Raw genomic sequence first — 225,497 nt, 5'->3', positions numbered from 1 at the left:
CCACGACAAAGCCAGAAAGCGCATGGCCTGCAAAGCTGACCCACAGCAGCGGCAGGCCAATAGCCAGCATCTTGAGCACATAAGCACAGGTGGTGGTGCGCCACCAGCCCCAGCGTGCGGCGCAAAAGCCCACGCACAGCGGCCCGGCCACGGCACCGAGGCCAAAAAAGGCCCATTGCGTGGCGCCATAGGCCGTGCCCAGCTGCAGCTCACGCGCCAGATAGTCCACCCAGAACACGGTGTGGGGCACAAAGCCAAATGCGTCGGTGGTGTAGGCCAGAAACACCAGCACCACCGGCAGCGTCCAGAGCGTGGCGACGGGTGCAGGGCTGGGCGTAGCACCGGGGACTACCGTGATCGGCGCAGGGGCAGGCAGTGCGCGGGCGCTGCGCCAGCCCAGCCACAGTGCCAGCACGCAGATGGCACCCAAGCCCAGCCATACAGCGCTCAGGCTGTGCTGCGCCAGGCTGGGCACCAGCGTGGCCGAGAGCAGGGCGCCCACGCCAATGCCGGAAAACATCATGGGGCCCAGTGCTGCGCGGCGTGGCTGCGGTGTGGCGGCCATGGCCATCGATGGCCCCAGCACCATGAGTGCAGCCCCGGCAATGCCGGACACCAGCCGCCACACAAAAAACACGGCCATGGGCTGGGCGATGCAGCAGGCCGCAAAGCTCAGTGCCACGGCGATCCAGCACAGCACCAAGGCGCGCACGCCACCCAGCCGATCGGCCAGCGGCGCAGCCGCCAGCGCCCCGATCAGATAGCCCAGCAGATTGGCAGCGCCCAGATAGGCCACCTGCTCACCGCTGAACCAGCCCGCCAGCACCATCTGCGGCATGAGGGCGGTATAGGCAAAACGGGCCAGGCCCACGCCGCTGAGGGTGGCGAGAAAGCCGGTCAGAAAAAGAGGGAGTTCAGAGCGCTGGATCACGATGGTGGTCTATGGTGAATGCTGGCAGATTAAGCCCTTGTGTGCATCATGTCCAATGATTCAAAATGAAGTTCATCATCTTGTTTTGTGATCAACATGCAGCTCAAATCTCTGCGCATCTTTGAAGCCGTCAGCAGCACCGGCAGTTTTGGTGCGGCAGCCCAGCGCCTGCACACGGTGCAGTCCAATGTCACGGCCCACATCAAAAAGCTTGAGGACGAGCTGCAGGTGCAGCTGATAGCGCGCAGCAGCACGCCGGTGCGGCTGACGCCTGCAGGCCACACCCTGCTGCCGCATGCCCAACGCCTGCTGCAAGCCCATGATGCAGCCTGCGCCCTGTTTGCCGGGGAGGCGCCGCCATCGGGCCGTCTGCGCATTGGGGCCATGGAAAGCACGGCCGCCCTGCGCCTGCCCAGCGTGCTGGCGCAGCTGTATCAGGACTGCCCGGACATTGACTTGCAGCTGCGCACCGGGCCCTCCGGCGCACTGCTGGAAGAGCTGCAGCAGGGGCAGCTGGATTGCGCTTTTGTAGCGGGCCAGCCGCCGCACCCGCGCTGGTGGTCGCATGCGGTGTTTCAGGAGGAGCTGGTCTTGGTCAGCCGCACGCCGCTGCAGCAGCTGCCTGCGCCGGAAGTGCTGCTGCGCACCCCGTTTCTGGCCTTTCGCCAGAGCTGCAGCTACCGCCAGCGTATTGAGCTGCTGCTGGCCAGCCAGGGCATTACGGGCGCACGCATCATGGAGATGGGCTCGCTGGACGCCATTCTGGGCTGCGTGGCCGCAGGCATGGGCTTTGCGCTCATGCCGCATGCGCTGATGCAGACCCAGCTGCCCCGCTTTGCCGTGCATTGCCTGCAGCTGCCGCAGCCGCTGCGCAGCGAGATTGCCGTGATTGATACCTGGCTGGTAGCGCCGGAGCAAGTGGCCTGGTCGCCGCAGCTGCATGCGCTGGTGGGCAAGCTGGTACAGACGGAACTTCAGCCCGTCTGACGCAGCAGTGCCCGGCGGTACTGCATGGCTTCGGCCACATGGGCGCTGGCAATGCGTTCACTGCCTGCCAGATCCGCAATCGTGCGCGCCACACGCAGCGCGCGGTGGGTGGCGCGGGCACTCCACCCCAGTTTGTCCGCCGCCTTGCGCAGCAGCTCGGTGGCGGCGGCATCGAGCTGCACATGCTGATCCAGCGCTTCGCCCTGCAGCATCTGGTTGGGGCATTGCTGGCGCTGCAGCGCACGCTCACGCGCCTGCAGCACCCGGGCGCGGATGGCAGCGCTGGGTTCACCCGCAGTCTGGGCCAGCAGCTCCTGTGCAGGCAGGGCAGGCACTTCCACATGCAGATCAATGCGGTCGAGCAATGGGCCGCTGAGCTTGGCTTGATAACGTGCCACCTGCTCGGGCGTGCAGCGGCAGCTGCGCTGCGTGCTGCCCCAGAAGCCACAGGGGCAGGGGTTCATGGCCGCAATCAATTGAAAGCGGGCGGGGAAGGTGGTGCTGTGGGCCGCACGGGCAATGGTGATGCGCCCGGTCTCCAGCGGCTCGCGCAGGGCTTCGAGTGCGCTGCGGCTGAACTCGGGAAACTCATCCAGAAACAGCACGCCGTGGTGGGCATAGGAAATCTCGCCAGGCTTGGGCGGTGAGCCACCCCCGACCAGTGCCACGGCACTGGCCGTATGGTGCGGGCTGCCCGTGGGGCGCTGGCCCCAGCGCTCAGGGGCAAAGCGTCCGCCCAGACTGGCAATGGCTGCGCTCTCCAGTGCTTCGGTAGACGTCATGGGCGGCAGCAGTCCGGCAAAGCGCTGCGCCAGCATGGATTTGCCACTGCCAGGCGGGCCCACCAGCAGCAGGCCGTGCGCGCCAGCGGCGGCAATTTCCAGCGCGCGTCGGGCCTGCAGCTGGCCTTTGACATCGGCCATGTCCAGCATGTCCGGCACATGCTGGGCAGCCTGCGGCTGCATACGTTGCCAGCCGGTGGACGGTGGTGCGTCCCTTGCGCTGTCTGGCAGCAATTGCTGCACCACATCGAGCAAATGCTGTGCACCATAGACCTCGATCTGCGTGGCCCAGGCGGCTTCGCGCGCACTCTCCGTGGGCAGCACAAAGCGCAGCGGTGGTTCCTGCGTGCCCATGGCCAGTGCCGTAGCCAGCGCGCCGCGCACCGGGCGCAGCTCGCCGGACAGCGACAGCTCTCCGGCAAATTCCCAGCCCTGGAGCTTGCGTGCATCAATCTGGCCGCTGGCGGCAAGGATGCCCAGCGCAATCGGCAGGTCAAAGCGGCCGGAATCCTTGGGTAGGTCGGCGGGGGCCAGGTTCACCGTGATGCGCTTGTTGCCGGGGTATTCCAGGCCGCTGTTGGCAATCGCACAGCGCACGCGCTCTCGGGCTTCGCGCACTTCCAGGTCGGCCAGGCCGACCAGGTTGAGGGCTGGCAATCCATTGGCCAGATGCACTTCCACAGTGACCTGCGGGGCCTGCAGACCCATCAAGGCGCGGCTTTGTACACACGCCAGAGACATAGCGACTTTTCCTCCCTAAATCGGTGCGGTGGGGGTGCCGTGCTGGCACATCCGTGGTGCACTGCTTTGGTGCGTTACTGGGGATAAACGGTAGCCCTCATGGTGTTGGGCGCAGCCTGCACAGGCAAGTCCGCTGGTTGGCACGCTCCCTGCTTAAAGGGCTTGTCACAACACTTTTTACAACTGCCCGCTTCCCGGAGGAACGTCTCATGAAAATGGTGTCAGCCATCATCAAGCCCTTCAAGCTCGACGAGGTGCGCGAAGCACTCTCGCAGCTTGGCGTACAGGGCATCACAGTGACCGAAGTGAAAGGCTTTGGTCGTCAGAAAGGCCATACCGAGCTGTATCGCGGCGCGGAGTACGTGGTGGACTTCCTGCCCAAGGTGAAGCTGGAAGCCGCTGTGGATGACGCCGTGCTGGAGCAGGTGATCGAAGCCATCGAAGGCGCGGCACGCACCGGCAAGATCGGCGACGGCAAGATTTTTGTTTTCGACCTCGAACAGGTCGTGCGTATTCGCACCGGTGAGACCGGCAAGGACGCCCTGTAAAGCAACCATTTATGCGAGAGACTGACATGAAGAAAACGCTTCCTGCACTGTCTGTTGGCCTGGGCCTGCTGGGCGCTGCCACAGGTGCTCTGGCCCAAGAAGCCGCACCTGTTGTTGAGGCCGCTGCACAGGTGACTTCGGCGGTAGAAACTGCTGCTGCCACGATCGATTCCGGCGACACCGCCTGGATGCTGACCTCCACCATGCTGGTGATTCTGATGATCATCCCCGGCCTGGCACTGTTCTACGGCGGCCTGGTGCGCTCCAAGAACATGCTGTCCGTGCTGGCACAGGTGTTCACCATCTTCTCGCTGATCACCGTACTGTGGGCCGTCTACGGCTTCTCGCTGACCTTCGGTGGCGAAGGCAAGTTCTACGGTGACTTCAGCAAGCTGTTCCTGTCTGGCATCACGCCTGACACCGTATCGTCTGCGCTGAGCACGATTCCTGAGTTCGTCTTCGTGGCCTTCCAGTCCACCTTCGCGGCCATCACCGTGGCGCTGATCGTGGGTGCCTTTGCAGAACGCATCAAGTTCTCGGCCGTGATGATCTTCTCCGTGCTGTGGTTCACCTTCAGCTACATCCCCATGGCCCACATGGTGTGGGGCGGTGGCCTGATGGCAGAAGACGGTGCGCTGGACTTTGCCGGTGGTACCGTGGTGCACATCAACGCCGCTGTGGCCGGTCTGGTGGGTGCCTACATGGTGGGCAAGCGCCTGGGCTTTGGCAAGGAAGCCCTGCCTCCACACAGCCTGACCCTGACCATGGTCGGTGGTGCCCTGCTGTGGGTGGGCTGGTTCGGCTTTAACGCCGGTTCCGCAGGTGCTGCCAACGGCGGCGCTGGTCTGGCCTTCATCAACACCATCCTGGCAACGGGCGCTGCTGCTGTGGCGTGGATGGTGGCTGAGACCATGCACAAGGGCAAGGCTTCCATGCTGGGCGTGGTCTCCGGTGCCGTGGGCGGTCTGGTGACCATCACTCCCGCAGCTGGCTTTGTGGGCCCCATGGGTTCCATCGTCATGGGTCTGATCGCTGGCCCTCTGTGCCTGTGGGGTGTGTCTGGCCTGAAGCGCATGCTGAAGGTGGACGACGTGTGCGACGTGTTCGGCGTGCACGGTGTGGGCGGCATCCTGGGCGCCATCCTGACCGGTGTGTTCTGCGCTGCCAGCCTGGGTGGTGTCGAGCCCGAGGGCTACAACATGGCCTCTCAAGTCTGGGTGCAGTTCAAGAGCGTGATCATCACCATCGTCTGGTGCGGTGTGGTCTCCTTCATCTGCTACAAGGTGGCCGACATCCTGGTGGGTCTGCGTGTCTCCGAAGATGCAGAGCGCGAAGGTCTGGACATCACCACCCACGGCGAATCTGCCTACAACCGTTAAAAGACGGTCTGGAATCTCTGTTCCCATCTACGTGTAGTGTGGCCGCCCTTCGGGGCGGCTTTTTTTATGCCTGCACACTGCTGTCAGGCAGTGCGACATGGAAGGGCGGGCTTGGTTTTCACAAGTACCATTCAAAAAAATCACAACGACACACACCCTCCAATTGCCAGAGACAAGTAGGATTGAGCGCCATGGATTCCTCCCTTCACCAGATGCTCGAGCGCGTACGCGCTGCTGTTGGCGATGCTGCCCCCCTGCGGATTCGCGGTGGCGGCAGCAAAGACTTTCATGGCATGCGCCTGCAAGGCGATGTGCTGGATATGCGTGCGCTGCAAGGCATCGTCAGCTATGAACCGAGTGAGCTGGTGGTCACCGTGCGTGCAGGCACACCCTTGCATGAACTGGAAGCCGCGCTGGCTGAGCGTGGACAGTGCCTGGCGTTTGAGCCACCACACTTTGCGACGGCGCAAGGCGATGTGGCAACCGTGGGCGGCATGGTGGCCGCTGGCTGGAGTGGCCCGGCACGTGCCGGCGTGGGCGCGGTGCGTGACTTTGTGCTGGGTGTGGAGATCATCAACGGCAAGGCAGAGCTGCTGCGCTTTGGCGGCACCGTGATGAAGAATGTGGCGGGCTATGACGTCTCGCGTCTGATGGCAGGCAGCTGGGGCACGCTGGGGGTGATCACCGAAGTCAGCCTCAAGGTGCTGCCCGTAGCGCCTGCCGAAGCCACACTGCGCTTTGCGGGTATCAGCCAGGCCGATGCCCTGCAACGCCTGAACCAGTGGGGTGGCCAGCCCTTGCCACTGAACGCCAGCCGCTGGCTGGAAGAGGGCGCTGCAGGCATGCTGTATGTGCGCTTGCGTGGTGCTGCTGCAGCCGTGGAAGCTGCATGCCAGAAAATGGGTGGAGAGCGCATGGAATCTGCGCAGGCAGCTATCGACTGGATAGCGTGCCGCGAACAGCAGCTGCCCTGGTTTCAGCAGCCACGGCTGGGCGACTGCCTGTGGCGCCTGTCTGTGCCGCCAACGGCGCCCGTGCAGCCCCTGCCAGCAGGGATTGCACCGCCGCTGGTGGAGTGGCATGGGGCGCTGCGCTGGGTGCATGCTCCGCGCAGCATGGGGCCACAGCTCAAGGCCTGGGCGCAGTCAGTGGGTGGGAGCGCAACGCTTTTCAGAGCAGAAATTGCAGACCAGATGAGCGCTGAGCCCCTATTTGACGTGAAAAACGCAGCTCTGCAGCGCATCCATGCGCAGCTCAAACAGGCATTTGACCCTGCCGGTATCTTCAACCCCGGCCGAACGGTGGAGTGACATAGACCGCTATGCGAAGGTTGCGTCACCTGGCAGATTTTCACCGTACCAGCTCCACCAACCGGGCGCTGGGCTATCTGATGGCGTTCAACGCCGGAGCCATCAATGCGGGGGGCTTTACGGTGCTGGAGCTGTACACCTCGCACATGACGGGTTTCATGTCCATGCTGGCGGACCATCTGGTGCTGGGCAATACCGCGCTGGTGCTGGCCGCGCTGGGGGCGCTGCTGGCGTTCACCGCTGGGGCCGCAGTCTCGGCCATGCTGGTCAACTGGGCGCGGCTGCTGGGCCTGCGCAGCACCTATGCTCTGCCGCTGCTGCTGGTGGCTTTGCTCATGCTGCTCTTCGGTCTGGTGGGCTCTGTCACCATGAACTGGAAGACGCTGTTCGCCGTGCCCATGACGGTGCTGCTGCTGTCCTTCATGATGGGCGTGCAGAACGCCACGCTGACCAAGATGTCCAACGCCACCATCCGCACCACGCACATGACGGGCGTGGTGACGGATCTGGGCATTGAGCTGGGCAAGATGCTGTTCTGGAACCGGCTGGCAGGCGTGCAGCAGCAGAAGGTGCGGGCCAACTGGTCCAAAGTACGCCTTTTTTCCGGACTGCTGGGCATGTTTTTTGTGGGCGGTATTGCCGGGGCGCTGGGCTTCAAGCAATGGGGCTTTGTCTGTGTGGTGCCGCTGGCCTTGCTGCTGATGCTGGTTTCCCTGCCGCCACTGTGGGCGGATGGCCGCAAGCTGCGGCATTACTTTGCTTCCCGTGCAACCTAAAACGATAACGAGACAAGCCCATGCAAACTAAGCTCGCGCCGGTTTACCGTGATACGCCTGAAGGGCAGGAGGCCGAAGCCATTCTGCGCAAATGTGTGCACTGTGGCTTCTGCACCGCTACCTGCCCGACCTACCAGACGCTGGGCGATGAGCTGGACGGACCGCGTGGCCGTATCTACCTGATCAAGCAGGTGCTGGAAGGTGCAGCACCAACGCGTGCCACGCAGCAGCACCTGGACCGCTGCCTGACTTGCCGCAACTGCGAATCCACTTGCCCCAGCGGTGTGCAGTACGGGCATCTGGTGGACATTGGTCGCAAAGTGGTGGAGGCACAGGTGCCGCGCCCCATGGGCGAACGCCTCCAGCGCTGGGCCCTGAAAGAAGGCCTGACATCGCCCCTGTTTGCTCCAGCCATGAAGCTGGGCCAGCAGGTGCGCAGCCTGCTGCCCGCGCACATTCGCGCCAAGGTGCCGCCAAAGACGGAGCATGGTGTGTGGCCCACGCGCGAGCACGCCCGCAAGGTGCTGCTGCATCTGGGCTGCGTGCAGCCTGCCATGCTGCCCAATATCAACTACGCCACAGCACGTGTGCTCGATGCCGTGGGCATCCAGAGCGTGGTGGTGCAAGGCAGCCAGTGCTGTGGGGCGGTGAAGTTCCACCTCAATGACCAGGACGGGGCCAAGGTGCAGATCCGCGCCCATATCGATGCCTGGTGGCCAGCGGTGGAGGCGGGCGAGGTGGAAGCCATTGTGAGCAATGCCTCAGGCTGCGGCGTGATGATCAAGGACTGGGCGCACATCCTGCGCCATGAGCCTGCGTACGCAGACAAGGCAGCACGCATCAGCGTGCTGACCAGAGACTTGAGCGAACTGCTGCCAGCCCTGCTGCCTGAACTGGTCGAGCAGCTGGAGGGCAAATTGCAGGTAGACAGCCAGCCCATGGCCTACCATCCGCCCTGCACGCTGCAGCATGGGCAAAAGCTCAAGGGCACGGTGGAGGCTGGTCTGCGCCAGCTGGGCTTTCAGCTCGTCACTGCACGCACCGAGTCGCACCTGTGCTGTGGCTCGGCAGGCACATACTCGGTCCTGCAGCCAGAGATTGCCCATACGCTGCGCGAGCGCAAGCTGCGGGCGCTGCAGGAGGTGGCGGTACAGCCTGCAGCGATTCTTTCGGCCAATATTGGCTGCATCGTCCACCTGCAAAGTGGCACGGATATCCCGGTACGCCACTGGGTGGAAGTGCTGGATGACGCGCTGCGCAAAGCCGCATGAACAGGCGCTTTGCCTGCATTTGCCTGGGTGCGGAGCCAATGCCGCGCATGGTGTGAACGAGCCCGGGCTTCACACTTGGCCCGCAATGCTGGCATCATCGCGGGTTTGATTTTTGCAATGGCGTCCTGCCCATGACCGAAACTGTGTCCTCTTCCGTTGAACATGCTGCGCCTGCAGCTGCCGAGCCAACGCGTCGTCAGCCGCGCCGCGGCAGCCATCCTCGCAAGCCTGCAACGCCTGCGGCTTCGCGTCCCGTACGTGAAGTGCACCCTGTGCTGGCACAGCTGGCGCAGCTCTATCCAGCGCTGTTTGGCGCCAATGCACTGCCCCTGAAGCGCGGCATCTACCAGGACCTGCTGGCCGCACATGGCGAAGTGCTGGACAAGGCCGGGCTCAAGGAAGCGCTGGCCATCCACACACGCTCTACGCGCTACCTGCTGGCCGTGGCCAATGGCACGGCGCGTTATGACCTGCAGGGCAATGAGGTCGAGCCCATTGCGCCCGAGCACGTGTTTCACGCCGTGGTGGGGGTGTTCAAGCGCAAGAAGCCGCGCGATGGCGAAGATCTGCAGGCCAAGCTGCGTCACCGCATTGGTCAGGCCTTTGTGCGATCTGGCCTGAGCCGCGAAGCCTATATGGCTGTGGTGCAGGTGCGTGATGCGGCCACCCAGACGGCGCTGGAAGAAGCGCTGAACGAAGTGGCCGAGCAAGATGCCAAGGCCGAAGCCGTGGAGCGTGCCTATGTGGCCAGCGGCTCGGGTGATGTGCGTGCCTTTGCCGACATGTATGGCATGGATGCACGCCTGGTGATTCGCCAGCTGCAGCGTGCCAAGCAGCTGCGTGCGGCATAAGCCAGAAGCATGCTGAAGAGGAGCCTGCAAGGCTCCTTTTTTATGCCTGCTGCTGCAGTGCAGCTTCAATGTCTGCAGCCATGCTTTGCGGTTTGTCGGTAGGAGCGTAGCGGTGCAGCACCTGGCCGCTGCGGCCGACCAGAAACTTGGTGAAGTTCCACTTGATCATTTGCGTGCCCAGCACACCCGGCGCTTGCGCCTTGAGCCAGGTGAACAGCGGATGGGCGCTGCTGCCGTTGACATCGACCTTGGCCATCATTGCAAACTCCACACCATAGTTGCGCTGGCAGAAGCTGGCAATTTCGCTGTTGCTGCCCTTGTCCTGCTGGCCAAACTGGTTGCAGGGAAAGCCCAGAATCACCAGCCCCTGACTGGCATAGCGGGTGTGCAGTTCCTGCAGGCCTTGCAGCTGCGGGGTGAAGCCACAGGCACTGGCGGTGTTGACCACCAGCACGACCTGCCCACGGTATTGCGACAGGGGCACGGTCTGTCCGTCGATGGAGGTGGCCTGGAAATCGTAGAAGCTGGGCATGGCGGCGTCTTTTCTGGGAAAGCGACAAAAGCGCAGTGTCGCACAGGCGGAATGCAGCTGTTCTTTCTCGATGTGCATCAAGAAATTGCGGTGTCAATGCCTGCTTGTTGGTGCTCACTCTTGCTGTTGCAAAGGCCTGGCATTTACTCGTATTTGGCGAAGTCTTCATGCCGCAAACACAGGCGACAGCTGGCCGCCGGGTCTCCCTAGAATTTCTTGTAGATACAGATTGATACGTTCTGCGAGGGTGGTTATGGGGTGGACAAGCAGCATGCAGACGGCAGGTCCTGTGCCTGGCCGGGGGGGATGGCAGTCGTGGTCTTTGCGCAGCCGCTTCTTTCTGGCGGCGGCTCTTGCGCTGTGCGTGACCGTGCTGATGGTGGTGCTGCTGCTGCAGTCGGCCCTGACCAGTGCCGACCAGCAGGAGCGCGTGCAGCGCTATGAGCTGCCTGCACAGTTGCAGTCCGTGGCAGCGCGTGTGCAGGCACAGCTGAACCTGGCCACGCGCCTGCAGACGACGGACAAGGCAGAAATTGGCCGCATGTGTGAGCAGCTCAACCGCTTTCTGGAGCGCCTGCACACAGCGTTCCGTGATGTACGCACCTCTGTGAACGCCATTCATGCCAATGCTGGATCGATTGCACGGGGCAACCAGGATCTGGCGCAGCGCACCGAGACCGAGGTGGCAGCGCTGGAGCACTCGGCCTCCAGCATGGAAGAGCTGGCCACCTCGGTGCAGCAGAACGCAGAAACCGCACACATGGCCAGCAGCCTGTCGAGCAATGCCACCGATGTGGCGCGCCAGGGTGGAGAGCTGATGACGCAGGTGGTGGAGCATATGCAGTCGATCGCGCAGCGCTCCGGTGCAGCGGCACGCGAGATTCGCGATCTGATTCAGGAGTCCAACGCCCGTGTGTCCAACGGCGCACAGCATGTGGAGCAGGCCGGTGCCACCATGCAGGACATCGTGCAGGCCGTGCAGCGCGTGTCTGACCTGATGCAGTCCATCGCCTCCGCCTCGCAGGAGCAGGCGCGTGGCCTGTCCAGCGTGACACAGTCCACCAAGCAAATGGAGCAGGTGACCCAGCAGAACATGGCGCTGGTGGATGAGGTGGCGGCGGCAGCAGCTCAGCTGGAGGCCGAGGCTACGCGCCTGCATGACCTCATGGGGGCTTTCCATCTGGAGCAGAACAGCACAATGACACTGGCCTTGCGGTAAAGGCAAGCCAGCATTGAGCAGGCAAGGCTTCTGCGCTAGATTTGCTGTCTGTACGGCGTACAACCCATACAGGAGCTCTTTATGCACAGAGGATTGTTATCGGTTCTGGAAAGCGGCAGTCTGGCGCTGGTGCTGTCGGCAGTGATGCTGGTGGCTGCAGTGGCTTATGGCCTGTATACCAACCATCAGGCCAAGGCAGCAGATGCTGCGCCTGTGGTGCAGGAAGCCGCACCAGCCAAGTAAAAACGGAGTCAGCCATCGCAAAGCCCGTGCAGTCCCACTGCACGGGCTTTGTGGTATCTGTAGATGGCCTAACGCTGCTTTTGCAGCACCGCCAGCAGCGCGCCGCCAATGATGAAGACGCCGCCCAGCAGCATGCGCGGCGTCAGCTGTGTAGCGCCCAGCAGCCATGCCGAGCAGCTGGCAAACAGCACTTCCGAGAGCATGATCAGCGAGGTGGTGCTGGTGGGCACGCGCGCCGCCCCAAACTGCAGCGCCCAGGAGCCCACGGCCACCAGCACCGCCATGCCCAGCAGGCAGCTGATCCACACCGCATTCGGTGCCGGAATGGCTGGAAACTGGCCCAGGCCATAGCCTGTACCCGCAGTGATCAGGCCGACCACCATGCAGCCTACAAACATGGCCAGCACGCGCGACATGCTGGGCGTGTGAAAGCTGCGGCGCAGGATCACATTGGTGCAGGCAAAGCAAAAGCCGCCAAAGATGGCCAGATACTCGGGCAGACCGATGCCTGCGGTCAGGCTTTGCCAGGTAGCGCCTTGCGGCACGATGACCAGTGCCATGCCGCTGAAGGCCAGCACCAGCCGCAGCAGACCGGCTGCCGTGGGGCGCTCGCCCAGAAAACGCCAGGCCAGCAGGACCGTCCAGGCGGGCATGAGATAGAACAGCAGGATGACGCGCACCACATCGCCCGTCGATGCCGCCATGTTGAAGGACACATTGGTCAGCCCCGAAGACAGCGCCAGCAGCCACAGCACGCGATGGGCGGTAAAGCCCTGCCAGCTGCTGCGGATGCACAGCACGGTGACCAGGGAGAGCAGGCCGTAAATCATGCTCGTGGCCCAGGGTGCAACCAGACCTTGCCCATGCATGGTCTGAAACGGCCACCAGGCCAGGCCCCAGACCATGGCGTTGAAAAGCAGACAGAGATACGGCAGAGCTGATGGCATGTCAAAAACAGCTCCGGCGCAGAGATTGACTGCGCCGGATGCTATGAAAAGATGGTGGATGTTCTGGCTGGTATGGGCAAGTCTCAGTGATGGTCGCGGCGCGCAATCTGCAGCAGCTGTCGTACCTCATGGCCGTGGTGGCGGCAGTTGTAGCGGTACCAGCGGCCAATCAGCCACATGGTAGCTGCAACCATCAGGCCAAAGCAGGTGATGGCACCATAGGCCGACATGCCCCACATGGTGGCCAGGCTGTACAGCAGACCCAGACCCAGAATGCAGGCCTGTTCATTGAAGTTCTGTACGGCAATCGAGCGGCCGGCACCCATGAGGCTGTGGCCACGGTGCTGCAGCAGTGCGTTCATGGGTACGACCAGATAGCCGCCCAGACCGCCGAGCACGATCAGAAATGGCACGGCAATCCACAGGTGGCCGATGAAGTTCATGCAGATCACCAGCAGGCCCATGGCAATGCCCATGGGAATCACGCGCGTGGCGTGCTGCAGGCGCATGCGCATGGAGGCCAGCACAGCGCCTACGGCCGTGCCAATCGCGACCACGCCCACCAGCGCAGAAGCCTGCGTGGTGCCGTAGCCCAGAGCCACCGCAGCCCATGCCAGCACGATGTAGCGCAGATTGCCGGATACGCCCCAGAACAGGGTGGTGGTGGACAGCGAGATCTGGCCCAGCTTGTCCTTCCACAGGCGGCGGTTGCAGTCCCAGAAGTCGGGTAGCAAAGCCATGGTGCTGCGCACCAGCCCCTTGCTGTGGTTCTGGCGCAGCGGCATCAGGGCTGCCTTGGTGCGGGGGATGCGCAGGTTGAAGGCGGCCGCCAGTGCATAGACAAAAATCAGCACGCCAATGGCTGCTTCGGCGGCGTTGTCTACGCCGGGAATGCCCAGAGCCAGCAGTGGCCCGGCAATGGCGGGTGCCACCAGCTGACCGCCGAGCAGCACGCCCAGGATGATGGAGGTGATGGTCAGGCCCTCAATCCAGCCATTGGCCTTGACCAGCTGGGAAGGGGGCAGCAGCTCCGTCAGAATGCCGTACTTGGCGGGGGAGTAGGCCGCCGCGCCCAGGCCCACCACGGCGTAGGCCAGCAGCGGGTGGTGGCCAAAGAGCATGAGCAGACAGCCCACGACCTTGATGGCATTGCTGATGAACATGACGCGCCCCTTGGGCAGCGCGTCCGCAAACGCACCCACAAAAGGCGCAAGCAGCACGTAAAACAGCGCGAACATGGGAACCAGAGCGGCACTTTGCCAATCTGGGGCACCGCCGGTGCGTAGCAGTTCAACCGCTGTCACAAACAGTGCGTTATCGGCCAGCGAGCTAAAAAACTGCGCCGACATGATGGTGTAGAAACCGCGCTTCATGAAAATTCGGGGCATGTCCACGGCAGCAAGGGCCAGTGCGTGGACAAGATGGGACTGTTGGCAAAATGACGGTCGGTTATATCACGGGGTGTACGGACCGAACTTTCATAAACCGAATGCATCTTCCGGATTTGCGGCTGTATGCCAATGCTGCACGCAGTATTGCCTGCGGAGTTCGCTTACATCCTGCGCTGGCAGTGCCAGAATGTGCCATCTGCCCCGTTTTGATTGCTTTGACATGCCCCGTCCGATTCTTGCCACCATCCACCCTCAAGCGTTACGTCACAACCTCGAGCAAGTGCGCAAGGCGGCCCCGGACGCCAAGCTGATGTGCATGGTCAAGGCCAATGCCTACGGCCACGGGCTGGAACATGCCTTTGCCGGGCTGCGCGCCGCCGATGGTTTTGCGGTGCTGGAAATTGCGGAAGCACAGCGCCTGCGCGCCATGGACTGGCGTGGCCCCATCCTGCTGATTGAAGGCGTGTTTGAGCCGCGCGATTTGGAGATGTGCTCCCGCCTGGGCCTGTGGCACACCGTGCACTGCGACCGCCAGATCGACTGGCTGGCTGCGCACAAGACCCAGGTGCCACACCGCGTGTTCCTCAAGATGAACAGTGGCATGAACCGCCTGGGCTTCACGCCCGAGCGCTTTCGCAGTGCCTATGCGCGCCTCAATGCGCTGACGCAGGTGGAGGAAATCTCCTTCATCACCCACTTCAGCGATGCCGATGGTCCCCGTGGCACGGCCCACCAGCGTGCGGTGTTTGAGCGTGCTACGCACGATCTGCCCGGCGAGCGCACGCTGTGCAACAGCGCGGCATCGCTGCTGGAAGCCTCGGACGAACACCTGCGCGGCGACTGGGTGCGCCCTGGCATCGTGCTGTTTGGCAGCTCGCCCGACTATCCTGCACACACCGCGCAGGACTGGAACCTGCAGCCCGCCATGACGCTCAGCGCCCAGGTGATTGGCACGCAGCAGCTGCAGGCCGGTGACACCGTGGGCTATGGCTCCACCTTTACCGCCACCGGCCCCATGCACATTGGTGTGGTGTCCTGCGGCTATGCCGACGGCTATCCGCGCCTGTGCGGCACCGATACGCCGGTGCTGGTCAACGGCGTGCGCACGCGTCTGCTGGGCCGTGTGAGCATGGACATGCTGTGCGTAGACCTCACACCCGTGCCCGGCGCGGGTCTGGGCAGCGAGGTCGTGCTGTGGGGCAAGTCGCCCAGGACCGGCGCCATGCTGTCGATCGACGAAGTGGCTGCCGCCGCAGGCACTGTGGGCTATGAGCTGATGTGTGCAGTGGCAGCACGCGTGCCCATGGTGAATGACGAAGAAGCAACGCCGCGCAAATAAAAAAAGAGAGCTGCTTGCGCTGGATTGATAAGGTTTTCAGATACTTTTGTATCTGAAAACCAGTCAATACAAGCGCTAGGCGCTCTGCTTTTGATAGATGCCTCCACGGCCATTGCAGGTGCTCGCAGCAGCCAGCCAGGCTGCGCCGATATAGTCACGCCATGGCCAAAGAGAAAACCATCTACACCTGCAATGAATGTGGCGGCACCTCGCCGCGCTGGCTGGGCAAGTGCCCCAGCTGCGGCGCCTGGAACAGCCTGATCGAAAGCGTGCCGGAGGCGGCGTCTGGCGGCAAGAACCGCCTCAGCGCACCACAGGGCTATGCGGGCATGGCCAACGCCCAGCCCGTCACCCCATTGCACGCCATTGAAGCGCAGGATGTGGCACGTACGCCCAGCGGTATTGAGGAGCTGGACCGCGTGCTTGGCGGCGGCGTGGTCGAAGGCGGTGTGGTGCTCATTGGCGGCGACCCCGGCATCGGCAAATCCACGCTGCTGCTGCAGGCCATGGATGCGCTGCAGCGCGCAGGCTTGCCCACGCTGTATGTGACCGGTGAAGAAAGCGGCTCCCAGGTCGCGCTGCGTTCGCGCCGGCTGGGCATTGATGGCAGCCTGGTCAACCTGCTGGCAGAAATTCAGCTGGAAAAAATCCTCGCCACGGTGGACGCCGTGCAGCCTGCGGTGGTGGTGATTGACTCCATCCAGACCATGTACTCCGACCAGCTCAGCAGCGCGCCCGGCTCGGTGGCCCAGGTGCGCGAATGCGCCGCGCATCTGACGCGCATGGCCAAGAGCACGGGTATTACGGTGATTCTGGTCGGCCACGTCACCAAGGAAGGTGCGCTGGCTGGCCCCCGCGTGCTGGAACACATGGTGGACACCGTGCTGTACTTCGAGGGCGACACGCACAGCCCGCACCGGCTGATCCGCGCCATCAAGAACCGCTTTGGCGCGGTGAACGAAATCGGCGTGTTCGCCATGACCGAAAAGGGCCTCAAAGGCGTGAGCAACCCCAGCGCTATCTTTCTGAGTCAGCACACCGAGCCCGTACCCGGCAGCTGCGTAATGGTCACGCTGGAAGGTACGCGTCCGCTGCTGGTGGAAATCCAGGCACTGGTGGACAGCGCTGGCCCCGCGCCGCGCCGCCTGTCTGTGGGTCTGGACCGCGATCGCCTGGCCATGCTGCTGGCCGTGCTCAACCGCCATGCAGGCGTGGCCTGTGCGGATCAGGATGTGTTCGTCAACGCCGTAGGCGGCGTGCGCATTGGCGAGCCTGCCGCTGACCTGGCGGTGATGCTGTCCATCACCTCCAGCCTGCGCGGCAAGGCATTGCCCAGGGGCTTTGTGGCCTTTGGTGAAGTGGGTCTGGCAGGCGAAGTACGCCCTGCGCCGCGCGGGCAGGACCGCCTCAAGGAAGCTGCCAAGCTCGGCTTTACCGTGGCCATCGTGCCCAAGGCCAATGCACCCAAGAAGCCGATTGCGGGGCTGACCATCCATGCGGTCGAGCGTGTGGATGAGGCCATGCAGGTGGCGCGTGGGCTGGATTAGACTCGCTCCGCAACCCTGGGTACGTCGTTGCTCAGCCTTGTCGTACGTGTTGTACTGCCTGCGGCTTCGCGCCTCGTCTCCAACGTCAACCTGCGGTTGACTGGGCAGCGTGAGCGGCTTTTAGTCCGGCTGGCTGTGGGATACGCACTGCCCACAAAACAGGCAGCCTTCTCCCATAAGAGAATGACAGCATGAATGCGCGCAACGTAATGATCCCCCTGGGCCTGCTGGCCCTGCTGTACCTGGCCTATGACTCGCTGGGCTGGAAGGGCGTCGCCGCCGTGGGCGGCGGTATTCTCATGTGGCTGCTGCTGCACTTCACGCGGCTGATGACCGTGATGCGCCGCGCGGCGGAGCGCCCCATCGGCTATGTCGGCAGCGCCGTGATGCTCAACGCCAAGCTAAAGCCCAAGGTCAACCTGATGCATGTGGTGGCCCTGACCCGCTCGCTGGGTGAGCGCCTGTCCGAAGAGGGGCAGGAGCCAGAGATCTACCGCTGGACCGATGGCACGGATTCACACGTGACCTGCGAGTTCGTGAACGGTCGCCTGGTCAAGTGGACGCTGGTGCGTCCGCAGAAATCTGAAACCCAGGCACCTCAGTCACCGACGATGGCAAGCTAAGCTTTAGAATCCCTCACAGACGGAAGGCTGGCTCCGGGCCAGCTTTTTATTCAGATTTGAACTGCAAGCAGCCTGCACGCACAGGCTGCCTTCCACCTGTGAGAGAGACACCCACCATGAGTACCACTGCCATCGTCGAACTGACTGCCAAAGACCTGAACCAGCAAGGCGGCGTCTACTGCCCCAGCCCCAAGGCAAACATGAAGCTGTGGAATGGCCACCCCAAGGTCTATATCGATGTGGCCCACCACGGCGAAGGCAAGTGCCCCTACTGCGGCACGGTCTACAAGCTCAAGGCTGGGGAAGTGTTTGCCGGTGGGCATTGAGTAATTTGCATGACCAGCTCTATTGCGACGACGAACGAACTGCAGGACAGCGCTCTTTTGGAGCGCTGTCCTGCTTTGGCACAGATCACGGCAGTGATCGTCACCTACAACAGTGCGCACTGTGTGCCGGATCTGTCACGTCAGCTCAGGGGCTGGCCCCATGTCATCGTGGTCGACAACGGCAGCGCCGATGACACCGTGGTGCAGGTGCACAGTCAGCTGCCGCAGGCACAGGTCATTGCCTTGCCGGAGAACCAAGGCTTTGGTTTTGCCAATAACCGTGGTTTTGCGGCTGCATCCACGCCGTTCTGCCTGATGATCAATCCCGACTGTGGTCTGCGTGCGGAGCATGCACAGGCACTGTGGGAGACGGCGCAGCAATGGCCAGATGCGGCGATTGTGGTGCCTCAGCTGACCGGCAATGATGGTCGCCCACAGCTGAACTACGGCTGGATTCGCCACTGGTGGTCATCCCGAGGACCAGCGGCCGAGGGTGTGAGCTGTGTGGGCAATGCCTGTGGCGCAGCCATGCTGCTGCGGCTGGCGAATCAGCCACGTGACGGCTGGTTTGATGAGCGATTTTTTCTCTACTACGAGGACGAAGACATGTGCCTGCGCCTGCTGCAGGAGCACAAGCCTGTGCTGCTTCAGCCTGCCGTGCATGTGGCGCATTCCAACCGTGGTTCGGTGCGTGGGCCCCGCCCTTGGCGAGTGGAATACGGGCGCGGTTACCACCATGCACGCTCCAAAGTGCTGTTTACAGCCAAGCATGCTGGGGCGCAGGCGGCGCGCAAGCACCGCATGAAGTCTTTGAGTGGAGCCGTGGCCCTGCTGGCCCTGCGTTTGCTTGCACCATCACCCAAGCACCTGGCGCGGCTGTGGGGGCGCATTCGCGGGCTGTGCAGCGCCTCCACCACTTACTAATTCAACGGAATCAAGATGGCCAGACTGACCATTGGCATCCTCACCATGAATGAGGAACGGCGTATTGCTGCATGCATTGATAGTGCAGCATTCGCAGATCAAATCATTGTGGTGGACAGTGGCAGCAGTGACGCCACCGTGGATATCGCCAGAGCCAAGGGGGCAGAGGTTTACATTCATGCGGACTGGCAAGGCTTTGCTGTGCAGCGCAACCGTGTACTGCAGCACGCGAATGGAGACTGGATTTTCTTTCTGGATGCGGACGAACAACTTACGCCGGAACTGGCAGCAGAAATTCGAGGCGTGGTGGACGCAGACCAGGATGCTGTATGGGAAGTCGTCTGGGAAGAGATCGCCTATGGCCAGTCACTGGCGCGCATGAGTGGCGGTGGCGGTGTGATGCGCCTGTTTCCTCGAAGATTGCTGCTGGGCTTCGAAGGGGTGGTTCACGAGGGAGCACGCCTGAGTCGGGAGGGCGTGCTACAGCGTCAACTGAGCCATCGGTTGCCCCATTATTCGCGTGAAACGATTTACGGCAGTCTGGTCAAGCTGGCTCAGTATGTGCAGCTCGGAGCCATGAAGCGCCATGCCCAAGGGAAACGCGGTGGTGTGCTGCGAGGTTTAGCTTCCGGTATTGCCAATTTCTCTCGTGTTTATTTTTTCCGGCGTGCATTTCTATGTGGAAGAGCCGGATTTTTGATCAGCTTGTTTGTTGGTCTGGAATGTTTCTTTCGCTATGTCGCTCTGGAAACAGATCAAGCACAGCTACAGGAAACTAAGAAACGTTAACCATGCATATTTCAAACAACGATTTTTCGCCGCAAAGCAACAGCAAATGCTTGATTGCTGCACTGAGTGTGCTGGTGCTGGCTTATTTCGCCTTCCCAGTGGCAATGGCCTTGGGTTATGTTTCCATGGCCTTGGCATTTGTGCTGGGGCTGTTCGCGTGGAAGTCTTTGCGTGAATATGCCTATGTGCTGCGCAGTCCTTTGGTGATTGCGGCGTTGGGGCTCTATGTATTGATGCTATTGGGGTGGGCCTATACACCAGCCCCCTTGGACGATGTCAGATTGCACTTCAGCAAATACGCCAAATTGCTGCTGGTGCCTGTATTTATCCTGTTGCTTCAGAACGAAAAATGGCGTCAGCGCTGTGTGTATGCTTTTATGGCAGCCATGGGCTTTATTCTTGTTTCAGCATACGCCAATATCTTTTTCCAGCTTCCATGGTCCAGCACCCAGAATCTGGGCTGGGGGCAGGACCATACGGTCATTGGTGACTACATCACACAGAACATCATGATGGTGTTTTTTGCCATCTTGCTGCTCGAAAAAGCGGTGACCAGTAGCCATCGCATGGAGCAGGTATTTTTTGCCACCAGTTTTGTGCTGGCGGTGCTGGTGGTGACCCATTTGTCCAATGGGCGGACGGGATATTTGCTGCTGATCGTTGCATTGGGCATGTATGCCTTGAAATGGGCCAGAGGCTGGAAGCAGTGGCTGACGATCGGTGTAGTGGCCTGTGTGATTGCTCTGAGTCTGGCCTCGTCTGAGCGCGTGCAGCATCGAGTGGAGCAGGCTGTGACTGAGCTGGAAAACAGCGACTCCATGGAAATTACCAGCATTGGCGGACGGTATAACTTCTGGAAATACACGCTGCAGATGACACTGGAAAAACCCTTGCAGGGCTGGGGAACCGGCAGCTATCACTCACAGTGGTGCGAGCACGTGACTGCGGAGGGGTGGTGTGGCTTTGGTCGCTGGCACCCCCATAACCAGTATCTGTTTTTCTGGATGGAGCATGGCCTCCTCGGTCTTGCTTTGTTCGTGCTCTTTGTGGTGTCTCCGATCTGGATGACACGCAAAATGCCAGATTCACCGCGTCGGATAGCATGGTGCTTCTCGGCGCTGTTTGCTGTCAACAGTCTGATCAATGCATCGCTGTTCAGCTCTCGGGAAAGTCACTTTTTTGTGATGATGACGTGCTTGGCGTGTGCTGGGATTGTCCTGCAGTCAGTCCGCAGCAGCCAGCAGCCCACATAAATAAAAAAGCCAAGTGCATGCACTTGGCTTTTTTACTTTTACAGCTTCATCTCATACCCCACCGTCATCGGCGCATGGTCTGAGAACTTCTCGCCCTTGTAGATGGACTCCTCCCGTGCCAGGGCAGCGATGGCTGGGGTGGCGAGGTGGTAGTCCAGGCGCCAGCCCACGTTGTTTGCATAGGCCTGGCCGCGGTTGCTCCACCATGTGTAGCACTCGTCCGTGGTGTCGGGCTTGAGGCAGCGGTAGACATCCTTGATGCCTCCGTTTTCGTTATCGGCCAGCAGCATGTCCATCCAGGCGCGTTCTTCGGGGGTGAAGCCGCTGTTCTTCTGGTTGCTGCGCCAGTTTTTCAGGTCTTCCTTGCGGTGGGCAATGTTGATGTCACCGCACAGCACAAACTCGCGTTCGCCTTTCAGGCGCATCAAGTGGGCGTGCATCTTGGCCAGAAAGCGGAACTTGGCGGCCTGGCGGTCTTCGCCGGAGGAGCCGCTGGGAAAGTAGCTGCTGATGATGGAGAACTTGCGGGTGGGCGTATCAAAGCGCGCCTCCACGTATCGTCCTTCGGCATCGAACTCTTCAGGGTCAAAGCCTGCAATCACATCGCTGGGCTCGTGGCGGCTGTAGATGCCCACGCCCGAGTAGCCGCGCTTTTGCGCAAAATGGAAGACGCCGGGCATGCCTGCCAGGGAGTCAAACTTGCCGGCGATATCCGCAGCTTGGGCCTTGACCTCTTGCACGCAAATACAATCCGGGCCGGTCGCAGCGATCCAGTCCTCCACACCCTTGGAAGCGGCAGAACGAATGCCGTTGAGGTTGAGGCTGGTCAATTTGAAAAGGGAAGCATCCATGTCTATCAGTGGCGCGCAGCAGGAACAGAACACTCAACTGGCGCAGGAATTTGTGCAGTTCGCCGTGCAATCCGGCGTATTGCGTTTTGGGGAGTTCAAGACCAAGGCCGGGCGTATGAGCCCTTATTTTTTCAATGCCGGCTTGTTCGATGACGGCGCCAAGATGGCGCGTTTGGCTGAATTCTATGCAAAAGCCATTGTGGCCAGTGGCATGGAGTTTGATATGGTCTTTGGCCCTGCCTACAAGGGCATTCCCCTGGCAGCCACCGTGGCGGTGGAGCTGGCGCGCATGGGCAAGAACGTGCCCTTTGCCTACAACCGCAAGGAAGCCAAGGACCATGGCGAGGGCGGCACGCTGGTCGGCGCGCCCATTCAGGGCCGTGTACTCATCATTGATGATGTGATGAGCGCGGGCACGGCAGCGCGTGAATCCATTGCCCTGATCCAGGCTGCGGGGGCTACGCCACACGCCGTGGCGATTGCGCTGGACCGCCAGGAGAAAGCCACCGAGAATGGCAAGGACGTGGACCACAGCGCCGTGCAGTACGTGCGCAACCAGCTGGGTCTGCAAGTCTGCGCGATTGCCAATCTGTCGGACTTGCTGGCCTACCTGGAGGCCCGAGGGGGCGAAGGAGAGATGGCGCAGCACCATGAGCGCGTGCTGGCTTATCGCCAGCGCTATGGAGTCAATGATTAAGAGTCTCTGACGGGAGAGGGCGGCAGGGGCGCAGCAGCGCTTTTGCCATATGGCTGTCAGTGGCTCTGCACACCACAACTATGACAAGCCATGAAATTGGCCACACATCTGAGGCTCGCAATGGTGTTGAGTGCTGCGTGCTGTACCCCGCTGTGGGCACAGCCTCCGTCAGGCAGCAATATCTACACCTGCATTGATGCATCCGGCGTGCGGATTACGTCCGACCGCCTCATTCCCCAGTGCCAGGACCGCGAACAGCGCGTGCTGGGCCCCTCGGGCGTGGTGCGCCAGCGCATCGGTCCCGCCATGACGGAAGCCGAAATGGCGCAGCATCTTGAAGTACGCCGCCAGCAGCAGCTGGCGCAGCAGCGTGAAAAAGAAAAGCGCAAGGAGCAGCAGCGGCGCGATCAGGTGCTGCTGGCGCGCTATCCGGACCGAGCAGCCCACGACGCACAGCGCCGCCAGGGCATGCAGCAGCTGGAGGCATTGCTGGCCATGTCACGCCAGCGGCTGGAGGAGCTGCAGCAGCAGGAGCGCGAACTGCAGCAGGAACTGGAGTTCTACGCCAAAGACGCGTCCAAGACGCCTGCACGCCTGACAGCTCGCCTGCAGGATGTGCAGCGTGATATTGCTGCACAGCAGGCGCAGATCGCTGCCTATGAAACAGACCAGCGCCGTATACACGCACGTTTTGACGAAGAGCTGCAGCGGCTGGAAATGCTCTGGCGCCAGCGTGCTGCAGCCAGTGCGGGGTCTGAGTAAAAAAGTGAGCAGCTAGCGCTTGTATTTGCTTGATTTCAAAGATAAATATCTTTGAAGTGTTTCATTTTCAAGCGCTGGCAGCTATTTTTATGAGAGTGCCTGCCACACCGTAGCACCGCCCGTGCCCGATACCTGCGGTGCAATGCCCAGCAGGGCTGCATGGCGGCGCAGCAGTGCTTCAAAGTGCTGGGTGTCAGCGGCGCTGAGTTGTTGCTCGTCACCCTGATAGTCGCGTGCCACTTGCACGGTGGTGAAAGAGTGGCTGCCAAACTTTTGCACGGCATTGCGCAACTTGTCGAGATTGATGGGGGCAGAAGTAGCAGTCATGGCAAGGCTCCTGAAAATCATCAGATGGCGGTCACAGCGCTGAATGTGGCATGGATGGCCGCATCAGCACAAGAGGTGCTGGCTGCAGGTGTGGCTGCCATGTCGGGCCACACGCGGATGCGGTCTGGGCTGACATGGCCTGCTGATCATGCACCTTGCATTGTGTGACAACACTGACAGGCCTCGCGCACCACTGGCTGCGTGGTCGGTGCCGTGGTGATTCCTCCTGTGCTGGAGCTGCTCTACAACGCCTACGGCTTTGCTGGTGCACTGCCCCGTGAAGGCATGGACGCATCGCAGGCGTTGGCTGCACCGCAGGCCACCCTGATGACACAGATTGCCAACGGCATCTTCAAGAGCAATCTGGACTGGAACATGCTGGGCCTGGGCGTCGCCGTCGGTGTGGCCGCCATCGTGGCCGATGTGCTGCTGCGCAAGCGCGGCACGGGCGCACTGCCTCCGCTGGCTGTGGGGCTGGGCATCTACCTGCCTCCCACCATTGGCATGACGCTGGTGCTGGGTGCCCTGCTGGGCTGGCTGATTCAGCGTGCCATCCGCCGCTATGGTGAGCGCAATGGCAAGGACTGGGTGGCTGGCGCGGAAGAGCGTGGCCTGCTGCTGGCTTCGGGTCTGATTGTGGGCGAGAGCCTGATGGGCCTGGCACTGGCCGCCGTGATTGGCTTTAGCGGCAGCGATGCACCGCTGGCGCTGGTGGGTCATGACTTTGCACCTGCCATGTGGCTGGGCCTGGTGGCATTTGCGGCGCTCTTTGCCTTCTTCTACAAGCGTGTGTTGCGCTCCTGAACCATGCATGCACACGGCGTTGGATAACGCCGTGCAGATGCGAGGGCTGCACCATGGTGCAGCCCTTTTTTATGCGTGCGCCTGCTGCACAGCGCGCTGCACTGGCAGCGTGGCTTCGTAGTGCAGCACATCCAGCCACTGGCGGTGCAGCTGCGGCTGCGTGGTGGCATGGCCGTGGGGGTGAAAACCGTTTTTCAGCAGCACCTGCACCGCCGCCTTGTTCTGTGGGCGCACGGGTGCTGTCAGCCTTTGCAGATGGTGCACATGAAAAGCTTTTTGCATCACCATGGCAACGGCTTCGGTCGCCAGACCATGGCCATCGTAGCCGGGGGCAATGCGGTAGCTCAGCGTGGCTTGTGCTGCCGGGGTGCGCTGCACATGGGTCAGGCTGATGCGGCCTGCCAGCACGCCGTCGCACCAGATCAGGTAATGCCATGCCAGCCCGGCCGCCTGCTGCTGCAAGGCTGCCTGCAGGGTGCGGGCAAAACCTTCGGGGGTGTAGAAGGACTCCGGGCGCGGATCCATCCAGCGTTCAAACGCATCGCGGTGCTGTGTTTCAAAGGCCAGCAAAGTGGCGGCATCCGCAGCTTGCAGCAATGTCAGCTCCATGGCGGCCCTTTCTTCCAGACAACGGACAAAGCGCCATTGTGGCAGCCTGCACGCCTGCCCGGCGTAGGGAAGATGGCCGATGTGCAGCGGGAGGCCTCTGGCACATGACTGGCCTGGCAACTGGGTGCAGCGGCAGCGTGCAGCACCTGTCTGAAGAGGATGGCTATCTGGCATTGATTCTTGCCATACTGTGATCTCTAGCTATGATTTTTGAATTAATCCAGCAGCCCAGACTGCATCATCCATAAGGTGTTTCATGGCAGAAATCCAGCTGTCTCCGGCATCCATGCCTTCTCTGTCTTCTTCACTGCCGGAGGTCGCGGCGCGCTGCATTGCCGTGGGGCCGGCGGCCTGCCGTGCCATGGGCACATGGCACTCCGAGATGCAGGTGGCGCAGTGCTTTGTCAGCACAGAACCCGGTCAGCCCACCGAGCAGGGCCAGAGCTGGGTGACGCTGGATGCCGTGGAAGACAGCGCAGCTGCGCTGCAGGACAGTGCGGATGCCGTGGCTGACAAGGTGCTGGCCTGGCTGCGCACCAGCCTCAGCGAATGCACAGGGCTGGTGGTGGATACCTCCACGCGTGCTGCGCGCATCACTGGTCTGACGCTGGCCCGCCGCCTGCAGGCCGCAGGCATAGACGTGCTGGCCGTGGTGCTTTCTGCACGGCTGCACCAGGGGGCAGAAGTCATTCAGCAGTCCCGGCATGCCCATGCCCAGCTGCATGAACTGTGCAATGCCAGCATGCTCATTGATGGCGCACGCTTTGCCCCGCTGGATGATCCCGCGCCCTATGTGCAGCATGTGTGTGACACCTTGCTGCAGGCCGTCAACGAATACGGCCACATCAATGTGGATGTGCAGGACATTTTTAGCGCGCTCTGTGGCCGCAACTCCCACATGGCCCACGCCGTCGTGCAGCGCGGCCCACGGCTGGCGCAGGACCTGCTGGAGCAGCTCACCCAGGGCCGCCTGATGACCGTGGCCGAACTGCGCTGCGCACGCGCCGCACTGGTGCTGGTGGATGCTGCACATGGCCAGCTCAAGCTCAGCGACGCGCGGGACATCATGCAGACCATCAGCAGCATGATGCTGCCTGATGTGCACTTTATCTATGGCAGCGGCTACTCCCAGCGCCCGGAAGCGGAGCTGGGCATCACCCTGCTGATTTCGTATTAAGGATTTGCCATAAAAAATAGCTTCCAGCGCTTTTAATACAAGCGCTGGAAGCTATTGTTTTTATATGCGCAGAAGCTGAATCAGCGCACCTGCTGTGCAGCAAATTGCACCTTGGGGTTCACATAGCTTTCCTGGGCCTGCACCAGCTGCAGCTCGCGCTGGCCGCTTTCGTGGGTGCGGGTCAGCAGCTCAAACATGCTGGCCTTGGTGCGCTCCAGCGCCAGCTTGGCAGAGCCCATTGCGCCAAAGTGCTGGCTGTAGTGTGCGGTAAACAGCGCGGCGGTCACATCGCCGGAGCCATTGGCCTTGAAGGGCAGGTGCGGGGTTGTGACCAGCCATGCGCCATTGGCGTCTGCTGCCAGCATCTCAATGGTGCCGGGCGCTGCATCGGGGCGAAACACACTGGTCACCAGTACGGCGCGGGGGCCCATGGCCATGACGGCGTCCACGGCCTTGAGTGTTTCTTCCAGCGTCTGTACTTCCATGCCTGCCAGATAGCCCAGCTCGAACTGGTTGGGTGTCACCAGATCGGCCTTGGGCACCACGCGCTCGCGCAGCAGTTCGGGGATTGCAGGGTTCACAAAGCAGCCCGACTTGGCATTGCCCATCACCGGGTCGCAGGTGTAGGTGGCGTTGGGGTTGGCGGCCTTCACGCGTGCGACGGCATCCAGAATGGCGTCGGCAATGTCGGTGCCGCCCTGGTAGCCGCTGAGCACCACATCCACCTGCGCCAGTGCGCCGCGCTGCTCCATGGCGCTGATGATGGCTGTCACCTCGCTGGCAGGAATGGGTGAGCCCCCCCACTGACCATAGCCCGTGTGGTTGGAGAAGTTCACGGTGTACACCGGCCACACCTCATGCCCGAGGCGCTGCAGCGGGAACACGGCTGCCGAATTGCCAACGTGGCCGTAGGAAACATGGGACTGGATGGAAAGAATGTTCATGGCTCAGGGAAGAAGGTCGCCCGGCACATGGCCGGGCTGTTCAATGCAATGGGAGAGCATGGTAGCGCTGCGATTCGTGCAACGCATGGCCGGACTGAAAAGCGACGGGCGGTAGTGAGACAAAACAAGGCATCCGGCCTTCCCCCAAAGCAAAAGCGTAAAGCAAAAGGCCGTGCAAGAGCTCGGCCTGTGAGCAGCAGTCGCAGAGGTGCTCAGCTTGCCTGCATCTGCTTTCTGTCCTGATACACCATGTACAGCAGCCACAGCCAGGCGCAGACATATCTGATTTATGAATAGGACGTGTCTGGCCGCTCTCGGCCAGCAGCCGCGTCTGGAAAGTCCTTTTCATGCCATGGTGCGCTCACCAGCGTGCCTGCAGATGCAGCGCAGCACTTTGCCTGTGCAGTCGCTGTGTGCAGGCGCAAGGGCTGGGATCGCGTTGAAAAGATGTTTACAGCGGCACGGGCGGCTTGAGCTGCGCAAAGTAATGCGCATACCCGGCCAGAAACTTCTGCCGGTGCACGGCACGCAGGTCCAGCTCCTCGAGCAGTTCGTACTTTTCAATCAGCTGCCGGAAGGCGTAGTACGGGCTTTGCGTCTGGTGCGTGGCCGCGTACATGGCCACCACCTCAAACGCATCCTGGTTCATGATGGCCTTGAGGATGTTGGCGTAGAACATGCGGTCGCTGTGCCCATCCTGCGCAGCCTCCTCCTTGTGCAGGCCCGCCTTGGGAAACTTCTGGTCGATGAACTTCAGCATCTCAAACAGCACGGAGATGAAGTGGTCAATCTCGCTGTGGTCGGCCATCAGCAGCTTGCGCGCATCTTCCAGACTGGGCTGGGCGTGGGCCTGCTCCATCAGTGCCTGCAAAGGGGTGGAAGCTGCCGTCCCGTGCTGGGCAGGCAGCGGCGCGTTGATTTTTTCAAACGTGGAGTTGAACAGCTTGAGCAGCGAAAAGAACGTGTTCTCAAACGCGTCGAGCCGCTGCGCCGCAATCTGTTCGGTGAACAGGCGCACATTGGCCTCGGCCGCCAGGGTGGACTTTTTCAGCTCCTCCATGGTGGCTGCCAGCTCACGGCGCTGCAGCCGCAAGGTGAATAGCAGGGCAATGAAGGAGAAAAAACTCAGAATCGGGTTGAGCACACCGCCGAGAAAGTCGCCCGACAGACCCAGCGCCTCGGCACGGCTCATGCCCTCGCCGTTGTTGGCGGTCTCCAGCCAGGTCTGGTAGTTGGACTCAAAATCCCAGTAGGTCTTGAGGTAGAACCAGACCGTACACGCCAGCAGAAAAACGGCGATCAGTTCCAGCAGGTGAATTTCTTTCCAAGGGCGTGAACGCATGCGCAAACTCTCCGGGCTTGTGTCAGGGCTGATGGCAGCCAGCCAGCATAACCGTGCCACAGGCAGCTTGCGCATCACTGCAGGACAACAGCGGTTTTGGCGCTGTCCTGCAGTACGAATGCCGCTCTTAGATGTTCATGAACCGTGCAATGGTCGCTGCATCCAGAATGTCCATCCTGTCATCTGCCGACCAGGTCTGCCATTGCTGACAATCTTCCAGCCCCAGCGTGGGCTGCTGGCGCACGGCCGTGGCTGCCTTGCCCCGGCTCCAGAGATTGAGCTGTGCACGCGAGTCGGGGTTGTAGCTGGAGCGCCCATTACCGTCACTCAGCAGCACCTGCTGCAAGGCCTGCATGCAGCGGCGCTCTCCAAATGGTGCCAATGCCACAAAAATGCGGACTGGCCATCCTTGCTCAAACTCCGTGCAGGCAATGCAGGCGTGGTCGGTAAAGACAAACTTGGCGGGATCTGGATTGAACTGGAAACCGCAGTTGCCATCGCCCTTTTTCTGTGCGCTTTTGAACTCCACCGCCATGGTCTGGCCTTCCGGAACCTGCCCGTTGACTTTGAGCAAACCGTCATAGCCGGTAGGGGGCGTAGCGATGGCAATGGAGTAAGGCAGACCTTGCTCTGCCCACCACTGGTTCAGGATGTAAGCGGTAATGACTTCTTCAGTTTTGCTGGGGCTGAGCTGCAACTGCTGCATGCTGCGTTTGACGTCAACGAGCTGGTGAAACAGCGCCGGTGCAATATCAACGGTAGGAACCATGGTTCAGGGAAGAGGCAAAGCGGTCAGTATGGCGCTTGCCGGATGCCGAAAAGTTCTGATCCCTTACCGCAAACTGACACGCTCTTACAAATTGTCCCGCCCCCAGATGCGTGACCAGATATCGGCAGAGGCACGCAAGTTGGCAGGTTTGCGCTGCGCAGTGCTCTGACCTGCATCCAGCTCCTCGGGCGTGCCCAGGTCAAACACAAAGCTGTAATGCGGCTCCTGCCCCATGCGCAAATCGCTCAGCAGCACGCGGCCGTCCACCACCTCCATGCGCACCGGGCCTTGCGTAAAGCGCAGCATGCGCTGTACATGGGGCACATCGGCCCAGCGCTCCAGGTATGCCTGCCCGCGCTCGGTGGCTGTGAGCGGAATGTGCTTATCGGCATCGAGCAGGCTGTAAAAACCTTCATGGCTGTGCGTGGGCGTAACCGCCAGCACCCGCCACAGCACGGTGTTAAAGGGCGATGCATACACCCACAGCTGCGCGTTGTGGATGTCCTGTGCCTCCAGCGACTTGTGCGCCACCGTACGCACATGCTGCTGCGCAGCCACGCTCCACAGCAGATACACACAGCTCAAGACCAGTGCCCAGGCATTGGGCGCTCCCCAAGCCTTGCCCTTGCGTGCCCGCAGGCCAGACCACACCAGCCCCACGATCAGCGGCACGGTGTAGAGCGGGTCAATGATGAACATGCTGCCCACGGCATAGGCATGGTCGGTAAACGGCTGGAAGAACTGCGTGCCGTAGCTGGTCATGGCGTCAATGCCCACGTGGGTGATCAGCACCAGCAGCCACGCCAGCGTCCACCGCCCCGCATGCCCGGGTGTGCCCGGCGGAGCCTTGCGTTGCAGCCACCAGTTGGTGAGCCAGCCCAGCAGCGGGGAGAGCAGGGCCAGAAAGAACAGCGAATGCGACTCCGCCCGGTGGCGCACCATGTTGAGCAAGTCGTCGCCATGGTCGATCACCACGTCCAGATCAGGCAGCGTGCCTGCAATGGCACCGGTCAGGGCTGCTTTGCCAAAGGAGGTACGGCGGCCCATGACGGCCACGGTCACGCTGGCGCCGAGCACGGCTTGGGTGAGGGAGTCCATGTGTTGTGAGATGGTGGAGTGAAAAGGGTTTTGCGGGAGGCGGTGTGTTTGAGGCGAATTTGGCCGGTTGCGCCCGTCAATTCTGTGTTAGTTGCTCTGCTGTTTGAAAAGTTCTTTTCTTTGAAGGACTGCTTGCTTTTCTCCTTCCCCCGTTGGGGGAAGGTAGGGATGGGGGCCTTTCCTGCTTTTTGTTTGAGCGATTTGCTTCTGCTGAGGGAGGGAGTCGGGTCTCGGCCCGACAGCCGACCCCATTTCTTTTGCGTCGCCAAAAGAAATGGGGGAAAGAAAAGGCGAGCCTTGCAGGCGGCTTGTCCGGCGAAACTCACTGCGCTCCTGCGTCGCTCCGTTCAGACAGCCGCCGGAAATTTGAATTTTTATGTCGAAGCACGCCAGTCTTGCAGCTGGCGTGCGGGGTAGCACAAGCGCTGCGCCTTGAACTCCCTCTCCCGCTTGCGGGAGAGGGTGGGGGTGAGGGGGCATATATCTCCTTCCCCCACTGGGGGAAGGCGGGGATGGGGGCCAGCCTGCTCCTTGTTGAAGCGGTGTGCTTGCTTTCAGGGAGGGAGTCGGGTCTCGGCCCGACAGCCGACCCCATTTCTTTTGCCTCGCCAAAAGAAATGGGGGAAAGAAAAGGCGAGCCTTGCAGGCGGCTTGTCCGGCGAAACTCACTGCGCTCCTGCGTCGCTCCGTTCAGACAGCCGCCGGAAATTTGAATTTTTATGTCGAAGCACGCCAGTCTTGCAGCTGGCGTGCGGGGTAGCACAAGCGCTGCGCCTTGAACTCCCTCTCCCGCTTGCGGGAGAGGGTGGGGGTGAGGGGGCATATATCTCCTTCCCCCACTGGGGGAAGGCGGGGATGGGGGCCAGCCTGCTCCTTGTTGAAGCGGTGTGCTTGCTTTCAGGGAGGGGGTCGGGTCTCGGCCCGACAGCCGACCCCATTTCTTTTGCGTCGCCAAAAGAAATGGGGGAAAGAAAAGGTGAGCCTTGCAGGCGGCTTGTCCGGCGAAACTCACTGCGCTCCTGCGTCGCTCCGTTCAGACAGCCGCCGGAAATTTGAATTTTTATGTCGAAGCACGCCAGTCTTGCAGCTGGCGTGCGGGGTAGCACAAGCGCTGCGCCTTGAACTCCCTCTCCCGCAAGCAGGCGAGGGAACCAGCTCGCGCATCGAAAAAGACTTTTCATCCACAACAGCAGATTCCTGCTGCCATCAGCGACACATACAAAAACAAGAACCAAATCCGCCGCTAACGCCCATTCAGCAAGCGCTACCAGCTATAAAAATAGAAAAGAACTCTTCACGAGCAGACCGCCCGTGCGCAGGCGGCCTACTTATTCACTGCCCCTCAGGCCGTGGGCAGGAAATACGAAGACTTGTGTGGATTGCGGCTGCTGCTGATGCACAGCTTCAGCCGCGCTTCCATGTACTGGCGCACTTCGGAGTGGTCACACATCTGTGCCAGGTCTTCCCAGTACAGCAGGCTGGTGAACGCAGGCTTGGCAGGTGCTTCCCCTTCGGGGGCAGGCTCAGTGGCTTCCACGGGCGGGGCTGTCACCACGGGGGTGTGCACAAACAGCGGGGTGCTGACCGGGGTGTACTGGCGCACGGGGCGGTCAGCGGCTTCTTCCTTGCGGCGTGAGGTGAGGATGAAGTAGTGGTGGTGTGCATCTGCCAGGTGGGGCTTTTTCTCGGCATCAAACACCTTCTGCAGGCGCTCCAGGCCCTTGGCCACATCGGCGGCGTAGGTCCAGTTCGTCAGGTACTTGGTTTCGATGAACAGGAACACCTGGCGTGCGGCGTCAGACACCAGCACGTCCGAGAGCTTGCTGCGCAGGCGCTCGTGCATCAGGTAGGCGTGCGTGTCGAAGGAGACGTTGGGCGCTTCAATGCGCAGATCGTCGCGGCCCGAGGCTTCCTGGATGTAGCGGTTAAACAGGGCGATGCGCTTGGAGTAGCCGGCGGTGAATTCGTTGAAAAAGTAGCCTGCAAAAAACTTGGTGCAGAGGTTGCGTTCTTTTTCGGATTCGATGAGGGAAGCGTTCGCAAAAATCACAGAAAAACTTTGCTGCGCGCTGCGCAGGCCAGGAAACAGAAAGCAAGGCAGCCGGCGGGTAGCCCGCTGCAATCAACAAGGCCGCAGGTAGGGTGTACCTGCGGCCTTGTGCATTATCTGGCGACACAGGCACGTCTGCAGGGACGTGCATGTAACAGATGCATAGCAGTGCACACAGATGTGCACTGGCCTGGGGCGAGATTTAAGCCAGCTTGGCCTTGAGCAGCTCGTTCACCTGGGCAGGGTTGGCCTTGCCCTTGGAAGCCTTCATGACCTGGCCGACCAGGGCGTTGAAGGCCTTGTCCTTGCCAGCCTTGTACTGCTCGACGTTGCCGGGGTTGGCGGCGATCACTTCGTCAATGATCTTCTCCAGCGCGCCGGTGTCGTTCATCTGCTTGAGGCCCTTGGCTTCAATCACGGCGTCCACGTCCGAGCCTTCACCCGTCCACAGGGCTTCAAACACCTGCTTGGCAGCGTTGTTGGAGATGGTGCCGTCCGAGATGCGCTTGATCAGGGCGGCCAGCTGGTCGCTGGTGACCTTCACGGCGTCCATACCGATTTCTTCGGTGTTCAGGCGGCGTGAGATTTCACCCATCACCCAGTTGGAGGCCAGCTTGGCCTGACCGCAGGCCTTGGCCGTGCGCTCAAAGTAGGCGGCCATTTCCTGCGACTGGGTCAGGGTGGTGGCATCGTACTCAGGCAGGCTGTACTGCTCCACAAAGCGGGCAGCCATGTGGCGGGGCAGCTCGGGCATTTCGGCCTTGATCTGCTCCACCCAGCTGTCGGCCACGACCAGCGGTGGCAGGTCGGGGTCGGGGAAGTAGCGGTAGTCGGCCGCGTCTTCCTTGGTGCGCATGGCGCGGGTTTCGCCCGTGTCGGGGTTGAACAGCACGGTGGCCTGCTGAATCTCGTAGCCGTCTTCGATCTGCTCGATCTGCCAGCGAATTTCGTAGTCGATGGCGATCTGCATGTTTTTGAACGAGTTCAGGTTCTTGATCTCGCGGCGGGTGCCCAGCGGTGCACCGGGCTTGCGCACGGAGACGTTGGCGTCGCAGCGGAACGAGCCTTCCTGCATATTGCCGTCGCAAATGCCAATCCAGGTCACGATCTTGTGCAGCTCCTTGGCGTAGGCCACGGCTTCTTCGGTGCTGCGGATATCGGGCTCGGTCACGATTTCCAGCAGGGGTGTGCCCGCGCGGTTCAGGTCGATGCCGGACTCGGTGGGGAACTGGTCGTGCACGGACTTGCCCGCGTCTTCTTCCAGGTGGGCACGCACCAGACGCACGGTGTGCAGCTTATCGCCCACGTAGAAGCTCACTTCGCCGCCTTGCACCACGGGAATCTCGAACTGGGAGATCTGGTAGCCCTTGGGCAGGTCAGGGTAGAAGTAGTTCTTGCGCGCAAAAATGCTGCGGGGCGCGATGTGGCTGCCCAGCGCCAGGCCGAGCTTGATGGCGCATTCCACCGCCTTCTTGTTCATCACAGGCAGGGTGCCGGGCAGGGCCATGTCCACGGCGCAGGCCTGGGTGTTGGGCTCGGCACCAAAGGCGGTGCTGGCGCGGCTGAAGATTTTGGAGTTGGTCGCCAGTTGGGCGTGGGTTTCAAAGCCGATGACGACTTCGTACCCGTTGATCAGTTTCGCAGTCATGATGCTGATGTGTCCTTGCTGCTATGAATAGAAAAGCTGCTAGCGCTCGTATTTGCTTGATTTCAAAGTGTTTTATTTCTAAAAACCTTGCAGATCAAGCGCGGGCAGCTATCGTTTTTAAATGCCTGCGGGGCGTTGCAGGTGGAAGTCCGTCGCCTGCTGGAAGCGGTGGGCTGCGTTGAGCAGCTTGCCTTCGGCAAAGTAGTTGCCGATCAGCTGCAGACCCACGGGCATGCCGCCTTCGCCAAAACCGGCGGGCAGGGACAGGCCGGGCAGACCCGCCAGCGATGCAGGCAGGGTGAACACGTCAGCCAGGTAGTTGGACACGGGGTCGGCCTTGCCGCCAATGGCCCATGCGGTGGTGGGTGCAGCGGGGCCGGCGATCACGTCGCATTCCTTGAAGGCGGCCTGGAAGTCGTCGGCAATCATGCGGCGGATCTTCTGCGCCTGCAGGTAGTAGGCGTCGTAATAGCCTTCGGACAGCACATAGGCACCGATCATGATGCGGCGCTTGACCTCGTCGCCAAAGCCTTCGGCGCGGGTCTTTTTGTACATGTCGTTCAGGTCGGCAAAGTCCTTGGCACGGTGGCCGAACTTCACGCCGTCAAAGCGCGACAGGTTGGACGATGCTTCCGCGGGTGCCAGGATGTAGTACACGGGCACAGACAGCTCGGTACGGGGCAGGCTGATGGGCACCAGCTGGGCGCCCAGCTTTTCGTATTCCTTGAGCGCTGCGTCCACGGCAGTGCGCACGTCGGCAGACAGGCCTTCACCAAAGAACTCGGCAGGCACACCAATGCGCAGGCCTTCGATGCTGTCACCCAGCTTGGCGGTGAAGTCTTCGGCAGGCACGTCCAGGCTGGTGGAGTCGCGGTCCAGATCGGGGCCGCACATCTCGCTCAGCAACAAAGCGCAGTCTTCGGCGCTGCGGCCCATGGGGCCAGCCTGGTCCAGCGAGGAGGCAAAGGCAATCATGCCGTAGCGGGAAGCGCGGCCATAGGTGGGTTTGATGCCGGTGATGCCGCAGAACGACGCAGGCTGGCGAATCGAGCCACCGGTGTCTGTGCCTGTCACCGCAGGGGCCAGACGGGCTGCCACGGCAGCGGCAGAGCCACCGGAGGAACCACCAGGCACGCGCTCGGTGTTCCAGGGGTTGCGCACGGGCTGGGCGCTGTCAAAGCCCACGGGGGCGATGGCGGAGTTTTCGTTGGCACCGCCCATGGCGAATTCGTCGCAGTTGAGCTTGCCCAGCGTCACCACACCGGCGTCGGCCAGCTTGGTCACCACGGTCGCGTCAAACGGCGACTTGTAGCCTTCCAGCATCTTGGAGGCGGCGGTGGTGGGGAAGTCCTTGGTGACGAAGATGTCCTTGTGCGCAATCGGCACACCGGCCAGGCGGCCACCCTTGCCTTCGGCGATCAGCGCGTCCGCTGCCTTGGCCTGGGCCAGGGTGGCGTCTTCATTGATGGCTACAAAAGCGCCCAGGTGCTGGTGCTGCTTGGCACGGGCCAGAAAGTGCTGGGCGGCTTCGACGGCGGAAATTTGCTTGTTCTTGAGCTGGGCAGCCAGCTCGGCCACGCCCAGATTGTGCAGTTCGGTATTGCTCATGGTGCTGCTTGTTCGCTTATTCGATGACCTTGGGAACGAGGAACAGACCCTCGCCTTGCGCAGGGGCGTTCTGCATGTTGGCTTCACGCTGATTGGGTTCCCAGGCCTGGTCTTCACGCAGGCGCAGCACCACGTCCTGAATGGCGGCTACGGGGTGTGCCAGAGGCTGCACGCCCGAGGTATCCACAGCTTGCATCTTTTCGACAATGCCGAAAAAACTGTTCAACTGAGAGAGCATGCGCTCACTTTCTTCTGGAGAAAGCTCGAGCCGCGCTAGGTTGGCGATGCGGTCAATGTCTTGGGATGTGAGTGCCATAGTGTTTCTGCGGCTCGAAACTGGATGTAAACAGGTGTCATCCAGAACCCGCCGCCATGAGTTATTCACAGGGGATACGGTATTATCTGTGCTTTGCACAATCAGCATCTTGCGATGGCATAGATTGTGCAAAAAGCCTCTTTTTGCTTCCCCACATTTTTCAGTTGAACCAACACCCCGGCGATAGCAGGCCGAAGCGCATGCTGTGCCTGAGAGGATTTTTGAATGTTCGGTGCTTTACGTCGGTACTTTTCCACCGACCTCGCTATTGACCTTGGCACTGCCAATACTTTGATCTTTGCCCGTGACAAGGGCATCGTGCTGGATGAGCCTTCGGTGGTTGCCATTCGCCACGAGGGCGGCCCCCACGGCAAGAAGGTCATTCAGGCCGTAGGCCGTGAAGCCAAGGCCATGCTGGGCAAGGTGCCCGGCAATATTGAAGCCATCCGCCCCATGAAGGACGGCGTAATTGCGGACTTTGTGATCACCGAGCAGATGATCAAGCAGTTCATCAAGATGGTGCACCCCCGCAATGTGATGACGCCCAGCCCCCGCATCATCATCTGCGTGCCCTGCGGCTCCACCCAGGTGGAACGCCGCGCCATCAAGGACGCTGCAGAAGCCGCCGGTGCGACTGCGGTGTACCTGATTGAGGAACCCATGGCGGCCGGTATCGGCGCGGGCCTGCCTGTGTCTGAGGCTTCCGGCTCCATGGTCGTGGACATCGGCGGCGGCACCACCGAAGTGGGCGTGATCTCGCTGGGCGGCATGGTCTACAAGGGCAGCGTGCGCGTGGGTGGTGACAAGTTTGACGAAGCCATCATCAGCTACATCCGCCGCAACTACGGCATGCTGATCGGTGAGCCCACGGCCGAAATGATCAAGAAGGAAATTGGCTCGGCCTTCCCCGGCTCTGAAGTCAAGGAAATCGAGGTCAAGGGCCGCAATCTGTCCGAAGGCGTGCCCCGCAGCTTCACCATCTCTTCCAACGAAGTGCTGGAAGCGCTGACCGAGCCGCTGAACCAGATCGTCTCCGCCGTGAAGAACGCGCTGGAGCAGACCCCTCCCGAGCTGGGCGCCGACATTGCCGAGCGCGGCATGATGCTGACCGGTGGTGGCGCGCTGCTGCGTGACCTGGACCGTCTGCTGGCGGAAGAAACCGGCCTGCCCGTGCTGGTGGCAGAAGAGCCTCTGACCTGCGTGGTACGTGGCTGCGGCATGGCGCTGGACAGCCTGGACCGCCAGGGCAGCATCTTTACCAGCGACTGATCGCTGTCTGCCCCTGACCTGCGGCCTGCAGCATGAAGCTGGGCCGCAGGTTTTTTTGCTGGAATCGCTTCCCATGTTCTTAGCGAACGCACACCTTTCCCCTGCGCCGTACTGCCTGGACGGTGGTGTTCGTTCGCACATCCCAAGGCAGCAAGCATGAGTTTGCGAACGCTGGAACGGGACGCCCCCTCTTCTTTCAAGCACAGTGTGGCCGCTGGCACGCGCGCCCTGCTGCTGTGTGCCCTGGCCGTGGTGCTGATGCTGGCGGACGTGCGCTTCAAGCTCACGGAGCCGGTGCGCCAGGCCGTCTCTGCCGTGCTGTTTCCCATCCAGTGGGCGGTGATGCAGCCCGTGGAGTGGCTCGGCGGTGCCAAAAACTATTTCCAGGACTTGGGCCAGGCCCAGGAAGAAGCCGCGGAGGCCCGTCGGCTGATGGCTGCCATGTCGCTCAAGGCCTATGACGCCGAAAAACTGCTGGCCGAGAACCAGCAGCTGCGCGATCTACTGGAGCTGCGCCCGCGCCTTGTGGTGGATTCGGTGGTCGCAGAGGTGATGTATGAGTCCCCGGACAGCTACACGCGCCGCGTGGTGCTGGACAAGGGGCAGGTGGCAGGCATTGTGGCGGGTAGCCCCGTGGTGGATGACCTGGGTGTGCTGGGCCAGGTCACGCGCGTGCAGCCGTTTTCCAGCGAGGTGACGCTGCTGTCTGACCGTGAACAGGCGATTCCCGTCATGGTGCTGCGCACCGGCCAGCGTGCCGTAGCCTTTGGTGATGCTTCCAACCTGCGCAGCGACGGCATGGAGCTGCGCTTTGTGCCCAATGATGCAGATATTGACGTGGGTGACGAGCTGGTCACCAGCGGTGTAGATGGCGTCTACATGGCGGGCCTGCCCGTGGCCCGTGTGGTGGAGGTGGAGCGCCGCCTGCAGTCTTCCTTCATGCGTGTGTACTGTGAGCCCATGGCGCGTCTGGATGGCGCACGCCATGTGGTGGTACTCACGCCGCTGAATGCGATCAAGGCCGAGCATGTGCCCGATACCCATGAGCTGGCCGCAGAGCCACAGACGGCCGCGCAGAACCAGCGTGAAGACAAGTCTGCCCAGCGCCGCGCCGTGCCAGCCGGGGTACAGCCTGCAGGAGTCAAGCCATGATCATGCCGCGTGGCCAGCAGCTGCTGCTGCCAGTGAACCCCACTTTCATCGCTTTCAGCGTGGCGCTGGCCTTTGTGCTGAGTCTGCTGCCCTGGAGCGGCTATGTCTGGATGCCTGACCTGCTGATGCTGGTGCTGGCCTTCTGGGCACTGCACCACCCCAACCGCATGCCCATGAGTGTGGGCTTTTTGCTGGGGCTGGCAGTGGATGTGCAGCAGACTTCTCTTTTGGGTCAGCATGCGCTCACTTATGTGCTGGTGATTTATGCATCGCAACGCCTGAGCCGGCGCATGATGTGGTTTTCGCTGTTTACGCAGGCCGTGCAGATGCTGCCGCTGTTCGTGCTGGCGGCGGTGCTGCAGATGGCCATCCGCATGCTGGCGGGGGGGATTTTCCCCGGTCTGTCGATTGCGCTGGCTCCGGTGTTCGAGATGGTGCTCTGGCCGTTTCTGAGTGTGCTGCTGCTTGCGCCCCAGCGCCGTGCGCCGGACTCAGACCGTGACCGTCCGCTGTGAAGCCGTGCATGAGGGGCCGTTGCCATGAACAGCTTTGAGGTCCGCGACAGCGAACATGAACTCTCCCGCTTTCGCCTGCGTCTGCTGGTGGTGGCGGTGGTGGTGCTGCTCATGTTCAGCATTCTGGTGTTCCGCCTGTTTGTGCTGCAGGTGGTGCGCCACGACGCTTTTGCCCAGCGTGCAGAGAGCAACCGCACGGCGGTGGTGCCCATCGTGCCCAATCGCGGGCAGATTCTGGACCGCAACGGCATTGTGCTGGCCAGCAACTACTCGGCCTATACGCTGGAGCTCACGCGCTCCAAGGTGAAAAACCTGGAAGAGACCATTAATGCCCTGTCTGAGGTGGTGGAAATCACTGCGCGCGACCGGCGCAAGTTCCGGCGGCTGATGGAGGACTCCAAGCGCTTTGAGTCCATCCCCATCCGTACGCGCCTGACCGATGAAGAAGTGGCGCGCTTTGCGGCGCAGCGCTGGCGCTTTCCGGGCGTAGACATCAAGGCCCGCTTTTTCCGCAACTACCCGCTGGAAGACGTAGCAGGCCACGTGGTGGGCTATATCGGCCGCATCAACCAGAAAGAGCAGGAAGCGATCGAGGACAGCGAGGACTATGCCAACTACCGTGGCACCGAAGTCATCGGAAAGCTGGGCATCGAGCAAAGCTATGAAAAGCAGTTGCACGGCCTGACGGGCTGGGAGCAGCTGGAAACCACGGCAGGTGGCTTTGCCGTGCGCCGCCTGAACAGCCGCCCGGCCACGCCCGGGGACTCGGTGGTGCTGAGTCTGGACGTCGGCCTGCAAAAGCTGACCGAAGACCTGTTTGGCAACCGCCGTGGGGCGCTGGTAGCCATTGACCCGCGCAACGGGGAAGTGCTGGCCATGGTCAGCAAGCCGACCTACGACCTGAACCTGTTTGTGGATGGCATTGACCAGGAAAGCTGGGACATGCTGAACAATTCCATTGACCGGCCGTTGCTCAACCGTGCGCTGCGCGGCACCTACCCGCCGGGCTCCACCTACAAGCCCTTCATGGGGCTGGCAGGCCTGGAATCTGGCAAGCGCCGCGTGGACACCACCATCCAGGACAACGGCAGCTGGACTTTTGGTGGCCACACCTTCCGCTCCGGTCACCCCAACGGGCCCACCAATCTGCGCCGCTCCATCATCAAGTCGTCCAATGTGTACTACTACATGCTGGCCAATGACATGGGCGTGGACCTGATTCATGAATACCTCTCGCCCATGGGCTTTGGCAGCCAGACGGGCATAGACCTGCATGGTGAAGCCAGAGGCGTGCTGCCCAGCACGGAGTGGAAGCGCAATGCCTACAGGCGCCCCGAGCAGAAGAAGTGGTATGCCGGTGAGACCATCTCCCTGGGCATCGGCCAGGGCTACAACCACTTCACCATGCTGCAGCTGGCCTCGGCCACGGCCATGCTGGCCAACCACGGCGTCAAGCACCGTCCACATCTGGGCATGGGCGTGATCCAGGCGGGCACACAGGCCTATCAGCCGCTGTACAAAAGTGATGGCGAGGATCTGGGCTACAAGCCCGAGCACGTCGAAGCCGTGCGCAGCGCCGTGCAGGCCGTGACAGTGGAAGGCACGGCGCGCCATGTGTTTGCCGGTGCGCCCTACACATCAGCGGGCAAGACTGGCACGGCGCAGGCCGTGACCATTGGGCAGAAAGACAAATACGACGCAGCCAAGCTGGCTGAGCACCAGCGCGACCACTCGCTCTACATTGCCTATGCACCGGCCGAAAACCCACAGATTGCGCTGGCCGTGATTGTGGAGAACGCGGGTTTTGGTGCGGCCGCGGCTGCGCCTATTGCACGCCGCGTGTTTGACTACTGGCTGCTGGGCCAGTACCCCAGTGAGGCAGACCTGGCAGCCGTGCGCAAGGGCCAGGCCACGCGCCCCATTGGCCAGCCACGCAGTGCGGCCGAAGTCATGGCCAGGTACGAGCGCGTCCATATCCCCGGCCTGACCGAGCGCAGGCTGGAGCCCCTGCGTGAGGGCGATCTGCTGAAGCCCGACGCAGCACCGCTGAACGTGCCAGCAGCGCCTGGCAGGCGTGAGGAAGAGGGCGCAGACGAAGCGCTTGAAGAAGATTGAGGTCTGCTCGCCGGATGGCCTAGTTGGCCTAGTTGGCCTAGTGCGGGTCTGAACGGTGTGCCGGTGTCCACTGGCTGCAGATCAGTGCCAGCACAATCAGCGCTGCGCCCAGCATGGCGACGGGCCCCATGCGCTCATCAATCAGCCACCATGCGGTGATGGCAGCAAACACGGGCTCCAGTCCAAACACAATGGCGCTGCGCATGGCGTCTACACGCTGCTGGCCCCAGGCCTGCAGCACCACGACCACGGCACTGGCAATCAGGCCCAGATACACCATGGCCATCCACTGCGGGGCTTGCATGCTCTGGGCCTGCACAGCCAGTTGCTGCATGCCGTGGGGCTGCACTAGCAGGGCCAGTGTGGTGCAGGCAAACATGGAGCTGGCCAGGGCTGCAGCCATGCGGGTGGCACGCAGTGGGGCGCTCTGGTTGCGCAGGGCGGCGGCTTCCATGGTCAGAATGTAGATGGCGTAGACCACGGCGCTGCACAGCGTGAGGGTGTCGCCCCAGTTCCACGGAGCATCTTCAAAAAACATCAGGCACATGCCCACCACGGCCAGCGCGCAGGCGGCCCAGATGTTCCAGCTGGTCTTGCGGTGCAGTACCAGCCAGGCAATCAGGGGCACGATGAGCACGTTCAGCCCCGTCACAAAGGCATTGCGGTTGCTGGTGGTGTGGTGCAGGCCTTCAATCTGCAGCCAGAAGGCCACAAAGTTCAGCACGCCCAGCCCCAGGCCCCAGCGCCATTCGGCACGGCGCATGCCCCACCACAGCGGCAGCAGCACGAGTGCGGCCATGCCAAAGCGCAGCCAGATGATCTGCAGGGCAGACAGGTCGCTGGTCAGCTGCTTCATGGCGGGGAAGGTCGTGCCCCAGACAGCAGTGACCAGCAGCAGGGCCAGCAGCCCCAGTTGTTGAGTACGCATGAATAATGCTTGCAAAAAGAAAGCGGCTAGCGCTGATAAATCAAGGGTTTCAAATAGAAAACTATCTGAAATCAAGATATATCAAGCGATAGCCGCTCTTGTTTTTAATATCTGATGCTGGTGATCAATGCGCGACGCGGCCGATGAAGGCGGCAATGCGCTCGTTCGCAGGGTTGGCAAAGAACTCGGCAGGCGGCGCTTCGTGGGCGATACAGCCCTGGTCGAAGAACATCACGCGGTCAGCCACTTCACGCGCAAAGCCCATTTCGTGTGTGACCACGATCATGGTCATGCCGCTCTTGGCGAGTCCCCGCATGACTTCCAGCACCTCCTGCACCATCTCGGGGTCCAGCGCCGAGGTGGGCTCGTCAAACAGCATGACCTGAGGTTCCATGGCCAGTGCACGTGCAATGGCCACGCGCTGCTGCTGGCCGCCCGAGAGCTGCCAGGGGTACTTGTGGGCATGGGCCTGCATGCCCACGCGCTCGAGCAGCTGCATGGCCTTGGCATTGGCCTGTGCGCGCGAAATCTTGTGGATGCGGCGCGGGGCCAGTGTCACGTTGTCCAGCACCGTCATGTGGCCGAACAGGTTGAACTGCTGGAACACCATGCCTACTTCGCAGCGCTGCTTTTGCAGCGTGGCTTCGTCGTCCGTCACCGCCACACCGCCGATGGTGATGGTGCCGCCGTCGTGCGGCTCGAGCCGGTTGATGGCGCGCAGCAGCGTGGACTTTCCTGAACCGGATGCGCCGATGATGACCGTCACCTCACCCTTGCTGAAGCTCGTCGAGACGCCCTTGAGCACCTGGTGCGCGCCAAAGCTCTTGGTGACCTTGTCGCAGATGATGTAGGGGGTACGAGTGTTGGAGGCGGTGCTCATTTCTGGCGTCCTTCCACATCAAAGCGGTATTCCACAGCGGCAGTGACCTGTGTGACCAGTGTGGTCAGCACCAGATAGGTCACGCCCACGGTGATCAGTGTTTCGACCGGCTGGAAGGTGGCGGACTGGATGCGGTTGCCCACATTGGTCAGCTCCACCACGCCAATCGCATAGGCCAGCGAAGAGTCCTTGAGCAGAGCCACAAAGTTGCTCACCAGCGGAGGCAGGGAAATCTTGAAAGCCTGGGGGAAGACCACGTCCAGAAACACGCGGCTCCTGGGCAGGCCCAGGGCACGCGCGGCTTCAGTCTGGCCGCGGGGTACGGCGTTCAGGCCTGCGCGCACGGCTTCGGCGTTATAGGCACCCACGTTCAGCGCCAGTGCAATCACGGCAGCGGCAAAGTCCGGCAGGTTCAGGCCGGGAACCAGCACGGGCAGTGCAAAGTACATGAACAGAATCTGTACCAGCAGGGGCGTGCCGCGGATGATCCAGATGTAGGCACCCGAGATGGTGCGCAGCAGGGCATTGCCCGAGGTGCGGGCCAGTGCGGCAACCACGCCCAGCACCAGGCCGATGGCGCCGCTGATCAGCGTCAGATACAGGGTGGTGCGTGCGCCTTCGGCAAATTCGGCAGCGTGGTCACCAATGGGCTCAGGCAGCAGGGCCAGCAGTTGGCCGAGCGCAGCGACCACGACGATCATCACCAGCAGTGCGGTGACCAGGGTGGCGTTGCTGCGCTGGGTACGGCTCCAGGTAGAGGGCCAGATAGCGGTCAACATAGGAAAAAAGTCCGGGATGTAAAAAGCGAAAACGCCCTGGCGCAATTCCGTCAGGGCGTCGGGAGGGGCTGTCTGTCGTGGCAGCAGCCCGTCAACCCATGCGTGTTATTCCGGGCAGCGGATGTCTTCCTGGAACCACTTCTGCGAGATCTTGGCGTAGCTGCCGTCCTGCAGTGCTTCAGCAAATGCCTTGTTCCAGGCGTCAGCCAGGGCCTGGTTGTCCTTGGAGACGGCGGCGGCAATTTTTTCCACGAACAGCAGTTCACCCTGGTTGAACTTGATCTTGGGGTTCTTCTGGAGCATTTCCTTGGCCAGGAAGCGCTCGGTCACCCAGGCGTCGGAACGCTTGGTCATCAGAGCGTTCATGGCGGCTTCGTTGGTGGGGAAGTTCACCACACGCTTCACACCAGGCACGTTCTTTTGCACGTAGTCCAGGTAGGTGGTGCCGGTCTGGGCCGACACGGTCTTGCCTGCCAGGTCCTTGCCGGACTGGATGGCGGGATCGGTAGAGATTACCTGTGCGCCCGAGCAGTAGTGGGGCGTGGTGAAGGTGACAGCTTTTTCACGCTCGGGCGTGATGCCGTGCGAGGAGATCACCAGATCCCAGCGGTCCTGCTTCAGGCCGGTGAGCAGGGCGTCGAACGAGATGGTCTTCCACTCGGCCTTCAGGCCCATTTTCTGGGCCATGAGTTCAGCCAGTTCGACTTCAAAGCCGGTCAGCTGCTTGCCTTCGAAGTAGGCAAAGGGGGCGTAATAACCTTCGGTGGCCAGACGGATGGTTCCGTCCTTCTGGATGTCTTCCAGGCTACGGGCGTGGGCACCAGTAGTAGCCAGCACTGCCACGGCGGCAGCGGCGATCAGGGAAATGCGTTTCATGATGGGTTTCCTGGATGCAGTCGCAGGATTCTTGGCCTCCGGCTCCAGAGATGGAGCCTTCCGAACGCACCACGCGGCTCGGAGAAAAGTAAAGGCCACAGCGCGCAATCAAGCAAGGCGCTGCGCCGCTGATTTCCTGATGAAGTAATGCACCGAAAAAGAGCGGCAGGAGGCGAAAGCAGCCCTCCATTATAGAAGTGCAGCCTTCTCGGCTGCAGAAGGCTATGCCTGCGACCTTAAGTGTCTATGTCTATTTGTGATGAAGCGAGCGTTAGCTTCCAAAGGCATCCCAGCCAGTCTTGCAGATCAGCAGGCTGACCACGACGATAAAGATCACGCGCACAAAGCCTGCCCCGTGGCGCAGCGCCATCCAGGTGCCCAGCACGCTGCCCAGCACATTGGCCACTGCCAGCGGCACGGCAAAGTGCCACCAGACATGGCCCTTGAGCGCGAACAGCACGATGGCGGCCAGGTTGGTGGTGACATTCATCAGCTTGGCGTTGATGGAGGCGTTCAGAAAGTCATAACCCAGCAGGCGCACCAGCAGGAACACAAAAAAGCTTCCTGTGCCCGGGCCAAAAAAGCCGTCATAAAAACCAATCACCAGGCCAATGGCCGCCGTGAGCCATTGCGTGGCGCGGGGGCTGTGCAGCGGCGTGTGCTCACGGCCCATATCCTTTTTGGCCAGCGTATAGAGGAGCACGGCCAGCAAGATAAAGGGCAGGGCTTTGCGCAGAAAGCCCGGGTCAATCAGGGTGACGGCCCAGGCCCCGAGAAAGGCACCTACGCCTGCGGCGGCAATGCCCGGAATGATGGTGGCCCAGGTGATGGAGATGCGGCGGCTGTACTGCCAGGCCGACATGGCGGTTCCCCAGACGGCTGCGCTCTTGTTCGTGCCAAACAGGGTGGCGGGTGCGGTCTGCGGAAAGGCTGCGAACATGGCAGGCACGAGGATCAGGCCACCACCGCCGACGATGGCATCCACAAAGCCTGCAAGGGCTGAAGCCAGGGAGACAAATATCCATTCCATAGCGCTGCATTGTGCGGGATGCGGCAGCAGATGCGGGTGCTGCGGCATAAACAAAAAGCGCCGGGAGTTCCGGCGCTTTGCGAAGGCATCTCATGATTGGATGCTTGATAAATTTTGGTCTTGTTGTGTCGAGTTGTCTCCTCGGGCTCCTCCTTGCTGCTGCACCTTGGTGCGCGCTAGAGTGAATTGACTGTAAGACTTGCCCGAGCATGGTGCATCGGGGATTTCCCGCAAGCTTGATGCAGGTCGACTGACAGGCTGAAAACTGTGCAGGCATGGCTTGTGCTTGTCCGCTGCTCATAAGAGCCAATCAGACAAGTCATGAGGGACCAAGATGAGCAGGCAAGACAAGCGACGCGGAGGGGGGAAGGTGGTGTGCGGCAGCACTGGGGCTGGCAGCACCGTGGAGCGCACAGGCACAAAGCATGGTGGGCTTTGCCGAGATCAGCGGTGCTGATACGGCCTGGGTACTGGTATCGGCTGCACTGGTGCTGCTGATGACACTGCCCGGTGTGGCCCTGTTCTACGCCGGCATGGTGCGGCGCAAGAACGTGCTGGATACGCTGGCGGCGGTACTGGGCACGGCCTGCGCGGTCAGTGTGGTGTGGTTTGCCGTGGGCTATTCGCTGGCTTTTACGCCGGGCTCGGCATGGATTGGTGGGCTGGATAGGCTGTGGTTCGGCGGTCTGGACTACCAGCTGCTGACGCAGCAAGTCGCCATCAATCCGATTGCGCCGCGCATTCCTGAGGCGGCCTATGCCATTTTTCAGATGACTTTCGCCATCATTACCGCAGCGCTGATTGTGGGCGCGCTGGTGGAGCGCATGCGCTTTGGCGCGCTGATGCTGTTCATGCTGCTGTGGAGCCTGTTCGTCTATGTGCCCGTGGCCCACTGGGTGTGGGAGCCCAATGGCTGGCTGGCACGCATGGGCGCGCTGGACTTTGCCGGTGGCGCTGTGGTGCATGTGAATGCGGGTGCAGCCGGGCTGGCCTGTGCCTGCTATCTGGGCCGGCGCACAGGCTACGGGCGCGAGCCTTTCCAGCCCTACAACCTGGGCTGGACCATGCTGGGCTCCAGCCTGCTGTGGATTGGCTGGTTTGGTTTTAACGGTGGATCTGCTCTGGCGGCCGACGGTCGTGCGGCCCTGGCCATGGTGGTTACACACCTGGCAGCTGCCTGCGGCGGCATTGGCTGGGCGCTGGGAGAGTGGCTGTTCCACCGCCGCATTTCCCCTGCTGGGGCTGTGCTCAGGCCTGGTGGCAGGGCTGGTGGCGGTCACGCCTGCAGCGGGCTATGTGAGCATGGCTTCGGGTGCGGTGATTGGTTTGATCGCTGGTCTGGTCTGCTACTGGGGTGCGACGGGCTTCAAGCGCTGGCTGGGTGCCGATGATGCGCTGGATGTATTTGGCGTCCACGGCCTGGGGGGGCATGGTGGGTGCGCTGCTGACCGGCGTGTTTGCTAGCTACACGATTGCCGGTGTGCACGGCAATGTGCTGGCGCAGGCGGTGGCCGTGGTGGTGGTCGCGGTGTTCAGCTTTGTCGCCACCTGCGTGCTGATGTGGGTGACGGACCGCATCATCGCCGTGCGTGTGGATGTACACGATGAGCAGATGGGGCTGGACATCAGCCAGCACCGTGAGCAGGTCGGGCATTGAGCGTATTGGGGCGCTGATGTCTGTGGGCTAACCAGGCTGCACACTGGGCAGCCTGCAAGGAGAGCAAGATGGCAAACAGTGAACGTATCGCCGCAGCCGCTCATTTGCATGTTGCGCTGCGCCGCAAGGCAGGCCGTGTGACCGATACAGACTGGATGGCGGTCAACGATGTCTATGCGCAGGCCATGGTGCGCTTGGCCCATGAAAAAGCGCAGGAACTGCATGACCCCAGCCTGGCCGAGCTGGCCAGCAGGCTGGATGCCTTGCTGCAGGCTGAGTCCACCACCAAGGCAGCGCCGCTGGTGCAGCGCGTGAGCCAAGGGTTGCGGGGGGGGGCAGCACGGCGCAGGAGGAAGAGCCGCCGCGCTATGTCGGCGGCTTGCGCTAGGGTGAAAACGCCCCAGGCAGGTAGCGTTCTACACCGTGAGTGATGCAGGCTCGGCATGTGCTGTTGCCTGGGTGGGCATCGCCGTATCGGTGGGTGTGCAGGCATTGATGCCTTGACTGGCCTGATAGTCCGCACGAATCCACTCGGCCGCTTTTTCGGCCAGCATCAGTGTGGGGCTGTTGGTATTGCCGCTGGTAATGGTGGGCATGGCGCCAGCATCCACCACGCGCAGCCCCTGCACGCCGCGCACGCGCAGGCGGCTGTCGAGCACAGCCATGGGGTAATTGCTGCGTCCCATTTTGGTGGTGCCCACGGGGTGGAAGATGGTGGTGGCAATCTCGCCAGCCAGCTGCAGCAGGGCTTCATCGCTTTGGTACTGCGCACCGGGCTTGTATTCCTCGGGCTGGTAGCGCGCCAGGGCAGGCTGGCTCACGATGCGCCGCGTCAGGCGCAGGCTGTCGATGGCTACCTGCTGGTCTTCGGGGGTGCTCAGGTAGTTGGGGGCAATGGCTGGCGCCTCCTCAAAGTTGGGGCTCTGGATGGTGACGCTGCCGCGGCTGGTGGGGTTGAGGTTGCAGACGCTGGCCGTGAATGCCGGGAAGCGGTGCAGCGGCTCGCCAAAGGCGTCCAGCGACAGCGGTTGCACGTGGTATTGCAGATTGGGGTGCGGCAGATCCGGGCGGCTGCGCGTGAAGGCGCCAAGCTGAGAGGGGGCCATGCTCAGGGGGCCGGTGCGGCGCAGCAGGTATTCCATCCCCATGCGCAGCTTGCCCCGGCGACTGGCCGACATGGTGTTGAGCGTGGTGCAGCCCTGGACCTTGTAGACCGAGCGAATCTGCAGATGGTCCTGCAGATTGGCGCCTACGCCGGGCAGGTCTATCTGCAGTGGAATCCCTTTGTCGTGCAGCAGCTGTGCAGGGCCGATGCCGGATAACTGCAGCAGCTGTGGCGAGTTAATTGCTCCTGCGCAGACCAGCACCTCCTGCGTGGCCGTCAGCTGCACGATTTCTGTTCCATCCCACACCCGTACGCCGGTGCAACGCAGGCTGCCGTCGCTCTGGCGCTCCAGCACCAGGCGCTTGGCGTGGGCCATGGTCCACATCTCAAAGTTGGGGCGGCCATAGCACTTGGGGCGCAGAAAAGCCTTGGCCGTATTCCAGCGCAGCCCGTTTTTCTGGTTGACCTCAAAGTAGCCCACGCCTTCGTTGCTGCCGCGGTTGAAGTCATCCGTGGCGGGTATGCCGGCCTGCTGTGCGGCCTGGGCAAAGGCATCGAGAATATCCCAGCGCAAGCGCTGCTTTTCCACGCGCCATTCGCCCTTGCTGCCGTGCAGGGCGGCAAATGCCGGGTCATGGGGCTGGCCTTCGTCCAGCCGCCAGTGGCTTTCATGCCGCTTGAAGGCGGGCAGTACGTTGTCCCAGCGCCAGGTGTCATCACCGGTCAGCTCAGCCCAGTGGTCATAGTCACGAGCCTGGCCACGCATGTAGATCATGCCGTTGATGCTGGAGCAGCCACCCAGTGTTTTGCCGCGTGGATAGCGCAGGCTGCGGCCATGAAGGCCTTCCGTTGCTTCGGTCTGGTAGAGCCAGTCTGTGCGCGGGTTGCCAATGCAGTAGAGGTAGCCCACAGGAATGTGGATCCAGTGGTAGTCGTCCTTGCGACCAGCTTCGATGAGCAGCACGCGCACATTGCGGTTCGCCGTCAGCCGATTGCACAGCAATGCGCCTGCTGTGCCGCCTCCTATGACAATGTAGTCAAATGTGGTCTCGCTCATGATGCTCCCGGTCGCAGTGGTGAAAATGCCTGCAGCGGCCTGCTGCAGGACGCCCCTCTCGCATTGTGGGAAGAAGGCGCAATGTGTCGATAGGGAAACTATGAGGTCGTGTAGGAAGACATGAACAATGACTGCTTCTCTCAGCCCTGATAGTGAGGATGGATGTGAATGCTTGTAAGCTTGCGGGACTTGGGCTTTACATACCGCTATGAACGACGACACCTCACCGCGACTGCACACCACCGCCGATGCACAGGGTGCATGGGTGCAGCTGCTAGGGCGCTGGGGTGCGGCAGAGCTGGGGCAGCGCACGAACTGGCGGGCACTGAAGCAGGCACTGAGCAGCAACCGCATCTCTCCGGATGTGGGCTGGGATCTGGAGTCCCTGCAGTGGCTGGACCATATCGGCGCGCAGCTGCTGTGGCAGCACTGGCAGCATCAGTGGCCTGCGCGCGTCCGTGTTTCTGAGGCGCAGCGCGCCATGATCGAGCGTGTGGCCAAGTTTCAGCGTGCCCCCTTGCCGCAGCGACCTTCCATGGGCCTCATGGACCGGGTCAACCAGCTGGGTCTGCTGGTGCTGGGGGCTCTGGGCCACATGCGGCACCTGGTGGAGCTGATCGGTCAGCTGGTGCTGGATCTGGGCTATCTGATTCGCCATCCTCGCCAGGGCCCGTGGCGTGATTTTTCTGGTCATCTGTACAACATGGGGGCCATGGCGCTGCCGATTACGGCGCTGGTGGGCTTTCTGATTGGCGTGGTGCTGGCTTATCTGATGGCGCTGCAGTTGCGGCAGTTCGGGGCAGAGACTTTTATCGTAGACATTCTGGGCATCTCGCTGGTGCGGGAGCTGGGCCCGCTGCTGGCAGCCATTCTGGTGGCTGGCCGTTCGGGTTCGGCCATCACAGCCCAGATTGGTGTGATGCGCGTGACGGAAGAGCTTGACGCCATGCAGGTCATGGGCATACGCCACGGCTTTCGCCTGGTCATGCCGCGTGCCATGGCGCTGGCCCTGTCCATGCCACTGATCAGTCTGTGGACCACGCTGGCAGCGCTGGGTGGCGGCATGCTGGCATCCGATCTGACGCTGGGCATTTCTGCCGCCTATTTTCTGGAAACCCTGCCTAGTGCCGTGAGCATCGGCAATCTGGTGCTGGCCACGGCCAAGTCCGTGGTGTTCGGGGTGTTTATTGCGCTGATTGGCTGTCACTGGGGCCTGCAGGTCAAGCCCAATACGCAGAGCCTGGGTGCGGGGACCACGGCCTCGGTGGTGTCGTCCATCACCATGGTGATCGTGGTGGATGCCATTTTTGCGGTGGCCTTCAAGAATGTGGGGTTCTAAGCCATGACTGAGACTGCCACTACCCCAGCTCCAGCTACGCCACCAGTGGTGGTGATCGACAAGCTGTGGAGCATTTTTGGTGAAGGCGAGCGTGCTTTTGCGGTGCATCAGGATCTGGATCTGACGGTGCACCAGGGCGAAATGCTGTCCATCGTCGGTGGCTCGGGCACGGGCAAGACCGTGCTGCTGCGCCAGATTCTGGGCCTGCTGCACCCTGGCAAGGGTACGGTGACTACGCTGGGCCGCCCGGCAGCCGAGCTGTGCAACGCACAGGCTGCCAGTAGGGTGGGCATGCTGTTTCAGCAGGGGGCGCTGTATTCGGCCTTCAATGTGCTGGAGAACATTGGCTTTGCACTGCGCGAGCAGGGCACACTGCCTGATGCCATGGTCGATGAAGCCGCCATGATCAAGCTGCAGATGGTGGGCCTCAAGCCCGAGCACGCGACGCGCATGCCTTCTGACCTGTCAGGCGGCATGATCAAGCGCGTGGCGCTGGCCCGTGCCCTGATCATGGACCCACCCTTGCTGCTGCTGGACGAACCTACGGCAGGGCTGGACCCGACAAGCTCTGACGAATTCTGCGAACTGCTGCGCGAGCTGCACGACGATCTTGGGCTGACCATGATCATGGTCACGCATGACCTGGACACGCTGTTTGCGCTGTCCAGTCGCGTGGCGGTGCTGGCGGAAAAGCGCGTCATTGTGACGGGCTCGCCGCGCGAGGTGGCGCAGTTCAACCACCCGTTTATTCACACGTTTTTTCAGGGAGAGCGTGGCCGTCGCGCCATGGCTCCTGCCCCTGTTGGAGGGCAATAAGCATGGAAAACAAATCACATGCCATGGCCGCAGGCAGCTTTGTGCTGTGCCTGCTGGCACTGCTGATCGGGCTGACACTATGGCTCACGCGCGATCGCAACGATTACCGGGAGTTCGAAATGACCACGGAAGAAGCCATCAGCGGCCTGCAGAACCAGGCCACGGTGCGCTACAAGGGCGTGGCGGTGGGCAAGGTCACGCTCATTACCTTTGACGATCTGAACAAAGGCCAGGTCCTGATCCGCATTGCCGTAGACAGCAAGGCACCCGTGACGCCTACAGGAACCTATGGCACCCTGGGCTATCAGGGCGTGACGGGGCTGGCCTATGTGCAGCTGGACGATCTGGTGCCCCCCCTGAAGGAAGCGCTACCCAGGGGCGAAAGCGATATTCCGCGCCTGCTGATGAAGGCTTCCCAGCTGAATGTGCTGGCCGATCAGGGCATGAACATCCTCACCCGCGTGGATGAAGCCACAGCACGTATCAACCAGCTGCTGGGCGACGCCAACCAGGAGCGCTTCAGCCAGCTACTGGAAAACCTGGCGCAGGCGGCAGGCAATGTAAGTGCCACGACCCGCGCCATCAACACCACGCTGCATGACAAGGTGGCGCCTGCGGTGCAGGAATTCCCGGCGCTGGCCGAGGATGCGCGCAAAGCCATGCAGGCACTCACACAAGCAGGTACGGAAGCCGCCCATCTGGTGCGTGATGTGCGCCAGATGACCCAGGCCGCCCAGCAGCCCGGAGGGGCGCTGGAGCAGGTGGTCAACAGTGCGCAGTCCATGGCGCGTGCTGCCGAGCGGTTTGACCGCAGCACCTTGCCCAGCATCAATCAGGCGGCGGACGATGTCTCTACCGCTGCGCGCCAGCTCGGCGGCGCAGCCAGCAGCTTTGGAGCCAATCCACAGGCTTTGATTTTTGGCTCGCCCAATGTGCCAGGCCCCGGTGAACCCGGCTTTGTAGCGCCTGCTTCTGGACGATAAGGATGGACCACATGCAACAAGCACAGAAGACCGTATTCCCCGCCAAGCAAGGCCGCTGGTGGTGGGGTGTGACGCTGGCACTGGTGCTCGCAGGCTGCGGCAGCCTGCCCCAGCCCCCACGGCCCATGGCGCGCTATGACCTGGGCGCTGCCGTGCCGGTAGCTACGCAGGCGCAGGCCAGTGCACAGGCAGCGCCTGTGGCGCTGGCTCCTTTGCAGTCGCCCCTGCTGGGCGACGGCAGCACGGCCATGCGCTATCGCCTGACCTATGCCGATGCCCAGGTGCTGCACGCCTACAGCCAGGCGCGCTGGAGTGCGCCACCTGCGAGCCTGGTGCAGCAGCGGCTGGGTGAGCATCTGAGTCAGGGTGGCCGTGTGGTGCTCTACGCCGATGTGGGCGATGCCTTGCCCTCCGTGCAGGGCCAGCGCGTGCCCGTGTTGCGCTGGAGTCTGGAAGAGTTCAGCCAGGTCTTCAGCGCCGAGCAGCAAAGCGCCGCTATGATTCGCCTGCGCGCCACCCTGGTCAACCCATTGCCGCAGGGTGATGTGCTGTTGGCACAGCAGGTGTTTACCGTGCAGCAGCCAGCCACTGCACCCAATGCCGCCGCCGGCGTGCAAGCCATGGTGCAGGCGGTAGATACGCTGGGCCAGCAACTGGTGACATGGATGGATGGTGTGCTCCAGCACCAGCGTTGAATCCCTGAAAAGCCCTTTCCCATCCCCACTGGTGCATGCCGCCAGCGGGGATTTTTTGTTCTGGACGAAACAAAGGTGTCAAGCCATGTATGGCGCTGGTGGAACTTGATGTGGAGCAAGTCCTGTGAGCATGACCTGCCTAAGACTTGCAGCCATTCAAGTTCACACGATCAAAGGAGTTGCCAGATGGCGACATTGGAATGGAGCGAGGCCCTGGTGCTCAACGTTCCCATCATGGATGAGACGCACAGGGAATTTGTCGACCTGCTGACCGAAGTGGAAAACGCAGCCGATGAAGCACTGCTGCCCCTGTGGCAGGCATTGATTAGCCATACCGAGGCCCACTTTGGGCAGGAAGACCGCTGGATGCAGGCCACCGGCTTTGCGGCCGACAACTGCCACAGCACCCAGCATAAGGTGGTGCTGGACATCATGCGTGAAGGCGCCAAGTGCTGCGCCGAAGGCGACTGCAGCATGGTGCGGGGCATGACGCCGGAGCTGGCCGACTGGTTCAGCTACCATGCGCAGACCATGGATGCGGCGCTGGCGCAGCACATGGGCAGTGTGGGCTTTGACCCGGCAACCGGGGCTGTCAGCAACGCCCAGGCCTTGCCGGAGGGGCTGATCAGCGGCTGCGGTGGTGCCTGCTCCAAGCAGGATGACCATGAACAGCACGCCGCGCAGGTGGACAAGGTGGCGCAGCAGGCGCAGGCCGTCAGCGCTGCTGGCAGCGCTTAGCCGTTGAGCACAGGAAAGAGCTTGACCAGCCCGCCCGCCATCACCTCGATGGACAGGGCGGCCAGAATCAGCCCCATCAGACGGGTCATGACGTTGATGCCGGTCTTGCCCAGCACGCGGGCAATGGGCTCGGCCATGGAAAAGCTCCCCCACACGCAGGCTGCCACCACCACGCCATAGCCCACCAGGGCCAGGTGCTGCCAGAAGCTGGTGGCCTGGTCGGCATAAATCACCACCGTGGACATGGCAGCAGGCCCGGTCAGTAGCGGAATGGTCAGTGGCACCACGGCAATGCTGTTGCCCATGGCGGCTTTTTCGGCACCAGCTTCCAGCGTGGGTTCATTGGGGCGCGCCTCGGCAGGGCGTGCATTGAGCATGTTGATGGCGCTGGTCAGCAGCAGCAGGCCGCCGCCGACCTGAAAGCTCTCCAGCGAGATATTGAAGAAGTCCAGCACCTGCAGCCCCAGCAGTGCGCAGGCGGCAATCACCACAAAGGCACTGAAAGCCGCCACGCGGATGGTCTGGGCTTTCTGTGCTTCATCAAACCCCTGTGTGTAATGGATAAAGAACGGCACGATGGCCAGGGGGTTGATGATGGCGACCAGGGTAATCAGCGGTTTGAGATCCATGGGCGAAGAACAGACGGGTGGTGATGCTTCAAGTGGAACGCAGATTGCTTAAAGTTGCTACCTGTGTATGGCAAGCCTATGTGGCGCTTGTGTACATTGGAACACGACACAACAAGGAGAGACAGTGATGGGTCAGTTTGTACAACTTACTGCGCAGGATGGCACGCAAATTCCTGCATGGCTGGCGCAGCCCGATGGCACGCCGCGTGGCGCTGTGGTGGTGCTGCAGGAAATCTTTGGCGTGAATTCGCACATTCGCGCCGTCACCGACCGGCTGGCCGCGCGCGGCTTTGTGGCGATTGCTCCTGCGCTGTTCACGCGCCTGGAGTTTGACGTGCAGCTGGGCTATGACGCAGAAGCCATGGCGCGTGGCATACAACTCAAGGCTGCGGCCGAGGCGCTGCCCGGCGAAGGCGTGATGCAGGACGTGCGCGCTGCCGTGCAGTGGGTGGCGCAGCACAGCGGCTGCAAGGTCGGCGTGGTGGGCTTTTGCTGGGGCGGTCTGCTGACCTGGCGCGCAGCTGGCCTGATTGAAGGCGTTTCGGCCGCCGTCTGCTACTACGGCGGTGGCATGACAGTGCCGCCAGAGATTGCCCGCCAGCCCCAGGTGCCCGTGCTGGCGCACTTTGGAGCCAAGGATGCGCATATTTCGCAGGAGAGCGTGCAGCAGTTCAGCGCGGCACACCCCGAAGTGCAGGTGCATGTGTATGACGCCGACCACGGCTTTAACTGCGACCAGCGCGGCAGCTATGACGATGCCAGCGCCGTGCAGGCCAAGGACCGCACGCTGGAGTTTCTGGATCAGCACCTGAAGGCATAGCCTTAGCGATTCATAAAAAGTAGAGCTTCCTGCGCTTGTGTATCAAGCATTTCAGAATGAAAAGTATCTGAAATGCTGATTTATCAAGCGCTGGCAGCTCTTTTTTTATGACTTTTCGCCGTAGGGCGTGCCCATCAGACTGTCTTTTTCAATAAAGCGCCTGCGCCAGAAGAACACCAGTAGCACCAGGCTGATGCTCAGCATGCCGCCCATGGCCCACCAGAAGCCATCCTGCTCATGCACCAGCGGCAGCACGTCAAAGTTCATGCCGAAGATGGCGGCAATCAGGTTCAGGGGCAGGAAGATGGCCGTCAGCGTGGTCAGCACGCGCATGATGTCGTTGGTGCGGTTGCTCTGCGCGGAAAAGTGCAGCTGGACGGCCGCTTCGGCACTTTGCTCCATGCGGTGCACGTGGTGGATGACGCGCTCGATGTGCTCCAGCACGTCGCGTGAGCGCACCAGCAGCAGCTCCAGCGCGTGGCGCTCGTTGCTGCCGCTGTCGGTGTGCTGCCAGGTGCGCAAGGTGTCGATCCAGTCCTGTACGGCAGCGCGCTGGTCTTCGCAGATTTCATCGAGCTGGTGCAGCGACAGCCGTGCCTGCAGGATCTGCGTCCAGTTGCTGAAGCGCGAGCGTGGGTTCAGCAGGGCCATCTGCCAGATATCGAGCTGGCGCGCCATGTCGCGGCGCAGGCTCTGGTAGCCGTCAATCATCTGGTCCAGCTGGCGCAGCATCAGGTCGGCGCTGCTGGGCGGCAGCCGCGTGGCAATGCTGCGTTTTTCCGGCAGCTTGCCGGGTTCCAGCAGCCGCTGCATGCTCTGGGCGCGCAGCGCACAGGCAGGGGGGTGGATGCTCAGCAGCAGCTGGTCAAACACCGCGTAGCCCACGGGCACGGTCTCCAGCGGCTGCAGGGCGTTCTGCTCCGGCACGCGCGGGAAGTGGCGCAGCCGGCGAAACAGCATCACGTCGTAGTCCGAGGTGAAGTCAAACGTCGAGGGGATCTGCGCGTTCAGCAGGTCCGACACGTGCAGGTCCACCAGCGGCGTGCCGCACAGCTGCTGCAGCAGCGCCTGCACGGCGGGCAGCTGCACTTCCAGCTCTGGCCGCTCTGCCGAGAGCCAGTAAAAGCCATCGTCCTCAGGTGGTGCCAGGGGCTGCGGTGCAGCGCCCGGCCATTCGCCCAGGTCGTGTACGGTTTTGCGGGAAGGCTGGATGAGCAGCAGTCGCATAGTTCAAGCTCAAAATGGGTGGAAACGCAGGTGTAGCAAGCGCTGGCAGCTATGAAAAATAAAAAAGGCAGTCCGCAGACTGCCTGGTGCTTCCAGCCTTGGATGGGGCTAGCTTACAGACCGCGCAGCTTCTTGGCTGCGTCGATGGCAAAGTAGGTCAGGATGCCGTCGGCCCCGGCGCGCTTGAAGGCCAGCAGGGCTTCCATCATCACGGCGTCGTGGTCCAGCCAGCCATTGGCCGCAGCGGCCTTGATCATGGCGTATTCGCCCGAGACCTGGTAGGCAAAGGTGGGCACCTTGAACTCGTCCTTGACGCGGCGCACGATGTCCAGATACGGCATGCCGGGCTTGACCATGACCATGTCTGCGCCTTCGGCAATGTCCATGGCGACTTCGCGCAGGGCTTCGTCGGAGTTGGCAGGGTCCATCTGGTAGACGTTCTTGTCGGCCTTGCCCAGCGCGCCGCGTGTGCCCACGGCGTCACGGAAGGGGCCGTAGAAGCTGCTGGCGTACTTGGCGCTGTAGGCCATGATCTTGGTGTAGATATGGCCCTGCAGCTCCAGTGCTTCGCGGATGGCTCCAATGCGGCCATCCATCATGTCGCTGGGCGCGACCATGTCGGCACCGGCTTCGGCGTGGTTCAGGGCCTGGCCCACCAGCACTTCCACGGTTTCGTCGTTGAGGATGTAGCCGGTCTCGTCCAGGATGCCGTCCTGGCCGTGGCTGGTGTAGGGGTCCAGGGCCACGTCGGTCATCACGCCCAGCTGGGGGAATTCTTTCTTGAGTGCACGGATGACGCGGGGGATCAGACCATCGGGGTTCAGGGCTTCCTTGCCATCAGGGGCCTTCAGATCGGCATCAATGGCGGGGAACAGCGCCATCACGGGGATTTCCAGCTTCACGCACTCTTCGGCCACAGGCAGCAGCAGGTCCAGACTCAGGCGATCCACGCCGGGCATGGAGGGCACGACCTCGCGGCGGTTCTGACCCTCATGCACGAACACAGGGTAGATGAAGTCGTGTGCCGACAGGTGGCTTTCGCGCACCAGGTTACGGGTGAAGGCGTCACGGCGCAGACGGCGTGGACGGCTTTGCGGGAAAGGGGTAGGGCTAGACAGATGCATACCCACCATTGTGCGCCTGTTACACAGCGCTGGCGAGTGCATGCAGCACGAAGCAGGGTGGCGGGATTACCCGGGTGTGCAGCTTGGGGGGGAATGCTAGATTGGGCTCCGAAAGCAGCTGGCTGCTTTCCCTGCTTCACCTCCCTGAGCAGGCCTCTTTTTGGAGGATTTCAGAGCCCGGCACTGCCGGGCTTTTTTTGTGCCATCGGGCCAGCTTACACTGTGCCCATGCTATGGATTAAAGCTTTTCATATCGTTTTTGTGGCCAGCTGGTTTGCCGGTTTGTTCTATCTGCCACGCATTTTTGTGAACCTGGCCATGGTGACGCCCGGTTCCGTGTCAGAGCGTGAGCGCCTGATCGGCATGGCACAGCGTTTGCTGCGCTTTACCACCATGCTGGCCGTGCCTGCGCTGGCGCTCGGTGTGTGGCTGTGGCTGGGCTATGGATTTGCGGGGGGCTGGCTGCATGCCAAGCTGCTGCTGGTGGCGCTGGTGGTGGTCTATCACTACAGCTGCTCGCGCCTGTTGCGCCAGCTGGCGGCGGAAACCTGCCAGCGCAGCCATCGCTGGTTTCGCTGGTACAACGAAGTGCCCGTGCTCCTGCTGACTGCCATTGTGATTCTGGTGGTCGTCAAGCCTTTTTAATGTGGTGATGCTGCGCTGAAAGGGGCAGTCTGTGTTCCGAACTTTGGCATGGCCGCTGGCCCTGCTCTACACCGCGCTGATTGTGTTTGCCAGTCTGTTCCCCTTTGAAGGCTGGCGTGCCCAGGGTATTTCGCCCTGGGTGTTTGTGACCGCACCACTGCCTCCACCGTACTGGACGTGGTTTGACGTCAACATCAATATTGCAGGCTATGTACCCCTGGGCTTTTTGCTGGCCCTGGGCTGCCTGCGCAGCGGGCTGCGCCATGCCGCCGTGCCGCTGGCCTTTGTGCTGGGCGCGCTGCTGTCGCTGAGCATGGAGTTTCTGCAGATCTTCCTGCCACGGCGTGTGCCTTCCAATCTGGACTTTGTGCTCAATGCGGGCGGTGCGCTGCTGGGTGCTTTGCTCGCCGGTGTGCTGGCGTGGATAGGGGTGCTCGAGCGCTGGAATAGCTTGCGCCAGCGCTGGGTGGGGGAGCAGGAGCCCGGCGGCATGGTGCTGCTGGGGCTGTGGCCTGTGGCGCTGCTGTTTCCTTCTGGCCTGCCATTCGGGCTGGGACAGGTGCTGGAGCGTCTGGACAAGACGCTGGACCGCTGGCTGGAGGGCACCCCCTTCATGGACTGGCTGCCGCTGCGTGAAGAACCGCTGGTGCCGCTGGCGCCCAGTGCGGAAATGCTGTGCGTCATGCTCGGGGTGCTGGCGCCCTGCCTGCTGGCCTATCTGCTGCTGCCATCGGTGGCCCGGCGTGCCGTGCTGGCGGTGCTGATCGTGCTGGCTGGCATCGGGGCCACGCTGCTGTCCTCCGCCATGGCCTATGGCCCCAACCATGCATGGGAATGGTTCACACTGCCCACCCAGGTGGGGCTGGGGGCTGCCGTGCTGCTGGCCGCTGCCGCGCTGCCGGTGCCGCGCCGCTGGTGCGCCGTGCTGCTGATGCTGGTGCTGATGTGGCAGCTCAACTGGCTCAATCAGGCTCCGCTGAACCCTTACTTTGCGGACCACCTGCAGTCCTGGGAGCAGGGGCGCTTCATGCGCTTTTACGGGGTCGGGCAGTGGCTGGGCTGGATCTGGCCCTATGCCGTGCTGGCGTATGTGGCTTTGCAACTGACCCGGCGTCAGGCGGCTCCTAGAATGAATGCATCATGAGCGAGAACACACCCAGCGGCTACTACAGCCGCCATATTTTCTTCTGCCTGAATGAGCGCCCCAATGGTGAAGACTGCTGCCATCTGCACGGTGCCAAGGCAGGTTTTGACCGTTGCAAAAAGGCCATAAAGGAAGCAGGCCTGGCAGGCAAGGGGCAGGTGCGTGTGAACAAGGCCGGCTGCCTGGACCGCTGTGCGGCGGGCCCCGTGGCCGTGGTCTATCCCGAAGGCACCTGGTACACCTTTGTCGATGAGGCAGATATCGACGAAATCGTGGAATCGCACCTCAAAAATGGTCAGGTCGTGGAGCGTCTGCTGGTGCCTCCGGAACTTGGCCGTTAAATCAGACTCCTACGCCGATTAAGAGACTTTTTGCCGCTCAGCGCTTGCCAGTCAAGCGCTGCTAGCTATCAATGAGAGAGTTGTCACAGGGGGGCACTTGAACGCACAGACCGAACGATTCATGTTGACCGGCATGGCAGGCCAGATTGAGGCGCTGCGTGACCGTCCTGCAGGTACGCCCAAGGGGGTGGCGGTGATTGCACATCCGCATCCGCTGTTCGGGGGCACGATGGACAACAAGGTGGTGCAGACCCTGGCGCGTGCCTTCGTGCAGACCGGCTGGGAAGCCATTCGTTTCAATTTCCGTGGTGTGGGTGCCAGCGAAGGCGTGCACGATGCAGGCAAGGGTGAGGCCCAGGATCTGCTGGAAGTCGTGCGCCAGGTGGCGCCTCAGGGGCCGCTGGCGCTGGCGGGCTTTTCTTTTGGCGCTTTTGTGACCACCCATGCCGTGGCCTCGCTGTGGGAAACCGGCCGTGTGGAAAAGGTGGTGCTGGTGGGCACCGCTGCCAGCCGCTTTGAGCCAGCGACTTTGCCGCCAGAGGCGCATGCACGCACGCTGGTGCTGCATGGTGAAAAGGATGACACCGTGCCACTGCAGTCCGTGATGGACTGGGCGCGCCCCCAGATTCTGCCGGTGACCGTCATCCCCGATGGAGGACATTTCTTCCACGGGCAATTGCCCTTGCTCAAGGGTCTGGTGGCTCGCCACCTGAGCGCTTCGCACGGCTGAAGCGTGCCTTCTTTGATTCTGAAGAAACCGAGTTGTTCATGAAACCTATTTTTTCGACCCTGCGCACACTGGCGCTGACGGCTGCTCTGGCTCCGCTGTGGGCCAATGCCCAGATTGCACAGTTGCAGCCACCAGAAATCGCTGCCAACAACTATTTGCTGGTGGATGTGACGGCCAACCAGATTCTGGCGGCCAAGGATGTGGATGTTGCGATCGAGCCCGCATCGCTGACCAAGCTGATGACGGCCTACCTGGTGTTTGATGCGCTGCGCGCCAAGAAGATCACGCTGGAGCAGCGTCTGCCTGTGAGCGAGCAGGCCTGGAAGATGCCCGGCTCGCGCATGTTTATCGACCCCAAGATGCAGGTGCCTGTGGAAGACCTGCTCAAGGGCATGATCGTGCAGTCTGGCAATGACGCCACCATGGCGCTGGCTGAAGGCGTGGGCGGCACCAAGGAAAACTTTGTGCGCCTGATGAACGAGCAGGCCAAGGCGCTGGGCATGAACGGGACTTCCTACAAGAACCCCGAAGGTCTGACCGAGCCTGGTCACTACACCACCGCACGTGACCTGGCGACGCTGGCCATGCGCCTGATGCGTGACTTCCCCGAATACACGCACTACTACGCCATCAAGGACTATCGCTACGAAGGCACGCCCGCGGCCAACAGTCGCAACCGCAATGCGCTGCTGTTTCGCGACCCCACGGTGGATGGTCTGAAGACCGGCCACACCAATGCCGCAGGCTACTGTCTGGTCGCTACGGCCAATCGCGATATTCCCAATGTGGGAGGCCGTCGCCTGCTGTCCATCCTGCTGGGTGCTGCCAGCGACAATGCGCGCGCCAACGAAAGCCAGAAGCTGCTGAACTGGGGCTACACCGCCTATGACGCAGTCAAGCTGTTCGATGCGGGGCAGACCATGGAAGAAGCGCCCATCTGGAAGGGCTCGCAAAGCACGATCAAGATTGGTCGTGAAACACCTACCGTGGTGACCGTGCCTTCCGGCAGCTCCGGCAAGGTGACGACCCAGATCGTGCGCACAGATCCTTTGATGGCTCCTGTTACCAAGGGCCAGCAAGTCGGTGTACTGAAGGTGATGGTGGCAGATCAGGTGGCGGCTGAGCTGCCCATCTTCGCGCAGGAAAGCGTGACGGAGGGCGGTTTCTTTGGTCGTACCTGGGACGCCATCCGTCTGTGGATTCGCTAAGCAGTCCGGTGACAGCAGCAGGCAGGCTAAGGCCTTCAAAGTGCCTGCTGTTTAATCACAGGTGACTTGCTCAGGGTTTCCCAAATTGGTACAGTGGAGGGCTTTTCGGTATTTCCGAAGGGTTTCACGTTTTCGTTTTTTACGTTTAGGGACGTATATATGCCAACCATTAACCAACTCGTGCGTCAGGGCCGCACGGTAGAAGTTGTTAAATCCAAGAGCCCTGCTATGGAAAACTGCCCTCAGCGTCGTGGCGTCTGCACTCGCGTGTACACCACAACACCTAAGAAGCCTAACTCGGCTTTGCGTAAGGTGGCTAAGGTGCGTCTGACCAACGGTTTCGAAGTGATTTCGTACATCGGCGGTGAAGGCCACAACCTGCAAGAGCACAGCGTGGTGCTGGTGCGCGGCGGTCGTGTAAAGGACTTGCCTGGTGTGCGTTACCACATCGTTCGCGGTTCTCTGGACCTGCAAGGTGTGAAGGACCGTAAGCAAGCCCGTTCCAAGTACGGTGCTAAGAAGCCTAAGGCTAAGTAATCAGCCCTGGTTCTGAAACACATCGGTGTTTGATTCGCCTGACTGGCGCGGTCAAACGTAGTGGCCCTAAACGCAAATGGTTTGCGCGGGTCGAGTAAGTGGGAGTCCAGAGATTGACTCTCGCGGTGTCTGAAAAGTCACCAACTGAAGCAAAGATAGAGGTAAAAAATGCCACGTCGTCGCGAAGTCCCCAAACGTGAAATCCTGCCGGATCCTAAGTTCGGCAATGTTGAGCTGTCCAAATTCATGAACGTGATCATGGAAGGCGGCAAGAAGGCAGTTGCAGAGCGCATCATCTACGGTGCCCTGGAACTGATCGCCAAGAAGCAGCCTGAGAAGGATGCTCTGGAAGTGTTCACCACGGCTATCAACAATGTGAAGCCTATGGTGGAAGTGAAGTCCCGTCGTGTTGGCGGTGCTAACTACCAAGTGCCTGTGGAAGTGCGTCCCGTCCGTCGTCTGGCTCTGTCCATGCGCTGGATCAAGGAAGCTGCTCGCAAGCGTAGCGAAAAGTCGATGGCCCAACGTCTGGCCAACGAACTGATGGAAGCTACCGAAGGCCGTGGCGGCGCCATGAAGAAGCGTGACGAAGTGCACCGTATGGCTGAAGCCAACAAGGCATTCAGCCACTTCCGCTTCTAATCTGCTTGTAGCAGTTTGAAACAAGACGGGCCGCTCGCAACTCTTGCGGCGGCCTTGTCTCGATTCAAGGCACCCCCATATAGAACTGCTGGCCCCGGCGCACAAGGCAGGGTGATCGCAGACTCTCCCCCGATCAATCAAGGATCAATCATGGCTCGCAAGACCCCCATTGGCCGCTATCGCAATATCGGTATCTCGGCCCACATTGACGCAGGTAAGACCACTACCACTGAACGTATCCTGTTCTATACAGGCGTGACCCACAAGCTGGGCGAAGTGCACGACGGCGCTGCAACTACCGACTGGATGGAGCAAGAGCAAGAGCGCGGTATCACCATTACTTCCGCTGCTGTGACCTGCTTCTGGAAGGGTATGGACATGTCCTACCCCGAGCACCGCTTCAACATCATCGACACCCCCGGCCACGTGGACTTCACGATTGAAGTGGAACGTTCCATGCGCGTGCTAGACGGCGCTTGCATGGTGTACTGCGCTGTGGGCGGTGTGCAGCCCCAGTCTGAAACCGTGTGGCGTCAGGCTAACAAGTACAAGGTGCCTCGTCTGGCCTTCGTGAACAAGATGGACCGTACCGGCGCCAACTTCTTCAAGGTGGTGGACCAGATCAAGACCCGCTTGAAGGGTAACCCCGTGCCTGTCGTGGTGCCAATCGGTGCTGAAGACAACTTCAAGGGCGTGGTTGACCTGCTGAAGATGAAGGCCATCATCTGGGACGAAGCTTCTCAGGGCATGAAGTTCGAATACGCTGAAATCCCCGCTGACGTCAAGGAAGTGGCTGAGAAGTGGCGTGAAAACATGGTGGAAGCTGCTGCTGAAGCCAATGAAGACCTGATGAACAAGTACCTGGAAGAAGGTACTTTGTCTGAAGAAGAGATCAAGCAAGGTCTGCGTGCACGTACTCTGGCTGTGGAAATTCAGCCTATGCTGTGCGGCACAGCGTTCAAGAACAAGGGTGTGCAGCGTATGCTGGACGCCGTGATCGACTACCTGCCTTCGCCTGTGGATATCCCAGACGTGGAAGGTACCGATCCTGACGACGAAGAGAAGAAGCTGTCGCGCAAGGCTGACGACGAAGAGAAGTTCTCTGCCTTGGCATTCAAGCTGATGACCGACCCCTTCGTTGGTCAGCTGACTTTCGTGCGCGTGTACTCGGGCGTTCTGTCCAAGGGCGAGACCGTTCTGAATGCTGTGAAGGGCAAGAAAGAGCGTATCGGCCGTATCGTGCAGATGATGGCAAACGACCGCGTGGAAGTGGAAGAAATCCGCGCTGGCGACATCGCTGCTTGCGTGGGCCTGAAGGATGTGACCACTGGTGAAACCCTGTGCGACATCTCTGCTCCTATCGTGCTGGAACGCATGGTGTTCCCTGAGCCCGTGATTGCACAGGCTGTGGAGCCCAAGTCCAAGGCTGACCAGGAAAAGATGGGTATTGCCCTGTCGCGTCTGGCTGCTGAAGACCCATCCTTCCGCGTGCGTACCGACGAAGAATCCGGTCAGACCATCATCGCCGGTATGGGCGAGCTGCACCTGGAAATTATCGTTGACCGTATGAAGCGCGAGTTCAACGTGGAAGCCAACGTGGGCAAGCCCCAGGTTGCCTACCGCGAAACCGTGCGCAACACCGTCAAGGACGTGGACGGCAAGTTCGTTCGCCAGTCCGGTGGTAAGGGTCAGTACGGTCACGTGGTGTTCACACTGGAGCCCCTGGAGGCAGGTAAGGGCTTTGAGTTCGTGGATGAAATCAAGGGCGGCGTGGTGCCTCGCGAATACATCCCTGCAGTGCAGAAGGGTGTGGAAGAAGCACTGACCTCCGGCGTGCTGGCTGGCTACCCTGTGGTGGACGTTCGCGTGCGTCTGACTTTCGGTTCGTACCACGATGTGGACTCGTCCGAACAGGCGTTCAAGATGGCCGCCATCTTCGGTTTCAAGGAAGCTGCCAAGAAGGCCAGCCCCGTCATCCTGGAACCCATGATGGCTGTGGAAGTGGAAACACCTGAAGACTACGCTGGTACCGTGATGGGTGACCTGTCTTCTCGCCGCGGTATGGTGCAGGGCATGGACGACATGGTTGGTGGCGGCAAGGCCATCAAGGCTGAAGTGCCTCTGTCCGAAATGTTCGGCTACGCCACTCAGCTGCGTTCCATGACACAGGGTCGTGCGACCTACACCATGGAATTCAAGCACTACTCTGAAGCGCCTCGTAACGTGGCTGAAGCCATCGTTGCTGCACGCGCCAAGTAATTGCCAGATCGGTCATAATTGACCGTTTGGTTGCAGTGGCTGTCGAAAGACGGCTGCTGCAGTTAGATTGCCGGTCTGCGACTGCATGCCACTTTGTTGTCTGTGCGAAGTGAACAAGCAATGTGGTGCAGACCTTAAAAACGATACACAGGCTTGCTCTTTTAATTGGAGAATTTGCAATGGCAAAGGAAAAATTCGAGCGTACCAAGCCCCACGTGAACGTGGGTACTATTGGCCACGTTGACCACGGTAAGACCACTCTGACAGCTGCTATCGCTACTGTGCTGTCCAAGCACTTCGGCGGCGAAGCTAAGGACTACTCTCAGATCGACAACGCGCCTGAAGAAAAGGCTCGTGGTATTACCATCAACACTTCGCACGTCGAGTACGAAACTGCTACTCGCCACTACGCTCACGTGGACTGCCCCGGCCACGCTGACTATGTGAAGAACATGATTACTGGTGCCGCTCAGATGGACGGCGCTATCTTGGTTTGCTCCGCTGCTGACGGCCCTATGCCCCAGACTCGCGAGCACATCCTGCTGGCTCGCCAGGTGGGCGTTCCTTACATCATCGTGTTCCTGAACAAGTGCGACATGGTGGACGACGAGGAGCTGCTGGAACTGGTGGAAATGGAAGTGCGCGAACTGCTGGACAAGTACGACTTCCCCGGCGACGACACTCCTATCATCCGCGGCTCTGCCAAGCTGGCCCTGGAAGGCGACCAGTCTCCTATCGGCGAGCCTGCTATCCTGAAGCTGGCTGAAGCTCTGGACTCCTACATCCCCACACCTGAGCGTGCTGTGGACGGCGCATTCGTGATGCCTGTGGAAGACGTGTTCTCGATCTCCGGTCGTGGTACCGTGGTGACCGGTCGTGTTGAGCGCGGCATCATCAAGGTTGGCGAAGAAATCGAAATCGTGGGTATCCGCGAAACTCAAAAGACTACCGTGACCGGCGTGGAAATGTTCCGCAAGCTGCTGGATCAAGGTCAGGCTGGCGACAACGTGGGTCTGCTGCTGCGCGGCACCAAGCGTGAAGACGTGGAACGCGGCCAGGTGCTGTGCAAGCCCGGCTCCATCAAGCCTCACACCAACTTCACTGCTGAAGTGTACGTGCTGAGCAAGGATGAAGGCGGCCGTCACACTCCTTTCTTCAACAACTATCGTCCTCAGTTCTACTTCCGTACAACTGACGTGACTGGCTCCATCGAGCTGCCAGAAGGCAAGGAAATGGTGATGCCTGGCGATAACGTCTCCATCACTGTGAAGCTGATCGCTCCTATCGCTATGGAAGAAGGTCTGCGTTTCGCTATCCGCGAAGGTGGTCGTACTGTTGGCGCCGGCGTGGTTGCTAAGATCATTGCCTAATTCTTAGGAAAGCTAGGAATTAACAATGTCTAAGCAAAAAATCCGTATCCGTCTGAAGGCTTTCGATTACAAGCTGATCGACCAGTCTGCAGCTGAAATCGTTGACACCGCCAAGCGTACTGGCGCGATCGTCAAGGGTCCTGTGCCTCTGCCTACACGCATGAAGCGCTTCGACATCCTGCGTTCGCCTCACGTGAACAAGACTTCGCGTGACCAGTTCGAAATCCGCACTCACCAGCGTCTGATGGACATCGTCGATCCTACCGACAAGACAGTTGACGCTCTGATGAAGCTGGACCTGCCTGCTGGCGTAGACGTCGAAATCAAACTGCAATAAGAACTTAAGAGGTGTTGTTCGCAACACCTTCTAAGGTCTTTCTTTAACGCGAACTTGCTTGAAAAAGCAGTTCGCGTTAAAATTTGGAGCTTCGCCGCAATAAGGCGGAGTTTTATTAACCTTCTTTCGTGCACTTTCCAAGCTAATTGGAGTTGGGTGCAACGCTGGGCCAATTGCAGTTACAGCGGCGAAAGTTTTGGAGCAAACAAATGAGTCTGAGCAACTCCCTGGGGTTGCTGGGTCGCAAGGTGGGCATGATGCGTCTGTTCACTGATGATGGGGATTCCGTGCCCGTCACAGTGGTGGATGTATCCAACAACCGCGTGGCTCAGGTGAAAACCCAAGAGAACGATGGCTATGTGGCTTTGCAAGTCACATTTGGTACACGCAAGGCATCCCGCGTGACCAAGCCAGAAGCTGGCCACCTCGCTAAGGCGGGCGTTGAAGCCGGTGAAGTCACCAAAGAATTTCGCGTGACCGAAGAGATCGCTGCCAAGTACGCAGCAGGCGCTGTCCTGCCCGTGGCAGAACTGTTCAGCGTAGGCCAGAAGGTGGACGTGCAAGGCACGACTATCGGTAAGGGCTTTGCTGGCACGATCAAGCGTCACAACTTTGGCGCACAGCGTAACTCCCACGGTAACAGCCGTTCGCACCGCGTACCTGGCTCTATCGGTATGGCACAGGACCCCGGTCGCGTGTTCCCCGGTAAGCGCATGACAGGTCACATGGGCGTTGACACCGTGACTACCCAAAACCTGGACGTGGTTCGCATTGACGAAGCACGCCAACTGCTGTTGATCAAGGGTGCAATTCCTGGCTCGAAGGGTGGCTTCGTGTCGGTGCGTCCTGCCATCAAGGCTAAAGCTTCCAAGGGAGCGAACTAATGCAGCTCGAACTCCTGAATGAACAAGGACAAGCCGCATCCACTATTGATGCGCCTGAAACCGTTTTCGGTCGTGCTTACAACGAAGACCTGATCCACCAGCTGGTGACCGCATACCGTGCCAATGGCCGTCAAGGTACGCGTGCTCAGAAGGACCGTGAGCAAGTTCGTCACACCACAGCCAAGCCTTTCAAGCAAAAGGGTACTGGCCGTGCACGTGCCGGTATGTCTTCCTCGCCTCTGTGGCGTGGGGGCGGTCGCGTCTTCCCTAACCTGCCTGAAGAAAACTTCACGCAGAAGATCAACAAGAAGATGTACCGCGCCGGTATGGCTTCCATCCTGTCTCAGCTGGCCCGCGAAGGCCGTCTGGCAGTTGTGGATTCCCTGAAGGTTGAGACTCCGAAGACGAAGGTTCTGGCTGACAAGTTCAAGGCCATGAATCTGCAATCGTCGGTGATGGTGATCGCCGAAGAGATCGACGAAAACCTGTACCTGGCTTCTCGCAATCTGAAGAACGTGTTCGTGGTGGAACCCCGCTACGCTGACCCCGTTTCTCTGGTGCAATTCAAGAAAGTGCTCGTCACCAAGGGCGCAATCGACAAACTCAAGGAGATGTTCGCATGAGCACTACCAAGTTTGACGAAGGTCGTCTGATGCAAGTGTTGGTCGCTCCCATCGTGTCCGAAAAGGCCACCATGGTCGCTGAAAAGTCCAACGCTGTGACATTCAAGGTGCTGCAAAACGCTACCAAGCATGAAATCAAGGCTGCAGTGGAACTGCTGTTCAAGGTTGAAGTGCTGGGCGTTTCTGTGGTGAACACCAAGGGCAAGACCAAGCGCTTTGGTAAGACTGTGGGTCGTCGCGACAACGTGCGCAAGGCTTACGTTCGCCTGAAGCCCGGTCAAGAGCTGAACCTGTCTGGGGAGGCTGCTTAATCATGGCTGTTATCAAACTCAAACCCACTTCGCCTGGCCGTCGCGGCGCGGTGAAGGTGACACGTGACCACCTGTACAAGGGCCCTGGTTTCGCTCCTCTGCTGGAAGCGCAATCCGAAAAGGCCGGTCGTAACAACAACGGTCACATCACAACTCGCCACAAGGGCGGTGGTCACAAGCACCACTACCGCGTGGTGGACTTCAAGCGCAACAAGGACGGTATCCCCGCCAAGGTTGAGCGCATCGAGTACGACCCTAACCGTTCCGCTCACATCGCTCTGGTGTGCTATGCAGACGGCGAGCGTCGCTACATCATCGCTCCTCGTAACCTGGAAGTCGGTGCCACCATCGTGAGCGGCTCTGAAGCGCCTATCCGCGTTGGTAACACCCTGCCTATCCGCAACATCCCCGTGGGTTCGACCATCCACTGTATCGAACTGCAACCCGCAGGCGGCGCTCAAATCGCTCGTTCCGCTGGTGCATCCGCTACGCTGCTGGCCCGCGAAGGCGTGTACGCTCAAGTGCGTATGCGTTCTGGCGAAGTGCGCAAGATTCATATCGAATGCCGCGCCACTATCGGTGAAGTTGCCAACGAAGAACACAGCCTGCGCCGTTTCGGTAAGGCCGGTGTGAAGCGTTGGATGGGTATTCGTCCTACCGTCCGCGGTACTGCTATGAACCCAATCGACCACCCACATGGTGGTGGTGAAGGTAAGACTGGCGAAGGCCGTCACGCAGTTGACCCATGGGGCAACCTGACGAAGGGCTACCGCACCCGTAACAACAAGCGCACACAAAACATGATTGTGTCGCGTCGTAAAAAGTAAGGGGTAGCAAATGACTCGTTCTCTCAAAAAGGGTCCGTTTGTTGACCATCACTTGGTAGCCAAGGTCGAAAAGGCCATCGCCACCAAGGACAAGAAGCCAGTCAAGACATGGTCGCGTCGTTCCATGGTTCTGCCCGAGTTCATCGGTCTGACCATTGCTGTGCACAACGGCAAGCAGCACGTGCCTGTCTACATCACCGAGCAAATGGTGGGTCACAAGCTGGGCGAATTCGCTCTGACTCGTACCTTCAAGGGTCACCCCGCCGACAAGAAGGCCAAGAAGTAAGGAATGACCATGTCTGAAACACGTGCAGTCCTCCGTGGCGTCCGCTTGTCGGTTGACAAGGGTCGCCTGGTCGCGGACCTGATCCGCGGCAAGAAGGTGGATCAAGCCCTGAACATCTTGACTTTCACACAGAAGAAAGCTGCTGTGATCGTGAAGAAGGTGCTGGAGTCCGCTATCGCTAATGCTGAGCACAACGACGGTGCTGACATCGACGAACTGAAGGTCAAGACCATCTACGTCGAGCAAGGTACAACGCTCAAGCGTTTCACCGCGCGCGCTAAGGGCCGCGGCAACCGCATCAGCAAGCCTACCTGCCACATCTACGTGACAGTCGGTAACTGAGGCCAAGAGGAAGAATATGGGACAGAAAATCCATCCTACCGGCTTCCGCCTTGCTGTGAGCCGTAACTGGGCTAGCCGTTGGTACGCTAGCAACCGTGACTTCGCCGGCATGCTGGCTGAAGACATCAAGGTTCGCGAGTACCTGAAGGCCAAGCTGAAGAACGCTGCTGTTGCACGCGTGCTGATCGAGCGTCCTGCAAAGAACGCACGTATCACGATCTTCTCCGCACGTCCTGGTGTTGTGATCGGCAAGAAGGGCGAAGACATCGAGAACCTGAAGAAGGAACTCGCTACTCGCCTGGGCGTGCCAGTCGCAGTGAACATCGAAGAAGTGCGCAAGCCCGAACTCGATGCCAAGCTGATCGCTGACTCCATCTGCCAGCAGCTGGAAAAGCGCATCATGTTCCGTCGCGCCATGAAGCGCGCGATGCAGAACGCTATGCGTCTGGGTGCTCAAGGCATCAAGATCATGTCGTCGGGCCGTCTGAACGGTATCGAAATTGCCCGTACCGAGTGGTACCGCGAAGGCCGCGTGCCTCTGCACACTCTGCGTGCTGATATCGACTACGGCTTCTCTGAAGCACAAACTACCTACGGCATCATCGGCGTGAAGGTTTGGGTCTACAAGGGCAACACCCTGGGCCGCAATGACCTGCCCGCCGTTGAAACTCCCCGTGAAGACGAGCGTCGTCCTCGCGGTGGTCGCCGCGACGGTCGTCGTGACGGCGCTGGCCGTGGCGCACGTCGTCCTGCCGGTGGTAACCAGGCTCCTGTGGACGGCAGCGACAAGGCTGCAGCCGCTGGCGCTGATTCCGTTAAGCGCGTTCGCAAGACTGACGCGCCCGCTACAGCAGCGGACGGTAAAGGAGAATAAACATGCTGCAACCTGCACGCCGCAAGTTCCGTAAGGAACACAAAGGCCGCAACACCGGTATCGCCACCCGTGGCAACTCTGTTGCTTTCGGCGATTTCGGTCTGAAGTCTACCGACCGTGGCCGTCTGACAGCTCGTCAGATCGAAGCCGCACGTCGTGCGATTTCTCGTCACGTGAAGCGTGGCGGCCGTATCTGGATTCGTGTGTTCCCCGACAAACCCATCTCCACTAAGCCTGCTGAAGTGCGTATGGGTAACGGTAAGGGTAACCCCGAGTACTACGTTGCCGAAATCCAGCCCGGCAAGATCATCTACGAAATCGTGGGTGTGTCTGAAGAGCTGGCTCGTGAAGCGTTCCGCCTGGCTGCTGCAAAGCTGCCTCTGCGTACGACCTTCGTTGCCCGTCACGTTGGTGAATAAGGAGAGATCACATGACTAAAGCTGCTGAACTCCGCCAAAAAGACGTGGCCGCTCTGGAAGCCGAAGTGAAGTCCCTGCAAAAGGCTCACTTCAGCCTGCGTATGCAAAAGGCCACGCAACAGCTGTCGAACACAGCAACGCTGCGCGCGACTCGCCGTTCGATCGCTCGTGCGAAGACCATTCTTGCTGAAAAGCAAGCCGCCAAGTAAGGAGCCGACATGACGGAAGCTAAAACATCCCTCAAGCGCACCTTGGTTGGCAAGGTGGTGAGCGACAAGCGCGCTAAGACAGTGACCGTGTTGGTGGAGCGTCGCGTGATGCACCCCATCTACGGCAAGATCGTGGTGAAGTCCTCGAAGTACCACGCTCATGACGAAAGCGGTGAATTCAAGATGGGCGATACCATCGAGATCACCGAGAGCCGTCCTCTGTCCAAGACCAAGAACTGGGTGGCTACCCGCTTGGTGCAAAAGGCTGGCCTGCTCTAAGCATTCAACTGCTTTGACTGCATAGTCTTCAAAAGCGACCCACAATGTGGGTCGCTTTTTTGTTTTCTGGCCTGACCTGTGCGTGATGCCGGGAAAACAGGTAAAGCCATTTTTGAACCGTCATTGGAGGACACAACATGATCAAGGTTGGAGATACGCTGCCCGCAGTGAAGCTGATGGAGTACGTAGAGGTAGAGGGCAATGGCTGCAGCATCGGCCCTAACCCCGTCGAGCTGCCTGCTGCACTGGCTGGCAAGACGATTGCCCTGTTTGCCGTGCCCGGTGCCTTTACGCCGACTTGCTCCGAGCGCCACCTGCCTGGCTATATCGAGCAGGCAGATGCGTTCAAGGCTGCTGGTGTGGATGAGATCTGGTGTGTGGCCGTCAATGACGCCTTTGTGATGGGTGCCTGGGGCCGTGACCAGAAGGCCACGGGCAAGGTGCGCATGATTGCCGACGGCGATGCCGCACTGGCCAAGGCGCTGGGCCTGACGCTGGACTTGAATGGCAAGGGCCTGGGTCTGCGCAGCAACCGTTACTCCATGCTGGTCAAGGATGGCAAAGTGGTGACGCTGAACGTGGAAGGCCCTGGCAAGTTTGAAGTCTCGGGTGCTGACACCCTGCTGGCCCAGGCCAAAGCTGCCTGATTGCCGCTGCGCACAATAAAAAACGCTGCCTGGTGCAGCGTTTTTTTAGGTTCATCACGGAATGTCGGGGTAGTTGCCCCTCAAACAGAAACAGCGGTGACATTTCAAGCATGATGGTTGTGCGACCAATCAACATGCAAGAAAGCACCGCTGCATGCACAAAGATACTACATGGCTGGACCTTTGGGAGGGTTTCCGGGTTATTGATGCTGACCTTCAAACACCAGGCCAAGCAGTTTTAACGCTTGAGCCGCTACAGGGCAGTAGCAAGTGCAGTGGTTGTCTCAAGCCCTTGGCTCAGGTGCATGAATACGTGCAGCGCACAGTGCGAGATATGCCACTGGTGGACAGGCAGCTGCGTTTGAAGGTCAAGCTGCACAGGCTGGTCTGCCCCGATTGCGGCAAATGCCTGCAACATGTGCCCTGGCTCGATAAGTACAGTCGTTTAACCAAGCGCTTGGTTGAGCATATCCAGCACTTATGCCAGCACATGAGCATCAAGCACGTTGCCAAGACGTTAGGCCTGCATTGGCAGACCGTGCGTGAGCTTGATGCACGCAGGCTACAGCAACAAATTGACAGCTTGCCACCAGCGCAACCTGAGCGTCTGGTCATGGATGAGTTTGCAATGTTCAAGGGGCATCGCTACGCCAGCGTGATCTTGGATGCCGATACGCGCAGAGTGCTCTACATAGCGCCGGGACGCAGCCGCAAGAGCTTGCGCCCCTTCTTTGAAGCCTTGGGCAAACAGGGCTGCCAGCGTATCCAAGCTGTCGCCATGGACATGAATACGGCGTTCGACGCAGAGGTCAAGCATTGGTGTCCGAAAGCCAAGGTTGTCTATGACTTGTTCCATGTGGTGGCCAAGTCTTTCATGCGAATCAGCATGTTGCCGATTTCGCTCAACGCACCTTCTGCGGTTTGCAACATGGAGATACCGTTTTGAGTATTCTTTTGCGCGACTTTCATGCCCGATGTCTGGGCATTCAGACGGGTTGCAATCTGCAGGCCAGCAGCATCATCCATCGCCGAGTTCACACGGAAACCTGTACCCAGGCGGGTCATAGAAGTAGACAGGGCCTTGTTGGTCGAACCCAGAGAATTTTGTGTGCTCAACGAAGCGGCGTTGGTGTGCAAGCTCAACATGGTGAGAAGCTCCTAGAAACAGTGTTTTTGATAACAAACCGAACGCCACCGTGGCGCTCTTGCTGTTCTTAGGCGACCTGATGAGAACAGGTCTTAAATGCGCGCTGCAAAAAATTACAACTTGTTGCGTGTGAGGTTGCCGCTGTCACTTCACGCACTCAGTCAATCTCTGCCTTGAGATAGTGCGCCCCGGCAATGGGGTTGAAGTAGTAGGGCTCGGTCTCTTCAAAGCCCAGGTCGGTATAGAGGTTGCGCGCGGCCTCCATGTCGTCCAGGGTGTCCAGCAGCACGCAGCTGTAGCCGCCTTGCCGGGCAGCGTCCAGCGTGGCTTCGGCCAGCTGGCGGCCCAGGCCAAAGCCGCGAAAGGCTTTGCGTACATACAGGCGCTTCATTTCTGCGGCGTTGGGAATGTCTGCATCATCCAGGGGCCGCAGCGCGCAGCAGCCTGCGGGCGTGCCGTCTACATAGGCCAGCAGTAGCGTGCCGCGTGGGGGCGCGTAGTCACCGGGTAGCTGGTCGACTTCGGCATCAAAGTTCTGAAAGGACAGGTCCAGGCCCAGGCTGTCGGCGTATTCGCGAAACAGTTGGGCGGTGTGCTGGATGTCTTCGGCGGAGGTGGCGATGTGGATCGCCACACAGGGCTGTTCTACAGTCAAAGCGCGTGTGTTGGGTTGGAAACAGACGAGCTGCCAGTGTAGCCCCATGCGCGCAGCAAGGGCATAGGGTTAAAACGATGTGGCACGTGTCCAGACCCAATAGGCCATGACGGCGCAGGCTGCCGCAAACAGTAGGGCCGGCACCACGGCGCGCCAGCCGTCGTGGCTGGGGGGCAGGTCAACGGGCAGGCCGGTTTTGTCGCCATGCAGCATGGCAGGCACCAGCTTTTCTTTGCCAATCAGGCTGTACCAGGCAATAGCCGCCAGGTGCAGACCGATGACGGTGTACAGCAGCCACTGGCCCCAGGTCTTGTGCCAGGTGGTAGCCCAGGCAATGGTGTCGCCCGAGACATAGCGCACCAGTGAGCCGGCAAAGGCAATTTCATCGTCGCTGATCAGGCCCGTGCCCACCTGCATGCCAATGACCAGCAGCATGGCGATGACGGAGAGGGCACCCAGCGGGTTGTGCCCGGCTTTGTCCGCCGCAGTGCCTTGCCCCTTCAGATAGCGCAGCAGCCGGGCCGGGCCAGGGATGAAGGTGGTAAAGCGCGACCAGTGGCCGCCTGCAAAGCCCCAGAGTACGCGAAACAGCAGCAAGCCCAGCACTGCATGGCCCAGTCGCAGGTGCCACTCCATGGCATTGCCGCCGATTTTGGCGGTGACAACCAGCGCAATGATGCTGGCAACCAGCAGCCAGTGAAACAGACGGGTGGGCAGATCCCAGATGCGAAGGCGGGTGGTGTTGGATGTGCGCATGCGTGAAATATAGGTGGCTGGTGGGAGTGCGTCGCTGTGGTGTATCAAAGCATGGGGATTCCGTTTGGGGAAACCTTGCGCTCGCGGCGATACTTCCCGCTGCACCTGCATATTGTTGTGTGTTTTATAGCAAGAAAGGAAGTGACCCCATGCGATTGAAGTCCCTCTCTGCTGCCGTGCTGGCAGTGTCTGCAGCGGTGGTGAGCATGGCTGCTTCGGCCGATACGCTGAAGTTTGCCAAGGCCGAAGATGCCATCAAGTACCGCCAGAATGTGTTTTTTGTGACCAGCCAGCACTTTGGCACCCTGGGTGCCATGGCCAATGGCCGCGCGCCGTTTGATGCGGAACTGGCCAAGCAGAATGCGCAGGTGCTGGAGACGCTGGCGGCACTGCCCTGGCAGGCTTTTGGCGCTGGCACAGAAGGTGGCAAGGCCAAGGCTGAGATCTGGAAGGAAAAGGCCAAGTTTGACGAAGCGGCCAAGAACTACGAAACCGAAATGGGCAAGCTGGCCGCTGCCGCCAAGACAGGCGATCTGGCCCAGCTGAAGGCCGCATTTGGCCCTGCAGCACAGACTTGCAAGGCTTGCCACGACGCCTTCCGCAACCGTTGATGGGCTGCGCTGAAAAGCGCTTTGCATAAAAAGTAGAGCTGCCAGCGCTTTTATTTGCTGGGTTTCAGCATCAAAAGATGTTGAAACCTTGAAATATCAAGCGCTGGCAGCTCTCTTTTTTGATTCTTGGCGGGTCAGGCCTCTGCCAGGAGCTTTTCAATCAGCTGGTGCAGCTCCGCAAAGTCGGGCTGGCCGATATAGGTTTTCACAATCTCGCCCCGCTTGTTGACGATGTAGGTGGTCGGCGTGAGCTTGACATCGCCCCAGGCCTTGGCCACAGCGCCGGTGTTGTCGATAGCCACCTGAAACGGCAGCTGGCGCGACTGGGCAAAGTTCAGCACATAGCTGGGCGGGTCGTAGCTCATGGCCACGGCCAGGGTGTCGTAGCCCTGGTCCTTGTACTTGTTGTAGGTGGCAACGATCTCGGGCATCTCTGCCACACAGGTGGTGCAGCTGGTGGCCCAGAAATTCACCAGCGTGACCTTGCCGCGCAGGTCTTGCGTGGTCTTGCTGGAGCCGTCCAGCAGTACAAACTGGGTCTGCGGAGCCTGCTGCGCCCCTTCGCCAAAATAGACGTAAGCACCCAGACCCGCAAAAGCTGCAAGCGCTACGCCTGCCACGATGTGTTTGATTGCCATAGCGTTCTATTGTGCCGTGCTGCCCGGAGCGGTGGGGGCAAAGTCGGGCAAAGTGCGGGTCTATGGGGATGCTGTTTGTGCTTAGGTCCGTGAAACGGCTGCCGATAATGCAGACATGACCCAGCTCCAGACCTTGACGCGATACCTGGCCGCCGCCTGCACGATGCTGCTCGTGAGCGCCTGCAGCAATCCCGAGCCAGAACTGGCGTGGCAGCCCCTGTCACTCGATGAGGCGGGGCTGGAGATGCAGTTCCCCTGTGACCCGCAGTTCGCCCGTACGCCGGTGGACTTTGGCATGGACATTGGCAGCGTGCCGGTCAGCATGGCGGGCTGTGATGCGGTGGACTCGACCTTTGCCATCTCGCACTGGCTGCTGGATGACCCCGAGCGCGCGGATGAAGCGCTGGCCTTCTGGCAGGCCGCCACGCTCACGCAGTTCAAGGCGGTGGACGGCGAGGGCAAGAAAAGCGGTGCACCTTTTGTGCCAGCAGGGGCCATGGATTTGCCGCGCTCCATCCTGGCATCGGTTGAGGGCGTAGGCCGTGCGGGCTGGACGGTGACAACGCACGGCGTCTGGTTTGCGCGGCAGGAGGGCGACAAGGCACGCATCTTCCACGCCGTGGTCTACGCGCCCAAGGCCTACCACGGCAATGCCCAGACGTTTTTTGACAGCATCGTGCTGAAATAGGGCACAGTGCCTGCGTCATGTCTGACGCGCAGCATGCGGTGATGCCCGGCAGGGCGCGCGGGCGCTGGCGTCATAATAGAGAGGAATGCTTATGTCTGGCACCGCAAATCACATTCTGCTAATTGCCCACGCACCGCTGGCACAAGCGCTGCGGGACTGCGCCGTCCATGTGTTTGCTGACTGTGTGAGCGATATCAGCGTGCTGGACGTTCCCCCCGATGAAGCCCCGGAAACCACGCTGGCCACGGCCCGTGCGCTGCTGGCGCAAAGCGGAGCCGAACGTACCCTGGTGCTGGCGGATGTGCTGGGCGCCACCCCCAGCAATGTGGCACACCGGCTGGTGGAAGGCACGGCGGCCTGTCTGCTGGTGGGTGTGAACCTGCCCATGCTGCTGCGCGCCATCTGCTACCGCCATGAACCGCTGGCACAGCAGGCGCAGCGCGCGTTGACGGGCGGCCAGCAGGGCATGCTGCAGACCGGCGGTGCTGCACCGAACCAATCAACTTCTCAGAATTAACATGGTCAAGACCGAGATCACTATCAGCAACAAACTGGGCTTGCATGCGCGTGCCTCCGCCAAGCTGACCAAGCTGGCTGCGAGCTTCCCCTGCGATGTATGGATGAGCAAGGGCGATCGCCGCATCAATGCCAAGAGCATCATGGGCGTCATGATGCTGGCTGCTGGCATGGGCTCGGTGGTGGTGCTGGAAACCGATGGGCCTCAGGAGCAGGAAGCGCTGGATGCGCTGGTGGCATTGATCAACGACAAGTTTGGTGAAGACCAGTAACAATCGCTGAGCAGTTTGTTTGGGGCGGTCCGACACCTAGCTTTGTGCAGACTGCGCGCAGTCAAGAAGGACTAGGACATGACATTTGCCATCCACGGGTTGGCGGTTTCGCGCGGTATTGCGATCGGGCGCGCTGTGGTCGTGGCTTCCAGCCGCGTTGAAGTACCACACTACTTTATCGAAGCATCTCAGGTGGAGGCAGAAATCGCCCGTGCGCGCCATGCGCGCAATGCGGTGGTCGATGAGCTGCAGCGCCTGGTGAGCGATCTGCCCGCCGATGCGCCGGGCGAGCTTGCAGCCTTGCTGGAAGTGCACCTCATGCTGTTGCAGGACGAGGTGCTGGCATCTGGCGTGCGGCACTGGATTTCCGAGCGGTTCTACAACGCCGAATGGGCGCTGATGACGCAGCTCGAGCAGATCTCGCGCCAGTTCGATGAGATGGAAGACCCCTATCTGCGCGAACGCAAGGCCGATCTGGAGCAGGTGGCCGACCGCATTCTGCGCTACATGCGCGGCATGGCGCCCAGTGAGCTGGCGCCTAGCGTGCTGGCCGAAAAAGTGGCCCAGCAGCCGGCACTCGATGGCATGACCGAGGCACCGCTGGTGCTGGTGGCGCAGGATTTGTCACCGGCTGACATGCTGCAGTTCCGGCGCAGCGTGTTTGCGGGTTTTGTGACGGCCGTAGGTGGCAAGACCAGCCACACCGCCATCGTGGCACGCAGCATGGACATTCCCGCCGTGGTGGGCGCGCGTGCAGCCAGCCAGCTGATCCGCCAGGACGACTGGGTCATCATTGATGGCAATCTCGGTATCGTGCTGGTAGACCCTTCCCCCGTCATTCTGGAGCAGTACCGCTTTCGCCAGCGCCAGGACCTGCTCGAGCGTGAGCGCCTGGCGCGCCTGCGCCATACACCGGCGGTCACGCTGGATGGGCAGCACATCGAACTGCTGGCCAATATCGAGCAGCCGGATGATGCGGCTGTGGCCCTGCGTGCCGGGGCAGCGGGTATCGGCCTGTTTCGCAGCGAATTCCTCTTCATGGGGCGCGAAGGCAAGCTGCCCGGTGAAGACGAGCAGTTTGAAGCCTATAAGACGGCTGTCGAAGGCATGCAGGGCCTGCCTGTGACCATTCGCACCATTGACGTGGGGGCAGACAAACCCCTGCAAAAAGGCAGCAAGGAAACCTCACTCAACCCCGCGCTGGGCCTGCGTGCCATTCGCTGGAGCTTGGCGGAGCCTGCCATGTTCCGCACCCAGCTGCGTGCCATTTTGCGGGCGGCAGCTTTTGGCAAGGTGCAGCTGCTGTTTCCCATGGTCTCGCACCAGCATGAGGCGCACAGCATCCTGGCGCAGGTCAGGCAGGCCAAGGCAGAGCTGCAGGCGCGTGGTGTTGCCTGCGGTGAAGTGCAGCTGGGCGCCATGATTGAGGTGCCTGCCGCAGCGCTCATGGTGCGCAGCCTGCTCAAGCACTTTGACTTTGTCTCCATTGGCACCAACGATCTGATTCAGTACACGCTGGCCATTGACCGTGCCGATGAAGCCGTGGCCCATCTGTATGACCCGCTGCACCCCGCCGTGCTGGAGCTGGTGGCGCAGGTCATTCGCACCGCCAATGAAATGGGTAAGCAGGTTTGTGTCTGCGGCGAAATGGCGGGCGACACCAGCATGACGCGCCTGCTGCTGGGCCTGGGGCTGCGCAGCTTCTCCATGCACCCCGCGCAGATTCTGAGCGTCAAGCAGGAAGTGCTGCGCGCCGATGCCCAACGCCTGCAGCCCTGGGCGCAGCAGGTGCTGGGAGCGGAAGAGCCCGCGACCATGCTGGAAGCCGTGGCCTGAGGACACTTTGTTACGCAAATTTATTTGCGAATAATTCTCAATCAGTGTTAGTATCCACAGCACTGAGTCCTGAGATGCTGCTCTGGTGGGGTGCTCCAAGGGACTGCAGTGGTTCTGGTTTCATCGTGGGGCGACGAACAGGCCTGTAAAGCCTGCAGTCGTTTTTGCCAGCCAGCGGACTGCCCGGTTAGCCACGCATTTTTTTCGATGAAATATCGCTCTCAAAATAGAAGCTTTCAGCGCTTGTGCTGCAAGCTTTTTAAATATAAATAGCTTGCAATTGCTTGATTTTCAAGCGCTAATAGCTATAAAAAAAAGCAGCTTCAAGCTGCTTTTTTTGTGGGTGCCTGCTGGGTGCTTACACGCCAGCCGCGTGGGCTTGCTGATCGGCGTGGTAGCTGGAGCGCACCATGGCGCCTACGGCTGCGTGCGTAAAGCCCATCTTGTAGGCCTCTTGCTCGAACATCTTGAACGTGTCGGGGTGCACATAGCGGCGCACAGGCAGGTGGCTGTTGGTGGGCGCCAGGTACTGGCCAATGGTCAGCATGTCGATGTTGTGGGCGCGCATGTCGCGCATGACTTCCAGAATTTCTTCGTCCGTCTCGCCCAGGCCCACCATCAGGCCGCTCTTGGTGGGCACATCAGGGTGCAGCGCCTTGAACTTCTTGAGCAGGTTCAGCGAGAACTGGTAGTCCGAGCCGGGGCGAGCTTCCTTGTACAGGCGTGGAATGGTCTCCAGGTTGTGGTTCATCACATCGGGAGGTGCTGCCTTGAGGATTTCCAGCGCACGGTCGTCACGGCCACGGAAGTCGGGCACCAGAATTTCAATCTGCGTCTCGGGCGACAGGGTGCGTGTCTGCTTGATGCACTCCACAAAGTGGCCAGAGCCGCCGTCGCGCAGGTCGTCGCGGTCCACGCTGGTGATCACCACATACTTCAGACGCAGGCGGGCAATGGTCTCGGCCAGCTTGCGGGGCTCGTCCACATCCAGCGGATCGGGGCGGCCGTGGCCCACGTCGCAGAAGGGGCAGCGGCGTGTGCACTTGTCACCCATGATCATGAAGGTGGCTGTGCCCTTGCCAAAGCATTCACCGATGTTGGGGCAGGAAGCCTCTTCGCAGACGGTGTGCAGCTTTTGCTCGCGCAGAATGTCCTTGATCTCGTAAAAACGTGTCGTGGGGCTGCCTGCTTTGACGCGGATCCACTCGGGCTTTTTCAGCACGGGCGCCTGTTCGACCTTGACGGGAATGCGGGAGAGCTTGGCGGCGGCCTTCTGCTTGGCCAGCGGGTTGTAGTTCTCGGCGGACTGCGCTTCGCGCACGACTTCGTTGCTGCTCATGGTAGATAGTCTCAGGGAGCCAGGCGGGCGATCAGCTCGTGGCCGAACACTTGCGCGGCCTCGCTCCAGGTTGTCTGAACGCCGATTGTAGAAAGATCGACGGTGGCCATGCCGGCGTACCCGCATGGATTGATGCGCTGATAGGGCTCTAGGTCCATGTCCACGTTCAGTGCCACGCCATGATAGGTGCAGTGGCGGCTGACCTTGATGCCCAAGGCTGCAATTTTGCCCAGGCCTGCAAAGTCAGGTTCAGGTGCGGCGCTGCCAGGCTCGCGGCGCTGAGGGCGTTGCTCCAGCATGGCATGGCTGCGCGGGTCATCGAGGCGCACATAGATGCCGGGCGCACCCGCTACGCGATGGCCTGTCACGCCGTAATAGGCCAGTGTGCGGATGACGGCTTCTTCCAGCCGGTACACATACTCTTTGACGAAGTAGCCCAGGCGCTGCAGATCCAGCAGCGGGTAGGCCACGACCTGACCGGGCCCATGGTAGGTCACCTGTCCACCACGGTTGGTGGAGACCACGGGAATATTGCCGGGCACGAGCAGATGCTCCGCCTTGCCCGCAAGGCCCTGGGTGAAGGTGGGGTTGTGTTCGACCAGCCACAACGCATCGCTAGTAGCAGCATCGCGGTTGGCGGTGAAGGCCTGCATGGCCGCATTGCATGCGGCGTAGTCCACGCGGCCGATCAGACGTGCGTCCATGGCAGTAGCAGCAGTTCGTAATCAGAGCACCACTTTGACCATGGGGTGGCTGGTCAGCGCGCGGTAAAGGTCATCCAACTGCTCGCGGCTGGTCGCTGTCACGGTGATGGTCACACCCAGATATTTGCCGCTGCTGCTGGGGCGCAGTTCCACGGTAGAGGCGTCAAAGAAAGGGTCAAACTGCTTGGCTACAGTCGTGATCTGGTGTACCAGGTCGTCAGTGTGCAGACCCATCACCTTGATAGGAAACAGGCTGGGGTACTCGATCAGCGAGTCCTTGCGGGGTTCGGGAGATGCGGTGTCGTTCATGGCTGTGATGGGGTTGAAGTCAAAGGACTTTGCTTGGTTTCAGGCGCATTGTGCGCTATCGTTACAGCTTCGGTCCGAAGGCCGGCGCTGCAGGTGGAAGGATCACGCTGAGGAGGTCTGCCCGGCAGAAAAATGCCTTGGACCGTGTTGGTGTCTAGAGACAGACAGCATGGGATTGTCCGTAAAAACCCTTTGCCAAAGCCATAAGGTCTTCGGTTGAAAAGGGGTTTCTACGTATAATCAGAGGCTTTGTAAAAATTCCGGTTTGAGTTTTGGCTCGCTGAACACATGAAACATCAAGCCCCTGAACTGGAATTTGAGGACGAAGAGTCGCAAATCAAGCCCCTGACGCCTGAAGAGGCTGAAGCGTGGCGCAAGCGCCAGCCCAAGATGTCCATGTGGCGCATTTTGGTGCTGCAAGCCCTGATGGGCGCTGCGGTTGCGCTGTTGGCTTGGTGGATTGCGGGTCGTGCAGCCGCTTGGTCAGCCGCCTATGGTGCGTTGGCCATCGTGGTGCCTGCAGCATTGTTCGCCCGGGGAGTGGCGCGCAACAGCGGCAGCACAGCGCAGGCATCGGGCGCGATCGCAAGGCTGTTCGCCTGGGAGTTTGTCAAGCTGGTGCTGTGCATTGCCATGTTGGCGGCCGCTCCTCGCTTGGTGCCAAACCTGCACTGGCTGGCGTTGCTGGCAGGAATGGTGGTAACGATGAAAACGTACTGGCTCGTTCTGATTACAGGTCGAGCCAGTGTCCGAAAAACCGATTGATATTGAGAGAAGAGTTCACCGATGGCAGCCGACGCGCACGCTCCAACCGCAAGTGAATACATTGTTCACCACTTGCAGCACCTGCAAAATATCAAGCAGAACTCCATCATCGATTTCTCGGTGGTGAACATCGACTCGGTCGTGGTCAGTGTGATCTGCGGCGTTCTGGGTCTGTTCTTGCTGTGGTTGGGTGCCCGCAAGGCAACATCCGGTGTGCCCGGCCGCTTCCAGGCTGCCGTAGAAATCTTGGTGGAAATGGTGGACAACCAAGCCAAGGCCAATATTCACAGCAACGAATCGCGCAAGTTCATCGCGCCTCTGGCTTTGACCGTGTTTGTCTGGATCTTCTTGATGAACGCCATGGACTTGCTGCCCGTGGACTTGCTGCCCGTACTGTGGCAAGGCGTCCAGGGTGATCCTCATGCCTATCTGCGTGTTGTGCCTACTGCTGACTTGTCGACCACTTTGGGTCTGTCGGTTGGTGTGCTGCTGCTGTGCTTCTACTACAGCGTCAAGATCAAGGGCGCAGGTGGCTGGGCACACGAACTGGTGACTGCTCCTTTTGGTACTTCTAAGAATCCTGTCTTCGCCCTGATCCTGGGTGTAGTCAATCTGCTGATGCAGATCATTGAATATGTTGCCAAGACGGTTTCGCACGGTATGCGACTGTTCGGCAATATGTACGCTGGTGAGTTGGTGTTCTGCCTGATTGCCCTGATGGGCGGTGCGGCTGCCATGTCGCTCTCTGGTGTGTTGCTCCCCGTGGGGCACATCATTGCGGGCTCTATCTGGGCGATCTTCCACATCTTGATCATCACCCTGCAGGCCTTCATTTTCATGATGCTGACGCTGATTTACCTCGGCCAGGCGCATGAAGCCCACTGACCTTTCCCTTTCACTTCAACTTTCCCTTAATCTCTAGGAGTCATCATGGAAAACATTCTCGGTCTCGTCGCTCTGGCTTGTGGTCTGATCGTTGGTCTGGGCGCTATCGGCGCTTCGATCGGTATCGCGCTGATGGGCGGTAAGTTCCTGGAATCCTCGGCTCGCCAGCCTGAGCTGATCAACGAACTGCAAACCAAGATGTTCATCTTGGCTGGTCTGATCGACGCTGCTTTCCTGATCGGTGTTGCTATCGCTCTGCTGTTCGCTTTCGCCAACCCCTTCGTCCTGGCCTAAGCTCCGATCAACGCCCTAGAAAGAAAGGTGTTGCCGTGAGTATCAACGCGACCCTGTTCGTTCAGTGCATCGTTTTCTTGATCCTGGTGCTGTTCACGATGAAGTTCGTGTGGCCCCCGATCGCGAAGGCGTTGGACGAGCGAGCCCAGAAAATCGCCGATGGCCTCGCTGCTGCTGACAAGGCTAAGTCTGAGCTCAGCGCTGCTAACAAGCGCGTAGAGCAAGAACTGGCCCAGACACGCAACGAGACAGCATCGCGGCTTGCGGACGCCGATCGCCGCGCCCAGGCCATCATTGAAGAAGCCAAGGCGCGCGCGACAGAAGAAGGCAACAAGATTGTTGCCGCTGCCCGTGCCGAAGCCGAACAGCAAGCTGTCGCAGCCCGCGAGGCATTGCGTGAGCAAGTCGCCGCATTGGCTGTGAAGGGCGCTGAGCAAATCCTCCGCCGTGAGGTGAATGCCGGCGTTCATGCTGATCTGTTGAACCGCCTGAAGACAGAGCTGTAAGGAAAGCAAATATGGCAGAACTCGCCACCATTGCCCGCCCTTACGCCGAAGCCTTGTTCAAAGCCTGCGCCGACACCGGCGCTGACTTGAGCAGCACTGTCGCTTGGGTGGAGGAATTGGCGGCGATTGCCGCCGATCCACAATTGCGCCAACTGGCTGACAGCCCCAAGGTGACGAACGAGCAGGTGCTCGAAGTCATCACCGGCGTGGCCCGTTCGGCTTTGCCGGATGCTGCACGCAACTTCCTGCGCGTCATCATTGAGAACGGCCGTCTGGATGCGCTGCCCGAAGTGGCACTGCAGTTCCGTGGTCTTGTGAACCGCCGCAACGGCTCGTCGGATGCCATCGTCTACAGCGCTTTCCCTGTGGATGATGCTGCGCTGGCAGGCATCGGCGAAGCGCTGGAGAAGCGCTTTGGACGCAAGCTGAACCTGTCTGTAGAGATCGACGAATCTTTGATTGGCGGCGTTCGCGTTGTGGTGGGCGACGAGGTGCTGGATACCTCCGTCAAGGCCCGTCTGGAACAAATGAAAGCGGCCCTCACTGCGTAAGTACGCGGATTGAGGTCTCGGCTAACTAAAGAAAGAAGGAAAGAGTCATGCAACTCAATCCCGCAGAAATTTCTGAACTGATTAAGAGCCGCATCGAAGGTCTGGAAGCCAGCAGCGATATCCGTAATCAAGGCACCGTGGTGTCGGTGACCGACGGTATCGTGCGCGTCCATGGCTTGTCCGACGTGATGCAAGGCGAAATGTTGGAATTCCCCGCTACAGCAGATGGCCAGCCTTCCTACGGCCTGGCTCTGAACCTGGAGCGTGATTCCGTGGGTGCCGTGGTGCTGGGTGAGTACACCCACATCGCGGAAGGTGACACTGTGAAGTGCACCGGCCGTATCCTGGAAGTGCCTGTTGGTCCCGAGCTGGTTGGCCGTGTGGTGAACGCGCTGGGTCAGCCAATCGACGGCAAGGGTCCCATCAACGCCAAGATGACCGACGTGATCGAAAAGGTTGCACCTGGTGTGATCGCACGTCAGTCCGTGGACCAGCCTCTGCAGACTGGTATCAAGGCTATTGACTCCATGGTTCCCGTGGGCCGTGGTCAGCGTGAGCTGATCATTGGTGACCGTCAGACTGGTAAGACTGCTGTGGCTATCGACGCCATCATCAACCAGAAGGGCCAAGGCGTTACCTGTATCTACGTGGCTATTGGTCAGAAGGCTTCTTCGATCAAGAACGTGGTGCGCTCTCTGGAGCAAGCTGGCGCGATGGATTACACCATCGTGGTGGCAGCTACGGCTTCCGAATCCGCTGCTATGCAGTACGTGTCTGCCTACGCAGGCTGCACCATGGGCGAATACTTCCGCGACCGCGGTCAAGACGCCCTGATCGTGTATGACGACCTGTCCAAGCAGGCTGTGGCTTACCGTCAAGTGTCGCTGCTGCTGCGTCGTCCTCCAGGACGTGAAGCTTTCCCTGGCGACGTGTTCTATCTCCACTCGCGTCTGCTGGAGCGTGCTGCTCGCGTGAACGCTGACTACGTTGAGAAGTTCACCAATGGCGAAGTCAAGGGCAAGACCGGTTCTCTGACTGCTCTGCCTATCATCGAAACACAGGCTGGCGACGTGTCCGCTTTCGTTCCTACGAACGTGATTTCGATTACTGACGGCCAGATCTTCCTGGAAACCAACCTGTTCAACTCTGGTATCCGTCCCGCTATTAACGCTGGTATCTCCGTGTCCCGCGTGGGTGGTGCTGCTCAGACCAAGCTGGTGAAGGGCCTGTCCGGTGGTATCCGTACCGACCTGGCGCAGTACCGTGAACTGGCCGCTTTCGCGCAGTTTGCTTCCGACCTGGACGAAGCAACCCGCAAGCAGCTGGACCGTGGTGCACGCGTGACCGAACTGCTCAAGCAAGCCCAGTATTCGCCTCTGAACACTGCCTTGATGGGTGCTTCGCTGTTCGCCGTGAACAAGGGTTTCATGGACGACATCGATGTGAAGAAGGTTCTGGAATTCGAAGCTGGTCTGCACCAGTTCCTGAAGACCAGCCATGGCGCATTGCTGGACCGTCTGAACCAAAACCGTGCTTTCGACAAGGAAGGCAAGGACGAAGCTGAATTGACCGCTGCCATCGCTGCGTTCAAGAAGTCGTTCGCTTAATTCGGACGAGGAGCCATCATGGCAGCAGGCAAGGAAATACGCGGCAAGATCAAATCGGTGGAAAACACCAAGAAGATCACTAAAGCCATGGAAATGGTGGCAGCCTCCAAGATGCGCAAGGCGCAGGAGCGGATGCTGGCCGCCCGTCCATACAGCGAGAAAGTCCGCAATATTGCAGCCCATCTTGGCGAAGCCAACCCCGAGTACGTGCATCCATTCATGAAAGTGAATGCAGATGCAAAGAAGGCCGGCGTCATCGTTGTGACGACGGACAAGGGGTTGTGCGGCGGCATGAACACCAACGTGTTGCGTGCCGTCACCAACAAGTTGCGCGAACTGCAAGATGCAGGCGTTTCTGCTGAGACCGTCGCCATTGGCAACAAGGGACTGGCGTTCCTGAACCGTATTGGTGCCAAGGTGGTCTCTCAAGCTACAGCACTGGGCGATACGCCCGTGCTTGACAAGCTCATCGGGCCTGTCAAGGTGCTGCTGGATCAATACGCTGAAGGCAAGCTGAGCGCGGTGTACCTGTGCTACACCAAGTTCATCAACACCATGAAGCAAGAGTCGGTGGTGGAGCAGCTGCTTCCATTGTCGAACGAGCAAATGCAAGCCGAGAAGACGGGTGCATCGTGGGAATACATCTACGAACCTGACGCACAGAGCGTGATCGACGATCTGCTGGTGCGTTACGTGGAATCCCTCGTTTACCAGGCTGTTGCGGAAAACATGGCGTCCGAGCAATCGGCGCGCATGGTGGCCATGAAGGCCGCAACCGACAACGCGGGCAACGTCATCAGCGAGTTGAAGCTGGTCTACAACAAGACGCGTCAGGCAGCCATTACGACCGAGTTGTCGGAAATCGTGGCCGGCGCCGCTGCTGTGTAAACGGCTTTAACAGACAAACAGATTGGAGCAAAGAATGGCTCAAGTACAAGGCAAGATTGTTCAATGTATCGGCGCCGTGGTGGACGTGGAGTTCCCACGTGACCAGATGCCCAAGGTGTACGACGCCCTGAAGCTGGAAGGCTCGGCCCTGACTCTGGAAGTGCAGCAGCAGCTGGGTGACGGCATCGTCCGTACCATTGCGCTGGGTTCTTCTGACGGCCTGAAGCGCGGCCTGATGGTGACCAACACTGGTGCTGCCATCAGCGTGCCCGTGGGTCCCGCTACCCTGGGCCGTATCATGGACGTGCTGGGTAACCCCATCGACGAACGCGGTCCCGTGGATCAAACCACGACTGCTTCCATCCACCGCAAGGCTCCTGCATACGACGAACTGTCGCCTTCGCAGGAACTGCTGGAAACCGGTATCAAGGTGATCGACCTGGTTTGCCCCTTCGCCAAGGGTGGTAAGGTGGGCCTGTTCGGTGGTGCCGGTGTGGGCAAGACCGTGAACATGATGGAGTTGATCAACAACATCGCTAAGGCACACTCGGGTCTGTCCGTGTTTGCTGGTGTTGGTGAGCGTACCCGTGAAGGTAACGACTTCTACCACGAAATGTCTGACGCAGGCGTGGTGAACCAGGAGAACCTGGGCGAGTCCAAGGTGGCCATGGTTTACGGCCAGATGAACGAGCCTCCAGGAAACCGTCTGCGCGTTGCGCTGACTGGCCTGACCATGGCTGAAGCCTTCCGTGACGAAGGCCGTGACGTGCTGTTCTTCGTGGACAACATCTACCGTTACACCCTGGCTGGTACCGAAGTGTCCGCTCTGCTGGGTCGTATGCCTTCTGCCGTGGGTTACCAGCCTACACTGGCCGAAGAAATGGGCCGCCTGCAAGAGCGTATTACTTCCACCAAGGTGGGTTCGATTACTTCGATCCAGGCCGTGTACGTGCCTGCTGACGACTTGACCGACCCCTCGCCAGCGACCACTTTTGCGCACTTGGACTCCACCGTGGTGCTGTCCCGTGACATCGCTGCTCTGGGTATCTACCCTGCTGTGGACCCTCTGGACTCCACCAGCCGTCAGCTGGACCCTCAAGTGGTTGGCGAAGAGCACTACAAGGTGGCTCGTCAGGTGCAAGGTACGCTGCAGCGCTACAAGGAACTGCGTGACATCATCGCAATTCTGGGTATGGACGAGCTGGCCCCTGAAGACAAGCTGACAGTGGCACGCGCTCGTAAGATCCAGCGTTTCCTGTCGCAGCCTTTCCACGTGGCTGAAGTGTTTACCGGCGCTCCTGGCAAGTACGTGCCTCTGGCCGAAACCATCCGTGGTTTCAAGATGATTGTTGCCGGTGAGTGCGACCATCTGCCCGAGCAGGCGTTCTACATGGTCGGTACCATCGACGAAGCCTTCGAAAAGGCCAAGAAGCTGGCTGCTTAATTGCCGTGAAGACCGGGGTGCAAGCCTCGGTTTTCCTCGCAAAAAAGCCCAGTCCCACCTTTTCAAGGAGCAAAGATGAACACCATCCATGTTGATGTGGTCAGCGCAGAAGAATCCCTGTTCTCGGGTGAGGCACGCTTTGTGGCTCTGCCCGGTGCAGCAGGCGAGTTGGGCATTTTGCCCAAGCACACTCCGCTGATCTCTCGCATCAAGCCCGGTTCCGTGCGCATCGAACTGCCCGATGGCAGCGAAGAGTTCATCTTCGTGGCTGGCGGCATTTTGGAAGTGCAACCCAACTGTGTGACCGTGCTGTCCGACACCGCCATCCGTGGCAAGGATCTGGACGAAGAAAAAGCACGCGCTGCACAGGCGGCTGCCGAAGAAGCCATGAGAAACGCCAGCAATGACGTGGATCTGGCCAAGGCCCAGTCTGAACTGGCTGTGCTGGCAGCCCAGATGGCCGCCCTGCGCAAGTTCCGCGGCAAGCACTGATCTGCTGCAAAGCCGAACCAAAAAAGCCACCGCCAGGTGGCTTTTTTATGTGTATTACACCAAAAAAAGGAGCTGCCAGCGCAGGTGGCTTCTAGCTTTCAAAGATAAATATATTTGAAACCCTTGATCTACAAGCGCTAGAAGCTCTTATTTTTAGAGTGCTGCGTGTTCTGGGTGATCGAAAAGAATTTTTCGGCTTTTGTATCCTTTCGCCAGCTCTCCCTAGATGGCAGTGATGCCTCGGAATGCCGCGGTTGAAAAGAACGTTTCAATCTTTGGCAAATCGCCCCTGCACCACAGGTGCATTCGGCAGACCTGCATCTGGCTCCACAGCGGTGTGTGCATCGCGTGGGAAGTGCGTGGCGAGCAGCTCCGTCACACGTACCAGAGCGGTTTCCATGCCTTGCGCAAATACTCCGTGTTGAAACGACTGGCGCATGTCCTGCACCAGCGCCTGCCAGGTAGCTTCCGGCACCGCACGTGCCAGCGCGCGGTCAGCGATGATTTCAATCGCATGGTCGGCCAAGAGCAGGTAAATCAGGACACCATTGTTGTGTTCCGTATCCCAGGTGCGCAGCTTGCCAAACAGGCCAATGGCACGTTCGCGTGCGCTGGCATCGCGCCAGATGTAGCTGTAGGGCAGACCGCCTTCCACACACAGGCGAATCTGTCCGGTGTGCAGGCGCTCGCTGTGTGCAACCTGCTGTTCCAGATGCTGCAGCACTTGTGCTGGGAAAGCGTGAGCGACGGCGTTTTCTGACCAGCGGTGGCGCCATAGACGGGCAATGCGTTGACTGAGCGTTGTCATGGCTTACCACCTCCCGGAGGCACCGCCGCCCCCAAAACTGCCGCCGCCACCGGAGCGAAATCCACCGCCGCCAAAGCCGCCGCCTCCGAACCCACCACCACGGCCGCTGCCGAAACCGCCGCCGCCAATAAAGGGGCCGCCACCACCGCCCTTGCCACTGTTGGAGAGCAAGGTCAACAGCAGGGCCACCACGGCGGCCACACCTGCCAGCAGCAGGCTGGCGGTGAACAGATAGGCCAGCAAGCCAGTGCCGCCGCCCACCAGAAGCGAGCCGAACTTGTTGCCAAAAATACGGCGAATGACAGGGCCGATCACCATCACGCCAAAGAACAGAAAGATGGCCAGCCCTTCCAGATCTGCCTCGTCTGCATGGCTGGGCTGTTGCGACGGTGGTGGCAGAGCTTCGCCTGCAATCCGGGCGCCCACCTGGTCAATCGCCGCCAGAATGCCGCCTGTGTAATCGTCTTGGCGAAAGTGAGGGGCCATTTGCTGGTCAATGATGCGTGCTGCCACCAGATCAGGAATGGCGCCTTCTAGCACGCGAGCCACTTCCATGCGCATGCGTCGGTCATCCTTGGCAATGACGATCAGCAAGCCATCACCCACCTCCTTGCGGCCTATCTTCCAGTCGCTGGCGACGCGGTGGGCGTAAGGCGCAATGTCTTCAGGAGCAGTGGTCGGGACCATGAGCACCACGACCTGCGAGCCTGATTGTTCTTCCAGACTGCGCAGACGTGCTTCGATGGCTGCGGTCTGCTCTGCGCTCAAAGTGCCCGTCTGATCGATTATGCGGGCCGTCAGCGCCGGCACGGGCTGCAAGGGCTGAGCAAGCACAGCCTGCCATGGCAGCAGAGCAGCAAAAATAAGAGCTGCCAGCGCCCGCCAGATAAGCGTTAAAGCCATATTTGCTTCCTCATCCATCCTGCTGCCTGTGGGCGGCTGCATGGCCTTATTTGCTGCCAAAGTCCACGGTGGGTGGGCGCGAGATTTCCGCTTCGTTCTGCACCGTGAAGCTGGGCTTGGGGTCATAGCCAAACACCATGCTGGTCAGGTTGGTGGGAAAGCTGCGCGCCAGCACGTTATATTCCTGCACGGCCTGGATGTAGGCATTGCGTGCTACGGTGATGCGGTTTTCCGTGCCTTCCAGCGTCACGCGCAGATCGCGAAAGGCCTGGTTGGCCTGCAGCTGCGGGTATTGTTCGGCTACGACCATCAGGCGCGACAGCGCGCTGGACAGCTCACCCTGGGCCTGCTGGAATTTTTCAAAGGCGGCAGGGTCGTTGATCAGCTCGGGGGTGGCTTGAATGGAGGTGGCCTTGGCGCGTGCGTCGATGACCTTGGTCAGCGTTTCCTGCTCGAAATTGGCCTCCCCTTTGACGGAAGCCACGATGTTGGGCACCAGATCGGCACGCCGCTGGTACTGGTTCAGGACCTCGCTCCACTTGGACTTGGTCGCTTCATCCAGACGCTGGAAATCGTTGTAGCCGCAACCTGTGAGCGCGGACACTACCAGCACGGTGGCAAGCATGCGTTTCATAGAGTGTTTCCTTATGAGATGGGGCAAGCCGATGGCTGTCCATTGTGCATATGGGCGCAGCCGCAGTTTGTAGGGCAACAGAGCGCCAAGCATGGCGTGTTGCGGTTATCTTTGCAAGATCTGCAAGGGAGATACGCAAGCATGGATGACATCGTGAAACAAGCGCTGGCCAAGTGGCCGAATGTGCCTGCCTGCTGGGGCTGGCTGGGTCTGGACAGTCGCGGCCAATGGTGGCTGCGTGATGCGCAGACGCAGGCTCAGGGTGCTTTCCCGCAGAGCAAGGGCACGCGTGTGGAGCACGAGAAGCTGCTAGCCTTTATTGCCCGCAATTACGAGGCCAACGAGCACGGGGAATGGTTTTTTCAGAACGGCCCGCAGCGTGTCTATGTGGAACTTGAAAACACACCCATGGTGTGGCGTGTGCATGAGGCAGACAAAGTGGTCGCACACACAGGCATGCAGGCGCAGCAGGTGCAGCAATGCCTGATGGATGAAGACGGCAGGGTCTATCTGCTGTGCGATGGCGTGCTGGGATTGGTGCATTCACAGGACATGCTGCAGGTGGCCCAGTGCATCGAAGCCGGTATCTGGGAGGTACAGGAAGCGCAGGCCGAGCAGCTACCGCAGCGTTTTGGCTTTGTGCGCAGCCCGCAGCAGATGCAGAGCGCATAAAAAAGGATCCAGAAAAAGGATCCTTTTTTTGTAGCGTGCAGCGCAGTATTACTGAGCGCTTTCACCTTCCTTGGCTTCAGGCTGTGGCTCTGGGAAGTTGGCGCCTGCCGCATTGGCCATGTAGGCCACAGCACGCGCAATTTCCAGATCATTGAAGTTGCCACCACCTTGTGGGGCCATGGCTCCCTTGCCCTTGAGCGCAGCTTGCACCAGGGCATCAAAACCTTGACCCAGACGAGGGCCCCATTCAGCAGCATCACCAAATTTGGGCGCGCCAGACACACCGGTTGCGTGGCAGGCAGCGCACTGGCCCTTGTAGACCTCTTCGCCATTGACCAGAGGGCGGTCAACATTGGAGCGAATCTCCACCGAGCCAACTTTTTGCAAGCGCTTGGCCTGTGCCAGCTCCGCAGCAGCGGAGTGCGAGACAGGTTCGTGCGATGACTTCAACAGGCTGACCAAACCAACGCACAGAACAAGTGCGAGAACTAGGGTAACAAGCAGTGGATTGAATTTTTTGTGAGAGCCTGCGTGGCCTTCTTGGTGGTGCTTTTCGCTCATGGCATCCTCAGGTGATCGTGGGCAGGAAAAACCAACGAAAAATTATATCGAGTCGGCTTTTTTTGCCTCTACCCAGAGTGCCCAAAGAATAGGCACTCTGGGGCAGAGTTGATGCACCTCAATGATTGTGGTCTTGAGGCTTGCCAAGGCTGGCTTGTGTCCAGCCACCACCCAGGGCCTTGTACAGGTTGATCTGATTCAGGCGCTGTGCCAGGCGCACCTGCACGTCAGCCTGCTCCAGCGCGAACAGGGAGCGCTGCGCATCCAGCAGGTCCAGATAGCTGGACACACCGTTACGGTAGCGCAGTTCGGCCAGTTGCAGGCGGCGGCGCTCGGCCTCGGTCTGCGCGAGCTGTGCAGCCTGCTGCTCGGCCAGTGCCGACTGGCTGTTGAGCGCGTCAGAAACTTCCTTGAAGCTGGTCTGGATGGCCTTTTCGTACTGCGCAACGGCGATGGCGCGTGTAGCCTTGCTGGCTTCCAGATTCGCGGTCAGACGACCCCCTGTGAAGATGGGCAGGTTCAGCGTAGGGCCTACATTAAAGCCCCAGGTACCGCTGTTAAACAGATTCGACAGCTCATTGCTGACGCTGCCGTACTGTGCGGTGAGCGAGATGCTGGGGAAGAAGGCCGCACGTGCCGCACCAATATTGGCATTGGCCGCCAGCAGCTGCTGTTCGGCCGCACGCAGGTCGGGGCGACGGGCCAGCAGATCCGAAGGCAGTCCAGCAGGGATGTCGGCCATGGGCGCGATATCCGCCAGCTTGCTGCCGGTCAGGCTGGCCAGAATCTCGGCCGGAATGGGCTGACCCAGTAGCAGTGTCAGGGCACTTTCATCCAGACTGCGCTGGCGCTTTTGCTGGGCATAGGTGGCGCGTGCCGCCTGTGCCAGCGACTCAATCTGGCTCAGATCCAGCGCCGACGTGACGCCTGCTTCATAGCTCAGCTGTGCCAGCTTGGCGGAGGCTTCGCGTGTTTCCAGCGTGCGGCGCGAGATGTCGAGCAGCTCTTCGTCCGCAATCAGCGTCAGCCATCCCTGGGCCACGCTGCTGACCAGGGCCAGCTCGCTGGCCTGGCGGCTGGCATCGGTCGCGAAGTATTGCGCCAGCGCAGCTTCCTTGAGGCTGCGCAGGCGGCCGAAGAAGTCAAGCTCCCAGGCAGAGATGGCCACACCTGCAGAGAAGGTGTTACCTAGGTCCCCAGTGACCTGGCTGTTGCCGCGGTTGGCGGAGGCTACGCCACCTACGCTGGGGAAAATCGCTGCGCGCTCAATCTGGAACTGGGCACGTGCTTTTTCCACATTCAGGGCAGCCACCCGCAGGTCGCGGTTGTTTTCCAGCGCAATGCGGATGAGCTGCTGCAGGCGTGGGTCGGTGAAATAGTCGCTCCATGCCATGGAAACGGGAGCCGCATCTGCCTGTGCAGCAGCCGGATAGGCATTGGGCACGGGCAGGGGCGGCGCCTCGTAGGCTGGGATCAGCGAACACCCTGCCAGGGTGCTCGCTGCGGCGAGAGTCAGAATACTCAGTGAATTACGCATGATGCTCCTCTGCTGTGCTGCCTGCAGTGGAGGCAGGGCCTTGCGGCTGATGGGGTTTGACCTTGAAGAAGCGCCGCACCACCACAAAGAAGACGGGCACAAAGAACACGGCCAGCAAAGTGCCCGTGAAAATGCCGCCCAGCACGCTGGTGCCAATGGCACGCTGGCTGGCAGCGCTGGCGCCGCTGGCCATGAACAGTGGCACCACACCCAGACCGAAGGCCAGCGAGGTCATGATGATGGGGCGGAAGCGCAGGTGGGCTGCCTCCAGCGCCGCGGCAATCACGCTCTTGCCTTCTGCCTGCAGGTCCTTGGCGAACTCGATGATCAGAATCGCGTTCTTCGCAGACAGACCAATCACGGTGACCAGACCCACCTGGAAGTAAATGTCATTGGAGTAGTTGCGCAGCAAGGTCGCCAGCAACACACCAATCACACCCAGAGGCACGACCAGAATCACGGACAGCGGAATGCTCCAGCTCTCATACAGCGCAGCCAGGCACAGGAACACGGCCAGGATGGCGAAGCTGTAGAGGATGATGGACTGCGAGCCTGCCAGCTTTTCCTGGAAGGACTGACCGGTCCACTCGTAGCCAAAGCCGTCAGGCAGCTGAGCCATCAGGCGCTGCACTTCTTCCATGGCATCACCCGTGCTGTAGCCCGGTGCAGGTGCCCCGGAAATTCGCATGGCCGGATAGCCGTTATAGCGCACGCTTTGCTGAGGACCCTTTACCCAGGACACGGTGGCAAATGCCGACAGTGGCACGGGCTGGCCCTGAACGTTCATCGCGTTGAGCTTGAGCAGCTCATCAGGCTGCATGCGCGCAGCTGCTTCTGCCTGCACGATGACGCGCTGCATGCGACCGCGGTTGGGGAAGTCGTTCACGTAGGACGAGCCCATGGCCGTCGAGATGACAGCATTGATGCTGTCAAACGGCACACCCAGTGCATTGGCCTTTTCGCGGTCGATGTCCACGCGGATCTGTGGTGCATCTTCCAGTCCATCTGGACGCACTTGCGCCAGGATGGGGCTTTGTGCCGCCATGCCGAGGAACATGTTCCGTGCGTTCACTAGTGCTTCGTGACCAAGATCGGCACGGTCCTGCAGGCGTACGTTAAAGCCAGCAGACATGCCCAGCGCGGGGATGGGCGGTGGGCTCAGTGCAAACACAATGGCATCGCGGATACCGCCTGTGGCAGCCATGATGCGCCCGGCAATGGCTTCGGCCTGCTCGCCTGGTTTGGTGCGTTCGTCCCAGTTTTTCAGCGTGACAAAGCCCAGACCAGCGTTCTGGCCCTGACCCGAGAAGCTGAAGCCCACCACGCTGACCATGTCGGTGACTTCAGGCTGTGCCAGCACGAACTTTTCGACCTGCTCGACAACTGCCTCAGTGCGCTCAGCGGTTGCACCCGCAGGCAGCTGGACGTTGACGATCAGCGTGCCCTGGTCTTCATTGGGCAGGAAGGCCGTGGGCAGACGGTTGTAGAACAGGACCACGGCACCAATGATGGCCACGTAGATCAGCATGTAGCGACCTGCGCGGTGCAGCATGTGATTGACAGCGCCTTCGTAGCGCTTGGCGCTCTTGGCGAAGCTGCGGTTGAACCAGGCAAAAAAGCCCTTGCCTTCCAGGTGGTGACCAGCCTTGACAGGCTTGAGCAAGCTGGCGCACAGCGCAGGCGTGAGCGACAGCGCCATGAACGCCGAGAAAGCGATCGAGGCCACCATCACCGTTGCAAACTGGCGATAGATATTGCCGGTAGAACCACTGAAGAAAGCCAGCGGTACGAACACCGAGATCAGCACCACTGTCACGCCCACAATCGCGCCAGAGATCTGGCCCATGGCCTTGCGCGTGGCCTCCTTGGGCGGCAGACCTTCCTCGCTCATGATGCGCTCGACGTTTTCCACCACCACGATGGCGTCGTCCACCACGATACCGATCACCAGCACCATGCCAAACATGGTCAGCACGTTGATCGAGAAGCCCAGCGCCAGCAGTGTTGCAAACGTACCCAGTAGGGCCACAGGCACTACGACGGTTGGGATCAGTGTGTAGCGCCAGTTCTGCAGGAACAGGAACATCACCAGAAACACCAGCACCACGGCTTCAATCAGCGTATGGGCCACCTTGGTGATCGAGATGGACACAAAGGTTGAGCTGTCGTAGGGGATGGACCAGGTCATGCCTTGGGGGAAGAACTGCTGCAACTGCTCCATCTTGGCGCGTACTGCCTGGGATGCAGCCAGAGCATTGCCGGAGGGCGAAAGCTGCACACCAATGCCCGCCGCAGGATGGCCGTTCAGACGTGCCGATGTGGCATAGCTCTGGCCACCGATTTCCACGCGAGCCACATCCTTGAGGCGTACGGTGGAGCCGTCTGTATTGGCACGCAGAATGATGTTCTGGAAGGCCTCCACCGTACCGAGCTGGCCGGGGATGGTGACCGTAGCAGTAATGGCCTGGCCAGGCAGGCTGGGCAGATCACCAATGGAGCCACTGGATACCTGCGCATTCTGTGCGCGGATGGCACTGATGACCTCAGCAGACGACAGCTTGAAGCCTTCCAGCTTGCCGGGGTCCAGCCAGATGCGCATGGCCTGTTCGGTACCAAACAGCTGCACCTGGCCTATGCCAGGCAGGCGCTGGATTTCTGGCACCACGTTGCGCGATGCGTAGTCACCCAGGCGCACCACATCCCATTCGGGGTCTGAGGTGGCCAGCATGGCAAACAGCAGAAAGTCCGATGCGGACTTATCGACTGTGACACCCTGCTGCGTCACGATGGAGGGCAGGCGCGGCGTGGCGCGCGCCAGCCGGTTCTGTACGTCCACCTGGGCCAGTTCAGGGTCAGTGCCTTGCTCGAAAGTGATGGTCAGTGAGCCTGTACCGTTGGACTGGGCGACCGACTCCATGTACAGCAAGCCTGTGGCGCCGTTCATTTCGCGCTCGATCACCGCCAGCACACTTTCTTCCAGTGTCTGTGCAGAGGCGCCAGGATAGGCTGCACTCACCACGATGGAAGGCGGTGCGACAGGTGGGTACTGCGCAATAGGCAGCTGGGTGATGGCAACTGCCCCCAGCACGCTGATAAATAGCGCCACCACCCATGCAAAAATGGGACGCTCAATAAAGAATTTAGCCATGTGACAAGGTCCTCGTGCTTACTTGGCCGTGGCTGCAGGGGCTTGAGAAGCGGGCGCAGCAGACTCTGCAGCACCTGACTTCCATGGAACGGGCTTTACAGCCGTGCCCGGTGGCATCAGTTGCAGTTTCTCCAGACCATCCACGACAACCTGTTCACCAGGCTGCAGACCTTCCTGAACAATCCATTGGTTGTTTTGCGCCATGCTGATCTGCACATTGCGTGTGCTGAGCTTGCCGTCCTTGTCCAGAACGGTCACGGTATTGCCTTGCTGGGTGCGTGTCACGGCCTGCTGGGGCAGAGCGATCACGTTATCAGCCTTGGCGGCTTCCATGCGGATGCGCACGTACAGACCAGGCAGCAGCAATCCTTTGGGGTTGGGCACTTCTGCACGCAGCGTGACTTGGCCCGTAGTGGGGTCTACCGAAATATCGCTGAACAGCAGCTTGCCGTTGAGTTCGTACTCCGTGCCATCATCGAGCAGCACTGTGACTTCTGTGGCCGCTTTGCCAGCAGAGGTGTATTGTCCATCACTCAAAGCCTTACGCAGCTTGAGAGAGTCGGCTGCAGACTGGGTGAAGTTCACGTAGACAGGGTCAATCTGCTGAATCACGGCCAGCGGTGTTGCAGTACCTTGACCTACCAGCGCACCTTCTGTGACCAGCGCCTGCCCAATACGGCCAGAGATGGGGGCGGTTACACGTGCGTAGTCCAGATTGATCTTGGCGCTGCGAACGCTGGCCTTGGCTGCAGCCACTTCCGCCTGAGCCTGCTTTTGTGCGGCTTCTGCGTTGACGAAATCCTGCTTGCTAATGGCATTGGCTTCCACCAGCGGGCGATAGCGTTCGAGCTGCGAGCTGGTCTGCTGTAGATTTGCTTCTGCACGAGCCAGTGCAGCCTGGGCGTTCTGCAGCGCTGCTTCATAAGGCGCTGAATCAATCACGTACAGCAGCTGTCCAGCCTTGACATCCGAGCCTTCGGCAAAAACGCGTTTTTGCACGATGCCCGCGACTCGTGCGCGTACTTCCGCGACACGCGAAGCATCCACACGGCCTGGAAGCTCTGTCATTACCCCCACTTGTGTGGGTTGCACCGTAATAACGCCGACAGGCAGTGCAGGAGCGCCTTGGCTGGCTTGTGGAGCCGGGTCTTCTTTGCTACAGGCGGTCAGAGCGAGGGCGCATGCTAAAGCCAAAGGGGCTGGGCGCGCGCAGCGCAGCCATGTGAGGGCATGCCTCAGTGGAAGTGATTTCATGGAAGTCCTTCTGGATAACTCAGCGTAAAGATACTGAAGTGCGTTGCGGCAAAGAGTCAGTAAACTCCGTATTTGCATATACATACAATCATGTATGTATCTTGGCGAGGATTTTAAACGCTAGCAGATGTTGCGCCTAGGATGTGCAGGAAAGGATAAGGGAAATGGTGCGTAGAACCAAGGCAGACGCAGAGGCAACACGCGATCAGTTATTGGATGCGGCGCAAACTGTTTTTTACGAAAAAGGAGTGGCCGGCGCCTCGCTTGCTGAAGTGGCTAAAGAGGCCGGGCTAACGCGTGGCGCTATCTATTGGCACTTTGAAGACAAGGTAGATTTGTTTAATATGCCTTGTTGCGCAGAACCACGCTGCCTTTTGAGCAGGCATTGCAGGCGGCGGAGATTGCAGACAGCAATTGCCCTGCTTTGGCGGTGGTTCTGGACGCTTTTCGCTTGGTGTTGTACAGCGTCAGTACGGATGAGGATACCCGGCGAGTTTTTGATATTGCCATCCATAAAACCGAGTGTGTGGGCGAGCTTCTGGCGGTGCGTGAGCGTCGTATGCAGGAAGCGCAGGAGTTTGTCATGCACATGGAGCATGTACTGAGCCAGGCAGCTGAACAGCAGCAACTGGAGCTGCGTATGCCTGTACTGAGTGCCGCCCGAGGCTTGCATGCCGTGTTCTGTGGCGTCTTGCATGCATGGCTGCTTTATCCGCAGGCTCCTTTTGCTCTAGAAGAAGAAGGGATGCTGGCAGTCTCTTGTTACTTGCAGGGCTTGGGTTTTCGTGTGGATGCAATAAAAAATGCGAATTTCCCGAAAAAAGGACAAAGTGCAGGTTAGAATTGCGCCTGCTGATTTTTACTGGTTCTCGTGCAGCAGGCGTCGAAAGCGGCTGTAGCTCAGTGGATAGAGTATTGGCCTCCGAAGCCAAGGGTCGTGGGTTCGATCCCCGCCAGCCGCGCCAAGAACCAAAGTTAAGAAAAATATGTAGCAGTATTTTTTGAGACTAAAAAATCGTGCTACAATTGAGATCTTCACGGAGAGGTGCCCGAGTGGCTAAAGGGGGCAGACTGTAAATCTGTTGGCTTACGCCTACACTGGTTCGAATCCAGTCCTCTCCACCATCTTTAGAGGTGGTTGAATATCTTGCATCGCAAGGCGATGCGCGCAAACACAAGGTTTGCGGGAGTAGTTCAATGGTAGAACCCTAGCCTTCCAAGCTAATGACGCGGGTTCGATTCCCGTCTCCCGCTCCAATAATTTGTATAAGTTTGCTGGAAGGCAGGCTTATGCCCATGTGGCTCAGTGGTAGAGCACTCCCTTGGTAAGGGAGAGGTCGGCAGTTCGATCCTGCCCATGGGCACCAGTTCTTTGGGTGCTTCTGTGTTAGATGGTTGCGCCGATACCTCGTTAGCATTTGGTTTTTTTCGGAGTCGAAAAAATGGCAAAAGAAAAATTCGAGCGTACCAAGCCCCACGTGAACGTGGGTACTATTGGCCACGTTGACCACGGTAAGACCACTCTGACAGCTGCTATCGCTACTGTGCTGTCCAAACACTTCGGCGGCGAAGCTAAGGACTACTCTCAGATCGACAACGCGCCTGAAGAAAAGGCTCGTGGTATTACCATCAACACTTCGCACGTCGAGTACGAAACTGCTACTCGCCACTACGCTCACGTGGACTGCCCCGGCCACGCTGACTATGTGAAGAACATGATTACTGGTGCCGCTCAGATGGACGGCGCTATCTTGGTTTGCTCCGCTGCTGACGGCCCTATGCCCCAGACTCGCGAGCACATCCTGCTGGCTCGCCAGGTGGGCGTTCCTTACATCATCGTGTTCCTGAACAAGTGCGACATGGTGGACGACGAGGAACTGCTGGAACTGGTGGAGATGGAAGTCCGCGAACTGCTGGACAAGTACGACTTCCCCGGCGACGACACTCCTATCATCCGTGGCTCTGCCAAGCTGGCCCTGGAAGGTGACCAGTCTCCTATCGGCGAGCCTGCTATCCTGAAGCTGGCTGAAGCGCTGGACTCCTACATCCCCACACCTGAGCGTGCTGTGGACGGCGCATTCGTGATGCCTGTGGAAGACGTGTTCTCGATCTCCGGTCGTGGTACCGTGGTGACCGGTCGTGTTGAGCGCGGCATCATCAAGGTCGGTGAAGAAATCGAAATCGTGGGTATCCGCGAAACTCAAAAGACTACCGTGACCGGCGTGGAAATGTTCCGCAAGCTGCTGGATCAAGGTCAGGCTGGCGACAATGTGGGTCTGCTGCTGCGCGGCACCAAGCGTGAAGACGTGGAACGCGGCCAGGTGCTGTGCAAGCCCGGCTCCATCAAGCCTCACACCAACTTCACTGCTGAAGTGTACGTGCTGAGCAAGGATGAAGGCGGCCGTCACACTCCTTTCTTCAACAACTATCGTCCTCAGTTCTACTTCCGTACAACTGACGTGACCGGCTCCATCGAGCTGCCAGAAGGCAAGGAAATGGTGATGCCTGGCGATAACGTCTCCATCACTGTGAAGCTGATCGCTCCTATCGCTATGGAAGAAGGTCTGCGTTTCGCTATCCGCGAAGGTGGTCGTACTGTTGGCGCCGGCGTGGTTGCTAAGATCATTGCCTAATTGATTCGGGTTTAGGGGTATAGCTCAATTGGCAGAGCGTCGGTCTCCAAAACCGAAGGTTGTAGGTTCGATTCCTACTGCCCCTGCCACCATGTAGTGGTAACACCAAGCCCGCCAGGAACTGGCGGGCTTCAGTGTCTTGTGCTGCAAGATCATTTGCAGCAAGAAAAGTGAGATATGGCCACATCACAAGTTGAGACAGTTAGCACCGGTGCAGACAAAGCCAAGCTGATCGCAGCATTGGTTTTGGTGATTGCTGCTGTGGCTGGCTTTTATCTGTTGTCGCAGCATGGACCTGTTGCGCAGTGGGGCGTCTTGGTTGTCGGGTTGCTCGCTGCGGCCGCGACATTTTTTGTCTCCGAGTCCGGCAAGCAGTTGCTCGCTTTCGGAAAAGACTCGTGGAAAGAAGTCAAGAAGGTAGTGTGGCCAACTCGCAAGGAAACCTTGCAGATGACCGCCTACGTTTTTGGTTTTGTAGTGGTCATGGCACTGTTTCTGTGGCTGACGGATAAAACGCTTGGATGGGTTCTGTACGATCTCATTTTGGGCTGGAGAAGCTAATGACTGATGCGATCGAACCTTTGTCGGGTGAGGCAGCTGCGTCTGTTCCTGTCAATCCTGATCTGCGCTGGTATATCGTCCATGCTTACTCGGGCATGGAGAAGGCTGTAGAGCGCAATATTACCGAGCGCATTAATCGCGCTGGTATGCAAGATAAGTTTGGTCGTATCTTGGTTCCCACCGAAGAAGTGGTGGAAATGAAGAACGGTCAACGCAAGACCACCGAGCGTCGCCTGTTTCCAGGCTATGTCTTCGTCGAGATGGTCATGGATGACGATACTTGGCACCTGGTCAAGCACACCAGCAAGGTTACTGGCTTTGTGGGTGGGGCCAAGAACCGTCCCGCTCCCATTTCTGAGGCTGAAGTCCAGAAGATTGTGAGCCAGATGGAAGAAGGCTCTGAAAAGCCTCGCCACAAGATTGAATTCATGGTGGGTGAGCTGGTGCGTGTTAAGGAAGGTCCATTCACGGACTTCAACGGCACTGTCGAGGAAGTGAACTACGAAAAGAGCCGTCTGCGCGTATCCGTAGCAATCTTTGGACGTTCTACACCCGTTGAACTCGAGTTCTCTCAGGTCGAAAAAACCTGAGGTACGTTTTTGGCCCCGCGTATTGAAATATTGGGGCTTTAACCCCGGGGAGCCGGGTCGTTTGACCTGGCGTTATTACCCGTAAGGAGCTAAACATGGCGAAGAAGATCGTCGGCTTCATCAAGCTGCAAGTGCCAGCTGGTAAGGCCAACCCATCCCCTCCAATCGGTCCTGCGCTGGGTCAGCGTGGCCTGAACATCATGGAGTTCTGTAAGGCATTCAATGCGCAGACTCAAGGTGTTGAGCCCGGTCTGCCTCTGCCCGTGGTGATTACTGCCTATGCTGACAAGAGCTTCACTTTTGTCATCAAGACTCCTCCCGCAACTGTGCTGATCAAGAAGGCCATCAAGCTGGACAAGGGTTCTTCGAACGCTCTGAAGGCAAAGGTTGGCAAGATCACCCGCGAACAGCTGGAAGAAATTGCCAAGACCAAGCTGAAGGACATGAACGCTGCTGACGTGGACGCTGCTGTGCGTACGCTGGCTGGTTCTGCCCGTTCGATGGGCGTGATCGTGGAGGGTTTGTAAAATGGCCAAGTTGACCAAGAAGCAAAAAGCCCTGCAGGGTAAGGTAGACACCACCAAGCTGTATTCGTTCGCTGAAGCTATTGCTCTGGTGAAGGAAGCCGCTACTGCCAAGTTCGATGAGTCTATCGACGTGGCTGTTCAGCTGGGCGTGGATGCCAAGAAGTCTGACCAAGTGGTGCGTGGCGCTGTGGTGCTGCCTCACGGTACTGGTAAGACCACCCGTGTTGCTGTGTTTGCACAAGGTGCCAAGGCTGAAGAAGCCAAGGCTGCTGGTGCTGACGTGGTGGGTATGGACGACCTGGCTGCACAAGTCAAGGCTGGTGACATGCCTTTCGACATCGTGATCGCTGCACCTGACGCCATGCGCGTGGTGGGTCAGCTGGGCCAGATTCTGGGCCCACGTGGTCTGATGCCTAACCCCAAGGTTGGTACTGTGACTCCTGACGTGGCTACGGCTGTGAAGAACGCCAAGGCTGGTCAAGTGCAGTTCCGCGTGGACAAGGCCGGTATCATTCACTCGACCATTGGTCGTCGTTCGTTCGACAGCGAAAAGCTGCAGGGCAACCTGGCTGCACTGATCGAAGCGCTGAACAAGGCTAAGCCTGCAACCAGCAAGGGTCTGTACCTGCGCAAGGTGGCGGTTTCCTCCACCATGGGTGTGGGTGTTCGCGTCGACACACAATCCATCGCAGCTTAATTGCTAAAATATTTGGCTTGCCTGTAAAAAGGCGAGCCGATGTGGTGGGCTACGCAGCTTGAAAAAGCCGCGTAGGTCATCCAAGACCGCTGGTGTGGCTTGCCACTTAATGATAGCGCCAGCGCAGATGGCGATCCCGCTGCAGATGGATGAATGTCCCTCTAACAGTTGGTCGCTGCAACAAGAGCGCGCATGCCGAGGTAACTGGGTATGCGCATTTGAAGGAGTAGACCTTGAGTCTGAATCGCAGTGAGAAAGAAGCGGTCATTAATGAAGTGACCAGCCTCGCCGCTAAAGCTCAAACGCTTGTGATCGCGGAATACCGCGGCATCACGGTCGCCGACATGACCAAACTGCGTGCTGATGCTCGTAGCAAGGGCGTGAGCTTGAGTGTTCTGAAGAACACACTGGCCCGTCGTGCTGTGTCCGGCAGCCAGTTTGAAGTGGTAGCAGACCAGATGACCGGTCCTCTGATCTATGGCTTCTCTGAAGACGCAATTGCTGCTGCCAAGGTAGTGGCTGACTTCGCGAAGACCAACGACAAGTTGGTGATTCGTGCAGGCGCGTTTGCAGGCAAGGCCCTGGACGTGGACGGCGTTAAGCAGCTGGCTAGCATCCCCTCTAAGGAAGTATTGCTCGCACAACTGTGCGGCTTGCTCATGTCGCCTATCTCGCGTACAGCCGTTGTGCTGGGCGCTCTGGCGGCCAAGAAGGGCGAAGGCGCGGAAGAAACTGCTGCTGCTTAATTGAGCGCGGCATCAACACACTAATTGTTAGGATATCAAAATGGCATTCGATAAAGACGCATTCTTGACCGCCCTGGACAGCATGACTGTTCTGGAACTGAACGAGCTGGTTAAGGCTATTGAAGAGAAGTTTGGCGTGAGCGCTGCTGCTATGGCCGCTCCTGCTGCTGGTGGCGCTGCTGGCGGTGCTGCTGCTGCTGAAGAAAAGACCGACTTCAACCTGGTGCTGGCTGACGCTGGTTCCAACAAGGTGTCCGTGATTAAGGTGGTTCGCGAAATCACTGGTCTGGGCCTGAAGGAAGCCAAGGACATGGTCGACGGCGCTCCTAAGGTTCTGAAGGAAGGCATGCCCAAGGCCGACGCTGAAGCAGCTGCTAAGAAGCTGACCGAAGCTGGTGCTAAGGCTGAGCTGAAGTAATTCAGTGAATTCCTGAGGCTGGAGTGTCCGAAAGGGCACTCCAGCTTTTGGCGCTTGTGGGTATGCTATTTTTTCCAGAGTGCACCAGAAAGCCAGAGTAGTCACGGTTTTCTAGTGTCTTCTGACATCTCGACAGCAGAAGATGCCTTGGTTCGGGCGATGTGCAACGCATCGTCGTCAGCCATGGTTGGTAGTGGCCAACCGCCAAGCCAGTAACGCAGCGTGCGTGCGCTGTACGTGCTGGACAGTGTCGTCGCAGACCCAGGACTCAAGTCTTTGCCCGGAGATCTCATGGCCTATTCTTACACCGAACGCAAGCGAATTCGCAAGAGTTTCGGCAGCCGCGATAGCGTGCTCGAAGTGCCTTACCTGCTGCAGATGCAAAAAGATGCATACACCGCATTCCTGCAGGCAGACGTACCGCCCCAAAAACGCAGCAATGAGGGCCTGCAAGCGGCCTTCAATTCCGCCTTCCCCATCGTCTCCCACAATGGTTTTGTGGAGATGAAGTTTGTTGAGTACAACCTTGCCAAGCCCACGTTTGACGTGCGAGAGTGCCAGACCCGTGGTCTGACCTACGCTTCGGCCGTGCGTGCCAAGGTGCAACTCATTATTTATGACCGCGAGTCTTCTACTGCCCAGTCCAAGGTAGTCAAGGAAGTGAAGGAGCAAGAGGTCTACATGGGCGAAGTGCCCCTGATGACTGACAAGGGCTCGTTCATCATCAACGGTACTGAGCGCGTGATCGTGTCGCAGCTGCACCGCTCGCCAGGCGTGTTCTTCGAGCACGACAAGGGTAAGACCCACAGCTCTGGCAAGCTGCTGTTCTCGGCACGCATCATTCCTTACCGCGGCTCCTGGCTGGACTTCGAGTTCGACCCCAAGGACCTGCTGTACTTCCGCGTGGACCGTCGCCGCAAGATGCCCGTGTCGATCCTGCTGAAGGCCATCGGCATGAACCCCGAGCAGATCCTGGCGCACTTCTTCGTGAACGATAACTTCCGTCTGATGGACAGCGGCGCACAAATGGAATTTGTGGCCGATCGTCTGAAGGGTGAAGTGGCACGCTTTGACATTACCGACAAGTCCGGAAAGGTCGTTGTCGCCAAGGACAAGCGCATCACTGCACGTCACACCCGTGAACTGGAGCAGTCTGGCACCAAGTACATCAGCGTGCCTGAAGACTTCCTGCTGGGTCGCGTGCTGGCCAAGAACATCATCGATCCTGACACTGGCGAAATCATTGCCAAGGCCAACGAAGAGTTGACCGAAGCCGTGCTGAAGAAGCTGCGCAGCGCCGGCATCCAGGACATCCAGTGCATCTACACGAACGAACTGGACCAGGGCGCCTACATCTCGCAGACCCTGCGTACTGACGAAACCGTGGACGAGTTCGCTGCACGTGTGGCTATCTACCGCATGATGCGCCCTGGTGAGCCTCCTACCGAGGACGCCGTGCAAGCGCTGTTCCAGCGTCTGTTCTACAACCCAGACACCTACGACCTGTCGCGCGTAGGCCGCATGAAGTTCAACGCTCGTGTGGGCCGCGATACGGCCGAAGGCCCCATGGTGCTGTCCAACGAAGACATTCTGGCAGTGGTCAAGCTGCTGGTGGATCTGCGCAATGGCCGTGGTGAAGTGGACGACATCGACCACCTGGGCAACCGTCGCGTGCGTTGCGTGGGCGAACTGGCCGAAAACCAGTACCGCACCGGTCTGGCACGTATCGAAAAGGCTGTGAAGGAACGTCTGGGCCAGGCAGAGCAAGAGCCTCTGATGCCTCACGACCTGATCAACTCCAAGCCTATTTCTGCAGCGCTGAAGGAGTTCTTCGGTGCATCGCAGCTGTCGCAGTTCATGGACCAGACCAACCCTCTGGCCGAAATCACCCACAAGCGCCGTGTTTCGGCCCTTGGCCCAGGTGGTCTGACCCGCGAACGTGCAGGCTTTGAAGTGCGTGACGTGCACGTGACCCACTACGGTCGCGTCTGCCCTATTGAAACGCCTGAAGGTCCAAACATTGGTCTGATCAACTCGCTGGCGCTGTACGCTCGTCTGAACGAGTACGGCTTCATCGAGACCCCTTACCGTCGCGTGGTCGATGGCAAGGTGACCATGGAAATCGACTACCTGTCCGCCATTGAAGAAGGCAAGTATGTGATCGCGCAGGCCAACGCCGAGCTCGACGCAGAAGGCCGTCTGGTGGGTGAGCTGGTGTCTGCCCGTGAAAAGGGTGAATCGACCCTGCTGTCGCCTGAGCGCGTGCAGTACATGGACGTGTCGCCTGCACAGATCGTGTCGGTGGCGGCTTCCCTGATTCCATTCCTGGAGCACGACGACGCGAACCGCGCGTTGATGGGTGCCAACATGTCGCGTCAGGCCGTGCCTGTGCTGCGTCCTGAAAAGCCTGTGGTCGGCACCGGTATCGAGCGCGTGGCAGCTGTGGACTCCGGCACCGTGGTGACTGCGCGTCGCGGCGGTATCGTGGACTATGTGGACGCAACCCGCATCGTGATCCGCGTGAACGACGCTGAAGCCGTGGCTGGTGAAGTGGGTGTGGACATCTACAACCTGATCAAGTATCAGCGTTCGAACCAGAACACCAACATCCACCAGCGTCCTGTGGTCAAGCGCGGCGACGTGCTGGCCAAGGGTGACGTGATTGCTGACGGCGCATCGACCGACATGGGCGAAATCGCCATCGGTCAGAACATGCTGATCGCCTTCATGCCCTGGAACGGCTACAACTTCGAAGACTCGATTCTGATCTCCGAACGCGTGGTGGCGGATGACCGCTACACCTCGATCCACATCGAGGAACTGGTGGTGATGGCGCGTGACACCAAGCTGGGTGCGGAAGAAATTACCCGCGATATCCCCAACCTGTCCGAGCAGCAACTGAACCGTCTGGACGAGTCCGGCATCATTTACGTGGGTGCTGAAGTGCTGCCCGGCGACGTGCTGGTGGGCAAGGTGACACCTAAGGGTGAAACCACGCTGACCCCTGAAGAGAAGCTGCTGCGCGCCATCTTCGGTGAGAAGGCTTCCGACGTGAAGGACACTTCGCTGCGTGTGGACCAGGGCTCGTCCGGTACCGTGATCGACGTGCAGGTCTTCACCCGTGAAGGCATCCAGCGTGACAAGCGCGCTCAGCAGATCATCGACGATGAACTCAAGCGCTTCCGTCTGGACCTGAATGACCAGCTGCGTATCGTGGAAGCTGACGCGTTTGACCGTATCGAAAAGCTCCTGATCGGTCGCGTGGCCAATGGCGGCCCCAACAAGCTGGCCAAGGGCGCAAAGATCGACAAGGCTTATCTGGACAGCGTCGAGAAGTTCCACTGGTTCGACATCCGTCCTGCCGAAGACGACGTGGCTGCACAGCTGGAGTCCAGCAAGAACTCGCTGGAGCAGACGCGCCACGAATTCGATCTGGCCTTTGAAGAAAAGCGCAAGAAGCTGACACAGGGCGACGAGCTGCCTGCTGGCGTGCTGAAGATGGTCAAGGTCTACCTGGCCGTCAAGCGCCGTCTGCAGCCTGGTGACAAGATGGCCGGTCGCCACGGTAACAAGGGTGTGGTCTCGCGCATCGTGCCTGTGGAAGACATGCCTTTCATGGCCGACGGCACCACTGCCGACATCGTGCTGAACCCCCTGGGTGTGCCTTCGCGTATGAACATCGGTCAGGTGCTGGAAGTGCACTTGGGCTGGGCCGCCAAGGGCCTGGGCCAGCGCATCGGCGACATGCTGCGTGACGAAGCCAAGGTGGCTGAAGTGCGTGCCTTCCTGGACGAGGTCTACAACAGCCGCGGCCGCAAGGAAGACCTGTCTCAGCTGAGCGACGACGAAATCATGCGCATGGCTGAGAACCTCAAGGACGGCGTGCCTTTCGCAACGCCCGTGTTTGACGGTGCTTCCGAGCAGGAAATCAAGGACATGCTGAAGCTGGCATACCCTGATGACTTGAAGGAGCGCAAGGGTCTGACCGAGACACGCACACAGGCTTATCTGTATGACGGCCGTACTGGTGAGCGCTTCGAGCGCCCCACTACCGTGGGCTACATGCACTACCTGAAGCTGCACCACTTGGTCGACGACAAGATGCACGCTCGTTCCACCGGTCCTTACTCGCTGGTGACACAGCAGCCTCTGGGCGGTAAGGCGCAGTTCGGTGGTCAGCGTTTCGGTGAGATGGAAGTGTGGGCGCTGGAAGCATACGGCGCCGCCTACGTTCTGCAGGAAATGCTGACGGTGAAGTCCGACGACGTGGTGGGTCGTACCAAGGTGTACGAATCCATTGTGAAGGGCGAACATGCGATCGAAGCCGGTATGCCCGAATCGTTCAACGTGCTGGTCAAGGAAATTCGTTCCCTGGGCCTGGACATCGAACTCGAACGTACCTAAGGCCTTAAAGAAAGTGAGCGCCTAGCGCTTGTCCATAAAGGATTTGCAAGGGGTTTCATATTGAAACCCTTGTCCTGCAAGCGCTAGCAGCTATAAATTTTGTGAAAAGGGAAAGAGTTACATGAAATCGCTACTCGACCTGTTCAAGCAATTCACGCCGGATGAGCATTTCGATGCCATCAAGATCGGCTTGGCTTCGCCCGAGAAAATTCGTTCCTGGTCTTTTGGTGAGGTGAAGAAGCCTGAGACCATCAACTACCGTACGTTCAAGCCCGAGCGCGACGGCCTGTTCTGCGCCAAGATCTTTGGTCCTATCAAGGACTACGAATGCTTGTGCGGCAAGTACAAGCGCCTGAAGCACCGTGGTGTGATCTGCGAAAAGTGCGGTGTTGAAGTCACGCAGACCAAGGTGCGCCGCGAGCGCATGGGTCACATCGACCTGGCAGCCCCTTGCGCCCACATCTGGTTCCTGAAGTCCCTGCCTTCGCGTCTGGGCCTGGTGCTGGACATGACACTGCGCGACATCGAGCGCGTGCTGTACTTTGAAGCCTACGTGGTGACCGACCCCGGCATGACCCCGCTGAAGAAGTTCAGCATCATGTCCGAGGACGACTACGACGCCAAGTGCCAGGAATACGGCTACGACGAGTTCACCGCCAAGATGGGCGCGGAAGCGATCAAGGAGCTGCTCGAGTCCATCGACATCGACAGCGAAATCGAGCGCCTGCGCAACGACCTGACTGGCTCTGAAGTCAAGGTCAAGAAGAACGCCAAGCGCCTGAAGCTGCTGGAAGCCTTCAAGAAGTCCGGTATCAAGCCCGAGTGGATGGTGCTGGAAGTGCTGCCTGTGCTGCCTCCCGATCTGCGTCCTCTGGTGCCTCTGGATGGTGGCCGTTTTGCCACTTCCGACCTGAACGACCTGTATCGCCGCGTGATCAACCGTAACTCGCGTCTGCGTCGTCTGCTCGAGTTGAAGGCTCCTGAAATCATTGCGCGCAACGAAAAGCGCATGCTGCAGGAAGCTGTGGACTCGCTGCTGGATAACGGCCGTCGCGGCAAGGCCATGACGGGCGCTAACAAGCGTGCCCTGAAGTCGCTGGCCGACATGATCAAGGGTAAGAGCGGTCGCTTCCGTCAGAACTTGCTGGGTAAGCGCGTGGACTACTCCGGTCGTTCCGTGATTACCGTGGGTCCTTACCTGAAGCTGCACCAGTGCGGTTTGCCCAAGCTGATGGCGCTGGAGCTGTTCAAGCCCTTCATCTTTGCTCAGCTGGAGCAGCGTGGCATTGCTACGACCATCAAGGCTGCCAAGAAGGAAGTGGAATCCGGCACACCTGTGGTGTGGGACATCCTGGAAGAGGTCATCAAAGAACACCCCATCATGCTCAACCGTGCGCCTACGCTGCACCGTTTGGGTATCCAGGCGTTCGAACCTATCCTGATCGAAGGCAAGGCACTGCAACTGCACCCACTGGTCTGCGCGGCGTTCAACGCTGACTTTGACGGTGACCAGATGGCTGTGCACGTTCCTCTGTCTGTGGAAGCACAGATGGAAGCTCGCGCACTGATGCTGGCTTCGAACAACGTGCTGTTCCCTGCTTCGGGCGAACCTTCCATCGTTCCTTCTCAGGACGTGGTGCTGGGTCTGTATCACGCCACCCGTGAAAAGATCAACGGCAAGGGCGAAGGCATGGTGTTCCTGGACACCAACGAAGTGCAGCGCGCACTGGACGCTGGTGAAGTGGAACTGCACGCCAAGATCAGCGTGCGTCTGCCTGAGTGGACCAAGAACAAGGAAACTGGCGAATTCGAAAAGAGCGTGAGCCTGGTGGAAACCACCGTGGGCCGTGCGCTGCTGTCCGAAATTCTGCCCAAGGGCCTGCCTTTCAGCCACATGAACAAGGCGCTGAAGAAGAAAGAGATCTCCAAGCTGATCAATTCTTCCTTCCGCAAGTGCGGCCTGAAGGCCACCGTGGTGTTCGCTGACAAGCTGCTGCAAAACGGCTTCCGTCTGTCGACACACGCGGGCTTCTCCGTGTCCATCGACGACATGCTGGTACCTCCACAGAAGGCCGATATCCTGGCTCGCGCAGAAGCCGAAGTGAAGGAAATCGAGCAGCAGTACGTCTCCGGTCTGGTGACCGCAGGTGAGCGCTACAACAAGGTGGTGGACATCTGGGGCAAGGCCGGTGACGACGTGTCCAAGGTGATGATGGACCAGCTGAAGGTTCAGAAGACCATTGACCGTCACGGCAACGAAGTGGACCAGGAGTCCTTCAACGCGATCTACATGATGGCGGACTCGGGTGCTCGTGGTTCGGCAGCTCAGATTCGTCAGCTGGCCGGTATGCGTGGTCTGATGGCCAAGCCAGATGGCTCGATTATCGAGACACCTATTACCGCGAACTTCCGCGAAGGTCTGAACGTTCTGCAGTACTTTATTTCGACCCACGGTGCCCGTAAGGGTCTGGCCGACACGGCGTTGAAGACTGCGAACTCCGGTTACCTGACACGTCGTCTGGTGGACGTGACCCAGGATCTGGTTGTGACCGAAAACGACTGCGGCACCCACAATGGCACGCTGATGCGCGCTATCGTGGAAGGTGGTGAAGTGATCGAATCCCTGCGCGATCGTGTGCTGGGCCGCACGACTGCGGAAGATGTGCTGCACCCCGAAAACCGTGAAGTGCTGCTGTCTGCAGGTACCCTGCTGACCGAAGACATCATCGAAGAGCTGGAAGCTCAGGGCGTGGACGAAATCAAGGTCCGCACTGCGCTGACCTGCGAAACCCGCTACGGTCTGTGCGCCAAGTGCTACGGCCGTGACCTGGGCCGCGGTGGTCTGGTGAACCTGGGTGAAGCTGTGGGTGTGATCGCTGCGCAGTCCATCGGTGAACCTGGTACCCAGCTGACCATGCGTACCTTCCACATTGGTGGTGCGGCTTCGCGTGCAGCAGTGGCCTCCAGCGTGGAAGCCAAGTCCAACGGTTCGATTGGTTTCAACGCCACCATGCGTTATGTGACCAACACCAAGGGCGAACTGGTGGTGATTTCCCGTTCCGGCGAGATCATCATCAGCGAAAACGGCCGCGAGCGTGAGCGTCACAAGGTGCCTTACGGTGCCATCCTGACCATCAAGCCTGATGAAGCCATCAAGGCCGGCAAGATCCTGGCGAACTGGGACCCTCTGACCCGCCCCATCATTACCGAATACGCTGGTCGCGTGAAGTTCGAGAATGTGGAAGAAGGTCTGACCGTGGCCAAGCAGGTGGACGATGTGACCGGTCTGTCGACCCTGGTCGTGATCGACCCCAAGCGTCGTGGTTCTACCAAGGTGGTGCGTCCTCAGGTCAAGCTGGTGGATGCCAACGACCAGGAAGTCAAGATCCCTGGTACCGACCACTCCGTGACCATCGGCTTCCAGGTCGGCGCGCTGATTCAGGTGCGCGACGGCCAGGAAGTGGGCCCCGGCGAGGTGCTGGCACGTATCCCTGTGGAAGGCCAGAAGACCCGAGACATTACCGGTGGTCTGCCACGTGTGGCCGAACTGTTCGAAGCACGTACGCCTAAGGACAAGGGTACGCTGGCCGAGATGACCGGTACGATCTCCTTTGGTAAGGAAACCAAGGGCAAGGTCCGCCTGCAGATCACTGATCTGGAAGGCAAGGTCTGGGAAGAACTGGTGCCCAAGGAGCGCAACATTCTGGTCCACGAAGGCCAGGTGGTGAACAAGGGTGAGCTGATTGTGGACGGCCCTGCCGATCCTCAGGACATCCTGCGTCTGCTGGGTATCGAAGAGCTGTCGCGCTACATCGTGGACGAAGTGCAGGATGTGTACCGTCTGCAGGGCGTGAAGATCAACGACAAGCACATCGAGGTGATCGTTCGCCAGATGCTGCGTCGCGTGGTGGTCGAGAACCCCGGCGACTCTACCTACATCGCTGGCGAGCAGGTGGAGCGTTCCGAGATCCTCAACACCAACGAAGCGCTGCAGGCCCAGGGCAAGATCCCCGCAACCTACTCCAACGTGTTGCTGGGTATTACCAAGGCTTCGCTGTCGACCGATTCGTTCATCTCTGCGGCTTCCTTCCAGGAAACGACCCGCGTGCTGACCGAAGCTGCGATCATGGGCAAGCGCGACGAGCTGCGCGGCCTGAAGGAAAACGTGATCGTGGGTCGTCTGATCCCTGCCGGTACCGGTCTGGCATACCACCAGGCACGCAAGGCCAAGGAAGCCATGGACGACGCCGAGCGTCGCGCCATCGCCGAAGCCGAAGCTGCTGAAATGGCTGCCGCTACGGATGACGCTGACGACAGTGCTGCTTAATCGCCACGCTGTGCCGCGTTAGGCGCATTGCGCTCCCTACTTGCCTCGCGGCGGGTAGGGAGCGTTTTTATTGGTACCTCTGGGTCGGGCTGGAACGATGTGGATACTTTCATTGGAGTTGCTGCTGCTTGCCGTGCTGGTGTTCTGGTGCATTGGTGCGTTCAAGCGCATCAAGCGGCTGAAAAACCATTGCACACAGGCATTTGCACCTGTGCAGGAGCAGTTTGTGCAGATTGTGGAAATGATGCGTAACTGCGCACGCATGCAACTGCTCAAGGAACAGGTGGCAGGTGTGTTCGTGCCCCATGCACCGCAGGCGCTGCTGTCCAGCGCTGATGTACTGGAATCTGCCGCTGAGCAGCCGGGCAAGCGCTCCATTCGCCCCGAGTCTGTGGCTGCGCTGGACGTTGCATGGCAAAGTGCACAGGTCGCATGGCAGGCCTATGTGCAGCAGTGTGCAGACAAGTCGGAGATGCACACTGAGCATGTGCAGGAATGGTCACAGCGCTGGCAGCAGCTGCATACGCTGCAGATGCACAGCCTTGCGCAGTTCAATGACGCCATGGCCCATTACAACCAGTCGATTGCACAGGCTCCTACCTGTGTGGTTGCACGACTGAGTGGCTATCGCCCCGGTCGTAGTTTTCAGAAAGATGCTGCATTGCTGATGCAGCCTACCGCATGACGCGAAAGATTTTTCCCTCCTTTGCAGCGCCTTCGGGCACTGCAGCACCGATTGCCCTGTGGCAGCAGCTGGCTGCCGTGGCCCAGGGCTTGCAGATGATTCTGGATGGCCAGTCTGGCAATGCAGCGCTGGCATCCGTGTCGCCCCGCCTGCGCCCTGGCGTGCAGGCATTGCTGTTTCAGGTCTTGCGCCAGCTGGGCCGTGCCCAGGCCCTGCGCAAGCAACTGGCCCCCAAGGCCCCACCGGCCAAGGTGGATGCCTTGCTGTGTACGGCCCTCGCACTGGCCTGGGACCCTGAGCAGGCCCCCTATGAGCCATTCACGCTGGTGAACCAGGCGGTGGAGGCAGCCAAGCGTGGCGGCCTGATGCGCCAGTCCGGCTTTGTGAACGCCTGCCTGCGCCGCTTCCTGCGCGAACGTGATGCCCTGGTGGCGCAGACGGACGGCGATCCGCTGGCACGCTGGAACCATCCGCAGTGGTGGCTGGAGCGCCTGCAAAAAGACTATCCGCAGGACTGGGAGCGCATTCTGCAGGCCAATAACACCCAGGCCCCCATGAGCCTGAGAGTTAATAAGCAAAAAACGACTCCCGCACAGTACCAGCAAGCGCTGAAAGCTATCAATATTGATGCATCTGTGTTTGGTGAAGCCGGTGTGCAGCTGGACAAGGCGCAGCCCGTACATGCTTTGCCAGGCTTTGAGCAGGGCATGGTGTCGGTACAGGATGGTGCCGCGCAGCTGGCTGCGCCCTTGTTGCTGAAGGGCATGGATCTGAGCCAGCCTTTGCAGCTGCTCGATGCCTGCGCCGCACCGGGCGGCAAGACGGCGCATTTGCTGGAATACGCCGGTGCGGCTTCACCCGTGCGTGTGACGGCGCTGGAAGTCGATGCCGAGCGCAGCGAACGCATTCACGATACCTTGCAGCGTCTGCAGCTGCAGGATCGCGCCAAGGTGCTGGTGGCTGATGCCGGTCAGACTGCGCAGTGGTGGCAGGCTGCCAATGGTGGTGCGCAGTTTGATGCCATCTTGCTGGATGCTCCCTGTTCCGCTTCGGGCATTGTGCGCCGCCACCCTGATGTGCGCTGGCTGCGCCGTGCCAGCGATATTGACCAGCTGGCTGCGATCCAGTCCCAGCTGCTGGATGCCCTGTGGCCTTTGCTCCGAACAGGTGGACGCATGCTGTATTGCACCTGTTCCGTGTTCAAGGCAGAGGGCGAGGCGCAAATCCAAGCGTTTCTTGCACGCAACACCCGGGCACAGTTATTACCGTCCCCCGGACATTTAATTCCGGGAAATGACGTGGCAGCTGCACCTGTCACAGACAATGCTGCAGGTGACCACGACGGATTCTTCTACGCCCTGCTGCAAAAAAACGGCTGATGCTGCGCTGCCTCCCCATGGGCAGCAGCGTCGCGCAGCTGCTGCATGGGTGCTGGCACTCGGGGCATCGGCGTTGCTGACGGCCCAAGGTACGCATGCGCAGGAAGCTACGTCTTTGCCGCCACTGCAAGAGGGGGATGCAGAGCCGTCTCCAGAGACTGCTTCGGTGGATAAAAGCCTGGACTGGGAGAACCTGCGTCTGCAGCGCGATGGTGAGTCCCTGCTGCTGAGTGCGCGCTTTCAGTGGTCATTGCCTGATCTGGTGCTGGATGCCTTGCTCAAGGGCATTCCCGTGCACTTCATCGCTGAAGCGCAAATGTTGCGCGAGCGCTGGTACTGGAGTGACCAGCAGTTGCTCAGCGCAGTACGCTACATGCGGCTGAGCTACCAGCCGCTCATCCGTCGCTGGCGTCTGTATGACGGCAGCCAGCCCTTTGAAGGTCAGGGCCTGAAGCTGGCGCTGTCCAGCACGTTTGAATCACTGGCGGATGCGGTGCAGGCCATGCAGCGGATTGTGCGCTGGCGCATTGGCAGCATGTCCGAACTGCCATCGGATGGCACGGCGCTGCTGCAGCTGCGCTTTCGTATTGATTTATCCCATTTCCCCCGCCCCCTGCAGATTGGTGCACTGGGACGCTCAGACTGGAACCTGCTGGTCACACGCCGGGAAACTGTGGATCTGGAAGCTTTGCAATGAGTGCGCCAAGTTCGCGTAAATCCATGCGCTGGGTGCTGGGCGTATTGGGCACGGTCATGTGTGCCATCGGCCTGGTGCTGCTTTTTCTGCTCATGCAGGCCACGAACAACCGGGAGCTGTATGAACAGCACTACGCATGGTTGTTTGGCCTGAATGTGCTGGTGGCATCTGCACTGCTGCTGGTGCTGCTGTGGATGGCCATACGCCTGGCGGTGCGCTGGCGCCAGCGCAAGTTTGGCAGCCGCCTGCTGCTCAAACTGGCGGCCATTTTTGGTCTGGTCGGTGTGGTGCCGGGGCTGCTGATCTATGTCGTGTCCTACCAGTTTGTCTCGCGCTCGATTGAAAGCTGGTTTGACGTCAAGGTCGAGGGGGCGCTGAGCGCTGGCGTGAATCTGGCCAGCGTCACGCTGGAGACTGTGGCCAATGACATGGCGAACAACACGCGGGCTGCCAGCCAGCAGCTGGCCCAGGTGCCGGATGCGGCCGCGGGCGTGGTGCTGGAGCGCATCCGAGAACAGCTGGGCGCTACCGATGTGATCCTGTGGAATGAAGCGGGTGTAGCCGTGGCCAGTGTGGGCATGTCCATGTTCGACCTCAACCCTGAACGCCCCAGCAACCAGCAGCTGCGCAGTCTGCGCACTGGCCTGCGGCCGCTGGCCAGCATCGAAGGGCTGGATGAAGTGGGGGCTTGGGGTGCAGGTGAAGAAGGCGAGCATGCCTATGTGAAAACCCTGGCACTGGTGAGTGACCCGCGGTTGATGCTGGTGAGCAAGCCCCGCTTCCTGCAGGCCATCATCCCGCTGCCCAGTGCGCTGGTGACGAATGCACTGGCCGTGCAGGATGCCAACCGTGAATACCAGGAGCGCGCTCTGGCGCGCCAGGGGCTGCAGCGCATGTACATAGGTACGCTGACGCTGAGTCTGTTTCTGGCGGTGTTTGGTGCGGTCCTGCTGGCGGTCTTGCTGGGCAATCACCTTGCGCGCCCATTGCTGGTGCTGGCGCAGGGCGTGCGCGATGTGGCGCGTGGAGACCTGACGCCCAAGATGGCGCTGCAAAGCCAGGACGAGCTGGGCGGGTTGACGCGCTCCTTTGCGCTGATGACGCAGCAGCTGCTGGATGCCCGCACGGCAGTGGACAAGAGCATGGCCGAGGTGAAGGCTGCGCGCACCAATCTGCAGACGATTCTGGACAATCTGACCTCGGGCGTGCTGGTGCTCGACGACCGCTGGCATGTGCTGTCTATCAACCCTGGTGCCACACGCATTCTGCGCATGCCCATGGCGATCTACATTGGGCGCAAGCTGGAAGAGGTGCCGGGTCTGGCTGGTATGGCGCAGCTGGTGCAGGAGCAGTTCGAGATTTTCCTCGGCGAGCAGGGTGCGGATGCGGGGCGTGATCGCTGGCAGCAGGTGCTGGAGTTGTCGCTGGAGCATCCAGAGCAGCAAGCTGACAGCGGCGTGGTCACCCAGAACAAGACCACGCTGGTGGTGCGTGGTGCAGAGCTGCCGCAGTCGAGGCGCCTGATTGTGTTTGACGATATCTCGGAGATTGTTTCTGCGCAGCGTTCCAAGGCGTGGGCCGAGGTAGCACGCCGTGTGGCGCATGAAATCAAGAATCCGCTGACACCGATTCAGCTGTCTGCCGAGCGTCTTTCCATCAAGCTGGCAGACAAGCTGGAGCCGCCAGAACAGGCACTGCTGAACCGATCGGTGAAAACAATTGTTGATCAAGTAGCAGCAATGCTACGTTTGGTGAATGAGTTTCGCGACTATGCACGCTTGCCTGCCGCAGAATTGCAGCCGCTGGATTTGAACGCGCTGGTGATGGAGCTGATGCAGCTGTACGGTGAAGAAAATGCCCAGGTGCCTGTGCGAGCCAAGCTCGATCCATCCGCTCCACGCATCGCGGGAGATGCACAGCAATTGCGCCAGGTCATCCATAACCTGGTGCAAAACGCACAAGATGCGACCTTGCAGCAGGCTGAATCACTGGGTGTGACGCCGCCTGCTGTTGAAATCACCATTCAGTGGGTAGAGAGCAGCAAGCGTGTGCGACTGACCGTCAGTGACAGTGGCGCAGGTTTTGCGGCACACATTCTGCAACGTGCTTTTGAGCCTTATGTCACGACCAAGGTCCGGGGAACCGGGCTGGGTCTGGCCGTGGTGAAAAAGATTGCTGACGAGCACGGCGCACGCATTGATCTGGCAAATCGCATGGATAACGGCATGGTACAAGGTGCACAAGTGTCGCTATCATTTGTCCCCGTAAGCACCGAAACACCGTGAGGGCGGTGAACCTGATACCTGAAGTACATAGGCTTTCGAATCTCATGGCAAACATACTGGTAGTAGATGATGAGTTGGGCATCAGGGATCTTCTGTCGGAGATCCTCAACGACGAAGGTCACAGCGTTGAGTTAGCGGCCAATGCCACAGAAGCCCGTGTCGCTCGTAATTCAGGCAACTTTGATCTGGTGTTGCTCGATATCTGGATGCCTGATACCGATGGCGTGTCCCTGCTCAAGGAGTGGGCCACTTCGGGTCAGCTCACCATGCCTGTCATCATGATGAGTGGTCATGCCACGATTGAGACGGCGGTAGAGGCTACGCGCATTGGCGCACTGTCTTTCCTGGAAAAACCCATCACCATGCAAAAGCTGCTCAAGGCCGTGGAGCAGGGGCTGGCCAAGAGCGCAAGCACGCCGCCAGCAAAAGCTCCGGGCGCAATGATTGGCGCGGCCCCTGCGGGCGCAGCGCCCGTGGCAGAGCGCATGACTTACAGCACCGATGCTGCCGTGGTGCGACCTGTGGCGAATGCCAGCCAGGCTGCAGACAGCGTGCCCAGTGCCCACCAGGGCTTTGATCTGGACCGCCCTCTGCGTGAAGCACGCGATGGTTTTGAGAAAGCCTATTTCGAGTTTCATCTGGCCCGCGAAGGCGGGTCCATGACACGCGTGGCAGAAAAAACCGGACTGGAGCGCACCCACCTGTATCGCAAGCTGCGCCAGCTGGGTGTTGATCTGGGACGCAGTCGCCGCGGTTAAAAATATTTTTGCCAGGCTGCTCTGGTTTGATATACAATCGCGTTTTCTACAAACGGCCCGGTAGCTCAGTTGGTAGAGCAGCGGATTGAAAATCCGCGTGTCGGCGGTTCGATCCCGTCCCAGGCCACCAGAATTCAAAGCCCTTGATCAGCAATGATCAAGGGCTTTTCTGCTTTCTGCGCCTTTGCTTCATGCATGCTGCAATAAAAATGAAAGCGCTTAGCGCTTTTCAGATAAGGATTTGCAAGTTCAATAAGTTTGAAATCCTTTCTTGGTAAGCACTGGCAGCTCTGATTTTTGAAGCTTGCTGTGCTTGTGCAGCTATCGCAGGCATGGCAAGCTAGCCGCTTTTCTGACAACCCCTACACGGAGAGGCTCGCTTGGCTGCTTCCATGTCCACAGGGCTGGTGGCCCTGCACGGTAATTGCACCGAAACACTGGCCGATACGCTGATGGCGTGGATGCGCACCCACCCGCTGCAGCCACTCGAAACCGAAGTCGTGCTTGTGCAAAGCAATGGCACGGCCGAGTGGTTCAAGATGCGCATGGCCGAGCAGCTGGGCGTATGCGCTGCAGCCAAGGTGGAGCTGCCCGCGCGCTTTATCTGGCGCACCTACCGGCAGATTCTGGGCAAACATGCCGTGCCGCCTGCTTCGCCGCTGGAAAAAGTGCCGCTGACCTGGCGACTCATGCGCCTGTTGCCGGGCCTGTTGCACGAGCCCGCATTTGCACCCATTGAAAGCTTTCTGCGCCCTGGCGAGCCCGAGCGCCTGCTGCAGCTGGCCGAGCGTCTGGCCGACCTGTTTGACCAGTACCAGGTCTACCGTGGAGATTGGCTCAAGGCCTGGGAGGAGGGCCGTGATGTGCTGACGCATCCGGGCAAACCGGAGGAGCCGCTGCCCGAGAGCCAGCGCTGGCAGGCGCAGCTGTGGCGTGCGGTGCTGGCGGATCTGCAGGCGCATGAAATGGCCGCGACGCGTACGGCCTTGCGCGAGCTGGTCATGCAGCGCCTGCGCGAGGCCGAGCCCGGCAGCCTGCCTGTGCCGCGCCGTGTGGTGCTGTTTGGCCTGAGCCATGTGCCGCTGGCCATGCTGGGTTTTCTGGATGCCATGGCGCGCCACACTCAGGTGGTGCTGGCCGTACCCAACCCCTGCCGCTATCACTGGGCCGATGCCATTGACGGGCGCGCGCTGCTGCGCATGCAGCGCCGCCGCCAGCCGCTACGCAACGGCCAGGACCTGGCCGCCATTCCGCTGGAGGCCATGCATGCCCATGCCCACCCACTGCTGGCCGCATGGGGCCGCCAGAGCCGCGACTATGTGCGCCTGCTCGACGAGTACGACAACACCTTGCAGACCGCCGACCGTGCACATTGGCCACGCGTAGATCTGTTTGATGATGCGCCGGCTGATGCAGGCAGTCTGCTGCAGCAGGTGCAGCGCAGCATCCGAGACATGCTGCCGCTGGCTGAGCACCCCAAAGCCATGCAGCCTGAGCACTATATTGCTGCACAGGACCAGTCCATCGTCTTTCACAGTGCGCACAGTCTGGTGCGTGAGCTGGAAGTGCTGCACGACCAGCTGCTGCAGCTGCTGGCCCAGTCGCCCGCCCCGGGGCAGGTGCCGCTGCAGCCGCGCGATGTGATTGTCATGCTGCCGGATATTCAGGCTGCGGCCCCATCGATCCGCGCCGTGTTTGGTCAGTACAGCCGGCATGACCCGCGCTACATCCCCTTTGATATTGCAGACCTGAGTGCGCGTGCTGCCAGTCCCATGGTGGTGGCGCTGCAATGGCTGCTCAAGTTACCCCAGCAGCGCTGCCGCCTGAGCGAGCTGTGTGATCTGCTGGATGTCCCCGCCGTGGCCGCACGCTTTGGTCTGTCGGCCACCGATGTGCCGCAGCTCACGCATTGGATGGCGGGTGCAGGTATCCGCTGGGGACTGAATGCCGAGCAGCGCGCCACGCTGGGCTTGCAGGCCTGTGGTGAGCACAACAGCGCCTGGTTTGGTCTGCGCCGCATGCTGCTCGGCTATGCCAGCGGCAGCCGCAGTGTGCAGGGAGCGCATGGCTGGCAGAGTGCCGCCGCCTGGGGCGAGATTGAGCCCTATGACGAAGTCGGCGGGCTGGGTGCCGAACTGGCGGGCATTCTGGCCGCGGTGCTCGAGCGCCTGATGCGCTGGTGGGAGGAAGCATTGCTGGATGCCACGCCCGATGTCTGGGCGCAGCGCCTGCGCCAGCTGGCGCAGGACATGTTTGAGCCGCAGGATGATGTAGAGCGTGCCCTGCTCGATGGGCTGGAAAAAGCGCTCACACGCTGGCAGGAAGCCTGTGACCAGGCCGGTTTTGTGCAGCAGATTCCGCTGGCTGTGGCGCAGGAAGCTTGGCTGCAGGCGCTGGAGCAGCCTTCGCTGGAGCAGCGTTTCCGGGCCGGTGGCGTGACCTTTGCCACGCCCATGCCCATGCGGGCGATTCCGTTTGAAGTCGTCTGCCTGCTGGGCATGAACGATGGCGACTACCCGCGCCGCGCCACACGCAATGACTTTGACCTGATGCAGCAGCCCGGCCAGTACCGTCCGGGTGACCGCGCGCGCCGTGACCATGACCGCCAGCTGATGCTGGAGGCCGTGCTGTCTGCCCGCCGCGTGCTCTACATCAGCTGGGCCGGGCACCACGTGCGCGACAACAGCGAGCAGCCGCCTTCCGTGCTGGTGTCGCAGCTGCGTGAATACCTGGCCGCTGGCTGGCGAGGGGAGCGCAAAGACTTGCTGGCGGAGCGCACCTGGCACCACCCCTTGCAGCCCTTTAGCCGCCGCTACTTTGAGCAGGACACGGAGCTGCTGACCTATGCCCGCGAATGGCGTGATGCGCATGCGCAGCAGGATGCGGCCGTGGTGCAGGACATGCCAGCACTGGACCTGGAAGCGCTGGAGCCCTTGAGCATGGACAGACTGACGCGCTTTGTGCGTCACCCGGCCAAGGCGTTTTTTCAGCAGCGTCTGGGTGTGTACTTTGAAGCGGATGAGGACACGGTGGAAGACGACGAGCTGTTCCAGCTCAATGGTCTGCAGGCCTACCAGCTGGTCGAGCAATTGCAGCAGCAGTTTGTGGCGGACTGGGAGCAAAGCCGCCATGCGGCATTGGATGGCGACAGAGCTGCACCGCTGCTGCAGGTACGCCTGCAGAGTCTGCAGCGCGCCGGTCGTCTGCCGCTGGCCGGTGTGGGGCAGCGCGAAGCGCAGCAGTTGCAGGCCACCGTGCTGCCCTGCCTGCAGGAATGGGCGGCACGCAGGCAGGCCTTCCCACGCGAAGTCGAACGCCTGCGTGTGCACTTCAGGCATGCGGGCGTGGTGCTGGAAGACTGGCTGGATCAGCTGTGGGCAGCTGACCACGAAGTTGCAGGTGTGGCCCCCGTGTGGCTGCAGCTGGACGCACGCGATGTGCTGGACAAGGACGGCGAGTTGCGCAGGGACAAGCTGCTGCGCGTGTATTTGCGCAGTCTGGTGGCTGCCGCCTGTGGTGTGGAGGTGCAGGGTGTGCTGATCGGGCGCGATACGGCCTTGCATGTACAGCCCATGGCGCAGGACGTGGCACAGCAGGCATTGCAGGATTTGCTGGAACTCTGGCTGCAGGGCCAGCAATCGCCCTTGCCAGTGCCGATGAAGACCGGCATGGCCATGGCCTGGCAAGATGAGGCGGCAGCCCGCACTGCCTATGAGGGCGGCTTTGTGGGGAACGGTGAAGCTGAAGACATGTACTGGCAGCGCCTGTATCCGGACTTCCAGATGCTGAACGCAGATGGGCGTCTGCACGATCTGGCGCTGGCTATCTATGGGCCGATGGAAGGCTGGCTGCAGCAGTGTGTAGAAAACGTGGGCTGGATACACCACACAGAGCAGGGAAGGCATGCATGACGCAGCGCCACGTATTGGATGCACGCAGCTTTCCGCTGCATGGCAGCCGTTTGATTGAAGCCAGTGCGGGCACGGGCAAGACCTGGACGATTGCTGCGCTCTATGTGCGACTGGTGCTGGGGCACGGGGGTGAACACGCCTTTGGCAAGCCGCTGATGCCTGCAGACATTCTGGTCATGACTTTCACGCGCGCGGCCACGCGCGAGCTCTCAGACCGTATCCGCGCACGTCTGGTGCAGGCCGCCGCGTATTTCCGTGGACAGGTGCCAGAGCAGGAGACGCCTGATCCGTTTTTGCTGGACTTGATGGCGGCTTACCCTGAAGGGCCGCAGCGCGAGCGAGCTGCCTGGCAGCTGGCCATGGCGGCGGAGTCCATGGACGATGCGGCCATTTTCACCATTGATGCCTGGTGCCAGCGCATGCTGCGCGAGCATGCGTTCGACAGCGGCAATCTGTTTGACGAAACGCTGGAAAGTGATGAATCCCAGCGCCTGGTGGAAGCTGCGCAGGACTACTGGCGCCAGCAGTGCTATCCGCTGCAGGGGCAGGAGCTGGCCATGGTGCTGCAGGTCTGGAAAAGCTTTGCAGATTGCTATGAGGCTTTGCGCAGCCTTCGTCCCGAAGACATGGCCAGTTTTGTGCCAGACGGACAGAGCCTGCAACAGCTGGTCCAGCAGGCACAGGCGGCGCAGCAGGCATTGGTGCAGCCCTGGAAAACGATATTTCCGCGCTTTCGCGACTGGCTGCTGCAACAGGTGGAAGATGCTCCGGAGCACTGGAATAGCAGACGCTTCAGCGCCAAGCAGGTGCAGGACTGGGTGCAGGCGCTGGGCGCATGGGTAGAGGCACCAGAAGTCATGGATTTCTGGCGCCGCAAGGAGTACGCCACCGCACGCCAGAATCTGCGTGCCAGTGAGATGCCCGCCTGCCGCTTGAAAAGTGCACCACCGCTGGAGGTACCGCCGCAAGCCCATGCTTTTGAGGAGCTGGCCGAGCAGATGGCGCAGATGCCCGATTTGCGGGTGCAGATGCTGGCACATGCTGCGGCCTATGTGCACCAGCGCATGCAGTGGCTCAAGCAGCAGACGCGTACCTTTGGCTTTGCGGACATGCTGGAACGCCTGGACCAGGCACTGTCTGGCGAAAACGGCCCAGCCCTGCGCCAGCGCATTCTGGCGCAGTATCCGGTGGCGCTGATTGACGAGTTTCAGGACACCTCGCCGCTGCAGTACCGCCTGTTTGACCAGATCTACCGCACGGCAGACAACGACCCCGAAAGTGCGCTGCTGCTGATTGGTGATCCGAAACAGTCCATCTACGGCTTTCGCGGCGCCGACATCTACAGCTATCTGCGCGCACGAGAGGCTACGGAAGGCCGCCACTATGTGCTCGATGTGAACTACCGCTCCACCGAAGCCGTGGTGCATGCCGTCAACCGCTGGTTCGCACAGGCCGAGGCCCGCGTGGGGGCCGGGGCCTTCATGTTTCGTGAAGCGCAGCGCAACCCGCTGCCGTTTGACGCTGTGCGTGCCAAGGGCCGTGCGGAGCGGTTTCAGATGGATGGTCAGCCCGTTCCAGCCATGACTGTGGTGTGGCATGAGGGGCAGGGAGAGCTGGTCAACACGGAAACGATGCTGGAGCATATGTCCCGTGCCTGTGCCGAGCAGATCGTGCGATGGCTCAACGATGTCAGGGTGGGTTTCGCAGAGGATGGAAAGCCGCTGCAGCGCCTGCGTCCGCGCGATATTGCTGTGCTGGTGCGTACCGGCAAACAGGCTGCAGCCGTACGCCGTGAACTGCAGCGCCGCCATGTGGCGTCGGTGTATCTGTCAGACCAGGAATCCGTGTTTGCCAGCGCTGAGGCACAGGACGTGCTGGTATGGCTGCGTGCTGTGGCTGCGCCGCGCGATGCGCGGGCCGTGCGTGCCGGGCTGGCAACGCGCATCATGGGGCTGTCGCTGGAGCAGCTGGCCTGGCTGGCGGCGGATGACGAAGCCTTTGATGCCAAAAGCCAGATCGTGGCTGAGCTGCACAGCGTCTGGCAGATGCAGGGCGTGCTGGCCATGTTGCGTCAGACCTTGCACCGCATGCAGCTGCCTGCGCTGTGGCTGGCTGAAACCGGGGGTGAACGGCGGCTGACCAATTACCTGCATCTGGCGGAACTGCTGCAAAACGCGAGTGCGACGCTGGAAGGTGAACAGGCACTGATTCGCTGGCTGGCCATGCAGATCGAAGCGCCGGGGCAGGGCAGTGAAGAACAGGTCGTGCGGCTGGAAAGCGATGAAGATCTGGTCAAGGTTGTCACTGTGCACAAAAGCAAGGGGTTGGAGTATCCCGTGGTGTTTTTGCCATTTGCGGCAGATTTCCGTGAGTATTCCGACAGCCTGGTGCGTGTCCCCCAGCCTGATGGCCGCCGCAGTGTGGATCTGCAGCCCAGCACGGAGGCCAAGCAGCAGGCAGACAAGGAGCGGCTGCGTGAAGACATTCGTCTGCTGTATGTGGCGCTGACGCGGCCACGCCATGCGATCTGGGTGGGCATCAGTGCGCTGAGCAAGCACGGCTCAAAAAAATGTGTGAACCACAAGGGTGCTTGTGGTTATCTGCTCAATGGCGGGCAGGAAGCCTCTGTGCAGGGTTGGCGTGATGCACTGCAGGCACTGGCTGAAGGCTGCAGCGACATACGGGTAGAGCCTTTGCCAGCGCCTTCTGCACCCACGCTGTACCGTAGCAGCGATGTACCGCCGCCACTGTGCGTTCCGCAGACCTATGATGCCCAGTTTGACACGCAGTGGAGCATTGCCAGCTTTACCCGCCTGGTGCGTGGCAAAAGCAGTGAGCTGCCGGTGCTGCCTGTGGCGGCCATGCAGCCCGCCGATGACGAGCGTGCGCTGGATGCGAGCGCAGGGCGCAAGGCGCTGCTGCCCGTGGCCAGCAGCGCCGTGTGGCACCGCTTTATGCGGGGTGAGTTGGTGGGCAACTTTATCCACGAGCAGCTGGAGTGGCTGGAGGGTGAAGACTTTGCGCTGGAAGCCGATGGGCAAGGCCGCCTGAGCGAGCAGCTGCTGCGCCGCTGCGAACGCGCGGGCCGCACGGAGCAGGCGCAGGACACGCTGCAGTGGCTGCGCCATGTGGTGCACCATCCGCTGCCGCCACTGGGCTGCAGCCTGGCGCAGATCCGCACGCGGCTGCCGGAAATGGAATTCTGGCTGCCGATTGCGCAGCTGCCCGCGCGTGAAGTCGATGCGCTGTGCCGCCAGTTCATCTTGCCGGAGATGGAGCGTCCCATGCTGCCAGACCGCAGCCTGCACGGCATGCTGATGGGCTTTGCAGACCTGGTTTTTGTGCATGAAGGCCGCTACTGGGTGCTGGACTACAAGACCAACTATCTGGGCACAGATGGCAGCGCCTACCATGCCGCTGCGCTGCAGCAGGCCATGCTGCAGCACCGCTATGACGTACAGGCTGCGCTGTATCTGCTGGCGCTGCATAGCCTGCTGCAAAGCCGTCTGGGCGATGCCTATGACCCAGCGCAGCAGTTGGGCGGCGCGCTGTATTTCTTTTTGCGCGGCATGGATGGGCCGGCACAGGGTGTGCATGTGGTGCCCCCCATGCTGGAGCTGCTGGACGCCCTGCAGGCATTGATCAACGAGGTGCAGGCATGAGCCGCAAACGTCATCTGGATATCCATACCCTGGAAATGTTCGCAGCCGAACCTGCAGCACCTGTGACCGCGCATAGTGTGCTGGAGGTGCTGCGCCTGTGGGCCGATGCAGGCATGCTGCGGCGGCTGGATGTGGCGCTGGCCGTGTGGCTGCATGAACAGGACCCGCAGGTGCAGCCCTGCGTGCTAGTGGCGGCAGCCATGCTGGCACAGATGGAAGGGCGCGGTCACAGCTGCTTGCCGCTGGCTGATCTGGTGGCTACGCCCAATGCGGTGCTGGGCTGGGATGCGGAAGACTTGCCCCATCTGCTGGCCCTGTGGGAGCGCCTGCCGGGTACATGTGCGCAATGGCTGCAGGCACTGCAGGCATGTCCACTGGTGCGTGCAGCCACCGAGGCAGACCGTGCCCAGCCCCTGGTGCTGGCTGCAGTAGATAGCGCCCACCCCCTGCTGTATCTGCGCCGTTACTGGGACCATGAACGCATGGTGGCCGCACACATCCTGCAACGCAGTACTGCCGCTGGCGTGCAGCTGCCTGAGCAGGCCGCACGCGAGTGGCTGGATCGCTTTTTTCCCGTGGCTTCGGGGGCTGGCTGCAACTGGCAGAAAGTGGCCTGTGCGGTGGCCCTGCGTGGGCGTTTTTCGATCATCACCGGCGGCCCCGGCACGGGCAAGACCTATACCGCAGCACGCCTGCTGGCGCTGCTGTTTGCTACGGCGGCGCAACCTGAGCAGCTGCGTGTGGCACTGTCTGCGCCCACGGGTAAGGCGGCAGCACGGCTGAAGGAATCGATTGAAACCGCGCTCAAGGATTTGCAGCAAGTGGTGGGAGATGCTCTGGATCTGGAGGCGCTGGTGCAGCGCGTGGGCGCTGCGCGCACGCTGCACTCGCTGCTGGGCGCGCGGCCTGATACGCGGCACTGGGGCTTTCATGCGGGGCGGCCGCTGGATGTGGATGTGCTCATCGTCGATGAGGCATCCATGGTGCACCTGGAAATGATGTCGGCCCTGCTCGATGCACTGCCGCCCCATGCGCGCCTGGTGCTGCTGGGGGACAAGGACCAGCTGGCATCTGTCGAGGCCGGCGCTGTGCTGGGCGATCTGTGCCGTGATGCGCAAATGGGGCGCTATGACGCAGCAACGGTGGACTATGTGGCCCGTGTGGCGGGTGAGCACATTCCTGCACCATTTCACGCAGATGCCATGGCGCCTGCACTGGCGCAGCAGACCGTGATGCTGCGCGAAAGCAGGCGCTTCAGTGGGCCGATTGCCGAGCTGGCGCTGGCCGTCAATGCGGGCGATGTGGCGCGCAGTCAAGCGCTACTGGCCGAATGTGGCGTCTACGACCCGGTCTTCATGCAAGCCGGTGGCGCGGTGCAGCGCGTACACCAGCTGGCCTGGCAAGGGCGCGGCACCGCCGTGGGCTACCAGCCTTTTGCACAGGCGCTGCAGCGCTGGGCAGCGATAGAAAAAGCATCGGACATCGCCGTGCAGCATGAGGGCTGGGTGCGCGAAGTCATCACCGCGTTTGAGCGCTTTCGTCTGCTGTGCGCCGTGCGTGAAGGCGAATGGGGCGTGGCTGGCCTGAACGCCGCCGTGCAACAGCTGCTGGCACGGCTGGGCGTGATCCCCAAGGAGCCTGGTGAGTGGTACCGCGGCCGACCTGTCATGGTCACACGCAACGATGCAGCGCTGGGCGTGTTCAATGGTGACATCGGCATTGCCCTGCCCAGTGTAGCGCCGGGGCACCCTTTGCGCGTGTACTTTCTGCAGGGCAATCAACTGCATGCCGTAAGCGTGGCGCGCTTGGTCCATGTGGAAACCGCGTTTGCCATGACGGTACACAAAAGCCAGGGCTCGGAGTTTGAGCACACGGCACTGGTGCTCTCTGCCAAGGCCGGCTCGGTGCTGGGGCGTGAACTGGTCTACACAGGCATCACGCGGGCGCGCAGTGCTTTTACGCTGATGGCAGAAGACGTCCGTTTGCTGGCCCAGGCCATTGCCGCGCCAACACGCCGGGTCAGTGGCTTGCTGCGGTTTCTGGAAGGTGAATTGAAATCTTGAAAATTCATAGCTGTCAGCGCTTGCTGCATAAGCCTTAGAGGCATATTTGGCTTGAAATTCAAGCCGATGGCATCCGGTCTGCAGCAGTGGGCTCGATAGAATTGCCGACATGTTGAACCGGCTGATCACCACGCATCTGCGCCGCACCAGCTCGCTGGTGCTGGCAGCATGGCTGTGCGTGTGCATGGTCAGTATCTGGGCGCCGATGGCACGGGCCCAGATCAGCCAGCAGCATGTGGTGCATCTGTGCTCAGGGGAATTGGCGCCGCTGGATGCACCCAGCCCGTTGACCGATGCTGGGCAGGGTATGGCGCTGCACCATACGCTGGACTGCCCACTGTGCCTGCCGGTGCTGGCACCGCCGCCACAGCAGGTGCAAGCAGCCAGCGTACAGGTGCCTGCCGCCCAGCCTCAGGCCTTGCCGCCAGCAGTGCATATTCCGTGCCGCGTAGCTTTGCCTCCCGTGCGTGCACCACCTTCGAAGACATGGATCCTGTCCTGAGTGGCACAGGCCATCTGGCATGTGCCTGGTGTTGAGTTTTTTTACCAAGTGATTCCCATGTCTTTGCACAACAAAATTTTCTCGGCTGCAGTGCTTGCTGTAGCGCTTACCACGGGTGTGGCCATGGCCCATCCTGATGCCGCCCATGTACAGGCAGAAGGCGCATGGGCGCGTGCTTCCGTGCCGGGGCAGCAGGCTACAGGGGGCTTCGTGCGTCTGACGGCGCAGGAGCCGCTCGAGCTGGTCGGCGTTGAAACGCCTGTCGCCGCGGTGGGCGAAATCCATGAAATGAAGATGGAAGGCGATGTGATGCGCATGCGTGCCATCGACAGCCTGCCGCTGCCTGAGGGCCAGACCGTGGAGCTCAAGCCCGGTGGCTACCACCTGATGTTCCAGCAGCTCAAGGCCCCGCTGCAGGAAGGCACACAAGTGCCCGTGACGCTGATCTTCAAGGACAGCAAGGGTGAGGCTTCGCGCCTGCATCTGGAGCTGCCTGTGCACCGCATGGCGCCCAAGGCGGGCAGCCATGGTCACAGCATGCAGCATGGGCATGGCAGTGCGCATCACCATGGCCAGTAAGACCTGCTAACGCAACCCTTGATACGTCGTTGCGAAGCCTTGTCGTACTACTCGTACTGTCTACGGCTTCGCGCACCGTCTCAAACGCAAACCTGCGGTTTGCTGGGTAGCGTTAGCGGCTTTAAGCCAGGCAGATGCTGTACGCGTGACAGCGTACAGCGGCCGCTGCGTTAAGCTAGCTGGCAGCCAGCCCGGGTACACCGCTGTGCCCGGGCTTTTTTTGTATTGCACGCAATGGGTGATGGCTATGAGTGATTCCTCCGCGTTCGGTTTTGGCAAATTCATTCCGGGGTTTGAGTTTTTGCAGAGCCTGGGCAAGGTCGGGCAGGGCAGTGCGGCACAGCCTCCGTTTGCGAACTGGGTAGCCCCTACGCTGAGCGTTGAAGAAATCAACAAGCGCATCGAAGAGCTCAAGGCCGTGCAGTTCTGGCTGGAGCAAAACAGCAAGGCACTGGCCGCGACCGTGCAGGCGCTGGAAGTGCAGAAGATGACGCTCTCTGCCTTGCAGGGCATGCATGTGAATTTGGGGGAAATGACCAAGGGGTTTCCTTTTGCCTCCACGAGCGCAGCAGCAGGACCGGACTTGTCGGACTGGCCCATGTCTGCGGCGGGCAAGACGCCCACATCTGATGCCGCAGCCCCCCAGCCTGCTGATGAAAGTGCAGCGCAGCAGGCGCAGCAAGATGCGGCGCAGGAGCAGTCCACACAGGCCGCAGGCATGGCTGCGGCGATGCAGTGGTGGGGTGCGCTGACGCAGCAGTTTCAGCAGATTGCCCAGCAGGCCATGCAGGATCCTGCACAGCAGCAGGCGGTATTCCAGGCCACGCAGATGTCCACAGATTTGGCGCGCACGGCTGTCAAGACGGCCAGCGACATGGTGCGCCAGGCCGTAGCCCAGACACAGGCGGCTGCCAGCTCGGCCAGTACTGCCAAGACGGGTGCCAAAACCACTGCATCGGCCAAGTCCAAGCCAGCAGCGAAGCCTGCGAACGCAACCCGCGCCACACAACGGACAGCCACGCCCAAGGCTGCACCGGCTGCGGCAAAGAGCAGCAAGGCGGTAAAGGCTGCGCCAGCGGGCAAGCGCAGCAGCCCGGCGAAAAAGACCAGCGCTCGCAAGTCAAGCTGATACCCTGCAGGACGAAGCAAGCGTTCTGACTATTTGCCCATGGCGGCCATGCACCACACACCGTCTTCGCAGTTCGCGCTGCTGCGCCAGCAGCGCTTTGGCCCCTTCTTTGCTACCCAGCTGCTGGGGGCGGCCAACGACAACCTCTTCAAGTTCGCGCTGACGGTGCTGGTCACCTACCAGCTGCAGGTAGCATGGCTGCCAGCATCCATCGCCGGTCTGGTGATAGGTGCCTTGTTCATTCTGCCTTTTGTGCTGCTTTCGGCCACGGCAGGGCAGCTGGCAGACCGCATGGACAAGGTCGTGCTCATGCGGCGGGTCAAGGATTGCGAAATTGCCATCATGGCAGTGGCGCTACTGGGTTTCTGGCAGCAGTGGCCTGTGGTGCTGATGCTGTGTCTGGTGGGTATGGGCGTGCACTCCACCTTTTTTGGCCCTGCCAAGTTTGCCTATCTGCCCCAGGTGCTCAAGCCATCAGAGCTGACGGGGGGCAATGGCATGGTGGAGATGGGCACCTTTGTGGCCATCCTGCTGGGCAATGTGGTCGGCGGCCTGCTGATTGCTACGCCCGAAGTGGGGCGCTGGCATGTGGCGCTGACCTGTCTGCTGCTGGCCATGCTGGGGCGCTGGGCGGTACAGGGCATTCCCCGGCAGGCCGTGTCTGCCCATGCAGCGCCGCTGGGCTGGAATTCGTGGCGCGAAACGGCCGCCAATCTGCGCCTGGCGCGCACCGATGGCCGGGTGTTCAGGGCGCTGCTGGGCATCAGCTGGATGTGGTTTTTTGGGGCTGTGTTTCTGGCGGAATTTCCGGTACTGACCAAGGAGGTGCTGCAGGGCAATGAGCGTGTGGCGGCCTGCCTGCTGGTTGTGTTTTCACTGGGTGTGGGCACAGGCGCACTGCTGTGTGAAATCCTGTCGCGTGGACGCATAGAGCCTGGGCTGGTGCCGCTTGGTGCTTTGGGGATGACGCTGTTTGCTGTGGATTTCTGGTGGTCGCTGGCACATCTGCCACGCGCAGCGCAGATGCTGGACCTCTGGAGCTTTGTGCAGGCACCGCAGCGCTGGCGCGTGCTGCTGGACCTGTTCGGCCTGGCGCTGTCGGCAGGCATTTACAGCGTCCCGCTGTATGCCCTGATTCAGCAGCGCAGCCCAGTGACGCACCGCGCGCGCATCATTGCTGCCAACAATATTCTCAACGCGCTGTTCATGGTGGCATCGGCGCTGATCGCAGCCGGACTGCTGGCTGCAGGCCTGAGTGTGCCGCAGCTGTTTCTGTGCATGGGGCTGGCCAATGCTGTGGCACTGGTACTGATGTGCTGGCGGGAGCCACTGTATGTTCGTCGCAGTACCTACTGGCTGCTGCGCAGCCTGAGGCGGCGAAATTCCAAGCCGACATAATGGCTACGTTCCATTGAACGAGGGAGTGCGTACATGAGCAAGTCTTTGCGATGGTCGGAAGTCTGGTTCCGCCGAGGTCTGTGGCTGGTCGCCGTGGTCTTTGCCAGTTTTCTGATTGGTCTGGGATCTACGGTGGTGGGAGACCTGCCTCAGGTCGAGCATCGGCTGACGCTGGACGACTTCGTCGATGCGCAGCAGGCGCAGCCCTTGCGTAACGAACTGGCTGCGCTGAACAAGGAGCGTGACGAGGCGATGGATGCCCGTGAGCAGGCGCAGCTGCAGTGGGAAAAAGCACGCGGTGACACGCAGGTGGCACGTGAGAACTTCATGGCCTGGATTGCGACACGCTCTGCGACGCAGCGCAGCGAGCAGGACCCTGAAGTGATAGCACGCAACCAGCAGCTGGAGCAGTTGCGCCAGGCAGAGCGTCAAGCACAGCAGGCGCTGCAGGAACAGGAGCAGACCTTGCTGAATCTGCGCCAGCAGCAAGCGCGCACGAATCAGGCACTGAACGCGCTGGAGAACGATGCACGAGAGGCTTTGCACAGCGCCTGGCGTGCACAGGAGCTCAGGGTGTTCTTCTATCGCTTGGCCTTGACGTTGCCATTGCTGCTGCTGGCGGGCTGGCTGTTTGTCAAAAAGCGCAAGAGCACCTGGTGGCCCTTTGTCTGGGGCTTTATCTTTTTTGCGCTGTTTGCCTTCTTTGTGGAGCTCGTGCCCTACCTGCCCAGCTACGGTGGCTATGTGCGCTATGCCGTGGGCATTGCCATTACGGTACTGGTGGGGCGCTGGGCCATTGTGGCGCTGCAGCGCTATCTGGAGCGGCAAAAGCAGGCCGAGGCCCTGCCTGCCAGCGAACGCCGCGTGAGTAAGACGTATGACGCCGTGCTGGCGCATCTGGCCAAAAGTGTGTGCCCGGGCTGTGAGCGCCCTGTGGACCTCAAAGATGGCGTGACGGATTTCTGCCCCCACTGTGGGCTGAACCTGTTCCAGGCCTGCCATGCCTGCGGCACGCGCAAGAGCGCTTTCTCCAAGTTCTGTTTTCACTGCGGCACGCATACGCATAACCACAGTCTGCCGGGCGAAGACAGGCAGGCGTAAACCAGCTCTGCAGCCTGCTGCTGCAGGCCAGAAAAAAGCCGCTGTGTGCATAGACTGTGCACACAGCGGCTGGGTATTGGCGTGGACCAAGGCTGGGTATCCGTGAAGCGGCTGAGCCCTGCTTCACACCAATTTCTTCATCGGCCCACAGACGTGTATGGTGCGTATGCCTTGTGACAGGCGTATGACGTTCAGAGCAGCATCTGAATGATCAGGGCGTTCACAATGTCCACAAAGAAACCACACACCAGTGGTACGACGATGAATGCCCGGTGCGCTGCGCCATGTCGGTGGGCCACGGCGGTCATGTTGGCCACCGCAGTGGCGGTAGAGCCCAGGGCAATGCCACCAAAACCAGCGCTGATGACGGCAGCCTCATAGTCTCTGCCCATGCAGCGAAAGACCACAAACAGCGCGAAGCAGATGGTCATGAGCACCTGCAGCACCAGCACGGTCAAAACAAAGCCCATGACGCCCTGCAGTGCCCATAGCTGCAGGCCCATGAGTGCCATGGTCAGGAACATGCCAAGGCTGATGTCGGAAATCATGCTCAGGCCCTGGCGCATGCTGTTCCAGTGGAACAGCCCCAGCTTGCGGCGCTTGCGCGAGAGCATCCATTGCCCCAGCGTGTTACGCAGCAAAATGCCGCCCATCAGACATCCCACAAACATGGGCAGCTGCAGGCCCACCTTGTGAAACAGTGGGGTGATGATGCCGCCGATCATGAGTGCCATGTTCAGCCACAGCCAAGCGCGCAGCACGCCAAAGTAGTCCAGCGGCACGGTCAGTTGCTGTGCGGGAACACCCACGTCCAGCGGGCGTGCGCCGCTGCCATGGATGGCGTGCCGTCGCATCAGGTAGCTGGCAATCGGCCCGCCGATTGCACAGGCGGCGATCATGCCGACCATGTTGCTGGCCATGCCCAGTTCCACGGCGTTGTGGATACCGAGTTTTTCCACAAAGGTGGGTCCCCAGGCCAGGGTAGTGCCAACACCGCCGGTCAGTGAGATGGAGCCCGTCATCAGTCCAGCGCGGCTATCCAGGCCGAACAGCTCGGCCACGCCCATGCCCAGCAGGTTCTGCAGCAGGATAAAGCCGGTGGCCAGCGCCAGCAGAATCAACAGTGGCTTGCCGCCTTGCTTGAGGGTGAGCAGGTCAGAGCGCAGACCAATGGCCGCAAAGAAGTACAGCAGCAGGGTGTCGCGCACATTCAGATCGAACTCGATCTTGCTGCCGGTGGTGTAGTAGATCAGGCCGACGACCAGGGCGCAGGCAAAGCCGCCCACCACGGGCTCGGGAATGCTGTAGCGGCGTATAACGCCCCAATACTCGGCAATTTTCTGCCCTGCAAAAAACAGCAAAATAGCCAAGGTAAAGCTCTGGAAAGCAGGAATGCTGATGGTCTCTGGCAAGGTCACGGCGTACGGTATAAGTTGTAACAGGAAGCAAAGCCCGCGATTGTGCATGAGCGCAGTTGCAAGGCTTGTGCTGTATCAGTAGACGTGCACCCTCTTCGCAGCGGGAGGCCTTAGAAGCCAGGTGTTGCAGGCCCATCCGTTAAACTGGCCGTTTCCCAAGAACCCAAGAACATGTAGGAGGTGCTTTCGTGAGGATTGGCACCTTCAGGTCTTTTCTCTGTGTGAGCGCTTCATGTCTTTTGCCCCCCTTCTGAACGACACCTTCCTGCGCGCCTGCCGTCGTCAGGCGACCGACTACACCCCGCTGTGGCTGATGCGTCAGGCTGGCCGTTATCTGCCGGAGTACAAGGCCACACGCGCCAAGGCGGGCAGCTTCATGGGGCTGGCTACCAATGTGGACTACGCCACGGAAGTGACGCTGCAGCCGCTGGAGCGCTTTCCGCTGGATGCTGCGATTCTGTTCAGCGACATCCTCACCGTGCCTGATGCCATGGGGCTGGGCCTGTCGTTTGCAGAAGGCGAAGGCCCGCGTTTTGCCAAGGTGGTGCGCGATGAAGCCGCTGTGGCCGAGCTGGCTGTGCCGGATATGGACAAGCTGCGCTATGTGTTTGACGCAGTGACCAGCATTCGCAAGGCGCTGGGCGGTCGTGTGCCGCTGATTGGCTTTTCCGGCAGCCCCTGGACGCTGGCTTGCTACATGGTGGAAGGCAAGGGCAGTGATGACTACCGCCAAGTCAAGAGCCTGATGTACAGCCGTCCTGATCTGATGCACAAGATCCTGTCCGTCAATGCAGACAGCGTTGCTACCTACCTGAATGCCCAGATTGACGCTGGTGCACAGGCCGTGATGATTTTTGACAGCTGGGGCGGCGTACTGGCCGATGGCATGTTCCAGCAGTTCAGCCTGGCTTATACCGAACGCGTGCTGGCGCAACTCAAGCGCACCGGCGTCGATGGCACCGACGTGCCGCGCATCGTGTTTACCAAAGGTGGTGGCATCTGGCTCGATGACATGAAAGGCATTGACTGCGAGGTGCTGGGCCTGGACTGGACGGCCAACCTGGGCAAGGCACGTGCCATCGTGGGTGGTGAAGTGGGCGGCCTCGGCAAGGCCCTGCAGGGCAATATCGACCCCAATGTGCTGTTTGCCCCACCTGAGCAGATCGCTGTGCAGGCGCGCGCCGTGCTCGACAGCTTTGGCAAGCCCCATACGGACCGGGCGACTACAGGCCCTTCCCATATCTTTAATCTGGGTCACGGCATCAGCCAGCACACACCGCCAGAGCATGTAGCTGCTCTGGTTGAGACTGTGCATAACTACTCCCGTCAACTGCGTCTGTCGGCTTGACGAACGGTGTTCAGCGTGTGCCATGAAGCGTAGGTGCGTACCTACGCTTCATGGCCGCAATGGCGCTTCAAAATCCGTGCAAAAGCAGTCAAAAAGTTGCAAATTGACGTCTATCTACGGGATTTTACTTATCGATGACGGCCTTGCTTCTGTGCATTGGAGTGCCACTTATGCACAACTTTGAGCAAGCGGGAGGCTGATTGGACGGCAATGAAGCTGATAGCGCTGAACGAACTATTTTCGTAATAAGTATCTGTTTTTATTGAGAAATTTTCTTCATGAGAATGTCATGAAGAAAACGCGATGTTTTTGAGCTTGCTTAAAGGTGTGGGGGGTGATTGACAATCCCCACAAAGTTATCCACAGAAACTGGGGTTTCCCACACACAATCTCCCGATGCAGGTTCTGTCTGACATTTCGGCGGCATCCCATGTGATAAGTGTCGCGCTCCACACGCCGATTCACAGCGGTGTCGGACATCTGCTGAGTTATCTGCACAGCCAGCCTTTGCCCGCAGGGACGCTGGTGCGCGTACCGTTGGGGGCACGGCATCTGCTGGGGGTGGTCTGGGATGACCGTCAGCAGCAGCCTTTGCCTGAGCACGCCACGCTGCGGCCGATTGATGCGGTGATGGAAGGGCTGCAGCCCCTGGATACCCACTGGCAGCGTCTGGTGGGCTTTGCAGCGCATTACTACCAGCGCAGCATTGGGGAGATTGCCATGATGGGGCTGCCATCGGCACTGCGGGACATGACAGCAGAGCAGCTGGCCAAGCGATTGCAGCCTCCCAAGCCCAGGAAGTTGTCGAAAAAAGCAGCAGCTGCGAATGCGAATCCTGTGGATAACTCTGATCGAGCCGTGCTCTTTGTGCAAAACCTGATAGCACTCAGCGCAGAGCAGCAAAGCGTCTATGGGCAAATCGAGCAAAATTGCGGCCCCTTCCTGCTGTACGGCAGCACGGGCAGTGGCAAGACCGAGGTCTATATGCGCGTGGTGCAGCAGGCGCTGGAGGCCGATCCGCAGGCACAGGCGCTGGTCATGGTGCCGGAGATCAACCTCACGCCACAGCTGCAGCAACGCTTTGAACAGCGCTTTGTGCCCATGTTTGGGCCGCAGGCCGTAGTCAGCATGCACAGCGGCATGACGGATGTGCAGCGGCTCAAGAGCTGGCTGGCCGCGCATACCGGTCAGGCGCGCATTGTGCTGGGCACGCGCATGTCGGTCTTTGCCAGCCTGCCGGGGCTCAAGGTCATTGTGGTCGATGAAGAGCATGACCCCAGCTACAAGCAGCAGGAAGGCGCACGCTATTCCGCACGCGATCTGGCCATCTGGCGTGGGCACCACTGCGGGGCCAAGGTGATTCTGGGCAGTGCGACCCCTTCGCTGGAGAGCTGGCATGCCAGTGAGCCCGGCATCGGGCGTTACCAGCGTCTGCACATGCCCAGCCGTATTGGTGCGGGTGAGCTGCCCCGTGTCCGCATGGTGGATATGACGCAGCAGCCCAGGAAAACCGTGTTTTCGCAGCCACTGCTGGCCGCTATGACCGAGCGCATTGAGCGTGGTGAGCAAAGCCTGATTCTGCTGAACCGCAGGGGCTTTGCGCCCGTGCTGTTCTGTGCAGACTGCAACTGGAAAAGTGACTGCCCGCATTGCAGTGCCCACCAGGTGTTTCACAAGGGCGACCGCACGCTGCGTTGCCACCACTGCGGCGATACGCGCCGTGTGCCGCATGCCTGCCCTGAGTGCGGCAATCCGGACATCCTGCCCATGGGCAAGGGGACGGAGCAACTGGAAGAAGAGCTGGAGCGCTTGCTGCGTAATGTGCAGCGGCCCGATGGCCGTCCGGCACGCGTGGCACGCATTGATGCCGACACCACCAAGCTCAAGGGGGCGCTCGAAGCACAACTTGCCCTGGTGCACAGCGGTGAGGTCGATGTGCTAGTGGGTACGCAGATGATTGCCAAGGGTCACGACTTTCGTCGTATCACGCTGGTGGCCGCAGTGCAGCCTGATGGCGCGCTGTTTTCCAGCGACTTTCGTGCGGCGGAGCGCCTGTTCTGTCTGCTCATGCAGGCCGCAGGCCGTGCCGGGCGCGATGCCGACTATGTGCGTGCCCATGACAGCCAGCCAGAGATGTGGGTGCAGAGCTTTGAGCCACAGCACAGCGTGTATGCGGCGCTGCGCAAGTATGACTATCCAGCCTTTGCCGCCCTGCAGCTGCGCGAGCGGCAGGAAGCGGGCATGCCGCCCTTTGCTTTTCAGGCGCTGGTGCGTGCCGATGCCAAGACACAGGAAGAGGCGCAGGCCTTTCTGCGCGCGGCCACAGAGGCTGCGCACCAGGGGCAGCTGCCGCATCTGGAAGATGTGTTCATCTATCCGCCCATCCCCATGGCCGTGCAGCGTGTCGCCAATGTGGAGCGTGCACAGATGCTGATCGAGGCCAGCGACCGCCGTGCGCTGCAAAGGTTTTTGCATGCCTGGCAGCCCTGGCTGCACTGGGTACGCAGCCAGCCTGCCCACAAGCGGCTGGTGCGCTGGCTGGTGGATGTGGACCCGCTGTCGCTGTGAAAAATACTTTTCAGTGCCCAGCCCGAAGAATAAGCATGAAAATGCGTCCAGGGCTTATGCAGCAAGCGCTGAAAGCTATGGTTTTAGATTTTTAGAAGCGGCTTGAGCGGCCCTTGCTGGATATGGCACTGGTGCTGCTCCAGCAGCGCTCCAAAGGCTTCGGAGTGCAGATAGTCAAACTCCACAGGGCGCTGTGCGCCAATGGCATCGCCCACAACTTTGGTGGTAGCGGGGTGGCACATCAGCAGGCTGCCAGGCTGCAACTGCGCCAGCCACTGCGCCATCTGCGCGCCATAGGCGTCGGGGGTGGGTGCGTCAAAACCATAGACGCCGCCAAAACCATGGTTGACCAGCACGCCTGCCTTGCGCAGCGCACGCGTGGTCTGCCAGCCGCCCAGTAGCGCAATGATGCTGGCTTTGGGGCTGAGCCACAGCGTGCCCACTGGGGCGGTAGAGCGCACCCAGGGCATTTGCTGCGGGGTGTAGCGCTTGAGCATGACGTCCAGCATGGCCTGGCACATGCCGGGCAGCTGGTGCACGTGCTGATGGCCATCGATGAAGTCCGGTGGTGTGCCCAGCGCTGTCTCAAAGGCATCGAGTTGCTGCTCCCACATGGCGCGCATCTGTGGGGCGCTCCAGTGGCCGGCATAGGCCTGGCGGATGACTGTGCCCAGTGGCTGAGCAGGCACAGAGCCGCCATAGCTTTCGGTCAGGTTGAAGTGCAGCCCTACGGACAGGCGCGGGCGCAAGTCCTTCAGGCGCGGTGCTGCTTGCTGCCAGCGCGGGGCATTGGTCATGCAGCTGGTGGCTGACAGGCGACCTGCCAGGCACAGCTGCTCTACGGCCTCATCGACAGCCGGGTGCAAGCCAAAGTCGTCAGCACACAGAATAAAGGCGCGGGTAGAGGTGGTCATGGCATCAGCGAGCCGCCTTGAAGGCCCAGAACTTGCTCAGAACAAAAGTGCCTGCAGCTACCAGCACCAGTACCAGCGCAAGACTGGCCAGGTAGTTCCAGGGCAGCCAGCGCAGCGCGGCGGCGTACAGCAGCTCATTGGCCACAAAGGAGCCACAGGCGACGGCAAAAAAGCGGGCCACCGTGGCCCAGCCGCGTGCCTGCGCCTGTGAAAAGGTCAGGGCTGCATGGCCGTTGTAGCTCACGATAAAAGCCACCAGAAAGCCCAGTACATTGGCCCACAGCGGTGGCAGGCCTGTGAGTGCAACCACGATGGCAACCACCAGCAGGTGGGTGGCGGCAGCGCTGCCGCCGACCAGGCCAAACTGCACCAGCTGCGGCAGCTGCCGCAGACGCATCAGCAAAGTGCTCATGGCTGCTCTCGCAGAGGACTGGCGTCTTCGTCGCGTGCAATCAGATAGGTGGGGCGCTGCTTGACTTCGTCATAGATGCGGCCAATGTATTCACCCAGAATACCGATGGACATCAGCTGCACGCCGGAGAACAGCATGATGCCGGCAGCCAGCGTGGGCCAGCCTGCCAGGTCTGCGCCAAAGAGCAGGGTATCCAGCGTGATCCACAGACCATAGGCCAGCGCCAGCAAAGCCACGGCACCACCAATCACGCTCCACACGCGCAGTGGCAGCGTGGTGAAGGAGGTCAGCCCCAGCAGGGCGAGCGCCCCGAGGCGTTTGAGATTGAAGCTGGACTGCCCCGCTGCACGGTCCTTGGGCACAAACGGCAGTGCTGCAGTCTTGAAGCCGACCCAGGCGTACAGGCCTTTCATGAAGCGGTTGCGCTCGGGCAGGGCTCTGAGGGCATCGACCACCTTGCGGTCCATCCAGCGGAAGTCGCCGGCATTGGGCGGCACTTTGACGCCGTTGCCGGAGTTCATCAGCGTGTAGAACAGGTTGGTTCCCAGGCGTTTGGCACCGCTTTCTGCACCGCGGTCGGCGATCACGCCATAAATCATTTCATAGCCGCCCTGCCACAGGGCATGCATTTCGGGGAGCATTTCCAGTGGGTGCTGGAAGTCTGCATCGATCAGCAGTACGGCATTGCCGCGCGCGTGGTCGATGCCAGCAGACAGCGCCGCTTCCTTGCCAAAGTTGCGTGACAGCGCCAGATAGCGCACGGGCAGACCCTGTGTGACGAGCTGCATGGCCACATCGTGTGTGGCGTCACGGCTGCCATCGTTGACGATGATGATTTCAAAATCGCTGGTCAGAGCCTGCACGGCAGGGATCAAGGCATTGATGAAATCGCGCAGGTTGTCCTGTTCGTTGTAGGCCGGGACCACGCAGCTCAGCTGCAGGGCAGGGCGAGGCACTGCAGCGAAGGGGGCTGCAGGGGCAAATTCAGCATCCATGCTGGGCGTGGAGGTCATTGCACTTCCTTGGAAGCAGTAGAGGCAGCAGGTACGTCAAACACGGCATAGCGGAAAGGCACGGGCTTGGGAAAGCGCCAGCCGCTGCGTTCCACGGTCAGCACTTGGGGCGCAGCAGTGAGTCCCTGTGCGGCCAGCCACTGTGTGGCTTCTTGCATGCAGGCAGTGTCAGGAATGTCTGGATTGTTGGCTACAGGGCCCAGCGGACACAGCAGCAAGCCGTTTTTGCTGCGCCAGTCGCCCAGACCCGCGAGCTGCGCGGGGAAGCTGTCCGGCATGTAGGGCACGGTTTGCAGGCCAGGCATGGCATAGAAAGCGATCATGGCGTTTTCTGCCCAGTCCCCTCCCACCCAGGCCAGCTGCTGCTGGGGGTTGCGTTCCTGCCACTGTTTCAGAATTTGCTGGGCAGCATCTTCAGTGGGGCGGTAGTAACCCTTGTCACTTTTCTGTGCGTTGACGATGGCCACCACAAGGCCCAGCACGGCCACCAGTGCCACGACAGGCCACCATGCTCTGCGCAGCTTGGTAAGCACCTGCGCCGTCACAGAGGGTGCCAGCGTATGCAGATTGCGCAGCCACAGCAGCGCAAAAGCATAGCCAATAGGGATGGCCCATGGGGTAGACAGCTCCGCTACGCCGAACATGCCGCACAGCAGGGTCAGCAGCCAGGGTGTGAGCGCCAGCCAGTACAGCACGTCGTCCCAGCCGTGGGGCATCCAGCTACGCCACAGGTAACTGCCAAAGGTGCGCAGGCAGCTTTGCTGCTGCATGCGGGCAGACAGGCAGGCATACACCGCGCAGACTGCCAGCCAGGCAGGCAGCCAGTAAAACAGCGGAGAAAGCGTAAAACGCAGCACATAGCGCCAGACCACATCACCGCCGCCCTGATCCATGGCATAGCCAATTGGCGCCCAGTCATGGCCTGCCATCCACGCCACATGGGGGCTGAGTGCCAGTGCAAATACCAGCAGGGCCAGATAGGGGCGGGGCGTCAGCAGCCACTGGTGGCCATCACGGTGCAGAAAGATGGGCAGCAGAAAGCCTGCCAGAAACACACCGCTGTAGTACTTGCTCAGCATGCAGGCTGCGGCCACGATGCCCAGCCAGGTGCTGAACCACACGCCACGCCAGCCTTTTTCCTGCCAGCTGGCCAGCAGCAGGGCCGCAGCCCAGGGCCACAGTGACAGCAGCTGGCTGTTGGCATTGAATTTGCCGGCCAGCGAGGTATAGGGAAAGCTCCACAGCAGCAGCAATGCCCCCCAGTGGGCCAGACCACCCAGACCCAGTCTGCGGCCCAGACTGACTACGCCCCATAGGCCCACGGCGACATTGGTATAGGACAGCAGCCGGTAGGCCCAGTCCGTATTGGGAAAGACCGTAAACCATGTGCCCACTACCCATGCAAAAAACGGTGGATGCTTGTGAGTCCCCCAGAGAAAGGGCTGCGACCATGCATAGTTCTCCAGCATGTCGTTGTAGCTGTCGAGATTGCCTCCCGAGATCCATGACGAGCATGCCCAGACCAGGCAGGCCATGGCAATCAGCCATGCAGTCTGTCGACCACTGGGTGGTGGAAATGTGCTGGTGGTGGGGGAGGGTGTCTGCATGTCAATCCTGTGCGGAGGGATTGACTATTGTAAAGATCGGTGCTGTACCTCGCTGTTTAGGCGACAAGGCTGACGGCGGCAGAAAATGTCACAAAGGCCAGCGCTGTGCTCACCAGAATAATGCGTGCCACCCGACCGCCATGGGCACCAAAACGCTCGGTCAGCAAGGACACATTGCTGGCACTGGGCAGTGCTGCGACCAGCACGAGTACGGTGATGGTCATGGAGCTCAGCGGCAGTCCCAGCCACACCGCGCTCTGGCAGGCCAGCCACATCAGCGCAGGGTGCAGCAGCAGCTTGGCCAGCGCGATAGGTACATAGTGGCGCGCAGCAACGTATTCATGCTGATTCATCTGTGAACGCGCCAGAACCGCTCCAATGGTGAACAGTGCCACGGGTGAGGCAGCGCCTGCTAGCATGGCGACGGTTTTTTCGAGCGGTGCGGGCAGCTCCCACGCCATGGCCGAGGCACAGGCGCCCAGGATGATGGACCAGGGCATGGGGTTGGAAAACACACCCTTGAGCGCATTGCGTAGCGCCTGCAGGACGCCGGCTTCACCTTGCCCGAGGCGCGATAGCGCAATGCACAGCGAACTGGTGATCACCATGTCGATGGCCATGGTCAGAATGACCGGGCCTGCGCTGGCATCACCCAGCAGTGTCACCAGCAGCGGCACGCCCATGAAGCCGGAATTGGGAAAGGCGGCCACCAAGGCACCAAAGGCAGCGTCATTCCAGCCCCAGCGTGTGTGGCTCAAGGCCATGGTGCCCCCCACGATCAGCAGGCCGCACAGCAAATACACGCCAGCAGCCACCGGGTCGATCAGCTGCGTAATCGGCGTCTGTGCGCCGAAGCGGTACAGCATGCAAGGCAGCGCAAAGTACAGCACAAAGGTGTTGAGCCCGGGAATGGCCGCCAATGGCAGTACGCCCCGGCGCGTGGCGACAAAGCCGCACAGCACCAGGGCAAAAAAGGGAAAAGTGACCGCAAGAATGGACAGCACAGGGCGCGATTGTGTCAGCCCTGTACTGCAGCAGGTGCAGGGAATTTCGCGCAGGTGACAGCTGTTGTGCCCGGCACACTTGCCATTGACACGGGCATGTGGACGCGCAGGGGCATGGGGCAGAGGGCTTGCGTATGATTGCCCCGCGCCTGAGGTTGCAGGCGCTTGTTTTTCTCTGTCTGCTCAGAACACTACGTCCATGTCCGCTGGTTTGAATCTCGCCCAACTCCAAGCTGTCCACTACACCGAAGGCCCCTGCCTGGTGCTGGCAGGCGCAGGCTCGGGCAAAACCCGCGTGATCACGCACAAGATTGCCCGCCTGATTGAAAACGGCCTGGCCCCCAGGCGCATTGCGGCCATTACCTTCACGAACAAGGCGGCTGCTGAAATGCGCGAGCGCGCTTCCGGTCTGATTGGCCGTGCCGCCAAGGACGTCATGATCTGCACCTTCCACTCGCTGGGCGTGCGCATGGTGCGCGAAGATGGCCATGTGCTGGGTCTGAAGCCCAACTTCAGCATTCTGGATGCCGACGATGTGACGGGCATCCTCAAGGACTGTGCCGGTGGTACCACGGACGCGGCCACCGCACGGCAGTGGCAGTGGACGATTTCCAACTGGAAGAACGCAGGCTGGGACAGCCGCAAGGCCCTGGCCATGGCGCAGGACGACCATGAGCGCAGCATTGCCCTCATCATGCAGCGCTATGAAGAACGCCTGACGGCCTACCAGAGCGTGGACTTTGATGACCTGATCGGCATGCCCATGCGCTTGCTGAAAAACCACCCCGAAGTGCGTGAGAAATGGCAGCGCCTGCTGGGCCATGTGTTGGTGGACGAATACCAGGACACCAATGCCACGCAGTACGAGCTGCTCAAACTCCTGGTGGGCGAGCGCGGCCATTTCACGGCCGTGGGTGATGACGACCAGTCCATCTACGGCTGGCGCGGTGCGACGCTGGACAACCTGAAAAAGCTCCCCCAGGACTATCCACAGCTCAAGATCATCAAGCTGGAGCAGAACTACCGCTCCACCTCCGCCATCCTGCGCGCGGCCAACAATGTGATTGGCCCCAACCCCAAGCTGTTTCCCAAGACACTGTTCTCGGAACTGGGTGAGGGCGAGCCCGTGCGCATTGTTGATTGCGACACCGAAGAGCATGAAGCCGAGCGCGCTGCCATGCGTATTGCCAGCTTGCGTGCCAATATGAATCCGCAGCCTGCGTGGAAGGACTTTGCCATCCTGTACCGCGCGAACCACCAGGCCAAGCCGTTTGAAAAGGCGCTGCGCAAGCTCAATATCCCGTACAAGGTCTCGGGTGGTACCTCCTTCTTTGACCGTGCGGAAATCAAGGACCTGTGTGCGTGGTTCCGTTTGTGGATCAACAACGACGATGACCCTGCGTTTTTGCGCGCCATCACTACACCGCGCCGCGGTATTGGCCACACCACGCTGGGCAAGCTGGGCGAGTTTTCAGCGCAGCACAAGCTGAGCATGTTCGGTGCCTTGTTCTCCAGCATGCTTGAAGCGGTACTGCCCAAGAAAGCGCACGAAGGCCTGCTGGAATTTGGGCGCTACATCAATGATCTGGAATACCGCGCACGCCACACGCTGGGGGCAGAAGCCTCGCGCAGCTTCATGCTCGATTGGCTCAAGGAAATTGGCTATGAGCAGTATCTGTACGACAGCGAAGACAGTGAAACCGTGGCCGCCGCACGCTGGACCAATGTGCTGGAGTTCTGCGACTGGATGAGCCAGCGCGCAGGCGGCCAGATTGAAGATGCAGCAGGCACGACCACGCAGACCGAAGTCAAAAGCCTGCTGGATGTGGCGCAGAACATTGCGCTGCTGTCCACCATCTCTGAGCGTGAGAAAGAGCAGGACATGGTGATTCTGTCTACGCTGCACGCATCCAAAGGCCTGGAGTGGCCGCATGTGATGCTGGTGGGTGTGACCGAGGGCATGCTGCCCTTCAAGCTCGATGATGACGACGGCAAGCAGCAAAAAGTCAGCGACGATATTGCAGCCCGCCTGCAGGAAGAGCGCCGCCTGATGTATGTGGGTATTACCCGTGCCCAGCGCACGCTGGTCGTGAGCTGGACCAAGCGCCGCAAAAAGGGGCGCGAGATGGTGCAGTGCCAGCCCAGCCGCTTTATCAAGGAAATGAATCTGGATGCCAGCACAGCCCGTGAAGATCCCCGCGAAAAGCTGCGCCAGCTGCGCGAACAGCTGGCCCGCAAGGCTGCAGCTGCTCCCAAAATTATTTAACCCCTGTTTGTTCTGAGGAAGCCTGGCATGAGAACGCCTCTGATTCGTCGTCTGGCCTATAGCTGCAGCCTGTATGCCTTGTGGACTGCCACAGCTTCGGCAGCCACACCGAGTGAGCCTGCCACCGGGTGGCAGGCCTGCAGTGCCGTGCAAGATGGCCAGGAACGCCTGGCCTGTTTTGACCAGTGGGCCGCTGCACAGCATGGCGGTGCAGTGCCTGCATCCAAGGCTGCAGTGCCTGCCGCCAGTGCGCTGACAGTGCCTGAGAGCCCTTCTGAGCCAGTGCCTGTGGCCGTGGCTGAAGGCGCACCCATGCAGCTGCCAGGCAGTGACTGCTACCGCTCTGGCGCCAGCACCATGCTGCAGTTCTATGAGCTGCGCCGTGCTACCGACTGCGGTACTTTCAAGCTGCGGGGCTTTCAGCCCCAGTCCGTGTCGGTGACGGCGGCCAACCATATGAACACCAGCCCCAGTACACTGACCCAGCCTGCGTTCGAGACGGACGACTACCAGACCAAGGAGCTGCGCATTCAGCTGTCGCTGCGTACCAAGCTGGCTGCAGGGCTGCTGACGCCTGAAGATTCTGATCGCCTCGACTCTCTGTGGGTGGGCTATACCCAGCTGTCGTTCTGGCAGATCTTCAATGCCGATGTGTCGCGTCCCTTCCGTACGACGGACCACCAGCCCGAAATCTTCTACGTCTACCCCACCGAGGCACAGCTGCCGCTGGGCTGGCGTCTGCGCTATAGCGGCATCGGGCTGGTGCACCACTCCAATAGTCAGAGCGACCCACTCTCGCGCAGCTGGAATCGCGCCTATCTGATGGCGGGTGCGGAGCTCAACAACCGCTGGCAGCTGCAACTCAAAGCCTGGCACCGCATTTCGGAAAAGCTGGAAAACGATGACAACCCCGGCATTCAGAACTACTGGGGCCGAGGCGAGGCCAAGCTGTTCTGGCAGCCTGATGCCCGCAACATCTTCGGTCTGACTGCACGCGGCAGCATTGGCAAGGGCTATGGCTCAGGCCGGCTGGAATGGATGTATGCACTGGGGGGCGACAACAGCAATTTGCGTCTGCATGTTCAGCTGTTCAGCGGATACGGTGAAAGCCTGATTGATTACAACTACAAGCGCACTTCGCTGTCCGTGGGGCTGAGCCTGCTGGATTTCTAAACCCTTACGCTTTATAAAAACATAGCTTCCAGCGCTTGCTGCATCAGCGCTGGAAGCTTTTTTTATACTGAAAAGTTAACAAAAACAAATTGTTCCAAATACCTGCCATCTGGGTGCTTGTGACCCCTGACGCCTTGGCGCAGAATGTGCTTCACCTTTTCAGCCCCGTGTGTCGCCCTTACCGAAGCACCTTGCACACCCGAGATGACCATGCACCTGCAGTACCAGCTCAAGGCAGGCAGTTACTACCTGTACGACATGCGCGAATCGCCTAGCGCAGTCACAGGTGAGCGCCGCTTCAAGCTTAAAACAGACCTGCTGGCCATTGCGTTTGACCGCTACACGGGCGAAGTGCACCAGCATGGCACGCCATCGCGCATCCAGTCATGGGCATTGAATACACGCCGCCGCCTGCGCGCTGCCGGGTTGTGGCAGCAGGCGGATGACATCGTGGTGGTCACGGGCCCCTTCCCCGTGGAAGAAATCAACAAATGCCTGTCGATCAAGGGCTACTGCCGCCGCCTGCTGCAGCGCTTGGCTAGCTTGCCGCATGGCAAGCTGCATGCTTGGCAGACCGCGCAGAAAACCCAGGGCAGCACGCATGGCAGCAGCCACCAGCGCAGTCAGGACAAGCGCTGGCAGCGCAAAGCGGCGTAAAACCGCAGGTGCTGGCACTTACGCTGCGTCTTCGGCAGCTTCAGCCTCTGCAAGGTCCTCTTCCTCAGGGCTACGTACGACCAGCACCGGCCGACGGCAGTGGGTGATCACCGTCTTGGACACTGAGCCCACAATCGCGCTTTTGAGCGCGCCCATGCCGCGTGCACCCATGATGACCATGTCGGCATTCAGATCCTCGGCCATTTCCAGCAGCATGCTGCCGGGCTCGCCCAGCACCACTTCCATGGAGTAGCCCACGCCTTCGGCGTCGAGCAGGGCGGCGGCTTCGCTCATGAGGTTTTCGCCGGCCTGCACGGCAGCAGCGGCAATGGCGTCGGCATCTCTGGTGGCCAGTTCCAGCAAAGAGGCAGGCTCCTGCACATTCACGAGGGCGATTTCGGTGCGCAGCCCCCGGGCAATCAGTTTGAGCGCCTCGCGTACGGCCTGCAGGGATTCACTGGAACCATCGACGGCAATCATGATGTGGGTATACATGGCGTGCTCCTTGTCATCGTTGTGGGTGTGCAAGAGATTCCACTATAGAGCACCCCGGCACCCTGCATGCTGCGGCAACGCAAGCCGCCTTCTGGGACAATGCGCGCCATCATGCTGCAGTTCGAACTTCTCAAAACCGACCCCACCAGCCACGCCCGCCGTGGCAAGCTCACGCTCAACCATGGCGTGGTGCAGACCCCCATCTTCATGCCCGTTGGCACCTATGGCACCGTCAAGGGTGTGATGCCGCGCAGCCTCGAAGAAATGGGCGCACAAATCATTCTGGGCAACACCTTCCACCTGTGGATGCGCCCCGGCCTGGACATCATGAAGACCTTTGGTGGTCTGCATGGCTTTGAGAAGTGGAACAAGCCCATCCTGACCGACTCGGGCGGCTTTCAGGTGTGGAGCCTGGGCGCCATGCGCAAGATCACGGAAGAAGGTGTGCACTTCCAGAGCCCTGTGAATGGCGACAAGCTGTTCATGTCGCCCGAGGTGAGCATGCAGATTCAGACGGTGCTCAACTCCGACATCGTCATGCAGCTCGACGAGTGCACCCCGTACGAGACCAACGGCAAGAAGACCACGGAAGCCGAAGCGCGCAAGTCCATGGAAATGAGCCGCCGCTGGGCCAAGCGCTCCAAGGACGAGTTCGAGCGTCTGGAGAATCCCAACGCGCTGTTTGGCATTGTGCAGGGCGGCATGTACACCAATCTGCGCCAGGAGTCGCTGGAAGCGCTGGTGGAGATGGACTTCCCCGGCTACGCCGTTGGCGGCGTCTCCGTGGGTGAACCCAAGGACGAGATGCTGGAAATCATGGCGCACACGCCCCACCTGCTGCCTGCCAACAAGCCCCGCTACCTGATGGGGGTGGGCACACCAGAAGATCTGGTGCAGGGCGTGGCCGATGGCGTGGACATGTTTGACTGTGTGATGCCTACCCGCAATGCGCGCAACGGCACGGTGTTCACCCGCTATGGCGATCTGAAGCTGCGCAATGCCCGCCACAAGACCGATCACCAGCCGCTGGACACCACCTGCACCTGCCATGCCTGCGCGGGCAAGAGCGGTGTGAGCTGGGACGATGGCGGCCGTGATGGCTTCAGCCGCGCCTACCTGCATCACCTGGACCGTTGCGGCGAAATGCTGGGCCCCATGCTGACCACCATCCACAACCTGCACTATTACCTGAATCTGATGCAGGAAATCCGCGATGCGCTGGAAGCGGGCACTTTTGCCGAGTTCCGCGCCAAGTTCAAGGCTGACCGCGCACGCGGTGTGTAAGCCTGCCAAACTGCATCCACAGCAACCTCCTTCGGGAGGTTTTTTGCTGTTTGCAGGCGCGGCAGCCAAGGCTGCTGGCCCTCAAAAAATAGAGCTGCTAGCGCTTGTTTTTAAAGTATTTCAGGCATAAATCATACTGAAATCTTTGTTTTTCAAGCGCTGGCAGCTATTTTTATCAGAGCGTTGCCAGTGCGTCATGCACTTCCTGGCGGGTGAGTAGCTCGGTCATGACGATGGGCGCCTTGCCTGGTGCCAGTAGCACATACACGGGCACACCATTGCGGCCAAGGGCCGCCAGCGCGGCGGTGATGGTGGGCTCGCGCCGCGTCCAGTCTGCGCGCAGCAGGGCCACGCCATGAGCCGCAAAGTCGGCCAGTACCTTGGCGTCCGACAGCGTAGTGCGCTTGTTGTACTGGCAGGTCACACACCATGCGGCGGTGTAGTCCACAAACACGGGGCGGCCCTGAGCCAGCAGCTGCTCCTGTGCGGCGGGGGACCACGCCTGCCAGCCGCTGCTGCTCTGGCTGGCCTGCGCGACAGGCTCGGTGATGGAGCGGCCCATGCCCTGCACCAGCCATGCCGAAAATGCCAGGACCAGCACACCCAGCAGCACGCGTGTGCGGCCCTGCAGGGTCAGCACCCACACGAGGGCGGTCAGACACAGCAGCAGCGCCAGCAGGGCGGCTGCCCCGTCAATCCCGCTTTGCTGGCCCAGCACCCAGACCAGCCACACGACGGTGGCAAACATGGGGAAGGCCATGGCGCGGCGGAAGGTGTTCATCCATGCACCGGGACGTGGCAGCCAACGCAGCAGGGCAGGCACAAAACTCACCAGCACATAGGGCAGGGCCATGCCAATGCCCAGCGCGGCAAATACGGCCAGCGCCTGCACAGCAGGCATGCCCACGGCAAAGCCCAGCGAAGCACCCATGAAGGGCGCGGTGCAGGGCGAGGCAATCGCCACCGCCACGACACCGGAGACAAAGGCATCGCCCAGCGGGTGACGCGCATGCAGATTGGCTACGCGGTCGGGCACGATATTGCCCAGCTCAAACACACCGGCCAGGTTCAGGCCGATCAGGGTGAACAGTGCTGCCAGCGCGGCGACCACCAAGGGCGATTGCAGCTGAAAGCCCCAGCCCAGTTGCTCACCCGCTGCACGCAGGGCCAGCAGCAGAGCACCGAGCGCCACAAAGCTCAGAATCACCCCGGCTGCATAGGCCAGACCACCGTGGCGCTGCGCGCGCTGGTCACCGCCATGGCGTGCAAAACCCATGAGCTTGATGGCCAGCACCGGAAAGACGCAGGGCATGAGGTTGAGCAGCAGACCACCCAGTAGGCCACCAACCAGTGCCATGGCCCAGCTGCTGGCGCTGGGGACATCGCTGATGGGCTGTGCTGCAGCCTGATTGGCCGCCAGTGCAGCCGCCAGTGCAGGTGACACCTGAGCCAGCTCTGCCGCTTTCCACTGGCCTTGTACGGCTGCTGTCAGCTGCCAGGCCTGTGAGGGGGGCGCATGGGCTACATCGCCTGTGGCACCGGGCAGACCCAGCACAAAGTCCAGCATGGCCGGCGTGTCGCCACGCATGGTGGACAGCGGCAGCTCGGCACTCCAGACATTGCCATCCCAGCGCTGGGCGATGGGTGCTGCATGCTGAAAGGTATCTGCCGTCTGCGGGTAAAACGCCAGGGTCTGTCCCTGCGCCAGAGCAGGCAGGCCTTGCACGCGCAGCTGTACGCGGTCGCTATCAGGCTGGGCACTGAGGCTGGCTTGCGCTTCAGGTAGAGCCTGCGGCACCTGGGCCAGCGCCTGTGCAAATTCGGTGGCCCACTGGGTGTCGCTCACATCGGTGGGCAGGCGCAGCAGGAATTCGCCTTCTTCCGGAATGCACTCCACACGGCACACCAGCCAGGAGGCATGCAGGCGCAGCTCGGTGCTGTGGTCGGTACCGGGCTGAAATGCACTGCCAACGGTGACGGGCACAGGCAGTAGTACCGTGCCTTCATAACCGTAGTTGAGCATGTCGCCCACACGAATCTGCTGGGGGACGGGCCAGTCGATATCACCAGCCTGCATGCCCGCAGGCAGTGTCCAGTTCAGCTGCGTGGGCAGGCCGGAATCACCAGGGTTCTGCCAGTAGGTATGCCAGTCTGGCTGATGCTGGATGCGCAGTCCCAGCGTCAAAGGCTTGCCAGCTGCCACACCTTCCGGAGCCAGAGCTACCAGCTGTGCCTGCACATGCGGGGTGGTGATGGTGTCTGCAGGGCCTGCGGCAGCAGCGCTGCCCAGATTCAGCCGCAGCTGGGCATGGGCAACCATGGGCAGCAGGACGGCACAGAACAGCCATGCCACAACACCCAGGGTCAGCGCTTGTGCATGGAAACGGCGGAAAGAAAAGAAACGGCGAGTTGGCATGGCAAAGCTTGGAGGCAGAAACCGTATTGTGGTTCCCCGCGCACCCGGTGTGCAGCTTTTTCTGCCTGCGCTGCTGGGTCAGCTAGGGCGTGTTCACATCAACATTGGGTTCGCGCAGCCACGACAAGGCTGGCAATGCGCGACGCACGGCGCAGCGCGGGTGCGCACCCGCGCAAGGCGGGCAACAATGCAGTGGCGGCCTTGTCGTGGCTGCCCCTGATTATGGAGATCACAAATGGGGTTGAAGGCTTGGGGCGGTCTGCGTTGTTGCGGCGGCTTGCAAGGCGCCCGGCATTGCTGCGCCACCGCGCCTAGCATCCCATCCCCAAGCCTTCAACGCGAATCTCAAGCTTTATGTGAACACGCCCTAGGGCGTGATGACGGGGCGTCGGGCTGGTGCAGGCGCCGCAAGGCGCAGACAGGGGCTGGGGGCTGACCGCCAATTTCGGCGGGTGTGGCCACGGTCTCTTCATCGGCAGTGGGCAGCATGCGTGCCTCGCGCCAGCGGCCCCAGCGGTAGTAGGCCAGACTCATGAGCATGGCGCAGATGGAGCTTGCGGGAAAGCTCCACCAGATGGCATCTGCACCCAGCCAGGGCTGCAGCCATTTGGCCAGCGGCAGGCGTATGCCCCACAGCGAAATGGCCAGAATGACCAGCGGTGGAATCACGGCGCCGGTAGAGCGCACCACGCCGGAGATGACAAAGGTCACGCCAAAGAACACAAACGAGCCAATGGCAATGTGGTTGAGGTGGCGCGCTGCCTCAAGCGCGGCGCTGCCTGCGGGGAGAAACAGGCCCAGTACATGGCGATCCAGCAGCACCAGCGGAATGATCAGCAGACCGGTCATCCAGATGTTGCACCAGATGCCTGCAGTGGCGGTGCCATCCACGCGCTGCCAGAGCTTGGCGCCCACATTCTGTGCCGCCATGGTGGAGCAGGCCGCGCCGATGGCCATGGCCGGCATTTGCACATAGGTCCACAGCTGCAGCGCCGCGCCGTAGGCGGACGAGGTGTCAATGCCATAGCTGTTGACCATGCTCATCATCATGAGCATGGCCAGCGAAATCATCACCATCTGTGCGCCCATGGGCAGGCCTTTGACCACCAGCGCACGCAGGATGGCCGCATGGGGCAGGAAGTAGTGCAGCTGCCTGCGCCCAATCCACAAGGGGTGTCTGCGGTGGTAGAGCCACAGCAGCATGGCGACAAAGCTGATGGCGTTGGACACCAGTGTGGCGGTGGCCGCGCCGGTGATGCCCATGGCCGGGAATGGCCCCCAGCCAAAAATCAGTACCGGGTTGAGAATGACGTCTAGCACCACCACCAGCAGCAGGAACAGAAACGGGGTGCGGGTATCGCCTGCACCGCGCAAAATGGCCGAGACAAAGGCAAACAGGTACAGCAGCGGAATGGCCAGAAAGATGACGCGCAGATAGCTTTCAGCCAGCGGCAAGGCTGCGTCTGGCGTGCCCATCCAGTTCAGAATATGGCGTGACAGCGGGTAGCCCAGTGCCGCAATGCCTATCGATGCAAGACCAAAAAACGTGGCGCTGGTGCCCATGACACGGCGGGCCTGCTGCAAATCTTTGGCCCCCATGCTTTGCGCGACGAGGATGGTGGCAGCCATGCCCACGCCAAACACCAGCCCAATCAGCAGGAACATGATGTTGTTGGCATTCGCCGTGGCGGTGATGGCGGCTTCACCCAGGTAGTGACCGATCCACATGGCGTTGACAGAGCCATTGAGGGACTGCAGCACATTGCCCGCCAGAATGGGCAGGGCAAACACCACCAGGGTGCGGGCAATAGGGCCTTGGGTCAGGTCTCGGGTAGGGCTGGAGGGCATAGAGGGATTGTGGGTCTATCGTGCGCCCAGTCTGCCGGACAGCGCCTAAGATTGCAGCATGTGCCAAAACACCACCTCTTTTTCTTCTGACATGGCAGATGCTGCTGCATTGCAGGCTTGGCCTTCCAGGCGCTGGGCCGATGTGTCCGCACGTGACTTTGCGCTTGCCCAGCGCAGCGGCCTGGCGGCGCAGACGGTGGCCATCCTGCCGGTGGGCGCGGTGGAGCAGCATGGCCCACACCTGCCGCTCAAGGTCGATACGGCGCTGGTGGAAGGCGTTGTGGACGCGGCCCTGCCACTGATGGCTGCCGATGTGCCGGTGCTGGTGCTGCCTACGCAGGCTATTGGCTTGAGTCTGGAGCACCAGGACTACGCGGGCACGCTGAGCCTGTCTCCAGCCACCCTGCTGGCTGTCTGGACGGAGCTGGGGGTCTGCGTGGCACGTGCCGGGGTGAAGAAGCTGCTGATCTTTAATGCCCACGGCGGCAATGTGAGCAGCATGGACATCGTGGCGCGCCAGCTGCGCATGCAGTGCGGGCTGCTGGTCTACCACAGCAGCTGGTTCAACCTGCCGCAGCCAGCAGGGGTGAACGAAGCCTTCAGCGCCCATGAACACCGCTTTGGTGTGCATGGTGGCGAGACCGAGACTTCCATGATGCTGCATCTGGCCCCTGAGCTGGTGCGCATGGAGCATGCGCGCCACTTTGCCAGCAGTTCCGAAGTGCGAGCCCGGCAGTTTCCCATTCTGGGCAATGGCAAAAGCGCCAAGCTAGGCTGGGCCATGCAGGACTACAACCCTCAGGGCGCAGCGGGCAATGCCGCTGCCGCAGATGCTCAGCGCGGGCAAGCACTGGTGCAGGGGGCTGCTGCCAGTCTGGCGCAGCTGTGCGCAGAAATTCATGCCCTGCCTGAGGGCACGGTAGGTGGGCAGCCTCAGCCGCTGGGTTGATCGTCCAGCAGCACGGACTCCAGCTGCCAGTGGTGCAGCACTTCACGCAGTATGAGCAGGGCTGCTGCGGCCTGCGGGGTCTGCGGCACATCGTGGATGGGCACCTGCGGGTGCATGGCTTGCATGACCAGCAGATTGAACAGTGTTTCCACCGCCTCGCGGCGCACGCTGTGGGTGTGTGCCTGGGCACGGCCCAGTGCACTGCGACCCACGGCATGCAGCAGCCGGTCATTGAGCAGCAGCATGCTGTGCGCTGGAATCTGGGTGGCCACAGGCATGATGGTGTCTTCGACCAGCATGATGCCGTGTTCCAGCTGGGCCTCGTTCGGCATGCGGTTGCCAAACACCTGCTGCGCCAGCAGGTCCAGCCCCAGAGGCAGTTGCAGGGCCACAGGCGCGTCGGACCCGTGCGGCTGTGCGTAGATCAGCACCTGGCTGCTGTGTGCGAACAGGTGCAGGCACACCAGCGCCTGATCGCCACACAGGCGCTGCCAGCGCTGGAGCGTAGCAGCAGGTGGTCGCGGTGCATGCGTGTCAAGGCTGGTGGAAGAAGACATACTGCATCCCTGAAGGTCGGACTGACCATTGTGCACCGGCCGTGTGACAAATGCTTGCGAATCCTTGTGCAGACCTGCACTTTGCAGCATGTGCTTACATCGCTGTAGTGCTTTGCCAGCAATTGTCTATGCCTTCAGGCAAATGTCTCCCAGCCTCGGGTGTCTGGCGTATCCAGATGGTTCAGGGTGTTAAAGCTTTGCAGCATCAGACGCTTGGGGCTCATGCTCAGCGCTGTGATGGCAGTATTGCGGATGCGCATGTTGAGGGCGATCGCCACTTCGGGGGAAGTGCCCAGTACGGAGCTGATGGCGGTGGCAATCGGCCCGCCGCTGCTGACCACCAGCACCTGGCCTGCATGGTGCTGCTGGCGCATCTGCTCCAGTGAATGGCGCACCCCGTCTGAGAAGGCCTGCCAGCTGGGCATGCCTTCGGGGGAAATGACGCCAGCCATCCATTGCGCCAGCGCATCGCACAGCAGACGAAAGTGGGCTTTGAAGCCTTCGGGCGTGCAAGCCGGGCCCAGAGGCTCAGCCTGCATACACCGTATCAGTGCATGGCTGTCGTATTCATTGAGTGCAGGCAGCGCCGTGGCTTCGGGCAGGTCGGGCAGGCCGTCCTGTATGCCCGCCAGCGTCTGCACATGCCGCTGCAGCGTGCCGGTGTAGACCGCATCAAAGCGCATGCCGCGCTCCTGCCAGTAACGCCCCAGCTGCTGCGCCTGCTGCAGGCCCAGTGCGCTGAGCTGGTCATAGTTATCGGCCCCGAAAGACGCCTGGCCGTGGCGAACAAGGTAGATGGTTCCCATGCACAGGGATTCTGATTAAGGCCTTTTGAAGAGGCTGTCTTTTGCGTGACCAAGGTATTTTTACTGCTTATCTAAATGATAACCATTCTTATTTTTATATAGAATAGCTGATTCTTTAAAGATACAAATGGAGAAGTGAAAAAACATGGCCACGTGGGAGAGAGTCATCGCAGTAGCTGCGGCATGTGGGGTAGGAGGTGCTGCGTGGGCAGTAGATGATGAAAGTGGCCACAGTGCAGCAGAAAAAAGCATGCCGACGGTCCACGTGACAGCACAAAGTTTGGAGGTGCGCGTTTATACACGTGAAGAGATGGATGCAACCCCAGAAGGTAATCGCGATATCTCTTCACTGGTAGCGAACCATCCTGCCGTGCGGCAGAACCCCACAGTAAATGGGGCTGGTAATCGCGGCAGCTTAGCACCAGAGTCTTTCTCCATCCATGGACAGAGTCCGTACCAGAATCAGTTTCAGGTCGATGGCATCAGTGCTACGAATGTCATCAGTCCTCAAAATCAGAACCTGAATTTGCAAGTGGGCAATGTGCCTGGGTTTTCGCAGGCCTACAACATTGACACAGAACTGCTTGATTCAGTGGAGGTGTATGACAACCGTGTGCCCGTCGAGTTTGGGCGTTTTACGGGTGGTGTGGTCGATGCGCAGATCAAAACGCCTCAGGGCACCAACAAGGTGGAGGTCAAGCGCAGCTTTAACAGCTCAAACTTGACGCAACAGAAAATGCCGCCCCGCGTGACAGAAGCCTGGGAGGAGGGGGAGCCCGGATATTCGGCACGCTGGAAGAAACACTTTTCGAGCATCAACGCTGATGTAAAACTGTCAGACGAGACTGCCGCATTGCTGGCTTTTTCCCGGCGTGAGTCGGAGATTCAGCGCACAGGCAAGGTGCTTGACCGTACTTCTGGTATCCCCAATGGTAAAACGACGCGATTGGTCGCGACCGACCATAGTGACCAGGTGGACAACGTTTTTGCCAAGTTCCATAGGCGCTGGGGACAGGGGCTAGATACCAATCTGACGTTGAAATACGCCGATCGCCAGGAACATCTGGTCGACAATTTTTTTGCCGATACTGCATGGACCAATCAGCAAAAAGCTTATGGCATCGGCCTGGATGCCACACAGGTGCTGGATGCTGGCAAGCTAAGCCTGAAGTTCGGTCTGGACCAATTGAATGCGCAGCGTAACTCCAGCGGGACGGAGTTCGTCACGCAGCAGTTTGCTGACAAGTCGCTCAGCCAATATACCTATGGGGGATTTGGCACAGAAGCCTTGGAGCAGCAACAGGTGACTGCCAAGTTGCGCATGGACTGGAAGACGCTGCAAACAGGAGCGGTGAGTCACAAGATTTATGCGGGCGTCGACGCGCAAAGCATTGATGCGCATTTTGACCGCAAGCAAGATGCGTATGCCTATCGCGCCGTACAGCAGTTGGATGGCTCGCAAAAGTATTTCAATAAAACCCACTATATGGCTGGCAAGGTGAAGGCTGGCTATAACAGCACGTCGCTGTATGTGAGTGACACCATGCAGTGGGGCAACTGGAGCGCGATACTGGGCGCGCGGGTTGATCGTGACAACTATTTCAAGAATACCAACTTTGCGCCGCGTGGCCGTGTCGATTGGGACGTGCTGGGTAATGGCAAGACACAGCTGGGGATTGGCTGGTCGCGTTACTTCGGTCTGGACCTGCTGGGCTATGCGCTGAGCCAGGAAAAAAGCAAGCTGCAGCGCCAGCTGATTGACTCTAAAGGCAACCCTGTCGATAAGCCTGCCGCAGGCCAAATCCATCTGATCGATGGTGTGAAGACGCCGCGTTCTGATGAATGGGCCTTCGGGGTAACGCAGCAGCTGTCTGAATATCTGGAAGCTGGGCTTACCTATGTGCGGCGCACGAGTCGCGACTCGGTGACAAGCGATTCCATTGATGGCCAATACGTATACACGAATGGTGGTTATGGCAAGTCTGAAACGGCTACGTTGAGCCTGCAGACGCTGCGTCCCTGGAATGCGCTGGCTGCCCAATGGCGCGGTCGGGTCGATTTCAGCTGGCACGATGCTTGGCGCAACCATGATATGGCCGAGGCTTGGGCTGCAGAAGCCAGCCTGCCAGATGACGTGATTATTTATAACGATCAAAAGATCCTGCGCAAAGACAAGCCTGCCAGTGATTTCAATCAACCGCGGCGGCTGAGCATTGGCTGGACAGGGGTCTGGCAAAAACAAGGTGTGACCTGGGGGAATCGTGTCAATTGGAATAGCAGCAAAAGTGGCATCACATACCTGGGGGTTTCTGCCAAGCCAGAGCAGTTAGAGCGCTATGGCTCTCAGCGACTTGCATCGTATTGGACCTGGGACACTTCCATCACCTGGAAGCCGCAGCAGATCAAGGGATTGCTTCTGAATGTCGATGTTCTGAACCTGCTCAACCGCATGGCGCCGATTGCAGTGACAACACCGACTGCTGCGAACAATGTGCGTTATCAGACCGGACGTGAAATTTGGTTGAACGTTGGGTATGAGTTCTGAGAATGAGTGTCGCTTGATAAGCTGATTAAAGCGACAGTATTTAAAAGTGCGCAGCTAGTAATGGCTGCGCTTTTAGTTTTTATGGCATACACAATGAGACGGAGTCTAAAAAGAAATATGCGACGTACTTTCTGGAGTATCGCAGGCGCGGTTGTTTGGCTGACGAGCATGACCACTATGGCTCAAACCATACGCGTGGAGCCTAACGCCACCACCAAACTCGCCCAAGCCTCTGCTCCCAACACGGCTTTGGCACGCTTGCTCAATCCCGTGGACAACCAGGCCTTCGAATGTGGAGAGCAAGCAGGCTGGAATATCGAGTGCCTGCGCTCTCGCTACCAGGGAACCCCTGGGCATTGGCCCAAGCCGGTGATTGATGAAGGCAAGGCATGGAAGGAAATGGCACCGGTTCCTGCGGTGCAGCCGCCTGCGGATGCCAAGGCAGAAGCGCAGCGTGCTTTGGGGGCGGTGCTGTTCTTTGACCCGGGTTTGTCGCGCAAGGGCGCGGTCTCTTGCGCTTCTTGTCATCAAGCCGACAAGGCGTTTACCGATGGGCTGGCGCAGAGTGTGGGTGAGGACAAGCTCATGGGGCGTCGTCGTGCACAGACCTTGTTTGCTGCGCCATTCTCGGAAAAGCTGTTCTGGGATGGCCGTGCAGGCTCTCTGGAAGAACAGTCCAAGGGCTCCATCCAGAACACCTTTGAGATGAACAACACGCTCGACGCTGCGGTGGCCCATGTGAATGCACAGCCCCAATACCAGGCGCTGATACAGACGGCCTACGGCACTCAGAAGGTGGATGAGGATGAAATGGTGGCGGCCATTGCCAGTTTCGTGCGCACCCTGCGCCCATCGACAACGTTGGCGGATGAAGTGATTGCTGGCGACACAAAGGTCCTGTCTGACCAGCAGCTTCTGGGCTTGCACCTGTTCCGGACGAAAGCACGCTGCATGAATTGCCACAGTGGTGCGCTGCTGACAGACAACGAGTTCCATGACCTGGGCCTGTCGTTCTATGGCCGGCGCAATCAAGATCTGGGCCGCTTTGAATTTACACGTGACAAGGAAGACTTAGGCCGGTTCAAGACGCCGAGCTTGCGCGGTGTCGTGCAAGGAGGCCCCTGGATGCACAACGGTTTGTTCCCAGACATGCATGGCCTCATGCGTCTGTACAACATTGGTATGGGGGTGGTTGCAGGTGACCCGGCGACAGACCCCTATATACCGCCGAAGTCTCCACACATGAAGCCGATTAACTTGAATGCCGAAGAGATTGACGCCTTGGTAGAGTGGCTCAGACTTTTATAAACCTGTAGCAGGCAGAAGCCTTTCTGATGAAAAGCGACGCCAGTTTTGAATCAAAACTGGCGTTGCTGTTTAGGCGTAGATTTTTTCAGATCTGCACCCAGTGGTTATCCAGCGCCAGTGGTACTGCTGCAGCAATGGTCTGGCCTTGAGGCCATTGCAGTACCTGATGGCTGCCTCCAGACCACAGCATGGCGCTACGTGCTTTCAGAGAGTGGGTCACCACGCTGTCGTTGCTGATGCAGTACACGCCTTGCTGCGTGTTCTGTTGCACGCACTGGGCGGTGCCGTCTGACGCTTCAGGAGGAAGCCACCACGTCAGTGTGTTGGCGCGTGGGCAGCTGACAGCAAAGTGTGTGCCGTCGCTGCTGATGTCGCCGCCATAACCTTGCCATTGCGCGCCTGCAGGCAAGGGCACGGCATGCAGGTGCTGGCCGTCCAGCAGGGCCAGTACCGGGGCGGACTGCTTGTGCTCGGGGTGGTCATGCTCGGCCTGCAAGGCAATGCCCAGCCAGCGCTGCTGTGGTTCCCATGCGACCGCTGGCCCCCAGGCCAGGTGGCGCAAACTCAGGCGACGATCTGGCAAACGCCATTGGCCAGCAATGCTTCCAGCATCTTGCGGGCTCAGTCTGACAATGGAGGAGTCCATGTGCGTCAGCTTGAGCTTGCGCCTCCCGGTCTCGGGCTGAGTGGGAATGCCACCATTGGCCACCATGATGCTTCCGTCCTTGTCCAGCAGCAGCTGGTGAGGGTCCATGCCGCCTGTATGCCATTCGGCAATTTTTTCCAGGGTGTGTACATCGCGCACGCCAATCAGCCCCTGGCTGTCGGCCAGATCGGTTTCCGTGGTGTACAGGTGCTGGCCATCCAGGCTGGCAATTACATGTCCGTTGAAGGCCCGGTCAGGCTCAATCCACAGCCATTGCTCTTGTCCGCTCGGCGCAATGTGCAGCAACCAGTCGCCGGGGCGGCGGCTGGCAAACAGCAAGCTGCCATCTGCCAGCTGTGTCATGCCATGGGCTCGGGTCGGAATGCTGTGTGCTTGCACGATGTGCAGTGGCTGCTCAGGCGCACTGGGGGCGGCCAGTACACCCACAAACAGGTCTGAACCTTGTGCCCATGCAGCAGCAAAGCGCACGTGCTGGCTGTTGGCTCTGTTTTGGCCCCATGTATGCAGGGGCAGCATGGCTAGCACAGCCATGCTTTGCAGCCATTGTCTGCGAGTCGTTGGCATGGGAGTCTTAGTCGCCATCGGCGTCAGAAAAGCCAATGCTGATGTCCAGGGCCATGGCCACATCGGTTTCTACCAAATGCTTCAGCTGGCGGAGCGCTTCGCTGGCAGGTGCGATAGCCTGTAGATCGGGTGCTGTGACTGCACGCATCGCCGCATCTGCTTGCTGGGTTGCGGTGCGTAATGCTTGTGCCAGGTGACTCCATCCCCTGGCTTCTACCAGCGCAGTAATGCTGACATGGTGGGGCTGCTGGGGCATGCCAATCGCCAGCTGTTGAAGTGCTGCCCACTGTGCTTGCCAGCTTTGCAGCGTGCCCTGGCTGGCGGCGCGGGTCAGCTGTGCGGGTTTACTGGCTGTGGCACTGCGCAAGGGCTTTTCCATAGACTGCCAGCGCAAGCGCTCCAGACCACCAATCCATTGGTTCAAGAATTCTGCATTGCTCTCAAAGTCCAGTGGACTATCTTGGGCAGCAGCCTGGTTGGCCTGATACAAGGCCAGCAGCTCTTGGGCAATATCGGCAGTCACCAAGGTGGCGTAGTGGCACTGTGGCGTGTGTGGCTGAGCTACCTCGGTCCACAGCAAATACTCTGCGGCAGGCAGCCCTTTGGCTGGTGCGCCAATGGTTTCCATGGCAGCCAAATCTTTGGGTGCTTTACGCAGGGCGGATTTGAGCAGCGGCATGCGCATGGGCTGAAAGTCCACCATGCGTGCTGTGCGGCGTTCAATTTGTGGTCCCATCGCAAGGGTAGATAGGCGATCCCACTGCTGGCTGGTTTGCACAAATTGCGTACGCACTGCGGTGATGTCTGCTTTGCCAGCGCAGTAGTTATGCATGCGTTGCTGTAACTGGTTTGCGGCGGCACTGGTCTGCGCTGACTGCGGCACAAACCATTGGCTGTACAAGGCTTGAGCAGCAGCGCCTGAGGTCAGAGGCGCTGCAGAGCGAACAGGCGTCTCGGTGGTGGTCGTGCAGGCGCTGAGGAGACATATCGAGAGCGCGGCAGGGATAGCGAGAGAGAAGTTGCGCATTACAAAGATTCCACAAATTTCACCAAAGCCTCACGGTCTTGGGCGGATAGATGGCGGAAGTGTTCCTTGGCTTGTTCCGCCTCACCGCCATGCCACAGGATGGCCTCAGCCACGCCGCGGGCACGGCCGTCGTGCAGCAGTCGATGGTGCTTGTTCACGGCTGGCAGCAGGCCGATGCCCCACAGAGGCGGTGTGCGCCATTGGCGGCCATTGGCGGCAAAGTCAGGGCGGCCGTCAGCCAGTGCCTCTCCCATGTCGTGCAGCAGCAAATCGGTATAGGGAGTGATGGTCTGGTTGCTGAGTGCCTGGCTGCTCAGGCTGGGGAACAGGGCTTCACCAGTTTGGTAACTGGGACGGTGGCATTGCGCGCACTGTGCAGCATGGAACAGCGCTTGGCCGCGCAGCACTTGCTCGTCTTTCGGGTTCCTGCGAGCAGGAGGCGCGAGAGTGGCTTGGTAGAAGATGACGTCATCGAGCACATAGTCTTCAATTTCCACACCATCTTTGCCGGGTGCATTGCCGTTGGGGGCCGCAAGGCAATCGGCTTGTGCCGCGGTGCATGTTTGCTGCGGGAAATGCTTGGAGGTAATGCCAATGTCGCCGTGGAAGGCAGCCGCTGTTTGGTGCGCCAGGCTGGCGACGTTGGCTTTCCATCCAAAACGGCCCAGCATCATGCGCTGCCCGTAGGCATCCCAGACGTAGTTAGCCTGGCCTTTGATGGGGCCGGCAGTGGCGGCTTGGGCTGCGGCATTGGCCAGAATTTCCGATTCAGGAATGGCTTCTAGCAAACCCAGTCCGATGACTTGCGGCGCAATGCGTGGGCTGAACATGAAGTCTGCCGCCATGGGGCCGTAGCCCAATTCTTCAAAATGGTAGATGGGCTTTTCCAGCGTGTAGGCTGTGTCATCGGCATAGTGGCCATGGACGGTTTCGTAGCTGATTTTGAGCTGCCCTTCTCCTTTGACACCATTGATACCCATGGTGTTGAACTGGTCGCCATAAACGGGCTCATGCTTAGGGCCGCCGTGTGTATCCGTGCCGGGTACAGACAGACGAATCAGCAAGCCCGCAAAAGGCTGGGGCGTGAGAGGGTTATGAAAATCAGGCGGCTGCGCACGGCCATCCTGCACGTGGCAGCCACCGCAAGAGCGTGCCAGGAAGTGGGGCCCCAGACCGTCGCGCGCCGTGGTGGAAGCGGGGGCCTGTACCCAGTTGCGCTTGAAGAAAGAGTTGCCAACGGCAAAGCGCGTGCGCTCGGCATCGTTCAGGTTGGCTGCAGGCAAAGAAAACGCATTGCGCCCGTTGGAGTACACCGTAGTGTTGCCCCCAGGTAAAGCATCGGCATCAGGCGGTGCAAACAGTTGCGAAGGTGTGCTGCTGCTGTTGGAGTTGGAGTCGCTAGACTGTTGTGCAGAACACCCCGCCAAAATCAAGGCAGAGGCCAGTAGCGTCATGTGAACGGGGAGGTGCTTCATTGCGTAGATTCCAGGCAATAGACAAAGTCTAAATTTGATAGCTATAAAAACTGAAGCTGCTAGCGCTTGTTTTGACTGAATTTCAAAGAGATAAAGCTTTGAAATTCAGCTGTACCAAGCGATAGCAGCTCTTCTTTTTAATCAACGCAAGGTTTAGGGTTCGACCAGATTCAGCTGTTCAAAGCCAACAGCCTTGGCGGCTTCTACCAAGTCCTTGCTTTGCTGGGTCAGTGCATCAATGGTGGTTTGAATCTTGGCACGTGCAGTACTGTCGCGTGCCCCTTGGATGGCTTGGTCAAATGGTGCGGGAATGGCATTGGCTGCAGCCACAGACTTTGCAATCTGCAAGGTGGTTTTTTCTGCAACCGCCTTATCATGGGCCGCCACCCAGTCACGCAGGCCGGGGCCCTTGAGTTCGGAACCGTCCAGGCGCTTGTAGCTGCCCAGCCAGACGTTTTGAATGCCCTGGGCATTGGCGACGGCATCACGGTGGGTGTTGTCCGAGAAGCAGGAGTGCTCATCTTCCTGGTCACGGCTGGCCATGGCTACTTCCAGACGCTCTCCTGCCAGCTCTCCGCGGGACAGGGAGCCCAGGCCCACAAAAATCTTGCGCAAAGATGCTTCGCCACCTTTTTCAAATTCCGCGCGGAAGTTGTCCTTGACGCCGGGCTTCCATTGATCCGCTACGGACTGCAGATCCTCCAGCAGCAGTTCTGTGACCACCTGCAGATATTGACGGCGGCGGTCTGCATTGGGGGCCTTGCCATCGATAAAGTCTGTAAAGGGGCGTGCGCCGGGGCCGTTGTCATTCAGGTCCTGTCCCCAGAGCATGAACTCAATGGCATGCCAGCCGGTGGAGATGTTTTCTTCACCATCGTGCTCGTTCAACTCAGCCAGACGCTCTTTGGTGATGGCTTCGCTGCGGTTATTGATGAGGCCAGCTTTTTCATCGCCCACAACATAATCCACATAGGACTCGTCCATGGGCCAGGCATTGATCTGGCCTTCGGGGCCATCTTCGTTGTCAATCGGACCGTCGTAGAAGCGGAAAGCTTCGGTCTGCCCGTAGAACTCGCGCGCATTCAACCACGCTTTGCGCGCTGCATCCTGGGTAGCCTGGCTGGGGTTGGCGATGAAGGCATCAATCGCTTGCTGCATCTGCTTGGCTGCCGCAATGCTGTCGCTGTAGTTGGCATATACCAAGCTGCTGTAGTGCTGCAGCACATCCTGTGCCTGAATTTGGCTGGTAGCGGCAGCTGCCGGTGTAGTTGCAAAAGCAGGTGCAATGGTTGTAGCGCCCAAAGCGATGGCGCTGGCAATCAGGTAGCGATACATAGAAGTAGGCAAAGAGGCTGAAAAGCAGCAATTCTAAGTTATTGAGAATTGTTTTTATTTGCTTTTGAGCAATACCTGCTTGCGTCTGTAAGAGGCAATGCAGGTGATGCAACAGCCTTGGCAGCGGGGCATCAGACGTGCTGCACGGGAGCTATGTATCGGTTGCCAGCTGGGGATTGCAGATGCTTTACAGCATCACGCTGCCCTGCACGCAGGTGACGGTCTGGCCGCCCACCCAGACCTGCCCGGCGGCATCCTGGTGGATGGCAACCCAGCCGTCACGGCCCACACAGGCGCCCTGGTTGGCCATGTAGGGGGCCTGCAGGTGCTCCTGGCTGAGCAGCCATTGCGCCAGGCTGCCATTGAGGCTGCCGGTGACAGGGTCTTCCACCCCCGTGGTGGAAAAGGCGCGCACTTCCAGCTGGGCCTGGGCCGATGGCGCGTGCTCTGCACGCAGGCCGGTAGAAAACGCCTCGGCTTCGCGGCAGGCACGGCCAATGAGTGGGGTGGCGTCACCATCCTGATAGAGCGCGGCCACGCCCACTTTGTGACCCAGCGCCTTGATACGTGCCAGGTCAGGCTCCAGCGCCAGCACGGTGTCGGGGCTGTCCAGCAGCAGGCACAGCCAGTGGGGGCCGTTGTCCAGATAAGCTGCGTCGATGACCTGCTCGGTGGTGATGCCTACGGCATCATAGATTTCATGCAGATTGGCGGGCAGTGGAATGGCGCTGGTGGACGGGTTGGCGAACGACAGACCATCGGCCGTGCGTTCAATGGTGATCAGTCCCTTGGCGCATTCCTGCACGATGTGCCCGGCCTGCTGTGGCTGCCCGCCCTGCGCCAGCCAGGCGTGGCAGGTACCCAGTGTGGGGTGTCCTGCAAACGGCATTTCCGCCGCTGGCGTGAAGATGCGCACCTGGTAGTCCGCACCCTGGGCGCGTGCCGCTGCGCTGGGCGGCAGCACAAAGGTGGTTTCCGACAGATTCGTCCAGCGTGCAAAGGCCTGCATCTGTGCGGTGTCCAGCCCCGTGGCATCCAGCACCACGGTCACCGGATTGCCCTTGTAGGGCATGGCGGTGAAAACGTCGACGGTCATGAAGGGGCGCTGGATGGGGCGAAGGCTGTGCATGGCAAGAGAAATCCGAAGGCAAAGAAAAAGCGCACAGCCTGTACAGACTGTGCGCTGAGAACGATACGCGACCTGCTGCCGCCGTGCAGGCGGCGCAGCCAATTACTTGGCTTGCAGGGCGCGAATGGCGGCAGCCAGTGCTGCCACGCCCTGGCGGATTTGCTCGGGCGAGACGGTCACATAGGACAGACGCAAGGTGTTGGTTTCTGCTTCATCGGCGTAGAAAGGCGCGCCGGGCACAAAGGCCATGCCGCGCTCCACCGCTTCGGCCAGCAGCACCTGGGCATCCATGCCTTCGGGCAGGCGCACCCACAGAAACATGCCACCCACGGGGCGGGTCCAGGTCACGCCCAGACCTTCCATTTCGGCTTCCAGTGCCATCAGCATCACATCGCGCTGCACCTTGTACATGGCACGGATGGTGGGGATATGGCTGTGCAGGAAACCGTCCTTCATGACTTCAGCCACCACGCGCTGGTTAAAGCTGGGGCTGTGCAGGTCAGCCGCCTGCTTGGCCTGGGTCAGCTTGCCGTAGACCGACTTGGGCGCCACGATGAAGCCCACGCGCAGGCCGGGGGCCAGCACCTTGGAGAACGATCCCATGTAGATCACGCCCTCGGGGTTGCGTGCGGCCAGCGGCAGCGGGGGCTCGCCTTCGTACCACAGGTCACCGTAGGGGTTGTCTTCGATCAGGGGGATGTCCAGTTCCCTGGCCTTTTCCACCAGCGCCTGGCGGCGCGCTTCGCTCATGGTGTGGCCTGTGGGGTTCTGGAAGTTGGGCAGCACATAGGCCAGACGGGCCTTGTTCTCGCCGGTGCCCACCTTGGCGGCGAAGTCGTCAATCAGCATGCCTTCGTCATCGCTGTTCACGCCCACGGGGGTGGGCTCAAACGGCGTGAAGGCCTGCAGCGCACCCAGATAGGTGGGCTTTTCCACCAGGATGCGGCTGCCCTTGTCGAGGAAGACCTTGCCAATCAGGTCAAGCGCCTGCTGGCTGCCGGTGGTGATCAGAATCTGGTCGGGGTTCACATCCCAGGGCAGGAAATCGGCAATCGCCTGGCGCAATGCAGGGAAACCTTCGGTGGTGGAGTACTGCAGTGCGGCTGCACCGTCACGCTCCATCACGGTGTTGCAAGCTTGGGTGAAAGCAGAGATCGGGAAACTGGCGGGCGAGGGCAGGCCACCGGCCATGCTGATGATGCCGGGGCGGTCAGTCAGCTTCAGAATTTCGCGGATCGCGGAGGAGTTCATCTTGGCTGCACGTGCAGCCAGGGTCCAGTTCGTCATAACTACTCAATCTCAATAAGCCGCGCGCGCACAGTGCGCGTGCTGGCGAAAGCTTGTTGCAAAGAGCATACCGTTGTGCAGCATGGCCATGCAGCCCCGGGTAATACGTACGTAGCCGGGCCGACAGTGGCAATGACACCGGGGCGCAGGGTAAGGCGGCGGTGCCGATGCAGCTATTGTGAAGCGAAGTATTGCTGCCTGCTGACGCACAGGTGAAAAAAACATGGTGTTCAACTTTGCAACATCCAGATGGCCGTCAGCACCAGCAGTGCAGCCATGCCGCGGTTGAACCACAGCAGGCGCTGGCCCTGAGCCAGCCATTGGCGTAAAGCCGCGCCAATGCAGGCATAAAGCAGGTTGCTGCTGAGCGCGTAGAGCGCCATCACCGGCAGCACGACCAGCATGCGCGTGGTGACATCGCTCTGGCCTGCCACCCAACCGGCGACGATGGTCAACGCCAAAAGCCATGCCTTGATGTTCACGAACTGCAGCAAAACCCCTTGACCAAAGCCGACTTGCAGCTGTGCCTGCTGTGCCTGTGCAAGCTGGCCGCTGCGCGAGAGCTTGAAGGCCAGCCACAGCAGATAGGCAATGCCCACGCCCTTGATGGCCCAGCGCAGCGCCGGGATGCCTGTAACCAGTGCTCCCACACCCAGGGCGCACAGCGCCAGCAGCAGCACCCAGCCTACGGGCACGGCCAGCACAAAGCGCAGGCTGCGGCGCAGCCCATGGTTGGCGGCCAGGGCCGTAGAGAGCGTGGTGTTAGGCCCCGGTGTGAAGCTCATGGCCGTGGCCAGCACGAGCAGGGCGGTGAATTCTTGGAGTGGCATGCCGCAGGTGTACACAAAATGCCCAGACTCTAAAGGCTGGCTGTGCGGCAGGGCAGAGGATTTCTACCATGCATAAAAAAACGAAGCATGCAGCGCTTGTGCAGCTTCGTTTTCAGATGGTTTTGTATTGGAAAAGATTGCCAATCAAGCGCTGGCAGCTCTTGTTTTTGGAGTCGGTGACCAGGCGGGACGCTGGCTGGGCCATTCGCAGGCCAGACGCAGCAAGCTGCGGTTCACATGCTCGAGTGAGATTTCGTACTGCTCGCACAGCTGCGGAATCTGCATCAGGCTGTCTTCGCTTTCCATGGCAAAGGCCAGCTGCAGGCTGGGTGCGTAGGGGCCCTGACCGTGGATGGCCGCCTCAGGAATGCGCTCGGACAGCGGCAGGCGGGTGAGCGTGGTCTCCAGCGGCTCGTCCAGCAATTCGTTCAGACGTGCAAACAGGCCGCACAGATAGACCTCGCTGCGCAGCTCCTGGCTCACACCGGCATCGAGCAGGTGCGAAGTCAGCTGGGCGCGCATCACCGTAGCCAGGCGGATGGGCTGCAGGTCCTGGTCATGGCTGGCGTGTACCAGCTCATTGGCCAGCCATGCTTTGAGCGGCCCATAGCCCAGCATCACCAGCGCGCGGCGCAGGGAGTTGATGGGGTTGCGTGCACCCAGAGCGGCCGAGTTGGCATACAGCATGAAGCGGTAGGCCAGCAGCGGGTCCTCGCTGAGGATGGCTTCAAAGGTTTCGAGGGATTCGTCCGCATCCACGGCCTTGAGCAGGCGCAGCACATGCGCATGCATGGGGTAGAGCGCACGCGTGCCGCGCACACGGTGCAGCACGTCTTCCGTGGGCCAGCCCGCCACGGCGCTGGCCTGGTAATGCTCCAGGCAGTGCTGGACCAGCGTCTGGCTGTGGATGTCTTCGTACATCTGCCCCTGCAGCAGACCCAGCCCCTGCATGGCCGCAGGGTTGGCGCTCGCGCGCATCAGCTGCAGCGCCTGCTGGGGCGCCAGATGCAGCAGGCTGCAGGCATAGTTACAGGCCTGATTGGCACTGGGCAGGGCGTCCATGCCGCCGCGCCACACCAGACGTACACCGCGTGCACAGGTAGCGGCCACCTGCTCCTGCAGCGCAGGGTGCTGCTGCAGCCAGGGGGCACGCACTTCCAGCGCCCAGTGCGGGCAGGGCGTGATGTGCGTCAGCAGTGCCTGCAGCATGGCGGGCGACTGGGGCGAGAGCAACAGCAGCGGCGAGGTCGGTGCCCACATCTCCTGCAGGATGCGCAGCAGATGCGCCACGTCGGTCGGCCGCTCGGGGTCGTCGCGCAGGAACAGCTGCACGCCAGCGAGCTGGCGCTGCACATTCCACAGAGGGCGATAGCCCATCACCAAAGCGTTGAGAACAAATTCCACGGTTCAGTCCAGGTTGTCACATGCAGCTTGCAGCTTAACCAATGTAGTTAAACAGCGAGAGCTTCTGGATGGATGCATAGGACTGCAGGGCCGCGGAAACGGCCGTTTCCTGCGTTTTGAGCTGTGACAGTGCGGCCACCGCATCAATGTCTTCTGCAGCAGAGCGCTGGCTTTCCACCTGCTCGTTCAGTGCCAGCAGCGAGGAGTTCATGCGGTCCGCCTGATTGAGCAGGTCACCGGCCAGACCACGCACGGAGGAGATGCGGTTGAGCTGGGTGTCGATCTCGGCCAGCGAGTTCGTCAGGCCCTGTGTCAGCAGGGCCGATTTGGTGCTGCCGTCGGTATTGCCTGCGGTCTGCACGGTACGGATGGCGGCGTCCAGCGTGTCAAAAATCGACTGGGGCGCGCTGGCTGCGACCTGGAAACTGTCGCCCGCCTTGGGGTCGCCAGAGACAGTGATGTTCATACCCAGCACCTGAATATCCGCGCCGGACTTGAAGGGCGCGGCAGCAGATTCGCTGTAGACCACCTGGGGGTAGTCGGCCTCGGTTTCTCCTGCGGCTGCTGTGCTTGGGTCCCAGGTCTTGATGCCGGAGGGGGTACGCACCTGATACTGCAGCGCGCCGCTGGCGTCTTCAGAGAAGACGATCTCTGCGCTCAGTGGCAGGCGGATGCTGGCAGGCAGGCTGGTGCCACCAGACTGCAGGTTCTGCAGCTGCTGGGTCAGCGTGTTGAGCGACTCTTTCAGCTCATAGGCCGCATCCGCATCGGTGATGACGCCAACATTGGTGTGGGCGGTTCCCTGATTGTTCGCTCCCACGCCAATGGACAGCACACCATTGCCGGTCACTCCGCTGAAGAAGGCCAGACCACCGTCCAGCGAGTTGGTGATGGTGTAGGCATTGCTGTTGGTCTGGCCGGTCTGGATGCCGAGCCCGCCATTGGGGAATGGCTGGTTGGCATTGGTGTCCAGACCACGGAACAGGGGCAGGCCGTTGCTGTCCGTGCGGTTGACGTAGTTCAGGATCTGCTTGCGCAGGCTTTGCAGCTGCTCGACCAGGGTGTCGCGCTGTGTCTGGTTGTAGGAGCCGTTGCCAGCCTGCACCAGCAGACCACGGAAGTCCTGCATGGCACCGTTGATTTCACCCAGCGTCGATTCCGCATAGGTGATGGTGGCCTTCTGGGCTTCGAGCTGGCGCTGGTCCGTTTCAATGCGGCTCAGACGGGTGCGTGCACGCTCGGCCTGCGCGGCGGCCACAGGGTCGTCGCTGGCGCGAATCACGCGTTTGCCGGCCGAGGCATGTTCCATCTGGCTGGCCAGTTCGGCCTGTTGTTTGCCGATGTTGCGGATGGTCCGGTCGTACATGTGGGATGTACCGAAGCGAGAAATGCTCATGGTGTGCTCCTAGTGGACAGGCCGATTAGCGCATGGTGTTGAGCAGGCTGTCGAACAGGCTCTGCGCGGTCTGAATGATCTTGGCCGATGCCTGGTAGGCCTGCTGGTACTGCAGCAGACGTGCGGCCTCTTCGTCCAGATTCACGCCCGAGACGGCGGTCCGGTCCGCATCCAGATTGGCAGCCACGGTTTCCGACAGCTGTGCGGCGTACTGCGCGCTTTGTGTGCGAGTGCCAATCACGGCCATGGCCGAGGAGAAACCGTCACCCAGTGCAGTGCCGCCGTCAAAAATCTTGGCGTCACGCAGGCCCAGGAAGGCCGAGGCGTTGCCCGCGTTGAGCTTGAAGCCTTCATCCAGATCCAGAGCGTTGCCCACGCTGACCGTATCGCCCTGCTTGGGCGTGCCGGTCATGGTGATGCTCCAGCTCGCTACGCTGATAGGCTGGCCCGAGGTGTAAGTGCCGGAGGCGGTTTGCTGCTCCCAGGACTTGCTGGTGTCATTCCAGATGCGGTAGCTCACTTCGTAGCTGCCAGCATCGTCGGTGAAGCGGATGGTGGCTGGTGCATCCTTGGCGGGAATCTGGGTGTAGACCGTGGTGTCCACGCCGCCCACGGTGGTTGCCAGCTTGCCCAGATCACGGGCCTGCACACTGCTCAGCTGCAGCGTGCCGGTATTGGTGGGGCTGATGCTGGCGCTGAGTGCGCTGGAGACCGCCAGATCGTTGGGGTTGAAGACCAGTGCCTGGATTTCATCGGCCGCAATGCTGAAAGGCTGGAACAGAATGCTCTGGCCGACCTGCGCATTCGTGGCAATGCCTGCGGGTACTTCGAACTTCAGACCGTCTACGGTGAGGTCGATGCCTGCGTCGACATTGTCGATCGTGGTCTTTTGCCCATCGGACAGGCGGATCAGGGTAGCGCTGTTGCCGGGGCCAAACTGCAGCTGGTAGTCCGAGGCCACGAGCTTTTGCGAATCCACCACGCTGGCGCTGCCACGCTGGCCATCCAGGGCGTTGTCATAGCCGGTGATGTTGCTGGTGCCATAGGTTTGCAGGGTGAGGGCAAACAGGTCGGAACCATAGTTGCCCGACAGTGTCAGGCCCAGTCGGTTTTGCTGGTTCAGCTCGGAGCCAATGGCCAGTGCCAGACGGCCCAGCAGGTTGCGGCCCACCACCAGATCGTCATTGTTAAAGGACAGCAGACCGGCAATTTCTCCGCCTGCGACCATGGCTGGCTTGAGTTCCACTTCCTGCCCGTTGGGCTGGCTGAAATACAGCGACAGCTTCTGGCTGCCCGGGTATTCCTTGGTCTCGTCCACGCTGAGCTGGCCCGTGCTGGCACCGAGCACCAGCGCCTGGCTGCCCCCCACGAACAGGCTGATGGAGCCGTCATCGGCTTCCACCTGGCTGGTCTGGATGTACTGGTTGATCTCGCGCACCAGCTGGTCACGTGCATCCAGCAGATCGTTGGGCTGGTGGCCGCTGGCCAGAGAGCGGGCAATCTGACCATTCAGGCTGGCGACCTGGCGTGCCAGATCGTTGACCAGAATGACGTTGTTCTGCAGCTGCTGCTTGGTGGAATAGTCCAGCTCCTGCAGCGTGGCCGAAGCCGAGCGAAAGCGCGCAGCCAGCTCATTCATGCGGGTGAGCACGGTGTTGCGGGCCGTGCCGTCTGCGGGGGCAGACTCCACATCGGCAAAGGCATTCATCATGTCGTTGATGGCTGCACCCAGGCTGCCATCGCCGCCGGAGTAAATGTCCTGCATCTGCATCAGCGACTGGTAGCGGATAGCGTCTGCGGAGCTGGCTGCATTGGCCGCATTGGATTGCTTGCCCAGCAGCTCGTTGTAGTTGCGCATGATGGTCGCAACCTGCACGCCTTTGCCGACAAAGCCTGTGCCCATGTTTTGGCCAACCAAGGCTTTGGTTGCCACAGTCTGGCGCGAATATCCGGCAGAGTTGACGTTGGCGATGTTGTGACCCGTGGTGGTCAGTGCCTGTTGGTTGGCGACCAGTGCGGAGACGCCGACATTCATTAAGCTCATGTGCGAATCTTTCTAAATCTTCTCAACCTTGTGTGCCTTGCTGCACAGCCTGCACGCTCTGGATGGCGCGCGAGAGCTTGCTGGCGTAGAGCGGATCGGTGGCGTAGCCTGCCTGCTGGAGCGCGCTGGCATAGGCCGTGGCGCTGCCAGTGCTTTGCATGGCTTTGGCGTAACGCGGGCTTTCCTTGATCAGGCGGGCATAGTCGCGGAACGACTCCTCGTAGGAGTTGTAGGCGCGGAACTTGGCCTTGACCTTGCGGGGAATGCCGTCGATGTATTCCGTGGTGGTGATTTCTGCGACCTTGCCGCTCCAGCTGCCGCCCGCCTTGATGCCGAACAGGTTGAAGGAGTTGCTGCCGTTGTCGCCGCGAATTTCGCTGCGTCCCCAGCCGGTTTCATGGCCGGCCTGGCCCAGCATGTAGCTGGCGGGGATGCCGCTTTCGCGCGCCACGCGCTCGGCTGCTGCACCGTGCGCCTGCACAAACTGCTCGCGCCCCTTGGGTGAGGGCGCATAGGCATCCAGAAACGCTGTCGGGCCACCGATCGGAGTGCTGCCACTCAGGCCGGGATAGCGTGCGCTGCGGCTGGCAAAGCTCATGGTCGAGGGAATGCTGAAGCTGCGCTCACTGCCACCAATGCCTGCTGTGCTGCTCACGCCGGCTTCTGCGGGGTCCATGCCCATGGAGCGGGCAATCTGCGCGGTGATGGCATCGGTCAGCCCACCGGGCAGGCCGGACATGGAGACCGAAAACTGCTGGTCCAGCATGGAGTCCGCCAACTGCGAGCTGTCGTTGTCCAGCAGGCCGCTTTTCATGGTGGCCTGTCGCATGCTCTTGATCATCTCGTGCATGAACAGCGACTCCAGCTGCTTGGCCGCCTCACGGGCGGCCTGCGGGTTGCTGGCATTGGCCTGGTTCTTCAGGCTGTTGAGTGAATTGATATCGGTGGCCAGCGCCTGACTGGCACCCAGCGACATGCTCATATCACCTCCAACTCGGCATTCAGTGCGCCTGCAGCCTTGATGGCTTGCAAGATGGCCAGCAGGTCCTGAGGGGTTGCGCCCAGCGCGTTCAGCGAACGGACCACGTCCGTCAGCTGCGGCGAAGAGGGCACGCTGACGATCTTTCCAGGCTCCTGCGTCACATTGATATTGGTCTTTTCTGCCACCACGGTCTGGCCTTGCGAGAAGGCGCCGGGCTGGCTGATGACGGGGGTGGACTCAATGGTCACGGCCAGATTGCCGTGGGCAATGGCGCAGGGGCCGAGCGTGACGGCCTGGTTCATGACGATGGAGCCCGTGCGCGCGTTGATGACCACCTTGGCCGCTGGCTTGTTGATGGGCAGATTCAGCTCCTGAATGTCTGCCAGAAAGCTCACGCGTGCGCCAGGGTTCACAGGGGCGCGTACTTCCACCGTGCGGCCGTCCAGCGCCATGGCAGTGCCCATGCCGTGGCGGTTGTTGATGGCATTGACCACCTGATTGGCGGTCAGAAAGTCGGTCTGGTTCAGGCCCAGCTTGATGGTGTCGCCCTCATTGAGCGGGTTGGGCACGGCACGTTCGACCTGACCACCCTGGGGGATGCGGCCTGCGCTCAGGTGGTTGATCTGTACCTTGGAGCCGCCCTGTGCAGCGCCTGCGCCACCCACGATGAGGTTGCCCTGGGCCAGTGCATAGATTTCACCGTCAGCACCGCGCAGCGGGGTGGTGATCAGCGTGCCGCCCTTGAGCGACTTGGCATTGCCCATGGAGGAGACGTTCACATCGATGAACTGCCCCGGCTGGGCAAAGGCGGGCAGCTCGGCGGTGACGATCACGGCTGCCACGTTCTTGAGCTGCAGGTTGTTGGTGTTGGCGGTCGCTGGCAGCGTGATGCCCATTTGCTGCAGGTAGTTCGACAGCGTCTGGGTGGTGTAGGGCATCTGCGTGGTCTGATCGCCCGTGCCATCCAGGCCGACGACCAGACCATAGCCGGTCAACTGGTTCGAGCGTACGCCCTGTACCGAAGCCACTTCCTTGATGCGCAGTGCGTGCGCTGGAGTGGCCAGCAGGCAGCAGCTGGCTGCGAGCAGCGCCAGCGCCATGTGCGCGGCGCGGAATGTGGAGAGGGTGGACAGTACTTTCATACTGCCCAATTCTGGTGATCTTTAGAAAGGGATAAAGCTCAAAAAGAAGCGCGACAACCAGCCAATTGCCTGCGCTGAATTCTGCTGACCACGGCCGCGCGACTCCACGCGCACATTCGCCACCTGGGTCGAGCTGATGATGCTGTTGGGGCCCAGCAGATAGGGGTCTACCGTGCCGGTAAAGCGCAGCACATCGACGTTCTGATTCACGCCCACCTGTTTTTCGCCGGTGACCAGCAGGTGGCCATTGGGCAGCACCTCCACCACGGTGGCAGTGATGGAGCCTGCAAAGGTATTGGCGCTGGTCGTGCCACCGCCGCCCTGGAAATCGGCATTGCTGCCCATGCCCAGCTTGCCTGCGTTCTGGATGGTGTTGAGCGCACCGCCCGTCGCGAAGGGGAATTCCGTAATGCCTGCGCCGATGGAGCTGTCGCGGTTGACCGTCGATGAAGACTGCTGGCTGGCCGTGACCTTCTCAGCAATCTGAATCGTCACCAGATCCCCCACAAGGCGGGCACGGCGGCTTTCAAAAGGTGGGCGATAGCGGTTGGCCTGAAACAGACCGCCGGTGGCCTGCTGCTGCGGCTGGGGCGTGGTAATGGCCGTGGCTGGCAGCGGCTGGGTCTGGGCGTGCAGGTCTACGGGCGGTGGTTCGTTGAACGCGCAGCCGCTGGCCAGCACGCTGGCCGCACTCCACAGCGCATAGCGGGGCAGACGGGGCAAGGCAGGCAATGCAGAGATGCGGCGGACTGAGGCAGGCATAAACGCTCCGGCAAATATGAAAACAGAAGCGGCTATCGCTTGAATTTCAAGGGTTTCAGATAGTTTTTATATTGAAACCTTTGAATATCCAGCGCAAGGCGCTTCTAAAAGATGAGTTACAGCTGCGACAGCTTGGCCAGCATCTGGTCGCTGGTGGAGATGGCCTTGGAGTTCATCTCATAGGCGCGCTGGGTCTGGATCATGTTGACCAGCTCTTCCACCACGTTCACGTTGGAGGACTCCAGAAAGCCTTGCATCACCGTGCCCAGATTGTTGGTGCCGGGTGTGCCAGTCTGGGGTGCGCCGGAGGCGGCGCTTTCACGGTACAGGTTCTCACCAATGGGCTCCAGACCTGCTGGATTGATGAACGATGCCGTGTTGAGCTGACCGATCTGTGTGGGGATGGGGTTGCCCGTGGTGGTCACGGCCACGATACCGGTCTTGCTGATGCTCAGCTTTACGGCATCGGCAGGCACGGTGATGCCGTCCAGCAGTGGATAGCCGCCGGAGGTCACGAGCTGGCCGTTGGCATCCTTGCTGAATGTGCCATCACGCGTGTAGGCCGTGGTGCCATCGGGCATCTGAATCTGGAAGAAGCCATCACCGCTGATGGCCACATCCAGGTCCTTGCCAGTTTCGGTGGGCGTGCCCTGCTGGAAGTTGCGGGTCGTGGCCACGGTACGCACACCCAGGCCCAGGTGCATGCCGGTGGGCAGGTTGTTCTGCTCGTCGGCAGGGGCGCCCACCTGACGCAGGTTCTGGTAGATCAGGTCTTCAAAAACCGCGTTCTGGCGCTTGTAGCCGGTGGTGGAGACGTTGGACAGGTTGTGCGAGACCACGTCCATCTTGGTCTGCTGGGCAGACATGCCGGTCTTGGCAATCCACAGAGAATTCATCATGGTGAAGTTTCCTTCGCTAATGCGTTACATCACGGCTTAGCCGTTGAGGCTCAGCAGCTGGCTGGCCGTCTTGTCATTGTTTTCAGCGGTGGTCAGCAGCTTCATCTGCTGCTCGAACTGGCGCGAGGCGGCAATCATGCCGACCATGGCTTCCACCGCATTGACGTTGGAGCCTTCCAGCGCACCGGCCACCACGGTGGCGTTGGCGTCGGCTGGCAGATCACCTTGTGCGGAGCGGAACAGGCCGTCATCGCCGCGCTGCAGAGGTTGCTCTGCATTGGGGGTCACCAGCTTGAGGCGGCCAATGTTGATGGGGTCCTGCCCATCGAGGGTGGCGACCACCGTGCCATCGCCGCCAAAGCTGATGCGTGCGTTCTGTGGCACATCAATGGGGGCGCCGGCTTCGCTGAGCACAGCCAGGCCGTTGGCGGTTACCAGCTGACCTTCGGCTGTGACTTCCAGTGCGCCGTTGCGGGTGTAGGCCTCCAGACCGTCCAGCCCCTGCACGGTGAACCAGGCATTGCCACGCACCATCAGGTCGGTGTTCTTGCCGGTGGTGATGGCGGGGCCGGCCTGCTCGAGGTGGCCGGAGGTCGCATCCAGACCGAACACGCGCGTGGTGGAGCCCTGGCCCTGCAGTGGCACTGAGCGGAAGGTGCTCAGCTCTGCACGGAAGCCCGTGGTCGAGACATTGGCCAGGTTGTTCGACAGCACCGCCTGCCGCTGAGCAGCGGCGTTGGCGCCGGTCATGGTGGTGTAGATGATGCGGTCCATTGCAAACCCCTAAAAGCGCGTATTCAGTGCGGTGCTTAGCGCAGGTTCACCAGGGTCGAGAAGACCTGGTCCTGCGTCTTGATGGTCTGGGCGTTGGCCTGGTAGGCGCGCTGTGCGGTCATCATGTTGACCAGCTGGGCAGTCAGGTCTACGTTGGACTCTTCCAGGGCACTGCCCTGGATGGTGCCGAAGCTGCCGCTGTCGGCCGTACCCACGATGGCGGGGCCAGAGTCGTTGGACTGCATCCAGTTGTTGTTGCCGCTGGGCTGCAGGCCCTGTGCATTGGTAAAGCGTGCCAGTGCCACCTGTGCTTCGGGGCGTGTGATGCCGTTGGAGTAGGAGGCCAGCAGCGTGCCGTCGGCAGCGACGTTCACGGCGGTCAGCTCGCCGGAGGCATAGCCGTCCTGGCTCAGACGTGCCACGGAGAAAGCCGTGCCGTACTGCGTGATGCTGCTCAGGTCCAGCTGCACATCAAAGGGAGCATGTGCGCCGGTGGTGGGGTTGACCGTGACCTTCAGGGGAGAGGGGGTCATGCTGGCCAGCTTGCCGTCTGCATCGAACTTGACGGTACCGATCTCGGTGGTGCCGGTCAGGCTGTCGTAGAGCTTCCACTCGCCAATGTCCGACTTTTCAGCGTAGATGGACACGGCATGGGGGGCGCCCAGGCTGTCGAATACTTCCACCGATGTGCCATAGGTGGCGCGGTTGTGCGTGGGGCCTGCGATCTCGGCACGCGCATCCAGATTCATCACGGCCGTGACCTTGCTGGTCTGCTTGGCGGCAATGGGGGCACCCGTGGGGAAGGAGATGTTGGTCAGCGTGGTGCTGCTGCGCACGCCGGTGTCGGGGTCGATGGTGTAGCCCATCACCATGTCGCCATTGGCGCTTTGCAGAAAACCGTTCTTGTCGAGCTGGAACGCACCATTGCGGGTGTAAGCCGTGCCGCTGGGGGTCTGCACAATAAAGAAGCCATCACCATTGATGGCCATGTCCAGACCATTGCTGGAGGGCGTGATCACGCCCTGGCTGAACTGCTGGGCCACGGCTGCAACGCTTACACCGATGCCGGTGTTGTTATTGCTGGAAGCGCCCATGGCGCTGGCGACCATTTCATTGAACTCTGCGCGCGAGGACTTGAAGCCGACGGTGTTGCTGTTGGCGATGTTGTGGCCAATGACGTCCAGGCTTTTGCTGGAGGCATTCAGACCGGACAGACCGTGATGGAAACCCATGATTAGCTCCTGTGAATTCAGAACACAGCCTTGACGCTGTTGTAGTTAATGCTTTGGCCGTTCGCCAGTTCCAGCATGAGCGAGCCATTGGCAATGCTGGTGGCCACGACGGCATTGGGCGACAGCGTGGTCGCCTTGACGGCTGCATCGCCATTGCTGGCGCTGACCTTGAAGCGCAGATTGCTGGTGTCGCCGTTGTAGTTGCTGCCGTCCCAGGTGAAGTAGTTACGGCCTGCAGCCGCAGAGCCCAGCTCCATGGTGTCCACCAGCTGACCGCCGGCGGTGGTGATGGTCACGGTGACATTGGCCGCCGAGCCTTCCAGGTCGAAAGCGGCCGAGCCCTGGCCCTTGTCGGTCAGGTTCAGCGCATTGCCTTCGGACAGCACGGTGTGGCCAATCATGGTCGCACCCTGCAGCATCTGCATGGAAGCGAACTGGCTGGTCACGCTCTGCACGGTGTCGTTGAGCTTTTCGATGCCGCTGACGGTGCTGATCTGCGCCATCTGCGAGGTCATCTGTGCGTTGTCCATGGGGTTGGTGGGGTCCTGGTTCTGCAACTGGGCCACCAGCAGGGTCAGAAACTGATCCTGCATGGACTGCGCATCGGTGCCCGAGGACTTGGCGCTCTGGTTCAGCGCGGCGCTGGTGTTGTTGACGCCAGAAATCATGTTGGCCTACTTTCCGTGCAGCTTTACTGACCCAGCTGCAGCGTCTTGAGCAGCAGCGATTTGGCCGTGTTCATGACTTCCACGTTGTTCTGGTAGGAACGGGAAGCCGAAATCATGTTGACCATTTCCTCCACGGCATTGACGTTGGAGTGGATCACATAGCCTTGTTCATCGGCCAGCGGGTGCTCAGGGTTGTGCACGCGGCGGCCGGGGGTGTTGTCTTCGGTGATGTCCTTGACCTTCACGCCGGCAGAGCCTTCGGGTCCCATGGGTGCAGTCTGGAACACGACCTGGCGGGCCTTGTAGGACTCACCATCAGGGCCTGCAACGGCGTCGACGTTGGCCAGGTTGGAGGCCACCACGTTCAGGCGCTGCGATTGCGCGCTGATGGCACTGCCAGAGACGCTGAAAATGGAAAACATGGACATGGCGGAACTCCTTGTTCGTCAGTGCTTATTGGCCGGTGATGGCGCTGAGCATGGTCTTGGAATGCCCGTTGAGGAAACGCAGCGTGGCTTCATAGCGCACGGCGTTGTCCACAAAGTTGGCGCGCTCACGGTCCAGATCCACGGTGTTGTTGTCCAGGCTGGGCTGGGAGGACAGGGCATAGGCCAGCGGGCCCTTGCCGTCTGTGCCAAATTTTTCGGTGGGCAGTGGCATGTGCTCGGGGTGGCTGGTGCTGGCAGCCTGCAGGGCCTTGCGCACGGTGCCGTTTTCGCCCTGCGCTGCCTTGAGCGTCTTGGCGAAATTGAAGTCACGGGCCACATAGCCTGGTGTGTCTGCGTTGGCGATGTTGCTGGAAATCACACGTTGGCGTTCTGCGCGCAACAGCAGAGCGTCGCTGTGGAAATTCAAGCCGCCGGTCATTTTGTTGAGCATGTGATTCCTTGCAGTCGATAAAACAGAAAGACCATGCACCACCGTTCCGGGATGGGACTTTGGTGCGTGCAGCGATTATGAAAAGCACGCGTTTTTTCTAAAGTGGAAAGAAAGCGTGGATGCCTGTGCATTTCGGCGGTTCAAAAAACCGGGAGGGCTCTACAGTGCCTGCTATGCGAAAAAATGCCTTTTCACTGTCTGCTCAAACGGCACGCGCTGCGCTGCGTTGCTCTGTGGCTGCATTGCTGGCAGCCAGTGGCGTGGCAGCTGCGCAGGAAAGCCTGACGGACCTCAGCGACCAGTGGGTGCACAACGCGCTGGCGCAAAGCGAGATGCAGCAGACCATGCCTTTGCGCATGGAGGTGCAGGTCGGCAAGCTGGACCCGCGTCTGAATCTGGCACCTTGCCTGCGCATGGAGCCCTATCTGCCCAGTGGCAGCAAGCTGTGGGGGCGCACCCGCATTGGCGTGCGCTGCGTGGAAGGAGACAGGCCCTGGAACGTGTTCGTGCCTGTGACGGTGAAGGCCTTTGGCCCCGCCTGGGTGCTGACGCAAAATGTGAACATGGGCGAGCCGCTCACCATGAACCACGCCATGCAAAGCGAGGTGGACTGGGCCGAATCGCCTCATGCCATCATTGCGCTGCCGGATGACTGGGTGGGCAAGACCGCCGTGCGCAACCTCACCGCAGGCATGGCACTGCGTCAGACCATGGTCAAGGCGCCTGAGCTGTTCAAGGCGGGTGCTGGCGTCAAGGTGCTGGTGCAGGGCGCAGGTTTTCAGGTGACTTCCTCGGGCAAGGCCCTGCAGGGAGGCTCCGTGGGTGAGAGCGTGCGTGTGCGTATGGACAATGGCCGCACGGTGATTGGCACCGTCAATGCGCAGGGTGAAGTGCTGGTTGCACAGTGAAACAAGTGCTTTTGAAAGAAAATCCTAAAGTTTTCGTTACAAAGGCCGATAGCTAGGCTACAGAGCCCGAGAGCGGGAAATTGGAGTAAACACATGAAGGTCGGACAAAACACCAACGTAGAAATGCTGGCAGCCAAGCTGCAACAGCAAGCTACTCAGCAAACCCAGCAAAGCAAGAGTGGCACTGCCAGCGAGGTGGTGCACCAGGCACGCAGCAATGCGGCTGGCGTGCCTGTCACGGTCTCCAGTTCCGTGCGCACGCTGGATCAGAACGCCAAGTCTTCTTCGGACATCGACATGGCCAAGGTCAACGCCATTCGCGAAGCCATTGCCAATGGCACCTTCAAAGTCAACGCAGGCGTGATCGCCGACACGCTGCTGATTGATGCCTCTGCCCTGCTGGGCGGCGCACGCATCTGATGCTCTTGTGACTGGGCGCTGTGCGCCGGTACTGGCCTTCCGACCTTCGGCCATACTGGTGATCAGCGCCCAGATTCCGTTTTTACCGCTCCAACGCACCATCAGCCATGCAACTTAGCGAAGCTCTGGACCAAATCGAAGGCATGATCGACCTGGTCAATGCCTGCATTCAGAAAAACCAGCCCGAACTGACGGAACAGGCCGTCACGCAGCTGCGCCAGGGCATGGAAGCCTTTGCAGGCCTGGCCCCACGCTTTGGCCAGGAGCAGTTCACCGAACAGAACGTGGCGCGCATGCAGGCCCTGTCACAGCGCATGACACAAATGCGTGGCCATATGGCCAAGATGACGGCCATGACGTCCCAGCAGCTGGCCACGCTGCTGCCCGAGCAGTCCATGAACTTCACCTACGGCGGCAGCAGCAAGCCCGGCGCTGCAGCCTCTGTGGCGCGCATGTATCACATCAGTGGTTAACTGGTTTCTATAGCGGCTTGCGCTTATCAAGTAAGGCTTTCACATATATATCGCTGTGAATTCCTTGTAAATCAAGCGCCAGCAGCTATCAAAAAACAAAAAAGCGCCCGTGTGGCGCTTTTGTTTTGGGAGCGATGACGGCTTTAACTGCTTCAGTGCGCCCGCATCTTGGTGCGCAGGCGGGCAATGGCCTGGCTGTGCAGCTGGCACACACGCGATTCCGTCACATTGAGCACGGCGGCAATTTCCTTGAGGTTCATCTCGTGCTCGTAGTACATGGCCATGACGTACTGCTCGCGCTCGGGCAGGTGTTCGATGGCGGCCACCAGAGCCTCACGCAGGCGCACATCGCGCAGGATGGCGAACGGGTCGGCATCGGTGTCGGCCACAAAGCGGTCCAGAAAGCTTTCGCCTTCATCGTCGCTGGGAGAGATGTCTTCCAGGTAGATCAGCTGGGCGCCGCGCACCTTGCCCAGCAGAGACTGGTACTCGTCCAGCGGCATGTCCATGGATTCGGCAATTTCCGATTCCTTGGGCGCGCGGCCCAGCTCCTGCTCCAGCTTGTGGATGGCGCGTTCAATGTCTTTCTGGCCCTTGCGGGAGCTGCGGCTCATCCAGTCGTTGTCGCGCAGCTCGTCCAGCATGGCACCGCGGATGCGCTGGCTGGCAAAGGTTTCAAACTGCACGCCCTGGCTGGATTCATAGCGCGAGAGCGCGTCAGCCAGGCCGATCATGCCCACCTGGATGAGGTCATCCAGCTCCACGTTCGGGGGCAGCTTGGCGATCATGTGTTGCGCAATGCGGCGCACCAGCGGGGCATGCTGGCGAATCAGCGCATCGCGATCCAGGTGGCCATGGGCGGTGTACATGAACTCAGTGACTCCACACGGCGGACGAAGAAGAGGGCGCAGCCCCGGCGATCGCCATGCCTTGCGGGGCCTGCACGGGTTCTGAATGCTCCAGGCAGCGCAGCGCCCAGCGCTGCAGCTGGCGGCTGTCCAGCGGGTCAAACTGCTCGCACAGCGGCTCTGCATGCAGATGGCGCATGGCGCATTGCGAGACGGATTTGAGCACAGTGTCCAGCCCGTAGTCTGCAGGACGCAGTGCCACCAGGCGAGGCATGTGGCCCGTGTCCATGAACAGTTGTTTGAGTGCGCGGTAGCTGCTCACCACATTGCGTGACTGCGAGGGAACCAGCTGTATGGCAGAGCGGGTGCTGCCGTGCAGCATGCCTGCGAGCAGCGGCGCTGGTGCCCACAGCACTACCAGCGCAAAGTTGCGCACATAGCGGTAGAGCAGATCCATGGGGCGCTCACCTGTGGTGGCTGCCTTGTGCTGCAGCTGTACCAGCCCGCATGCAGCAGGCAGGGTGGCCACACTGGCGGGGTTGCTCAGGTCAGCAGCCAGTGTGGTGAAGGCATAGCCCTGGCGGGGCTGCAGCATGTCCTGCAGGCCGGGGCTGGCCGGTGTTTCCCGCTCGGTGCCGTCCAGCACCACCACAGGGTAGCCCTGCTGCTGCAGGTGCGCGCAGGCCATCCACAGCGCGGCGGCGTCTGCGGCGTCGCCGGATGGCACCACGGGCAGCACACGCAGCGACGACTGCGCGCCTTGCCAGTGTAAGCCTGTACCTTGGTGCCAAACGCGTTCAAGCATGCAGTGCTCCGTGTGCAGAACGAGCCAGAGAAGAATCGGTGAAGTAGAACTCCATGTCCAGCGTCGAAGGGTCGAAGGCCGACTTGGTGTGCGCACGCATGGAGGTGGCCACCAGGTCGCTGGCCTGTGCGCGTGTCAGGTCTTCGGGCACGCGCTGGCCGTTGGTGATGCCGCGCAGCACCAACTGGTGGCGGATCAGTGCATCCAGTGCAGGGGCCAGCTTCACGGCCTCATCCACCTTGGAGAGGATGGCCTGCTTGCAGCCTACGCGCTTGAAGGCGGCCAGGGCTTCGTCCAGCGTGTCACCGTGTGCACCGGCATTGGCCACCAGCAGGTGCTGGATGCCGGGCAGGTTCAGCACTTCCAGAATGTCGTCCTTGCGAGGGTCGCGCGGTGCCACGCCGGTGGTGTCGATGATGACCATCTTCTTGCCAGCCAGCAGGCCCAGCAGGTCCTGCAGCGCAGCCTTGTCATGCGCCAGGTGGGCCACCACGCCGAGCATGCGGCCATAGGCGCGCAGCTGGTCATGGCCGCCCACGCGGTAGGTGTCCAGCGTGATCAGGCCCACGCTGTTGGGGCCATGCTTGGCCGCGCACAGGGCGGCCAGCTTGGCAGCCGTGGTGGTCTTGCCCACGCCGGTGGAGCCCACCAGTGCGAAGACGCCGCCCTTTTCCCAGATGGGTGCATCGGCGCTGTCGGTGCGCAGATTGCGCTCCAGCACCTGTACCAGCCACTTCATGGCGTCCGCCGGGCCGGTTTCCTGGGGCAGGTGCTCCATGATGGCGCGCGACAGCGCGGGCGAGTAGCCAGCACGCAGCAGCTTGAGCATCATGTTGCTGTGCAGCGGGTTGGCGCGGGTCTGGTTCATCCAGGTCAGGGTGTTGAAGCGTTCTTCAATCAGGTCCTTGACGGATTGCAGCTCGTTCATCAGCGCAGGTGCAGCCACGGCGGGTGCGCTGGCCTTGGAGGCCATCTCCGCAGTCAGATCTACGGCCAGGCCGCGCAGGGGGTTGTGCTTGACCACGGCAGGGCTGCTGGACATGGGGGCATGCTCGCGTGCAGCCATGGCCTGCTTCTTGCGCGCAAACGTGGGCAGGGATTCAGGAGACAGCTCCCCGCTCAGCTCTTCATTGCGACGGCGCAGCATGCGCTCGCGCACATAGTTCTGGAAGGACAGCGTGCTCATGGCCAGCTGCTCGGTGTCTTCCGCAACCGTCTGGCGAGGGTTGGCCTTGGGTGCAGGGCTGCTTTGCTTGAGCAGCGTCTCCAGCGGCATGGGCGGCTTGGTGCTTGGTTTGGGGGCACGGGTCTCATCCGCCTCGCGTGCCTGAATGGCAGCGCGCAGACCGGGGCTGGTGGTCGAGCCCTGGTCCAGCACGTCCTCCGAAGTCGCCATGACTTCCACACCATTGGCGGTGGGGCGGTTGGACAGGATCAGGGTGTTCTCACCAAAAACGGCACGCGCCTTGTCCAGGGCCTCACGAGAAGTTGGGGCTATGAAGCGTTGGATGTTCATGCGTTTGCACCTTTAAGAATGGGGCCGATGCGGATGGTGTGGGTCTCAGGGATCTCGCTGTGTGCCAGCACCTGCAGGCGCGGAGCAGCACGGCGCACCAAGCGCGCAATAGGGTTACGAATGGCGTCGGGCACCAGCAGGCAGGCGGGCATGCCCAGCTCTTCCTGCTTGTTGGCCACTTCGGCGGCACGCTGGGTCAGCACATCGGCGACGCCAGGGTCCAGCGAAGGAGCCTGAGGATTCGAGAGCGCTTGCATCAGCAGACGTTCCAGACCGGGCTCGATGGCAATCACATTGAGCTCACGGGTGGGGCCGTAGATCTGCTGCACGATGGCAGGAGCCAGCGCAATACGTACACGACGGGCCAGTTCCGCAGGGTCTTGTGTCGAAGCGGCGTTTTCAGCCAGGGTTTCGATGATGGTGCGGATGTCACGGATGTGCACAGCATCCTCCAGCAGCAGCTGCAGGACTTTCTGGAACACGGTGATGGACACCATCTTGGGAATCACTTCTTCAATCAACTTCGGAGCGGACTTGGCCACGTGATCCACCAGCTGCTGCACCTCATTACGGCTGAGCAGCTTGGCGGCGTGCATTTGCATCAAGTGTGACAAATGTGTCGCCATCACAGTTTCCGAATCAACGACCGTAAAACCGGCCATTTGTGCCGCTTCCTTCTGGCGTTCATCGATCCAGTGGGCAGGCAGACCGAACGCAGGGTCGGTGGTGGGCGTGCCAATCAGCGGCGTGGTGATGCCACCGGGGTTGATGGCCAGGTACATGCCGGGGAAGGCTTCGCCTTCACCCACCATCACGCCACGCAGGGTGATGCGGTAGGCGCTGGGCTTGAGTTCGAGGTTGTCACGCACGTGCACGGCAGGCGGCAGAAAGCCCACTTCCTGTGCAAACTTGCGGCGCACGCCCTTGATGCGGGTCAGCAGGTCGCCCTGGCGCTTCTTGTCCACCAGCGCGATCAGGCGGTAGCCCAGCTCCAGGCCCAGCAGGTCCACGGGCTGCAGGTCATCCCAGGTGGCTTCAGAGTCCTGCTGGGGTGCAGGCAGGGCGCCGGGGTTGGCAGCAGGCGCTTCGCTGCCGTTGCCCGCCTTGGCGGCCATTTCCTTCTTCTGGCCCTTGCGGTAGACCGTCCACGCGCCATAGCCAAACAGGGCGCCTATGGTCAGGAAGACGGTGTGGGGCATGTTGGGGATCAGGCCCAGCATGATCAGAATGGCCGAGGTAATGGCCAGCGCGCGGGGCGAGCTGAGCATCTGGTTGGCAATCTGCTTGCCGGTGTCGTTGTCCTTGCCCACGCGCGAGATCACCATGGCCGATGCCACCGAGATCAGCAGTGCAGGAATCTGTGCCACCAGCGCATCACCCACGGACAGCAGAATGTAGCTGTTGGCCGCATCGCTGGCGCTCATGCCGTGCTGGGCCATGCCGATGATGAAACCGCCCACGATGGTGATGATCAGAATCAGGATGCCGGCCATGGCGTCGCCACGCACAAACTTGGAGGCACCGTCCATGGAGCCGAAGAAGTTCGCCTCTTCCTGCACTTCTGCGCGGCGGCGCTTGGCTTCTGCTTCATCAATCAGGCCGGCGTTCAGATCGGCGTCCACGGCCATCTGCTTGCCGGGCATGGCGTCCAGGGTAAAGCGGGCCGACACTTCGGCAATACGCTCTGCACCCTTGGTAATCACCACAAAGTTGATCACCACCAGAATGGCAAACACGATCAGACCCACGGCAAAGTTGCCGCCAATCAGAAAGTGGCCAAAGGACTCAATCACCTGACCAGCTGCGCCGGGGCCGGTGTGGCCTTCCAGCAGCACCACGCGGGTGGAGGCCACGTTCAGCGACAGGCGCATCAGGGTGGTGAGCAGCAGCACCGAGGGGAAAGCCGCAAAGTCCAGCGGCTTGACCATGTAGGCGGCAATCATCATCACCATCAGCGCGGTGGCGATGTTCAGCGTGAAGAAGGTGTCCAGCAGCCATGGTGGCATGGGCAGCACCATCAGGGCCAGGATGGCAATGACCAGCATGGGTGCAGCCAGATTCTGGATCCCCATGCCGTGCTTGGAGTTCCAGTTTTGGAGGTTCTTCAGGAGTGCAGTGCTCATGGTGCAGTGCTTTCTTTCACGTAATCACTTGGTGCCAGCCGCGCGCTTGGAGTGGGGGTCCAGCTCCGGGGGGACATGGGGCTGCACCAGCTCGCCCGGTGCAGGGCCCTGGCCGCTGATGGCTGCCTTGAGGCGATAGACATAGGCCAGGACCTGGGCCACAGCGGTATACAGCGTGGATGGAATGGGCTGGTCAATCTCGGCATGGGCGTACAAGGCACGCGCCAGCATGGGAGACTCCAGCACCGGAATCTGGTGGGCCTTGGCCACTTCACGAATCTTCAGCGCAATCAGGTCAGCGCCCATGGCCACCACCTGAGGGGCTGCCATGGTGGCATCGTCATAGCGCAGGGCCACGGCGTAGTGCGTAGGGTTGGTGACCACAAAGTCCGCCTTGGGCACGGCAGTAATGCTGGCGCGCTGGGCAATCTCGCGCTGCTTCTGGCGAATCTTGCCCTTGAGTTCAGGGCTGCCTTCGGATTCCTTGTGTTCCTGCTTGACTTCCTGGTGGCTCATGCGCAGGCGCTGCAGGAACAGAAAGCGCTGCAGCGGCACATCAATCAAGGCGGTGGCAAAGACCACGATCAGCAGCATGATCATGCCCTGGACAATCCAGTTGCCCATGTCAGCCAGCGCAGCAGGGCCGCCCAGTGCAGGCAGGGTGGACAGGTGCAGCATGCCGGACTGGATATGAAACCAGCCCACGGCGGCCAGAATCAGCATCAGCGCCACGTTCTTGAGCGCGGTCACCATCTGCTGTTTGGAGAACACATTGCCCAGGCCAGAGATCGGGTTGATGCGATTGAACTGCGGCATGATGGGCTTGAGACTGTAGATCCAGCCGCCCGAGAGCAAGGTGGTAATGATGGAGATGGTGTTGATAGCCAGCGCAAAAATCACGCAGCCCATCACGCCCACGATGGCCATGTCGACCAGGCGCTCCTGCATGGACAGGGGCGAGAGCACGGTGCTGGCATCAAATGCCAGCTGATTGCTGGTCGCAATGCGCAGGTACTGCATGAAGGTGGGGCCACCCAGAATCACCATCAGCGAGCCACCACCCAGCACCGCCAGATGGCCGAGGTCGCGCGAGCGCGACGTCTGCCCGTCCTTGCGGGTTTTCTGCAGCTTTCTTTCGGAAGCTGGTAGGGATTTTTCTTGGCTCGATTCCATGGCGGCATGAGGGACTGGTCTCATGCCATTGTCCGCAAGCCACGGAATTGCTAAAGCTGGAAAAGCGCGCAACAGGGGGCGCTTATCAGGTCCCAGCGCTGCGGCTGCGGCTGCCGCAATCTGTTAGACAGGCTTGGAATGCTTGTAAAAAGAGAGCTGCTTGCGCTCTGTTTTCAAGGCTTTCAGATAGAAATCAGTCTGAAATGCTTAAAAATCAAGCGCTGCCAGCTCTCTTTTTTGTGAATGGTGCTTAAAAGCCCAGGCTGGCGAGCAGCTCGTCCACCTGCGACTGCGAAGTCACCACATCCTGCGCATTGGGGTCGACCACGGGGCCGGACAGCTTGGGGTGTGCTGGCGCTGCAGGCTTGCTTTCTTCGGCAGGGGCCGCAGCAGGTGCACTGCCGGACTCGGCCAGAGCCGCAGCCCACAGGTCGTCCACTTGCTCCGTCTGCACGGCAGAGCCGGTGGCCATGGCTGCTGCAGCGCTGACTTCGCCCTGGTCCAGCTGCACCTCTCCTTGTGCCAGCTGTGGTGCGGTCAGCAGCAGCAGCTCCACCAGTTGCTGCTCCAGGTTGGAGGCCAGATGCACGACCTTGGCGATGACCTGGCCCGTCAGATCGTGAAAGTCCTGGGCCATCATGATCTCTGTCAGCTGGTTGTCCACGATCTCCGTGGACTTTTCCATGTCTTCCAGGTAATTCATGATGTGGCCCTTGGCCACGGCTGCCACCGGGTCGGCAATCATCGCCTGGCGCATCTTCTTGGTCTGCGCCACGATGTCGGTCTGCCGGCCCTTGGCGTCATCGACCAGGGTCAAAACTTTCTCAGCAGCTTCACCAGTCAAGCGCGCAATATAAGAGAGTCGGTTCTGCGCATCTGGCAACTCTTCGGTGGCATCACGCAGACGGTCTGCATAGCCCAGCTCGCGCAGGGCGTCATGCAGCTGCCGGGTGAGCAAGCCGATTTTGTTGTGCACATCACCCTGGCCAATGCCCTGGGTGGATGCAGTGCTCTGAGGCGTTGCTTGGTCCATGGGATTAACTCAAGCCAACCTTCTTCAAGATCAGGTTGACCTTTTCCTCCAGGGTAGCCTTGGTAAAGGGCTTGACGATATAACCCGCAGCGCCGCCCTGAGCGGCAGCCACGATGTCTTCCTTGCGCGCTTCCGCGGTCACCATCAGCACGGGCAGGTGCTTGAGCTTGTCGTCGGACTTGATCTCGGTGAGCAGCTGAAAGCCGTTCATGTTCGGCATGTTGATGTCTGTCACCACAAAGTCGAACTTGCTGTTGCGCAGCTTGTGCAGGGCGGCAACGCCGTCTTCGGCTTCATCCGCTTCAGTGAAACCGCTTTCCTTCAACAAGTTGCGCACGATGCGGCGCATGGTGGAGAAATCGTCAACGATTAAAAAACGAAGGGCATTGTTAGCCACGGGGGACCCTTTCGGTCAAACTAATTCTCTGAATGACGTCGATGTATAACACCAACGCCGTCCTAATTCACAAATTGTCACGGAGTTTGTGATGCTGGAAGGGGATTTTCCAGTGTTTCCTTCGGCAATTTGTGCTCCTGTTGGGAAGAGGGGGCTCGCTTGCCAAGCAAGCGCTCTTCGGCTTCCTGTGTCAGCACCGTGATCGTGATGCGCCGGTTCTGCGGCGCACGGGGATCTTCGGCAATGAGCAAATCGGTATCGGCCAGCCCCACCACGCGGGCCAGCTTGTCGTTGGGCATGCCCGCTGCCACCAGCTCGCGGCGCGAGGCATTGGCACGGTCTGCTGACAGTTCCCAGTTGCTGTAGCCCCGCTCGCCTGTGCCATAGGGCGCAGCGTCCGTGTGGCCAGCCAGGCTGATGCGGTTTTCCACGCCACCCAGCGCCGAGCCAATTTCACGCAGGATGTCACGCATGTACGGCTTCACCATCGCACTGCCAATGTCGAACATGGGGCGGTTCTGCTCATCCACGATCTGGATCTGCAGCCCGTCAGCCGTCACATCCATGCGGATTTGCGACTTGTACTCGTTCAGCGTGCTGTTGCTGGCCACCATGGCGTCAATCTTGGCGCGCAAGGCCTTGATGCGCTGCGCATCCTGCCTGGCGCGCTGCTCGCGCATATTCTGGCGGTTGGTTTCGCTCTGCTCGGCGTCTGCGCTCTTGACCTGGCCGTAAATCTTGGACAGATCCGAGCCGCCACCGGGAATGATGTTGGAGCTGTTGCCTGAGCCATCGCCCCCGGTCATGGCCACCTTCAGCGGCGAGTTGAAGTAGGCGGCAATGCCCTGCAGCTCGCCCTTGGAGCTGGAGCCCAGCAGCCACATCAGCAGAAAGAACGCCATCATCGCCGTCATGAAGTCGGCATAGGCAATCTTCCACGCGCCGCCATGGTGACCATGGTCACCTTTCTTGGCGCGCTTGATGATGATGGGCTGCAGCTTCTTTTCGTTGGCTGCACCTGCGGCTGCGCCACCGGGTGGGGTTGGGGGCGGCATGGCTTATTTCCTCTTGACGTGCTCTTCCAGCTCCAGAAAGCCTGGGCGCTCGGTCGAGAACAGCACCTTGCGGCCAAATTCAATGGCGGTGGGTGGGTTGTAGCCCTGCATGCTGGCAATCAGGGTGCACTTGATGCATTCAAATTCCTTGGCACCGTCCTGGTGGCGCTGCTCAATCAGGCCAGCCAGCGGCTCCACCAGCGCATAGGCCAGCAAGATACCCAGGAAGGTACCGACCAGTGCCGAGGCAATCATGCCGCCCAGCACGGAAGGCGGCTGCCCCACCGAGCCCATGGTGTTCACCACACCCAGCACGGCGGCCACAATACCGAAGGCAGGCAGTGCGCCGGCCAGGCGCTGCAGTGCCACTACCACGCGGTGACCTTCGCCGTGGTGGGCTTCAATTTCGTTGTCCATCAGCGACTCGATCTCGTGCGAGTTCAGATTGCCCGAGACCATCATGCGCAGATAGTCCGTCATGAACTCCACCACATGCTGATCGGCCAGCAGATCGGGGTACTTCTGGAAAATTTCGGAGTTCTGCGGCTCTTCCACATCCATTTCAATGGCCATCAGCCCTTCCTTGCGGGCTTTTTGCAGCAGGTCGTACAGCAGGGCCAGCAGGCTCATAAAGCGTGCCTTGGTGTATTTGGAACCCTTGATGGCTGCAGGAATGGCCGCCATGGTGGCCTTGAGCACCTTGGGCTGGTTGCTCACGATGAAGGCGCCGATCGCCGCGCCGCCAATGGTGGCCAGCTCAAACGGCAGGGCCTTGGCAAGCACAGCCATGTTTCCGCCGTGCAGGGCATACACGCCAAAGACGCAACCGAAGGCGATGATGTAACCAATTAGGACAAGCATGAGGAAATTGTGTCAGAGCCAGAACCGGGCAAGCCCAGAAATGGCGCAAGAAAAACCGCCTTGTTTCGGGCTTAGCGAGCAGGCTTGCTGTACCGCAAGCGCCTGTGCAGCCGCCATGAAAAAAGCCACCAGACACCTTATCGGCAGCTGGTGGCAGATTCTGAAGGGCAAACTCAGGTCGGTGTGTGCTTAGCCTTGCAGCAGCTGCAGCACGTTCTGTGGAATCTGGTTGGCCTGGGCCACCATGGCCGTACCTGCCTGCTGCAGGATTTGGGTGCGGCTCAGGTTGGCGGTTTCCACGGCAAAGTCCGCATCCACAATACGGCCGCGTGCGGCAGACAGGTTTTCCACCTGAATGTCAATATTGTTCACGGCGTTTTCAAAGCGGGTCTGCATGGCACCAAGGGTGGCACGGGCGCCGTTGACTTGGTCGATGGCGCTGTCAATTTTCTTCAGTGCAATCCAGGCGCCTTCTTGGGTGGTCACGTCGATGTCTTCAATACCACGTGCGTCAAGAATGTGGTCAAGTGCAGTGATGTTGAGATCGCTGGGATGAGTGATGGCATTTGCTGCACTCTCTAAATCTGGTATCTGGGCATCAAAGTTCGCGGTGGTGTCATACGTGCCAGATAAACTGCTCCCTGTGAAAGTATTGATAGCAGTTTGATAGGCAAGTGCTGCATTTGTTTTATCTGCTAAGAGCGCGTTGGGGTTCGCCATGACATTGTCGTAAGCGGTTTTGGCGCTGGCTAGGTTTGTGTTTTTATAGGCATCAGCAGCTGTCGCAAGAGCTGTTTCAAGGGCTTGCGCTGCAGCTTGTGTTTTGTTTCCTGTATATGTCGTGTAGGTGGTGCCAATGCCTGTGTGTTTCAACAATGCGGGATTGGACTCGACTACTTTTGCCAAGATCTTGTCAAAGTCGTTGGCATTAAATGGCGATGCATCGGATGCAGTATCAAGCGCGGTGAGGTAGGAGGCTGGAGGTGCATCGGTAGCGATTGTGCCTCCAATCCCTGTTGATGCACCGGTGAAATTATTGAACTTAATGTCTGCCGGTTTGCCGTCGCCATCCAGTCGCTCAGACATGAACTCAATGCTGTACTCATTTGTTCCATCTTTGCGGGTCATATAAGCGGTTACACCTGTATCCGCCGTTTTGTTATTGATCGCAGTTAAAACTTGACCTAGGCGCTCTAAGCTGGAGTTGGCTGCGGGAATGCCCTCCAGCGGGACTTCGAAAGCATCTGCTCCAGTCCCAACCGTAATAGACAGGTGGTTTAGAGCAATAGCCTGGTCAAATTCGGCAATTGCACGTATAGGTGTATCGGTTGTAGTGAACGTTACTGTATTTTGGGCGTAGCTAATAGTCGAAATCTGGCTTGAACGCGTATCCGCCAGAGCACCCAGCGTCACGTTATCGCCAGAGTTGGCACCCACTTGGAACACCGCGCCCGCAAACGAACCATCCAGAATCTTCTGTCCGTTGAAATTGGTTTGCTTGGCCACGCGGTCAATTTCAGCAGCCAGTTGCTTCACTTCCGCTTGCAGTGCCACGCGGTCGCTGTCGCTGTTGGTGGCATTGGAAGACTGCACAGCCAGCTCACGCATGCGCTGCAGCATATCGCCCACCTTGCCCAGTGCGCCTTCGGCCGTCTGTGCCAGCGAGATACCGTCGTTCGCATTGCGTGCTGCCACGGTCAGGCCCTTGACCTGGGTGTTCATGCGCTCGGCGATGGCCAGACCGGCGGCATCGTCCTTGGCGCTGTTGACGCGCAGGCCCGAAGACAGGCGCTGCATGGTGGTGTTCAAAGACTGCCCCGACAACGCCAGATTGCGCTGGGCGTTGATGGAGGCGATATTCGTATTGATAGTTGCGGCCATTGCTGTGCTTCCTTCAGAAAAAGCGAGTTGCTTGGATCGCTCACATAGACCATGGGCATGGATGTGCGACAGGCAACGCTAGCGATGGGGTAATTCTTCTATGGTTGCTTGCTTTCTATTGCACTGAATAAAGGCGCAAAAACCGGCTTTCTTGCTGCTTCCGCAGTCATGGCTTGCCGTTTGTCATGTAGAGCCCTTAAGAGGTGTACTTCTTGCCGTTGCTGAAACCGCCAGCCTGAGCCGCACCCAGATCCTGCAGCAGGCTGGCACGGTCATGGTGGCGCAGGCCAATCAGCTGCCGCAAGGGGTGCTGAGCCTGCTGCGCTGATGGATAGATACCAATATGCCGGGCTATGCCCATGTTCTTGAAGCCCCGCTTTGCGGGGCTTTTTCTTTGTATTCAAAGACTTAATGGGGTGGGGCCAGCAAATTGCTGGTGGCCTGCGAGAAATCGTGAAATTTCTTCTAAAGAAGTGGCATGCGTGGCCGAAGTAATGGGTGTACAGATCAGGAGCCGCACTCCAATGCCGCAAAGACGGCGCAGGCAGCTCACCACAAAGATCTGGCATTGCAAACAAACTTTCAGCGTACCCAGCAAGTAAGGACACCACATCATGGCCATGACCATCAACACCAACGTTGTTTCCATCAATGCCCAGCGCAACCTGAGCCTGTCTGGCAGTCAGCTGGGTACCGCCATGCAGCGCCTGTCTTCGGGCCTGCGTGTGAACAGCGCCAAGGATGATGCAGCGGGCCTTGCCATTGCTGAACGCATGAATGCCCAGTCGCGTGGCCTGGCCGTGGCGGCACGCAATGCCAATGACGGTATCTCGCTGGCCCAGACTGCTGAAGGCGCACTGGGCAAGGTGGGCGACATGCTGCAGCGCATGCGTGAACTGGCTGTGCAGTCTGCCAACGCCACCAACAGCAAGACTGACCGTGAAGCGCTGCAGGCCGAAGTGTCTCAGCTGATTTCCGAAATTGACCGTGTGGCCAAGACATCGGAATTTAACGGCACCAAGTTGCTCAATGGCTCGTTCGCAGGTGCTGTGTTCCAGGTGGGTTCTGCGGCTGGTGACAATATTACTGTGGGCTCTATCACTGACGCTACTGTTGACCAATTGGGGAGTGCAGCTGTAGTGCTCGAAAAAACGGTTCCTGGCTTGACACTGGATGCTGCAAAAGCACACGTAGAGAACATCAATAAAGAGTCGGCGACCACAGGTGCTGCTGCTTATATGAAGCAAACGGATGGGGCTGCTACTTATGAGGTGACAGTGCTGGCTAAAGATGCTGGAACGTACGACTCGATCGCGCTGACAGTGGATGACGATAAGCAATCTGTTTCAGTTGAAAGTATCAATATTGAGACGCAGGCTGGTGCTTGGAAAGCTATCAAAGTGATTGATGAATCTATTGATGACATCAACTCTTCACGTGCGGCTTTGGGGGCTCTGCAAACCCGCTTTGAAAAGTCGATTGAGAACATCGACATCATGAACGAAAACATCTCTGCAGCGCGTGGTCGCATTGTGGATGCTGACTTTGCTGCTGAAACTGCCAGCCTGAGCCGCACCCAGATTCTGCAACAGGCAGGCACCGCCATGGTGGCGCAGGCCAACCAGCTGTCGCAAGGTGTGCTGAGTCTGCTGCAATAAAAAAGAGAGCAGCTTGCGCTGAATAGATAAGTGTTTCGTAAATAAATAAATCACAAAACCTTATTTATCAAGCGCTAGCTGCTCTGAAATATGAAGTGCGTGAATCTCGCGTGCTTGCACAGCACCATGGTCTTTGCCATGGTGCGCCACAGAGACAGCGCACCTTCATCTCGGTTTTTTGAAGGGGAAACAAAATGGCAATGACCATTAACACCAACGTTGTATCGATCAACTCGCAACGTAACTTAAGCCTGTCGGGTAGCTCCCTGGCCACTTCCATGCAACGCCTGTCTTCGGGCCTGCGTGTAAACAGCGCCAAGGACGACGCGGCAGGTTTGGCTATTTCTGAGCGCATGAAAGCGCAATCCAGCGGGCTGGCCGTGGCTGCACGCAATGCCAACGATGGCATCTCGCTGGCACAGACCGCTGAAGGTGCTATGAGCAAGGTCGGCGATATGCTGCAGCGTGCTCGTGAATTGGCTGTCCAAGCGTCTAACGCGACCAACAGCAAAACAGATCGCGAAGCGATGCAGGCGGAAGTTAAGCAACTGGTGTCTGAAATTGACCGTGTGGCCAAGACCAGTGAGTTCAATGGAACCAAGCTGCTCAATGGTGACTTTGCCGGCGCGGTTTTTCAGGTGGGTGCAAAGGCTGGTGACAACATCACGGTTGGCAGCATTGCCAGTATGAAGAGCGAGTCCATTGGCAAGGCTGCAACTGGCTCGGTCAGCTCGGGTGCCATCAGTGCATTCGATACTGAAGTTACAGGCTTAAAAATTCAGGTTGACGGTGTCAATGCAGCTGCAGTGGATTTGGGCTCTGTTGCTGCAGCAGGCTCAGCTAAAGAACGTGTGGGCCAGATGGTAGCGTTGATCAATGCAAAAACAGCTGAGACAGGCGTTACTGCCTACGTTGATCCACAAGATGCAACCAAGTTCACTCTGAACAGCGTTGCCAAGGCAGATGGAACTGCTCCGGCGAAGGTAGTAATTACAGGAGGTGCAGCGACTTCCACGGGTTTTGATGCAGGTGATGTAAACCTAAGTGCAAATTCAGACGCGTTGTCCAGCATGAATGTGTCTACCCAAGTGGGTGCATGGAAGGCTGTGCAACAAATCGATAAAGCGTTGAATGAAGTGAATACCGCACGCGGTGCACTGGGTGCCCTGCAAACCCGTTTTGAAAAGTCGATTGAGAACATCGACATCATGAACGAAAACATCTCTGCTGCCCGTGGCCGTATTGTGGATGCGGACTTTGCCGCCGAAACTGCCAATCTGAGCCGTTCGCAAATCCTGCAGCAGGCGGGTACCGCCATGGTGGCCCAGGCCAACCAGCTGCCACAGAATGTGCTGAGCCTGCTGCGCTAAGTCATGCAGACAGCGCGGCAGGAAACGCAGTCATCTGAAGTGACTTGCTCGCGCTGTCATTGCTTTCAAGGTTTTGAAGGGGAATAAAAAATGGCAATGACCATTAATACCAATGTTGTATCGATCAACTCTCAGCGCAATCTGAGCCTGTCTGGCAGTTCGCTGGCTACTTCCATGCAGCGCCTGTCTTCGGGCCTGCGCGTGAACAGCGCCAAGGACGATGCGGCTGGCCTGGCGATCTCTGAGCGCATGAAGGCGCAGTCCAGCGGCCTGGCTGTGGCCGCACGCAATGCCAATGATGGCATTTCGCTGGCGCAGACCGCTGAAGGTGCTTTGAGCAAGGTGGGCGATATGCTGCAGCGCATGCGTGAACTGGCGGTGCAGTCGGCGAATGCGACCAATAGCACCACCGACCGTGAAGCCATGCAAGCTGAGGTCAAGCAGTTGACGGCTGAAATTGACCGTGTTGCAAAGACTTCTGAATTCAATGGAACCAAGCTGCTGAATGGCGATTTTGCGGGTGCTGTTTTTCAGGTAGGAGCTAAGGCCGGTGACAACATCACTGTCGGCGGCATTGCTAATACCACTGCAGCTGTGCTCGGTAGTAGTGCCAAGTTTACAGAGACTACCGGGGGTACTGAGTTCGATACCTATGAGGCGGCTGCTAAAACGATTGGTACGGCCAATGACAACAGTGCCGGGACAGGCATCACGAGCTATGTTGTTGAGAAAGATAACGGCAAGTTTGTCGTGAGTACGTTCGAAAAAGGAGGTACAGGAGCAAGCAACTTGTCCGCTTTGGACATCAGCAGTCAAGCTGGTGCATGGAAAGCTATGGTTGTGATCGATGGCGCGTTGGATGAGGTGAACACAAGCCGCGGAGCTCTGGGCGCCCTGCAAACTCGTTTTGAAAAGTCGATTGAGAATATCGACATCATGAACGAAAACATTTCTGCTGCCCGCGGCCGTATTGTGGATGCGGACTTTGCCGCCGAAACTGCCAATCTGAGCCGTTCGCAAATCCTGCAGCAAGCTGGCACTGCGATGGTGGCACAGGCCAACCAGCTGCCACAGAATGTACTGAGCCTGCTGCGCTAAGTACGGCTTGCTGCGCTGCGCAAGCGCAGCAAGTTTTTGAAAGTTTGCTTTGATGACCAGGCTCTCCGGGGCTTGGTCTTTTTGTTTGTAACAGTGCGTTTTTTGCCCTTAAGTTCTGCGCGGAGCGGCCGAAAAAACAGGCACAGAGGGCGAGCCGGGTTTTGCAATAGCAAGGCCGCGGAAAGTAGCAGAAGCACCGCCCCGCTTAGCAAACGCAAACTTTCGAGCATTACGGTATTAGGAGCATTCGCCATGGCCATGGCCATGGCCATGACCATCAACACCAATGTTGTTTCCATCAATGCGCAGCGCATCTGAGCCTGTCTGGCAGCCAGCTGGGCACTGCGATGCAGCGCCTGTCTTCGGGCCTGCGTGTGAACAGCGCCAAGGATGATGCAGCCGGTCTGGCCATTGCTGAACGCATGAATGCCCAATCCCGCGGCCTGACCGTGGCAGCGCGTAATGCCAACGACGGTATCTCTCTGGCGCAGACTGCTGAAGGCGCACTGGGCAAGGTGGGCGACATGCTGCAACGCATGCGTGAATTGGCTGTGCAGGCTTCCAACGCCACCAACAGCAAGACCGACCGTGAAGCCCTGCAGGCCGAAGTGTCTCAGCTGATTTCCGAAATTGACCGCGTGGCCAAGACTTCGGAATTTAACGGCACCAAGCTGCTCAATGGCTCTTTTGCAGGTGCTGTGTTTCAGGTGGGCTCCGCAGCTGGTGACAACATTACGGTGGGTAGTTTGGTGAATGCGACATCTGCCGACCTTAGCACTGTGACTTATGCAACTGCCACATTAGAACTTGATGGTACAGATGCTTTTACATTGGCTGTTGGTGGGGTCGATATCGAGATTCCTGCGGCTGGAAGTGCCAAAGAACGTCTGGGTCAAGTGGTGGCTGCCATTAACTCTAAAACCGCTGATACCGGCGTAACAGCATTTGTCGCAGAGAACGGTGTTGATATTGACCTGCGCAACGAGTTGAAGACTGGTGCGGATGCAACCATTACTGGAGGCGGATTGGGTGCAGCTGCTACCTACACTACACAGACTGCTGAAAAAGGTATTGCCACGCTGAAAGTTTCAACGCAACAAGATGCTTGGCTGGCTTTGAAGAAAGTAGATAGCGCTATTGACCAGATCAATAGCTCTCGTGCTGAGCTGGGTGCTCTGCAGACCCGCTTTGAAAAGTCGATTGAGAACATCGACATCATGAACGAAAACATTTCTGCAGCGCGTGGCCGCATTGTGGATGCCGACTTTGCGGCAGAAACGGCCAGCCTGAGCCGCACGCAGATTCTGCAGCAGGCAGGCACAGCCATGGTGGCCCAGGCCAACCAGCTGCCCCAGCAAGTGCTGAGCCTGCTGCAATAAGCTGGTCAGCGGCTGCTATCCGCGAAAGCCGGGTGCAGTAAGACAAGAAGATAAAACGGTGTCAGCTCGGCAGGGCTGGCACCGTTTTTGGCTTAAGTTGTGGCACGTTGCGCCGATAAACAGGCAGGGGGCTGGCAGGTGAGTCGCAACTTCTGTGCGGTGCACACCTTTTTATTCAGGCTTTTGCCTGGGCTGCAAACCCCGGACAATATGCCAGTCTCAATCCGTGGATGTGCTTGTCTGCGGCAATCAGGTCTTCAAGGAGTTCAAGATGGCAATCTCTTCAGTGGGTATCGGCAGTGGTCTGGATGTGGAGAGCCTCGTCATGCAGATGGTGGAGCTGGAGCGACGCCCTATCAAGACCTTGGAAGCCAAGGCAGAGTTCATTGATGCCAAGATTTCTGTCCAGGGGCAGATCAAGTCCATGGTGTCTGACTTGCATGCTGCCTTGTTTGACCTGACGCTGGAAGGTACCTGGAAGACGGCGAAAGCATCCACCTCTGGCAGCAGTGTGAGTGCAACCATCAGCGGTTCAGCGGCGGTGGGTTCCTACAACATGAATGTGACGCAGCTGGCGCAAAGCCAGACCATGGTGTCAGCCAAGCTGGGCGCTACGGATAAATTGGGCGCTGGTACATTCAAGTTCACCGTAGGCAATCTGACCCAAACCACACACGAGGTGGAGCTGTCCGGCAGCGAAACATTGACCGAGGTTGCGCAAAAGATCAACAACGGCAACTTTGGTGTGGCCGCATCGGTCATTCAAGGTTCTGATGGCAAGCAGCAGCTGGTGTTGACGGCCAAGAACACAGGTTTGGATGGACAGTTCAAGCTGGACATTACCGCTAACCCCGATGCCGCCACCCCGATTGCCGATGATTGGCTGGGCAGCTATGCCCCTGATGCTGCAGAAGGAGCGCCCGGTGCCACAGGTTTTGCCATGGCACAGCAGGCCAAGAATGCGCGGCTGACGCTCAATGGTGTGGTGTTGGAGTCCAGCACCAATAACTTCAATTCAGCGTTGACGGGTGTGAACATCACGGTGACGGGTACAGGTACTTCGTTGCTGAATGTGACCAATGACACAGCCGCCATCAAAGAGAAGGTGATGAAGTTCGTGGATGCCTACAACTCCCTCAATGAGTTGTTGACGGCATCTACCAAGTACACAGAAGACACGAAGACAGCGGGCGTCTTCCAGGGCGACAGCAGCATTGTGAGCATGCAGAACGCATTTCGCATGCTGACGCAGAACGTAGCGTCTCAGGCGCAAGGTGCATTCAAGCGGCTGGCGGACATTGGTATTTCCATCGCCAACCCCACGACGGCCAAGGTGTCTGGTGAGCTGGTGGTTGATGCTTCCAAGCTCAATACGGCGCTCAATGATCTGGAGTCCATGCAGGGGCTGTTTGCGACCAAGTCCAGCAATGCTTCGAGTGATGGTGTTGGTATTGCCGTTGCTTTCCGCAACTTCACTTCTGGTTTGCTCGATCTGGAGGGTGCCTTGAAGACCAAGGAAGACTCCTTGAGCAAGGAGCTCAAGCGCAATGGTGAAGAGCAAGAGAAGGTGGAAACACGCGCTGAAACCGTGGAAGCGCGCCTGCGCAAGCAGTATTCGGCACTGGACGTGAAGATGGCTTCGCTGGGTTCGCTGAGCTCCTATGTGGAGCAGATGGTGGCTTCTTGGAATAAGTCCAAGGATTGATATTTTTTTTGCTTGAGTTCTGGCGGAAAGTGCCGAAAGAACTCAGGTACAGCAACAAGTTTCAGGGGTTCACATGTTTTCTTCTTCAGGTTACGGCGCAGCGAATGCATATCGTCAGGTGAGTGCGCATTCCGGTGTGGAAAGCGCGTCGCCGCATCAGCTGATTCAGATGCTGTTCGACGGTCTGTTCCAGTCGCTGAACGCAGCGCGCGGCGCGCTGCAGCGCGGTGATATTGAGGAAAAGGGCCGCCATATCTCCAAGGCGGTGCGCATTCTGCAAGAAGGCCTGGTGGTGGGCCTGGACTTGGAAAAAGGCGGTGAATTGGCCGCTAATCTGAAGTTGCTGTATGACTATTCTGTGGCCCAATTGACAAAAGCCAATGTTCGCAATGACGAGCATTTGGTTGAGGAAGTAATCAAGGTTTTGCAGCCAGTGGCGCAAGGCTGGAAAGAAATTGGACCCACTGCCAACCAGACGATGTAAGGGGGTGGGCATGCAGGAGAATAGCTTGCTGGACTATTACAAGGCCATAGAGGCCAAGAGCGCGGAAATGTTGTCAGCAGCGATGCAGCAGGACTGGGATGGCGTCATGGAGTGCGAAAAGCTGTGCTCCTTGCTCATCGATGAGTTGCGCGTGCAGTCGCAGGCTGTGCAGCTCACTCCTGAACAGCGCAAGGAAAAGACGCGCATCATGCAGAGCATCTTGCGCAATGACGCACAGATTCGCGTACTGGCTGAGCCCTGGCTGGCGCAGATCGAACATATGGGCAAGATGCCCGCCACTTCCGTGCTGCACTGAAGACGTAAAGAATCGCTACACCCTCCAAGGTTTGGTGTAAGCCCATCTGCTGTCATGGCAGGTGGGTTTTTTTATGGCCGTTGGGTGGTGCGCTTTGGTATTGATAGCTGTTAGCGCTGGCGAAATATACGTTTCAATATGATTTGTGTTTGAAAACCTTGTATATCAAGCGCAAGGTGCTCTGTTTTTTGTTTTTTGTTTTTTGTTTTTTGAGGCAAAAAAAGACCGCAACCCGTGAGGGTGCGGCCGTAAAGGTTTTTTGAAGGGTGAGCGTTCTGGCATGCCGCTGGCCGGTGCCGGGCGGCAGGCACAAGCAGGTGCTCAGACCTGCATGTTCATGACATCGGTATAGGCCTGTACCAGGCGGTTGCGTACGTGCAGCGTGGCCTGAAAGCCAATCTGCGCCTTTTGCATGGCAATCATGGTTTCTTCCAGGCTGACCGATGGGTTTTCCAGCTGCACTTCTTTTTGCAGGTGGGAGGAGTGATTCTGTGCAGCACTGACGGAGCGCAGCGCGTTCTCCAGCGCAGTGCTGAAGCCGTGGCCTTCAGCTTCTGCCTTTTGCACAGGCTTGGTCAGGCGTTGCGCCATGTCGCTGGACATGGTGGTCAACGGAGATGTGGCGCTATGAAGGCGAAAGTCCATGATGGTTTCCTGAACTCGTTATTGATCGATGGCCGCAATCGTAGGCAATTGCAAAAGATGCATCTGCGCGAATAAATGGGGAAACGGGTGCCTTATCGGGGGAACGTGGCGGGCGGAAGTTTGAATAATCGTTGCAACGTTGGGCTCCGTGTTGGGCTCAAGCCCTCCATTTGGAAAGAACGATGTCCGCAGTTGCAGAAATTCCTGTTGAACCAAACGCCGCTCCCGCCGCCACTACGGTGTCATGGCGCGAGAAGGTGGCAGCACTCGATAGAAATCAACGCATCATGATTGGTGCAGTGGGCGCCCTGGTTGTCGCCGGTCTGGTGGCCGCGCTGATGTTCAGCCGCCAGCCGGATTACCGTGTGCTGTTCAGCAATCTGAGTGACAAGGACGGTGGTGCCATCGTGGCCCAGCTGGCGTCCATGAACGTGCCTTACAAGTACACCGAAGGTGGCGGCGCCATCATGATTCCGGCTGACCGCATCCATGATGTGCGTCTGAAGCTGGCCACCCAGGGACTGCCCAAGGGCGCGGTCTCGGGCTTTGAAATCATGGAGAACAGCAAGTTCGGCATCACCCAGTTTCAGGAGCGCGTGAACTATCAGCGCGCACTGGAGGGTGAGCTGACGCGCTCCATCATGGGCCTGTCTGCCGTGCAGAACGCGCGCGTGCACCTGGCCCTGCCTAACCAGAATGGTTTTTTCCGTGAGCAGCAAAAGCCTTCGGCTTCGGTGCTGCTGACGCTGTACCCCGGCCGCATGCTGGACCGCACGCAGATTGCGGGCATCGTGCACCTGATTGCTTCCAGCGTGCCAGAGATGCTGCCTTCGGCCGTGAGCGTGCTGGATGACTCCGGCAAGCTGCTGTCGCAGGCGCCCAACCCCGATGAAAGCCCTGTAGACATTCAGCAGCTGATGTACCAGCAGCAGCTGGAAAAGCAGTACACACAGCGCATTCTGGACATTCTGGAGCCCGTGGTGGGCAAGGGCAATGTGAAGGCGCAGGTGACGGCTGAGCTGGACTTCTCGCGCTCGGAATCGACCTCGGAAATCCACGCCCCCAACCAGGGGCAGGCGCCCAGCGCGGTGCGCAGCCAGCAGGTGCTGGAAGCCATTGGTGAAAAGGAACCTGTGCCCCCTACAGGCGTGCCCGGTGCCGTCAGCAACCAGCCACCGCAAACGGCTGCAGCGCCTGTCAATGGTGCGGCTCCCGTGCTGCAGGCAGCCAATGCCGAGAACAGCAATATTCTGACCATTCCAGGCAGCAAGCGTGAGTCTGTGACCAATTACGAGGTGGACAAGACCATCAAGGTCACACGCAGCAGCACCGGCACCATCAAGCGCATGACCGCTGCCGTGGTGGTGAACTATCTGCCCGGAGCAACGGCTGAAGGTACTGTGGTGCCACAGGCGCTGACGGAGGCGCAGCAGGCACAGATGCTGGCGCTGGTGCGCGAGACCATTGGCTACAACGCCGAGCGTGGTGACTCGGTCAACCTGATGAATGCACAGTTCCAGCAGGACACGGGCCGTCTGGCGTCCGATCTGCCACTGTGGCAGCAGCCCGAGACCATTGCGCTGGCCAAGTCTGTGATGTGGCCCGTGGGCCTGGTGCTGGCAGCGCTGATTCTGGCGCTGGGTGTGGTGCGCCCCATCCTCAAGGCACGCAAGAAGAAGGAACAGGCACAGCTGGATCTGCTGGCGGCCGATGAGATTGAGCGCCCCGCACTGGCTGCGCCGCTCAAGCCCGGTGAGCCTACGCCTGAAGAACTGCGTCTGCAGCAGGCGCGTGCGCTGGCCAAGCAGAACCCGATTGCGGTGGCCAATATCGTCAAGACCTGGGTCAATGGCGAAGCGAATTAATGGCCTTGGGCTGTGCTTAACAACACCGACAACACAAAGAGTTGCATATGGATGAACGAGGTCTGAACGACGCCGCGATTTTGCTGATGTCTCTGGGTGAGGAGGAGGCAGCGGAAGTTTTCAAGCACCTCTCGCCCAAAGAGGTGCAGAAGCTGGGTGAGACCATTGCGCGCATGCGTGGTGTGTCCAAAGAAAAAGTGGACTTTGTGATTGCGCGCTTTACCGATGACTGCGCGGCGCAGAGCCTGCTGGTGGAAGACGCGAGCGATTACGTCAAGTCTGTGCTGCGCCGTGCGCTGGGCGATGACAAGGCTGCGCTGCTGCTGGATCGCATTTTGCAGGGCGGTGATGTCTCGGGCATTGAAAGCCTGAAGTGGATGGACCCCGTGTCCGTGGCCGAGCTGCTGCGCAATGAACACCCGCAGATCATTGCGGCCATCATGGTGCACCTGGAGTACGACCAGGCCGCTGCCGTGCTGATGCAGCTGCCCGAGCGTCTGCGCAGCGAAGTGGTGCTGCGCGTGGCAACGCTGGAAGGTATTCAGCCTTCGGCGCTGAAGGACCTCAACGAGGTGCTGTACAGAGTGCTTGCCGGTGGCGACAAGATTCGCAAGACATCGCTGGGTGGTGTGAAGACCGCTGCCGAGATGATCAACCTGCTGGGCAGCAATGCCGATGTGGCCGTGCTGGACACCATCCGCAACTACGACGCGGATCTGGCGCAGAAGATCATGGACAAGATGTTCGTGTTCGACGATCTGGTCAAGCTGGACGACCGCTCCCTGCAGCTGGTGCTGCGCGAGGTGGCCTCCGAAACACTCATCGTCGCGCTCAAGGGGGGCTCCATGGAAGTGCGCGACAAGATTCTGGCCAATATGTCCATGCGTGCTGCAGCTGCACTGCGCGAAGACCTGGAGGCCCGTGGCCCCATGCGTCTGTCCGAAGTGGAGGCACAGCAAAAGGAAATCCTCAAGGTGGTGCGTCGCCTGGCCGACGAAAACCAGATCACGCTGGGTGGCGGTCCCGAAGACAGCTTTGTCTGATGCGGACAGTGACAGGAAGACGGTGAAACACATATGACACGCTTCATCCCCAGCGAAGAAATTGACCAGCAAAGCGTGCGCCAGTGGCACTTTGGCAATGTGCGCAGCAGTGCACAGCAGGGCTTTATGGCCATGCCAGAGATGACGCTGGACCCTCTCCTGACAGCACCTGTGCAGCCCGAAGTGGCAGAGCCTGCGGAGGCAGAGGCCGTGGTGGAGGCTGAACAGGCAGCGCCGGCGCAGGAAGCAGTGCCCGCACCTGTGGTGCCCATGTTTACCGAGGAAGAACTGCAGCAGCATGTGCAGCAGGCCGCAGAGCAGGCCCGCGCCGAGGCTTACCAGCAAGGGCTGCAGCAGGGCCAGCAGGAAGCAGCGCATGAGTGGCAGCAGCGCATGGCCGACTATCAGAACAATGTGGGCCGTGAGGCAGCGCAGCGCCTGAACGAAGTGCTGCATGCGGCCGCAGAGGCGGTGCAGGGTCTGCAGCAGCAGATGTCGCAGGACTTGCTGCAGCTGGCTGTGGATATTGCGCGCCAGGTGGTGCGTCAGGAGCTGCGCTGCAATCCGCAGGCGCTGCAGCCGGTTGTGGCCGAGGCGCTGGACATGCTGGGTGCCGAGAGCAAGCCTGCCGTGGTACGCCTGCACCCCGAAGATTTTCAGCGCCTGCAAGCGCATCTGCGCGAGAGCCTGCCCAACCCCAAGGTGGAATGGCTGGCCGACCCCAGCGTGCCTGCGGGTGGCTGTCTGGTGCAAAGCCAAGGTGCCCAGGTGGATGGCACGCTGGAGCGCCGCTGGCAGCGTGCCGTAGCAGCACTGGGTCTGGTTTCGACCTGGTATGAGGAGGCACCACATGCCTGATGCGCAGCCCAAGTCTGTCAGCCCCGTGGTGGCGCAGCTCAAGGACATGCTGCAGCTGGGGCGTGAGCGCGTCAACCAGCCACTGCCGCTGCAAAGCCATGGCACCCTGACGCGCCTGACGGGTCTGGTGCTGGAGGCCAGCGGCCTGCGCGTGCCTGTGGGCTCCCAATGCCACCTGCAGATGCCGGGCGCGGAGCCTGTGCTGGCCGAGGTGGTGGGCTTTGCGGGTGAGCGTGCTTTTCTGATGCCTGCGGGAGATATTCAGGGCCTGTCCTGCGGGGCCGTGGTGACGCCTGCTGAGCCCTTTGTGCCGCCGCTGCGCCTTGATGATACCAAGGTGCCATCGCTGGCTACGGGCGTGCTGCGCCTGCCCATGGGCGATGGCCTGCTGGGCCGGGTGATTGATTCACAGGGCCAGCCTTTGGACCGTGCAGGTGAGCTGCAGGATGTGGTGGCCGAGCCGCTGGATCGCGAGCCCATCAACGCCATGGAACGCGCCCCCGTGCGTGAAAGCCTGGATACCGGCGTGCGTGCCATCAACAGTTTGCTTACTGTGGGCCGTGGCCAGCGTCTGGGTCTGTTTGCAGGCTCGGGTGTGGGTAAGTCTGTGCTGCTGGGCATGATGGCGCGCTACACCAAGGCCGACGTGATTGTGGTCGGTCTGATTGGTGAGCGTGGCCGCGAAGTCAAAGAGTTCGTGGAAGACATTCTGGGCGCGCAGGACCGCTCGCGTGCCGTGGTGGTGGCCGCGCCTGCCGATGCTCCGCCGCTGCTGCGCATGCAGGGCGCCAGCTACGCCACAGCGATTGCCGAGCATTTCCGGGACAAGGGCAAGCATGTGCTGCTGCTCATGGATTCGCTGACCCGCTACGCACAGGCACAGCGCGAGATTGCGCTGGCCATTGGTGAGCCACCAGCCACCAAGGGCTATCCGCCCTCGTGCTTTGCCAAGCTGCCTGCGCTGGTGGAGCGCAGCGGCAATGGCCTCAATGGCGTGGGCTCGATCACGGCCTTCTACACCGTGCTGTCCGAAGGCGACGACCAGCAGGATCCGATTGCGGACGCTTCGCGCGCCATTCTGGATGGCCACTACGTGCTCTCGCGCGCGCTGGCTGAGCAGGGGCACTACCCCGCCATTGATATCGAACAGTCGGCATCGCGCGTGATGCACAACGTGGTCTCGCGCGAGCATTTCGAATTAGCTAGACGGTTTAGAGCCGTCTATTCGCGCTATCAAAAAAGCAAGGATTTGATACAAGTAGGAGCTTATGTGAACGGCTCCGATCCTTTGGTGGACGAGGCCATTCGCTTGCAGCCAGCAATGGCCCGTTTCCTGCAGCAGACCATGTTTGAGTCTGCTTCCATGGAACAAAGTTTGGCAGACATGGCAGCCGTCTTAGGCCAGCCAGGATGAGATAACGAGAGGGATTTGGAATGTCTTCGCTCAATGCATTGATGATCGCAATTGAAATGGCCGTGCGCAAACGTGATGACGCACGCCAGGCGCTGCGTGAGCGTCAGCATGCCTTTGATGCTGCCAAGTCCCAGATGGAGCAGCTGGAGAACTATGCCGCAGAAATGCAGCAGCGCTGGGGTGCGACAGAAGGCGCTTCGCTCAAGCCTGAAGTCATGGTGCACCACCGGCAGTTCATGGAGCGGCTGGAGCACGCCATCAACCTGCAGACACGGGTGATTGCAGACCAGTCCATCCGCCTGGAAGCTGCACAGAAAGCGCTGATGGCCGCAGAGCTGCGCCTGACCAGCCTGAACAAGGTGGTGGAAACACGCCGCCGTGACATGGAGCTGGCGCAGATGCGCCGCGAGCAAAAGCAGACGGACGAACGTGCCGCACTGCAATTCATTGGTCGAACGTTTGGCATGCAGTTTCAGGAGGCATGAGCATGGATATTCAGCAAGCGATGGTGCCCATACCGCCCAAACCCAAAGCCAAACATGCAGACAAGCCTGCAGCGCAGGACAAGCCGGAATCTGTCGATGAGCGCTCTGGTCAGGCCAGTGCGGCCAAGTTTTCCAGCTTGCTCAAGGGCCTGCGCCAGGACGATGTGCAGGCGCTCGATGGCGCCGCCCTGTCCTTGCAGGATCAGGCATCGCTGATGGCGGCAGACCTCAAGGACTTGCCGCCGGGCGAGGTACTGGCTACCGCGCTCAGCCTGGATGATTTGCTGGGCCAGGCGCAGCGCCTGCTGGGTGCAGATGCTGGGGCAACCGGGCAGGCGGCAGGCCTGTCATCGCAGGCGCAAGGGCGTGGTCTGGGTGCACAGATGCATGTGGCAGCAGGCCAGCAGGTGGCCACCGTCGCCGCTGGCGTGCAGACAGTCGCACAGGCAGAGGGCGCTTCGGAAGCCCCCGCCGTGGTCCAGTCTGCTGCCACCGTGCTGCTGGCGCAGGCTGCAGATGCGGCGGAAGTGGTGGAGCAGCTGGTCACGGGCGATGCACAGCGCAGCGCCGATGCCAGCGGTCGCTTTAGCCTGCAGGGCAACTGGACGCTGGACGAGGGCCAGGCCGCAATGCAGCCCACGCTGCAGCGCGTGATGGCGCAGGTGGAGCAATGGGCGGGCAGCGCAGGCGTGCAGGCCAGGCCGGGTGAGCGTGCAGACGGCACCCGCAGCGCATCTGCCAGTGGCGTGGAAGCACTGGGTGGTGGGCAGGGCAGTGGCACACGGCTGATGGACACTGCAGTGCGCGAAGTCCAGCAGGCGCAGGACGCCATGTTTGAGGCGCAGCACGATGCGCCGGTGGAAGACATGCGCTTCTGGCTGCGAGGCAAGCAGCAGCGTGCGGAAGTGGTGATGGAAAAGGATGGCCAGCCTGTGCGCGTGCAGGTGTCCGTGCGCGGCAATGAAGCCCATGTGACCTTCCGCGCAGACCAGATGCAGACCCGTGCACTGCTCGATGACAATGTGGCGCAGCTGCGCGAGCTGCTGCAGCAGCAGGGGCTGGAGCTGGCCGGTGTACAGGTGCAGGCGCAGACCGATGGCGATGCGGCGCCCCACAGCGGCGCGCAGCGCCATGCCTGGCAGGACGGCCCGGCACGCCATGGCGTGGTGGAAGTGCCTGTGCAGACCCACCGGGCTGAGGCTGCGCCGCGTGTGCCGCAAGGACGCGGGCTGGACTTGTACGCCTGATCGAGCGCCGGCCGGAGGCCGTGCGCGGAGGTAGACGACTTTTTTGTCGGCTGTTTCAGCCTTTTATTCTGGCTATGATTTCGGGCTTCTTCGAAATAATAAGACCTTAGTGTGCTGCGTCCTGGATGATGGGCGCAGGAACAGCCAGATTTGAGCCAACACACTTTTATCCCTGAAGGAACATAACGTGGCCGCAACCAATACTGCCGCCGCTACGGCGCAAGGCAAGAGCAAAAAAGTAATCGTGTTCGGTGCTATCGCCGCCTTGCTGGTCGTTGTGATTGCAGCAGCTGCGCTGTTTTTTGCCAACCAGTCAAAAAGCGACCCCTATGCTGAAGACACACCTGCCAAGAAGGTAACGCTGGTCCCCACCTTCCTGCCACTGGAAAACATGGTGGTGAACCTGGCCGACCCCGGCGGTGAGCGCTATGCCCAGATTGGCATTACGCTGGAGCTGCAGGATGAAGCCACGGCAACCACCGTCAAGCAGTACATGCCCAGCATTCGCAATGGCATTTTGATGCTGGTGTCGCAGCGCACAGCCGATGAGCTGCTGCAGCGCGAAGGCAAGGAGCAGCTGGCCACAGATATCCTGCGTGAAGTCACACGCCCCATGGGCTGGGACAAGCAGCGCCGCGAGATGGAAGACGATGAGTTTGACACCCCTCGCCGCCGTGCCAATCCGGTGCGCCGTGTGCTGTTTTCCAGCTTCATCATCCAGTAAGCGCAAGGAGTTATCCGCATGAGCGATTCTTTCCTGTCGCAAGAGGAAGTTGATGCACTTCTGGAAGGGGTGACGGGCGAGCGCCAGAAGTCTGACCTGGAAGAAGTCGAAGAAGGTGCGGTACGCAACTATGACATTTCCAGTCAGGAGCGTATCGTCCGCGGGCGCATGCCCACCATGGAAATCGTGAACGAAAGGTTCGCGCGTAATTTCCGTATTGGTCTGTTTAACTTTATCCGCCGCAGCCCCGAAGTGTCCGTGGGCACGGTGAGCGTGCAGCGCTACAGCGCTTTTTTGCGCCGCCTGGCAGTGCCCACGAACTTCAACATCGTGGCCATTCGCCCCCTGCGCGGCAATGGCCTGATTGTGTGTGAGCCCTCGCTGGTGTTCGGCATTATTGACACCTTGTACGGCGGCACGGGTCGCCTGCAGACGCGTATTGAAGGCCGTGACTTCTCGGCCACCGAGCAGCGTGTGATCAATCGCCTGGTCGATGTGATCAGCGAGGAATACAAAAAAGCCTGGCATGGCATCTATCCGCTGGAGCTGGCTTACCAGCGCTCGGAAATGCAGCCACAGTTCGCCAATATTGCGACGCCCAGCGAAATCGTGGTGTCCACCTCGTTTCAGCTGGAAATCGGCGATGTCTCCGGCTCCATCTACATCTGCATGCCTTATGCAACCATGGAGCCCATTCGAGACATTCTGTACTCGTCCACCCAGGGTGACTCCATGGAAGTGGACCGCCGCTGGGTCAAGGTGCTGACGCGGGAAATCCAGTCCGCCGAAGTGACGCTGGTGGCTGAGCTGGCCCGCGCCGATGCAACGGTGGAGCAATTGCTGGCCATGAAGCCGGGCGACTTCATCGAGCTGGAGCGCCAGCCACGCATCAAGGCGTCGATTGGTGGCGTACCGATTTTTGAGTGCCAGTACGGCACGCACAACAACAAATATGCGATCCGCATCGAGCAGTGTCTGCGGGGTGTGGATGCGAACTGGACCGGAGAGAAGAATGGCAACTGATCAGAACAACAGCGGCAGCATCCCTGGGGATGATCCCTTCTCGGATTGGGCCGAAGCACTGGAAGAACAGAAGCAGACCGACGCCCCCCGCGATACGCTGGACGCCGAGCAGGGTGGCCCACTGTCGGGCAAGCCTGCCTATGCATCGGGCCCTGTGGGCACCGAAGTGCCGGTGAACGACATCAACATGGTGCTGGACATTCCTGTGCAGCTGTCCGTGGAGCTGGGGCGCACCAAGGTGCCCATCAAGTACATCCTGCAGCTGGCCCAGGGTTCGGTGGTGGAGCTGGACGCTCTGGCTGGTGAACCCATGGACGTGCTGGTGAACGGCTATCTGATTGCCCAGGGCGAGGTGGTGGTGGTGAACGACAAGTTCGGTATCCGCCTGACCGACGTGGTCACACCTTCTGAGCGCTTGCGCCGCGTCAGCCGTGGATAACGTGAGCTGGACCTCTTCGCTGCTGGCGCTGTTCCTCATGATCGGCGCGCTGGCAGCGCTGCCCTGGGTACTCCGGCGCTGGCAGCAGCGCCAGCAGGGCCTGCATGGGGCAGACAGCGTCAGCACCAAGGTGCTGTCTGCCGTGGCCATTGGCCCCGGGCAGCGTGTGGTGACGGTGGAGGTCGGCCAGGGTACGGAAAAAACGCGCCTGGTGCTGGGCGTGACGGCGCAGCACATCCAGTGCCTGCATGTGCTGGGTCAGCCCGCGACCGCACAGCCTGCGGCTGCCAGCTTTGCAGGTGTCATGGCGCAGGTGCAGGACGGCACGGCGAGCACCACGACCACGGCGCAACCTTGATGAGAGCGTTTATGCGATCAGGCTTTCTCACTTCCCATATGCACTGGGCCATGCCAGCCGCCGTCGGGGCGGCTTTTTGCTGGCTGCCAGCTGTCGCAGCAGCGCAGACGGCCGCGGGCCCCAGCCTGCCGGTACTGGTGGGCTCTGGCGGCGCGGGCAGCTCGTTTTCGGTGCCCATTCAGACGCTGCTGTTCTTTACCGCACTGTCCTTTCTGCCAGCCCTTTTGCTGATGATGACGGGCTTTACCCGGATCGTGATTGTGCTGAGCCTGCTGCGCCAGGCGCTGGGCACGCAGTCGGCACCGCCCAATCAGGTCATCATTGGCCTGTCGCTGTTTCTGACCCTGTTTGTGATGGGGCCGACGCTGGACCGCGTCTACCAGGACGCCTACGTGCCCTACACCAGCAACCAGATGGAGTTTGAAGACGCGCTGAAAAAGGCCGAACTACCGGTGCGCGAGTTCATGGCGCGCCAGACGCGGCAGTCCGACTTTGCGCTGTTTTCCCGTCTGGCCAAGCTGGAGCCCGGTACGTCGATTGAAGATGCGCCATTTCGCGTGGTGGTGCCGGCCTTTGTGATCAGCGAACTGAAAACGGCGTTTCAGATCGGCTTCATGATCTTTATTCCGTTTCTGATCATTGACATGGTGGTGTCTTCCATCCTGATGTCGCTGGGCATGATGATGCTGTCTCCCGTGCTGGTGGCGCTGCCCTTTAAGATCATGCTGTTTGTGCTGGCCGATGGCTGGAACCTGCTGGTGGGTTCGCTGGCTGCCAGCTTTGCCATTTAGAGGAAAGGCGCAGGTCATGACTCCTCAATCCGTACTGACCTTCGGGCGTGAAGCGCTGACGCTGCTGCTCATGGTCTCGCTGCCTGTGCTGCTGACGGTGCTGGTTGTCGGTCTGGTGGTGAGCATTTTTCAGGCCGTCACCCAGATCAACGAAAACACCTTGTCCTTTGTGCCCAAACTGGTAGCAGCCGTGCTGGTGTTTGCTGTGGCTGGGCCGTGGATGCTGTCCACCGTGGTGGACTTCATCCGGCGCACGATTGAAAACATCCCCAGTGCCTTAGGCTAGGGCAGGGTGTAAACGGTGATTGGCTTTTCCGAAGAGCAGCTGATGGCGTGGCTCTCACCCATCATCTGGCCATTTCTGCGGACACTGGCCATGTTCACGGCTGCGCCCGTGTTTTCGCAAAAAGCCATTCCCATGCGCGTCAAGGTGGCGCTGGCCTTTCTGGTGGCCGTGTGCGCGCAGGCCGTGCTGGGTGACCAGCCAGTGGTGCATGTCAACTCCCCGCAGGCACTGGTCTGCGTGATTCAGCAGGTGGGCATCGGCCTGGCCATTGGTTTTTCCGCACGGCTGGTGATTGCGGCCATGGAGGTGGCGGGTGAATTCATCGGCCTGCAGATGGGCCTGAGCTTTGCCTCCTTCTTTGACCCTTCCAGCGGTGCGCAGCTGAGCGCTGTCTCACGCTTTCTGGTGCAGATCTTCACCCTGTTCTTCATCGTGGTGAATGGCCATGTGTTTGTGCTGATGGCCGTGATCAAAAGCTTTCAGGCGTTTCCGGTGGATGGCTCGTTCATCCAGGCGGTCTCGCAGATGCGCATTCACGAGCTGGGCTCGGCCGTGTTCTCCAGCGCGTTGTGGATTGCGCTGCCCATGATGGCGCTGCTGCTGTTTGTGAACCTGACTATGGGCGTGATTGCGCGCATTGCGCCGCAGATGAACGTGTTTGCCGTAGGCTTTCCCATCACGCTGACGGTGGGCATGCTGGGCATCACGGCCACGCTGCCCATGATGGAGCAGCCCTTCCTCAGCATGATTGAGCGCACGCTGGCGGTGTTTGGCGGCGGCTTCTTATAAAAAAGAGAGCTGCTTGCGCTGAAAAATAAAGGACTTCGCATGTAATTCATGCTGAAGTCCTTTTTCATTGGGTGCAAGGCGCTATGTTTTTTTAAACCAGATTGTTGCGTATGGCGTAAACCGTCAATTCTGCGTTATTGCTCAGCTGCAGCTTTTCCAGCACGCGTGCACGGTAGACGCTCACCGTCTTGGGGCTGAGCATCAGCTCTTCCGCAATATCGGTCAGGCGCTTGCCGGTGGCAATTTTCTGCAGCGTCTGCATTTCGCGCTCTGAGAGTGTGGCGTGTGGCGCTTCCGGTGTGGGCTGGGTCAGGCTGTCGGCCAGCATCTGTGCCACTTCCGGGGTCAGGAACTTGCGGCCTGCATGCACCACGCGCACGGCCTCGATCAGCTGCATGGGGTCGCCAGACTTGTTGGCGTAGCCATGGGCACCTGCCTTGAGGCAGCGCAGCGCGTACTGGTCTTCCGGGTACATGGAGACCATCAGCACCTTGATGTCGGGATAGCTCTCGCGCACGCTGCCCAGCACTTCCAGGCCATTGCGGCCCGGCATGTTGATATCCAGCAGCAGGACCGCGCAGGGGGTGTTGCGCAGCACTTCGCGCAGCTCGGTATAGCCGCCCGCTTCAGCGCGCACCCGGATGTCTGTGGCTTCTGCCAGCGTGTCACGGATGCCGCGGCGCAGGACCGCGTGGTCATCGCAAATCACAACATCGATCAAGACGTCTCCTTCTGAGAGGCAAGTAGTCGGTACATATTACGTTTTACGGCAGCGGGACGGACACGATGATGCTCGTGCCTTTGCCCACCTGGCTGCTGACATCCAGCCACCCACCCACGGTCTTGGCGCGCTCGGCCAGACCGCGCAGCCCAAAGGCCTTGGGCTTGTTGCGCTGCTCAGGGCTGATGCCGCAGCCGTTGTCCCGCACTTCCAGCGTGAGAAAACCTTCGGCGTTGGACAGGTCCATGTGTACAGCACTCGCCTGGGCATATTTGCCCACGTTGGTCAGTGCTTCCTGGGCCGTGCGGTAGGCAACGAGCTGGATATCTGCAGGCACGTCGATGAAGGACGGCGCATGCAGCCGCGTGGGAATACCCGTGCGGCGCTCAAAGTTCTCTGCCAGCCATTGCACCCCGGCCACCAGCCCCTGATCGAGCACGGGTGGACGCAGGTTCATCATGATGCGCTGGCTGGCCCCCAGCGCGTGCTGCAGCATCTCCAGCGCGGCGCGCGCATGGTTCTGGATGCCAGCATCTGTGGTATTTCGCTCGATCCAGGACAAATCAAACTTGACGGAGGTCAATGAGCCGCCAATATCGTCATGAATTTCGCGGGCAATGGCAGCGCGCTCCTGCTCGATGGAGTTTTGCAGGTGCTCAGTCAGCTCGGCCAGCTGGCGCTCGGAGCGTTCCAGCTCCTGCGTGGCCTTTTCCCTGGCGCACCGCGCCTCATGGACTTCAAGGGCGCGCAGTATGACATGGGGCAGCCGGGCCATGTCGTCCTTGAGCAAATAGTCAGCAATCCCCTGCCGGATGGCCTGCACGGCAGCGGTTTCCCCAATAGCGCCGGACAGCAGCACAAACGGTGGGCAATGCGGCAGCTGCCGCGCAGCTTCCCAGGCATCCAGCGCTGTAAAACCGAGCAGATAGAAGTCGGCTAGAACTAAGTCAAAGCGGCGGGTCTTGAGCAGCTCTAGAAACTCGTCCAGTTTGTCGCAATGAATAATGTCGAATGCGAGTCCTGACTTGCTCAGCGTAATCTGAGCCAGCCGCTGATCGGCTTTTGAATCCTCAAGGTGAAGCACAAGCAGGGGCTTATCTGCAGGATTGCCATTCTCCGGAAGCGCTATCATATGGAAACATATTGGAACAAATTTTCTTCTGGGGATACATTCGTTCGTGCTGTGAGTAAGCCTCAGAAGTCAGACTTCCACCGAAAACGGCCGTGTTATGTCTGGAACTGGTGACTGGTTCCGCCAACTTGGAGAAACAATGCACTCTACGCAAAGACCATCTGACGAGCCTGTGGTACAGGTTCCCGTCATGGTTGCGGCCGAACTGCAGGACTCTCTGCTTGTGGTCATGCGCGACTTGCATCGTTTGGAAGGCCTGCTCAATCATGCCACGACCAATTTGTTGGAGCGTTTTGGTGAGGCCAATGTCTTGTTGGCCGGTAACCGGGATGCAGAGGATCCAGATCTTGAAGCAGCGCGCGCAGCCTTGCGCAGAGCTGTCACAGAGCTGCAGTTTCACGACATGGCAACCCAATTGATTGGGCATACCACCCGGGTGTTACAAAGCTGTGCTTTTCGTCTGGCCTCTGAAACCATGGGGCGCGAAGAGGATGAGCTGGATGTACCTGTAATGCCAGTTCAGCCAGAAAGACCGAATCCTGTCACGCAAAGCGAAATGGATGCTGGTTCAATCGAGCTGTTTTGAAACCAGATTCAGAAATTTTTAGAAGTCCGTTGGAGCTTTACATGCATACGATCCTCGCTGTTGATGACTCACCATCCATGCGAAAAATGGTCTCCTTTACTTTGTCTGGGGCCGGTTACAAGGTGGTTGAAGCTGTTGACGGAATGGATGCCTTGGAAAAAGTCGAGGCAGAGCACATTGATCTGGTGCTGGCAGACCAGAACATGCCCCGTCTGGACGGCATTGGATTGACGCGCCGGTTGCGTGAGCATCCACGTTTCAAGAACACGCCCATTTTGATTTTGACGACCGAGTCCAGTGACCAGATGAAGCAGGCTGGCAGAGCTGCTGGGGCAACAGGCTGGCTGGTGAAGCCGTTTGATCCCAATCGTTTGATTGAAGTGCTGCAGAAGGTAATTCGCTGACCTCAGAAGAAACCAGTCAACCGGATACCAAGAAAAAGATAGTAGGAAACCTCATGGCGGATACACACCAAGGCGGAGCAGAAGCCGATTTTGACCTCACGCAGTTCTATCAAATCTTCTTTGAAGAGGCGGCGGAGAACCTGGACCAGATGGAGCAGATGCTCCTCAATCTGGACCTGAACGCTGCCAATGACGAAGAACTCAACGGCATTTTCCGTTGCGCACACTCCATCAAGGGCGGCTCTGCCACGTTTGGTTTTACCGATGTTGCCGAGCTGACCCACAAGATGGAGTCGCTGCTGGACCGCTTGCGCCGTCACGAGATCACGCCCGTCCCCGAGATGGTGGACGTGCTGCTGGAAGCCAGCGATGCTGCACGCAGCCTGCTGGCACGCCATCAGGCGGGCGGCGAAGGCGAAGCACTGCCTACGGAAGATCTGGTCTCGCGCATTGCTCGCCTGGCCGCTGGTGAGGGCGCTGCACCTGCTGCGGCCCCCGCACCTGCACCACAGCCTGCTCCAGCACCCGAGCCTGTCCCGGCTCCCGCACCAACTCCTGCCCCAGAAGTGGTGGCTGCGCCCGCTGCAGCACCGGCTGCCGGTGGCGTGCGTCATCTGCAGATCAAGATTGGTCCTGTAGAAAATCTGGAGACGGCCGACGCGATCAAGGAGCTGTTTCGCGACATCCCAGGGCTGGGCAGCATCAAGGACCTGCCCTGCGAGGAACCCAAGTCGCGTCTGTTTGAAGTGGAAACGCAGTCTACGGATGATGATCTGCTGGACCTGATGGCTTTCCACGTGACCAAGGAACAGGTGCAGATTTCGCCAGTGGGCGCTGCCGCTCCTGCCGCACAGGCTGCTGCTTCTGAACCTGCTGAGGTGGTACAGGCGCCTGCCGAAGCCAAGGATGAAGCAACAGCCCCTGCGGTGGCGCTGCCTGAAAGCGAAGCCTTTGGCATTTTTGATGGCGCGCCCGGTGCGCCCGTGAACAAGCCAGTGGCAGCAGCGGTCAAGACCGTGACCCGCCCCAATATTGCGCAGATGGAATCCACCAGCATCCGTGTGGATGTGAAGAAGGTAGACCAGCTGATCAACCTGGCTGGCGAGCTGGTCATCATTCAGGCCATGCTGGCACAGAACAGCCGCGCGCTGGACCCTTCGACCAACCAGCAGCTGCTGGCGGGTCTTGCCGACCTGGACCGCAACACCCGCGACCTGCAGGAAGCGGTGATGTCCATCCGCATGATTCCCATGTCCACCGTGTTCAGCCGCTTCCCGCGCATGCTGCGCGATCTGGCGAACAAGATGGGCAAGAAGATCAACCTGGTCACCCAGGGCGAAGCGACCGAGCTGGACAAGGGCCTGGTTGAAAAGATTACTGATCCGCTGACCCACCTGGTACGTAACAGCGTGGACCACGGCATCGAATCGCCTGAGGACCGCCTGGCTGCAGGCAAGCCTGAAGCCGGTACGCTGACGCTGTCGGCATCGCACCAGGGTGGCTCCATCGTCATCGAGGTGCGTGATGACGGCAAGGGCATGAACCGCGAGAAGATCCTGAAGAAAGCGCGTGAGCGTGGCATGGATGTCTCGGACAGCATGCCCGATGGCGAAGTCTGGCAGCTGATCTTTGCGCCCGGCTTCTCCACGGCCGATGTGGTGACGGATGTGTCCGGCCGCGGTGTGGGCATGGACGTGGTGCGCAAGAACATTGCGGCGCTTAACGGTTCGGTGGAAATTGACTCCGTGCAGGGCGTGGGCATGCGTGTGTCCATCCGCCTGCCACTGACGCTGGCCATCATGGATGGCATGTCCGTGGGTGTGGGCAACGAGGTCTACATCCTGCCTCTGTCTTCGGTGGTCGAGTCCTTCCAGGTCAACCCTGCCGATGTCAGCACCGTCACGCAAGGCGCGCAGCTGGTCAAGGTGCGCGACGAGTACATGCCGGTCATCGAGCTGGAAAAGGTCTTTGGCGTGCCTCGCCATGGCGACGGCAAGCGCAGCGACATCATGGTGGTGATCGAGTCCGACGGCATGCGCGTGGCGCTGCTGGTCGATGAGCTGCTGGGGCAGCACCAGGTGGTGGTCAAGAATCTGGAGAGCAACTACCGCAAGGTGCCCAATGTGTCGGGCGCAACGATTCTGGGTGACGGCACGGTGGCCCTGATTCTGGACACCAGCAGCCTGGTGCGCCGCGCACGTTAATCGGTAGAAACAAGCGGGTGCAGCAGCTGCTGCACCCAGAGCATGGAATTTTTTTGGAGCAGGCTGGCGTCCTGAAAACAACGGACGCCCCTGATACCTGAGGAGAAAGCAATGAGCGTCATGGGGAAGAGTGCTGAAAACAAGTCCAGCGGTGCCCGCGAATATCTGACCTTCCGTCTGGGCGAGGAGGAATACGGCATCGACATTTTGAAGGTGCAGGAAATCCGTGGCTACGAGCAACCCACACGCATTGCCAATGCGCCTGAATTCATCAAGGGCGTGGTGAACCTGCGTGGCACCATCGTGCCTATCGTGGACATGCGCCTGAAGTTCAACTGCTCCGAAGTGGAGTACAACAGCTTCACCGTGGTCATCATCCTGAACCTGCACAACCGTGTGGTGGGCATTGTGGTGGACTCGGTCAGCGACGTGATGGAGCTGGCGCCTGAAGCCATCCGTCCCGCACCCGATATCGAAAGCGCCATCGACAATGGCTGTATTCTGGGTTTGGGTTCGGTGGGCGAGCGCATGCTGATCCTGCTGGACATTGAAAAGCTGATGTCCAACGTGGACATGGGGCTGGTGGCTCCTACCGAGTAACCTCTTCCACGGCGGCATCTGCCGTCTCGCCCGCAGTGCGCGCCATGCTGCGCGGGCTGCTGCAATCAGCTCTGGTGGTCTTCTTTACGGAAATTTCTTTTCAACATCTTCATGCGTTCCACAGGTCAACTCTCGGCTTCTGTACAGGTTTCTGCTCCCGTAGCGCAAGGCAGAGAGTTCGCCTGGACGTCGGCAGACTTCAGCCGCGTTCAGGCACTGATCTACAAACACGCAGGGATCAGCCTGCACGATGGCAAGCACGCCATGGTCTACAGCCGTCTGTCCCGCCGCCTGCGCGAGACCGGGCATGACAGCTTTGATGCCTATCTGACTTGGCTGGAAAAGGAAGGGAATGCGCGCGAATGGCAGGAGTTTGTCAACGCGCTCACCACCAATCTGACGTCGTTCTTCCGTGAAGAGCACCACTTTCAGATTCTGGCGCAGCACCTCAAGAGCAAACCTGCCAGCACCTCCTGGCGTGTCTGGTGCAATGCGGCCTCCACCGGGGAAGAGCCTTACTCCATCGTCATGACGGCGCAGGAAGCCCTGGGCGCTGGCGCGCATTTCAAGCTGATTGCCAGCGATATTGACTCCAATGTGCTCAACACGGCGTCCAACGGCATCTACCGCATGGAGAACGTCAAGAGTCTGAGTCAGGAGCGCCTGCATCGCTTCTTCATGCGCGGCAAGGCATCCAATGCCGGCATGGTGCGCGTCAAGCCTGAGCTGCGCCGCATGATCGAGTTCATGCAGGTCAACTTAATCCGTGACGACTGGCCGTTCAAGGAACCGTTTGACATTGTGTTCTGCCGCAATGTCATGATTTATTTTGATGCACCCACACAGCGCAAGGTGCTGGAGCGCATTCACCGGGTGATGAAGCCGGGCGGCATGCTGTTTGTCGGGCATGCGGAGAATTTCAGCGAATCGCGCGATCTGTTTGTCCTGCGGGGCAAGACGGTCTACGAGCGCATCTAGATGCATGTCGGCATACATGTCCCACCAGGAATGAAGAAGGCACAGCCATGAACACTCGGACATTGCAAGGGGCTGGCAGTGCAGGCACTTCCTGGGATGCTGGCGCAGCAGAAAAAAGAAGGCAGGATGCCTCCTTGCTGGACACGCTGCGCAGGCGGCCTCGCAAGCCTGGCGAGGCATCGTTTTTCTACTTTGATCATCACTTTCAGTTCAATGCCGTCAAAGTCTTGCCCGGCGAGTACTTTGTCACCGGTGAAAATATCGTGATCTGTACGGTGTTGGGCTCGTGCATCGCGGCCTGTCTGTGGGACAGAACCATGAACATCGGCGGCATGAACCACTTCATGCTGCCGGAGGGCGACAGCACAGACGTCAGTGGCCGCTATGGCTCCTATGCCATGGAAGTGCTGATCAACGAAATGATCAAGCTGGGCGCTCGCCGCGAGACCATGCAGGCCAAGATTTTTGGGGGTGGGCAGGTCATGGCCAACTTCACCACCATGAATGTGGGCGAGCGCAATACAGAATTCGTGACGCAATATTTGCAAACAGAGCGCATTCCGATTGTGTCGGAAGACGTTCTTGATATCTACCCTCGCAAGGTGGTGTATTTCCCGGTTACGGGCAAGGCCATGGTCAAGCGCCTGGCACATGCACACCCCGAAGTGCTGGTGGAGCAGGAACGTTCACGCGGCAGCGCTGCACAGCTGGCCAAAACCAATGCAGGCGGCAGCGTGGATCTGTTTTGAGAGAGGTTGAAGAAGAATGAACCGCAAGATTCGGGTGATTGTGGTGGACGACTCTGCACTGGTGCGCAGTCTGCTCGCTGAAATCATTAATCGCCAGCCTGACATGGAGTGCATAGGGACGGCCAACGATCCCTTGATCGCGCGCGAGATGATTCGCGAAAAGAATCCGGACGTGATCACCCTGGACGTCGAAATGCCCAAGATGGACGGCATCGACTTTCTGGGCCGCATCATGCGCCTGCGCCCCATGCCCGTGCTCATGATCTCCACGTTGACCGAGCGTGGCGCTGAAGTGACCATGCGTGCGCTGGAGCTGGGTGCCGTGGACTTTGTGGCCAAGCCCCGCGTAGGCGTGGCCAATGGCCTGCAGCAGCTGTCCACGGAAATCGTAGACAAGATCCGCATTGCCGCTTCGGCCCATGTGCATCGCATGGTTCGTCCTGCCCACACTGCGCCTGCCGCTGGCGGTGCGGCTGCAGCAGCACCTGCCAAGCCTGCAGTCAGCAGTGCGAGTCTGCTGGGCAAGCTCTCGACCGAAAAACTCATCGCCATTGGTGCATCGACCGGTGGCACCGAAGCCATCAAGGAGGTGCTGGTGCACATGCCTGCTGACGCGCCCGCCATCGTCATCACCCAGCACATGCCGCCCGGCTTTACGACCAGCTTTGCCGCGCGCCTGAACAGTCTGTGCCAGATCACGGTCAAGGAAGCGGTCCATGGTGAACGTATCCTGCCCGGCCATGCCTATATCGCACCTGGCGGCAAGCAGTTCTCTATTTCGCGCAGTGGTGCCAACTATGTGGCCGTGGTGGATGAGCAGGCACCTCCCGTGAACCGCCACAAGCCATCGGTGGAAGTGTTGTTCAAGTCTGTGGCGCAGTTCGTGGGCCGCAATGCCTTTGGCATCATGCTCACCGGCATGGGGGCAGATGGCGCTGTCGCCATGCGCGAGATGAAAGACGCAGGCAGCTACAACTATGTGCAGGACGAGGCCAGCTGCATCGTCTTTGGCATGCCCCGTGAAGCCATCGCCCATGGCGCAGCCCATGAGGTATTGCCGCTGAACCAGATTGCACCTGCGGTACTGGCCCAGTTGCGTGCTTCGCCTGACGTGCGTCACCGCATCTAAAGCAACTCATAAAAAAGGAGCTGCCAGCGCTTGAAATACAAGGAATTCAGATAGAAAACTATTTGAAATCCTTGATTCAAGAGCGCTAGTAGCTCCTTTTTTTGTTGCGGCGCTTAGCTGGAGAGCAATTCCCAGCGCTCCAGCGCCTGCATCAGCGCCTCTTCAATTTCGCCATCACGCGCATGCAGCTGCATGGCTCGGGCGTTGTCGCGGGCGTAAATCGCAGGGTTTTCCAGTTCCTTGCGGATAGCAGCCTGCTCTTCTTCCAGTGCCGTAATCAGGTCAGGCAGCTGCTCCAACTCGCGCTGCTCCTTGTAGCTGAGCTTGCGCTTGGCGCCTGGCAGCACGGCCTTGTCCTTGGGTGCTTCTTCCTTGACGGGTGTCACCACCTTGGCCGCGCTGCTCTTGGCTGCCTGCTCCGCCAGTTCCCGGCTGCGCTGGGACTGGGTGAGCCAGTCCTGCACACTGCCTTCGTACTCGCGCCACAGGCCATCGCCCTCGGCAGCAATGATGCTGGTGACCACGTTGTCCAGAAAGGTGCGGTCGTGGCTGACCAGGAACACCGTGCCGTCGTACTGCTGCAAAAGATCTTCCAGCAATTCCAGGGTGTCGATATCCAGATCGTTCGTTGGCTCGTCCAGCACCAGCACATTGGCAGGGCGTGCAAACAGGCGTGCCAGCAGCAGGCGGTTGCGCTCACCGCCGGAAAGCGATCGCACGGGTGAGTGCGCACGCGCAGGCGAGAACAGGAAATCCTGCAAATAACTTTTCACATGTTTCTTGTTGCTGCCAATTTCGATCCATTCGCTGCCGGGGCTGATGAAGTCCTCCAGCGTCGCATCCAGATCGATCTGGTGGCGCATCTGGTCAAAGTAGGCCACCTGCAGGTTGTTGCCACGGCGGATGCTGCCGGTGTCCGCTTCCAGCTCGCCCAGAATCATCTTGAGCAGCGTCGTCTTGCCCGCGCCATTGGGGCCAATCAGGCCGACCTTGTCGCCACGCAGCACGGTGCCTGTGAAGTGCTTGACAATGGTCTTGTCCCCAAAGGATTTGGAGACATTCGTCAGCTCTGCCACGATCTTGCCCTGGTAGCCGCTGTCCTTGCCAGAATCAATGTCCAGCTTCACGCTGCCCAGCGCTTCCCGGCGGGCGGCTCGGTTGGCACGCAGGTCTTTCAGGCGCTCAATGCGGCTCACGCTGCGGGTGCGGCGTGCTTCCACACCCTTGCGAATCCACACTTCTTCCTGTGCCAGCAGCTTGTCGGCCTTGGCGTTGATGACGGCTTCCTGCTGCAGCTGTTCTTCCTTTTGCTGCATGTACTGTGCAAAGTTGCCGGGGTAGCTGCGCAGCTGACCACGGTCCAGCTCCACAATGCGGGTGGCAATGCGGTCCAGGAAGGCACGGTCGTGGGTAATGGTCACCACGCTGCCCTTATAGTCCAGCAGCAGGTCTTCCAGCCAGGCAATCGAATCCAGATCCAGGTGGTTGGTGGGTTCGTCCAGCAGCAGCACATCAGGCTTGGTCACCAGCGCCTGCGCCAGGGCCACGCGCTTGCGGGTGCCGCCAGAGAGTTTGCCCACCGTCGCCTGCGCATCCAGGTGCAGGCGCTGCAGCGTCTCTTCGACGCGCTGCTCCCAGTTCCAGGCATCCTGCGCTTCAATCTGAGACTGCAGCGCATCCAGATCCACGCCTTCCGCGCCAGACAGATACAGCTCTCGCAGCTTGGCAATCTCAGCCAGGCCTTCGGCAGCCGCCTGAAACACGGTGTGCTCAGACTTTAGATCAGGCTCCTGCGGAACATAGGCAATGCGAATGCCGTTTTGCACCTGCAGACTGCCATCGTCAGCGTGGGTCAATCCCCCCAGAATTTTCAGCAGCGAAGACTTGCCAGCGCCATTGCGCCCAATTAGTCCTACGCGCTCGTTGCTCTCCAGCGCAAAGCTGGCGTGGTCCAGCAAGGCCACATGCCCAAACGCAAGCTGGGCGTCCAATAAAGTAATCAATGCCATGGTGACTGCATTATCCAAGGCAGCGCTGTGCGCTGCCTCAGTCGCAGCCATCTTGATGGCTGCGACTGAAAAGCTTTTTTCTGAAACAGTGCCAAAACGGTGCTATAGTTCGCTCCATTGCTAGTACAGAGCAGCTTCTTGCTGCCAATCGCTGAAAAGGTTTTTGCAGAAATTTCTGCGAAGCACCAAAAGTGATGTACAATGCAAGTCTTCGCTGATCGCAACACGCAGTCAGCGACGCAAAAAGAAAATTTCAAATTCTTTTTGCAGGCACCGAAAAACGGTGCTACAATACAAGGCTTCGCTGATCGCAGCGAACGAAACTTGAAGAAATTGATCTTCGAGGCATCTTTAACAAGATACAGCCGATAAGCGTGGGCGTTTGAAGGCGAATTGCCAAATCAAACGCTCATGAGAATAGAAGTGAAGTTCACTTCAATTCCGTTTTTATGAGTGGGTCGCAAGACCTTAAATTCAAGATCGAACTGTAGAGTTTGATCCTGGCTCAGATTGAACGCTGGCGGCATGCCTTACACATGCAAGTCGAACGGCAGCACGGACTTCGGTCTGGTGGCGAGTGGCGAACGGGTGAGTAATACA

The 225,497-nt window shown here is 60.1% G+C and carries 211 protein-coding genes, 6 tRNA genes, 1 rRNA gene and 5 pseudogenes (2 of these 223 cut by a window edge); 140 read left to right on the top strand and 83 right to left on the bottom strand.

Annotated features, from left to right (window positions below; all coding sequences use genetic code 11):
- On the bottom strand, positions 1-931 hold the 5' portion of the coding sequence (locus tag B5M06_RS05230; protein WP_054067954.1) for a YbfB/YjiJ family MFS transporter. It extends 257 nt beyond the left edge of the window; 931 of the gene's 1,188 nt are visible here — the first part of the coding sequence; its start codon is at positions 929-931; its stop codon lies off the left edge, out of view.
- 96 nt (positions 932-1,027) lie between these two features.
- Between B5M06_RS05230 and B5M06_RS05225 the strand changes: the two genes are divergently transcribed.
- Entirely contained in the window at positions 1,028-1,918 is an 891-nt protein-coding gene (locus B5M06_RS05225; protein WP_054067985.1) for a LysR family transcriptional regulator, read from the top strand.
- Here the strand turns inward: B5M06_RS05225 and B5M06_RS05220 are convergent.
- Complete coding sequence (locus B5M06_RS05220; protein WP_054067955.1) at positions 1,906-3,441, bottom strand: YifB family Mg chelatase-like AAA ATPase; 1,536 nt, start codon at positions 3,439-3,441, stop codon at positions 1,906-1,908. The two genes, B5M06_RS05225 and B5M06_RS05220, sit on opposite strands and share 13 nt — an antisense overlap.
- 209 nt (positions 3,442-3,650) lie before the next feature.
- On the opposite strand from B5M06_RS05220, the gene B5M06_RS05215 reads away from it, so the two are divergent.
- The 6 genes from B5M06_RS05215 (at position 3,651) to B5M06_RS05190 (ending at position 9,576) form a co-directional block, all read left to right on the top strand.
- Positions 3,651-3,989, top strand: a complete 339-nt coding sequence (locus B5M06_RS05215) for a P-II family nitrogen regulator (protein WP_054067956.1) — start codon at positions 3,651-3,653, stop codon at positions 3,987-3,989.
- Between the two features lie 26 nt (positions 3,990-4,015).
- Positions 4,016-5,368 carry an ammonium transporter gene (locus tag B5M06_RS05210; RefSeq protein WP_080025174.1) on the top strand — a complete coding sequence of 451 codons (1,353 nt, stop codon included), beginning with the start codon at positions 4,016-4,018 and terminating at the stop codon, positions 5,366-5,368.
- A gap of 182 nt (positions 5,369-5,550) precedes the next feature.
- Positions 5,551-6,678: a glycolate oxidase subunit GlcE gene (glcE, locus tag B5M06_RS05205; RefSeq protein WP_080025173.1), complete on the top strand. Its 1,128-nt coding sequence runs from the start codon at positions 5,551-5,553 to the stop codon at positions 6,676-6,678.
- Positions 6,679-6,689: 11 nt separating this feature from the next.
- Positions 6,690-7,454, top strand: coding sequence for a YoaK family protein (locus tag B5M06_RS05200; RefSeq protein ID WP_054067958.1), 765 nt, complete (start codon positions 6,690-6,692; stop codon positions 7,452-7,454).
- A gap of 20 nt (positions 7,455-7,474) precedes the next feature.
- Complete coding sequence (gene glcF, locus B5M06_RS05195) at positions 7,475-8,725, top strand: glycolate oxidase subunit GlcF (RefSeq protein ID WP_054067959.1); 1,251 nt, start codon at positions 7,475-7,477, stop codon at positions 8,723-8,725.
- 131 nt (positions 8,726-8,856) lie between these two features.
- Entirely contained in the window at positions 8,857-9,576 is a 720-nt protein-coding gene (locus B5M06_RS05190) for a ProQ/FinO family protein (protein WP_054067960.1), read from the top strand.
- A 40-nt stretch (positions 9,577-9,616) separates the two neighbouring features.
- Here B5M06_RS05190 and B5M06_RS05185 read toward each other — a convergent pair whose 3' ends face one another.
- Positions 9,617-10,108, bottom strand: a complete 492-nt coding sequence (locus B5M06_RS05185) for a glutathione peroxidase (protein WP_054067987.1) — start codon at positions 10,106-10,108, stop codon at positions 9,617-9,619.
- 253 nt (positions 10,109-10,361) lie between these two features.
- On the opposite strand from B5M06_RS05185, the gene B5M06_RS05180 reads away from it, so the two are divergent.
- Both B5M06_RS05180 and B5M06_RS16960 read left to right on the top strand, forming a co-directional pair.
- Positions 10,362-11,327, top strand: coding sequence for a methyl-accepting chemotaxis protein (locus B5M06_RS05180; protein WP_162777480.1), 966 nt, complete (start codon positions 10,362-10,364; stop codon positions 11,325-11,327).
- Between the two features lie 81 nt (positions 11,328-11,408).
- Entirely contained in the window at positions 11,409-11,570 is a 162-nt protein-coding gene (locus B5M06_RS16960) for a hypothetical protein (RefSeq protein ID WP_162777481.1), read from the top strand.
- Positions 11,571-11,638: 68 nt separating this feature from the next.
- Here the strand turns inward: B5M06_RS16960 and B5M06_RS05175 are convergent, their stop codons facing one another.
- Positions 11,639-12,517, bottom strand: coding sequence for a DMT family transporter (locus B5M06_RS05175; RefSeq protein ID WP_054067962.1), 879 nt, complete (start codon positions 12,515-12,517; stop codon positions 11,639-11,641).
- Between the two features lie 83 nt (positions 12,518-12,600).
- A complete protein-coding gene (gene lplT, locus B5M06_RS05170; RefSeq protein WP_054067963.1) occupies positions 12,601-13,890 on the bottom strand; it encodes a lysophospholipid transporter LplT in 1,290 nt (429 codons plus the stop codon).
- Positions 13,891-14,128: 238 nt separating this feature from the next.
- On the opposite strand from lplT, the gene alr reads away from it, so the two are divergent.
- From alr to B5M06_RS05135, 7 genes are all read left to right on the top strand, one after another.
- On the top strand, positions 14,129-15,247 hold the full coding sequence (alr, locus tag B5M06_RS05165) for an alanine racemase (protein WP_054067964.1): 1,119 nt from the start codon (positions 14,129-14,131) through the stop codon (positions 15,245-15,247).
- Positions 15,248-15,408: 161 nt separating this feature from the next.
- A complete protein-coding gene (gene radA / locus B5M06_RS05160; protein ID WP_054067965.1) occupies positions 15,409-16,794 on the top strand; it encodes a DNA repair protein RadA in 1,386 nt (461 codons plus the stop codon).
- 191 nt (positions 16,795-16,985) lie between these two features.
- Positions 16,986-17,417, top strand: coding sequence for a hypothetical protein (locus tag B5M06_RS05155; RefSeq protein WP_054067966.1), 432 nt, complete (start codon positions 16,986-16,988; stop codon positions 17,415-17,417).
- A 116-nt stretch (positions 17,418-17,533) separates the two neighbouring features.
- Positions 17,534-17,743: a zinc-finger domain-containing protein gene (locus B5M06_RS05150; RefSeq protein WP_054067988.1), complete on the top strand. Its 210-nt coding sequence runs from the start codon at positions 17,534-17,536 to the stop codon at positions 17,741-17,743.
- Between the two features lie 9 nt (positions 17,744-17,752).
- A complete protein-coding gene (locus B5M06_RS05145; RefSeq protein WP_054067967.1) occupies positions 17,753-18,667 on the top strand; it encodes a glycosyltransferase family 2 protein in 915 nt (304 codons plus the stop codon).
- Positions 18,668-18,682: 15 nt separating this feature from the next.
- A complete protein-coding gene (locus B5M06_RS05140; RefSeq protein WP_054067968.1) occupies positions 18,683-19,456 on the top strand; it encodes a glycosyltransferase family 2 protein in 774 nt (257 codons plus the stop codon).
- A gap of 2 nt (positions 19,457-19,458) precedes the next feature.
- A complete protein-coding gene (locus tag B5M06_RS05135; protein WP_054067969.1) occupies positions 19,459-20,709 on the top strand; it encodes an O-antigen ligase family protein in 1,251 nt (416 codons plus the stop codon).
- Between the two features lie 38 nt (positions 20,710-20,747).
- On the opposite strand, the gene B5M06_RS05130 is transcribed toward B5M06_RS05135, so the two are convergent.
- A complete protein-coding gene (locus B5M06_RS05130; protein WP_054067970.1) occupies positions 20,748-21,560 on the bottom strand; it encodes an exodeoxyribonuclease III in 813 nt (270 codons plus the stop codon).
- On the opposite strand from B5M06_RS05130, the gene pyrE reads away from it, so the two are divergent.
- A complete protein-coding gene (gene pyrE / locus B5M06_RS05125; protein WP_054067971.1) occupies positions 21,559-22,257 on the top strand; it encodes an orotate phosphoribosyltransferase in 699 nt (232 codons plus the stop codon). The two genes, B5M06_RS05130 and pyrE, sit on opposite strands and share 2 nt — an antisense overlap.
- Positions 22,258-22,377: 120 nt before the next feature.
- Entirely contained in the window at positions 22,378-23,019 is a 642-nt protein-coding gene (locus B5M06_RS05120; RefSeq protein ID WP_054067972.1) for a hypothetical protein, read from the top strand.
- An 87-nt stretch (positions 23,020-23,106) separates the two neighbouring features.
- Here B5M06_RS05120 and B5M06_RS05115 read toward each other — a convergent pair whose 3' ends face one another.
- Positions 23,107-23,346, bottom strand: a complete 240-nt coding sequence (locus tag B5M06_RS05115; protein ID WP_054067973.1) for a hypothetical protein — start codon at positions 23,344-23,346, stop codon at positions 23,107-23,109.
- A 177-nt stretch (positions 23,347-23,523) separates the two neighbouring features.
- Here B5M06_RS05115 and B5M06_RS05110 point away from each other — a divergent pair.
- Positions 23,524-24,150, top strand: a pseudogene (locus B5M06_RS05110) (OPT/YSL family transporter); the annotation flags it as partial.
- Positions 24,151-24,219: 69 nt separating this feature from the next.
- On the opposite strand, the gene B5M06_RS05105 reads toward B5M06_RS05110, so the two are convergent.
- The gene (locus B5M06_RS05105) at positions 24,220-24,759 is read right to left on the bottom strand and encodes a GNAT family N-acetyltransferase (protein ID WP_054067974.1); all 540 of its coding nucleotides are present in this window, start codon (positions 24,757-24,759) and stop codon (positions 24,220-24,222) included.
- 256 nt (positions 24,760-25,015) lie between these two features.
- On the opposite strand from B5M06_RS05105, the gene B5M06_RS05100 reads away from it, so the two are divergent.
- Positions 25,016-25,936, top strand: coding sequence for an FtsZ/tubulin family protein (locus B5M06_RS05100; protein ID WP_054067975.1), 921 nt, complete (start codon positions 25,016-25,018; stop codon positions 25,934-25,936).
- 80 nt (positions 25,937-26,016) lie between these two features.
- Here B5M06_RS05100 and pdxY read toward each other — a convergent pair whose 3' ends face one another.
- The 8 genes from pdxY to gatC form a co-directional block, all read right to left on the bottom strand.
- A complete protein-coding gene (gene pdxY / locus B5M06_RS05095) occupies positions 26,017-26,880 on the bottom strand; it encodes a pyridoxal kinase PdxY (protein ID WP_054067976.1) in 864 nt (287 codons plus the stop codon).
- A 451-nt stretch (positions 26,881-27,331) separates the two neighbouring features.
- Entirely contained in the window at positions 27,332-28,222 is an 891-nt protein-coding gene (locus B5M06_RS05090; protein WP_162777483.1) for a putative phage abortive infection protein, read from the bottom strand.
- Positions 28,223-28,349: 127 nt separating this feature from the next.
- The gene (locus tag B5M06_RS05085) at positions 28,350-28,991 is read right to left on the bottom strand and encodes a hypothetical protein (protein WP_054067978.1); all 642 of its coding nucleotides are present in this window, start codon (positions 28,989-28,991) and stop codon (positions 28,350-28,352) included.
- An 84-nt stretch (positions 28,992-29,075) separates the two neighbouring features.
- Complete coding sequence (locus tag B5M06_RS05080; RefSeq protein WP_054067979.1) at positions 29,076-30,089, bottom strand: metal-dependent hydrolase; 1,014 nt, start codon at positions 30,087-30,089, stop codon at positions 29,076-29,078.
- Between the two features lie 1,342 nt (positions 30,090-31,431).
- Positions 31,432-32,139 (bottom strand): hypothetical protein, encoded by a 708-nt coding sequence (locus B5M06_RS05075; protein WP_054066208.1) that lies wholly within the window; start codon positions 32,137-32,139, stop codon positions 31,432-31,434.
- 202 nt (positions 32,140-32,341) lie between these two features.
- Positions 32,342-33,787, bottom strand: a complete 1,446-nt coding sequence (gatB, locus tag B5M06_RS05070; protein WP_054066184.1) for an Asp-tRNA(Asn)/Glu-tRNA(Gln) amidotransferase subunit GatB — start codon at positions 33,785-33,787, stop codon at positions 32,342-32,344.
- A 117-nt stretch (positions 33,788-33,904) separates the two neighbouring features.
- Positions 33,905-35,395, bottom strand: coding sequence for an Asp-tRNA(Asn)/Glu-tRNA(Gln) amidotransferase subunit GatA (gene gatA, locus B5M06_RS05065; RefSeq protein ID WP_054066185.1), 1,491 nt, complete (start codon positions 35,393-35,395; stop codon positions 33,905-33,907).
- 16 nt (positions 35,396-35,411) lie between these two features.
- Positions 35,412-35,711: an Asp-tRNA(Asn)/Glu-tRNA(Gln) amidotransferase subunit GatC gene (gatC, locus tag B5M06_RS05060; RefSeq protein ID WP_054066186.1), complete on the bottom strand. Its 300-nt coding sequence runs from the start codon at positions 35,709-35,711 to the stop codon at positions 35,412-35,414.
- Positions 35,712-35,936: 225 nt separating this feature from the next.
- Here gatC and B5M06_RS05055 point away from each other — a divergent pair, with 225 nt between their 5' ends.
- The 4 genes from B5M06_RS05055 to mrdA all read left to right on the top strand — a co-directional run bounded on the left by B5M06_RS05055 (position 35,937) and on the right by mrdA (position 40,762).
- Entirely contained in the window at positions 35,937-36,980 is a 1,044-nt protein-coding gene (locus tag B5M06_RS05055) for a rod shape-determining protein (protein ID WP_054066187.1), read from the top strand.
- A 156-nt stretch (positions 36,981-37,136) separates the two neighbouring features.
- Positions 37,137-38,132: a rod shape-determining protein MreC gene (gene mreC, locus B5M06_RS05050; protein ID WP_080025169.1), complete on the top strand. Its 996-nt coding sequence runs from the start codon at positions 37,137-37,139 to the stop codon at positions 38,130-38,132.
- The gene (gene mreD / locus B5M06_RS05045; protein WP_054066188.1) at positions 38,129-38,647 is read left to right on the top strand and encodes a rod shape-determining protein MreD; all 519 of its coding nucleotides are present in this window, start codon (positions 38,129-38,131) and stop codon (positions 38,645-38,647) included. Before mreC ends, mreD begins: the two co-directional genes overlap by 4 nt.
- Before the next feature lie 24 nt (positions 38,648-38,671).
- A complete protein-coding gene (gene mrdA, locus B5M06_RS05040; protein ID WP_077345232.1) occupies positions 38,672-40,762 on the top strand; it encodes a penicillin-binding protein 2 in 2,091 nt (696 codons plus the stop codon).
- Between the two features lie 37 nt (positions 40,763-40,799).
- On the opposite strand, the gene B5M06_RS05035 is transcribed toward mrdA, so the two are convergent.
- The 5 genes from B5M06_RS05035 to B5M06_RS05015 all read right to left on the bottom strand — a co-directional run bounded on the left by B5M06_RS05035 (position 40,800) and on the right by B5M06_RS05015 (position 45,255).
- Entirely contained in the window at positions 40,800-41,690 is an 891-nt protein-coding gene (locus B5M06_RS05035) for a DMT family transporter (RefSeq protein ID WP_054066189.1), read from the bottom strand.
- A gap of 124 nt (positions 41,691-41,814) precedes the next feature.
- Entirely contained in the window at positions 41,815-42,570 is a 756-nt protein-coding gene (locus B5M06_RS05030) for an amino acid ABC transporter ATP-binding protein (protein ID WP_054066190.1), read from the bottom strand.
- Positions 42,567-43,349, bottom strand: a complete 783-nt coding sequence (locus B5M06_RS05025) for an amino acid ABC transporter permease (RefSeq protein ID WP_054066191.1) — start codon at positions 43,347-43,349, stop codon at positions 42,567-42,569. Before B5M06_RS05025 ends, B5M06_RS05030 begins: the two co-directional genes overlap by 4 nt.
- Positions 43,350-43,454: 105 nt before the next feature.
- The gene (locus B5M06_RS05020) at positions 43,455-44,225 is read right to left on the bottom strand and encodes an ABC transporter substrate-binding protein (RefSeq protein WP_054066192.1); all 771 of its coding nucleotides are present in this window, start codon (positions 44,223-44,225) and stop codon (positions 43,455-43,457) included.
- A gap of 271 nt (positions 44,226-44,496) precedes the next feature.
- Positions 44,497-45,255, bottom strand: a complete 759-nt coding sequence (locus B5M06_RS05015; RefSeq protein ID WP_054066209.1) for a sulfite exporter TauE/SafE family protein — start codon at positions 45,253-45,255, stop codon at positions 44,497-44,499.
- Positions 45,256-45,680: 425 nt separating this feature from the next.
- On the opposite strand from B5M06_RS05015, the pseudogene B5M06_RS05010 reads away from it, so the two are divergent.
- Positions 45,681-46,912: pseudogene (locus B5M06_RS05010) on the top strand (ammonium transporter).
- A 68-nt stretch (positions 46,913-46,980) separates the two neighbouring features.
- Positions 46,981-47,343: a hypothetical protein gene (locus tag B5M06_RS05005; RefSeq protein ID WP_240184001.1), complete on the top strand. Its 363-nt coding sequence runs from the start codon at positions 46,981-46,983 to the stop codon at positions 47,341-47,343.
- On the opposite strand, the gene B5M06_RS05000 is transcribed toward B5M06_RS05005, so the two are convergent.
- Entirely contained in the window at positions 47,329-49,074 is a 1,746-nt protein-coding gene (locus B5M06_RS05000; RefSeq protein ID WP_054066193.1) for a GMC family oxidoreductase, read from the bottom strand. The two genes, B5M06_RS05005 and B5M06_RS05000, sit on opposite strands and share 15 nt — an antisense overlap.
- A 208-nt stretch (positions 49,075-49,282) precedes the next feature.
- On the opposite strand from B5M06_RS05000, the gene B5M06_RS04995 reads away from it, so the two are divergent.
- The 5 genes from B5M06_RS04995 to B5M06_RS04975 all read left to right on the top strand — a co-directional run bounded on the left by B5M06_RS04995 (position 49,283) and on the right by B5M06_RS04975 (position 53,645).
- Positions 49,283-50,413, top strand: a complete 1,131-nt coding sequence (locus tag B5M06_RS04995) for an MlaE family ABC transporter permease (protein ID WP_054066194.1) — start codon at positions 49,283-49,285, stop codon at positions 50,411-50,413.
- 3 nt (positions 50,414-50,416) lie between these two features.
- Entirely contained in the window at positions 50,417-51,229 is an 813-nt protein-coding gene (locus tag B5M06_RS04990) for an ABC transporter ATP-binding protein (protein ID WP_054066195.1), read from the top strand.
- A 2-nt stretch (positions 51,230-51,231) separates the two neighbouring features.
- Entirely contained in the window at positions 51,232-52,212 is a 981-nt protein-coding gene (locus B5M06_RS04985; RefSeq protein WP_054066196.1) for an MlaD family protein, read from the top strand.
- An 11-nt stretch (positions 52,213-52,223) separates the two neighbouring features.
- A complete protein-coding gene (locus tag B5M06_RS04980; RefSeq protein WP_114070912.1) occupies positions 52,224-52,907 on the top strand; it encodes an ABC-type transport auxiliary lipoprotein family protein in 684 nt (227 codons plus the stop codon).
- Positions 52,908-53,093: 186 nt separating this feature from the next.
- Positions 53,094-53,645 (top strand): hemerythrin domain-containing protein, encoded by a 552-nt coding sequence (locus tag B5M06_RS04975; protein WP_054066198.1) that lies wholly within the window; start codon positions 53,094-53,096, stop codon positions 53,643-53,645.
- Here the strand turns inward: B5M06_RS04975 and B5M06_RS04970 are convergent.
- Complete coding sequence (locus tag B5M06_RS04970; RefSeq protein ID WP_054066199.1) at positions 53,642-54,274, bottom strand: MarC family protein; 633 nt, start codon at positions 54,272-54,274, stop codon at positions 53,642-53,644. The genes B5M06_RS04975 and B5M06_RS04970 overlap by 4 nt on opposite strands.
- A gap of 127 nt (positions 54,275-54,401) precedes the next feature.
- On the opposite strand from B5M06_RS04970, the gene B5M06_RS04965 reads away from it, so the two are divergent.
- Positions 54,402-55,094, top strand: a complete 693-nt coding sequence (locus tag B5M06_RS04965; protein ID WP_054066200.1) for a dienelactone hydrolase family protein — start codon at positions 54,402-54,404, stop codon at positions 55,092-55,094.
- Positions 55,095-55,199: 105 nt separating this feature from the next.
- Here B5M06_RS04965 and B5M06_RS04960 read toward each other — a convergent pair whose 3' ends face one another.
- Both B5M06_RS04960 and hemB read right to left on the bottom strand, forming a co-directional pair.
- A complete protein-coding gene (locus tag B5M06_RS04960) occupies positions 55,200-56,321 on the bottom strand; it encodes a magnesium transporter CorA family protein (protein WP_077345227.1) in 1,122 nt (373 codons plus the stop codon).
- Between the two features lie 113 nt (positions 56,322-56,434).
- The gene (gene hemB, locus B5M06_RS04955; protein ID WP_054066210.1) at positions 56,435-57,445 is read right to left on the bottom strand and encodes a porphobilinogen synthase; all 1,011 of its coding nucleotides are present in this window, start codon (positions 57,443-57,445) and stop codon (positions 56,435-56,437) included.
- 228 nt (positions 57,446-57,673) lie between these two features.
- Here hemB and B5M06_RS04950 point away from each other — a divergent pair, with 228 nt between their 5' ends.
- From B5M06_RS04950 to B5M06_RS04845, 22 genes are all read left to right on the top strand, one after another.
- The gene (locus B5M06_RS04950) at positions 57,674-58,090 is read left to right on the top strand and encodes a CopD family protein (RefSeq protein WP_054066201.1); all 417 of its coding nucleotides are present in this window, start codon (positions 57,674-57,676) and stop codon (positions 58,088-58,090) included.
- A gap of 31 nt (positions 58,091-58,121) precedes the next feature.
- Positions 58,122-59,234, top strand: coding sequence for a VanZ family protein (locus tag B5M06_RS04945; protein WP_054066202.1), 1,113 nt, complete (start codon positions 58,122-58,124; stop codon positions 59,232-59,234).
- Entirely contained in the window at positions 59,231-59,575 is a 345-nt protein-coding gene (locus B5M06_RS04940) for a (2Fe-2S) ferredoxin domain-containing protein (RefSeq protein WP_054066203.1), read from the top strand. The genes B5M06_RS04945 and B5M06_RS04940 overlap by 4 nt, the downstream gene beginning before the upstream one ends.
- A 97-nt stretch (positions 59,576-59,672) precedes the next feature.
- The gene (locus tag B5M06_RS04935; RefSeq protein ID WP_054066204.1) at positions 59,673-60,305 is read left to right on the top strand and encodes an alpha/beta hydrolase; all 633 of its coding nucleotides are present in this window, start codon (positions 59,673-59,675) and stop codon (positions 60,303-60,305) included.
- A gap of 38 nt (positions 60,306-60,343) precedes the next feature.
- Entirely contained in the window at positions 60,344-61,513 is a 1,170-nt protein-coding gene (locus B5M06_RS04930; protein WP_054066205.1) for a D-alanyl-D-alanine carboxypeptidase family protein, read from the top strand.
- A 159-nt stretch (positions 61,514-61,672) separates the two neighbouring features.
- Entirely contained in the window at positions 61,673-62,050 is a 378-nt protein-coding gene (gene rpsL / locus B5M06_RS04925) for a 30S ribosomal protein S12 (RefSeq protein ID WP_003059441.1), read from the top strand.
- Between the two features lie 168 nt (positions 62,051-62,218).
- Entirely contained in the window at positions 62,219-62,692 is a 474-nt protein-coding gene (gene rpsG, locus B5M06_RS04920) for a 30S ribosomal protein S7 (RefSeq protein ID WP_054066206.1), read from the top strand.
- Between the two features lie 150 nt (positions 62,693-62,842).
- Complete coding sequence (fusA, locus tag B5M06_RS04915; RefSeq protein ID WP_054066207.1) at positions 62,843-64,951, top strand: elongation factor G; 2,109 nt, start codon at positions 62,843-62,845, stop codon at positions 64,949-64,951.
- 179 nt (positions 64,952-65,130) lie between these two features.
- Positions 65,131-66,321 carry an elongation factor Tu gene (gene tuf / locus B5M06_RS04910; RefSeq protein ID WP_054065871.1) on the top strand — a complete coding sequence of 397 codons (1,191 nt, stop codon included), beginning with the start codon at positions 65,131-65,133 and terminating at the stop codon, positions 66,319-66,321.
- Positions 66,322-66,346: 25 nt separating this feature from the next.
- On the top strand, positions 66,347-66,658 hold the full coding sequence (rpsJ, locus tag B5M06_RS04905) for a 30S ribosomal protein S10 (RefSeq protein ID WP_003059431.1): 312 nt from the start codon (positions 66,347-66,349) through the stop codon (positions 66,656-66,658).
- Positions 66,659-66,867: 209 nt separating this feature from the next.
- Complete coding sequence (gene rplC, locus B5M06_RS04900) at positions 66,868-67,542, top strand: 50S ribosomal protein L3 (protein ID WP_054066583.1); 675 nt, start codon at positions 66,868-66,870, stop codon at positions 67,540-67,542.
- The gene (gene rplD / locus B5M06_RS04895; RefSeq protein WP_054066584.1) at positions 67,542-68,165 is read left to right on the top strand and encodes a 50S ribosomal protein L4; all 624 of its coding nucleotides are present in this window, start codon (positions 67,542-67,544) and stop codon (positions 68,163-68,165) included. Before rplC ends, rplD begins: the two co-directional genes overlap by 1 nt.
- Positions 68,162-68,476, top strand: a complete 315-nt coding sequence (rplW, locus tag B5M06_RS04890; RefSeq protein ID WP_054066585.1) for a 50S ribosomal protein L23 — start codon at positions 68,162-68,164, stop codon at positions 68,474-68,476. The genes rplD and rplW overlap by 4 nt, the downstream gene beginning before the upstream one ends.
- A 2-nt stretch (positions 68,477-68,478) precedes the next feature.
- On the top strand, positions 68,479-69,303 hold the full coding sequence (gene rplB, locus B5M06_RS04885; protein WP_054066586.1) for a 50S ribosomal protein L2: 825 nt from the start codon (positions 68,479-68,481) through the stop codon (positions 69,301-69,303).
- Between the two features lie 10 nt (positions 69,304-69,313).
- Entirely contained in the window at positions 69,314-69,589 is a 276-nt protein-coding gene (gene rpsS / locus B5M06_RS04880; protein ID WP_054066587.1) for a 30S ribosomal protein S19, read from the top strand.
- A 9-nt stretch (positions 69,590-69,598) separates the two neighbouring features.
- Complete coding sequence (rplV, locus tag B5M06_RS04875; RefSeq protein WP_042418925.1) at positions 69,599-69,931, top strand: 50S ribosomal protein L22; 333 nt, start codon at positions 69,599-69,601, stop codon at positions 69,929-69,931.
- Between the two features lie 16 nt (positions 69,932-69,947).
- The gene (gene rpsC / locus B5M06_RS04870; RefSeq protein WP_054066588.1) at positions 69,948-70,805 is read left to right on the top strand and encodes a 30S ribosomal protein S3; all 858 of its coding nucleotides are present in this window, start codon (positions 69,948-69,950) and stop codon (positions 70,803-70,805) included.
- Positions 70,806-70,807: 2 nt separating this feature from the next.
- Positions 70,808-71,224 carry a 50S ribosomal protein L16 gene (gene rplP / locus B5M06_RS04865; RefSeq protein ID WP_054066589.1) on the top strand — a complete coding sequence of 139 codons (417 nt, stop codon included), beginning with the start codon at positions 70,808-70,810 and terminating at the stop codon, positions 71,222-71,224.
- An 11-nt stretch (positions 71,225-71,235) separates the two neighbouring features.
- The gene (gene rpmC / locus B5M06_RS04860; RefSeq protein ID WP_054066590.1) at positions 71,236-71,433 is read left to right on the top strand and encodes a 50S ribosomal protein L29; all 198 of its coding nucleotides are present in this window, start codon (positions 71,236-71,238) and stop codon (positions 71,431-71,433) included.
- Positions 71,434-71,442: 9 nt separating this feature from the next.
- Positions 71,443-71,712 (top strand): 30S ribosomal protein S17, encoded by a 270-nt coding sequence (gene rpsQ, locus B5M06_RS04855; RefSeq protein ID WP_054066591.1) that lies wholly within the window; start codon positions 71,443-71,445, stop codon positions 71,710-71,712.
- Positions 71,713-71,849: 137 nt separating this feature from the next.
- On the top strand, positions 71,850-72,359 hold the full coding sequence (locus B5M06_RS04850; RefSeq protein ID WP_054066592.1) for a peroxiredoxin: 510 nt from the start codon (positions 71,850-71,852) through the stop codon (positions 72,357-72,359).
- A gap of 154 nt (positions 72,360-72,513) precedes the next feature.
- On the top strand, positions 72,514-73,305 hold the full coding sequence (locus tag B5M06_RS04845) for an ISL3 family transposase (RefSeq protein WP_077393424.1): 792 nt from the start codon (positions 72,514-72,516) through the stop codon (positions 73,303-73,305).
- On the opposite strand, the pseudogene B5M06_RS04840 reads toward B5M06_RS04845, so the two are convergent.
- The 3 genes and pseudogenes from B5M06_RS04840 to B5M06_RS04830 form a co-directional block, all read right to left on the bottom strand.
- Positions 73,218-73,505 (bottom strand): annotated as a pseudogene (locus B5M06_RS04840) (flagellin N-terminal helical domain-containing protein); the annotation flags it as partial. The gene B5M06_RS04845 and the pseudogene B5M06_RS04840 overlap by 88 nt on opposite strands.
- A 158-nt stretch (positions 73,506-73,663) precedes the next feature.
- Entirely contained in the window at positions 73,664-74,209 is a 546-nt protein-coding gene (locus B5M06_RS04835; RefSeq protein ID WP_054065845.1) for a GNAT family N-acetyltransferase, read from the bottom strand.
- Between the two features lie 21 nt (positions 74,210-74,230).
- On the bottom strand, positions 74,231-74,917 hold the full coding sequence (locus tag B5M06_RS04830; RefSeq protein ID WP_054065846.1) for a cytochrome b/b6 domain-containing protein: 687 nt from the start codon (positions 74,915-74,917) through the stop codon (positions 74,231-74,233).
- Positions 74,918-75,072: 155 nt separating this feature from the next.
- On the opposite strand from B5M06_RS04830, the gene B5M06_RS04825 reads away from it, so the two are divergent.
- Positions 75,073-75,528: a c-type cytochrome gene (locus tag B5M06_RS04825; protein ID WP_114070897.1), complete on the top strand. Its 456-nt coding sequence runs from the start codon at positions 75,073-75,075 to the stop codon at positions 75,526-75,528.
- A gap of 134 nt (positions 75,529-75,662) precedes the next feature.
- Here B5M06_RS04825 and B5M06_RS04820 read toward each other — a convergent pair whose 3' ends face one another.
- Positions 75,663-76,166 carry a TlpA disulfide reductase family protein gene (locus B5M06_RS04820; protein ID WP_054065848.1) on the bottom strand — a complete coding sequence of 168 codons (504 nt, stop codon included), beginning with the start codon at positions 76,164-76,166 and terminating at the stop codon, positions 75,663-75,665.
- 115 nt (positions 76,167-76,281) lie between these two features.
- Here B5M06_RS04820 and B5M06_RS04815 point away from each other — a divergent pair, with 115 nt between their 5' ends.
- The 4 genes from B5M06_RS04815 (at position 76,282) to ptsP (ending at position 79,478) form a co-directional block, all read left to right on the top strand.
- On the top strand, positions 76,282-76,854 hold the full coding sequence (locus tag B5M06_RS04815) for a hypothetical protein (protein WP_054065849.1): 573 nt from the start codon (positions 76,282-76,284) through the stop codon (positions 76,852-76,854).
- 91 nt (positions 76,855-76,945) lie between these two features.
- Positions 76,946-77,371, top strand: coding sequence for a PTS sugar transporter subunit IIA (locus B5M06_RS04810; RefSeq protein ID WP_054065850.1), 426 nt, complete (start codon positions 76,946-76,948; stop codon positions 77,369-77,371).
- Between the two features lies 1 nt (position 77,372).
- Positions 77,373-77,642 carry an HPr family phosphocarrier protein gene (locus B5M06_RS04805; RefSeq protein WP_054065851.1) on the top strand — a complete coding sequence of 90 codons (270 nt, stop codon included), beginning with the start codon at positions 77,373-77,375 and terminating at the stop codon, positions 77,640-77,642.
- Positions 77,643-77,720: 78 nt separating this feature from the next.
- Positions 77,721-79,478: a phosphoenolpyruvate--protein phosphotransferase gene (gene ptsP, locus B5M06_RS04800; protein WP_054065852.1), complete on the top strand. Its 1,758-nt coding sequence runs from the start codon at positions 77,721-77,723 to the stop codon at positions 79,476-79,478.
- Positions 79,479-79,836: 358 nt separating this feature from the next.
- Here the strand turns inward: ptsP and lipA are convergent, their stop codons facing one another.
- Genes lipA through B5M06_RS04785 form a run of 3 tightly spaced genes read right to left on the bottom strand, consistent with a single transcriptional unit; the run spans position 79,837 to position 81,830 of the window.
- Positions 79,837-80,817 (bottom strand): lipoyl synthase, encoded by a 981-nt coding sequence (gene lipA, locus B5M06_RS04795; protein ID WP_054065853.1) that lies wholly within the window; start codon positions 80,815-80,817, stop codon positions 79,837-79,839.
- A gap of 11 nt (positions 80,818-80,828) precedes the next feature.
- Entirely contained in the window at positions 80,829-81,521 is a 693-nt protein-coding gene (lipB, locus tag B5M06_RS04790; RefSeq protein ID WP_054065854.1) for a lipoyl(octanoyl) transferase LipB, read from the bottom strand.
- 21 nt (positions 81,522-81,542) lie between these two features.
- On the bottom strand, positions 81,543-81,830 hold the full coding sequence (locus B5M06_RS04785; protein ID WP_054065855.1) for a YbeD family protein: 288 nt from the start codon (positions 81,828-81,830) through the stop codon (positions 81,543-81,545).
- A 288-nt stretch (positions 81,831-82,118) separates the two neighbouring features.
- Here B5M06_RS04785 and B5M06_RS04780 point away from each other — a divergent pair, with 288 nt between their 5' ends.
- From B5M06_RS04780 to B5M06_RS04740, 9 genes are all read left to right on the top strand, one after another.
- On the top strand, positions 82,119-82,595 hold the full coding sequence (locus B5M06_RS04780; protein ID WP_054065856.1) for an ATP synthase subunit I: 477 nt from the start codon (positions 82,119-82,121) through the stop codon (positions 82,593-82,595).
- A 21-nt stretch (positions 82,596-82,616) separates the two neighbouring features.
- Positions 82,617-83,480: a F0F1 ATP synthase subunit A gene (atpB, locus tag B5M06_RS04775; RefSeq protein ID WP_054065857.1), complete on the top strand. Its 864-nt coding sequence runs from the start codon at positions 82,617-82,619 to the stop codon at positions 83,478-83,480.
- A 45-nt stretch (positions 83,481-83,525) separates the two neighbouring features.
- A complete protein-coding gene (gene atpE, locus B5M06_RS04770) occupies positions 83,526-83,774 on the top strand; it encodes a F0F1 ATP synthase subunit C (protein WP_011803767.1) in 249 nt (82 codons plus the stop codon).
- Between the two features lie 35 nt (positions 83,775-83,809).
- The gene (locus tag B5M06_RS04765; RefSeq protein ID WP_054065858.1) at positions 83,810-84,280 is read left to right on the top strand and encodes a F0F1 ATP synthase subunit B; all 471 of its coding nucleotides are present in this window, start codon (positions 83,810-83,812) and stop codon (positions 84,278-84,280) included.
- 11 nt (positions 84,281-84,291) lie between these two features.
- The gene (locus B5M06_RS04760) at positions 84,292-84,831 is read left to right on the top strand and encodes a F0F1 ATP synthase subunit delta (RefSeq protein WP_054065859.1); all 540 of its coding nucleotides are present in this window, start codon (positions 84,292-84,294) and stop codon (positions 84,829-84,831) included.
- Between the two features lie 47 nt (positions 84,832-84,878).
- Complete coding sequence (atpA, locus tag B5M06_RS04755; RefSeq protein WP_054065860.1) at positions 84,879-86,438, top strand: F0F1 ATP synthase subunit alpha; 1,560 nt, start codon at positions 84,879-84,881, stop codon at positions 86,436-86,438.
- 18 nt (positions 86,439-86,456) lie between these two features.
- Entirely contained in the window at positions 86,457-87,326 is an 870-nt protein-coding gene (atpG, locus tag B5M06_RS04750) for a F0F1 ATP synthase subunit gamma (protein WP_054065861.1), read from the top strand.
- Positions 87,327-87,360: 34 nt separating this feature from the next.
- Positions 87,361-88,770, top strand: coding sequence for a F0F1 ATP synthase subunit beta (atpD, locus tag B5M06_RS04745; RefSeq protein WP_054065862.1), 1,410 nt, complete (start codon positions 87,361-87,363; stop codon positions 88,768-88,770).
- Positions 88,771-88,845: 75 nt separating this feature from the next.
- Complete coding sequence (locus tag B5M06_RS04740; protein ID WP_054065863.1) at positions 88,846-89,262, top strand: F0F1 ATP synthase subunit epsilon; 417 nt, start codon at positions 88,846-88,848, stop codon at positions 89,260-89,262.
- A 268-nt stretch (positions 89,263-89,530) separates the two neighbouring features.
- Here the strand turns inward: B5M06_RS04740 and B5M06_RS04735 are convergent, their stop codons facing one another.
- The 3 genes from B5M06_RS04735 to B5M06_RS04725 are packed head-to-tail and all read right to left on the bottom strand — an operon-like array spanning position 89,531 to position 91,607.
- Entirely contained in the window at positions 89,531-90,070 is a 540-nt protein-coding gene (locus B5M06_RS04735) for a TPM domain-containing protein (RefSeq protein ID WP_054065864.1), read from the bottom strand.
- Positions 90,071-90,073: 3 nt separating this feature from the next.
- A complete protein-coding gene (locus tag B5M06_RS04730; protein ID WP_054065872.1) occupies positions 90,074-90,973 on the bottom strand; it encodes a TPM domain-containing protein in 900 nt (299 codons plus the stop codon).
- A gap of 46 nt (positions 90,974-91,019) precedes the next feature.
- On the bottom strand, positions 91,020-91,607 hold the full coding sequence (locus B5M06_RS04725; RefSeq protein WP_054065865.1) for a LemA family protein: 588 nt from the start codon (positions 91,605-91,607) through the stop codon (positions 91,020-91,022).
- 141 nt (positions 91,608-91,748) lie between these two features.
- Between B5M06_RS04725 and B5M06_RS04720 the strand changes: the two genes are divergently transcribed.
- Entirely contained in the window at positions 91,749-92,279 is a 531-nt protein-coding gene (locus tag B5M06_RS04720; RefSeq protein WP_054065866.1) for a DUF2946 family protein, read from the top strand.
- Between the two features lie 48 nt (positions 92,280-92,327).
- Here B5M06_RS04720 and B5M06_RS04715 read toward each other — a convergent pair whose 3' ends face one another.
- The 4 genes from B5M06_RS04715 to B5M06_RS04700 all read right to left on the bottom strand — a co-directional run bounded on the left by B5M06_RS04715 (position 92,328) and on the right by B5M06_RS04700 (position 98,779).
- Entirely contained in the window at positions 92,328-92,729 is a 402-nt protein-coding gene (locus B5M06_RS04715; protein WP_240183999.1) for a c-type cytochrome, read from the bottom strand.
- A 229-nt stretch (positions 92,730-92,958) separates the two neighbouring features.
- Positions 92,959-94,377 (bottom strand): efflux transporter outer membrane subunit, encoded by a 1,419-nt coding sequence (locus B5M06_RS04710; RefSeq protein ID WP_054065868.1) that lies wholly within the window; start codon positions 94,375-94,377, stop codon positions 92,959-92,961.
- Complete coding sequence (locus B5M06_RS04705; protein WP_054065869.1) at positions 94,370-97,525, bottom strand: efflux RND transporter permease subunit; 3,156 nt, start codon at positions 97,523-97,525, stop codon at positions 94,370-94,372. Before B5M06_RS04705 ends, B5M06_RS04710 begins: the two co-directional genes overlap by 8 nt.
- Positions 97,526-97,543: 18 nt before the next feature.
- Positions 97,544-98,779: an efflux RND transporter periplasmic adaptor subunit gene (locus B5M06_RS04700; protein WP_054065870.1), complete on the bottom strand. Its 1,236-nt coding sequence runs from the start codon at positions 98,777-98,779 to the stop codon at positions 97,544-97,546.
- 164 nt (positions 98,780-98,943) lie between these two features.
- On the opposite strand from B5M06_RS04700, the pseudogene B5M06_RS17360 reads away from it, so the two are divergent.
- The 30 genes and pseudogenes from B5M06_RS17360 to B5M06_RS04555 form a co-directional block, all read left to right on the top strand.
- Positions 98,944-99,063, top strand: a pseudogene (locus B5M06_RS17360) (TetR family transcriptional regulator); the annotation flags it as partial.
- 65 nt (positions 99,064-99,128) lie between these two features.
- A complete protein-coding gene (locus B5M06_RS04695) occupies positions 99,129-99,620 on the top strand; it encodes a TetR family transcriptional regulator C-terminal domain-containing protein (RefSeq protein ID WP_240183998.1) in 492 nt (163 codons plus the stop codon).
- Positions 99,621-99,668: 48 nt separating this feature from the next.
- Positions 99,669-99,744: transfer RNA gene (locus B5M06_RS04690), tRNA-Arg, on the top strand.
- 74 nt (positions 99,745-99,818) lie between these two features.
- Positions 99,819-99,904 (top strand) — tRNA-Tyr (locus tag B5M06_RS04685).
- A gap of 58 nt (positions 99,905-99,962) precedes the next feature.
- A tRNA-Gly gene (locus B5M06_RS04680) sits at positions 99,963-100,036 on the top strand.
- A 35-nt stretch (positions 100,037-100,071) separates the two neighbouring features.
- Positions 100,072-100,146: transfer RNA gene (locus tag B5M06_RS04675), tRNA-Thr, on the top strand.
- Positions 100,147-100,221: 75 nt separating this feature from the next.
- Positions 100,222-101,412 (top strand): elongation factor Tu, encoded by a 1,191-nt coding sequence (tuf, locus tag B5M06_RS04670; protein ID WP_054065871.1) that lies wholly within the window; start codon positions 100,222-100,224, stop codon positions 101,410-101,412.
- 13 nt (positions 101,413-101,425) lie between these two features.
- Positions 101,426-101,501 (top strand) — tRNA-Trp (locus B5M06_RS04665).
- Between the two features lie 88 nt (positions 101,502-101,589).
- Positions 101,590-101,973 carry a preprotein translocase subunit SecE gene (gene secE / locus B5M06_RS04660; protein ID WP_054065715.1) on the top strand — a complete coding sequence of 128 codons (384 nt, stop codon included), beginning with the start codon at positions 101,590-101,592 and terminating at the stop codon, positions 101,971-101,973.
- Complete coding sequence (nusG, locus tag B5M06_RS04655; RefSeq protein ID WP_054065714.1) at positions 101,973-102,563, top strand: transcription termination/antitermination protein NusG; 591 nt, start codon at positions 101,973-101,975, stop codon at positions 102,561-102,563. The genes secE and nusG overlap by 1 nt, the downstream gene beginning before the upstream one ends.
- A gap of 95 nt (positions 102,564-102,658) precedes the next feature.
- On the top strand, positions 102,659-103,090 hold the full coding sequence (gene rplK, locus B5M06_RS04650; protein WP_054065713.1) for a 50S ribosomal protein L11: 432 nt from the start codon (positions 102,659-102,661) through the stop codon (positions 103,088-103,090).
- Between the two features lies 1 nt (position 103,091).
- Positions 103,092-103,787 carry a 50S ribosomal protein L1 gene (gene rplA, locus B5M06_RS04645; protein WP_054065712.1) on the top strand — a complete coding sequence of 232 codons (696 nt, stop codon included), beginning with the start codon at positions 103,092-103,094 and terminating at the stop codon, positions 103,785-103,787.
- A gap of 233 nt (positions 103,788-104,020) precedes the next feature.
- Complete coding sequence (gene rplJ, locus B5M06_RS04640; RefSeq protein WP_054065711.1) at positions 104,021-104,533, top strand: 50S ribosomal protein L10; 513 nt, start codon at positions 104,021-104,023, stop codon at positions 104,531-104,533.
- 40 nt (positions 104,534-104,573) lie between these two features.
- Positions 104,574-104,951: a 50S ribosomal protein L7/L12 gene (gene rplL, locus B5M06_RS04635; protein WP_054065710.1), complete on the top strand. Its 378-nt coding sequence runs from the start codon at positions 104,574-104,576 to the stop codon at positions 104,949-104,951.
- Positions 104,952-105,242: 291 nt separating this feature from the next.
- A complete protein-coding gene (gene rpoB / locus B5M06_RS04630) occupies positions 105,243-109,355 on the top strand; it encodes a DNA-directed RNA polymerase subunit beta (RefSeq protein WP_054065709.1) in 4,113 nt (1,370 codons plus the stop codon).
- A 121-nt stretch (positions 109,356-109,476) separates the two neighbouring features.
- Positions 109,477-113,682: a DNA-directed RNA polymerase subunit beta' gene (gene rpoC / locus B5M06_RS04625; protein ID WP_054065708.1), complete on the top strand. Its 4,206-nt coding sequence runs from the start codon at positions 109,477-109,479 to the stop codon at positions 113,680-113,682.
- 118 nt (positions 113,683-113,800) lie between these two features.
- Entirely contained in the window at positions 113,801-114,367 is a 567-nt protein-coding gene (locus tag B5M06_RS04620; RefSeq protein ID WP_130932647.1) for a hypothetical protein, read from the top strand.
- Positions 114,364-115,746, top strand: coding sequence for a 16S rRNA (cytosine(967)-C(5))-methyltransferase RsmB (gene rsmB / locus B5M06_RS04615; protein WP_054065706.1), 1,383 nt, complete (start codon positions 114,364-114,366; stop codon positions 115,744-115,746). The genes B5M06_RS04620 and rsmB overlap by 4 nt, the downstream gene beginning before the upstream one ends.
- On the top strand, positions 115,691-116,443 hold the full coding sequence (locus tag B5M06_RS04610; protein ID WP_080025168.1) for a DUF4390 domain-containing protein: 753 nt from the start codon (positions 115,691-115,693) through the stop codon (positions 116,441-116,443). Before rsmB ends, B5M06_RS04610 begins: the two co-directional genes overlap by 56 nt.
- Positions 116,440-118,728: a sensor histidine kinase gene (locus B5M06_RS04605; RefSeq protein ID WP_054065705.1), complete on the top strand. Its 2,289-nt coding sequence runs from the start codon at positions 116,440-116,442 to the stop codon at positions 118,726-118,728. Before B5M06_RS04610 ends, B5M06_RS04605 begins: the two co-directional genes overlap by 4 nt.
- Positions 118,729-118,772: 44 nt before the next feature.
- Positions 118,773-119,486, top strand: a complete 714-nt coding sequence (locus tag B5M06_RS04600; RefSeq protein WP_054065704.1) for a response regulator — start codon at positions 118,773-118,775, stop codon at positions 119,484-119,486.
- Between the two features lie 54 nt (positions 119,487-119,540).
- A tRNA-Phe gene (locus B5M06_RS04595) sits at positions 119,541-119,616 on the top strand.
- A gap of 250 nt (positions 119,617-119,866) precedes the next feature.
- The gene (gene recC / locus B5M06_RS04590) at positions 119,867-123,397 is read left to right on the top strand and encodes an exodeoxyribonuclease V subunit gamma (protein WP_054065703.1); all 3,531 of its coding nucleotides are present in this window, start codon (positions 119,867-119,869) and stop codon (positions 123,395-123,397) included.
- Positions 123,394-127,059, top strand: a complete 3,666-nt coding sequence (gene recB, locus B5M06_RS04585) for an exodeoxyribonuclease V subunit beta (protein WP_054065702.1) — start codon at positions 123,394-123,396, stop codon at positions 127,057-127,059. The genes recC and recB overlap by 4 nt, the downstream gene beginning before the upstream one ends.
- Positions 127,056-129,122 (top strand): exodeoxyribonuclease V subunit alpha, encoded by a 2,067-nt coding sequence (recD, locus tag B5M06_RS04580; protein ID WP_054065701.1) that lies wholly within the window; start codon positions 127,056-127,058, stop codon positions 129,120-129,122. The genes recB and recD overlap by 4 nt, the downstream gene beginning before the upstream one ends.
- A gap of 109 nt (positions 129,123-129,231) precedes the next feature.
- On the top strand, positions 129,232-129,624 hold the full coding sequence (locus tag B5M06_RS04575; RefSeq protein ID WP_080025167.1) for a hypothetical protein: 393 nt from the start codon (positions 129,232-129,234) through the stop codon (positions 129,622-129,624).
- Positions 129,625-129,681: 57 nt separating this feature from the next.
- Complete coding sequence (locus B5M06_RS04570; protein WP_054065721.1) at positions 129,682-130,203, top strand: copper chaperone PCu(A)C; 522 nt, start codon at positions 129,682-129,684, stop codon at positions 130,201-130,203.
- Between the two features lie 247 nt (positions 130,204-130,450).
- A complete protein-coding gene (locus tag B5M06_RS04565) occupies positions 130,451-131,332 on the top strand; it encodes a PhaM family polyhydroxyalkanoate granule multifunctional regulatory protein (RefSeq protein WP_054065700.1) in 882 nt (293 codons plus the stop codon).
- A 39-nt stretch (positions 131,333-131,371) separates the two neighbouring features.
- Positions 131,372-132,730 (top strand): MFS transporter, encoded by a 1,359-nt coding sequence (locus B5M06_RS04560; RefSeq protein WP_054065699.1) that lies wholly within the window; start codon positions 131,372-131,374, stop codon positions 132,728-132,730.
- Positions 132,731-132,763: 33 nt separating this feature from the next.
- Entirely contained in the window at positions 132,764-133,831 is a 1,068-nt protein-coding gene (locus B5M06_RS04555; protein ID WP_054065698.1) for a zinc ribbon domain-containing protein, read from the top strand.
- 191 nt (positions 133,832-134,022) lie between these two features.
- On the opposite strand, the gene gltS is transcribed toward B5M06_RS04555, so the two are convergent.
- Positions 134,023-135,243, bottom strand: a complete 1,221-nt coding sequence (gltS, locus tag B5M06_RS04550) for a sodium/glutamate symporter (protein ID WP_240183997.1) — start codon at positions 135,241-135,243, stop codon at positions 134,023-134,025.
- 238 nt (positions 135,244-135,481) lie between these two features.
- Between gltS and hemE the strand changes: the two genes are divergently transcribed.
- Both hemE and priA read left to right on the top strand, forming a co-directional pair.
- Complete coding sequence (hemE, locus tag B5M06_RS04545; RefSeq protein ID WP_054065697.1) at positions 135,482-136,597, top strand: uroporphyrinogen decarboxylase; 1,116 nt, start codon at positions 135,482-135,484, stop codon at positions 136,595-136,597.
- Between the two features lie 396 nt (positions 136,598-136,993).
- Positions 136,994-139,165: a replication restart helicase PriA gene (priA, locus tag B5M06_RS04540; protein WP_054065696.1), complete on the top strand. Its 2,172-nt coding sequence runs from the start codon at positions 136,994-136,996 to the stop codon at positions 139,163-139,165.
- 83 nt (positions 139,166-139,248) lie between these two features.
- Here the strand turns inward: priA and B5M06_RS04535 are convergent, their stop codons facing one another.
- Genes B5M06_RS04535 through B5M06_RS04515 form a run of 5 tightly spaced genes read right to left on the bottom strand, consistent with a single transcriptional unit; the run spans position 139,249 to position 144,115 of the window.
- Positions 139,249-140,079, bottom strand: coding sequence for a ChbG/HpnK family deacetylase (locus tag B5M06_RS04535; protein WP_054065695.1), 831 nt, complete (start codon positions 140,077-140,079; stop codon positions 139,249-139,251).
- A 4-nt stretch (positions 140,080-140,083) separates the two neighbouring features.
- On the bottom strand, positions 140,084-140,491 hold the full coding sequence (locus B5M06_RS04530; protein ID WP_054065694.1) for a GtrA family protein: 408 nt from the start codon (positions 140,489-140,491) through the stop codon (positions 140,084-140,086).
- Positions 140,488-141,504, bottom strand: a complete 1,017-nt coding sequence (locus B5M06_RS04525; protein ID WP_077344592.1) for a glycosyltransferase family 2 protein — start codon at positions 141,502-141,504, stop codon at positions 140,488-140,490. The genes B5M06_RS04530 and B5M06_RS04525 overlap by 4 nt, the downstream gene beginning before the upstream one ends.
- Positions 141,501-143,111, bottom strand: coding sequence for a glycosyltransferase family 39 protein (locus tag B5M06_RS04520; protein ID WP_054065693.1), 1,611 nt, complete (start codon positions 143,109-143,111; stop codon positions 141,501-141,503). Before B5M06_RS04520 ends, B5M06_RS04525 begins: the two co-directional genes overlap by 4 nt.
- Before the next feature lie 56 nt (positions 143,112-143,167).
- Positions 143,168-144,115, bottom strand: coding sequence for an AEC family transporter (locus B5M06_RS04515; protein ID WP_054065692.1), 948 nt, complete (start codon positions 144,113-144,115; stop codon positions 143,168-143,170).
- A 199-nt stretch (positions 144,116-144,314) separates the two neighbouring features.
- Between B5M06_RS04515 and B5M06_RS04510 the strand changes: the two genes are divergently transcribed.
- The 3 genes from B5M06_RS04510 (at position 144,315) to B5M06_RS04500 (ending at position 148,211) form a co-directional block, all read left to right on the top strand.
- A complete protein-coding gene (locus B5M06_RS04510) occupies positions 144,315-146,381 on the top strand; it encodes an ATP-dependent helicase (protein WP_054065691.1) in 2,067 nt (688 codons plus the stop codon).
- 27 nt (positions 146,382-146,408) lie between these two features.
- The gene (locus B5M06_RS04505; RefSeq protein WP_054065690.1) at positions 146,409-147,554 is read left to right on the top strand and encodes a phospholipase A; all 1,146 of its coding nucleotides are present in this window, start codon (positions 146,409-146,411) and stop codon (positions 147,552-147,554) included.
- 210 nt (positions 147,555-147,764) lie between these two features.
- Positions 147,765-148,211, top strand: a complete 447-nt coding sequence (locus B5M06_RS04500) for a hypothetical protein (protein WP_054065718.1) — start codon at positions 147,765-147,767, stop codon at positions 148,209-148,211.
- Positions 148,212-148,229: 18 nt separating this feature from the next.
- Here the strand turns inward: B5M06_RS04500 and B5M06_RS04495 are convergent, their stop codons facing one another.
- A complete protein-coding gene (locus tag B5M06_RS04495; protein ID WP_054065717.1) occupies positions 148,230-148,706 on the bottom strand; it encodes a universal stress protein in 477 nt (158 codons plus the stop codon).
- Between the two features lie 111 nt (positions 148,707-148,817).
- Here B5M06_RS04495 and tgt point away from each other — a divergent pair, with 111 nt between their 5' ends.
- Complete coding sequence (tgt, locus tag B5M06_RS04490) at positions 148,818-149,990, top strand: tRNA guanosine(34) transglycosylase Tgt (protein WP_054065716.1); 1,173 nt, start codon at positions 148,818-148,820, stop codon at positions 149,988-149,990.
- 175 nt (positions 149,991-150,165) lie between these two features.
- On the opposite strand, the gene B5M06_RS04485 is transcribed toward tgt, so the two are convergent.
- Together B5M06_RS04485 and B5M06_RS04480 are read right to left on the bottom strand one after the other, a co-directional pair.
- Entirely contained in the window at positions 150,166-152,406 is a 2,241-nt protein-coding gene (locus B5M06_RS04485; protein WP_054065689.1) for a protein-disulfide reductase DsbD family protein, read from the bottom strand.
- Between the two features lie 345 nt (positions 152,407-152,751).
- On the bottom strand, positions 152,752-154,254 hold the full coding sequence (locus B5M06_RS04480; RefSeq protein WP_077344589.1) for an MATE family efflux transporter: 1,503 nt from the start codon (positions 154,252-154,254) through the stop codon (positions 152,752-152,754).
- 58 nt (positions 154,255-154,312) lie between these two features.
- On the opposite strand from B5M06_RS04480, the gene B5M06_RS04475 reads away from it, so the two are divergent.
- Positions 154,313-155,203 (top strand): creatininase family protein, encoded by an 891-nt coding sequence (locus tag B5M06_RS04475; RefSeq protein WP_420809975.1) that lies wholly within the window; start codon positions 154,313-154,315, stop codon positions 155,201-155,203.
- On the opposite strand, the gene B5M06_RS04470 is transcribed toward B5M06_RS04475, so the two are convergent.
- Together B5M06_RS04470 and B5M06_RS04465 are read right to left on the bottom strand one after the other, a co-directional pair.
- The gene (locus B5M06_RS04470) at positions 155,188-155,760 is read right to left on the bottom strand and encodes a hypothetical protein (RefSeq protein WP_130932648.1); all 573 of its coding nucleotides are present in this window, start codon (positions 155,758-155,760) and stop codon (positions 155,188-155,190) included. The two genes, B5M06_RS04475 and B5M06_RS04470, sit on opposite strands and share 16 nt — an antisense overlap.
- A gap of 134 nt (positions 155,761-155,894) precedes the next feature.
- Positions 155,895-156,566: a histidine phosphatase family protein gene (locus tag B5M06_RS04465; protein ID WP_054066014.1), complete on the bottom strand. Its 672-nt coding sequence runs from the start codon at positions 156,564-156,566 to the stop codon at positions 155,895-155,897.
- A gap of 250 nt (positions 156,567-156,816) precedes the next feature.
- On the opposite strand from B5M06_RS04465, the gene B5M06_RS04460 reads away from it, so the two are divergent.
- Both B5M06_RS04460 and B5M06_RS04455 read left to right on the top strand, forming a co-directional pair.
- Positions 156,817-159,111: a TonB-dependent receptor plug domain-containing protein gene (locus B5M06_RS04460; protein WP_162777392.1), complete on the top strand. Its 2,295-nt coding sequence runs from the start codon at positions 156,817-156,819 to the stop codon at positions 159,109-159,111.
- Between the two features lie 177 nt (positions 159,112-159,288).
- A complete protein-coding gene (locus tag B5M06_RS04455; protein ID WP_077344586.1) occupies positions 159,289-160,419 on the top strand; it encodes a cytochrome-c peroxidase in 1,131 nt (376 codons plus the stop codon).
- 85 nt (positions 160,420-160,504) lie between these two features.
- Here B5M06_RS04455 and B5M06_RS04450 read toward each other — a convergent pair whose 3' ends face one another.
- The 19 genes from B5M06_RS04450 to flgB form a co-directional block, all read right to left on the bottom strand.
- Positions 160,505-161,650: a DUF1513 domain-containing protein gene (locus tag B5M06_RS04450; protein ID WP_240183996.1), complete on the bottom strand. Its 1,146-nt coding sequence runs from the start codon at positions 161,648-161,650 to the stop codon at positions 160,505-160,507.
- A 7-nt stretch (positions 161,651-161,657) separates the two neighbouring features.
- Positions 161,658-162,677, bottom strand: a complete 1,020-nt coding sequence (locus tag B5M06_RS04445) for an imelysin family protein (protein ID WP_077393427.1) — start codon at positions 162,675-162,677, stop codon at positions 161,658-161,660.
- Complete coding sequence (locus B5M06_RS04440; protein WP_054066010.1) at positions 162,677-164,152, bottom strand: di-heme oxidoreductase family protein; 1,476 nt, start codon at positions 164,150-164,152, stop codon at positions 162,677-162,679. Before B5M06_RS04440 ends, B5M06_RS04445 begins: the two co-directional genes overlap by 1 nt.
- 153 nt (positions 164,153-164,305) lie before the next feature.
- On the bottom strand, positions 164,306-165,487 hold the full coding sequence (locus B5M06_RS04435) for an imelysin family protein (protein WP_054066009.1): 1,182 nt from the start codon (positions 165,485-165,487) through the stop codon (positions 164,306-164,308).
- Between the two features lie 187 nt (positions 165,488-165,674).
- Positions 165,675-166,616: a PhzF family phenazine biosynthesis protein gene (locus B5M06_RS04430; RefSeq protein WP_054066008.1), complete on the bottom strand. Its 942-nt coding sequence runs from the start codon at positions 166,614-166,616 to the stop codon at positions 165,675-165,677.
- A gap of 102 nt (positions 166,617-166,718) precedes the next feature.
- The gene (locus B5M06_RS04425; RefSeq protein ID WP_054066007.1) at positions 166,719-167,903 is read right to left on the bottom strand and encodes an aminotransferase-like domain-containing protein; all 1,185 of its coding nucleotides are present in this window, start codon (positions 167,901-167,903) and stop codon (positions 166,719-166,721) included.
- Positions 167,904-168,133: 230 nt separating this feature from the next.
- Complete coding sequence (locus B5M06_RS04420) at positions 168,134-168,733, bottom strand: LysE family translocator (RefSeq protein WP_054066006.1); 600 nt, start codon at positions 168,731-168,733, stop codon at positions 168,134-168,136.
- Between the two features lie 144 nt (positions 168,734-168,877).
- Positions 168,878-170,137, bottom strand: coding sequence for an HDOD domain-containing protein (locus B5M06_RS04415; RefSeq protein ID WP_240183995.1), 1,260 nt, complete (start codon positions 170,135-170,137; stop codon positions 168,878-168,880).
- 34 nt (positions 170,138-170,171) lie between these two features.
- Positions 170,172-171,533 (bottom strand): flagellar hook-associated protein FlgL, encoded by a 1,362-nt coding sequence (gene flgL / locus B5M06_RS04410; protein WP_080025165.1) that lies wholly within the window; start codon positions 171,531-171,533, stop codon positions 170,172-170,174.
- A gap of 25 nt (positions 171,534-171,558) precedes the next feature.
- Positions 171,559-173,577 carry a flagellar hook-associated protein FlgK gene (gene flgK, locus B5M06_RS04405; RefSeq protein WP_054066003.1) on the bottom strand — a complete coding sequence of 673 codons (2,019 nt, stop codon included), beginning with the start codon at positions 173,575-173,577 and terminating at the stop codon, positions 171,559-171,561.
- A 22-nt stretch (positions 173,578-173,599) separates the two neighbouring features.
- Complete coding sequence (gene flgJ, locus B5M06_RS04400) at positions 173,600-174,559, bottom strand: flagellar assembly peptidoglycan hydrolase FlgJ (protein WP_054066002.1); 960 nt, start codon at positions 174,557-174,559, stop codon at positions 173,600-173,602.
- Positions 174,556-175,701: a flagellar basal body P-ring protein FlgI gene (locus B5M06_RS04395; RefSeq protein ID WP_054066001.1), complete on the bottom strand. Its 1,146-nt coding sequence runs from the start codon at positions 175,699-175,701 to the stop codon at positions 174,556-174,558. Before B5M06_RS04395 ends, flgJ begins: the two co-directional genes overlap by 4 nt.
- A 21-nt stretch (positions 175,702-175,722) precedes the next feature.
- Complete coding sequence (locus B5M06_RS04390) at positions 175,723-176,463, bottom strand: flagellar basal body L-ring protein FlgH (RefSeq protein ID WP_054066000.1); 741 nt, start codon at positions 176,461-176,463, stop codon at positions 175,723-175,725.
- A 116-nt stretch (positions 176,464-176,579) separates the two neighbouring features.
- Positions 176,580-177,362, bottom strand: coding sequence for a flagellar basal-body rod protein FlgG (gene flgG, locus B5M06_RS04385; protein WP_054065999.1), 783 nt, complete (start codon positions 177,360-177,362; stop codon positions 176,580-176,582).
- 36 nt (positions 177,363-177,398) lie between these two features.
- A complete protein-coding gene (gene flgF / locus B5M06_RS04380) occupies positions 177,399-178,136 on the bottom strand; it encodes a flagellar basal-body rod protein FlgF (protein WP_054065998.1) in 738 nt (245 codons plus the stop codon).
- Positions 178,137-178,171: 35 nt separating this feature from the next.
- Positions 178,172-179,368, bottom strand: coding sequence for a flagellar hook protein FlgE (gene flgE / locus B5M06_RS04375; protein ID WP_054065997.1), 1,197 nt, complete (start codon positions 179,366-179,368; stop codon positions 178,172-178,174).
- Between the two features lie 17 nt (positions 179,369-179,385).
- Positions 179,386-180,036: a flagellar hook assembly protein FlgD gene (locus B5M06_RS04370; protein ID WP_054065996.1), complete on the bottom strand. Its 651-nt coding sequence runs from the start codon at positions 180,034-180,036 to the stop codon at positions 179,386-179,388.
- 23 nt (positions 180,037-180,059) lie between these two features.
- Positions 180,060-180,464: a flagellar basal body rod protein FlgC gene (gene flgC, locus B5M06_RS04365; protein WP_054065995.1), complete on the bottom strand. Its 405-nt coding sequence runs from the start codon at positions 180,462-180,464 to the stop codon at positions 180,060-180,062.
- A gap of 25 nt (positions 180,465-180,489) precedes the next feature.
- Entirely contained in the window at positions 180,490-180,915 is a 426-nt protein-coding gene (gene flgB / locus B5M06_RS04360) for a flagellar basal body rod protein FlgB (RefSeq protein WP_054065994.1), read from the bottom strand.
- A 173-nt stretch (positions 180,916-181,088) separates the two neighbouring features.
- Between flgB and flgA the strand changes: the two genes are divergently transcribed.
- From flgA to B5M06_RS04345, 3 genes are all read left to right on the top strand, one after another.
- On the top strand, positions 181,089-181,823 hold the full coding sequence (flgA, locus tag B5M06_RS04355) for a flagellar basal body P-ring formation chaperone FlgA (RefSeq protein WP_054066021.1): 735 nt from the start codon (positions 181,089-181,091) through the stop codon (positions 181,821-181,823).
- Positions 181,824-181,916: 93 nt separating this feature from the next.
- On the top strand, positions 181,917-182,243 hold the full coding sequence (gene flgM, locus B5M06_RS04350) for a flagellar biosynthesis anti-sigma factor FlgM (protein ID WP_054065993.1): 327 nt from the start codon (positions 181,917-181,919) through the stop codon (positions 182,241-182,243).
- A gap of 107 nt (positions 182,244-182,350) precedes the next feature.
- Positions 182,351-182,716, top strand: a complete 366-nt coding sequence (locus B5M06_RS04345) for a hypothetical protein (protein ID WP_054065992.1) — start codon at positions 182,351-182,353, stop codon at positions 182,714-182,716.
- Between the two features lie 152 nt (positions 182,717-182,868).
- On the opposite strand, the gene B5M06_RS04340 is transcribed toward B5M06_RS04345, so the two are convergent.
- The 10 genes from B5M06_RS04340 to B5M06_RS17355 all read right to left on the bottom strand — a co-directional run bounded on the left by B5M06_RS04340 (position 182,869) and on the right by B5M06_RS17355 (position 194,408).
- Positions 182,869-183,585, bottom strand: coding sequence for an RNA polymerase sigma factor FliA (locus B5M06_RS04340; RefSeq protein WP_054065991.1), 717 nt, complete (start codon positions 183,583-183,585; stop codon positions 182,869-182,871).
- A gap of 4 nt (positions 183,586-183,589) precedes the next feature.
- On the bottom strand, positions 183,590-184,369 hold the full coding sequence (locus B5M06_RS04335) for a hypothetical protein (RefSeq protein WP_054065990.1): 780 nt from the start codon (positions 184,367-184,369) through the stop codon (positions 183,590-183,592).
- Positions 184,362-185,885, bottom strand: coding sequence for a flagellar biosynthesis GTPase FlhF (gene flhF / locus B5M06_RS04330; RefSeq protein ID WP_054065989.1), 1,524 nt, complete (start codon positions 185,883-185,885; stop codon positions 184,362-184,364). The genes B5M06_RS04335 and flhF overlap by 8 nt, the downstream gene beginning before the upstream one ends.
- Entirely contained in the window at positions 185,882-187,957 is a 2,076-nt protein-coding gene (gene flhA / locus B5M06_RS04325) for a flagellar biosynthesis protein FlhA (protein WP_420809981.1), read from the bottom strand. The genes flhF and flhA overlap by 4 nt, the downstream gene beginning before the upstream one ends.
- Positions 187,958-188,032: 75 nt before the next feature.
- Positions 188,033-189,181 (bottom strand): EscU/YscU/HrcU family type III secretion system export apparatus switch protein, encoded by a 1,149-nt coding sequence (locus tag B5M06_RS04320; protein WP_054065987.1) that lies wholly within the window; start codon positions 189,179-189,181, stop codon positions 188,033-188,035.
- A gap of 250 nt (positions 189,182-189,431) precedes the next feature.
- Positions 189,432-190,214, bottom strand: a complete 783-nt coding sequence (locus B5M06_RS04315; RefSeq protein WP_054065986.1) for a protein phosphatase CheZ — start codon at positions 190,212-190,214, stop codon at positions 189,432-189,434.
- Between the two features lie 4 nt (positions 190,215-190,218).
- Complete coding sequence (gene cheY / locus B5M06_RS04310) at positions 190,219-190,611, bottom strand: chemotaxis response regulator CheY (RefSeq protein ID WP_275886664.1); 393 nt, start codon at positions 190,609-190,611, stop codon at positions 190,219-190,221.
- Between the two features lie 77 nt (positions 190,612-190,688).
- Positions 190,689-191,666: a flagellar motor protein MotB gene (gene motB, locus B5M06_RS04305; protein ID WP_077344576.1), complete on the bottom strand. Its 978-nt coding sequence runs from the start codon at positions 191,664-191,666 to the stop codon at positions 190,689-190,691.
- 3 nt (positions 191,667-191,669) lie between these two features.
- Entirely contained in the window at positions 191,670-192,527 is an 858-nt protein-coding gene (gene motA, locus B5M06_RS04300) for a flagellar motor stator protein MotA (RefSeq protein ID WP_054065984.1), read from the bottom strand.
- A gap of 189 nt (positions 192,528-192,716) precedes the next feature.
- A complete protein-coding gene (locus B5M06_RS17355) occupies positions 192,717-194,408 on the bottom strand; it encodes a flagellin N-terminal helical domain-containing protein (RefSeq protein ID WP_054065983.1) in 1,692 nt (563 codons plus the stop codon).
- 220 nt (positions 194,409-194,628) lie between these two features.
- On the opposite strand from B5M06_RS17355, the pseudogene B5M06_RS17685 reads away from it, so the two are divergent.
- The 8 genes and pseudogenes from B5M06_RS17685 to B5M06_RS04250 form a co-directional block, all read left to right on the top strand.
- A pseudogene (locus B5M06_RS17685) lies at positions 194,629-194,736 on the top strand (flagellin); the annotation flags it as partial.
- A 286-nt stretch (positions 194,737-195,022) separates the two neighbouring features.
- Positions 195,023-196,066: a flagellin N-terminal helical domain-containing protein gene (locus B5M06_RS04280; RefSeq protein WP_054065982.1), complete on the top strand. Its 1,044-nt coding sequence runs from the start codon at positions 195,023-195,025 to the stop codon at positions 196,064-196,066.
- A 194-nt stretch (positions 196,067-196,260) separates the two neighbouring features.
- Positions 196,261-197,436, top strand: coding sequence for a flagellin (locus B5M06_RS04275; protein WP_054065981.1), 1,176 nt, complete (start codon positions 196,261-196,263; stop codon positions 197,434-197,436).
- 90 nt (positions 197,437-197,526) lie between these two features.
- Positions 197,527-198,534 (top strand): flagellin N-terminal helical domain-containing protein, encoded by a 1,008-nt coding sequence (locus tag B5M06_RS04270; RefSeq protein WP_054065980.1) that lies wholly within the window; start codon positions 197,527-197,529, stop codon positions 198,532-198,534.
- Positions 198,535-198,881: 347 nt separating this feature from the next.
- Complete coding sequence (locus B5M06_RS04265) at positions 198,882-199,913, top strand: flagellin N-terminal helical domain-containing protein (protein WP_338028320.1); 1,032 nt, start codon at positions 198,882-198,884, stop codon at positions 199,911-199,913.
- A 271-nt stretch (positions 199,914-200,184) separates the two neighbouring features.
- A complete protein-coding gene (gene fliD, locus B5M06_RS04260; RefSeq protein ID WP_162777391.1) occupies positions 200,185-201,618 on the top strand; it encodes a flagellar filament capping protein FliD in 1,434 nt (477 codons plus the stop codon).
- Positions 201,619-201,691: 73 nt separating this feature from the next.
- Positions 201,692-202,102, top strand: a complete 411-nt coding sequence (gene fliS, locus B5M06_RS04255) for a flagellar export chaperone FliS (protein ID WP_054065978.1) — start codon at positions 201,692-201,694, stop codon at positions 202,100-202,102.
- Between the two features lie 10 nt (positions 202,103-202,112).
- The gene (locus tag B5M06_RS04250; RefSeq protein ID WP_054066020.1) at positions 202,113-202,418 is read left to right on the top strand and encodes a flagellar protein FliT; all 306 of its coding nucleotides are present in this window, start codon (positions 202,113-202,115) and stop codon (positions 202,416-202,418) included.
- Positions 202,419-202,739: 321 nt separating this feature from the next.
- Here the strand turns inward: B5M06_RS04250 and fliE are convergent, their stop codons facing one another.
- Complete coding sequence (fliE, locus tag B5M06_RS04245; protein ID WP_054065977.1) at positions 202,740-203,063, bottom strand: flagellar hook-basal body complex protein FliE; 324 nt, start codon at positions 203,061-203,063, stop codon at positions 202,740-202,742.
- A gap of 182 nt (positions 203,064-203,245) precedes the next feature.
- On the opposite strand from fliE, the gene fliF reads away from it, so the two are divergent.
- The 13 genes from fliF (at position 203,246) to fliR (ending at position 214,385) form a co-directional block, all read left to right on the top strand.
- On the top strand, positions 203,246-204,928 hold the full coding sequence (gene fliF, locus B5M06_RS04240) for a flagellar basal-body MS-ring/collar protein FliF (protein ID WP_054065976.1): 1,683 nt from the start codon (positions 203,246-203,248) through the stop codon (positions 204,926-204,928).
- Positions 204,929-204,975: 47 nt separating this feature from the next.
- The gene (fliG, locus tag B5M06_RS04235; RefSeq protein ID WP_054065975.1) at positions 204,976-205,971 is read left to right on the top strand and encodes a flagellar motor switch protein FliG; all 996 of its coding nucleotides are present in this window, start codon (positions 204,976-204,978) and stop codon (positions 205,969-205,971) included.
- A gap of 33 nt (positions 205,972-206,004) precedes the next feature.
- Complete coding sequence (locus B5M06_RS04230) at positions 206,005-206,829, top strand: FliH/SctL family protein (protein ID WP_054065974.1); 825 nt, start codon at positions 206,005-206,007, stop codon at positions 206,827-206,829.
- A 46-nt stretch (positions 206,830-206,875) separates the two neighbouring features.
- The gene (fliI, locus tag B5M06_RS04225; protein ID WP_054066019.1) at positions 206,876-208,243 is read left to right on the top strand and encodes a flagellar protein export ATPase FliI; all 1,368 of its coding nucleotides are present in this window, start codon (positions 206,876-206,878) and stop codon (positions 208,241-208,243) included.
- 20 nt (positions 208,244-208,263) lie between these two features.
- Positions 208,264-208,728: a flagellar export protein FliJ gene (gene fliJ / locus B5M06_RS04220; RefSeq protein ID WP_054065973.1), complete on the top strand. Its 465-nt coding sequence runs from the start codon at positions 208,264-208,266 to the stop codon at positions 208,726-208,728.
- Between the two features lie 2 nt (positions 208,729-208,730).
- Positions 208,731-209,975, top strand: coding sequence for a flagellar hook-length control protein FliK (locus B5M06_RS04215; RefSeq protein ID WP_162777390.1), 1,245 nt, complete (start codon positions 208,731-208,733; stop codon positions 209,973-209,975).
- Between the two features lie 187 nt (positions 209,976-210,162).
- Positions 210,163-210,699 carry a flagellar basal body-associated FliL family protein gene (locus B5M06_RS04210; RefSeq protein ID WP_054065971.1) on the top strand — a complete coding sequence of 179 codons (537 nt, stop codon included), beginning with the start codon at positions 210,163-210,165 and terminating at the stop codon, positions 210,697-210,699.
- An 18-nt stretch (positions 210,700-210,717) separates the two neighbouring features.
- The gene (fliM, locus tag B5M06_RS04205) at positions 210,718-211,722 is read left to right on the top strand and encodes a flagellar motor switch protein FliM (protein WP_054065970.1); all 1,005 of its coding nucleotides are present in this window, start codon (positions 210,718-210,720) and stop codon (positions 211,720-211,722) included.
- A complete protein-coding gene (gene fliN / locus B5M06_RS04200; protein ID WP_054065969.1) occupies positions 211,712-212,161 on the top strand; it encodes a flagellar motor switch protein FliN in 450 nt (149 codons plus the stop codon). Before fliM ends, fliN begins: the two co-directional genes overlap by 11 nt.
- A gap of 37 nt (positions 212,162-212,198) precedes the next feature.
- Positions 212,199-212,519 carry a FliO/MopB family protein gene (locus tag B5M06_RS04195; protein WP_054066018.1) on the top strand — a complete coding sequence of 107 codons (321 nt, stop codon included), beginning with the start codon at positions 212,199-212,201 and terminating at the stop codon, positions 212,517-212,519.
- A 38-nt stretch (positions 212,520-212,557) separates the two neighbouring features.
- A complete protein-coding gene (gene fliP, locus B5M06_RS04190) occupies positions 212,558-213,310 on the top strand; it encodes a flagellar type III secretion system pore protein FliP (protein ID WP_054065968.1) in 753 nt (250 codons plus the stop codon).
- A 16-nt stretch (positions 213,311-213,326) separates the two neighbouring features.
- The gene (gene fliQ, locus B5M06_RS04185; RefSeq protein ID WP_054065967.1) at positions 213,327-213,596 is read left to right on the top strand and encodes a flagellar biosynthesis protein FliQ; all 270 of its coding nucleotides are present in this window, start codon (positions 213,327-213,329) and stop codon (positions 213,594-213,596) included.
- 15 nt (positions 213,597-213,611) lie between these two features.
- Positions 213,612-214,385 carry a flagellar biosynthetic protein FliR gene (gene fliR / locus B5M06_RS04180; protein ID WP_054065966.1) on the top strand — a complete coding sequence of 258 codons (774 nt, stop codon included), beginning with the start codon at positions 213,612-213,614 and terminating at the stop codon, positions 214,383-214,385.
- A gap of 91 nt (positions 214,386-214,476) precedes the next feature.
- Here fliR and B5M06_RS04175 read toward each other — a convergent pair whose 3' ends face one another.
- Positions 214,477-215,106, bottom strand: a complete 630-nt coding sequence (locus tag B5M06_RS04175) for a response regulator (RefSeq protein WP_054065965.1) — start codon at positions 215,104-215,106, stop codon at positions 214,477-214,479.
- Between the two features lie 43 nt (positions 215,107-215,149).
- Positions 215,150-216,238, bottom strand: coding sequence for a hybrid sensor histidine kinase/response regulator (locus B5M06_RS04170; RefSeq protein WP_054065964.1), 1,089 nt, complete (start codon positions 216,236-216,238; stop codon positions 215,150-215,152).
- Between the two features lie 139 nt (positions 216,239-216,377).
- On the opposite strand from B5M06_RS04170, the gene B5M06_RS04165 reads away from it, so the two are divergent.
- The 7 genes from B5M06_RS04165 to B5M06_RS04135 all read left to right on the top strand — a co-directional run bounded on the left by B5M06_RS04165 (position 216,378) and on the right by B5M06_RS04135 (position 222,888).
- Complete coding sequence (locus tag B5M06_RS04165) at positions 216,378-216,824, top strand: hypothetical protein (RefSeq protein ID WP_054065963.1); 447 nt, start codon at positions 216,378-216,380, stop codon at positions 216,822-216,824.
- A 41-nt stretch (positions 216,825-216,865) separates the two neighbouring features.
- Entirely contained in the window at positions 216,866-217,228 is a 363-nt protein-coding gene (locus B5M06_RS04160; RefSeq protein WP_054065962.1) for a response regulator, read from the top strand.
- A 53-nt stretch (positions 217,229-217,281) separates the two neighbouring features.
- Positions 217,282-219,432, top strand: coding sequence for a chemotaxis protein CheW (locus tag B5M06_RS04155; protein ID WP_054065961.1), 2,151 nt, complete (start codon positions 217,282-217,284; stop codon positions 219,430-219,432).
- Positions 219,433-219,543: 111 nt separating this feature from the next.
- Positions 219,544-220,032: a chemotaxis protein CheW gene (locus B5M06_RS04150; RefSeq protein WP_054065960.1), complete on the top strand. Its 489-nt coding sequence runs from the start codon at positions 219,544-219,546 to the stop codon at positions 220,030-220,032.
- Positions 220,033-220,143: 111 nt separating this feature from the next.
- Positions 220,144-221,010, top strand: coding sequence for a CheR family methyltransferase (locus B5M06_RS04145; protein WP_054065959.1), 867 nt, complete (start codon positions 220,144-220,146; stop codon positions 221,008-221,010).
- Positions 221,011-221,057: 47 nt separating this feature from the next.
- The gene (gene cheD, locus B5M06_RS04140; RefSeq protein WP_077344573.1) at positions 221,058-221,759 is read left to right on the top strand and encodes a chemoreceptor glutamine deamidase CheD; all 702 of its coding nucleotides are present in this window, start codon (positions 221,058-221,060) and stop codon (positions 221,757-221,759) included.
- Positions 221,760-221,775: 16 nt separating this feature from the next.
- Positions 221,776-222,888 carry a protein-glutamate methylesterase/protein-glutamine glutaminase gene (locus B5M06_RS04135; protein WP_054065958.1) on the top strand — a complete coding sequence of 371 codons (1,113 nt, stop codon included), beginning with the start codon at positions 221,776-221,778 and terminating at the stop codon, positions 222,886-222,888.
- 113 nt (positions 222,889-223,001) lie between these two features.
- Here B5M06_RS04135 and B5M06_RS04130 read toward each other — a convergent pair whose 3' ends face one another.
- The gene (locus B5M06_RS04130; RefSeq protein WP_054066016.1) at positions 223,002-224,897 is read right to left on the bottom strand and encodes an ATP-binding cassette domain-containing protein; all 1,896 of its coding nucleotides are present in this window, start codon (positions 224,895-224,897) and stop codon (positions 223,002-223,004) included.
- Between the two features lie 482 nt (positions 224,898-225,379).
- Here B5M06_RS04130 and B5M06_RS04125 point away from each other — a divergent pair.
- Positions 225,380-225,497: ribosomal RNA gene (locus tag B5M06_RS04125) — 16S ribosomal RNA — on the top strand; it runs 1,413 nt beyond the window's last position.

Origin of the sequence: Comamonas kerstersii (genome assembly GCF_002056725.1) — a bacterium.
Lineage (GTDB): Bacteria > Pseudomonadota > Gammaproteobacteria > Burkholderiales > Burkholderiaceae_C > Comamonas > Comamonas kerstersii.
Note: the sequence above shows the minus strand (reverse complement) of the source record. Positions and strands in the feature narration are given on the sequence as shown.

What these genes read in the sequence shown, in the direction of transcription:
- B5M06_RS05225 (WP_054067985.1), top strand. Translation starts at nt 1,028, where the DNA reads ATGCAGCTCAAATCTCTGCGCATCTTTGAAGCCGTCAGCAGCACCGGC.
- B5M06_RS05220 (WP_054067955.1), bottom strand. Translation starts at nt 3,441, where the DNA reads ATGTCTCTGGCGTGTGTACAAAGCCGCGCCTTGATGGGTCTGCAGGCC.
- B5M06_RS05215 (WP_054067956.1), top strand. Translation starts at nt 3,651, where the DNA reads ATGAAAATGGTGTCAGCCATCATCAAGCCCTTCAAGCTCGACGAGGTG.
- B5M06_RS05210 (WP_080025174.1), top strand. Translation starts at nt 4,016, where the DNA reads ATGAAGAAAACGCTTCCTGCACTGTCTGTTGGCCTGGGCCTGCTGGGC.
- B5M06_RS05200 (WP_054067958.1), top strand. Translation starts at nt 6,690, where the DNA reads ATGCGAAGGTTGCGTCACCTGGCAGATTTTCACCGTACCAGCTCCACC.
- glcF (WP_054067959.1), top strand. Translation starts at nt 7,475, where the DNA reads ATGCAAACTAAGCTCGCGCCGGTTTACCGTGATACGCCTGAAGGGCAG.
- B5M06_RS05190 (WP_054067960.1), top strand. Translation starts at nt 8,857, where the DNA reads ATGACCGAAACTGTGTCCTCTTCCGTTGAACATGCTGCGCCTGCAGCT.
- B5M06_RS05185 (WP_054067987.1), bottom strand. Translation starts at nt 10,108, where the DNA reads ATGCCCAGCTTCTACGATTTCCAGGCCACCTCCATCGACGGACAGACC.
- B5M06_RS05180 (WP_162777480.1), top strand. Translation starts at nt 10,362, where the DNA reads ATGGGGTGGACAAGCAGCATGCAGACGGCAGGTCCTGTGCCTGGCCGG.
- B5M06_RS16960 (WP_162777481.1), top strand. Translation starts at nt 11,409, where the DNA reads ATGCACAGAGGATTGTTATCGGTTCTGGAAAGCGGCAGTCTGGCGCTG.
- B5M06_RS05175 (WP_054067962.1), bottom strand. Translation starts at nt 12,517, where the DNA reads ATGCCATCAGCTCTGCCGTATCTCTGTCTGCTTTTCAACGCCATGGTC.
- lplT (WP_054067963.1), bottom strand. Translation starts at nt 13,890, where the DNA reads ATGAAGCGCGGTTTCTACACCATCATGTCGGCGCAGTTTTTTAGCTCG.
- alr (WP_054067964.1), top strand. Translation starts at nt 14,129, where the DNA reads ATGCCCCGTCCGATTCTTGCCACCATCCACCCTCAAGCGTTACGTCAC.
- radA (WP_054067965.1), top strand. Translation starts at nt 15,409, where the DNA reads ATGGCCAAAGAGAAAACCATCTACACCTGCAATGAATGTGGCGGCACC.
- B5M06_RS05155 (WP_054067966.1), top strand. Translation starts at nt 16,986, where the DNA reads ATGAATGCGCGCAACGTAATGATCCCCCTGGGCCTGCTGGCCCTGCTG.
- B5M06_RS05150 (WP_054067988.1), top strand. Translation starts at nt 17,534, where the DNA reads ATGAGTACCACTGCCATCGTCGAACTGACTGCCAAAGACCTGAACCAG.
- B5M06_RS05145 (WP_054067967.1), top strand. Translation starts at nt 17,753, where the DNA reads ATGACCAGCTCTATTGCGACGACGAACGAACTGCAGGACAGCGCTCTT.
- B5M06_RS05140 (WP_054067968.1), top strand. Translation starts at nt 18,683, where the DNA reads ATGGCCAGACTGACCATTGGCATCCTCACCATGAATGAGGAACGGCGT.
- B5M06_RS05135 (WP_054067969.1), top strand. Translation starts at nt 19,459, where the DNA reads ATGCATATTTCAAACAACGATTTTTCGCCGCAAAGCAACAGCAAATGC.
- pyrE (WP_054067971.1), top strand. Translation starts at nt 21,559, where the DNA reads ATGTCTATCAGTGGCGCGCAGCAGGAACAGAACACTCAACTGGCGCAG.
- B5M06_RS05130 (WP_054067970.1), bottom strand. Translation starts at nt 21,560, where the DNA reads ATGGATGCTTCCCTTTTCAAATTGACCAGCCTCAACCTCAACGGCATT.
- B5M06_RS05120 (WP_054067972.1), top strand. Translation starts at nt 22,378, where the DNA reads ATGGTGTTGAGTGCTGCGTGCTGTACCCCGCTGTGGGCACAGCCTCCG.
- B5M06_RS05115 (WP_054067973.1), bottom strand. Translation starts at nt 23,346, where the DNA reads ATGACTGCTACTTCTGCCCCCATCAATCTCGACAAGTTGCGCAATGCC.
- B5M06_RS05105 (WP_054067974.1), bottom strand. Translation starts at nt 24,759, where the DNA reads ATGGAGCTGACATTGCTGCAAGCTGCGGATGCCGCCACTTTGCTGGCC.
- B5M06_RS05100 (WP_054067975.1), top strand. Translation starts at nt 25,016, where the DNA reads ATGGCAGAAATCCAGCTGTCTCCGGCATCCATGCCTTCTCTGTCTTCT.
- pdxY (WP_054067976.1), bottom strand. Translation starts at nt 26,880, where the DNA reads ATGAACATTCTTTCCATCCAGTCCCATGTTTCCTACGGCCACGTTGGC.
- B5M06_RS05090 (WP_162777483.1), bottom strand. Translation starts at nt 28,222, where the DNA reads ATGCGTTCACGCCCTTGGAAAGAAATTCACCTGCTGGAACTGATCGCC.
- B5M06_RS05085 (WP_054067978.1), bottom strand. Translation starts at nt 28,991, where the DNA reads ATGGTTCCTACCGTTGATATTGCACCGGCGCTGTTTCACCAGCTCGTT.
- B5M06_RS05080 (WP_054067979.1), bottom strand. Translation starts at nt 30,089, where the DNA reads ATGGACTCCCTCACCCAAGCCGTGCTCGGCGCCAGCGTGACCGTGGCC.
- gatB (WP_054066184.1), bottom strand. Translation starts at nt 33,787, where the DNA reads ATGACTGCGAAACTGATCAACGGGTACGAAGTCGTCATCGGCTTTGAA.
- gatA (WP_054066185.1), bottom strand. Translation starts at nt 35,395, where the DNA reads ATGAGCAATACCGAACTGCACAATCTGGGCGTGGCCGAGCTGGCTGCC.
- gatC (WP_054066186.1), bottom strand. Translation starts at nt 35,711, where the DNA reads ATGGCACTCACATCCCAAGACATTGACCGCATCGCCAACCTAGCGCGG.
- B5M06_RS05055 (WP_054066187.1), top strand. Translation starts at nt 35,937, where the DNA reads ATGTTCGGTGCTTTACGTCGGTACTTTTCCACCGACCTCGCTATTGAC.
- mreC (WP_080025169.1), top strand. Translation starts at nt 37,137, where the DNA reads ATGAGTTTGCGAACGCTGGAACGGGACGCCCCCTCTTCTTTCAAGCAC.
- mreD (WP_054066188.1), top strand. Translation starts at nt 38,129, where the DNA reads ATGATCATGCCGCGTGGCCAGCAGCTGCTGCTGCCAGTGAACCCCACT.
- mrdA (WP_077345232.1), top strand. Translation starts at nt 38,672, where the DNA reads ATGAACAGCTTTGAGGTCCGCGACAGCGAACATGAACTCTCCCGCTTT.
- B5M06_RS05035 (WP_054066189.1), bottom strand. Translation starts at nt 41,690, where the DNA reads ATGCGTACTCAACAACTGGGGCTGCTGGCCCTGCTGCTGGTCACTGCT.
- B5M06_RS05030 (WP_054066190.1), bottom strand. Translation starts at nt 42,570, where the DNA reads ATGAGCACCGCCTCCAACACTCGTACCCCCTACATCATCTGCGACAAG.
- B5M06_RS05025 (WP_054066191.1), bottom strand. Translation starts at nt 43,349, where the DNA reads ATGTTGACCGCTATCTGGCCCTCTACCTGGAGCCGTACCCAGCGCAGC.
- B5M06_RS05020 (WP_054066192.1), bottom strand. Translation starts at nt 44,225, where the DNA reads ATGAAACGCATTTCCCTGATCGCCGCTGCCGCCGTGGCAGTGCTGGCT.
- B5M06_RS05015 (WP_054066209.1), bottom strand. Translation starts at nt 45,255, where the DNA reads ATGGAATGGATATTTGTCTCCCTGGCTTCAGCCCTTGCAGGCTTTGTG.
- B5M06_RS05005 (WP_240184001.1), top strand. Translation starts at nt 46,981, where the DNA reads ATGGCAAACAGTGAACGTATCGCCGCAGCCGCTCATTTGCATGTTGCG.
- B5M06_RS05000 (WP_054066193.1), bottom strand. Translation starts at nt 49,074, where the DNA reads ATGAGCGAGACCACATTTGACTACATTGTCATAGGAGGCGGCACAGCA.
- B5M06_RS04995 (WP_054066194.1), top strand. Translation starts at nt 49,283, where the DNA reads ATGAACGACGACACCTCACCGCGACTGCACACCACCGCCGATGCACAG.
- B5M06_RS04990 (WP_054066195.1), top strand. Translation starts at nt 50,417, where the DNA reads ATGACTGAGACTGCCACTACCCCAGCTCCAGCTACGCCACCAGTGGTG.
- B5M06_RS04985 (WP_054066196.1), top strand. Translation starts at nt 51,232, where the DNA reads ATGGAAAACAAATCACATGCCATGGCCGCAGGCAGCTTTGTGCTGTGC.
- B5M06_RS04980 (WP_114070912.1), top strand. Translation starts at nt 52,224, where the DNA reads ATGCAACAAGCACAGAAGACCGTATTCCCCGCCAAGCAAGGCCGCTGG.
- B5M06_RS04975 (WP_054066198.1), top strand. Translation starts at nt 53,094, where the DNA reads ATGGCGACATTGGAATGGAGCGAGGCCCTGGTGCTCAACGTTCCCATC.
- B5M06_RS04970 (WP_054066199.1), bottom strand. Translation starts at nt 54,274, where the DNA reads ATGGATCTCAAACCGCTGATTACCCTGGTCGCCATCATCAACCCCCTG.
- B5M06_RS04965 (WP_054066200.1), top strand. Translation starts at nt 54,402, where the DNA reads ATGGGTCAGTTTGTACAACTTACTGCGCAGGATGGCACGCAAATTCCT.
- B5M06_RS04960 (WP_077345227.1), bottom strand. Translation starts at nt 56,321, where the DNA reads ATGCGACTGCTGCTCATCCAGCCTTCCCGCAAAACCGTACACGACCTG.
- hemB (WP_054066210.1), bottom strand. Translation starts at nt 57,445, where the DNA reads ATGCATCTGTCTAGCCCTACCCCTTTCCCGCAAAGCCGTCCACGCCGT.
- B5M06_RS04950 (WP_054066201.1), top strand. Translation starts at nt 57,674, where the DNA reads ATGCTATGGATTAAAGCTTTTCATATCGTTTTTGTGGCCAGCTGGTTT.
- B5M06_RS04940 (WP_054066203.1), top strand. Translation starts at nt 59,231, where the DNA reads ATGAGCGAGAACACACCCAGCGGCTACTACAGCCGCCATATTTTCTTC.
- B5M06_RS04930 (WP_054066205.1), top strand. Translation starts at nt 60,344, where the DNA reads ATGAAACCTATTTTTTCGACCCTGCGCACACTGGCGCTGACGGCTGCT.
- rpsL (WP_003059441.1), top strand. Translation starts at nt 61,673, where the DNA reads ATGCCAACCATTAACCAACTCGTGCGTCAGGGCCGCACGGTAGAAGTT.
- rpsG (WP_054066206.1), top strand. Translation starts at nt 62,219, where the DNA reads ATGCCACGTCGTCGCGAAGTCCCCAAACGTGAAATCCTGCCGGATCCT.
- fusA (WP_054066207.1), top strand. Translation starts at nt 62,843, where the DNA reads ATGGCTCGCAAGACCCCCATTGGCCGCTATCGCAATATCGGTATCTCG.
- tuf (WP_054065871.1), top strand. Translation starts at nt 65,131, where the DNA reads ATGGCAAAGGAAAAATTCGAGCGTACCAAGCCCCACGTGAACGTGGGT.
- rpsJ (WP_003059431.1), top strand. Translation starts at nt 66,347, where the DNA reads ATGTCTAAGCAAAAAATCCGTATCCGTCTGAAGGCTTTCGATTACAAG.
- rplC (WP_054066583.1), top strand. Translation starts at nt 66,868, where the DNA reads ATGAGTCTGAGCAACTCCCTGGGGTTGCTGGGTCGCAAGGTGGGCATG.
- rplD (WP_054066584.1), top strand. Translation starts at nt 67,542, where the DNA reads ATGCAGCTCGAACTCCTGAATGAACAAGGACAAGCCGCATCCACTATT.
- rplW (WP_054066585.1), top strand. Translation starts at nt 68,162, where the DNA reads ATGAGCACTACCAAGTTTGACGAAGGTCGTCTGATGCAAGTGTTGGTC.
- rplB (WP_054066586.1), top strand. Translation starts at nt 68,479, where the DNA reads ATGGCTGTTATCAAACTCAAACCCACTTCGCCTGGCCGTCGCGGCGCG.
- rpsS (WP_054066587.1), top strand. Translation starts at nt 69,314, where the DNA reads ATGACTCGTTCTCTCAAAAAGGGTCCGTTTGTTGACCATCACTTGGTA.
- rplV (WP_042418925.1), top strand. Translation starts at nt 69,599, where the DNA reads ATGTCTGAAACACGTGCAGTCCTCCGTGGCGTCCGCTTGTCGGTTGAC.
- rpsC (WP_054066588.1), top strand. Translation starts at nt 69,948, where the DNA reads ATGGGACAGAAAATCCATCCTACCGGCTTCCGCCTTGCTGTGAGCCGT.
- rplP (WP_054066589.1), top strand. Translation starts at nt 70,808, where the DNA reads ATGCTGCAACCTGCACGCCGCAAGTTCCGTAAGGAACACAAAGGCCGC.
- rpmC (WP_054066590.1), top strand. Translation starts at nt 71,236, where the DNA reads ATGACTAAAGCTGCTGAACTCCGCCAAAAAGACGTGGCCGCTCTGGAA.
- rpsQ (WP_054066591.1), top strand. Translation starts at nt 71,443, where the DNA reads ATGACGGAAGCTAAAACATCCCTCAAGCGCACCTTGGTTGGCAAGGTG.
- B5M06_RS04850 (WP_054066592.1), top strand. Translation starts at nt 71,850, where the DNA reads ATGATCAAGGTTGGAGATACGCTGCCCGCAGTGAAGCTGATGGAGTAC.
- B5M06_RS04845 (WP_077393424.1), top strand. Translation starts at nt 72,514, where the DNA reads ATGCACAAAGATACTACATGGCTGGACCTTTGGGAGGGTTTCCGGGTT.
- B5M06_RS04835 (WP_054065845.1), bottom strand. Translation starts at nt 74,209, where the DNA reads ATGGGGCTACACTGGCAGCTCGTCTGTTTCCAACCCAACACACGCGCT.
- B5M06_RS04830 (WP_054065846.1), bottom strand. Translation starts at nt 74,917, where the DNA reads ATGCGCACATCCAACACCACCCGCCTTCGCATCTGGGATCTGCCCACC.
- B5M06_RS04820 (WP_054065848.1), bottom strand. Translation starts at nt 76,166, where the DNA reads ATGGCAATCAAACACATCGTGGCAGGCGTAGCGCTTGCAGCTTTTGCG.
- B5M06_RS04815 (WP_054065849.1), top strand. Translation starts at nt 76,282, where the DNA reads ATGACCCAGCTCCAGACCTTGACGCGATACCTGGCCGCCGCCTGCACG.
- B5M06_RS04810 (WP_054065850.1), top strand. Translation starts at nt 76,946, where the DNA reads ATGTCTGGCACCGCAAATCACATTCTGCTAATTGCCCACGCACCGCTG.
- B5M06_RS04805 (WP_054065851.1), top strand. Translation starts at nt 77,373, where the DNA reads ATGGTCAAGACCGAGATCACTATCAGCAACAAACTGGGCTTGCATGCG.
- ptsP (WP_054065852.1), top strand. Translation starts at nt 77,721, where the DNA reads ATGACATTTGCCATCCACGGGTTGGCGGTTTCGCGCGGTATTGCGATC.
- lipA (WP_054065853.1), bottom strand. Translation starts at nt 80,817, where the DNA reads ATGAGCAGCAACGAAGTCGTGCGCGAAGCGCAGTCCGCCGAGAACTAC.
- lipB (WP_054065854.1), bottom strand. Translation starts at nt 81,521, where the DNA reads ATGGACGCACGTCTGATCGGCCGCGTGGACTACGCCGCATGCAATGCG.
- B5M06_RS04785 (WP_054065855.1), bottom strand. Translation starts at nt 81,830, where the DNA reads ATGAACGACACCGCATCTCCCGAACCCCGCAAGGACTCGCTGATCGAG.
- B5M06_RS04780 (WP_054065856.1), top strand. Translation starts at nt 82,119, where the DNA reads ATGAAACATCAAGCCCCTGAACTGGAATTTGAGGACGAAGAGTCGCAA.
- atpB (WP_054065857.1), top strand. Translation starts at nt 82,617, where the DNA reads ATGGCAGCCGACGCGCACGCTCCAACCGCAAGTGAATACATTGTTCAC.
- atpE (WP_011803767.1), top strand. Translation starts at nt 83,526, where the DNA reads ATGGAAAACATTCTCGGTCTCGTCGCTCTGGCTTGTGGTCTGATCGTT.
- B5M06_RS04760 (WP_054065859.1), top strand. Translation starts at nt 84,292, where the DNA reads ATGGCAGAACTCGCCACCATTGCCCGCCCTTACGCCGAAGCCTTGTTC.
- atpA (WP_054065860.1), top strand. Translation starts at nt 84,879, where the DNA reads ATGCAACTCAATCCCGCAGAAATTTCTGAACTGATTAAGAGCCGCATC.
- atpG (WP_054065861.1), top strand. Translation starts at nt 86,457, where the DNA reads ATGGCAGCAGGCAAGGAAATACGCGGCAAGATCAAATCGGTGGAAAAC.
- atpD (WP_054065862.1), top strand. Translation starts at nt 87,361, where the DNA reads ATGGCTCAAGTACAAGGCAAGATTGTTCAATGTATCGGCGCCGTGGTG.
- B5M06_RS04740 (WP_054065863.1), top strand. Translation starts at nt 88,846, where the DNA reads ATGAACACCATCCATGTTGATGTGGTCAGCGCAGAAGAATCCCTGTTC.
- B5M06_RS04735 (WP_054065864.1), bottom strand. Translation starts at nt 90,070, where the DNA reads ATGACAACGCTCAGTCAACGCATTGCCCGTCTATGGCGCCACCGCTGG.
- B5M06_RS04730 (WP_054065872.1), bottom strand. Translation starts at nt 90,973, where the DNA reads ATGGCTTTAACGCTTATCTGGCGGGCGCTGGCAGCTCTTATTTTTGCT.
- B5M06_RS04725 (WP_054065865.1), bottom strand. Translation starts at nt 91,607, where the DNA reads ATGAAACGCATGCTTGCCACCGTGCTGGTAGTGTCCGCGCTCACAGGT.
- B5M06_RS04720 (WP_054065866.1), top strand. Translation starts at nt 91,749, where the DNA reads ATGGATGACATCGTGAAACAAGCGCTGGCCAAGTGGCCGAATGTGCCT.
- B5M06_RS04710 (WP_054065868.1), bottom strand. Translation starts at nt 94,377, where the DNA reads ATGCGTAATTCACTGAGTATTCTGACTCTCGCCGCAGCGAGCACCCTG.
- B5M06_RS04705 (WP_054065869.1), bottom strand. Translation starts at nt 97,525, where the DNA reads ATGGCTAAATTCTTTATTGAGCGTCCCATTTTTGCATGGGTGGTGGCG.
- B5M06_RS04700 (WP_054065870.1), bottom strand. Translation starts at nt 98,779, where the DNA reads ATGAAATCACTTCCACTGAGGCATGCCCTCACATGGCTGCGCTGCGCG.
- tuf (WP_054065871.1), top strand. Translation starts at nt 100,222, where the DNA reads ATGGCAAAAGAAAAATTCGAGCGTACCAAGCCCCACGTGAACGTGGGT.
- secE (WP_054065715.1), top strand. Translation starts at nt 101,590, where the DNA reads ATGGCCACATCACAAGTTGAGACAGTTAGCACCGGTGCAGACAAAGCC.
- nusG (WP_054065714.1), top strand. Translation starts at nt 101,973, where the DNA reads ATGACTGATGCGATCGAACCTTTGTCGGGTGAGGCAGCTGCGTCTGTT.
- rplK (WP_054065713.1), top strand. Translation starts at nt 102,659, where the DNA reads ATGGCGAAGAAGATCGTCGGCTTCATCAAGCTGCAAGTGCCAGCTGGT.
- rplA (WP_054065712.1), top strand. Translation starts at nt 103,092, where the DNA reads ATGGCCAAGTTGACCAAGAAGCAAAAAGCCCTGCAGGGTAAGGTAGAC.
- rplL (WP_054065710.1), top strand. Translation starts at nt 104,574, where the DNA reads ATGGCATTCGATAAAGACGCATTCTTGACCGCCCTGGACAGCATGACT.
- rpoB (WP_054065709.1), top strand. Translation starts at nt 105,243, where the DNA reads ATGGCCTATTCTTACACCGAACGCAAGCGAATTCGCAAGAGTTTCGGC.
- rpoC (WP_054065708.1), top strand. Translation starts at nt 109,477, where the DNA reads ATGAAATCGCTACTCGACCTGTTCAAGCAATTCACGCCGGATGAGCAT.
- rsmB (WP_054065706.1), top strand. Translation starts at nt 114,364, where the DNA reads ATGACGCGAAAGATTTTTCCCTCCTTTGCAGCGCCTTCGGGCACTGCA.
- B5M06_RS04610 (WP_080025168.1), top strand. Translation starts at nt 115,691, where the DNA reads ATGCTGCAGGTGACCACGACGGATTCTTCTACGCCCTGCTGCAAAAAA.
- B5M06_RS04605 (WP_054065705.1), top strand. Translation starts at nt 116,440, where the DNA reads ATGAGTGCGCCAAGTTCGCGTAAATCCATGCGCTGGGTGCTGGGCGTA.
- B5M06_RS04600 (WP_054065704.1), top strand. Translation starts at nt 118,773, where the DNA reads ATGGCAAACATACTGGTAGTAGATGATGAGTTGGGCATCAGGGATCTT.
- recB (WP_054065702.1), top strand. Translation starts at nt 123,394, where the DNA reads ATGACGCAGCGCCACGTATTGGATGCACGCAGCTTTCCGCTGCATGGC.
- recD (WP_054065701.1), top strand. Translation starts at nt 127,056, where the DNA reads ATGAGCCGCAAACGTCATCTGGATATCCATACCCTGGAAATGTTCGCA.
- B5M06_RS04575 (WP_080025167.1), top strand. Translation starts at nt 129,232, where the DNA reads ATGTTGAACCGGCTGATCACCACGCATCTGCGCCGCACCAGCTCGCTG.
- B5M06_RS04570 (WP_054065721.1), top strand. Translation starts at nt 129,682, where the DNA reads ATGTCTTTGCACAACAAAATTTTCTCGGCTGCAGTGCTTGCTGTAGCG.
- B5M06_RS04565 (WP_054065700.1), top strand. Translation starts at nt 130,451, where the DNA reads ATGAGTGATTCCTCCGCGTTCGGTTTTGGCAAATTCATTCCGGGGTTT.
- B5M06_RS04560 (WP_054065699.1), top strand. Translation starts at nt 131,372, where the DNA reads ATGGCGGCCATGCACCACACACCGTCTTCGCAGTTCGCGCTGCTGCGC.
- B5M06_RS04555 (WP_054065698.1), top strand. Translation starts at nt 132,764, where the DNA reads ATGAGCAAGTCTTTGCGATGGTCGGAAGTCTGGTTCCGCCGAGGTCTG.
- hemE (WP_054065697.1), top strand. Translation starts at nt 135,482, where the DNA reads ATGTCTTTTGCCCCCCTTCTGAACGACACCTTCCTGCGCGCCTGCCGT.
- priA (WP_054065696.1), top strand. Translation starts at nt 136,994, where the DNA reads ATGCAGGTTCTGTCTGACATTTCGGCGGCATCCCATGTGATAAGTGTC.
- B5M06_RS04535 (WP_054065695.1), bottom strand. Translation starts at nt 140,079, where the DNA reads ATGACCACCTCTACCCGCGCCTTTATTCTGTGTGCTGACGACTTTGGC.
- B5M06_RS04530 (WP_054065694.1), bottom strand. Translation starts at nt 140,491, where the DNA reads ATGAGCACTTTGCTGATGCGTCTGCGGCAGCTGCCGCAGCTGGTGCAG.
- B5M06_RS04525 (WP_077344592.1), bottom strand. Translation starts at nt 141,504, where the DNA reads ATGACCTCCACGCCCAGCATGGATGCTGAATTTGCCCCTGCAGCCCCC.
- B5M06_RS04520 (WP_054065693.1), bottom strand. Translation starts at nt 143,111, where the DNA reads ATGCAGACACCCTCCCCCACCACCAGCACATTTCCACCACCCAGTGGT.
- B5M06_RS04510 (WP_054065691.1), top strand. Translation starts at nt 144,315, where the DNA reads ATGTCCGCTGGTTTGAATCTCGCCCAACTCCAAGCTGTCCACTACACC.
- B5M06_RS04505 (WP_054065690.1), top strand. Translation starts at nt 146,409, where the DNA reads ATGAGAACGCCTCTGATTCGTCGTCTGGCCTATAGCTGCAGCCTGTAT.
- B5M06_RS04500 (WP_054065718.1), top strand. Translation starts at nt 147,765, where the DNA reads ATGCACCTGCAGTACCAGCTCAAGGCAGGCAGTTACTACCTGTACGAC.
- B5M06_RS04495 (WP_054065717.1), bottom strand. Translation starts at nt 148,706, where the DNA reads ATGTATACCCACATCATGATTGCCGTCGATGGTTCCAGTGAATCCCTG.
- tgt (WP_054065716.1), top strand. Translation starts at nt 148,818, where the DNA reads ATGCTGCAGTTCGAACTTCTCAAAACCGACCCCACCAGCCACGCCCGC.
- B5M06_RS04485 (WP_054065689.1), bottom strand. Translation starts at nt 152,406, where the DNA reads ATGCCAACTCGCCGTTTCTTTTCTTTCCGCCGTTTCCATGCACAAGCG.
- B5M06_RS04480 (WP_077344589.1), bottom strand. Translation starts at nt 154,254, where the DNA reads ATGCCCTCCAGCCCTACCCGAGACCTGACCCAAGGCCCTATTGCCCGC.
- B5M06_RS04475 (WP_420809975.1), top strand. Translation starts at nt 154,313, where the DNA reads ATGTGCCAAAACACCACCTCTTTTTCTTCTGACATGGCAGATGCTGCT.
- B5M06_RS04470 (WP_130932648.1), bottom strand. Translation starts at nt 155,760, where the DNA reads ATGTCTTCTTCCACCAGCCTTGACACGCATGCACCGCGACCACCTGCT.
- B5M06_RS04465 (WP_054066014.1), bottom strand. Translation starts at nt 156,566, where the DNA reads ATGGGAACCATCTACCTTGTTCGCCACGGCCAGGCGTCTTTCGGGGCC.
- B5M06_RS04460 (WP_162777392.1), top strand. Translation starts at nt 156,817, where the DNA reads ATGCCGACGGTCCACGTGACAGCACAAAGTTTGGAGGTGCGCGTTTAT.
- B5M06_RS04455 (WP_077344586.1), top strand. Translation starts at nt 159,289, where the DNA reads ATGGCTCAAACCATACGCGTGGAGCCTAACGCCACCACCAAACTCGCC.
- B5M06_RS04450 (WP_240183996.1), bottom strand. Translation starts at nt 161,650, where the DNA reads ATGCCAACGACTCGCAGACAATGGCTGCAAAGCATGGCTGTGCTAGCC.
- B5M06_RS04445 (WP_077393427.1), bottom strand. Translation starts at nt 162,677, where the DNA reads ATGCGCAACTTCTCTCTCGCTATCCCTGCCGCGCTCTCGATATGTCTC.
- B5M06_RS04440 (WP_054066010.1), bottom strand. Translation starts at nt 164,152, where the DNA reads ATGAAGCACCTCCCCGTTCACATGACGCTACTGGCCTCTGCCTTGATT.
- B5M06_RS04435 (WP_054066009.1), bottom strand. Translation starts at nt 165,487, where the DNA reads ATGTATCGCTACCTGATTGCCAGCGCCATCGCTTTGGGCGCTACAACC.
- B5M06_RS04430 (WP_054066008.1), bottom strand. Translation starts at nt 166,616, where the DNA reads ATGCACAGCCTTCGCCCCATCCAGCGCCCCTTCATGACCGTCGACGTT.
- B5M06_RS04425 (WP_054066007.1), bottom strand. Translation starts at nt 167,903, where the DNA reads ATGACGAACTGGACCCTGGCTGCACGTGCAGCCAAGATGAACTCCTCC.
- B5M06_RS04420 (WP_054066006.1), bottom strand. Translation starts at nt 168,733, where the DNA reads ATGCCACTCCAAGAATTCACCGCCCTGCTCGTGCTGGCCACGGCCATG.
- flgL (WP_080025165.1), bottom strand. Translation starts at nt 171,533, where the DNA reads ATGAGCATTTCTCGCTTCGGTACATCCCACATGTACGACCGGACCATC.
- flgK (WP_054066003.1), bottom strand. Translation starts at nt 173,577, where the DNA reads ATGAGCTTAATGAATGTCGGCGTCTCCGCACTGGTCGCCAACCAACAG.
- flgJ (WP_054066002.1), bottom strand. Translation starts at nt 174,559, where the DNA reads ATGAGCATGTCGCTGGGTGCCAGTCAGGCGCTGGCCACCGATATCAAT.
- B5M06_RS04395 (WP_054066001.1), bottom strand. Translation starts at nt 175,701, where the DNA reads ATGAAAGTACTGTCCACCCTCTCCACATTCCGCGCCGCGCACATGGCG.
- B5M06_RS04390 (WP_054066000.1), bottom strand. Translation starts at nt 176,463, where the DNA reads ATGCCTGCCTCAGTCCGCCGCATCTCTGCATTGCCTGCCTTGCCCCGT.
- flgG (WP_054065999.1), bottom strand. Translation starts at nt 177,362, where the DNA reads ATGATGAATTCTCTGTGGATTGCCAAGACCGGCATGTCTGCCCAGCAG.
- flgF (WP_054065998.1), bottom strand. Translation starts at nt 178,136, where the DNA reads ATGGACCGCATCATCTACACCACCATGACCGGCGCCAACGCCGCTGCT.
- flgE (WP_054065997.1), bottom strand. Translation starts at nt 179,368, where the DNA reads ATGGGTTTCCATCACGGTCTGTCCGGTCTGAATGCCTCCAGCAAAAGC.
- B5M06_RS04370 (WP_054065996.1), bottom strand. Translation starts at nt 180,036, where the DNA reads ATGATTTCTGGCGTCAACAACACCAGCGCCGCGCTGAACCAGAGCGCC.
- flgC (WP_054065995.1), bottom strand. Translation starts at nt 180,464, where the DNA reads ATGTCCATGTTTTCCATTTTCAGCGTCTCTGGCAGTGCCATCAGCGCG.
- flgB (WP_054065994.1), bottom strand. Translation starts at nt 180,915, where the DNA reads ATGCTCAACAAAATGACCGGCGGCTTGAATTTCCACAGCGACGCTCTG.
- flgA (WP_054066021.1), top strand. Translation starts at nt 181,089, where the DNA reads ATGCGAAAAAATGCCTTTTCACTGTCTGCTCAAACGGCACGCGCTGCG.
- flgM (WP_054065993.1), top strand. Translation starts at nt 181,917, where the DNA reads ATGAAGGTCGGACAAAACACCAACGTAGAAATGCTGGCAGCCAAGCTG.
- B5M06_RS04345 (WP_054065992.1), top strand. Translation starts at nt 182,351, where the DNA reads ATGCAACTTAGCGAAGCTCTGGACCAAATCGAAGGCATGATCGACCTG.
- B5M06_RS04340 (WP_054065991.1), bottom strand. Translation starts at nt 183,585, where the DNA reads ATGTACACCGCCCATGGCCACCTGGATCGCGATGCGCTGATTCGCCAG.
- B5M06_RS04335 (WP_054065990.1), bottom strand. Translation starts at nt 184,369, where the DNA reads ATGCTTGAACGCGTTTGGCACCAAGGTACAGGCTTACACTGGCAAGGC.
- flhF (WP_054065989.1), bottom strand. Translation starts at nt 185,885, where the DNA reads ATGAACATCCAACGCTTCATAGCCCCAACTTCTCGTGAGGCCCTGGAC.
- flhA (WP_420809981.1), bottom strand. Translation starts at nt 187,957, where the DNA reads ATGGGGATCCAGAATCTGGCTGCACCCATGCTGGTCATTGCCATCCTG.
- B5M06_RS04320 (WP_054065987.1), bottom strand. Translation starts at nt 189,181, where the DNA reads ATGGAATCGAGCCAAGAAAAATCCCTACCAGCTTCCGAAAGAAAGCTG.
- B5M06_RS04315 (WP_054065986.1), bottom strand. Translation starts at nt 190,214, where the DNA reads ATGGACCAAGCAACGCCTCAGAGCACTGCATCCACCCAGGGCATTGGC.
- motB (WP_077344576.1), bottom strand. Translation starts at nt 191,666, where the DNA reads ATGCCGCCCCCAACCCCACCCGGTGGCGCAGCCGCAGGTGCAGCCAAC.
- motA (WP_054065984.1), bottom strand. Translation starts at nt 192,527, where the DNA reads ATGCTTGTCCTAATTGGTTACATCATCGCCTTCGGTTGCGTCTTTGGC.
- B5M06_RS17355 (WP_054065983.1), bottom strand. Translation starts at nt 194,408, where the DNA reads ATGGCCGCAACTATCAATACGAATATCGCCTCCATCAACGCCCAGCGC.
- B5M06_RS04280 (WP_054065982.1), top strand. Translation starts at nt 195,023, where the DNA reads ATGGCCATGACCATCAACACCAACGTTGTTTCCATCAATGCCCAGCGC.
- B5M06_RS04275 (WP_054065981.1), top strand. Translation starts at nt 196,261, where the DNA reads ATGGCAATGACCATTAACACCAACGTTGTATCGATCAACTCGCAACGT.
- B5M06_RS04270 (WP_054065980.1), top strand. Translation starts at nt 197,527, where the DNA reads ATGGCAATGACCATTAATACCAATGTTGTATCGATCAACTCTCAGCGC.
- B5M06_RS04265 (WP_338028320.1), top strand. Translation starts at nt 198,882, where the DNA reads ATGCAGCGCCTGTCTTCGGGCCTGCGTGTGAACAGCGCCAAGGATGAT.
- fliD (WP_162777391.1), top strand. Translation starts at nt 200,185, where the DNA reads ATGGCAATCTCTTCAGTGGGTATCGGCAGTGGTCTGGATGTGGAGAGC.
- fliS (WP_054065978.1), top strand. Translation starts at nt 201,692, where the DNA reads ATGTTTTCTTCTTCAGGTTACGGCGCAGCGAATGCATATCGTCAGGTG.
- B5M06_RS04250 (WP_054066020.1), top strand. Translation starts at nt 202,113, where the DNA reads ATGCAGGAGAATAGCTTGCTGGACTATTACAAGGCCATAGAGGCCAAG.
- fliE (WP_054065977.1), bottom strand. Translation starts at nt 203,063, where the DNA reads ATGGACTTTCGCCTTCATAGCGCCACATCTCCGTTGACCACCATGTCC.
- fliF (WP_054065976.1), top strand. Translation starts at nt 203,246, where the DNA reads ATGTCCGCAGTTGCAGAAATTCCTGTTGAACCAAACGCCGCTCCCGCC.
- fliG (WP_054065975.1), top strand. Translation starts at nt 204,976, where the DNA reads ATGGATGAACGAGGTCTGAACGACGCCGCGATTTTGCTGATGTCTCTG.
- B5M06_RS04230 (WP_054065974.1), top strand. Translation starts at nt 206,005, where the DNA reads ATGACACGCTTCATCCCCAGCGAAGAAATTGACCAGCAAAGCGTGCGC.
- fliI (WP_054066019.1), top strand. Translation starts at nt 206,876, where the DNA reads ATGCTGCAGCTGGGGCGTGAGCGCGTCAACCAGCCACTGCCGCTGCAA.
- fliJ (WP_054065973.1), top strand. Translation starts at nt 208,264, where the DNA reads ATGTCTTCGCTCAATGCATTGATGATCGCAATTGAAATGGCCGTGCGC.
- B5M06_RS04215 (WP_162777390.1), top strand. Translation starts at nt 208,731, where the DNA reads ATGGATATTCAGCAAGCGATGGTGCCCATACCGCCCAAACCCAAAGCC.
- fliM (WP_054065970.1), top strand. Translation starts at nt 210,718, where the DNA reads ATGAGCGATTCTTTCCTGTCGCAAGAGGAAGTTGATGCACTTCTGGAA.
- fliN (WP_054065969.1), top strand. Translation starts at nt 211,712, where the DNA reads ATGGCAACTGATCAGAACAACAGCGGCAGCATCCCTGGGGATGATCCC.
- B5M06_RS04195 (WP_054066018.1), top strand. Translation starts at nt 212,199, where the DNA reads ATGATCGGCGCGCTGGCAGCGCTGCCCTGGGTACTCCGGCGCTGGCAG.
- fliP (WP_054065968.1), top strand. Translation starts at nt 212,558, where the DNA reads ATGCACTGGGCCATGCCAGCCGCCGTCGGGGCGGCTTTTTGCTGGCTG.
- fliQ (WP_054065967.1), top strand. Translation starts at nt 213,327, where the DNA reads ATGACTCCTCAATCCGTACTGACCTTCGGGCGTGAAGCGCTGACGCTG.
- B5M06_RS04170 (WP_054065964.1), bottom strand. Translation starts at nt 216,238, where the DNA reads ATGATAGCGCTTCCGGAGAATGGCAATCCTGCAGATAAGCCCCTGCTT.
- B5M06_RS04165 (WP_054065963.1), top strand. Translation starts at nt 216,378, where the DNA reads ATGCACTCTACGCAAAGACCATCTGACGAGCCTGTGGTACAGGTTCCC.
- B5M06_RS04160 (WP_054065962.1), top strand. Translation starts at nt 216,866, where the DNA reads ATGCATACGATCCTCGCTGTTGATGACTCACCATCCATGCGAAAAATG.
- B5M06_RS04155 (WP_054065961.1), top strand. Translation starts at nt 217,282, where the DNA reads ATGGCGGATACACACCAAGGCGGAGCAGAAGCCGATTTTGACCTCACG.
- B5M06_RS04150 (WP_054065960.1), top strand. Translation starts at nt 219,544, where the DNA reads ATGAGCGTCATGGGGAAGAGTGCTGAAAACAAGTCCAGCGGTGCCCGC.
- B5M06_RS04145 (WP_054065959.1), top strand. Translation starts at nt 220,144, where the DNA reads ATGCGTTCCACAGGTCAACTCTCGGCTTCTGTACAGGTTTCTGCTCCC.
- cheD (WP_077344573.1), top strand. Translation starts at nt 221,058, where the DNA reads ATGAACACTCGGACATTGCAAGGGGCTGGCAGTGCAGGCACTTCCTGG.
- B5M06_RS04135 (WP_054065958.1), top strand. Translation starts at nt 221,776, where the DNA reads ATGAACCGCAAGATTCGGGTGATTGTGGTGGACGACTCTGCACTGGTG.
- B5M06_RS04130 (WP_054066016.1), bottom strand. Translation starts at nt 224,897, where the DNA reads ATGGCATTGATTACTTTATTGGACGCCCAGCTTGCGTTTGGGCATGTG.